Consider the following 230686-nt stretch of genomic DNA (forward strand, 5'->3'; position numbering starts at 1 on the left):
CCGACGAGGGGAGTGAAACAGTACCTGAAACCGGACGCCTACAAGCAGTCGGAGGAGCCTCGAGCTCTGACGGCGTACCTTTTGTATAATGGGTCATCGACTTGGTCTCACGAGCAAGCTTAAGCCGTTAGGTGTAGGCGCAGCGAAAGCGAGTCTTAATAGGGCGAATGAGTTCGTGGGATCAGACCCGAAACCGAGTGATCTAGCCATGACCAGGATGAAGGTTGGGTAACACCAACTGGAGGTCCGAACCCACACCTGTTGAAAAAGGTCGGGATGAGTTGTGGCTAGGGGTGAAAGGCCAATCAAACTCGGAGATAGCTGGTTCTCCGCGAAATCTATTTAGGTAGAGCGTCATCCGAATACCCCGGGGGGTAGAGCACTGGATGGGTAATGGGGCCCCACAGGCTTACTGATCCTAACCAAACTCCGAATACCCGGGAGTACTAGATGGCAGACACACGGCGGATGCTAACGTCCGTCGTGGAGAGGGAAACAACCCTGACCTCCAGCTAAGGCCCCTAATTCATGGCTAAGTGGGAAAGCAGGTGGGACGACCAAAACAACCAGGAGGTTGGCTTAGAAGCAGCCATCCTTTAAAGATAGCGTAACAGCTCACTGGTCTAAATAAGTTGTCCTGCGGCGAAGATGTATCGGGGCTCAAGCCATGAGCCGAAGCTGAGGATGCACGTAAGTGCGTGGTAGCGGAGCGTAGTGTGACATAACTCCATGTCTCCTTAACGGGTTCGCCCGTATTGGAGACGCGGAGTTTTCTGTGAAGCCGGGGCGTGAGCCATCCGGTGGAGAGATCACTAGCGAGAATGATGACATGAGTAGCGACAAACAGGGTGAGAGACCCTGTCGCCGAAAGTCCAAGGGTTCCTGCTTAAAGCTAATCTGAGCAGGGTAAGCCGGCCCCTAAGGCGAGGCAGAAATGCGTAGTCGATGGGAACCAGGTTAATATTCCTGGGCCAGTGGGATGTGACGGATCGTGACTGTTGTTCACCCTTATTGGATTGGGTGGGCCGCTAATCGGTTCCTGGAAATAGCCCCACACCAGACCGTACCCTAAACCGACACAGGTGGACTGGTAGAGAATACCAAGGCGCTTGAGAGAACGATGTTGAAGGAACTCGGCAAAATACCTCCGTAAGTTCGCGAGAAGGAGGCCCGGGTTCAAGGCAACTTGGATCCGGGGGCACAAACCAGGGGGTGGCGACTGTTTACTAAAAACACAGGGCTCTGCGAAGTCGCAAGACGACGTATAGGGTCTGACGCCTGCCCGGTGCCTGAAGGTTAAAAGGAGGGGTGCAAGCTCCGAATTGAAGCCCAGGTAAACGGCGGCCGTAACTATAACGGTCCTAAGGTAGCGAAATTCCTTGTCGGGTAAGTTCCGACCTGCACGAATGGCGTAACGACTTCCCCGCTGTCTCCAACATCGACTCAGCGAAATTGAATTGCCTGTCAAGATGCAGGCTTCCCGCGGTTAGACGGAAAGACCCCGTGCACCTTTACTACAACTTCAGATTGGCATCAGGCCAAGCATGTGCAGGATAGGTGGTAGACTTTGAAGCAGGGACGCCAGTTCCTGTGGAGTCATCCTTGAGATACCACCCTTGCTTTGCTTGATGTCTAACCGCGGCCCGTTATCCGGGTCCGGGACCCTCTGTGGTGGGTAGTTTGACTGGGGCGGTCGCCTCCTAAAGAGTAACGGAGGCGCGCGATGGTTGGCTCAGAGCGGTCGGAAATCGCTCGTTGAGTGCAATGGCAGAAGCCAGCCTGACTGCAAGACTGACAAGTCGAGCAGAGTCGAAAGACGGTCATAGTGATCCGGTGGTCCCAAGTGGGAGGGCCATCGCTCAACGGATAAAAGGTACGCCGGGGATAACAGGCTGATGATGCCCAAGAGTCCATATCGACGGCATCGTTTGGCACCTCGATGTCGGCTCATCTCATCCTGGGGCTGGAGCAGGTCCCAAGGGTATGGCTGTTCGCCATTTAAAGAGGTACGTGAGCTGGGTTTAGAACGTCGTGAGACAGTTCGGTCCCTATCTGCCGTGGGTGTAGGATACTTGAGAGGAGTTGCCCCTAGTACGAGAGGACCGGGGTGAACGATCCACTGGTGGACCTGTTGTTGCGCCAGCAGCAGTGCAGGGTAGCTATGATCGGACAGGATAACCGCTGAAGGCATCTAAGCGGGAAGCCCCCCTCAAAACAAGGTATCCCTGAGGGCCGTGGAAGACCACCACGTCGATAGGCCAGAGATGTAAGCGCAGCAATGCGTTCAGTTGACTGGTACTAATTGCCCGATAGGCTTGATTTGATCCAGTAGAAGCCAGGTTTGGCCTCTAGGATTGATGAAAGCATCACACTCAGGTGTGCTGACTTGGATGTTTTGTGTTTCTTTCTCGGTTTGGTGGTCATAGCGTGAGCAAAACACCCGGCTCCATTCCGAACCCGGCCGTTAAGTGCCACTGCGCCAATGGTACTGCGTCTTAAGACGTGGGAGAGTAGGTCACCGCCAAACCTAGTAAGAAACACGAACACCGATCTCTCTAACGATGCAGCCCCAAATTGCCTGAAATTTCAGCCTTGGGGCCTGTATATTGGCGCGGGGTGGAGCAGCCCGGTAGCTCGTCAGGCTCATAACCTGAAGGCCGCAGGTTCAAATCCTGCCCCCGCAACCAATCCCAATAGAATCAATAACTTATGATCTCGATGTGAGTGGAGTTGGGATTTGTTGAGACTCGTGTAACTATAGCGAACACTATAGTGTCTCAGCAGTGTTTTCTCGAGAGCATAGGTTATATGAAAAACCCGTTTCGCAATATTGTTATGTTGTTTAAGCGACACTTTCTAGGGGGTGTTGTAACGCTCGATGGCGTCAAGATTGATACAAAGCTTATCCAATCTTCGACGGTTCGTAATCTTTTGTTCAAGGGAATATACGAAGACGATGAACGAAAATTGCTTTCTGTGATATGTGATGAAAGAGATGTAATTCTTGAAATTGGTGCAGGGATAGGTGCAATTGGACTGATTGCGGCCAAGCTCTGCAACAAAGGTGCAGTCTATTCTTATGAAGCCAACACAAAAATGGCACCGGTGATAGCTCGCAACTACGAGTTAAACTCTCATGTTCCAACACTGCATTTGAAGCCAATTACAACCGATGGTCTACCGATTAATTTGTCAGTAACTGACAACATTATCTCTTCCAGTAGCTACTCTCGGAGTGATGTGGACGGTCTTATGAACACTTTGGAATCATTGTCCATAACTGAAGCTATGGAAACGCATGCGCCAAATTTTGTGATCATGGACGTTGAAGGATATGAAGCCGACCTTCTTTTGATTCCGTTTGGGAACGAAGTAACAAAACTCCTGATTGAATTTCATCCTCATATCATTGGTTCGGATGCCGTGGCTGATTTGAAAACTAGACTAGACGAACAAGGTTTCCATGAAATGGCAGCCTCAGGCAACAACGTTGCGTTCTTGAGGGCGGTTTAAAGATGCTGGTTGGATTAACTGGTTCCACAATAGGAATAACCTTAAGTGTTATAGTAGATCCCCTAACAAACGACGTAGTTATGAGGTTTTCAACACCAACTGCCTTCTAAGCCATTGATTTTATAGTGATCTGACACGACCCTGAAGGCCGCAGGTTCAAATCCTGCCCCCGCAACCAATAAAATCAACTTGCCTGCTCGTATCGCGCTGTTTGCTTCTGTCGCTTTGGCGGATGTGATGGCTTTTTCGCGTTTCCTGCCCCGTGCGATCCGCTCGCGGTTGGCAGAATTGCGCCTCCCTTACCGCAGTTTTTGCTGAACCGTTCGCAATGCGGGATATAAGGCGCGATATGCCTCAAGGCGTATCTGCGTGCTGTGATCCATTGCCCCTTTCGGTTTGAACCAATGACGGACAGTGGGGCGCTGCATCACTGCATCCATAGGTTTATCGCCGCATGCCACAAGCGCAAGCCGAGCGGCCCCAAGGGCAGGGCCCACAACGGCCTCATCGCTGCGACCTAGTGTAATCCCTGTCACATCTGCGATCATTTGCATCAACAAATCACTGCGGGTGCCCCCGCCAATGGCCAAGAGTGAGGTTGGGGCCGTGCCCGCTTTTGCAAAGGCCTCGGCCGCATCAGCAAAAGAAAAGGCGATCGCCTCAAGAACAGCGCGCATCAAGCTGCCTTGGCTCATGCCCTCGCCGAGATTGGCAAATCCCCCGCGAATTGTGGTGTCTCCATGCGGTGTGCGCTCCCCCGTCAGATAGGGCAGGAAGAGCGGGCCTGGCCGGGCCTCGACCGCTTCGGTCAAGAGAAGATCAATGGGGCGGTTTAACAGATCGGCCAGCCACGCCATCGGGCGTGCACCATTCAACATTGCGGCCATCTGAAACCAGTGATCAGGCACGGTATGGGCATAGGCGTGAATGCGATTTTCGATATTTGGGCGATAGGCATCCGTGGTCACAAAAAGCTGCCCCGAGGTGCCAAGCGAGATAAATCCATCACCTGCTTGCACAGCACCAAGACCGACCGCCCCCGCCGCACCATCGCCTGCACCTGCCGCCACAGGAATGTCAGGCGTCAGACCCAGATCGGTGGCGATATCGGGCAAAAGCGTGCCAGCCACATCCGTGCCATGCATGACGTGGGGCAGCCAAGCAGGCTCGGTTGCGGTCAGCTCACAAAGCCGCGCAGACCAACACCGCGCGGCCTCGTCAAACCATGATGTGCCTGCGGCGTCTGATGGGTCGGTCACACACCCGCCATGCAGGCAGAGCCCGATATAATCTTTGGGCAACATCACATGGCGGATCTTGGCGTGGGCCTCGGGCTCATGACGTGACAACCACAAGATTTTTGGCGCCGTAAAACCCGGCATTGGCAAAACGCCTGCACGTTGCGCGGCTGACGGATCGGCCGCGATGATATCGGAACATTCAACATCTGCACGGGCGTCATTCCATAAAATCACGGGCCGCACAGGTTTATGCTGCGCGTCCAGCACAACGGCGCCATGCATCTGGCCAGATAGGCCAATTGCCTTGATGGCGGCACGAAGCGCGGGATCTAATGCCTTGATGCAGGCGCGTGTTGCCTCCCACCAATCCTCGCAATTTTGCTCGCTTGCCCCATCAAACGGATGCGAAATGGGCAAATCTTTGCTGCTTTGCGCGATCAGATTTCCCTCAGCATCAATGACACAAAGCTTAACAGCCGAAGTTCCCAAATCGATCCCAAGATACATCTTCGACATCCTTTTCCCACTGGCTGAATGCCCGCATCTGTGGATTTGAGCGTAAAAGGGGCATTTTTGAAATTTAACTCGTGTAAAGTTTTGTCGGTATTGCAGCGCAAGAGGCAAGGGTAAATCATCTGCATCCGCCAGTAATTTGCCAGTCTGATGGCCAATCATTCAGCCACAAAGGCAATCCCATAGAAACCGCATCTCTTGAATGCAGGGATGACGGGCCCGTCACTCGCTGCATGCAAAAGGTCAGATATAATTTTTAAATCTGTAAAGCCCTCTGTCTGTGCGTATTTGTACAAAGCGCGTCAATTCTTTTGGAATATCCGACCGCTGAACGCTGTGTTTATGTCCGCGCCAAGCCGCGAATGGCTTTTGGAAAAGGATGGATATCTTATGCAGCAGCTTGAAAAATTTGCGCCGCTGATCGCGCGCGTGTTCATTGGTGGATTTTTCCTAATGGCAGGTCTGGGCAAGCTTGCCGATGTGCAAGGCTTTGCAGGCTATGTCACGATGGGTGGTTTGCCGGCGTTCTTGGCGTGGCCTGCGATTATCTTCGAGATTTTGGTGGGGGCTTCCCTATTGGTAGGGTTCAAATTGCGTCTTGTCGCATTGGCAGGCGCGGCCTTCTGTGTTGTCACAGCAGTGCTGTATCATAACAATTTTTCCGATCAGATACAGATGATCATGTTCCTCAAGAACTTCTCTATCGCAGGTGCATTCTTGATGTTCTTCGCGCATGGCGCTGGGGCTTATGCCTTGGATAAAAACGCCGCCTGATGTTTGGCAAAAGGGGCGGGGGTATCTCCCCGCCCTGTTCCCTCAGATATTTTCACCCGAAGGCCGCATCATAGGCCGTCACGCACTCTTTCGCCAAATGGCCAACTTTGGTTGCGTCATAATCAGGTTTGAACAGGTGCGAACCCAGGCCAAAACCAGTGATCCCTGCGGCCTGCCACGCGGCAAAATCTGCGGGACCAACGCCACCCACAGCATAGGTTTCAACCGATTTCGGCAGAACGGCGGCTAGGGCCTTATAGCCATCCACCCCAAGCTTGAAGGCAGGAAAGAGTTTCAACCCGTCTGCGCCGTGCCGCAATGCGGTCAAGCATTCGGTCGCAGTAAATGCACCCGGATAAGACAGCATCCCTTGTGCCTTTGTGGCTTCAATCACCGCGGGGTTTGTATCGGGTGATACCACCATTTTCGCACCGATCTGCACCAAGCGATCAACGGCTGCTACGTCTAGGACGGTGCCTGCGCCGATAAGGGCGCGCCCCTGTGCATGTGCAACCATGGCCGCGATACTGTCAAACGGGTCTGGCGAGTTTAACGGCACTTCGATCCGAGTGATCCCTGCCGCAATCAGTGCATCCGTTATGGAGAGCGCAGTCTCAGGCCGAAGGCCCCGCAAAATGGCAATAATGTTGCGGCTCATTCTGCGGCCTCTAAAAAGGATTTATACGCGGCCTTTAACCCGCTCAGGGCCATGCCCTCGCCAGAAATTTTGATGACACTTGCCCCTTGGGCGGTAATGGCCTCGTGATAGGCATCTGCAATGCCGCCCGTCCCAATCACACGGATATCTTGGCCCAGCCAATAGGGTTTGGCGCCCGCCAATTCCTGACCGATCAACAGACCAGATAGGCGCGCGCGGGCCGCATTCGTGTCGGCCCCATGAAGCAACCCCTCGGCGCGGATGGAAAAGAGATTAGCCGACACCAATGCAGGATGGGCGATTGCCTCATCCAAAGCGGCAAGAAAGGTGGCGCTGTCCCAGCCCCCGCCGCCCACGGAATGGCGCAGAACCGAGGCCTGCTCTAACAGGCCGAACAATTCCCCTGTCATGAAGGTGCGGAAGCTGACGATCTCGCCCGCGCTGATCTGCACCCATTTGCAATGCGTGCCAGGCAGGCAAAGGATGCCATCAAAATTTGGATACTCGTCTAAAAACCCCGCGATTTGCGTCTCTTCTCCGCGCATTACATCTGCGGGACGCTCTTGCTTGATCCCAGGAATAATATGGGCGGCCAAGCGGGGGTCTGTGGTATCCACTTTGACGGCTGCGGCGACAGAGGGCGGGGGGCAAGGGGTCGCGACATAGGGCGCTTCTGCCCATCCTTGGCGTGCGCCCGCCATGCCGCATATCAAAGCCGTAGTTTTTTCAGATGCGGGCAAAAGATCGTCCGCCAATTCTACGAGGGCGGCCTCGAACCCGTCAGGGCGAAGGTTGCCCATACCATCGCAGGAGTGACGCTGCGCCAAGACCGATCCTTCGGCGTTGATCCACCAAATGCGCAGATGCGATGTGCCCCAATCTACAGCCAACCAATTCGATGTCATCGCGTCTCTCTTATCCGATATTCAGTTTTGAATGGCTGTGAAAATCAGCTCAGCAATGCGGGGCATTTGCGTGGCCTCATAGTGTATGCCATCCACGGGTGAAACCGTCACTGCGCCTGTGAGATCGACCAAATCCACGCCCTCGCGTGCCGCCATTTCGGCCATGGCGGGGGATAGGCCCGTTGATTTTGCAGCGCCGCCACGGAACATTTCCGCCAAAACCCCCCGTTCCTCAATCTGTGGAGGGCAGACAACAATCACCCGCGGGATACCACGCGCAGGCCCGCAGCCAGAGGCGCGGATGATACGCACGAGTTTACCCACAGATTGCGCAATATCGAAAGCATTGACGCAAAAGCGCGGCTTTAGGTCATTGGTGCCAAGTTTCACCACCACCGTATCAATTGGGCTGTGGCTTTCTAAAATCCCCAGTAACGCGGCCGCGCCATTCTTATGCGGCCCTTCCACTGGGTCATCATGCAAAGTCGTGCGCCCGGGCAAGCCTTCATCAATCACGTGCCATGTGGCCCCAAGTTTTTGCGCCAAAAGGGTCGGCCATCTTTGCGCAAGGGGATAGCGCTCTGGCTGCCCAAGCACAGTTAAAGGCACAGTGCCATGGGTATTGGAATCGCCAAAAAGCAAAAGGGTTTTGGGGTCTTGTTCCATCTCTTCCCTTTCCCGACTGGCCCTTAGACCAAGGGCACAAATGGCACGCCACAGCCTGCAAGGATGATACAGGCCAACAGAATGCGATAATGGGTCATGTGATCGTTACTTTCCTGTTTTACTGCGCGAAACAATAAGCGCCACTTGGCTGATTGCAAGCAATGGCTGCGGGGTGCTAGGCAAGAGGTAGGCGTTACAGGAAATGTCAGGACGCGTGATGGGCGATGCGGCGGCAGATTTTCGCAAATTGTCAGGGATGATCCGTATCGTTGGCCATCGGGGCGCGCGCGGGGTGTTTCCCGAAAATACGATGCTTGGTTTTGATTATGCGCTGGCCGCAGGTGTGCCATTGCTTGAGTTTGACGTGGTGCTGACGGGCGATGATATCCCCGTCATTACGCATAATCCCACGCTGCACGCCGCAACCTTTCGGGATGACACGGGACAGTTCATCACAAATGAGATGCCAATCCGTGATTTGAGCTATGCTGATCTCTGTCGCTATGAGGTTGGTAAAATTGATGGGCAGAGCGCCTATGGCGCGGCCTTTCCCGATCAGGCGCAGGTTGACGGGCTACAGGTGCCGCGATTGGCCGATCTATGCGCCCTTATTTCACAGCCTCAGCACGCGGCGGCGCGTTTGCTTCTGGAGATGAAATCTGATCCCGTGCTTGCCCAAGATACCGCCGCGCGGGCGCATTTTGTTGCGGCAGTTTTGGATGTGATCCGTGGCACAGATGTGGTCGAGCAGACCGTTTTGCACAGTTTTGATTGGGCCATTTTGGCGGACTGTAAGGCACAAGCGCCAGAAATCCCGCGGTCATATTTGTCGATTGCATCTGAGCCGCACTTTCGATTGCCACCCGATATTCCCGCTCAGATCAAGGCGGAAGGTGGCGCGCTCTGGTGCCCGCATTTCGCGGATATCACCGCAGCAGATGTTGCCTATGCGAAAAGCCTAGATTTGGGCGTAGTTGTTTGGACGGTAAATCAAACCGCAGATATCGATCGCATGATTGATTTTGGGGTGGATGCGATCTGTTCCGACTATCCCGCCCGCGTGCAGCGCCGCTTGTCGGATAGGGGTTTGCGCTGGCAGTAAGGCCAGCAGCGCAATTTGCCCAAGTGTCGAAGTCTGGACAGAGGCACGTGGGCCAAGCATGGGTGAGCGGCGGATTTTTGTTCTTCTGTGTGGCGAAACACCAAGTCCTGTCTCTCGCCTCACGGCGGGGTCGCCTGATCCAATGATCTTTCAACCCCTCGATGATGCCTTCGTGGCGCAGATTGTGGCTGATAAGCAGCCGCGCGTTCTGACAGATGACTATGCACCGATTAGCGCCCTGATCGAATTTGAGCCCATCTTGAATTAGGCTTGCAACAGCGCCGCGCGCAACGCGGCCTCATCCACGCTGCCGCCCGAAAAATGTGCCCATGCGTGCACGCCTTGATAAAAGAATAATTCCCACCCAGAAATGATTTCTAGACCAAGCGCCGCTGCATCTTTGAGGAACGGGGTCTCAAGTGGGGTATAGACCGCGTCAAACACCCATTTTGCCTCTCGCATATGCGCAGCCGGCAGCGGGGTGCCGCCATAGCCAACCATGCCAATTGGCGTTGCGTTCACAAGGCCTGTGATCTCAGGTGGCAGATTGGACACCTCGTGCATCGTTGTGACCTGTAATGTCGGAAAGCCACGCGCCAGATCACGCTTTAGGCCATCGGCTTTAGCCAAATCTGTATCAACCAGATGCAACGCGCTTGCCCCTAAATCTGCAAGGCCAAAGGCAATCGCGCGTCCCACCCCACCTGACCCGATGATCAGCACCTCGCTTGGCGCGTCATCGCCCCGCGTGGCCTGATAGGCGGCCTTAAAGCCCGTGTAATCTGTGTTATAGCCGATGGGCCCTTGGGCCGTGAAAAGAACGGTGTTCACGGCCCCAACCGCGTCCAACATGGGATCGGCCAGTTGCACAAGTGGCACCACTTTTTCTTTATAGGGATATGTGATGTTGAGCCCTGAATAGCCTTCAATTTGCGCGGTCTCGAAGACCGCAAGAAAGGTTTCCTCGCGTTCAGGGGGGATCAAGAGATCATAGCTGACCGCGCGGGCGTTCAGGTGGCCTGCAATTCGGTGCAAACGCGGGGCGCTGGATTGTTTGATATTGTCACCGATCAGCCCCAATTTGAGCGGGGCATGGTTCTGGGTCGGGCTTAAGGACATATCGCCTGGTCTTTCTATTCGCGCGTGATTTGGCCATCTCGCCACGAATGGCGGGCAGATGCAACTTTTGTTGGCGCTCTTTTTGGAATGGCGATAGCGTTAGATTTGCGCGATGGGAACAGGTCTGATCCATGCAAAGCAATATTCATGATAGCGCCTATTCTTGGGGTAGGCTCGCCATCACCTTGGCGATTGCGATGATTGCTAATGTGGGCATGTGGGCTATCATCGTGGTCATGCCTGCGGTTGAGGCGGAATTTGGATCGCTGCGCGCGGCCTCGTCCTTGCCCTACACGATGACGATGGTGGGGTTTGGCGCGGGCAATCTTTTGGTGGGGCGCTTGGTGGATCGTTTTGGTGTCACGATTGCCCTCTCTCTGGCAGCTGTCATGATCGCGGCGGGGTTCGCTCTCTCCACTCTCGCAAGCAGCATTTACACGCTGTCCCTGATCCATCTGATTTTGGGCCTTGGAACGGCTGCGGGCTTTGGCCCTTTATTGGCGGATATATCGCATTGGTTCTTGCGCCGCCGCGGGATTGCCGTGGCCTTGGTGGCCAGCGGCAATTACCTCTCTGGTGCGATTTGGCCGATGGTTCTTTCTGGGATTTTGGCCGAGGATGGATGGCGGGCTGTCTACCTCACCCTTGCAGTGATTGCGCTTGTGGGGATCATCCCGCTTTCATTCGCGTTGCGGCGCAAACTGCCAGAAACCGCCCATGCCCAGTCCGAGGCAATGTCGCGCGCCAAGGCAAATTCGGTTGGCCTGTCCTCGCGCCAGTTGCAATATCTGCTGGGCTTTGCAGGCGTGGCCTGCTGTGTGGCCATGTCGATGCCACAGGTGCATATCGTATCTTACTGCGTGGGCCTTGGATATGGCCCTGCGGTGGGAGCCGAGATGCTGTCGCTGATGCTTCTGGGTGGTGTGGTCAGCCGCATCATTTCAGGCTTAGTCGCTGATCATTTGGGTGGTGTGCGCACCCTATTGATTGGATCAGTTCTGCAAATGACGGCGCTGTTTTTTTACCTGCCCTATGATGGGCTTGTGTCGCTTTATGTTGTCAGCTTGATTTTTGGTTTGGCTCAGGGTGGGATTGTTCCGTCTTACGCTTTGATTGTGCGCGAATATATGCCCGCCCGAGAAGCAGGTCAGCGGGTTGGATTTGTGATCATGATGACGATTGTGGGCATGGCGCTTGGCGGTTGGATGTCGGGGTGGATTTTCGATGTAACAGGCAGTTATCAGATGGCATTCATCAACGGTATTTTGTGGAACGGGTTTAATGTGGCGATTATTGCGTGGCTTTTGACGCGCAGTCGCCGCCCGCAAGCCCCCGTTTTGGCCGCAGGCTAGGGGAGGAGGAGAGTTAATGTTCAATGATGATGTTGCCGCCATTTGTCCTGAATGTGGGGCAAGCGATATCGCGATGGATGCGACAAAGATCACCTGTCAATCTTGCGGTCATTTCGAGGCTTTGGGCCTTGAGGCCGAAGGATCAAGCGCGGCACTCACAAGCCTCTCACAGGCCTATGCGATTTCCGTTTTGCAACGCTGGAGTTTTGCAGGCTAGCGTTATTGTTGCACAATCGCGTTTTCCCATTCGGCCAAAAAATTGCGCCGATTGAGCGGGTCAAGATAGACCATCAGGGCGGGGCCGATCCGAATAGGCCCAAATCCCGCACTAGACGCAGCAGGCGATGTGTCATTGAGCGGCGGCAGGGGCCAACCATCGGCCCCATCGCGCAAGGCGATACTGAGCAGCGCATCAATAAACGCCCCTGCATCGTTTGGGTTCTGCGCCGTGCTTGGTATCAAGGCGGTGCGCAAAATCACGTTGGAAAAATCGGTCATCCGCAGAATTTGGACACGACCTTCGGATTGATCGGCCAAACGTTCGGCCACGTAACTGCCCAAGACATTATAGGCGAGGGCTAGTTTGCCACTCATCACATCCTCAATCATTTGGCTTGAACAGCAATAGAGCGTGGGGTTGTTGATCCTTGCGGTGGGTCTGGTTTTTGTGCCTGCCTATCGCGCCCGCCGCGCCCGCTTGCGTCAGGCTGGTGTTGCAGATGGCGATTGATCAGCGCTAAACATAAGTAATCGGGCGCGGGGATAATCCGCGCCCCCTTTTGTTGAAAATTGCAAAGGCCCATTGGGTGCGTCCGACCGCTCAACGCATTGTCAAAGAAACTCTGCCCACGCTTGCGCTTGGCGCGGCAGGGGCTGGGCTTTTTTGGTTGATTGGGTTTCCTGCCTATATGCTGACTGGGCCTGCTGCGGCTGTTTCGGTTGCCACGATGTTAGGGTTGAAAAGTTTAATTCCCTTGCCCCTGCGCGATGTGGTGTTCGTGGTGATTGGCGTCTCGATTGGCAGCACGGTCACACCTGAGGTGATCGAGACTGCGCTGACATGGCCAATATCCTTGGCCATTTTGGCGGTCACTTTGGTTGTGCTGATTTTTGCGCTGCGGGCCATCTTGATGCGCGGTTTTGGCTATGATGTGGTGACTGCGACCCTCGCCGCCACGCCCGGGCATCTCAGCTATGTTCTTGGGTTGTCGACCTCAATGGGCGTGGATGTGGCGCGGGTGGCTTTGGTACAGGCCACGCGGGTTTTGTTGCTGACCCTCTGTGTGCCCTTGCTGATCTCGCTTTGGGGGATGACAGGCACGGCCTATGTCGTGGATCACGGGGCCATCAGCCTTTTGGCGGCTGCGGTTGTTTTCGCGGCGGCCTTAGCTCTTGGTCTTATCTTTAAACGGTTTTCGATACCTGCGCCGCTTTTATTGGGTGCGATGGCCGCATCAGCCATTGGCCATGGGGCGAACCTGACCCCAGGCAATTTGCCGATCTGGCTGACCTCACTGGCCTTTATGGTGATGGGTTGCTTGATTGGCACGCGATTTCGGGGGCTGGATCGCAAAGGCTTGTTGGGGGCCTTGGCGGCGGGGGCGGTGGGGACGCTCGTATCCTGCGCAGTGGCGGCACTTGGCGCTATCATTGCGGCCAGACTGATCGGGTTGCCCCCTTCGGTGCTGCTTCTAGCATTCGCACCGGGGGGTGTGGAAATCATGGCGGCTTTGGCAGTCAGCACAGGCCTTGAGCCTGCTTTGGTTGCAGCGCATCACGTGGTACGCCTGCTGATTTTGAGCGTAGCTGTGCCACTGCTGATTGTTCGTATTAAGGCCTAAGCTTACGCAAACTACTAGGCCCCCGCTGCGATGGCCGCAGCAACCGCCCTTTGCCAGCGCGCATAATCTGAATTGCGCGTATCCGCATTCATCTTGGGCGCGAATTGACGATCTATGGCCCAAGTTTTTCTGAAGCCTGCTTGGTCTGGGTAAAGGCCTGCCTTGTAGCCTGCCAACCACGCAACGCCGCGGGCGGTCGTCTCGAGGTGCGTGGGTCGATCGACTGGCGCATTCAGAATATCGGCCACATATTGCAGGGTGTAGTCTGACGCGCTCATGCCGCCATCCACCCGCAGAACCGTTTGGCCCGTTTGCAAAGCCGCCATATCGGCGGCCATAGCCTCCATCAGATCACGGGTTTGCAAGCCCACGGATTGAAGTGCGGCGCGCGCCAATTCATTCGGCCCTGTGTTGCGCGACAGACCGAACACGGCCCCACGGCATTCGGAATTCCAATAGGGTGTGGCCAAACCCGTAAAAGCGGGCACAAGCGTGATGGCTTGTCCATTATCTGCGGCTTTGGCCATGTCTTGTGTCTCTGCCGCCGAGGCGATGATGCCCAACCCATCGCGCAACCACTGCACCACCGCGCCCGCAATGTAGATGGAGCCCTCTAGCGCATAGGCCGTTTGCCCATCCATGCGATAAGCGATGGTGGTCAAAAGTTTATTCTTCGAGGGGACAGCAGTTGTGCCTGTGTTCATCAGCGCAAAGCACCCAGTGCCATAAGTGACTTTGGCCATGCCTTTGTCAAAACAAGCTTGGCCAATTGTTGCGGCCTGTTGGTCACCCGCAACGGCGCGGATCGGAACTTCTGCGCCGATGACATCCTTTGCGGTCGTCCCGAAATGTGCGTCACAATCGAGAACATTGGGCAGAACCGCACTGGGGATGTTAAAGAGCGAAAGGATATCTTCGCACCACTCAAGGCTGTGGATGTCGAACAGCATTGTGCGCGCGGCATTGGTCATATCGGTCACATGGGCCGCGCCTCCCGTCAAATGCCAAATCAGCCAAGTGTCTACTGTGCCAAAGGCCAATTCGCCCGCCTCGGCGCGTTTGCGGGCATCTGGGATTTCATCTAACATCCATGCCAATTTGCTGGCTGAGAAATATGGATCAAGCACAAGCCCTGTTTTGGCGGTGATCATCTCTTCATGGCCTGCGGCACGCAAAGTTGCGCAGCGATCCGCTGTGCGGCGGTCTTGCCAAACGATGGCATTGTGCAAGGGCGCGCCCGTTTTGCGATCCCACAGAAGCACGGTTTCACGTTGATTGGTGATGCCGATGGCCGCAATCGCCGTTGCGGGTGTCGCGGCATCGCGCAAGGCGGATGTGATACAATTTTGCGTGGTCTGCCACAAATCCATCGGGTCATGCTCGACCCAGCCCGAGCGCGGGTAGTGTTGGGTAAACTCCTCTTGCGCCTGTGCAAGGGCATCAAACGCTGCATCGTAAACAATCGCGCGGGTCGAGGTGGTGCCTTGGTCAATTGCAAGAATATGGGTCATGGTTTAGGCCCCTGTCGAACTGTATGGAATTATATGTGTTGCTAGCCCCCAATCACGGCAACGTGCGGCCAATGGGGCGTCAAGCGGATGATCTGTAAACAGCGCATCAATTTGCGAAAGTGCAGCGATTTTTGCAGGTGCGCTGCGCGTAAATTTTGAGCGGTCGGCCACCAAAAACACGCGCCGCGATTGTGAGATGATTGTCTGGCTGACCCCCACCTCTTGGATGTCGAAATCCAACATATCCCCTTCCGCATCAATGGCTGAGCATCCTATGACCGCAAGGTCAAATTTGAACTGCGCCACCGCATCCGAGGTCAGCTTACCGATCAGCCCCCCATCTGCGCGGCGCAATTGCCCGCCCGCAAGGATGATCTCGCAATTGGGATTGGCGGCAAGGATAGTCGCGACATTGATGTTATTTGTGACCACCAATAGATTCTTGTGATGCAGCAAATTTTGCGCAACGGCCTCTGTCGTGGTGCCGATATTGAGGAAGAGCGAAATGTCATCGGGTATTTGGGCCGCACAAGCTGCCGCAATGCGTGCCTTTTCTTCAGCGTATAACCCGCGCCGCATTTCATAGCCGATATTTGATACGCTCGATGGCAGGATCGCGCCCCCATGGACGCGCTCTAATTTTCCAGCATCGGCAAGATCGCTGAGGTCGCGGCGGATCGTTTGGGTGGTCACGCCAAAATGCGCGGCCAGCCCTTCGACACTCACTTTTCCCTCGCGCCTCGCGATGTCGAGAATCTCTGGCCAGCGAAAGCTTTGCGACATGCGCGTTCCTTTTCCTTTTCGCGCATTTGCGCGGTTAACAGACCTTAGATGGCTAAAAATCGGGGGTCAATTCTTCGAATGACGTCAAAAATGAATAATTTTGAAGATTATTATTTTCGTTTGTGTTCGTTTGTGCCATAGCGGCGGCAGGTTTCGGTAGAATGAGGCCCGCAAGAAAGGCGCAATGGATATGACGAGCGAGATTGACGATCTTTTCATCATCGGCGGTGGCATCAATGGCTGCGGCATTGCCCGCGATGCGGCGGGACGCGGCTTGACGGTGCGTTTGGCGGAAATGAACGATCTGGCCTCGGCCACGTCTTCGGCATCGACTAAGCTGTTTCATGGTGGGTTGCGCTACCTAGAATATTTTGAGTTTCGCTTGGTGCGCGAGGCGCTGATTGAGCGTGAAACTTTGCTCAAAGCCATGCCTCATATTTCTTGGCCGATGCGGTTTGTGCTGCCCTACCATAAAGATATGCGCTTTGAGAGCAAAACCCCGACATCGCGACTTTTGGCGCGGCTTATGCCTTGGATGACGGGGCGGCGCCCGCAATGGTTGATCCGATTTGGCCTGTTTCTTTATGACCACTTGGGCGGGCGAGACATATTGCCTGGAACCTCGGTGCTGGATTTGCGCAAAGGCCCTGAGGGGGCGGCGCTGCACCGTAAATTTTCCAAGGCCTATGAATATTCAGATTGCTGGGTGGAAGACAGCCGTCTTGTGGCGCTGAATGCCCGCGATGCGGCCGAGCGTGGCGCAGTGATATTGCCGCGTCACAAGGTGGTGACCGCCAAGCGGGAGAATGGCATTTGGAAGATCAGCACCCAGACCCGCGATGGTCAAACCTATCACCATCAGGCGCGGATTTTGATCAATGCCGCAGGGCCATGGGTCAGTGATGTGATTGGCCAGAAGATCGGCCAAAACAGCAAAGGTGGCGTGCGTCTCGTGCGGGGCAGCCATATTGTGACCAAGCGTCTTTATGATCATCAGAAATGCTACTTCTTTCAGGGTGACGACGGGCGCATATGTTTCGCCATTCCTTATGAGCAGGATTTCACCTTAATCGGGACGACCGACAAAGATCACCGCGACCCCGATACCCGCCCCGAATGCAGCATCGAGGAGCGGGATTATATGCTGGCCTTTGTGAATAACTATTTTCGCACGGCTGTCACTGCCGAGGATATCGTGTGGTCTTATTCTGGTTTGCGGCCGCTCTATGATGACGGGGCGCAATCGGCATCTGCCGCCACGCGGGATTACACGCTGATCCTGGAACGGGATGGGGATGCGCCCTTGCTGAATATTTTTGGTGGCAAGATCACGACCTATCGCCGCTTGGCAGAATCTGCGCTTGAAAAAATCGCGGAGTTCACGAAATCCGCGCGCAGGCCGTGGACGGCGGGGGTAGCCTTGCCAGGTGGCAATTTTGCTGTGAGGGATGTGGATCGGTTGATTGCAAGCCTTGCAGCGGCTTATCCGTTTCTTACGCCCAAATGGGCCACGCGCCTCATTCACGCCTATGGGCGGGATGCTTGGGCGATAATGGCGGGGGCTCAAACATCAGAGGATCTCGGTCGCGATTTCGGCGCAACTTTGACCGAGGCAGAGGTGCGTTGGCTTATGAAACATGAATTCGCGCAAACAGCCGAAGATGTGGTTTGGCGGCGCAGCAAGTTGGGGCTGCGGCTAGACCCATCACAAATAGCGGCCCTTGATGCATGGATGCAAAGCGCCGCAACGCAGATGGCGGCAGAATAGGCTAATCAAACAGGGACAATTGTGCCGTGGGGTGTTTGGCGGCACGTTTTGTCTTGCGGGGGGATTTGCGGCTGCCATGGCGAGTGAGAACTGCAACCGCGCCCGCCTTGTGATCGGGCGCACGGCGCTTGGCCCAAATCTGATCTTTGGCCCATTTGGCGCGCGCCGCAGGATCAAAAATGGGGTTGGGGTAGGTTCGTCCCAAAATGCCATACGCGTCAGGATGCAACCACGGGCGGTGCAGGGCATCCCCTGAGAGCTGTGCAAGTTCAGGCACCCAACGGCGGATGAACACCCCCGAGGGGTCTTGATCCAACCCTTGCTTGATTGGGTTGTAGACGCGGATCGTGTTGATGCCCGTTGTGCCAGATTGCATCTGCACCTGTGACCAATGAATTCCGGGCTCATAATCGGTGAACATCCGTGCGAGATGCAGGCCAGTTTCGCGCCAATGGAACCACATGTGATAGCTTGCAACTGCCATCACCATCGCGCGCATCCGAAAATTTAGCCATCCCCTATGACGCAGGGATCGCATACAGGCGTCCAGAAAGGGCAGCCCCGTTTGTCCGTGTTTCCACGCTTCAAACCATGGGTGTCCCTGCGGGTCATCGCGCAGGCCATCATAGGAGTGGTGCATATTTTCCCATTCAATCCGTGGCTCGTCTTCTAGTTTTTGGATGAAATGGCAGTGCCAATAGAGGCGAGATTGAAAGGCGCGCATGGATCCGCGCCATTCTTTGTGGCTCGGCCCTTTGAGGAGGGTGCCTGCGCGGTGTGTGGCGGCTTGTGCGACCTCGCGGAGCGAGATCGTGCCGAATGTGAGATGCGGCGAAAGGCGCGAGCACGCATCAGCGCCAACAAGTGGGCTAGACATTGCCGATCGATAGGGCGCGCCACGTTTGATGAGAAAACTGTGCAGCAGCGCGCGTGCTGCTGTTGATCCGCCGTCTTGCAGATCATCCCCGCCATCAGGCGCAAGGCCCAAATCCGCAGGCTTAGGTAAATCCAAACTGGGCGTTTCGTAAATTGGCTCAAGATGTGGCACTGAATGGCAGGGATCCAACATCTGCCTGTTCCATTCCCCCGCCCATCCATTGCGCGATTTTAAGGTTCGGATCACACCGAATTGACGGGGTTCATGCCACGGGATGGATTTTGATTTGCACCAAGCTGCCACCCTTTTGTCTCGCGCATATGTCCATCCATTCCCGGTTTCTTGATGCGACCAAAGCGCGGCGATCGGTTGTTGGGCTGCTAGTTCGTCTAAGATGGAAACAGCATCCCCACGTCGGATTAAAAGAGGCTGACCCAAACTTGCTAGTGTATCATGTAGTTCAGCTAACGATTGACGAAGAAACATCCAATGTCGTGCGCTTGCATCGGGTTCAGTCCAAAAATCAGGTTCAATAATATACACAGGCAAGACAGGCCCTCGGGCTGCAGCTGAGGCAAGGCATGCTTGGTCTGTGACACGTAAATCACGTTTGAACCAGACAAGGTGTACGGGCCATTGTTTCATGTTGAGTTAAAATAGTCTTAGTTTCGGCCGTGTCAGTAATTTGCATGGTCGACAGTATTAAATTTACAGCCTAACAGTAACTGATAATGCAAAATTGGATTGACGATGCCAACTGTTCCAGACCTCCCGCAGAACATTGTAGTCGCTAAAAATTTGCCTAGAGCTCCCGATAATATTAGGGGCCTGGTGTTGATGGGCTTAGGCTTTTTTGTATTCGCTGCTGTTGACACAATGGCAAAGTTTTTGACAGACGGATTCCATCCAATCCAGATTGTTTGGACCCGCCAGCTAGGTCTTGTTTTTGGTGTAATTGTAATATTGCTCTGGCGCGGAACTAAAATCTTAAAAACTGCGAAGCCCAAATTACAATTTTTGCGAGGTGCACTGGCTGTAGGTTCGGCAACCTGCTTTATAACAGGAGTTAGCTTTGTCCCTTTGGCCGATGCAATCTCAGTGACCTTTATAGCTCCGCTGATTGTCACCGTACTTGGCGCATTGATTCTACGTGAAAAGGTGGGCCTACACCGATGGTCAGCTATTTTTGTCGGATTTTTAGGTACACTGATTGTAATTAGGCCAGGCTTAGGGATCGTCCATCCGGCAGTATTTTTGATAGTATTGGCTGCGAGTATGTTTGCGGTTCGCCAAGTCCTGTCCCGTATGATTGCACCCTATGACAATACATACACAACTGTTGCTTACACTGCTCTTGTTGGGGTGGCGGTTATCAGCATACCTCTTCCATTTTTCTGGGCATGGCCAAGCGATAAGAATTCCTTAATCATAATGTTCTTCATGGCAGCGTTTGCGGGCTTGGGCGAGCTTTTGGTGATCCGTGCGCTTGAGATCGCGGAAGCTGTAGTTTTGGCCCCCGTGCATTACTCAATGATATTATGGTCAGTGATGTATGGGTATTTGGTTTTTGCGCAATTACCAGATGGATGGACCCTAATTGGCACCACTTTGATCGTTGCAACTGGTCTTTATACTATGCATCGTGAACGCCTTGCAGCGCGCTCACGCCCTCCCACAGTTTAGGCGATTTGCGGCGACAGCCGATAAGGCCAAAAATCCGCTTGCCACCATCAAGCAGGCCTCAACCCCGCCCCATTGATAGGCAAGGCCCGATAGGCCCGTGCCCAACAATCGGCCTGCCGCATTCGCCATGTAATAGAAACCAACATCTTGGCTGACCCGCTCGGATTTTGAAAATGCGAGAATGAGGTAAGAGTGCAGTGCCGAATTCACGGCAAATATCGCGCCAAAGACCAACAGACCCAAGACCAGCGTCACAGTCAGCCAAGGGGCGGGCGCGCCTGCGGTGGAGACAGTAATCGCCAAAAGCGCAGGGATTGGCACAAGCGCCAAGGCCCATTGGCGCGCGCTTGCGGACAGCCGCCCCAAATCATTGGCCCCTTTGCGCAGGATGCGCGGGGCCATGGCCTGAACAGCGCCATAAAAGATGATCCAGACCGCCATGAAGGTGCCAATCATGAAAAAGGCTGCGCGTCTGCTTTCATCGCTGCCATCGGAAAGAACGGCGTAGAAATAAACCGGGATGCCCACCACAAACCACACATCCCGCGCGCCGAATAAAAAGACGCGGGCAGCAGACAGACGATTGATATTTTTGTCTCGCGAGATGACGGTGGAAAACTTGGTCGCTTTGTTGCCTTTGGGCAGGCCGTCTGGCATGAAGAAAAGCAGCGCCACAAGGATCAGTGCCAAAATAGCTGCCATGCCCAACAAGGCGGTGTTATAGCCATAAAGTGCCAAAAGGCCTGCGCCCAAAAGGAACCCCAATCCCTTTACCGCGTTTTTTGATCCTGTCAGCCAAGATACCCATTTCAGCAATCCAGCCCCTTCGGGTGCCAAAAGTTTGACAGCCGATTTTGAGGACATTTTCGCCAGATCCTTGGCCACGCCTGAGGCCCCTTGCACGGCCATCACATAGGCCACAGATGCGCCGATCGACCACGCAGGATCCAGTGCGGTAAGGGCCAAAAGCGCACCAACCTGTAGGATCAGCCCCGCATATAAGGTGCGGGTCAGGCCAAACCGCGCGGCCAGCCAGCCCGCAGAAAGATTGGTTATGACGCCTGCAATCTCATAGAGCAAAAACAGATAGGCCAGTTGAACGGGACTAAAGCCGCGCTCGTGAAAGGCCAAGAGAACCAACATCCGAAGCGCGCCATCCGACAGCATAAACGCCCAATAAGCCGCTGTTACGGCGATATAGGCGGGCAGGGCGGATGGCTTTGGCGCGGTCATAGACTTGCGCCAACCATGCGCGCGACATCAATCAGGCGATGGGCATAGCCCATTTCATTGTCATACCACGCATAAATCTTGGCCTGCGTGCCATTAATGACCATCGTGGATGGCCCATCCACAATCGAGGATCGCGTGTCATTAGTGTAATCCGCACTCACCAAAGGGCGCGCTTCAAAGCCGAGGATGCCGTTCAGCGCCCCTTCTGCCGCACGCGCGAAGGCTGCGTTGATTTCCGCCGCCGTGGCCTCGCGGTCTAGCTCAAAGACACAATCGGTCAGGGACGCGTTCAACAGAGGCACGCGCACAGCGTGCCCATTCAGCTTGCCCTTCAATTCGGGATAGATCAGCGTGATCGCCGTGGCACTGCCCGTTGTGGTCGGAATCAGTGAGTTCAGCGCAGACCGCGCGCGGCGTAAATCTTTGGCTGGCCGATCCACGATGGTTTGGGTGTTTGTGACATCATGGATTGTGGTGATTGAGCCGTGCTTGATGCCAAATTCTTCCATCATCACTTTGACCACAGGGGCAAGACAATTTGTGGTGCAGCTTGCCGCTGTCACGATGTCATGCGCGGAAGGGTCATAAATCTCGTGGTTCACGCCATAGACGATATTCGCGGTGGGGCCATCTTTGACGGGGGCGGAGACAATGACCTTTTTCACGCCTGCGGCGAAATAGGGCGCAAGGGCCGCAGCTGTTTTAAATTTCCCCGTGCAGTCAATGACCACATCCACCCCCTTAAGGGGCAGGTCATGGATGTCTTTGGTGCCAATAAAAGGAATGCTTTGGTCATTGATGATGACAGCATTCTCTGTTGCTGAGAAAGACGCGGGCCAGCGACCATGCACTGTGTCAAACTCCAACAGATGGGCGTGCATGGCGGCATCACCGACCGCATCATTGATCCAAGCGATCTCTGCGCCCGCCTCAAGCAAGGGTCGCAGCGCAAGCTTGCCGATGCGGCCCAATCCGTTCAGCGCGTAGACAGTCATATTTCAATCCTCTTTAGAAGTCTCTGCGATGTGATCCACCGCCTTTTGCAGCGCCGCGCGTTCTAGGCTTTCAAGGGGCAGGGCGGTGAAGGCGGCAATACGATTGCGCAACGCGCCATAGGTTGCCTGAAAAGCCAGCCCCCGCTCAGCAACGCTGCCTTGGGCCTTTACAGGGTCAGGCAGGCCCCAGTGCCCGCTGACAGGCTGTCCCGCCCAAGCGGGGCAATCCTCATTGGCGGCCACATCGCAGACTGTAAAAACAAAATCCATCTGCGGGGCTTCGGGCGCTTGGAAAACGCTAAGATGCTTAGAACTGAGAGCAGAGGTATCATGCCCTTTTTGGCGCAGCACCTCGAGCGCGAGCGGGTTGAGCGTGCTTTGCGGTTGGACACCGGCGGAGTATACGCGAAACCGATCCCCGCCTATATCGCGTAGCAAAGTTTCAGCCATGATGGAGCGTGCCGAGTTTCCCACACAGAGGAACAGCACATTAAATGGCCTGCCGTCATTCTGCGGGTCAGGCGCACAGTCAAACTGAAGGTTTGCCCGTCCACGGCAGCACTCTGAAAATAGAGCAGCCATCATATCATGGGTGGTGTCCATCGCTACGCGATAGCGCAGCGAAGTGCCTTCGCGTTCTTGCACGATCAACCCCGCCTGATGGAGTGCGCCAAGATAGGCCGACAAGGTCGAGGGTTTAACCCCCAAAGCAGCACCAATTTCCCCCGCCGCGACCGCATCAGGATAACGGCGCATTAGCAGGCGAAAAATATCAAGGCGTGGGCCATGGCCCAAAGTTGAAAGCTGTGTGACGAGTATATTTTCCATATTTCGTGAATAATCGAAATAATGAATCGAGCAAAGACTCCAATGGCGCTGTCATGAAAAATTCACGGAGAGCGTAAACTAGCCTGCCAAATGGCTTTCACCGCGGGCTTTGGCCAAGGCAATCTGGTGCTGACGTTCGCGGAAACGCGCGCGATCTTCATCGCTGTGCTCGCCCATACATTGATGACAGGAGACGCCTTCTTCGAAATGAGGATGTCTGCGATCTTCGTCAGAAATCGGCCGGCGACAGGCACGGCACAGACCATAAGGCCCCTGTTTGAGGCCGTGACCGACAGAGACGCGTTCGTCAAAGACGAAACATTCGCCCTCCCAAAGGCTGCTTTCTTGTGGCATTTCCTCAAGATATTTTAGGATGCCGCCTTTGAGGTGATACACCTCCTCCACGCCTTGATCCTTGAGGAACGCGGTGGATTTCTCGCAACGGATGCCACCGGTGCAGAACATTGCAATCCGCTTGTTGTGAAAGCGATGTTTGTTTTCTTCCCACCATTGTGGGAATTGGCGGAAACTTTCGGTCTGTGGATCAACCGCGCCTTTGAAAGTGCCAATGGCCACTTCGTAATCATTGCGCGTGTCGATCACAGCGACATCAGGGGCCGAGATCAATTCGTTCCATTCTTCAGGCGCAACATAAGTGCCCACGATTTTGCGCGGATCAGTTTCTGGCACACCCATCGTGACGATCTCGCGCTTCAGGCGCACCTTGAGGCGGCCAAAGGGCATTTCGGTGGCTGTGCTTTCTTTCCATTCAAACGCCGCACAACCAGGCAGGTTGCGGATATGGGATAGCACCGCGTCAATCCCCGTGCGGCTGCCTGCGATGGTGCCGTTTATCCCTTCGCGCGCTAAAAGAAGCGATCCCTTGATCCCCTGCGCCTCGCAAAGCCCAAGCAGGGGCGCGCGCAACTCTTCGGGCGCGTCAAATCGGGTAAAGTGATAGAGAGCAGCGACAATATACATAGCTGCGCATTTACGCCCTTGCATTGTGCAACTCAACCCTTAGGTGATGCGGCACGCCGCCCTATACGGAGACCATGGTATGAAACCCGATACTCATGCGCTTTTGGTGATTGATGTGCAAAATGACTTTTGCGAAGGCGGTGCCTTGGCTGTGCCTGAGGGCAGCGCGATTGTGGCGGGGATCAACGCCTTGATGGATGACTATGTCGCCGTGATCCTGACCCAAGATTGGCATCCCGCGGATCATTCCAGTTTTGCAAGTCAGCATGAGGGGAGCGCGCCCCTAGAGATGATTGAGATGCCCTATGGCCCACAGGTTTTGTGGCCTGATCATTGCGTGCAAGGCAGCGCAGGGGCGGAATTTCATCCAGAACTTCGCACAAACCGTGCGGATCTGATTATTCGCAAAGGGTTTCGCCCTGCCATCGACAGCTATTCTGCGTTTTTCGAAAATGATCACCAGACCCCCACGGGGCTTGAGGGATATTTGCGCAATCGTGGGATCACGCATCTGACCATGGTCGGATTGGCGACAGATTTCTGTGTCAATTATTCCGCGCAAGATGCCGTAAAACTAGGGTTTGCAGTCGACCTGCGCCGCGATTTGTGTCGCGCGATTGATCTGGGCGGATCATTGGCGACAGCTTTGGATGACATGGCCGCTTTGGGTGTGATGATGTCAAAGGGCTGATTGATAGAGTTTGACCGTTAACCCACCGAAGGCCACGGGGCGGCTCACCTCTGACCATGTCAAACCTGTGGCCTTGGCTAACCCTTCGTCTGATGTGACCATGCCAAATTGCCATCCTTTGAACCGTTCGCGCATGACCGCACCAATGGCGCCGTAAAGCCCAAACAACAATTTGCGATTGCCAATCCGCGCGCCATAGGGTGGGTTCAGAATGACCAACCCTTTTTGCTTTGTCGGTGGTTCAAGCGCGCTGAGGGGCTGACAGGCAAAGCTGGTCCATTCCGCAACACCTGCACGCTCGGCATTGGCGCGCGCGCCTGTAATGGCCCCTTGGTCGCGGTCGAACCCGTAAAATTGCTCGGCCTCAGCCTCGCATGAGGAAAAATTGCGGCGCATTGCAGACCAATCAGCAATCTCAAATCCGGCAAGATCTTCAAACGCAAAGCGGCGCGCACGCCCTGCGGGCAACCGCGCGGCAATCTCGGCGGCCTCAAGCAAAAACGTGCCAGAGCCACACATCGGATCAACCACAGGCATCCCGCTATGATAGCCGCAGGCCCGCAAAAACGCGGCTGCAAGGGTTTCTTTCATGGGCGCTTTGCCGATGAATTCCTTGGCGCCCCGTTTGTGCAAGCTCTCACCGGATGTATCGAGGCTGAGTGTGCAAAGATCATCTTCGATGCGCAGTTTGACAACAATCAGCGCCTCAGGGTTCGGCGTGCTGCCAAGCGCCGCGCTGATTGCCCCCTCAATTCGTTCCCCAGCTGCGCGTTGGTGGTAAATCTTTGATTTGCGGCAGGTGGCCTCAACGCGCCAAGCTCGATCAGGACGCAAAATGCTGGCCCAATCCAATTTGCGCGCGCGCTTGTCCAATTGTGCCAGATGCATCGCGCGGAATTCCGCGATACGGATCAATACGCGTCCCGCGCAGCGCAGCCAGAGATTGGCACGCATTGCCTCAGCGAGATCACCCTGACAGATCACACCCCCTGCCACAGATTGCACGCCCGAGAAGGATAAGCTGCGCGCCTCCTCGGCGAGGATATCCTCCAATCCTGGGGTGCCTTGCAGGAAAATTTCCATCGCTCTTGCCTTTATGGCCTATGATTTGCTCTAAACGGCGCGAAACACGCCTGCTTGGAGCCTAGCCATGGTCGATATCGCCACCCGTGTCCATAACCATCGCTGGAGGATTGACCCGATCGTGCGCTCGCTGATCGACACGGATTTCTATAAATTGCTGATGTGTCAGTCAGTCTTTCGCAATCGGCCCAAAACCCAAGTCGCATTTTCACTGATCAATCGCACTACGCGCATCCCGCTTGCGCATCTGATTGATGAGGGTGAATTGCGTGAACAATTGGATCATATCCGCACCCTGCGCCTGACGCGGGGCGAAAGCACGTGGCTGCGCGGGAATACATTTTATGGCAAGCGCCAGATGTTCCGCCCCGATTTCATGGAATGGTTCGAGGCGCTGCAACTGCCCCCCTACCATCTGGAACGGGTAGGGGATCAATATGAGCTGACCTTTGAAGGCGCATGGCCCGAAGTAATGCTTTGGGAAATCCCCGCGCTTGCAGTTTTGATGGAATTGCGCGGGCGCGCTGTCTTGAAAGACATGGGTAAGTTCGAGTTGCAGGTGCTCTATGCCCGAGCGATGACAAAGCTTTGGGAAAAAATCGAAAGCATGCGCGCGATTGAGGGCCTGCGCATTGCTGATTTCGGTACTCGCCGCCGCCATTCCTATCTGTGGCAGGATTGGTGTGTACAGGCGATGATCGAAGGTTTGGGGGTTAAATTCGCGGGCACCTCAAATTGCCATATCGCGATGAAGCGCGACATTGAGGCCATTGGGACGAATGCGCATGAATTGCCGATGGTCTATGCCGCCTTGGCCCGCGATGATACGGAACTGGCTCGGGCGCCCTATGATGTTCTTGCGGATTGGCATGAGGAACATGATGGCAATCTGCGCATCATCCTGCCCGACACCTATGGCACGGCGGGGTTCCTCAGGAACGCGCCCGATTGGTTGGCGGGTTGGACGGGTATTCGTATAGATTCAGGCCAACCCGAGGCAGGGGCCGAGGCCGCGATTGACTGGTGGAAATCGCGCGGTGAAGACCCCACGCATAAATTGGTGATCTTCTCGGACGGGTTGGATGTCGACCGCATCGCCGAGCTGCACGCCAAATTTTCAGGCCGCGTGCGCGTGTCCTTTGGTTGGGGCACGCTGTTAACGAATGATTTCCGCGGATTGGTCGAGGGGGATGCGCTTGCCCCCTTCTCGCTGGTCTGCAAAGCCATCCGCGCCGATGGCCGCCCCACAGTCAAACTGTCCGACAACCCCGAGAAAGCGATGGGGCCAAAGGATGAGATCGCACGCTATAAGCGCGTGTTCGGGGTGGGGGAACAGGAGCGGGTGGCGGTGGTGGTTTAAGATAGTATCAGTCTTAGATACTTAAATCTCATTTGTTCCTTAAGATGGTCAACATCGCTGGTGTCCACTTGTTTGTGGATCATACGATGGCAGGTTGGAAAAACACGAGGAAATCATCTGGAACGATATACCTTTTTGTTTGCTCCTCAGATAAGGTTTGCAAAGGGGCGCAGTGGTGAACATCCAATGGGGTATTGATAGTTGGCCCGCGATAATTCCAGTCGATCTGCGGATCCAAGCCACAACATTCACAGACCGCTTTTCGAACTGAGAGGATTTCGCGGCGTACCTTACCCGAACGCTCAATTTTGCAAGATAATACGTAGCGCCTAGTTTCATCAATGTTGCTCGAGTTTGCTTCAGCATACATTATGCCACTTGGGGTCGATCCGCCTCTCTCGATAAGTGTTTGGTGGGCGGCTAGCATCTTTTCGAGATCATCGCACACCACCTTTTCATTCAAATCCGAAAGGCTATATGTCCGACCAAAGGAGCGTCCGGCAATATAGCCTTATGGCAAGTCTTCGTCGGAACCCAAATCGATCGTTCCGGTATCAAATAGTGCTGCATACTCGGGCACTCTCTGCGCCATATCCAGAGCCCGGCGCAGCAGCACTTGTCGTCCGTTAAGCCTGCCAAATTCTTTGTACACTGCGATGGTGCCTTGGTTCATTGACAGAGTAACAGTACGTGTTTGTGGGTTGATTAAGTAGACAACATAAAACCCCTTAGTCGCGGTTTCTGTTTCCAAAGGATCGAAAAATGCTAACCATGGAACAGCGGCCCAATTACCCGCACCGACACTAGCCTTCAATTTAAGTTCATAAGGCCTTTCAAATAGTTACTTCTTCGCTTCTGTTGCGACGTCACGGCGAACAAAATTCCCAAAGTCGCTATTTGAAAAGGGCTTCATGCGCTCATGAGCGTAGGCTCTTGCAGTCTTGCTGAGCATTTCAGCGAGCATATGTCCTACATTTTTGTGTTTAAATTATCACATAATGTTGCTTCGGAATAATGCATTTTCAAAAACGGGGGGATCACCCCTCATCCCTCCACCCTCCCCCGCCCCGCCTTCACCTCACCCCGCACCTTCTTCGCCTTGATCCGCCGTTCCACCGATCCCTTCGTGGGGCGGGTCGGGCGGCGGGGTTTGGGGGCCACTAGGGCGGCACGGATCATCTCGGCCAGTCTTTCACGGGCGATCTCGCGGTTGCGGGCTTGGCTTCTGGTGTCTTGCACAAAGATTACCACTGCGCCGTCTTTCGTCCATTTCTGGCCCGCGATGCGTTCTAAGCGGCGTTTGACTGGCGCGGTCAGATGGGGAGAACGGGCGGCCTCGAACCGCAATTCCACTGCCGTTGAGACCTTGTTCACATTTTGCCCGCCTGGCCCTTGGGCGCGGGTGAAGCTTTCGGTCAATTCCCAATCGGCAATGGTGATCTGGTCGGTGATGGTCAGCATCTGGGTCTGCCTTGCGGGTTTGTGCGGGCATCATAGCGGGCAAAGGCGGATAATCCCAGTGGCGATCCTTCGCCCCAAGCCCGTAAGATTTCGCAGATGACGCCCCTTGTTTGAAGGGGGGGGCATCGTTACATGAGGGGCTATGATGAAAAGACCACTCCGCCCTCATCTTGCACAAGTCCCTTGGTCCTTTGTTTTGGGGCGGATTGATTTGTGATGCTTAAGATCATCAGCCTTTTTCTAATTTTTATGGCCGTGCTTGCCATGTTTGGAAAGCTGCGCCTGCCCAAGTTCAAATCGCGCAAGCCGCGCTTTCCCCCAGATCCCCTAAAGCGTGATCCGCTAAAACGAGATCCGAGAGACGAGGACAAACCTGAATGACCGCGCATATTGCCTTGGCTGTTTTGGGCTTGGTGATCCTTGTTCTTGCGGGGGATGCGTTGGTGCGGGGGGCTGTCAACCTTGCGTTGCGGTTGGGCATTTCGGCCTTGGTCGTCAGCCTGACCGTGGTGGCCTTTGGGACATCTGCGCCAGAATTATTGGTGTCGATCCAAGCTGTACTTGGTGATGCACCAGGCTTGGCGCTGGGCAATGTCGTGGGGTCGAACATCGCCAATGTTCTTTTGGTCTTGGGGTTGCCCGCAATTATTTCCTGCCTTGATCCCAGTGTCTCGGACACGCACAAGAATTACATTTTCATGCTCTGCGCCAGTTTGGTCTTTGTCGTGCTTGCGTTTCTGGGGCCCTTTGTCTGGTGGCACGGTCTGATCCTTCTGGCGGTTTTTGCGCTGATATTGGGCGATCAAATTCGTCATGCCTTTGCAGGTGATGCGCCCGAAGAGTTACCCGAAGAATTGGAAGAAGCTGATCCGTCCATGCCCTATTGGAAGATTGGCATGTATCTTGGGCTTGGCTTGATTGGTCTGCCTTTGGGGGCGGATCTCTTGATTGATAGCGCCACAGAAATCGCACGCGCCTTTGGCGTGTCGGAGGTGGTCATTGGTTTGACCCTTGTGGCCCTTGGCACCAGTTTGCCCGAATTGGCTACATCTGTGATGGCCGCATTGCGCAAACATGCAGATGTGGCCTTGGGCAATGTAATTGGCTCGAACATCTTTAATTTGGTTTTCATTTTTGGGGTTGCCCCTTGGTTTGGCGCCATTCCCGTGGATAGCGAATTCCTGCGCTTTGATCTTTGGGTGATGTTGGGCACTTCGCTGATCTTGCTGCCTTTCGTGTTTTTCCGGTGGCGCATGGGGCGCGCGGTGGGACTTCTCTTTGTGGCGCTCTATATCGGCTATGTAAGTTTCTTATTGCACTAGTCGGAGGTTCAGAGATGCCCGCAGCTTTGGTGACAGGCGCAGGTCAGCGCTTGGGTCAGTCAATGGCGATTGCATTGGCACAGGCGGGTTACGATGTGGCGATCCATTATGCCTCATCCCGCGAAGGGGCTGAGGCGACCGCGGCAGCCGTTCGGGCCGCAGGGCGTCAGGCGGTTCTGGTGCAGGCCGATCTTTTGGAGGAGGCGGCGACACATGCCCTTTTGCCCGAGGCCCGTGCGTCAATCGGGGCGCCTTTTTCGGTTCTGGTCAACAACGCCTCCATATTCGAGCATGATACATTCGGGGGCCTCACCCGCGAGAGTTGGGATCGGCATATGAATTCCAATTTGCGCGCGAGCGTGGTCTTGTCGGAGGCTTTTGCCGCGCAGGCCCCCAAAGCCGTGCAAGATAGCGGCGGTGAGCCGCGCGCAACCTCAGTCATCATCAACATGATCGACCAAAGGGTGCATAAGTTGACCCCCGATTTTGTCAGCTACACATTGGCAAAATCCGCATTGTGGACATTTACCAAAACCGCCGCGCAGAATTTAGCGCCCGATATTCGCGTAAATGCCATTGGACCCGGCCCAACATTGCGCGGGGGACGGCAGGATGCAGCGGCCTTTGCCCGCCAGAGACAAGCCACAATTTTGCACCGTGGCGCCGATTTGGACGATATCACCGATGCGCTCATCTATTTGGTGAAAGCTAAGGCTGTGACAGGCCAAATGATCGCCGTGGATGGGGGGCAGCATCTGGCTTGGGCGACCCCTGATGTTATAGGGACAGAATAGGTATAATTTTTGATTATGATTAGAGTTTTCCACCGAGGTTCCTTAGGTAACGTTTAGGTAAAGTTTAAGTAACGATTTGATCACAAAGCCCCACTGGAAAAGAAAATAATTAACAAATTCAAATAGTTAAAAAGACGCCTAAAAATTGTGCAATTCACAGAACCCTCCGAAAAACAAAGAAAAATTTCGATGCTTCAAGGGTTTTCCGCAGGTTTATCCACAGGTTTAGTGGACATATTTTCCCTTGAACTTGGCTGCTCTTCGTTGCAGCGCGAATTGGAATCAGGGCAAGCTTTGCATCATGGATGACATGTTAGAAAACAGCGTGGAAATTAGCCCCTCAGGAGATGCGCCGCGGCAGGGGCATGAGGTCATCCGCGACTATCTTAAGACGCTAGATCAAAGCCCTGGTGTTTATCGCATGCTCGATGCGCAGAGCCGCGTTTTGTATGTTGGCAAGGCGCGTGCCCTCAAGCGGCGGGTGTCGAATTATGCGAAACCCTCGGGGCATAGTCCGCGTATCGCGCGGATGATTTCGGAAACTGCTTCGATGATGTTTCTGACCACGCGCACCGAAACCGAAGCGCTGCTGTTAGAGCAAAATCTCATTAAACAGCTCAAGCCACGATATAATGTTTTGCTTCGTGACGATAAAAGCTTCCCGAATATCGTAATCGGGGCTGGGCATGATTTTCCGCAAATCCGCAAACATCGAGGGGCGAAGACGGAGAAAGGGCAGTACTTTGGCCCGTTTGCTTCGGCGGGGGCGGTTAATCGCACGTTGAACCAATTGCAAAAAGTGTTCTTGCTGCGCAATTGCAGCGATACGACTTTTGACAGCCGCACGCGGCCCTGTTTACTCTACCAGATTAAGCGGTGTTCTGCGCCATGTGTTGGCTATATTAGCGCATCAGATTACGCCGCGAGCGTGGCTGATGCCGCGCGGTTTCTGCGCGGGAATTCCACGGAAATTCAAGAGCAGCTTGGCGCGCAAATGGCAGAGGCGGCCGAAGCGATGGAATATGAGCGCGCTGCAGCGTTGCGCGATCGCATTCGCGCGCTGACGCAAGTACAAGGCACCCAAGGGATCAACCCGCAAACTGTGCGTGAGGCCGATATCATCGCCTTACATATGGAGGGCGGTCAGGCCTGTGTTCAGGTCTTTTTCATCCGCGCCAACCAAAACTGGGGCAACCATGACTATTACCCGCGCTTGGGTGGTTCTGAATCCCCCGATGAGGTGATGGAGGCCTTTTTGGGCCAATTCTATGATAACAAGGAACCCCCACGCCAAGTGATCCTGTCGCATGGGCTGGAGGAGGCCGAGCTGATGGAGGCCGCCCTGGGCCAAAAGCGCGGTGGAAAGGTTGAGATCCTCGTGCCACAGCGCGGCGAAAAGGCGGAATTGGTTGAGGGGGCATTGCGCAATGCCCGCGAAAGCCTTGCACGGCGTATGGCCGAAAGCGCCACCCAAGCAAAATTGTTGCGCGGTTTGGCCGATGCGTTTGGCCTAGATGGCGCGCCTGCGCGCATAGAGGTTTATGACAACTCGCATATCCAAGGCGCGCATGCCGTTGGGGCCATGATTGTTGCGGGGCCAGAGGGCTTTCTCAAAAGCCAATATCGCAAATTCAACATCCGCGGGGACGACCTTACCCCCGGGGATGATTTTGGCATGATGAAAGAGGTTCTAACGCGCCGCTTTCAGCGCCTCCTTAAGGAAGACCCTGACCGCAAATCGGATGCTTGGCCTGACTTACTGCTTATCGATGGTGGGGCAGGGCAGATCAGTGCTGTTGCCGAGATCATGGGGGATCTAGGTGTTGACTATGTGCCCTTTATCGGTGTCGCCAAAGGTGTCGATCGTGATGCCGGCAAGGAAGAGTTCCACCGCTATGGGGCGCGTCCCTTTGCGCTTAAGCGCAATGACCCTGTGCTCTATTTTATCCAACGCCTGCGCGATGAGGCGCATCGCTTTGCAATTGGGGCGCATCGCGACAAGCGGTCAAAGGCGATTGGCGCGACCCCGTTGGATGAGGTTCCCGGCATTGGCGCCACCCGCAAGCGGGCGCTTTTGGCCCATTTTGGAAGTGCCAAAGCCGTGTCGCGCGCAGATTTGGCAGATCTTAAGGCGGTAGAAGGAATCTCAGATCGGATGGCAGAAACCATCTATGCCTTCTTCCATGACGGGGCGTGAGCGGATAAGATCAAACCTATGACATGGACACTTCCAAATATTCTGACGGTGCTGCGCCTGCTGGCCGCGATTGCGGTCGGTGTTGTATTTGCAATCTTTCCACGTCCGATTGCCGATTGGGTGGCGTTGACCTTGTTTATCGGCGCGGCCACCACCGATTATCTGGATGGATATTTGGCCCGCAAATGGGCGCAAGTTTCCCGTTTCGGTGCCATGCTTGATCCGATTGCGGATAAGGCCATGGTGGTGATCGCTTTGGCAATCTTGGTCGGACTGTTTGATCTATCCGTGGCCCTGATCACACCTGTTGTTCTTATCCTGTTTCGCGAGGTCTTCGTCTCGGGCCTGCGCGAATTCTTGGGCGCAGATGCAGGGCGACTTAAGGTTACTAAACTCGCCAAATGGAAAACCATGGTGCAGATGGTTGCGATTGTCTTGATGTTCTTATGGGCGATTGCAGAGCATAATATGCACAATGACCATTCATTTGGCACCTTTGGCTTGCATGTGCTGCGCGATGCTTTGGCGTGGGGCGGCACGGGGATGTTGTGGCTTGCAGCCGTTTTGACCTTTGTCACAGGGTTTGATTACTTCCTCAAAGCCTTGCCATTCCTCAGTGACCAGAAAGGCTGACGGGATGATTGAACTGAGATATTTCGCATGGTTGCGTGAACGCATTGGCACGGATCGCGAGATGATCAACACCGATGCGGCAACAATCGCCGATTTGATGGCTGAGCTGCGCGGTAAATCTGACGCGCATGATTTGGTCTTTTCGGATCTATCCTCTGTCCGCGCGGCAGTTGATCAGGAATTGGTCGATTTGGATCATCCCGTTCAGGGCGCGCGCGAGATTGCCTTCTTTCCACCGATGACGGGGGGCTAGGGCCATGGCGGTAGATGTCCGCGTCCAGTCTGCGCCGTTTGATTTGGGCGCTGAGATTTCGGATTTCGCCGCAGCCGCAACGGGTGCGGGCGCTGTCGTCAGTTTCACAGGTCTGGTGCGCGATTTGCCCGATCAAAGCCTCGCTCACATGGAAATAGAGCATTATGCAGGCATGACTGAAAAAGCACTTGGTACAATCGCCGCCGAGGCGCAAGCGCGCTGGCCGTTGATCCGTGTTTTGATCATCCACCGCTATGGCAAACTTGTGCCGTCAGACCAGATCATGATGGTCGCGACCGCTTCGCCCCATCGCAAAGCAGCATTTGAAAGCGCTGATTTCCTCATGGATTATCTGAAGTCCCGTGCGCCATTCTGGAAAAAAGAAGCGCGCCACGATGGGCGCGCGGATTGGGTAGAGGCCAAAGACGAAGATGAGGCCGCGCTTGCCCAATGGGTAAAATCTTAGATTAAGATTTCTCCAACTTACTGCGCAGATGGTCGTTTTCGCTGCGGGCTTCACGCAACCCTTCCATCGCGGCTCGCAACTCGGCTTCGGTTTGGGAAAGCTGCGTGGTCAATTCGCTTTCGCGCTGTTCGATATAAGTGATGGCTTGGTCGCGCAATTCTTCGGCTTCGTGCAGCGAAGCGGCGAGGCTTTCCAACTCATTCACATCTGCATCGGATACGCGCGTCAGGCGATGCACAAGCCAATTTGCAAACCACCCAAGGGCAAAGGCGATGATCAAAATGATCGTAATGGCGATAATGAATTCAGTGCGGTTCATTGTAAGGCCTCCTCGCCTGCAGGGGCTTCGGCATCTGCCGCCTCCTCGGGTGTGTCATTTTCGGCTGCGGTTCGATCAATCAGTTTAAACTCGATACGGCGGTTTTGCTCGCGGCCCTCTTCGGTGTCATTATCCGCGATTGGGTTGGCCTCACCATAGCCGCGCGCCGATAGGTTCGACACTAGAACCCGCCGCGCCAGAAGGCCGTTTAAGACCGCATCAGCGCGGGCTTGGCTCAATGTGAGGTTCATTTCCTCGCGCCCTTGACTGTCGGTATGACCGCCGATTTCCATATCGACATGGCGGCAATCTGGCAGGATCTCAGCCAAGCGATCTAGGATTGCGCCTGTGCTTTCGTTGATTTCAATCGACCCAGGATCAAAGGTAATTTTCGTCTCTGCCAATAGATCATTGATCCGCGAAAGGCAGATTTCAGGTGACAGCAATTCGGGTTCAGGCGCAAGGCTTGCATCCACGGTCACGTTGATGTCGAAATCTGCACCGTCAAGTTTATCCGAGAGGAGGCGCGAGGCCAGTTCGATATGATCTCGATCTGCAACACGGCCAGACAATATCAGTTTTGCAGGGGTGATGAGCAAATCGCCGTCATGCAAAAAGGACAGCGCCTCTAAGCCTGCAAGACTGCGGACTGACCATCCTTCGGGCAAGGCTGCGTCCAAATTCGTGGCGAAATAGACATTTTCGCTGCCGAAAAGCGCCTGCGCGAAAGCTTGGTTCGCGGCTTGCAGGTTTTCATCGGGTAAGCGACCGCGCACCTGAACGGCCCCTGTTTCAGAAAGGCTTGCGGTGAATTCTGGTGCTTCTAACGCGCCGCTATCTTGGGGCGGGGGCGGTAGGATGGCCTGCAATGAGAACAGATTGGGGAGGTTGCGGTCTAATTCTCCCACCACCCGATCAAAAAGACGCTGCGATGTGCCTTCTTTTGCCACAAGGCTGACATCGGCGTCTGAGAAGGTGAGCGCCCCATCCTCGAGTTCTGCCAGAGCGGCAACTGCTACCTCAATGGCCCGCGCCCATTCTGTAGACGGCACGCCAAGGCCCACATCACAGCTTTCACCTGCGGCAAGGCCTGCGGCCTCAGCCGCGGTAATGATCCGCGCCGCATTCGCCTCCGTATCTGCGGAGCAAACCTCAAGGGTGGCCACATCGCCCTCGCGGATCATACGAAAGGCAAAGGGTGTAATAACGGGACGGGGGGCGGAGATGTCGATAACCACATCCAACCCCGCCTGAGGGTAACTGTTTAAGCGGGACATTGCGCTGTCACGCTCCGCTACGCTATCTGCAACGGCCGTGACAGTCACCTTGCCCTGCATCACCGAGATTTTTGAACGTGGAAGCAAGCGCAAGGCGCGCAGCCCGTATTCAAGTGCGGCATCCCAACCTTGCGGAATAGGATAGTCAACGCTTTCCACCAGATTGGCGACTTCGACCCCATTGGTGATATCGGCGATGCGCGCGGCAATTGTTTCGCCATCGGCATCGGTTGGGATCAGTCCAATCATCGAAATGCCGTCACTGTTGCGCAACATCTCGAGCAGGAAATCTGGGGTTGAAATGCCTGCGGGGTCAGCAACAGTAATTTCATCAATCAGCCGGTCATCATCCACGACTGCCGCGGCAAGGGTCAGCGCGCGAAACCGTGCGGCCTCATTGGGGGCCTCACCTGAAATGTGAACTTGCAGCCCGTCCCCGCGCAACTCGACCCAACTCACGCCAGATTGCTCAAGCCGGTCCTCAACCGCCGCAACCGAACGGTTTTCGGTAGAGATCGCCGCGGCGATTGCCACGAGGTAAGACAACAGGCCTGCGACCAAAAAAGTTAAAACTGCTACAAGAGAGAGCGAAATTTTCATATTGGAAATGTGATCCGAATTTATCCCCTGCGGATGGCTTAGAGATTAATCGCCCGAGGATCAATCACAGCCATGCTGCAGCGGCAAGAAATAGCCCAAAGATCAGCCCAGCATCGCGATTGCTGCGAAACAGTGACAGGCAGCGGTCGACATTGTTGATGTCCAAGTGCTGCATCTGCCAGATCATATGGGCGGCAAAACCCACAACGCCGCAAAGACCCAAAATCAGCGCCGCCCCTGATAGGACAACCATCACAGCCGCCGCCGCGAGACCCGCGCTGAGGATCAAGAAGCCCCAAAGCCACTGAGCCGAATTCTCCCCAAAAAGGCGTGCGGTCGATTTCACGCCCATCAGCGCGTCATCTTCTTTGTCTTGATGGGCATAAATCGTGTCATAGAACAGGGTCCAAGCAATTCCTGCGAGATAAAGAAGGAGAGGGGCAAGCGATAGACTGCCTTGATGCGCCGCCCAGGCCAAAAGCGCGCCCCAGTTAAAGGCAATGCCCAAAAACACCTGCGGCCACCATGTGAAACGCTTGGCAAAAGGATAAATCGCTACAGGCAACAGAGCCAGAATGCCCAACCAAATTGCGGCTGCCTGAAAGGTGAGCAGAATGCCAAAAGAGATGAGTGCCTGCACAACCGCCCAAATCAGTGCTCCGCGCACTGTCATCTGACCTGATGGCAAAGGGCGCGATTGGGTGCGGGCAACGCCCGCATCAATATGGCGGTCGGTGATGTCATTCCATGTGCAGCCTGCACCGCGCATGAGAAACGCGCCAATAGCGCATCCTAGTGCAATCCAGAGATCATAGACTGTGCCACCCGCAGGGTCAGCCGCAACAGAAAGCGCCAAGCCCCACCAGCACGGCAAAAGCAATAACCATGTGCCAATTGGGCGATCGGCCCGCGACAATCGCAGATAGGGCCGTGTTGCGGCAGGGGCGAGATGATCGACCCAATTGCCCTGATAGGCATCGCGCACGCGACCCTCTGGCATTTGGTTATCTGCGCTCATATGATCCCCTTATGTCTCAAGCCGCCACGATACGCCTTTACCTAGACCAGCCGCTTGCCAAAGCGCAAACACTCTCTCTCGAGCGTGATCAGGCGAATTATCTTTTTGCTGTGATGCGGCTTTCCGTTGGGGCCGAGATTTTGGTGTTTAATGGCCGTGACGGTGAGTTTCTTGCCGAAGTTGTCGAAGCAAATAAGCGCGCAGGACGGCTTTTGTGCCGCGAGCAAACCCGCGCGGTTCAGCTGCCGCCTGACCTATGGCTGATTTTCGCGCCAATCAAAAAAGCGCGCACAGATTTTATCGTGGAAAAAGCGACCGAGATGGGGGCAGCGCGGATCATCCCCGTTCAGACCGAGTTCACCAATTCCGAGCGGATCAGGCAGGATCGCTTGCAAGCCCACGCCATAGAGGCGGCAGAGCAATGTGGCGGCACATTCGTGCCTGAGGTCAGTGATCTGATGCGCCTTGATCGCCTTTTGGCGCAATGGCCTGAGGGTCGTCAGATTATTTGGGCGGATGAGGCGCGGGTGGGTGTTGCGGCGGCTTTTGCGGGGCCGCAACATAGTCAGAAATGGGCGCTATTGATTGGCCCTGAGGGCGGGTTTTCCCCGCAGGAGCGCGCAAGCCTGTCGCGCCTGCCTTTTGTGACCCCAGTCAGCCTTGGCCCACGCATTTTGCGCGCGGATACCGCCGCCGTGGCCCTGCTGACGCTGTTTCAATCGCATTTGGGGGATTGGCATGATACGACCTGAATTGCGCCACGCCTTTGTGCGATACGCGGAGGTGATCGCTGCCCTCTGCACGGTTGGCTTTGGCCTGTGGTTGATCACGCGCCCGAGTCCAATTTTGGGTATGGTTGGGTGGATGGTGGTGGCCGTGGCAACCACAACGGGCTTTGTCGCATGGCGCCGCGCGCGGTTTGCATCGTCTGGGCAAGGCGTGGGGGTGGTCAGCCTTGTTGAAGGGCGCATTGCCTATATGGGCCCAATTTGGGGCGGTGCCGTGGATTTGGATGATTTAGAAACCCTTGGCTTGCGGGTCGATAAGGACAAAGATCCTGCATGGGTTTTGAAAACCCGCGACAGTGTTTTGACCATTCCCCTTGAGGCAAGCGGCGCAGAGGTTTTGTTTGATGGGTTTTCTGCCCTGCCCAAAATTTCAATGGCCGCGCTGATTGCCGCGCGCGATAAGAAACGCCTTGGCACGCAAATTCTGTGGACGCGTGGCCTTGACACGGGTGGTCAGGCGGGCCAGTTCCGCATTGGTGTGCAATCATAATTCAGGCGGGAGCAGCGCCCATGTCGATACCTCAGCAAGGCGGTGGCCCTATTGAATGCGAAAGCCAATTGGCCGAGTATTTGGCCTCAGGGTGCAAGCCGCGGGATCAATGGCGCATTGGCACAGAGCATGAAAAATTCGGCTATTGCCGCGACACGCTAAACCCGCTGCCCTATGATGGCCCCCGCTCAATTAAAGCGGTGCTTGAGGGGTTGCGCGATAAATTCGGATGGGCGCCCGTTATGGAGGGCGCGCACATCATCGGCCTGACCAAGGATGGCGCGAATGTCAGCCTTGAGCCTGGCGGGCAGCTTGAACTTTCAGGTGCGCCTCTCGAGACAATCCACCAGACCTGTGACGAGGTGAACCAACACCTCCGCGAGGTGCGTGATGTCGCCGATAAGATCGGGGTTGAATTCATCGGTTTAGGTGCGGCCCCGATTTGGCGGCATGAGGATATGCCGATGATGCCAAAAGGGCGCTATCGCCTGATGACAGGCTATATGGATCGCGTGGGCAGCATGGGCAAAACCATGATGTATCGCACCAGCACGGTTCAGGTGAACCTCGATTTCTCCTCTGAGGCGGATATGGTGCAAAAGCTGCGCGTGGCTTTGGCGTTGCAACCTGTTGCGACTGCGCTATTTGCGAATTCGCCCTTTGTTGATGGCAAGCCAAATGGGCATAAATCATGGCGCGCCCGTGTTTGGCGTGACCTCGATGCCGCGCGCACGGGGATGCTGCCCTTTGTGTTTGAGCAGGGTTTTGGCTTTGAGGCATGGGTGCAATATGCGCTCGATGTGCCGATGTATTTTGTGTATCGCGATGGGGTCTACATTGACGCGCTCGGTCAATCCTTCCGCGATTTTCTCAAAGGTCAATTGCCTGCCCTTCCAGGTGAGGTGCCGACCCTCTCTGATTGGGCGGATCATTTGACCACAATTTTCCCTGAGGCACGGGTCAAGAAATTCATCGAAATGCGCGGTGCCGATGGCGGCCCGTGGCGCAGGCTATGTGCCTTGCCCGCGTTTTGGGTGGGTTTGATGTATGATCAGGCCGCATTAGACTCCGCATGGGATTTGGTGAAGGGATGGGACGCTGAGACGCGCGATGCGCTGCGCGTTGCGGCATCCGTAGATGGGCTTCAGGCCGACACTCATGGGATAAAGATGCATGATATGGCGCGTGAAGTTGTGGCGCTCTCTGAGGTGGGGTTAAAAACCCGCGCGCGCGCGGGCGCGGGTGGGCTTGTGCCTGATGAGACACATTTTTTGAATGCGTTGAAAGAAAGCCTAGAGGGCGGCAAGACCCCCGCTGATGAATTATTGGAACGCTATCACGGCGAATGGGGCGGTGATTTAACGCGGATCTACGAAGAGTATAAATACTGATTAGGATTTCTGGCCAATTTTCGGCTCGGTTCCAGAGAGCAGTCTTTTGATATTGGCGTGGTGTCTGTTGAAAATCAGCGCAGCCAAGATGACCGTGACGACTGCGGTCTGCGGATAGCCCAAGATTGCCACGAATACGGGTGACAATACTGCTGCGATCAGCGCGGATAGGGACGAAATGCGAAACAGCGCGGCCACAATCGCCCATGTGGCGCAAGCAGCAATACCTGCAGGCCAAGCAAGTGCAAGGAGCGTGCCAAGAAAGGTTGCCACCCCCTTGCCGCCCTTGAAACCGATAAACACAGGGTAGCAATGCCCGAGAAATGCCGCGCCCCCTGCAACTTGTGCAGCTAAATCGCCAAACAGGGCACGTGCCACCAAAACAGCAATCGCACCTTTTCCTGCATCAAGAATCAAGGTCAGGAGAGCCGCCAGTTTATGGCCTGTGCGCAGGACATTGGTTGCGCCAATATTGCCCGACCCAATGCTGCGCAAATCGCCCAAATTGAACAGGCGCGCCATGACCAGTCCAAAGGGAACCGAGCCCAAGAAATAGGCACCGATCCCAACGAGACCCAATTGGATCAAGTTAAATTCGATCACGATGCGTTCCGTTCATAAATGCATTGGCCGTTGACGAAACTTGCCAAAACCATCCCTTGCAGTCGTGCGCCATCAAAGGGCGTGTTCTTGGATTTTGAGTGCAAAGCGAAGCGATCCAGAACAAAGGGTCGATTTGGATCAAACAAAATGAGATCAGCCACAGCACCTTCGGCCAAGCTGCCACCTGGGACATGAAAGCGGCGGGCGGGGTTCAAAGACAAGGCTTTGAAGAGGTTAGGCAGGCTCAGACCCGCCCCGTGATGCAGCCGCAACGCGGCGGGCAACAGGGTTTCAAGCCCCACTGCGCCACTGGCCGCCGCTTCATAAGGCAGCCGTTTGCTTTCTTCATCCTGTGGCGTGTGCATGGAGCAAATAATATCAATAAGCCCTTCCCGCAGCGCCTCAACCATCGCAACGCGGTCTTCCTCGGCGCGCAAGGGTGGCTTAACCTTAAAAAAGGTCCGGTAATCGCCTACGTCAAATTCGTTGAGCGTCAAATGGTGGATTGAAATACCTGCCGTAACATTCAGCCCTGCCTCTTTCGCGCGGCGCAGCGCGGGTAAGGATTTCGCGGTGGAGATCTGATCTGCGTGATAGGCCACGCCGGTCATTTCAACCAATGCGAGATCGCGCTCCAACCCCATGCGTTCTGCCATAGGCGACACTGCGGGCAAGCCTTTAAGAGAGGCGAATTTGCCAGAGGTTACAGCCGCCCCTTCTGACAAAATAGGGTCTTGTGGATGGCCCACAATGAGCGCGCCAAGACTGCGGGCGTACACCATGCAGCGGCTGAGAACCTTACTGTCGCGCAGAACGAGGTCGCCATCGCTGAAGGCCACAGCCCCTGCATCCAAGAGAAAGCCTAATTCCGTCATCTCGCGCCCCTCACGGCCCTTGGTCAGGGCAGCCATTGGGAGGATACGCACGGGGCTTGCATCTTGCGCGCGGCGGCGCACGAATTCCAATGTTTCAGGCGTATCAATCGGGGGGGTGGTGTCAGCACGCGTGACGATGGTGGTCACGCCACCTGCTGCGGCAGCCGCGCCTGCGCTGCGGAAACTTTCCTTATGCCGTTCACCAGGTTCGCCGATTTTGACGCCAATATCGACCAGACCGGGGGCAAGACAGGCTTCGGTGCAGTCAATGACGCGCTCTGCGTTTTGGGTCGTGTCACCCGTTCCGCGCGCCGCAATCATTCCATCTTTGACGAGAAGCCAGCCCAAATCCTCGGTGCCTGCCTCTGGGTCTATGAGGCGCGCATTTTTGAATAGGATATTCATGCCTGCGCCCCCTTTTCGGCTCGTCTGGCACGCAAGTTTTGCGCCAGCAAATCCATTGCTGCCATACGCACAGCAACGCCCATTTCAACCTGTTCTTGGATCACTGAGCGATTGATGTCATCGGCGATGGTTCCGTCAATCTCGACCCCGCGATTCATTGGGCCGGGGTGCATGACAATCGCATCATCCTTGGCGGCGCTCAGCTTTTCTGCGTCCAGCCCGAAGCGGTGATAATATTCCCGTTCTGAGGGGATGAAGGCGCCGTCCATGCGTTCTTTTTGAAGGCGCAGCATCATCACCACATCACAGCCTGCAAGCCCTGCTTGCATATCGTCATACATTTCCACGCCCCATTCGCTGACCCCTGCGGGCATCAGGGTAGGGGGGCCAATTAGGCGAATGCGGTTCTCCATTTTGCCGAGCAACAGAATGTTTGAGCGCGCCACGCGGCTATGGGCAATGTCGCCGCATATCGCAATGTTCAGGCGGTGTAAGCGCCCCTTTGCGCGGCGAATGGTCAGCGCATCTAACAGGGCTTGGGTTGGGTGTTCATGCTTGCCATCGCCCGCATTCAGAACCGCGCAATTCACCTTTTCCGCCAAGAGGTTCACGGCGCCCGAATGCGGGTGTCGCACAACCAAAAGATCAGGATGCATCGCGTTGAGCGTCAGCGCCGTATCAATGAGCGTTTCACCCTTTTTGAGGCTAGACGCCGCCATCGCCATGTTCATCACATCCGCGCCAAGACGTTTGCCTGCCAATTCAAAACTGGCTTGGGTGCGGGTGGAGGCCTCGAAAAACATATTGATCTGGGTCAGCCCCTTTAAGGCATCGCCATGCTTGTTATCGCCGCGCTCGAGTTCGGCGTAGCGATCGGCAAGATCAAGAATTGTAACGATTTCATCGGGGGCAAGTGTTTCGATACCTAAGAGGTGGTTTTGGCGAAACGACATCGGGCTCCCCCTGATCTGTCTTCCTATTTGACTGCGCCGCTTATAGGCTGTCTTTGGGGGCGGACACAACCCATCCGATAGAGGCGGTTATGGCCCATTTACCTCGCGGCGCACTGGCAGTAGCATTGTGACCATGTGCCATGACCTTGATCAGATGACCTATACCGATGCGCTTGCCGCGCTCAGTTGGCAGGTGGATTTGGGTGTGAGCGATGCGATTGAAGAGGCGCCGATCAACCGATTTGACCTTGAGCCCGAGGTGAAGCCCGCGCCCGTTTCACCAAAGGTCGCGCAGTCTAAGCCTGCACCAACACCCGCACCGAAAGCGGCCATTGTTTCAAATTCGGCCAAAGCCGCCGATGCCCTAGCACAGGCGGCACCTTCCTTAGACGCATTGCGGGCTGCAATGGCGGATTTCCATGGGCTTGATCTGAGCAAAGGCGCGCGGAATATGGTTTTCTCGCAGGGCAACCCTCAGGCCGATGTGATGGTCATTGCCGAAGCCCCAAGCCGTGCCGATGATGAGGCGGGGCAGGGTTTTAGCGATGAAGCGGGCAAACTCTTTGATGCGATGTTTGGCGCGATCGGTCTTTCGCGGTCGGCAGAGGGTCGGAGCGAGGCGCTCTATTTCACCTATGTTTCTCCGTGGCGGATGCCACAAGATCGCCCAATCACAGAGGCCGAGCATCAGGTGCTGCGCCCTTTCTTGCTGCGCCATATCGCATTATGTACGCCGAAGGCGGTGGTGCTGCTTGGAAACGCATCTTGCGTGTCAGCCCTGTCACAAACGGGTGTGCAGCGTCTGCGTGAATTGGATCATATGCTTGAGGCAGGCACACATCGCTGCGCTGCTTTCCCAAGTTATTCGCCCGCGCGATTGATGAACGTGCCTTTGCTTAAGCGCGAGGCATGGGCGGATTTGTTGAAACTGAAAGCGAGCCTTGGGGGCGCGAGATGAGCCGCATTGATGAGACGCGCGACTTTATCCCCATCGGCATTGCGGTTCTGGCCGTTTCTGACACGCGGGATTTGGCGCAAGATAAATCTGGCGACCTTTTGGAAGGGCGGATCAAAGCGGCGGGCCATCATTTGATCCACCGCGAGATTTTACGAGATGAGCGCACTGAGATCGCAGAAAAACTGCGCGCGTGGTGCGCGGATCCTGCGGTTGACGTGATCCTGACCACGGGTGGCACGGGTCTTACAGGGCGCGATGTCACGGTGGAGGCGCATCGCGATGTCTACGAAAAAGAAATCGAGGCCTTTGGCACCGTTTTCACCATGGTATCGATGCAAAAAATCGGCACATCAGCAGTTCAATCTCGGGCAACGGGCGGGGTCTGCCAAGGCACATATCTCTTTGCCTTGCCGGGCAGTTCGGGGGCCTGTGCCGATGCGTGGGATGAAATTCTAAAATGGCAGTTCGATTATCGCCATCGCCCCTGCAATTTTGTTGAAATCTTGCCCCGCCTTGACGAGCATCGGCGCCGGAAATAGCCATGCCGCGCGTATCCTCCTGTGTGGGGTCACTATGCCGCGCTATTTCCATCGCAGTTTCGTGGTCTATTGTTGTGGTAACCTTCCCTGCTGAGGCGATACGTTTATGAGATTTTTCAATCGTGCATTGATGGGGTTATTCCTAAGCGCTGTGACCTTTGGACTGTTATCCTTGGCGGTCGGGCTGATTTGGGCATCTTTGCAGGAACGCATGGGCGATCAGGGCAGTCGCCCGCCTGTCCGAGAGCGGGTTTTTGCCGCCGAAGTTCTGACCCTGACCCCGCAAAGCTTGCGTCCTGAACTGACTGCGTTTGGCGAGATTTTGTCGCGGCGCAGTCTAGAATTGCGCGCGGCCATCGGGGGGCGTGTGGTCGAGCTTGCGCCCAATTTCCGCGAGGGGGGCCGTGTTGAGGAAGGCGCGCTTTTGGTGCGCATTGATCCTGCCGAGGCAGAATGGGCGCGCGACACCGCCTCGGCAGATCTACAGGATGCTGAATCACAGGAAGATTTGCGCCGCCGCGCGCTAGAGCGGGCGCGTGATCTTGCGGATCGCGGTGTCGGCAGTTTGGCCGCGGTTGAGGCGGCGGAATTGGCCGTGGCTTCCGCCAGCCAAGCCACATTGGCCCGCAGACAGGCGCTTGCGGATGCAGAGCGGCGTTTGGCTGATACTGAAATTCGCGCTGGATTTGCGGGGGTTTTATCCGAGGTTGATTTGGCCGAAGGGCGGCTGTTGAGCGCGAATGAGCAATTCGGCCGCCTGCTTGATCCTGATCAGCTTGAAGTCGCCTTTCGTTTATCGACCGCGCAATATGCGCGCCTTGTTGGCGAAGATGGCCGCCTGCCGCAAGTTGATGTGGAGTTGCGCATTGATCTGGGTGAGCAAGTTCTGACCCTGCCTGCACGCCTGACGCGGGAAAGCGGGGCGGTGGGTGAAGGGCAAACGGGGCGGTTGCTCTTTGCCGATGTGCTGCGCCCTGCAGGCTTGCAAGCGGGGGATTTTGTCACTGTCCATGTGACCGAGCCCCCGCTTGAGGGCGTCATGATTGCGCCTGCCACGGCCTTGGCCGATGGCGCGCATGTGCTTGTTTTAAGGGATGAAGATCGCCTTGAGGAAGCCGAAGTGACGCTCCTGCGCCGCCAAGGGGATGATGTGATTTTCCGCGCGGATCACTTGGCAGGCCGCGAGATTGTGGCCGTCCGAACCCCCGTCTTGGGGGCGGGGATCAAGGTTGACCCTCTGCGCCCTACAGCCGATGGCAGCCTTCCTGAGGTGGTTCAAGACGAGGAGCTAGAGCTTGACCCTGAACGCCGTGCGCGGCTGATTGCCTATGTTGAAGGCAACAGCTTTATCCCTGATGATGTGAAATCGCGGCTCTTGGATCAATTAAACCAACCCCGTGTGCCAAGTGGGGTGGTGGCGCGGCTTGAAGAACGAATGGGGGGCTAAACATGCGTAGCCTCCCGCCACAGGCCTCGGGCATATTGTCTTATTTCACGCGTCACCGCACGGCGGCCAATTTGGTTTTGGTTGCATTGATCGTGGCTGGCTTATTTGCCCTGCCCAATATGCGCGCGCAGTTTTTTCCCGATGTTGTGGTTGATGATATCGACATCTCGGCCCGATGGGACGGGGCAGGGGCTGAGGATGTAGATGCCGCCATTGTGGGCGTCTTGGAACCTGTTCTTTTGGCGGTTGATGGTGTTGTTGCATCCGAGGCCACCGCGCGTGAAGGTGTGGCCAATATTCGTTTAGAATTTGAGCCCAGCTGGGACATGGCGCGCGCAGCGGATGATGTGCAGCAGGCAGTCGATAGTGTCACCGACCTACCCCAAGATGCCGATACGCCAGAGGTGCGGCGCGGCACATGGCGTGATCGCGTTACCGATGTGGTGATTACAGGGCCCGTGGCACCCGCCCAACTGGGTCGCTTCGCAGATGAATTCGTGGCGCGCCTCTTTGATCAGGGGGTGACACGCACAACCATTCGCGGGGTCGCTGCCCCGCAGATTTCGATCGAAGTGCCAACTGTGCGGTTGATTCAATATGATCTCACGATGGCTGATATTGCAGCGGCCATTGCGGCCGAAGTCGATACCGCGCCCGCAGGGGCGGTTGATGGGGCCAATGCACGGGTGCGGGCAGGATCAGCCAAGCGCAGTGCAGAGGAGATCGCGGCAATTGCCCTTATTCGTGACCCTAATGGGCGCACAGTCTCGATTGGGGATGTGGCGCGGGTGATGGAATTGGCGGTTGACCGCGAAAGTGCTTACTTCGTGGGTGGCAACCCAGCAATGACGGTGCGGGTGGATCGCTCGGATAAGGGTGATGCGATTTCCATACAGGCAACGGTCGAAGAGATCGCCACACAAATGGAGGCGACCTTGCCGCAAGATGTGCAGATTGATCTGATCCGCACACGCGCAGAGTTTATTTCGGGGCGTTTAGAAATTCTGTTGTCCAATGGCGCGACAGGGTTGGCCTTGGTTCTTGGCTTGTTGTTTTTGTTTCTCAATGCCCGCACCGCATTTTGGGTGGCAGCGGGCATCCCCGTGGCGATGTTGGCCGCAATTGCGCTGATGTATGCCGTTGGGATCACCCTGAATATGATTTCGCTTTTTGCTTTGATCATCACTTTGGGGATTGTTGTGGATGATGCGATTGTGGTGGGCGAACATGCCGACCACCGCCATCGCGCCCTTGGGGAAGACCCTATCACTGCTGCCGAAACAGCCGCGCGGCGCATGGCAGCGCCTGTTTTTGCCGCGACCCTCACCACTGTTTTGGCATTTGCAGGACTTGCGGCCATTGGTGGCAGGTTTGGAGATTTGATCGCTGATATTCCCTTTACTGTCATCGTGGTGCTGACGGCCAGTTTGGTGGAATGTTTCCTAATCCTTCCCAATCATATGGCGCATGCTTTGGCGGCGAATGCGAAGGATGCTTGGTATGATCGCCCCTCACGTTTTGTGAACCACTGGTTCGAGAGGCTGCGCGGGCGTTATTTCCGCCCCTTCATCGATTTTGCCGTTAAAGCACGCTATCCTGTTGTGGCTGTGATGCTGCTGCTTTTGGCCACCCAAGCCGCCAGTTTCTTGCGCGGTGATGTCACGTGGCGCTTTTTCAATGCGCCTGAGCTGAGCTCCGTTTCAGGGAATTTTGCAATGCTTGATGGGGCAGGGCGTGAGGATAGCCTTGCCATGTTGGCTGATATGCAACGCGCGGTTGAGGCCGTTGCAAGCCGGTATGAGGCTGAGCATGGCCGCAACCCAACCTCATATGTCTTGGCCGAAATTGGCGGGAATACGGGCGGCAGTCTTGCATCTGCCGATGGGAAAGACAGCGATCTTTTGGGGTCAATTTCCATCGAGTTGATTGACCCTGACTTGCGCCCCTATTCCTCCTTTGCTTTTGTCGCAGACTTGCAAAATGAAGTGCGGCAAAATCCGATGGTGGAAGAGATCAGCTTTCGCGGATGGCGCGGTGGGCCAGGTGGCGATGCGATTGATGTTCAAATCACAGGTGCGGAACCCGAGATTCTCAAGGCTGCGGCCGAGGCCGTCAAAACCGCGCTTTTGCCCTTTGGCGAGGTGTCAGGTTTGGCCGATGATCTGCCCTATGATCGGCAGGAGTTAAGTCTATCTCTGACCCCGCGCGGTGAGGCCTTGGGATTTGAAATTGAGGCTTTGGGGCGGGTATTGCGCAATCGCTTGGGTGGGGTTGAAGCGGCAAGCTTTCCCAATGGGTTGCGCACGGCCACCGTGCGGGTGGAATTGCCGCAAGGCGAGTTAACCGCCGATTTTCTGGATCGCATGTTGTTGCGGGCGGATGGCGGCAGCTATGTGCCCTTGGCCGATATTGTTTCGGTTGAGACGCGGACGGGCTTTTCGACAATCCGCCGCGAAAACGGGCAGCGCGTGGTGTCAGTGACGGGGGATTTATCCGAAGATGACCCGGCCCGCGCTGAGGAAATCATGGCGCAATTGCGTGATCAAATCTTGCCAAATATTGAGGCGCAATTTGGGGTGACCACGACCCTTTCGGGCTTGGCCGAGCAGGAACGCGCTTTCTTGGACGATGCCCTTGCGGGGTTCTTGGCCTGTATGGTTGGCATTTACATCGTTTTGGCGTGGATTTTTGCAAGCTGGCTACGCCCGCTTGTCGTGCTATGCGTGATCCCGTTTGGCCTGACGGGGGCGATATTTGGCCATTGGCATTGGGATGTGCCTTTGTCGATGTTTACGGTTGTGGGTCTGATCGGGATGACGGGTATCATCATTAATGACTCGATTGTTTTGGTTTCCACTGTGGATGAATATGCAAAAGACCGTGGGCTGATCCCTGCCGTTATTGATGCTGCCTGTGATCGTTTGCGACCCATTCTTTTGACCACCCTCACTACGGTTCTGGGTCTTGCGCCCTTGTTGTTTGAAACATCGTCACAGGCGCAGTTCCTCAAACCCACTGTGATTACGTTGGTTTATGGTTTGGGCTTTGGGATGTTTGTCGTCTTGCTCTTGGTGCCAGCGGTTTTGGCAATACAAGCTGATATTGGAAAGCGTGTGCGCAGCTTGCGCCGCAGCTTGGGCCATCGCGGGCGTGTTGGTCAAGCCGGCGCCACACTTTGGCTTGCCTCTTTGGGGGTGGTTCTCTGGTGGGGTTTGGTCATGGGCGGCCCAATCTTGATGGGCGGGGCTTGGGGATGGGGGGCCGCACTCCTACCCGCGAGTGCCCTGACGGCGTTCCTTGTCTTTAGCCTTGGCGTGCTGATCTTGGTTTTGGGGCTTGCCGCAGGGGTCGCTTATCAAAATCGCAAGACCTAATGCGCCACGCAGCCCTCAATCTCGATCGCGCGATGAGAGCCGACAAGTGTGATGCGCAGGTCTGAGCGCTCCATCGAAAACGGCAGGCCTTGCGGGGGCACCAAATCCGCCGTTGCAGTGATCTGCCCCGCATTGCGTTGAAAGGCGGGCGGCGACATCCAGACATCTGGGAGGGGCAGTTCTAACATCATCGTTTCAGGCACGCCTAAATCGGGGGCGGTGACCTCTACCGACACTTGCAACCCATCTGAAATTGGCCTGATTGCACATCGGGCAGGGCCAACGCCCGCTTCTGCGGCGGGGGTGGGTTGATCTGCCAACGCCTGCAGGATCATCGGATCACGGGCGCCGCGATCTGGTAAAATACCCTCAAGCTCAAGGGTGATTGGCATGCAAATTTCGTCACAAACACCAATGCTCAACTCTGCCGAAAGGGGCATGGGGCCAAGGCCGCGGGGCATTACAAGCTCAATTGGAAAGACCACGTGATCATGATACCCAATATTGGGCGTGCCCGCCGTGAAGATCACTTCGGGGCGGGGGAAATGCATCCAAGCCGCTGCAATTTGAGCGTTTTTTTCGATCCGCAATTCAGGTGCGAGGCCGCCATCCCCAGGGCTGCGCCAATAGGTTTTCCACCCTTGGGCTAGGCCGATTTCTACGGCGGCCATGTGATGGCCATTTTCCATGCGCCATCCCGACAGAAACCGTGCCGTGACGACATCATCACCGTTCAAGGCAACAGTTTGGCCTGACGCGGCGCCCGTGATCCCGCAGGCCATGTAAAACGCAAAAGCGCCCAAAGTGAGGGCGCGCGCGGCGGCATGGCATGGGGTGGTTTCATTCATCATAGCCTCATTGGTTAGCGGCAGACGCCATGAATGAAAAGTCACGTTTCGGCGAAGATGCGGCAAATTCCGCGCGGTCGCCCCTTGCCCTTGCGACAGGCTCCGCGCATTTTGGACATATGAATGAAATTGAAAATGTCGACAGCGCGATCGAGACTTTAACGGGCAAACTTTTGGTCGCTATGCCTGGAATGGGGGATCCGCGTTTTGCGCATGCGGTGGTGTTCCTCTGCGCGCATGATGACGAGCAGGCCATGGGGTTGATCATTAATAAACCTTTGGCCGAATTGACCTTGTCTGAGATGTTCGAGCAATTGGGCATTGCCAATGGCTCAGGATCTGTACCTGATTTACCAATCTGCTTTGGTGGCCCCGTTGAACAGGGGCGTGGATTTGTGCTGCATGAAACCTCTTACGCGCAAGGTGACGCAGGTCATGCGGGGCGCCTGGAGGTGGATGACACATTTGCCATGACCGCCACCCTCGATATCCTAGACGATATTGCGCAAGGCGAAGGCCCAGATCAGGCGATTGTCGTCTTGGGCTATGCGGGCTGGGGTCGGGGCCAGTTGGAAAGTGAGATTGCGCAGAATGCGTGGCTGATTTGCGAGGCCGCGCCTGATCTGGTTTTCAACGTGGATATGCCGCGCAAATGGGAAGCTGCCCTTGCAAAATTGGGCATTGATCCGATTTTGTTGTCCGCGCAGGCAGGGCGCGCTTAATCGCGCGGGGCGGCAGCCCGCATCAGCCGATCATTGATTGCAAGGCCCAATCCCTTTTGTGGGACAGGCGCGACATCAATCCCAGTTTTACCGCGCAATGCCAGTTCCGCATCGGCGTGATGCAGGATCGAAAACAGTGCCGCAGCCGCCTCGCGCAAGTCGCCCTTTTCCGAGAGGGTGAAATCTGCATCCCCAATAGGGCCAAAGGCAATGCGTAGCCGCGTTGGGTCGCTGAGATCCTGATTGATGCGCAGCGGTGCATTGGGGGCGTAATGGCTGCTCATCTGACCAGGTGCAGATACGCGTCCAGGCGTAAGGTCAGACACAAGCGCTCCCGTCAGCGCGCTAATTTCTTCGCGCGCAATGCCACCCTCGCGCAGGAGTTTTGCGGGCTTCTGACTTGCGTCCACGATGCTTGACTCAAGGCCTACGGGGCAGGGCCCACCATCTACGATAGCCGCGATGCGATTGCCCAATGACCGCGCCACATGTTCGGCCGATGTGGGGGACAAGCGCCCTGATCTATTGGCAGATGGTGCCGCAATTGGGCCACCAAAGCGGCGCAAAATATTTTGGGCCACAGGGTGGTTTGGAATGCGAATTGCCACAGTCGGCAGACCTGCACTGACCAAGGGGGATAGCCCGTGATCAGGGCGCAGGCGCAAAACCAAGGTCAAAGGGCCGGGCCAAAACCGATCTGCCAAGATCCGTGCGGTATCGGTCACCTCTGCAATTTGCGCGACCTGTGCGAGGTCAGCCAAATGCACGATCAGCGGGTTGAATGTTGGGCGCCCTTTTGCCTCAAAGATTTTGGCACAGGCTTGGTCATCGCGTGCGTCTGCGCCAAGCCCGTAGACAGTTTCCGTGGGCAGCGCGACCAATTCCCCCTGTTCTAGCAAGCCACAAGCACGCGCGATCCCCTGCTCATCAGGGGACAAACGGGCGGGGCGGTCTTGGGTGGGTGGCACTTGTGACATTGGGGTTCATCGCTTAGGACGGCACTGGTGTTTGCGCGGCCCGATATAGCTTGGGCGCGCTGTGAAGCCAAGCCGCGCTGCAAAAAGGTGTAACATGATCCACTATCCACACGAGACCCCACCTGCAAAAGGCACTGCGCGGGAAATAGCGGATGGCATCCTGTGGATTCGGTTATCCATGCCTTTGGGCTTGGACCATGTGAATGTTTATGCCTTGCGCGAACCAAATGGCTGGACGGTTATCGACACAGGGCTTGATACAAAACTCAATCGCCGTGAATGGGCCGCGATTATAAAAGATGATCTGCGCGGTGATCCTATCTTGCGGGTGGTTGTCACCCATCACCACCCCGATCATGTCGGGCTTGCTGGTTGGTTTATGGCGCAAGGCGCGGAATTATTGATGACCCGCACCGCATGGCTGACGGCAAGGATGCTAACCTTGGACGAGGAGCCAACACCGAGCCCAGAAGCGGTGTCTTTTTGGCGCGGGGCGGGCATGGATGAGGCGCTTTTGAGCAAACGCCTTGATAACCGCCCCTTTAATTTCTGTGACACAGTTTATCCTTTACCCTTGGGCTTTATGCGTTTGGAGGAAGGGGCGGTGCATCGTCTTGGCGGGCGTGACTGGGTCGTGCATTTGGGCCAAGGTCACGCGCCAGATCATGCCACCTTATGGTGCCAAGATGCGCCGCTTGTTTTGGCGGGGGATCAGCTTTTGCCATCGATATCGCCCAATCTTGGGGTGTATCCTACAGAACCGATGGCAGATCCTGTGGCCGAATGGCTAGAAAGCTGCGCAAGGTTTGAAACCATGGCGCGCGAAGATCACCTTGTTTTGCCGGGTCACAAGCTGCCCTTTCACGGGTTGCCTGCACGATTGGCGCAATTATCGGACAATCATCACGGTGCGCTTGCCCGACTGCGTGAACATTTGCGCGCGGAACCCCGCACAGCGGTTGATTGCTTTGCCCCCTTGTTCAAACGCCAGATTGATGAGGCGACTTATGGGCTAGCGATGGTCGAGGCCGTGGCCCATCTCAACCATCTCTATCATCTGGGCAAGGTTGCCCGTGAAATGGACGCGCGCGGTGCATGGGTTTGGCAGTTGCGCAGTTGAGGGCCCTGCCCACCTTCCTTGTCGCCTTGTAAGATTTTTACACAGATCGTGTCACAGTGTCGCGTGACAGGGCGCATGAAATTCGGTATGCGCATCGTAAAAGCGACCAGATCAATGGAGACGACCATGGCAAAGAACGAACATAAGCACGGCTCGATGGATATCGGCGAGCAGGAGAAAACCTTTGATGGTTTCATGACGTGGAGCATGCGCGTTGGTGCTGTTTCGATCGCTGTTGTGATCTTCTTGGCCCTTTTCGCCCGCTAAGGTTGAAGCCGAACACCGATGGGGTGGCGTTCGGCTCTTACAGTTTTGTGTCTCGCGCTGGCCCTTACGGGCTGCGCGAATCCATCGATTTGGGCTAGTGATCAAGACATTGCGACAGCAAGCTATCGCGAGCCTGGGCCAATGCGCATCACACTTTTGACAATGCTGCGCAGTGAAACAGGCACGGGTGCGCATAGCGCCCTTGTTGTCGATGACGGGACACAGCGATTGCTGTTTGATCCTGCCGGCGGTTGGTTCCACCCAGCCGCACCCGAACGCAATGATGTGCTTTATGGAATGAATCCCACGCTCTATGGGTTTTATTTGCAGTGGCATGCGCGCGAGACTCATCATGTCGTGGCGCAGGAGGTTCTTTTGCCGCCAGAACAGGCGCGATTCGTGGCGCAGCGCATTCAGGAAATTGGCCCTGTCCCCAAGGCAAATTGTTCGCGCTCAATCTCGGAATTGCTTGGCGAATTACCGCAGTTTTCTGATTTGCCAGTTACATGGTTTCCCGAAAAGACCATGGAAAATTTGGCCCGCTATGATGGCATCCGAACCTATGAAATCTGGGATAATGATGACGAAGGGTGATGCCTTCACCCTCTGAGCATAGCGCAAAAGAAAACCCCCGTGCCAAAAGGACGGGGGATATCTTTTTTGAAGAAAACTTCGCATTTGCGAAGGTTCTGCTTAGAGCAGACCCTCACGCTGCGCTTTTTTCCGCGCCAGTTTGCGCGCGCGGCGGATTGCTTCCGCTTTCTCGCGTGCTTTCTTGACGGAAGGCTTTTCGAAATGTTGCTTAAGCTTCATTTCACGGAAAACGCCCTCGCGCTGAAGTTTCTTCTTCAGAGCGCGCAATGCTTGATCAACATTGTTGTCGCGAACACTCACCTGCATGTGGTGTCACCACCTTTCTAAGTTAGAGTTTCAAAGTTGCAGGAAGTGGCCATCTAGCAAGAATCTGCTAAGTTGTAAAGCAACGCAGAAAAATGGAGTGATGCGATGGAAAGCCAAGCCACGACCGAGCTGAAAGCGCACATTGTCACCGCAGCATTGGATCATGTGCCGTTTGATGGGTGGTCTGATGCGGCCCTTTGCGCTGCGTTGAGCGATTGCGATGTAGACACCGAAACGGGTCGCGCGCTTTTCCCTCGGGGAGCGGTTGATTTGGCCTTGGCCTTTCATCGGCAGGGGGATGCAGATTTGCTGCGCGCCTTGCGCAATGCTGACTTGTCTGAAATGCGCTATCGTGATCGCGTGGCTTATGGGGTGCGCCTGCGCCTTGAGGCGGTCGCCGCCCACAAAGAGGCCGTGCGCCGCGGCACCACCTTGTTTGCCCTGCCCATCCATGCCGCAGATGGCGCAAAAGCCATCTGGGAAACCGCTGACAGCATTTGGGAGGGGCTTGGGGACCGCGCCAATGATTTCAATTGGTATTCCAAGCGTGCGACATTGGCGGGGGTGTATTCGGCTACTGTGCTTTACTGGTTGGGGGATCAATCGCCAGATCACGCTGCGACATGGGCGTTTTTGGATCGCCGCATCGATGATGTGATGCAAATCGAAAAGCTAAAGAAATCTGTCAATGAGAACCCTGCGCTTAAGCCCCTTATGGCGGGGCCAAATTGGCTACTTGGAAAGATTCGCCCCCCTGCGCGGGTCGCACGAATTGACCTTCCAGGATATATTCGTCCAAAAGACCAACAGTGAAATCTGTTCTGGAGAGCTACATGACCCTGCCTGAAAACATGCGCGCGGTTGAAATCAGCGAGGCGGGCGGGCCAGACGTATTGACGCTGTGCAGTCGCCCTTGCCCCCGTCCTGAGGCTGAACAGATTTTGATCAAAATTGCCTATGCAGGGGTAAACAGACCTGATGCGCTGCAACGGGCGGGGCTCTATGATCCGCCCAAAGGGGCCTCTGACCTCCCCGGTCTTGAGGCCTCTGGCACAGTTGTGGCGGTGGGCGAGGCTGTGTCCGAGTGGAAAATCGGGGATCAGGTTTGCGCGCTTCTGCCGGGCGGGGGGTATGCAGATTATGCGCTGACCCATCAATCCCACGCTTTGCCCGTGCCAACGGGTATGGATCTGCGCGCTGCTGCTGCGCTTTGTGAGACGTTTTCCACCGTGTGGTCAAATCTGTTTCAACGCGCCGCCTTGCGCGCGGGTGAGCGGTTGTTGGTGCATGGCGGCGCATCTGGAATTGGCACAACGGCCATTCAATTGGCGCGTGCTTTTGGGGTGCGGGTTTTTGTGACCGCAGGCCAAGATGAAAAATGCAGAGCCTGCGAAGCCTTGGGGGCGGAGCGGGCGATCAATTACCGCACGGAAGATTTTGTTGAGATCATGCGCGCCGAAGGTGGCGCGAATATCATCCTCGATATGGTGGGCGGGCCATATCTGCCGCGCAATATTCGGGCTTTGGCGGATGATGGGCGACTTGTGCAAATCGCCTTTTTGCAGGGCGCGAAGGTTGAGCTGAACTTTACACAGATGATGACGCGGCGCTTGACGTTGACAGGGTCGACCTTACGGCCCCAATCAGATGCCGCCAAAGCCGCGATTGCGTCTGAGTTGCGCACCCATGTTTGGCCCCTGCTCGAAACTGGCCAAATTGCGCCCGTGATGGATAGCAGCTTTGATCTGACCGAGGCCTCCGCTGCCCATACCCATATGGAGGCGTCTGCCCATATCGGAAAAATCGTTCTCGAAGTTGCGCCTTAAGCCTGTTCCAAGATTTTGACCAACGCAGGCAGACCACCCAAATCGGGTAGGCTGTGATAGCGTGCATGGGATTGAGGCGCGTCTGCCTCCTCCAACGCCCAGATATAGGTTGACGGCACATAGACCCCAAAGGCCCCTGCCTCAAGGGCGGGGATGACGTCTGATTTCATGGAATTACCCGCCATCAATGCCACATCGGCACTTGCGCCATGCCGCGCGAAAGCGCGGGTGTAAATTTCAGGTTTCTTGTCGCTGACAATTTCAACGCCGTGAAAATATTCGCCCAAACCCGATTGCGCCAACTTGCGTTCTTGGTCGAGAAGATCACCCTTGGTGATTAGCACCAATTTGTGGCTTTGCGACAGATCGCGCACCACCCTGTCGGCATGGGGCAGCAGGGTGATGGGATGTTGGAGCATGTCCTGACCTGCGGCCAAAATCTCCCCGATTACTGCACCGCTGACTTTTCCTTCGGTGACTTCAATCGCGGTTTCAATCATGGAGAGCATGAACCCTTTAATGCCAAATCCGTAATGGCCGATATTGCGCCGTTCTGCCGCCAAGAGGCGGTTGTGCAAATCGTCTTCGGCGCAGCAATCCGCCAAAAGTTCTGCAAAGCGCGCTTGGGTTACGCGGTAAAATTCCTCGTTCTGCCAAAGCGTATCATCCGCGTCCAAACCGATTATTTGCAGCTTTTTTGTCATTGGGTTATGCACGACCTCAGGCAGTTGCCTTGTGGCCCCTTTTCTGAATCACCTTGCGGCTTATATAAAGGCACATGGACAATGGCACCATGAGCACGCCAGTTTTAGACCAGATGGCCAGTTTTGGAGTAGATATGCGGCGCGATGGCTTGACGATGATGGCGAAACCTCCTGTGGAGGAAAACGACACCACCGTTATATCCAAAACAAAACCAAAAACGCAGCGGCCCCCGATGTATAAGGTGCTGCTTCTGAATGACGACTATACCCCAATGGAGTTTGTCGTTCATGTTCTTGAGCGCTTCTTCGGTATCTCTCATGCGCAGGCGGTCGAGATTATGCTGACTGTGCATAAAAAAGGGGTGGCCGTTGTGGGTGTCTTCTCTTATGAGATTGCCGAAACGAAAGTGGCGCAGGTGATGGAATTCGCGCGCCGCAATCAGCATCCGTTGCAATGCACCATGGAGAAAGAGGACTGATCCCCAGTCCCGCCGCCGCTTATGACCCCAGACAGATGGATTTCCGCGCTTGAGCAAAACGCGCTCAGCCTGCCGCCTCTTTCGGCGGTTTTGATTTATGGTGCCAGTGGCGACATGCAACTTGATGTGTTCGGACAGGCCCGTCTGTTGGCTGTGCAAGGGTTTTACCCCGATCACGCCCGCGTTGTGGCCCGTGGAATTGATGTGCATCCTGATCTGCCAGCCGATGCGGTGGATGCGTTTGATCTGGCTTTGGTTGCGGCCCATAAATCAAAAAAATTGACCCTGTCGTGGATCGCAAAATCCCTGATGGCATTGCGCAAGGGTGGCATTTTGATGGTGGATGGGGCGAAAACCATCGGGATTGAATCGATCCTCAAGGCCCTAAAATCAACCTTTGACGGCGTAGAAGTTTTTTCAAAATCGCATGGCAAATTGATTTGGTTCGTGCGCCCAGATGTCCTGCCCCAAACCTGCGCGGAGTGGGTTGGCAGCGCCACGAAAACTGAAGATGGCCATATCGTGCCAATTGGCAGCTTCTCTGCGGACGGGCCAGATCAAGGATCGGAAATTTTGATTGCACTGGCCCCTAAACTTAAGGGACGCGTTGCTGATCTTGGGGCGGGTTGGGGATATATCGCCGCGCATATTCTGGATGAACAGGATAGCATTGAAACCCTCGATTTGATTGAGGCCGATCACGCGGCGCTTGAGGCCGCGCGCCAGAATGTCGGTGATCCGCGCGCGCGTTTTTTCTGGGCTGATGCGACAGCATTCAAGCCCGACGCGCTTTATGATGCGATTTTGTGCAATCCGCCTTTTCATACATCACGCGCGGCTGATCCTGCCTTGGGGCAGGCCTTTATTTCGGCGGCAAGTCGCCTGCTTAAGCCTTCAGGACAATTTTTGATGGTCGCAAATCGCCACCTGCCCTATGAATCGGCGCTGAAGGCGAATTTTTCAACGGGTCGCATGTTGGCCGAGATGCAGGGCTACAAGCTCTATCAAGCTGGGAAACCGAAAGCTGCGCGATCTGCGCGATGATCGGCAAAGGGGTTTTGGAATGTCTTTATCCATCCAAGGAAAAACTGCTATTGTGACGGGGGCCGCCAATGGGATTGGCCTTGCGATCGCGCGTCATTTTTCTGACCTTGGCGCGAATGTCGTGTTCACAGATCGCGATGAAGAGCGGCTTTTTGATGAATGTGGCGCCTCAGATGATGAGCGCGCGCCAAATATTCGCGCCTTTGCAGGAGATTTGAGCGAAAAGCTGACAGTGGCCAATTTGATCTCGGCCACGATTGATGCCTTCGACCGGGTCGATATTTTGGTCAATGCGTGCCGCCAGATCATACCAACGGACCCGTTTGATCCTGCCGATACCAGCATTGAGCAAATGTTGCAGCAAAACCTGTTTACATCGCTTCGCCTGAGCCAAGCCGTTGCAAAAAAGATGATTGCCCAAGCCGAAGGGGATGACCGCGATGATGAGACGCGCGGCGCGATTGTGAATATCTCGAACATCGCTGCGATGCGCAGCCATCCTGATTTGATGGGCTATTCGGTGTCGTTAGCGGCGCTTGAGCAATCTACGCGGTCTTTGGCATTGTCCCTCGCCCCAAATCGTATTCGTGTGAATGCTGTATCTTTTGGGTCTGTGATGTCAGCGAGCCTTCAAGCGGGTTTGGCAGAAGATGAATTGAAGCGCAAAGACATCCAAAGCCACACACCGCTTGGCCGCATTGCTTCAGCGCGCGAAGTGGCGGGTGCGGCCCAATTCTTTGCCTCGGATGGGGCGGGATTTGTTACAGGGCAAGTTCTCTGCGTGGATGGTGGGCGCAGCTTGCTTGATCCTGTTGGCGTGCCTTTGCATTAAAAAACCGCGCAACCTTTGGGGCGCGCGGTTTTCAGATGGCAGGCGTTATAACGCCTAATTATTTGTCGTCTTTGTCTTTATCATCTGGCAGGTTAAAGAAGCTGTCCGCATCATAGGTCTTTTCGGTTTCGTCCTCGTCCTCATCGGCGGCAGACGAATTGCCTGAGAGGCTGAATGTTTCAAGACCCGAAATCGCGCTTGGCATTTTTGGCTCTGGATCACCTGCAAGGCTTTGTTCGGTTGAGACCAATTTACGGCGCTCATCATCGGTCATAACCAGACCTTCTTTGGCGCGTTTCGCGTTGGCTGATTGCACGGCGGCATCCAATTCAGACTGCTTGCACAGACCAAGCGCAACAGGGTCGATTGGTTGAATGTTGGAAATGTTCCAATGGGTGCGTTCGCGGATCGCTTGGATGGTTGGTTTGGTGGTGCCAACCAATTTGCCAATCTGGCCATCGGACAGCTCTGGGTGGAATTTGACCAACCAAAGGATTGAAGCAGGACGATCCTGACGCTTGGACAGGGGCGTGTAGCGTGGGCCACGGCGCTTTTCCTCGCCCAGTGCGGCGGGGTTATGCTTCAGCTTTAGATTATGCGCAGGGTCTTTCTCGCCACGATCAATCTCGTCTTGGTCGAGTTGGTTATTGGCAATCGGGTCAAAACCCTTGACGCCTGTGGCTACGTCACCATCTGCAATTCCTTGCACTTCCAATTCATGCAGCCCGCAGAAATCGCCGATCTGCTTAAAGCTGAGCGTGGTGTTATCCACCAACCAAACGGCGGTGGCCTTTGCCATTATAGGTTTTGTCATTTTTAGCTCCTTTTCGGATGCAATCGGGCGGGCGCTGAAACAACGCTGCGGCGGGGGCCGCAATTCCTCGATTTCGGGGAAGTTGCCCGGTATATAAGGCAGCGATTGGCGCAAGGAAAGAGGGAAACGCGAGATGGGGTGCAGATTGATACGTGCGGGGCTTTTGGCCTTTGCGCTATGTGGCGCGGCACTTTCTGCGCGGGCCGATCAGGCGGGGGTGCTTGACCTTTATGTCTTAGCCCTCAGTTGGAATTCAACATGGTGCGCGATTGAGGGGGATGAGCGTGGGGCGGCGCAATGCGAGACAGGCGCACACCATGGGTTCACCTTGCACGGGCTTTGGCCACAATATGAGGAGGGGTGGCCCAGTTATTGCTCAACACCCGCGCGCGGCCCAAGTGATGCGTTGACGGCGGGCATGGTTGATATCATGGGAAGCTCAGGCCTTGCCTGGCACCAATGGCGTAAGCATGGGGTCTGTTCTGGCCTGCCTGCTGAGGATTACTTCGCCCTATCGCGCCGCGCTTATGCGGCGGTGACTGTGCCAGCGGTTTTGACCCAACTTAATCGACCTGTGCGCCTGCCAGCCGAAGTGGTGGAGGACGCGCTCCGCGAAGCCAACCCTGATCTCAGTGACAGTGGTGTTGTCACCACCTGCCGCGAAGGTCGCATCGCAGAGCTGCGCATTTGTCTGACCCGCGATTTAGAGCCCCGTGATTGCCCTGCCGATATGGGGCGCGATTGTTCTTTGCGTGAGGCGCTGTTTGATCCAATCCGCTGATGCGTGCTTGCACCTTCGCGGTGGGCATGCATCACTCGCCCGCTCACAGCAATCAGGAGATTCGGCATCATGACCGCCCCCATTCGTGTGGCAATAAACGGCTTTGGTCGCATTGGGCGCACCGTGCTGCGCGCGTGGCTTAAGGGGGGTTGGCCCGAGGTTGAGATTGTCGCCATCAACGACATAGCCCCCCTAAAGACCTGCGCTTACCTGTTCGAATATGACAGCGTCTTTGGCCCTTACGCGGGCGAGGTGAGCTGCGGTGATGGCGCATTGGTGATTGATGGGCGCCCGATTGCCTTTACCTGCGAGCCTGATCTAGCGGCGCTGCCCCTTGCGGGGGTGGACATTCTGATGGAATGCACGGGGCGCGCCATGGATCGGCGGATTGCTGAGGCAGGTTTGCGCGCAGGTGCCGCACGGGTGCTGATTTCTGGCCCCTCCCTTGATGCTGATGTGACGCTGGTCTTGGGGGCGAATGATGCGGCCCTATTGCCCGATGCGCGCATTGTGTCGAACGCATCTTGCACCACCAATGCCACAGCCCCCCTGATACGGATTCTCGATGAGGCCTTTGGGGTTGAGACGGCTTTGATGACGACAGTGCATTGTTACACGGGCAGCCAACCCACCGTGGATATGCCGATGGGGGATTTGGTGCGGTCCCGCGCAGCTGCCTTGTCGATGGTGCCCACAACAACCAGTGCGGAAAAGTTGATTGATCTTGTGCTGCCCCATCTTGCGGGGCGGATCACAGGCTCGGCAATTCGGGTGCCAACGGCAAGTGTCTCTTGTATCGATTTGGCGGTCATCACCGAGCAGCGGCCATCGGTTGAGGCGGCGCGCGATGTCCTGCGCGCAGCCGAAGGGCCAATCTTAGGCTATACTGAGGCGCCTGTTGTCTCGACTGATCTTCGGGCGCGCCCCGAGTCGTTGATCGTGCAAGGGGATCAGATCAAACGCTCCAAAGGCGGGATGCTGCGCGTCTTTGGGTGGTATGACAATGAATGGGGATTTTCTGCGCGCATGTTGGATGTGGCGCGCAAGATGGGGGCGCAAGCCTAAATAAGAAAGGAGCGAGGAGCATGGCAGATTGGAAAAACTGGATGCGCGAGGCGAATTATATCGCAGGCGCATGGGTGGGCGCGGATGATGGTGCGACCTTGGATGTTACAAACCCCGCTACGGGCGAGGTGATTGGGCAAATTCCGAAATCTGGCCACTCAGAAACCATGCGCGCGATTGATGCAGCCCATGCAGCTTTTCCCGCTTTTGCGGCGATGGACTTGATGGGGCGCTTGGCGCTTTTGTGGAAATTGCACGATGCGCTGATGGATAACCAAGACAGTTTGGCCGAATTGTTGACCCGCGAGATGGGTAAACCTTTGGCAGAAGCGAAGGGCGAAATTGTCATCGGTGCGCAATATCTGCGGTGGTATGCAGAGGAGGCCCGCCGTGTGAAAGGCGAGATCGTTCCTGCAGGCGTCAATGGTCGCCGTATTTTGGTAACAAAGCACCCCGTGGGTGTTGTGGGCATGATTACGCCTTGGAATTTCCCCTCCTCGATGCTGGCCCGCAAACTTGCGCCTGCTTTGGCGGTTGGCTGCACGGTTGTTGCGAAGCCTTCGGAAGAAACCCCCTATTCAGGCTTGGCTTGGGCAGCTTTGGCCGAGGACGTGGGCTATCCCAAAGGGGTGATTAACATCGTCACGGGGGATGCGCCCGCCATTGGTGGTGCGATGATGGCCCACCCTGAATTGCGCAAAGTGACCTTCACGGGCTCGACCAATGTGGGCAAATTATTGATCCGCCAGTCAGCTGATACAGTCAAGAAAGTCTCAATGGAATTGGGGGGGAATGCCCCATTCATCGTTTTTGACGATGCTGATCTGGATCGTGCGATTGACGGGGTTATGGCCTCTAAGTTTCGCAATTCTGGTCAGACCTGCGTTTGCGCCAATCGTGTTTTTGTGCAGGCAGGCGTGCATGATGAATTCGTGGCGAAACTGGTTGAGAAAACCCGCGCGCTGAAACTTGGAAATGGCATGGATGCGGGCGTGACCCAAGGGCCGTTGATCAATCAAGCGGCGTTGAAAAAGGTCGAGGGCTTTGTGGAAGACGCCAAAGCCAAAGGTGCCACTGTGGCCACGGGCGGCATGCGGGATCAATTGGGTGGCACATTCTTTCAGCCAACGGTTTTGACAGGGGCCAAAGCCGACATGGAATTTGCCCAGGAAGAAATCTTTGGCCCTGTTGCGCCTGTGTTCAAATTTGAGACAGATCAAGACGGGGTTGATATGGCCAATAACACCCGCTTTGGCCTTGCGGCTTATGCCTACACCTCTGACCTAGCGCGCGCGATGCGCCTTGATCGGGATTTGCAATATGGCATGGTCGGGATCAATTCTGGCATGATCACCACGGTTGAGGCGCCCTTCGGCGGCGTCAAGGAATCGGGTCTTGGCAAAGAGGGCGGCAGCCAAGGTGTCGAAGATTATCTTGATACCAAATATGTCTGCATTGACGGGCTCTGATCCCACTTCCCTCGACCTGATGCGTGTGGGGGATTGCGCATTGGGTCGAGGGGCGCGTGGATGCGCATTAGGCATGCATATGCCCTGACCTGTAAAACAACAGCTTATATTTGAGATTTAGGTTAAAATGATTTCCGCGCGCTCAAGGCCGCGGAAATCGTGCCATCGTCAAGATAGTCCAATTCGCCCCCGATGGGCACACCTTGCGCCAGGGATGTGATTTTCACGTGTCCTTCGCGCGCCATTGGGGCGAGTTCGCCCGCAATGTAATGGGCGGTGGTTTGACCATCAACGGTGGCATTCAGCGCAAGGATCACTTCTTCAATTCCATCTCTTGCGACCCGCTCAATAAGGCGCGGGATACGCAGATCGTCAGGGCCAATATCGTCTAGTGCCGATAGCGTGCCACCCAAGACATGATAACGCCCGCCAAAGGCGCGGCCGCGTTCCATCGCCCAAAGATCGGCGACGTCTTCGACCACGCAGATTTGGCCATTGCCCCGCTTGGGGTCGGTGCAAATCGCACAGACCTCATCGGTGCCGATATTGCCACAAGAGAGGCATTCACGCGCATCACGGGCCACTTCGGCCAAGGATTGCGCCAAGGGCGTCATCAGGCCTGCGCGTTTTTTGATCAGGTGCAAAACCGCACGCCGTGCCGAGCGTGGCCCAAGACCAGGCAAGCGCGCCATCAGCGCGATCAATTCCTCTATTTGGCGCGCGCCTTCGCTCATCGAAATCAGAAGGGCAGCTTCATGCCTGCTGGCAGGCCAAGCTCAGCAGTGATTTTTTGCAATTCTTCCTGACTGCGATCAGAGGCTTTTGCTTGCGCATCTTTGATGGCGGCCAAGATCAAATCTTCGACCACTTCCTTGTCATCCCCATTAAAGATGGAGGGGTCGATATCCAAACCCACCAATTCGCCCTTGGCGCTGGCTGTGGCCTTCACGAGGCCTGCACCTGCTTCCCCTGTGACGCGGATTGTGTGCAGGTTTTCTTGCATTTCCGCCATGCGGGTCTGCATTTCTTGTGCCTGTTTCATCATCTTGGTCATATCGCCAAGACCGCCAAGGCCTTTGAGCATATCCATCATCCTTTGTGGTTAATCGTCTTCGAACGGATCCCATTCATCTTCGATCTCGGGCAAGGCCTCGACCGCAGCATGGGCCTGAATATCTGTGTGACTGCGAATATCTGTAATTTTGGCGTGTGGAAAGGCCAAGAGGACGGCCTGCATCAGCGGATGGTCTTTGGTCTCTTTTTCAAGCTCGGCACGCTCCGCATTCGCCTGTTCTTCGATGGTGGGTGCGCCGCCCGAGGAGACGACCGAGACCACCCATCTTGTCCCTGTCCATTGCGTCAAGCGTTGGCCAAGGCGTGGCCCCAAATCTTCGGGCGCGCGGTCAGTAGGTTCAAATTCAATGCGCCCCGCGCGATAGGAGGCCAAGCGCAAATTGGTCTTAACCTCAACCAACAATTTGATGTCGCGCATCTCTTCGATCAATGCGACCACATGCTCAAAAGTCGGGTATCGGGCCAGTAGGGCCTCTGGGGCCTCGGAAAGGGCCGCTTGCGGCGCGCCATTTGTGCCGCCTGTGCTGCTTGGAAGGCTTGAGCCTCGCGCGGGTGCGCCATGCGATCCGCCGTGTGTGGGGGCTGGCCCGCGCGGTGGTGCGGCAGGGGGCGGTGTTGTGGATTGCAGCTTACGGATCAAATCATCGGGGCTTGGCAATTCGGCCACATGGGTCAGGCGGATCACGGCCATTTCGGCGGCCATCATCGCATTGGGCGCAAAGGCCACTTCCTCAAGCGACTTCAGCAGCATCTGCCACATCCGCGACAAGGCGCGCATTTGCAAATCCCCCGATAGCGCAACCCCGCGGCTGCGCTCATCAGGCGAAATAGAGGGGTCTTCAGCGGTTTCGGGCGAGATTTTCACAACCGACAGCCAATGGGTGATATCGGCCAAATCCCGCAAAACTGCCATTGGGTCAGCGCCATCGGCGTATTGCGTGGCCAATTCATCCAATGCACCCTTGGCATCGCCGCGCATGATCATCTCAAACAGATCCATGACACGCCCGCGATCTGCAAGGCCGAGCATCGCGCGCACTTGTTCCGCGCTGGTTTCGCCTGCGCCATGGGAAATTGCTTGATCCAAAAGGCTGAGCGCATCGCGCACAGACCCTTCCGCCGCGCGCGTGATCAGGGCCAAGGCTTCGTCCGTGATTTCGGCTTTTTCCAGATCCGAGATTTTGCGCAAATGCGTGATCATCACCTCAGGCTCGATGCGGCGCAGATCAAACCGCTGGCAGCGCGACAATACGGTGACAGGCACTTTGCGAATCTCTGTGGTCGCGAAGATGAATTTCACATGGGCGGGCGGTTCTTCCAATGTCTTAAGCAGCGCGTTGAACGCGCTGGTCGACAGCATGTGAACCTCGTCAATTATGTAAATCTTATAGCGCGCGCTGGCAGAGCGATAATTGACGCTTTCAATAATCTCGCGGATGTCATTCACGCCGGTGCGTGATGCCGCGTCCATTTCCATGACATCGACATGGCGCCCTTCGGCGATAGAGGTGCAATGTTCGCATTGCCCGCAGGGTTCAATCGTGGGCTTGCCCGCACCATCAGGGCCAATGCAGTTTAGGCCTTTGGCAATAATTCGTGCGGTGGTCGTTTTCCCTGTGCCGCGAATGCCCGTCATAATGAAGGCTTGCGCGATGCGATCGGCGGCAAATGCGTTTTTCAGTGTCCGCACCATGGCCTCTTGCCCGATCAAATCGGCGAAACTTGCGGGGCGATATTTGCGCGCAAGCACCTGATAGGCTTGATCGGTGGTTTGGGTCATAGGGTTTTCCAACGGCTCTTGACGGTTTTTGCTTGGCAGAACGGCGCCCTGCCTGCAGGGTTATTAGCAAACTAGGCGCAGATGAGCGGCGCGGCAACCGCTTCCTGCGCGCAAAGCAAGCGGGGACGCGATGAGCGATAGATCACGGCTTTTGATATTCCTGTTTTTGATCCTGGCCAGCGTCTTTGTCGCGCTGGTTCATCTATGGGCCGCTCTTGTTGAGGGCGGGTTTCGGGCCATCCCGTTATCGGTGGTGTCGATCTTTGTGTTGATCCATTTGCCCGCAACCGCCGCAGGCATTTGGTTATGGCGCCAAGGGGCCTTGGGGCGGATGCGCTATTTGGTGCATGGGCTGACCCTCTATTTTTGCGTGGCCCTGTTCTTCGCGATGGCGGGGAATTTTATTTGGGCTTCACTTGTGAATGGCCTTTATGGTGGGGGCAGCTAAGGCCATGACGCCTCAGGCGGTATGATCCCAGACCAGTCCCATATGGTGCGCCGCTCATCGGGCATTTTAGGTGAGGAGGGTTTTGCCTCAAACCCATCCAAAAACGCCAAAGGATCGTCAAAGTCAGGTCAGATAATGCTTCGGGGGTGATCTCCCACCACGCGCTGCGTTGAAGCCGCGTTGCAATCTCAGGCGCAAAACGGGGGCGGATGACGCGGGCGGGGTTGCCGCCAACAATCATGTAATCTGCCACATCGCGCGTCACCACAGAACCCGCTGCAATCACCGCGCCATTGCCGATGGATATACCATCACGCAGCAGCACATCTTGGCCAATCCAAACGTCATGACCGATACGCACAGGCCGCGCCGCGCCATCATACCGGGCAGAGTCAGGCAAGGGGGGCAGGTCAAACATCCGCCGCCTGCGGGGTTGATATTGCACAGGCGAGGTTGTCACCCAATGATGCGGATGGCTGGCCCCCATTACGCGGACATTTTCGCTGATCGAGCAATATCGCCCAATCCAACCCGCAATAAAAACGGAATGGCTGTAGGAATAGGCGCCAAGCGGCATCAGACCTCTTGGATTATGCTGACTGTGACGTTCAAACTTGGCGCTTGCATTGTTCAAAACATGGCCCGCGCGCAGCTTTGGGTAAAAACGCATGGGCAGCGCCTCGACCAATGCCAGATCGGTGCAGCGAAAGCGATTCATTGCAGCCTATCCCCCGAAATTCCGTAACCCAAGCCACAGCTTGGTTGCTTTTACGCGCCGCCGCAATGGTTCAGGTGGCACTTATTTTCAAGGGAAAGGTGAGAGGCTGGACAACGACCCAAGCGGGACTCGTTACGGCTGCTTCCTTCCGGATCTGACCGGGTTGGCGAGGAGCCTGTCCGCGCCAACCTCTCAACGCCCAAATAGTCAATCTTGGCTCTTGGTGCAAGGGCTGCACAAAAAATGCGGGTTAAAGCGTGATTTCAAATTGCTCGAACCCTTGGGCCGAGACGCCAGAATAGGCCAGACCATTCAAATCGCGCTCTTTCCCGACCTCCCGCGCAGTAGGGGGTGTCGTGAAAATAGTCATATTCGGTCAGATGAGCGTGTAAATCGGTGGTCGCAAAAAGCGTGACCTTCAGACGCGCGGACCGCGCCGTCCCTATGATGATCTGTCTCGCAGCCAAATCTCATCCCCTTATGATGGGGGCATCATACAACCATAAGGGTAGTTCTGCGCAATCCTATTCTTGTTGCACCCCGTTCACGTCTCTGTAAGGTTTGGGCGCGAAGCAAGGATCACATCACATGCCCCTTTTACAAACTGCCTCTGCGGTCACCTTTGGTGGATCGAATTTAGATCGTGCGGCGCATTTGCGGGATGATCCTGTGCAATTGGGGCAAATTGCAAAGGCGCATATCTTGGTTCTGTGGCGCGGCAAGGTGCTATGTCAGCGCGATGCAGAAACGGGTCTGGCGTCCTTGTGCTTTTTGCCAAAAGACGCACCGCTTTTACGAGATCTCGCAGAGGCGGCGCGATTGTTTTTGGGGCTGTCCGAGGATGGGGCGGCCTATTTTGCGCAAGACCTGAGCGATTGGAATCCTGAATTGCCAGAAGGGGTCAGCTTGAACTCCTTTGTTGATCTGTCCGAGCAGGCCCATCCAGATGCGCCCGAGGGCGCTGTGTTTTTGGAATTGCGCAGCATTATGATCACCCTGCCTCCACGCGCAGCAGAATTGGCGGCAACAGCCCGTGCTTTGTTGAATTGGCACAGCTCGCATCTCTATTGCGCCAAATGTGGCAGCCCTTCGCAGATGGTGCAAGCGGGGTGGCAGCGCAAATGCCGCGCCTGTGGCGCCTCGCATTTCCCGCGCACGGATCCCGTGGTGATCATGCTTGTGACCTATGGCGATCAAATTTTGTTGGGGCGTTCGCATGGTTGGCCCGAAAGGATGTATTCCGCACTCGCAGGGTTTGTCGAACCTGGTGAGACAATCGAGGCCGCCGTGCGCCGCGAAGTGTTGGAAGAAGCGGGGATCACCACGTCCGAAGTGCGCTATGTTGCCAATCAACCTTGGCCTTACCCCAACTCTTTGATGTTTGGCTGCCTAGCCACCGCCACAAGCACAAAGATTACGGTTGATCCAAATGAATTGGACGATGCGCGATGGTTAAGCCGCCAAGAGGCGATGGATGTCTTTTGTGGGTCACACCCAGAAATATCTTCGCCGCGCAAGGGCGCAATTGCGCGGTTTTTGCTGGAAAACTGGCTCGCAGATCGGTTCATATAGGCTGCAAAAGGTGCGCGACTGGGGTGGTCTTTGGCCAGACGCGCTGCCTTCACAGCGCGCAAAGGATCGGCGTATAGCATTGGGGTGATCAGCTATGAAATTCAAAGCCACCGAAGATATTGATGCCCCGCTGGAACTGGTGTTCGAGCGGTTTTGCGATTTTACGCAGATCGAAGCCGATTTGACGGGACGCGGCGCCAAGCTCGTGCGGGAAGGCAGGTGGTTGCAGCCCCGCAAAGGCACAGGGTGGTCAAGTGAGGTCAAATTGCGCGGCCGTGCGCGCCCTGTTTCTTCGTAAATCACGAATTTCATCCACGAAGAGGTGATGGTGATTGAAAGCCAAATCGGGGGAATGCAGACAATCTATGAGCTGCGCTTTCAAGGCATCAATCCGCAAATGTCGCGTGTCAGAGCGCCCTTGGAGTTGAAGCCAACCACGTTAAGTGCGCGGCTAGTGATTCAATCTTTGAAACTTGCGCGGGGCCGCGTTTTGCAACGGATGACGGGCTATTTGGTGCGCCGTGGCAATGAGGTCGAGGCGGAATATCGCGCCTCCTTGGGTTAGGTTTAGCCTTGCGGCGTCATGGCCTTGCGTTGACGTGCGCGCTCTATCCCCAATTGCCGTTCTCTTAGTATGATGGCGATCCCTGCCGTGATGATGATGGCCGCACCCACCAACATGGTCGTGCTTGGGATTTCGTCAAATATCATATAGCCCACCCCAAGCGCCAAGAGCATCGAGCTATATTCAAACGGCGCTATCAAGGAAGCATCGGCTTCGCGATAGCTTGAGGTGAGCAGAATCTGACCCACGCCGCCTAAAACGCCAGCCAAGATCAAGAGCATCGCTTCGCGGGGCCCAGGGATGACCCACCCCCATGGTAGGGTCAAAAGGGACATTAAGGTCGCCGTGATTGAAAACCAAAAAACGATGGCCGATGTGGTTTCAGTTGCAACCATTTTGCGCACAAACACCTGTGCAAGGGCCGCGCATACCGCGCTCATCAAAACAATCATTGCGCCAAGCGCCTCGGCATAGGTGGTGTCAGCGCCGCCAAGGCTGAGGCGCGGAGAAAGAACAATCACCACGCCAAGCATCCCCAAAGCCACCATGCTGAGGCGAAAAAGCCGTACATCTTCGCCCAAGAACATGGCGGCAAAAACAACCACCAAAATCGGCGCGGCATATCCAATCGCGGTTACTTCGGGCAATGGCAAAAGGCCAAGCCCCGCGAACCCAAGCCCCATCGCACTGGTGCCCACAACCCCACGCCAAACATGGCCCAAGGGCGAGACTGTGCGCAGGCCGGTTGACAATTCATGTCGCATCCACAGCCATGCGATGATCACAGGCAGCGCAAAAAATGATCGAAAGAAAACGGCCTGACCCGGCGGCACATGGTCAGAGGTGGCTTTGATCAACGATGCCATCGCCACGAAAACGCATACAGATGCGATTTTCAGGGCAATGCCGCGAAGGGGGTTCATGTGAGGGGCGCTCGCGCAAATCTTGTGTCGGCGCAAACCTTGCGCGAGGCGCGATGGCAATGCAAGGGCGGATTAGGCCCCGTAATCGCGGCTAGGATCAGCGGGATAGCTGCCTAAGATTCGCAACTCGCTGGTGAAATATTCCAACTCTTCCAAGGCCAATTGCACGGCGCGATCATCGGGGTGCCCTTCGATATCGGCATAAAATTGTGTCGCCGAAAAGGATCCACCAACCATATAGCTTTCAAGCTTGGTCATATTCACACCATTGGTCGCGAAGCCGCCCATGGCCTTGTAAAGCGCCGCAGGGATGTTGCGCACACGAAAGACGAAGGTGGTCATCATATGTTCCGCGCGTGGGCGCAGATCGGCCTTTGGCTCCATGATCAAGAATCGCGTGCGGTTGCTGTCTTGATCCTCAATATGGCGGGCCAAAATATCGAGATCATAGATTTCAGCAGCAAGTTCCGAGGCAAGCGCGGCCTTGGCCTTGTCGCCCCATGCAGCAACATCGCGCGCGGCGCGGGCATTGTCGGTGGTTACACAGCCTTTAATGTTGTTTTCTTTCAAGAATTTTGAGCATTGCGGCAAAAGAACCAGATGCGACCACGCTTCTTTTACGTCAGAAATCTGGCTACCTTTGACACCCAAAAGATTGATGTGAACGCGCACAAAGGCCTCGCCCACGATATAAAGGCCACTTTCAGGCAACAGACGATGGATATCGGCCACACGGCCATAGGTCGTGTTTTCTACGGGCACCATTGCGGCTTGAGCATCGCCTTGGCGCACCGCATCCATCGTTTCCTCAAAGCTTGCACAGGGCAGCACATCCCAATCGGGGCGTGCTTCGCGGCAGGCTTGGTGAGAATAGGCACCAAGCTCTCCTTGAAAGGCGATGCGGCGTGGGTTTGCGGTGGCAGTCATAATAAATCTTTCAGATGGGCGTTCTGTCGCGCTTCCTATACCTTGCCATCTTATGATGGAAGACGATAGATAGCCTTCAACTCGGGCTAGAGAACGGGAACGACATGTTTGATACAATGACCATCACGAAAGCAGGCGCATCGCTTTGCGCAGCCCTGCTTGCACTTCTCCTCGCTGGTTGGGCCAGTGACGGGCTATATTCCGTTGGCACTGCAAGCCATGGTGAAGAACACGTTAGCGGCTATCCGATTGAAGTGGCAGATGCTGGTAGCGCCGAACCTGCCGAAGAGGTGGTTGAGGTTGCCTTTGCCGATGTATACGCCGCCGCAGATGCGGGCGCGGGTGAAGGCCTATTTCGCCAGTGTCAGGCCTGCCATTCTCTGGAGCAAGGTGCCAATGGTGTAGGCCCCTACCTTTATGGCGTTGTTGGCCGCGCCAAGCATTCGGTTGACGGATTCAACTATTCGGATGGCATCCGTGCGTTGGAAGGCGATTGGACACCAGAGAACCTCAATGGGTTCTTGGAAGCACCCCGCGAATATGCACCAGGCACCGCCATGGCCTATAACGGGATGCGCAAGGTCGAAGACCGCGCAAACCTGATTGCTTATCTCGCGACCATCGGCAACTAAGCTCGTCTCAAGAGATTGTATTTTTCAGAAGGCCGCCCTGACATGGGGCGGCTTTTTTCATTCACAGATTCGCGCGCAAACTTCATGGGGTCTGGTTCTTTGCTGTGTGATCGCTAAGTTATTAGGAAATGACATATCGCCCTCTAAGGGCGCACTCAGAGATAATGGTCGGGAGGTTGCGATGCACGAGAGACGGATGGTGCCTAAATCCTTGGCAACGGGCCTGATGGGGGCCGTGATAATTGGCATGGGTGTCACGCAGGCATTTGCGCAAGACTTGATCGAAACCCACGCCATATCTACCTTCGGAACACCAAAATACGTAGCGGATTTTGAGCATCTCGACTATGTGAACCCAGATGCGCCACAGGGTGGGGAGATGTCTTTTTCGTGGCCCTCGGGCACGTTTGACTCGCTGCACCCTTACACGCGCGTGGGTAATTCGGCGGTTTTGTCCTCGATTTTCTTTGAATCCATGCTGACAGGCACGGCGGATGAAATCGGCGCCTCTTATTGTCTTTTATGCGCAACCATGCGGTTTCCTGAGAACCGTGACTATGTGATTTTCACCCTAAGGCCAGAGGTGCAATTCTCAGATGGCACGCCTGTCACCTCGGATGATGTGCTGTTCTCTTACGAAATTCTGCGCGATGAGGGTTTGCCATCCTTCCGTGCATCTCTGCCCATGACTATTGAAAGTGCGGAGGTTTTGGGCCCGCGCGAGATAAAATTCACCTTCAATCCCGAAAGCCCGCTGCGTGGTCGGATTGAGGCGGCGGGTGGCTTGCCCGTTTTCAGCCGTGCTAGCCATGAGGCATCAGGTTTGGCCTTTGAAGACAGCCGCCTCACGCCCCTCATCGGCTCTGGGCCTTATGTTTTGGGCGAAGCGGATCCGGGTCAACGTGTGGTCTATGTTCGCAATCGGGACTATTGGGGAAATGATCTGCCCATCAATCGCGGGCGAAACAATTTCGATAGCATCCGAATTGAATATTATGGCGATGCGATTGCCGCCTTTGAGGGGTTTAAGGCGGGCAATTACCTGTTCCGTCAGGAATCCAGCAGCCAAACTTGGGCCACGGGTTATGATTTCCCGCGTCTGAATGATGGGATCATTATTCGCGAAGAATTGCACGATGGGTCGACCACTTCGGGTCAAAGCTTTGCGATGAATTTGCGGCGCGAAAAATTCGCTGACCCGCGTGTGCGCGAAGCGATTGCGTTGATGTTCAATTTTGAATGGACGAACCAGACCTTGTTCTATGGACTTTACGCGCCGAATACGAGTTTCTGGGAAAACACCTATTTGGCCGCGCATGGCCTGCCATCTGAAGCTGAGTTGGCGCTTCTAGACCCATTGCGGGATCAACTGCCTGCGCGGGTCTTTACCGAAGATGCCTTTGCCACCCCGCCCTCTGATCCTGATCGCAGTCTCGACCGCCGCGCCGCGCGCCGTGCCTCTGCCTTGCTTGAGGAGGCGGGATGGGTCGTTGGTGATGACGGGATGCTGCGTGACGCAAATGGCGCAACATTGGATGTGGAATTCCTAAATGCCAGTCCGTTGTTTGATCGGATCATCAACCCCTATGTCGAAAACCTACAGGCGATTGGGGTGAACGCCATTTTGACCCGCGTTGACCCTGCGCAATTGCAACAGCGGCAACGAGATGCGGATTTTGACATTATCACGGATCACTTTCCTATGGGCTTTGAGCCGGGATCAGGGTTGCGCCAATATTTTGGGTCGCTTGGGGCGGATGAGTCACTCTTTAACGTCATGGGTTTGGCCGATGAGGGTGTCGATGCCTTGATCGAAAAAGTGGTCGATGCTGAAACGCAGGAGGAGTTGACCCCCGCCGTGCAGGCGCTTGACCGCGTGCTGCGTGCCCATGTCTTCCGCGTGCCGCAATGGTATAACCCCAACCATTGGGTCGCCTATTATGACATCTATCGCTATCCCGATACGCTGCCGCCCTATGATCTTGGCTTCCTCGATTTCTGGTGGGTTGATCCCGCGGCTGAAGCCGCGCTCGAAGAACACGGCGTGTTGTAAGCTTTATGGCAAGCTATATCCTCAGACGTCTTTTGCTGATGATCCCCACATTATTGGGGATCATGGTGATCAATTTCGCCCTTGTGCAATTCGTGCCAGGTGGGCCGATTGAGCAGGTGATCGCACAGCTTGAGGGGGAAGGGGATGTATTTGCAGGCATTTCTGGCGGCGGCGGTGATGCAGGCGCGCAGATGGAGCAGGTCGGCAGCGACTACCAAGGCGCGCGCGGCTTGCCGCCGCAATTTTTGGATCAGCTGAAGCTAGAATTTAACTTCGCGCGCCTTGTTTGCGAAGATGGGTTTACGGGCACCCCTTCGTTGCGTGCGCCAGAATGTGTGGCCGAAGACATCCCTGCGATGGAGCGGTTTTTTCTTATGATGGGGGATTATCTGCGCTTTGATTTTGGCGACAGTTATTTCCGCTCAATCTCTGTGGTGGATTTGGTGATCGAGAAATTGCCTGTCTCCATCACCTTGGGGCTGTGGTCGACCCTCATCGCCTATTTGGTCTCGATCCCGCTTGGCATCCGTAAGGCGGTGCGCGATGGCAGCCGCTTTGATACTTGGACAAGCGGGTTGATCATCGTGGCCTATGCGATCCCTGGGTTTCTGTTTGCGATTTTGCTGTTGGTTTTGTTGGCGGGGGGCAGTTATTTTCAGATTTTCCCGCTGCGTGGTCTGACTTCGGACAATTGGGAAGATCTGAGCCTCTTGGGTAAGATCGGGGATTATTTCTGGCACATCACCCTACCTGTGCTTGCCTCAACCATTGCAGCTTTTGCCACGCTGACGCTTTTGACTAAGAACAGCTTTTTGGACGAGATCAAAAAGCAATATGTCATGACAGCCAAGGCAAAGGGGCTGTCGGAGGGGCGGGTGCTTTATGGGCATGTGTTCCGCAATGCAATGCTGATTGTCATCGCGGGCTTTCCCGCGGTTTTTGTGTCGGTATTTTTTGGCGGCTCACTGATCATCGAGACGATTTTTTCCCTCGATGGTTTGGGGCGTTTGGGCTTTGAAGCGGCTGTGAGCCGTGATTACCCCGTGATTTTCGGAACGCTTTTTGTGTTTGGGCTGATTGGTCTGGTCGTGGGGATCTTGTCCGATCTGATGTATGTTTGGATCGACCCGCGCATTGATTTTGAGACGCGGGAGGTGTGAGCGCATGATCACGCTCTCCCCTCTCAACCAACGCCGTTGGCGCAATTTTAAGGCCAATCGCCGCGCGCTTTGGTCATTGATGATCTTTCTTGTGCTTTACGGGATTAGCCTGTTCGCTGAAATCATTACCAATGATAAACCGATTTTGGTGCAATATCAGGGCGGCTATTACACGCCTATTTTCAACTTTTACCCTGAGACAGAGTTTGGTGGCGATTTCCGCACCGAGGCGGTTTATCGTGATATTGAGGTGCAATGCCTGATCATCTCGGGCGGGTCAGACGCCTGTTGGGATGATCCTGAAGGCGTGATTGAAACCGTTCAAACCACAGGGCGTGTTGATGGCGTAGAGGTTGTAAAAGGATGGCTCCTTTGGCCGCCTATTCCCTATAGCTACAATACCGTCAACGATATCGGGCGCGCGGCCCCATCGCCGCCTGACGGGAACCATTGGCTTGGCACGGATGACACCGCACGGGATGTTTTGGCGCGTGTGATCTACGGGTTCCGTCTTTCGGTGACATTCGCGCTGATCGTCACCGCGCTGGCCTCGATGATCGGAATCGCGGCAGGGGCGGTGCAGGGCTATTTTGGCGGTGTCATTGATCTTATTTTCCAGCGTGTGATCGAAATTTGGGGCGCGACCCCAAGCCTTTATATCATCATCATCGTCGCCGCGATTTTCACCATGGATTTCTGGCTCTTGGTGTTTTTGATGGTCTTATTCGGTTGGACATCCCTTGTCGGGGTTGTCAGGGCCGAGTTTTTGCGCGCCCGCAATTTCGAATATGTGCGCGCGGCCCGTGCGCTTGGCGTCTCGGATCGCGTGATTATGTTCCGCCATGTGTTGCCAAATGCGATGGTGGCCACGTTGACCATGCTGCCCTTTATCGTCACTGGCACGATTGGTTCCCTTGCTGCGCTAGATTTCTTGGGTTTTGGCCTGCCCTCATCCGCCCCGTCTTTGGGCGAGATGACCTTGCAGGCCAAAAACAACCTGCAAGCACCATGGTTGGCCTTCACGGCGTTTTTTGCCTTTGCGATCATGCTGTCGCTGTTGGTGTTCATTTTCGAAGGGGTGCGCGATGCGTTTGACCCTAGAAAGACGTTCCAATGAGCCTGCTGTCGGTCGAAAATCTACGCATCACCTTTCAGCAAGATGGGCGGCATATCGAGGCAGTGCGCGGTGTGTCTTTTCACATCGAGGCAGGGGAAACTGTTGCTTTGGTGGGCGAGTCTGGATCAGGCAAATCTTTGACCGCGCTTTCTACTGTATCGCTTTTGCCCGATGCGGCCGAAGTATCGGGCGAGGTGCGCTATCGCGGCGAAGGTTTGATCGGCGCGCCTGAGGCGCGGCTGCGCGCGGTTCGGGGCAATGATATAAGCTTTATCTTTCAAGAGCCGATGACATCGCTGAACCCCCTGCATACCATTGAAAAGCAACTGGGTGAGGCGCTGAGCCTGCATCAGGGCCTGAGCGGTGCAGAGGCGCGAGCGCGCAGTGTCGCGCTTTTGGAGAAGGTTGGTATCCCTGATCCTGCGGCGCGGCTCGGGGCCTATCCGCATCAATTGTCAGGCGGACAACGGCAGCGCGTGATGATTGCAATGGCCTTGGCCAACGGGCCTGAACTTTTGATCGCAGATGAGCCAACCACTGCGCTTGATGTCACCATTCAGGCGCAAATCCTTGATCTTTTGGCCGAATTGAAAACATCCGAAGGGATGAGCCTTTTGTTCATCACGCATGATCTCGGCGTTGTGCGCAAAATCGCGGATCGGGTTTGCGTGATGCAAGCGGGCGAAATTGTTGAACAGGGCAAAACAGCGGATGTTTTTGGGGCGCCTCAGCATCCATATACCCAAAAGCTTTTGGCGGCTGAGGCCACGGGCGCGCCTGCCCCTGTGGCAAAAGATGCGCCCGAAGTGATCGCATGTGACGCCTTGCGTGTTTGGTTTCCAATCACTGCGGGGCTGCTGCGCCGCAAAGTGGGGGATGTGAAGGCGGTGAATGCTGCCACTCTCTCAATCCGCGCAGGGGAGACAATTGGCATCGTGGGCGAGTCGGGATCAGGTAAAACCACGCTGGCGCTTGCGCTGATGCGCTTGATCTCGTCACAAGGGCTGATCCGCCTTGAGGGGCGAGACATTCAAAGTTTGAAAAGCGCGGCCATGAAACCCTTGCGCCGCGATATGCAGATTGTGTTCCAAGACCCTTATGGTTCGCTTAGCCCGCGCATGACGATTGAACAAATCATTGCCGAGGGGTTGAGCATCCATCACCCTGAAAGCAAATCCGCGCGACAAGACCGCGTGGCTGAGATTTTGCGTGAGGTGGGGCTTGATCCAGCCATGATGCATCGTTACCCGCATGAATTTTCGGGCGGTCAACGACAGCGCATCGCAATTGCGCGTGCGATTGTGCTTGATCCAAAGCTTGTCGTTCTAGACGAACCAACATCGGCACTTGATATGACGGTGCAAGTTCAAATCGTGGAATTGTTGCGCGAGCTGCAAGCAAAAAAGGGGCTGGCCTATTTGTTCATCAGCCATGATCTGCGTGTTGTGCGTGCCCTAGCCCATCGGATTTTGGTGATGAAGTCAGGCGATGTAGTCGAAATGGGCGAGGCAGCGCAGGTCTTTGATGCACCCGCCCACCCCTATACGCAATCGCTGCTACATGCTGTTATCAGCCATTAGATGACTGAAGAATGTAGTGCACTGCGCATCTTGCACAGTGATTTTGACAACAAACCTATAGCCGAAATTTACGGCCCAACTACCATGCAGGCTGTGTCGCGCGCCACAAGCCGTGCGCAGGCGCGGGTGGCTTCATCTTCTGTCATGCCCGCGAATTGCGCCTCAAAGCCACCTTGGCGCTGGGTAACATGGCGCAGGGCCTGTTGCAGCGAAGATTCCGACAAAGCCGTTTGCAGCAGCAAACGCTCAGCGGTATTCTGGGTGGGGTAACGCCCCAACGATATCGCATAGAGCCGCTCGCCCGTAGACGTGGCACGGGTCACAATTTCGGGCGCAGAAGGCAATGCGTTTTCAGAAAGTGCTGCCGCCAATTCGATTGGGCGTTGGCTTGGCAAAGGCGCCTCTTCTGGCGCAAGCGCGTCCTCATCTAAACTTGCAAGGGCGGGGCTTGGTGCGTCATCCACGATCACGGGTTGGGTGTCTGCCTCGCTGATGACAGAGGCCGCCCCTTCGGCACTGGGGGCTGCGGCTATGAGCGCCTCCTCAATTGCCACATCAATCGCGGCGAGTAAGGTTTCACTTGGCGGTGTAATTGGAAGCGGGCGCGGTTGCGGTACTAGGCTGCGCGCAACAACCCCTGAGGGGCGGATCGTGCGTGCAACTGGCCCGCGCTCGTAATCGCTGGCAGGCTCACTCCCGCCGCCGCCTGAGCCGCCTGAATAGACGGGGAAGCCTACCAATCTCAATTCGGCATGGGCAGGCGCGCGGGCAAAGCCCATATCCAATAACTCCGAGACGCGTTGGTTGCGCCATGCCGTAGATTGGCCGCCAAAGACAGTGGCAATGATGCGCACATTGCCGCGCTGGGCGGAGGCCACGAGGTTAAATCCTGCGGCGCGCGTATAGCCTGTCTTGATCCCATCGGCACCACGATAGGCCGACAAAAAAGCGCGGTTCGTGTTGCGCACAGTCGCGACACCTGCATCAGTCAAAAGGCGCGAGAACAGGTTATAATATTCTGGATAGTCATAAACCATGCGCCGCCCAAGCATTGTCATGTCATTAGCGGTCGACAAATGGCCCTCCGCAGTTAGGCCATGGGCATTGCGAAATGTTGTGCGCGTCATCCCCAGGGCTTCTGCGGTACGGGTCATGCGCCGTGCAAAAGCTGCCTCTGACCCCTCAATCGCTTCGCCAATGGCCGTTGCAGCGTCATTGGCCGAGCGCACAGCCGCCGCGCGCACCAAATAGCGTAGGCGAATTTGCTGGCCACCGCGCAAACCGAGTTTCGAGGGGGGTTCTGCGGCCGCGTTTTGCGACACCGTAACCAAGGTGTCCATGGTAATTTCGCCAAGCCGCACCGCCTCAAAAGCGATGTAAAGCGTCATCATCTTGGTCAGAGAGGCGGGGTGCAGCCGTGTATCCGCATTACGCGAATGCAAAACCTCGCCCGTTCGTGCGTCAATCACCATAGCCGCATAAGGCGCGGCCTTTACGGGTGTCGCAGCGAAAAAGACAACAATTAAAAGCCCCAAGAGGGCGGAAAAAAACCGATTATATGCCACGAGACCTGCTCACTCTGCCTCAATTAACCGTCTGGCGCGGTAGTTATCCTCTGACACTACGGCAGAAGTTTGAAAAAATCCATGATAAACTATTGGAAGGTTTCAGCTTTCTTGATCACAAGAAATTTGCGGCGTGGTGTGGGCCCGATGCTTGCATTTGCAAGCGTATTTTTCATATTTCATTCGGATTTTTGCTTTCAGCGCGTGACCTTATGTCAAAGGTGGTGTTAGGTATGTGCAATACAACTGTAGGACGATTTGCATGACCGATCCCTTTGATGAGCGCAAAGCCCGCGCTGCCGCGTGGTTTAGGCAATTGCGCGATGATATCGTGGCTGCGTTTGAAGATTTGGAAGACCGCCACCACAGCGCCGATGCGGTGGGACGATTTGATGTGTCGCAGACCAAACGTCATTCTGAGGATGGCAGCGATGCAGGGGGCGGCCTCATGAGCGTGATGCGCGGGGGCAGGGTCTTTGAGAAGGTCGGTGTCAATGTGTCCACTGTGCATGGCACATTGGGCGCGCGCGCCGTAGCGGCAATGTCTGCGCGCAAAGATATGGAAGGCCTGCGGGATGACCCGCGCTTTTGGGCTTCGGGTATCAGCTTGGTTGCGCATATGAACAACCCGCATGTCCCTGCGGTGCACATGAATACACGCATGTTCTGGACGCCGCACGGGTGGTGGTTCGGGGGCGGTTCTGACCTCAACCCTTGCATCGAATATGAGGAAGACACAGCAGATTTTCACGCTGTTCTCAAGGCGCATTGCGACAAGCATGGTGACGACATCTATCCCCGTTTCAAAGCATGGGCAGATGAGTATTTCTATGTGCCGCATCGTGGTCGTGCGCGTGGGGTCGGTGGGATTTTCTACGATGATCTGAACACGGGCGATTGGGAGGCAGATTTCGCCTTTACCCAAGATATCGGTCGTGCCTTTCTGCCCGCTTTTTTAGGCGTGGTCGAAAAACGGCGCGAGATGAAGTTTAATGAGGCGGATCGTGACGTTCAGTTGATTCATCGCGGTCTCTATGCCGAATATAATCTCGTTTATGATCGCGGCACAAAATTTGGCCTCGAGACAGGCCATGATGCCAATGCTGTTTTGATGAGCCTGCCGCCTTTGGCGAAATGGGTTTAAGTCTCGTTCAAGAGGCGCTGATAGACTGAGATAATCGCATCTGCTTCGCGTTCTAGCGAAAAGTGATCAACCATATGGGCGCGGGCAGCCGCGCTCATTTTGCTGCGCAACGGTGCATCCTGCAAAAGGTGGTCAATCTGAGTCTCTAGCGCCGCTTGGTCTTCAATCCCGACCAGATACCCGGTTTCCCCATCGCGGATCAGTTCTTCGAATGCACCTGCGCGGGTGGCTATTACGGGAACACCACAGGCCATTGCCTCGAGCGGGGTTAAGCCAAACCCTTCGTGTCGCTGCGGGGCCACAAACAGATCCACCGCCTGATAATAGGGAATAATCTCATGCGTTGGAACTTCGGCTGGGAAATGAACCCGCCCTGTAAGACCCGCTGCAGCGATCTTTGCCTTTAGCGCTTTCAGATAGTCTTTATGCCGATCGGTTGCGCGGCCCAAGATAACCGCCTCTGCCCCCTCATGTTTGGGCAGAAGGTTGATCATTGCATCCACAAACCGATCTGTCCCTTTTGAGGGGCGAATACGGCCATAACATCCGATCAATGGCCCTTTGCCAAAGCCAAGCTTGGCTTTCAGCGCGCTGTGATCGGGCGCAGGGCTGAACGCGTGAACATCAATTCCGTGCAAAATCACAGTTGCGGGTCGATCTAAGAAAGCCGCCGTTTTCTGAGACGTAGCGATCACATGATCCATCTGGCCAATCAGCCATTTCGTGTAGCGCGTGTGGTTTCGTTGTGATGCGGAGGTGAACAGCAGTTTTAACCGCTTTCCAAAAACATGCTTCAGCACGATCCCCGCCAACATTTCATTATTGCGCCTTGCGTGCCAGACGCGCAGGCCATGTGGCCCGTTTTTCGGCATTGTAAGCAGATTATTGAGCGGGATTTGTGGCAAGCCTGCGGGCAAGCCGCGCCCCACGACGGCTATCGCCACCTTTTCAGCTTGATGCGGCACGAGGCGCACAATGGTCGCTGTCACCCCAGACAAGCGTTGCTTGAAATTGGGGGCGAGGATGTCGATTTGATCAATCCGTGGGTGCGCCATGCCCCGAGCGTTACCGCGCAAACGCGGCATGGGCAAGCGCCGCGCGACTTACGCGCGGCGAATTTCCTCAAGCAGAACGTGCACATTTTCAGGATCAGCTTCAGGTGTAATGCCATGGCCGAGGTTGAAAATATGAGGCCCGTTTTTCAGTGCGTCCACAATGCGTCGCGCCTCTTGGCGCAAGGCATCACCGCCTGTGATCATCAGCTTGGGGTCAAGATTGCCCTGCACGCAGCCATCTTTTTGTAAATGCTGGGCCGCCCATGTCGCATCAACACTCGTGTCGAGGGCCAAACAATCCGCACCGACAGCCTTTGCGAAGCCGATATATTTGTCGCCTGCCTCACGCGGGAATGTGATAACGGGCAAGCCTGGAAAACGCTTCTTCATCTCTTGGGTTATCTTTTTCGCGGGCTCTAGCGCATATCGGTCAAAAGCCTCGCCTTTCAGCGAGCCTGCCCAACTGTCAAAGATTTTTACAACCTCTGCGCCGGCTTCGACCTGCTTTGAGAGATATTCGATGGTCGCATCGGTCAGCAGATTGATGAGCGCGTCAAAAGTTGCAGGATCTTCTTGGCGCAGTTTATGTGCGGGCGCTTGGTCGGGTGTGCCGCGCCCTGCGATCATATATGTGGCCACTGTCCATGGCGCGCCTGCAAAGCCAATGAGTGTGGTCTCTCTGGGCAATTCTTGCGACAAGATTTTAACGGTTTCATAAACGGGCGCGAGATGGTCGTGGATTTCGTCCTTGCCCTTCAAAGGCTTTAAGCCGTCTGGCCCAGTGATTGTAGAGAGGCGTGGGCCTTCACCCGTGACAAACCACAAATCCGCGCCAAGCGCATCGGGGATCAATAGAATATCTGCAAAGAGAATTGCAGCATCGAACCCGTAGCGGCGGATTGGTTGCAAGGTGACTTCTGCCGCCAGATCGGGTGTGTAGCAGAGCGAAAGAAAATCCCCAGCCTTTGCGCGTGTCGCGCGATATTCGGGCAAGTAGCGCCCCGCTTGGCGCATCAGCCAGACGGGTGGGGTGGGGAGGGTTTCGCCGCTCAATGCGCGCAGAAGTGTTTTTGTCATGGTCGATCCGATTTTCTTGTACCAAATTTCTTTGGATGTAGGCTCAATCCTGTCCTAACCTGCCCAAGCCATGCTGTCTATGGTTGTCATGTCAAGTTGACAGAGTTAGAAAGAACCCATGAAAAACGAACGACCAACTCCCGCCTCTCCGCTGCGCATTGGCACGCGTGGTTCTCCCCTTGCTTTGGCGCAAGCCTATGAGACGCGCGCGCGGCTTGCGGCGGCCTTTGATCTTCCACATGAGGCCTTTGAAATTGTGGTTATAAAAACCACAGGTGACAAGGTTTTAGACCGTCCCCTCAAGGAAATTGGCGGCAAGGGTCTGTTCACTCGCGAGATAGAAGAAGACCTGCTATCTGGGGCGATTGATATTGCGGTGCATTCCATGAAGGATATGCCCGTGTTGCAGCCCGAAGGTTTGCTGCTTGATTGCTACCTCCCGCGCGAGGATGTGCGCGATGCATTTGTGTCACTTGAATTTGACAGTCTCGATGCCTTGCCCGCTGGCACGAAGGTTGGCTCATCTTCGCTGCGTAGACGTGCGCAATTGACTGCGCGCTGTCCTGATCTCGAGGTGGTCGAATTTCGTGGCAATGTGCAGACGCGAATGAAAAAACTGGAGGGCGGGGTCGCAGGAGCCACGTTTTTGGCGCAGGCAGGTCTTAATCGATTGGGCATGGCCGATGTCGCGCGTTCTGCCATTTCACCCGAAGATATGCTACCAGCTGTTGCACAAGGCGCTATCGGGATTGAGCGGCGCGCGAATGATCCCCGCACGGCCGAGATGTTGGCCGCTATTCATGATCGCGACACTGGCATCAGGCTTGCGGCAGAGCGCGCGTTTTTGGCGGGGCTTGATGGCTCATGCGAAACCCCGATTGCAGGTCTGGCCGAGATTGATGGCCCTATGTTGCGTCTGCGCGGCGAGATATTGCGCCCCGATGGCAGCGAGGTCTTGAGCGAGGATCGCAGCGCCCCCATTGCTGAGGCCGCGAAGCTTGGCGCGGATATGGCGCGAGATTTACGCGCGCGCGCAGGTGAAGGATTTTTTGATTGGATCACCGCCAAGGCTTGAGGCGCGCGTGACAAGAGATGAAAAAAGCCCCGCTTCGCAGATGCAAAGCGGGGCTTTTTTAACGGGACATCGCGTGCCCTAGTCCCAAGAGACGCCTGTCAGATCATTGGCCTGTGTCGGCGAATTTTCCCAAAGACCACGGATGCGCGCATCCGCAACCCCTGTTTTGGCCAACTGAAACAGGTAGCCGTTCACATAATCATCCGCGATCATGCGCTGCATTTGTCCGAGCAAGTCGCTGCGCGCAGCAGGATCGCTTTCCAAGGTCAGCGCCTCGTTCAGCGCAACAAACTCGGGACGGGCATATTGGAAATAGTAATCCTCTCGCGCATAGATGCCGATATCCATCGGTTCGGTATGGCTGACGATGGTGAGATCAAAATCGCGACCACGGAACACCTGCTCGAGCCACTGCGCCCATTCTAGATTGGTGATTTCTGTCTCAATGCCAATCTCACGCAGTTGGGCCGCAATGATCTCTCCACCACGGCGCGCATAGGCTGGCGGGGGTAGCATCAGACGCAATGTTACCCCGTCTAGCCCTGCCTCTTGCAGCAAAGCACGCGCGCGTTCTGGGTCGTAATTCGATTGCGCGGTCAGATCGACATAGTCGGGATTATGCGGCGCGAAATGTGTGCCAATGGGTGTGCCATAGCCAAACATAGCCCCGTCAATAATGTCCTGCCGATTGATCGCGTACGAAATCGCCTCTCTCAGGCGGATATCATCAAGCGGGCTTTGCTTGTTGTTCATCGCCAAAATTGTCTCGCCTTCGGTCGAGCCGACAATCACGTTGAAGCGCGGGTCTGCCTCGAATTGGGTCAAAGTTTCAGGCGCTGGGAAATTTGGGAAAGCATCGACATCACCTGCCATCAATGCGGCATAGGCGGCATTTGGATCCGTGATGAAGCGGAAGGTTGCGCTGTCGAGCGCGATGGGCGTGCCCCAATACGCGGCATTGCGGGCCAGTTCCATGCGATCCCCTTGCACCCAATCGACAAAGCGGAAGGGGCCTGTGCCAATGGGGTTGGTCGCGTTTGTCTCTGCGCTTTCGGGGGCCACGATCACCGCATCCCCCCAAGCCATCTTGAACAAAAAGGCCCCATCAGGGGCGTTTAGCGTAACCACAACGGTGTCAGGGCTTTCTGCGACAACAGAGGCGATACCTGCAAAGAGGGCGGCCTGTGCGTTGGTGGTGCCCTCAGCGCGGGCCCGATCTAGGCTAAAGACCACATCATCCGCATTCATGTCGCTGCCATCGTGAAACTGCACATTTGGCGCGAGGGTGAAGCGATAGGTCAAACCATCGTCTGAAATTTCCCATGACCGCGCAAGCGCAGGTTGCACAGAGCCGTCAGGGCCGAACCGTGTCAGGCCTTCAAAAACATTGGCATAGACCACCTCATCAATGGCCGCTGCTGCACCTGCTGTAGGGTCGAGATTTGGCGGCTCAAGCACCATCCCGATTTTGATGCTATTGCCTTGCGCAAAGGCGCATGTGGTGGAAATGATCAACGCCGTTGCGGCGGATGTTAGAAACCGAACCATGTGGCCCTCCCGCGAAAGTTCACAGGGCCATCGTAGTGCCGCAAGGCTTGGTCTGGCAAGCGTTCTGGTTGTATTGCGGCCTGCTTGCTGTGCCTTTTGGGGGAATTGGGATAGGCGGAAGGCTGCGCATACTGTCGCAGAACTGTCATTTCCGACTCGCTCGAATCGTAACGAGAGGTTAACGCTCTGAAACGGATCGGCACTTGCTGGTTCTGATAAGCCCCTCGAGCATAGTGCGAGATACGCTTTGCGGCGATGCGCTAAGACGAGGGTCGAACTCGGGAGATACGCATATGGTATGCGATACAGCACAGACTATCCTCGCCCTGTCTGCCGAAGAGGTCAGTAGTTTCGTAAAAGAGCAAGCCAGCAGCCGCAAACTTTCGCAGCTGATGAAGGCTTTGAACGATGCGGCCCTCAAGGGTGACAAGATCGCGCAACGCGCGATTGAGCATATGGGTTTTGTTCTTCAGCCCTAAGCTGTTGGTAGCAATTCTACCAAGGTCAGCGCCATAACAAGCGCGCTGTCTGCCATGTCATCAACCCCAACCCATTCATCGGGTTGGTGAGCAAGCTCCAAAATACCTGGCCCGTAGGCGATGCAGTTTTTCAACCGACCAATGCGGTCGATATGTTTTTGGTCATAGGTGCCTGGGCTGACCACATATTCCGCTTTTTGGGCCAACACGCGTTCGATGGCCTGGCCCACCGATTCCACAAGCGGGCTGCTTTCATCCGTCATGCTCGGTTGCACCTCGAACAGATCGGAAATCTCGTAGTCAAATCGGGGGCGGCTGGCTTTGATTTGCTCTAGCATATCGGTCAATTCCGCTTTGACCGCTGCGATGTCCTCTTCAATCAAAAAGCGGCGATCAATCACGATGCGGCAGCGATCTGCAACACATGGTGCGGGCAGGCCAGTGTAATCCTCGGCCTGTTCAGCCTCGCCCCCATGGATTGAATTGATATTCAGCGTGGATTGGCGCGCCTGCGGCGGCACTACTGGCATTGCAGTGGTTTTCCCTGCGAGGAGTGGCAAAAGATGCGTTTCTATTTCTGCGAGAACCGCGCCCATGTGAGAGATGGCGCTGTCGCCCAAGAATGGCATTGAGCCATGCGCGATGCGCCCCTTCGTTTCGACCTGTGCCCACCAAACGCCACGATGGCCAAGGCAGATGCGGTCTTTTTGCAAAGGTTCGGGGATAATGACATGCTGAACGCGGGCGGGGTCAAATCTGCCCTGCTCGGCCAGATAGGCAACGCCGCCAAAGCCACCTGACTCCTCATCTGCGGTGGCAGAAATTTCAATCGCACCTGCGAATTTTGGGTAGGTGGCAATAAAGGCCTCAGCTGCGATGATTGAGGCTGCAAGCCCACCTTTCATATCGCACGCCCCGCGCCCGTAGATGCGGCCATCTTCGAGAACCCCACCAAAAGGCGGCTTCGTCCATCCATGCCCAACCTCCACGACATCGTGATGGCTGTTGAAATGAACGGTGTCCCCCGCTGCGCCGCCCTCATAGCGCGCCACCATGTTCCATCGTGGATATGTATCGCTATCGGCAAGCGCGCCTGTGGCGCGGATTAATTCAACCGTGAACCCCGCTGCCTCCAAGCGCTGTTTGAGATAGTCGCAAATTTGGCGATAGTTTTGACCGGGCGGGTTGAGGGTGGGGATGCGGATCAAATCTTGGGTCAGTGCGATCAAATCGTCCCGCCGTACGGCAATCGCAGTTTCAAGTTGATCTTTGCTGTCCATTTTTGCCCCACCTTCTGTCTTTTTCAGCTTGCTGTGGGAATTTGCGCATTGCAAGCCCGTGCAAATTTTTGCGCCGTGCCTATATCAAGGATGAGACACGGATCTGGGAGAACAGGGTGTGATTATTCGCATAGCCTTGCTGATGGCGGTGCTTTTGACAGTGGTCTTTGTATCGCTTTATTTTTATTTGCGCGCAGGCCAGCGTGAGGCCTTAATCGCGGAATGGCAAAAGCGGGATCCGTCTGATGCCGTGAATGAGCATCGTGAGGATTGGATTAATCGCCGTCTGGCAGGATCTATGCGTAAAATCGCGCTGCGTTTGGCGGTTGTGGTTTATGCTTTGCCACTGGCGGCGCTGTTCCTTTATGTTGGGTTCACCGATCCGTTCGCGCCTTAGGGGGCGCAATGGGAAAATAAACGACAAAGGGGCAGGCGGCGCATGCGTTGGCCACGGATCATAGCATTACTGATATTGGGCGCGCTCCTTGTCGCGTTCTTCCACTACACGCTGCCGCAGCGTGATATTTTGCGGATCACGCAGACAGAAATCATCAGGCAAGATTTTTCAGGCCTCAACCGCATCTTCTACGCGCGCGGCGATACAGGCAGCGCACAACTCGCATCGCGCGATTTGCGTTTGATCAATACGGTCGATGCGCAGGGCGAGGTTCACGTGTTCCGCAATGAGGATACGGGCTTTGGGTGGCCTCCTTATTTCAAGTTGGACAGCTCAGACCTGCAGGCCGAAGCGGCAAACCTGATTTCGACTGCGGCTGACCCGATTTGGGTAGCGGTTACCCATTACGGATGGCGTTCGCGCATTTTGACGACCTATCCCAATGCTGTGGCCTTGCGTCAGGTGGCAGGGCCAGATGTGACGCTGATCCCATGGATGCCGATTACAATTCTCGTCCTTCTTTTGGTTGTCTTGTTGGTCCTATGGCGCTTGTGGGAGCGGTTTGAAGCCCGCATTCTTGATCCGCTTTATGACAGGTCGGCTGTGTTTTGGTCGAAAAGCCGTGATCGTTTAAGCGGCAAGTAAAGGGTGCGATGATGGATGCATGGGATGAGGTGCGCACGGCTTATCATGTGGCACGACTGGGCACGGTGTCTGGGGCCGCAGATTATCTATCGGTGCATCATGCTACAGTGATCCGTCATATAGATGCGCTTGAAGGGCGTCTTGGGGTGCGGTTGTTCCATCGTCATGCACGCGGCTACACCCCCACCGAGGCCGGGCAGGATTTGCTTGCGACTGCCGCTGAAACTGAAGCGCGGTTTTCACAATTGGCCTCGCGCATTGCAGGGCAGGGCGATACGCTGTCGGGGGAATTGGTGCTGACCGCGCTTGGCTTTGTGGCGCAGTTGTTGATGCCCGCATTGGCCGAATTGCAAAACGATCATCCAGATTTGCGCATTCGTTTGGTGACGGATGAACGCGTCTTTCGGATGGAATTGGGCGAGGCGCATATTGCCATTCGTGCAGGGTCTGCCCCATCGGAGCCTGATAATGTCGTGCAGCCCTTTTTCACGCTCAGGGCGCGTCTTTGTGCAACCAAGTCCTATCTCGAACAGCACGGGCCATTCAGCCCAGAAACAGCAGCGCAGCATCGCTTTGTTGCAACCACTCAAGCCGATAGCCGCGCGCCGTTTTTAAGATGGCTCAAGGATCATGTGCCTGAAGATGCAATCGTGTTTCGGGCCTCCGATTTCGCGAGTGCGATTGAGGCGGTTCATGCGGGGATCGGCATAGGCTTTGCGCCGGCCTTTGCCCTTGAGCAAAATGCAGACTTGATTGAGGTAATGCCCTCACTGGACGAATGGAATTCTTCTGTCTGGTTGGTCACCCATGTCGATTTGCATCGCAGCCCAAAGGTGCAGCGCGTCTTGGCCTATCTTAAAGATAACGCCAAAAATATCGTGGGGACCGTTTAACCGCCCTGCGTATCAGCCCCATTCAATTCGCGGGCGAGAAAGGCTTCGAACTCGTCTAGGTGGATGGGTTCGAATTGACCAAACCCCTGCATCCAAACACTTGCGGCGCGCAGCGCGTCAGGCTCGAGTTTGCACCACTTGACCCGTCCCCGCTTTTCTTGGGCAATCAGTCCCGCATGGGCAAGGATGGCGAGGTGCTTTGAGATCGCAGCCAGAGACATTTCAAACGGTTCCGCCACATCGGTCACGGCCATGTCATCTTCCAGCAGCATCGACAAGATCGCGCGGCGGGTTGGGTCTGCCAAGGCAGCAAAGGTCAGATCTAGGGAACTGGTGCTCATATTGGCATCCTATCCTGCCTTCTGAGGCAATCGTCAACCATTTGGTTGAATATGGGAAATTGTCGAAAATTGCCGCAGACCTTCTGACGGGTGGATTTGACCAACTTGTCGCAGGTAATTTTATTATTTTATATTCAATATCTTATGCATTTCTCTGCGGGTGCAAAGTTTCGTTGACTCTGGCGCGGCCTGTTCTTAGGTTCCGCGCGACACCTGAGGGGCGTTTTCTGAAGTTGCTTTGCACATGACCGAGCCATCGCCAAATCCCGACCGCCTTAAGGGGTTGGAAGAAAAACTGGCAAACATTCGGTCGCGCGAAGCCGACAAGAAACCACCGATGGGAGAGCATTATTCCCAAGCGCAGCACGCGTGGAGGATGGTGATTGAACTGGTCAGCGGGTTGTTGATCGGTGTTGGTATAGGCTGGGGCTTGGATAGCCTCTTGGGCACGCGCCCTTGGCTGATGGTCGTTTTTACATTGCTGGGCTTTGTGGCTGGGGTCAAAACGATGATCCGATCTGCGCAAGAGCTTCAGAACCAGGCCCAAGCCCGCGAACACGCGGATGAGGGCGACGCAAAATAAGGGGATACACCGTGGCTTCGGATGTAACGAATTCTGATCAGAACAAGCCCTCTAATTCGGGCAAGCCGATTGCATTTGTCCTTTTGGCCACCGCGGCTGTGCTTTTCGTCCTGGGTCTCCTTGACGATTACGAAGGCGGCTTGGCGATCCACCCGATGGATCAATTCGTCATCTCCCCATTGTTTGGTGACACGCTGAACTGGTACACGCCGACCAATTCCACGCTCTGGATGGCGCTCAGCGTCATCGCGATTGTGGCGTTGATGGTCATGGGCACGCGCGGTCGCGCCGTGGTTCCTTCGCGCGGCCAGTCGGTCGCTGAGCTGATCTATGGCTTCGTGCGTAAGATGGTCGAAGATGTTGCAGGCAAAGATGCGCTGCCCTTCTTCCCCTATATTTTCGCCCTGTTTATGTTCATCCTGCTGTCGAACCTCTTGGGCCTGATCCCAATGAGCTTTACCACCACATCGCACATCGCGGTGACCGCGATTTTGGCGGCGGCGGTATTCCTGACAGTGACCTTGGTGGGTTTCATCAAGAACGGCGCAGGCTTCCTCAGCCTGTTCTGGGTCAGTTCCGCGCCATTGGCGTTGCGCCCGATCCTTGCCATCATCGAATTGATTTCGTACTTCGTGCGCCCCGTCAGCCACTCTATCCGTCTTGCGGGTAACTTGATGGCGGGCCACGCAGTTTTGAAAGTGTTTGCAGGTTTCGCTGGCGCGATGGGCGCCGCAGCTTTCGCCCCAATCTTGGGCATTGTCGCGATCTACGGGCTCGAAGTGCTCGTATCCGTGATCCAAGCTTATGTGTTCACCATCCTAACCTGCGTCTATCTGAAAGACGCGCTGCATCCGCACCACTAAGCGGATCACGGTTCAGGACATCTATTCAGCCAATTCCAACGTAAGGAGAAACGGAAATGGAAGGCAATATCGCAGAACTCGGTCAATTCATCGGTGCAGGCCTTGCCGCTATCGGCTCTGGCGCAGCAGCGATCGGTGTGGGCCATGTTGCAGGTAACTTCCTCGCAGGTGCTTTGCGTAACCCATCTGCAGCTGCAGGTCAGACCGCAACGCTCTTCATCGGTATCGCGTTCGCAGAAGCTTTGGGGATCTTCGCGTTCCTCGTTGCACTTCTGCTGATGTTCGCAGTCTAAGCCTTTAGCGAACCATCCTTACGGCTGGGTCGCTTTGCGCGCAGCGCGCCACAGCGGCCCAGTGTAATCACCGGTTCCAGGAGGACATGATGGCAGAGACTGCCCACAACGTTGCCAGTGCAGCCCATGGTGGTGAAGCCGCCTCGGGGGGTATGCCGCAACTCGACTTCTCCACCTTCCCGAACCAGATTTTCTGGCTCGTGGTTACACTGGTGGTCGTTTATTTGATCTTGAGCCGCGTGGCGTTGCCCCGCGTTGCATCCGTTTTGGCAGACCGCCAAGGCGCGATTGCAAAGGACATTGCCGCTGCTGAAGACCTCAAAGCCAAAGCTGCTGAAGCGGAAGAGGCCTATAACAAAGCCCTCGCTGATGCGCGCGCGCAAGCGCAAGACATCATCGCCCAGACCCGCAGCGAAATCGCGGCTGAATTGGCGGACGCAACTGCAAAAGCGGACGCGCAGATCGCTGCGAAGGCAAAAGAATCTGAAGCGCGTATCGGTGAGATCCGCGCAGGCGCTGTGAAAAACATTGAAGCGGTCGCAAAAGATGCGACAGCCGAGATTGTAACGGCTCTTGGTGGTGGCAAGCCCGATGCCAAGGCGCTGAAAGCGGCCATTGCAGAGCGGATGAAAGGATAAGCCATGACACTGCGTTACGCGACCTTGGCAACATCTGCCCTGACCCTAATCGCGGCGCCTGCTTTTGCAGCAGGTGGTGATTACGGCTTTGCGTCTTTCTTCAACACCAATTACGTGGTGCTGATTGGCTTCATCTTGTTCTTGGCGCTGTTGTTCTATTTCAACGTGCCTGCGATGATCCTCAAGATGTTGGATGACCGCGCGGAAACCATCCGTTCCGAATTGGATGAGGCCCGCAACCTACGCGATGAAGCCCAAGCCGTTCTGGCTGCCTATGAGCGCAAAAGCCGCGAAGTGGCTGAGCAATCTCAGCGCATTATCGACCACGCCCGCGAAGAGGCTCGTTTGGCTGCCGATGCTGCCAAAGAAGACCTCAAGCAATCCATCGCGCGCCGCCTAAAGGCAGCTGAGGAGCAGATCACGAGCGCCGAAGAAAAAGCGACCCGTGAATTGCGCAACCGTGCTGTGGATGTTGCGATTGCGGCGGCGGCAAAGATTTTGGGCGATAGCACCACTGCAACCGAAGCGAACAAGCGCATTGATGCGGCCATCGCCGAAGTGGAAAGCCGCCTGCACTAAGCAGGTATGCTTGGAAGGTAAAAGTTATGAAAAAGGCCCCCTGAGAGGGGCCTTTTTTTTGTTGATTATGTGGCCTGTGTCACAGATGTCGTTTTCTGTCTTTTTTCGGTCGGGCGGGCGAGGCCGCGCGGCTTGACCTCTGGCAAGAGGGGACAACCACAGATCACGCGCGGGAGCGGATATCATGAAGACACATGTCAAAGCCTTGGTTGTCGGCGGCGGTGCCGTTGGCGCATCTATTGCCTATCATCTTGCAAAAGCGGGATGGCAGGATGTGATGCTGTTGGAGAGGGATGAATTGACCTCTGGCTCGACATGGCACGCGGCTGGACTTTTGCCATTGTTCAACATGAGCTACGCAACCAGCCATATTCACGACTATTCTGTGAAATTCTATAAGACGTTGGAAGAAGAGACAGGCCTCAACGCAGGGTTTGCTGTGGTCGGTAACTTGCGCATGGCGCAGACCGATGCACGCATGGACGAGTTCCGCCTTTATGCATCGACCGCTGAGACGGTTGGTATTCCCTACGAGTGGTTGACACCTGCGCAGATTAAAGACCGCTACCCGCTGGTGCGCACAGAAGATCTCAAAGGGGCGCTGTTCCACCCGACTGACGGCTATATCAACCCTGCAGACGTGACCCAAGCCATGGCCAAGGGCGCGCGTCAGCGTGGCGTGATCATCGAGCGCAAATGGCAAGTTGATGGCTATGAATGGACAGGCGAGGCATGGCGCGTCACTGTCACCAAGATGGTAGAAAAGGGCGGCAATTTGGTTCCGTCTGAGGAAACCCAAGTGATCACTGCGGAACATGTTGTGACCGCAACAGGAAACCATGCGCAGCGCACAGCGAAATTGTTGGGCATCAAAATCCCCGCCATCCCAGTCGAGCATCAATATATCGTCACGGAGCCTGATCCAGAATTGGTGGCCTTCCGTCAAAATGGTGCGCCCGAGCATCCCGTTTTGCGCGATGCAGATGCAAAATGGTATGTGCGCGAAGAACGCGGTGGGTGGATTCTAGGGCCTTATGAAGAAGGCGCACCTGCCTGTTTCAAATATGCTGTGCCCGACAGTTTCCGCGCGGATCTCTTCCCGCTCGATCTGGAGCGGATTGAAGAAGAATATATGTCCATGATCCACCGCATCCCGTCCAGTGAGACAGTGGGTCTGAAGGATGATTACAATGGCCCGATCTGCTACACACCCGATGGGAACCCATTGGTCGGCCCTGCGCCTGGCCTGCGGAATATGTGGTTGGCTGAAGGTTTCAGCTTCGGCATCACCGCGGCAGGTGGCACAGGCTATTATTTGGCGCAGATGATGGTCGAAGGTGAGGCGGAAATCGATATGGCCAGCCTTGACCCTAAGCGTTACGGCCAAGATTGGATGACGACCGAATATGCAGCGCGCAAAAATGAAGAATGCTATGCGCATGTCTATGTTCTGCACCACCCTGACGAAGAGCGCGAAGCCTGCCGGCCTTTGCGCACAGGCCCTGCCTATGATCGTCAAAAGGCGCTTGGCGCGCAATTTGGCTGTGTGAACGGATTTGAACGTCCAAACTACTACGGCCCCAAAGATGCGCCGTCTCAATTTGACCATGATGCGCGCAGTTTCCGCCGCGGCGGATGGTGGAACTTTGCTCGCGAGGAAGCGGAAGCGATCCGTAAAACCGCTGGCCTGATTGATGCAACAGCCTTTGCCAAGCATCGTGTGTTCGGGCCTGGAGCGACTGCTTTCTTGGATTGGTTTACCTGTAACGCATTGCCCAAAGTGGGACGGATTAACCTGACTTATGCGCTGACCGATTCAGGCACGACCCGCACCGAATACACTATCATGCGGATTGCTGAGAATGATTACTACCTCGTCTCTGCAGGCGCGTGGGAGGCCTATGACGGCGATTATCTGCGCAAGGCCGAAGAAGATTTCTGGGCCAAAACCCAAAGCACAGGCAACTGGTTTGCGGTCGAGAATGTGACCACGAAATGGGGTGTCTTTGCCCTTGCGGGGCCAAATTCCCGCGCGATCTTGAACGAGCTTGTCCGTGACGCAGAGCCAGAAACACGCCTCTCGAACAAGCGTTCGCCGTGGCTGTCTGTGCGCGACATCGAGCTGGGCATGGTGCCTGTGCGCGCTGCGCGTGTGGCCTATACAGGTGAGTTGGGTTGGGAGTTGCACCATCCGATTGAGATGCAAAATCACCTGTGGGATCAACTTATGGCTGCGGGCGAAAAGCATGGGCTCAAGCTGGTTGGTGCGCGTGCGCAGAACTGGCTGCGTCAGGAGAAATCCTATCGTGCCTTTGGCAATGAACTTGGCCGTGATGCTACGCCATTGGAGGCAGGCCTAGATCGCTTTGTTGATCTCTCGAAGGAGTTCCATGGCAAGCAAGCAATGCTTGATAAGGGTATCCGCTCTAAATGTGTGACGCTGTTAATAGACGGGCCTCAGGATGCTGACCCATGGGGGCGCGAAGCCTTGTTTGATGGCGAAACCCGTGTTGGGCGTCTGACATCAGGTGGCTATTCCGTGCATTTCGGAAAACAGATCGGCATGGGCTATGTGAAACCTGACTATGCGCAGTTTGGGCAAAAGCTGAAGGTGATGATCATGGGCGCGCTTTATGATGCGGAAATTACCGAAGACAGCCCTTATGATCCGAAGAACGTCACGATCCGCGTGGATGGCTGATCCAACCTGATCGAGACAGGGTTCCTCCCGTGAAGGCCGCCTGCATCCCTTTGGAGATGCAGGCGGCTTTTTTGCTTTTCTGCTCGGCGCGCATTTCATAGGTTGGGTTTATGTCAAAGCCTCGATTCATCCATTTGCGTGTGCATAGCGAATATTCGCTGCTTGAAGGGGCGATGCGGATCAAATCTTTGCCCCAATTGGTGGCCGATGCAGGCATGCCCGCTGTTGCAGTGACAGACACCAACAACATGTTCTGCGCGCTTGAGTTTTCCGAATATGCGGTCAAGGCAGGTGTGCAGCCGATATTGGGGTGCCAGATTGATTTGGCCTATGAGGCGGCAGCGCAGGGCGAGAAACCGCGCCCCCCGCGCGGCATTGTTCTTTTGGTGAAATCGCGTCAGGGCTACTTGAACCTATTAAAGTTGAATTCGCATTTCTACTTGCGCGGCGATGGCCAGATTCCCCATGTCACCCTTGATGAATTGGCGGCGCATAATGAGGGGTTGATCTGCCTTTCTGGTGGCCCTGAGGGGCCGTTTGGTGCCCTGCTCTCTGCGGGGCAAATAGCCAAAGCCGAAGGATTGATGGTGCGATTGGCTGAGATCTTTGGGGATAGGCTTTATGTTGAATTACAGCGTCACCCCATAGATCAGGGTCTGCCCGAGGCAGAGGCGCTGAGTGAGCCGCATCTGATTGATATGGCCTATAAGATGGGCCTGCCCCTTGTGGCGACCAATGACGTCTATTTCCCCAAACCAAAAATGTATGAGGCGCATGACGCGCTGATCTGCATTGCGCAAGGGGCCTATGTCGATCAACAAGAACCACGCCGTATCCTGACATCTCAGCATTATTTCAAAACCCCCGAAGAGATGCTGACACTCTTTGCTGATCTGCCCGAGGCGATTGAAAACACGGTCGAGATTGCACAGCGCTGCGCCTATCGCGCGCGCACCCACGACCCGATCTTGCCGCGTTTTGCCGAGAACGAGGTGGAAGAACTGCGCCGCCAGGCCAATGAAGGTCTGCAAGCGCGCCTTGCGGTGATCCCGCATGCGGCATCAGTTGAGGACTATCAAAAGCGCCTCGATTTCGAATTGGACATCATCGAGGGGATGGGCTTCCCGGGCTATTTCTTGATCGTGGCCGATTTCATCAAATGGGCCAAGGAGCATGACATCCCAGTCGGGCCTGGGCGCGGGTCGGGTGCAGGCAGCCTTGTGGCCTATGCCTTGACCATCACCGACCTTGATCCTCTGCGTTATAGCTTGCTGTTTGAGCGCTTCCTCAATCCTGAACGCGTCTCAATGCCCGATTTCGATATCGACTTCTGTATGGATCGCCGTGAGGAGGTGATCCAATATGTGCAGGAAAAATATGGTCGCGACCGCGTGGGGCAGATCATCACCTTTGGTGCGCTGTTATCCAAGGCGGCCGTACGCGATATCGGGCGGGTTTTGCAAATGCCCTATGGTCAGGTGGATCGCCTGTCAAAAATGATCCCTGTTGAGGGGGTCAAACCCGTGAGCATTGAAAAAGCCTTGGCCGATGAACCGCGCCTGCGCGAAGAAGCGCAGGCCGAAGAAGTGGTCGCGCGGCTTTTGGATTATGGTCAACAGGTCGAGGGGCTTTTGCGCAATGCCTCAACCCACGCCGCGGGCGTTGTGATCGGTGACCGCCCTTTGGACGAGTTGGTGCCACTTTACCAAGACCCGCGCTCGGACATGCCTGCAACCCAGTTTAATATGAAATGGGTAGAACCTGCGGGCTTGGTGAAATTCGATTTTCTCGGTCTCAAAACCCTCACTGTGGTGCAGAATGCCATTGATCTGATCCATTCATCGGGCCGCGATTTGCATGTCGCACCAGATTGCCACGCGCTCTATCAACCGCCTGAGGGGGCAGAAAACCAGATCAACGCGATCCCGTTAGACGATGAAGCGACCTATGCGCTCTATGCTTCGGCCAAGACGGTTGCGGTGTTTCAGGTGGAAAGCTCGGGCATGATGGATGCCCTAAGGCGTATGCGCCCCACCTGCATTGAGGATATCGTGGCCCTTGTGGCGCTCTATCGCCCGGGCCCGATGGAGAATATCCCAACATATTGCGAGGTGAAGAACGGGATCAAAGAGCGTGCCTCGATCCATCCGTTGATTGATCACATCCTCGAAGAGACGCAAGGCATCATCGTATATCAAGAACAGGTGATGCAAATTGCGCAGGTCATGGCAGGCTATAGCCTAGGCGGTGCGGATTTGCTGCGCCGCGCCATGGGTAAGAAGATCAAAGAGGCCATGGATGCCGAACGCCCCAAATTCGTGGAGGGGGCAAAGGCAAATGGGGTCGACAAGGCCAAGGCCGAAGAAGTGTTCGACCTTCTAGAAAAATTCGCCAATTACGGCTTCAACAAATCGCACGCGGCCGCCTATGCGGTTGTCAGTTATCAAACCGCTTGGCTCAAGGCGAACCATCCTGTCGAATTCATGGCTGCGGTGATGAATTGCGATATCCATCTGACGGATAAGCTGTCTATTTACAGCCAAGAGGTGGGTCGCCTTGGCATCGAGATCGTGCCGCCTTGTGTTAATCGCTCGCTTGCCACGTTCTCCGTGTCCGAAGGGCGCGTGGTCTATGGCTTGGGTGGCTTGAAAAATGTCGGTGTCGATGCAATGCGCCTGATCGTTGAAGGGCGCGGAGATCAGCCCTTTGCATCGCTCTTTGATTTCGCTCGGCGGGTTGATTTGAAACGGGTGGGCAAGCGGCCGCTTGAGATGTTGGCGCGCGCAGGCGCCTTTGACGAACTGGATGCAAACCGCCGCCGCGTGTTTGACAGTTTGGATGCGCTGGTTGCCTATTCTGTTGCAATTCACGATCAAAAATCGTCAAACCAGACCTCCCTATTCGGGGAAGGGGGCGATGATTTGCCTGAGCCACGCCTGTCTAATCCGCCAGATTGGTTGCCGAATGAACGGCTTTCCCAAGAGCATCAGGCGGTTGGTTTCTATCTTTCTGGCCATCCTTTGGATGAATATATGCCAAGCTTGAAACGCTCAGGCTGCTTGTCGCTGCGTGAGGTTGAGGCGCGGGTGCAAGGGGGGGCTTTTGTCACCAAATTGGCAGGGGCGGTTGCGGTCAAGCAAGAGCGCAAAAGCCAGCGCGGCACCCGTTTTGCCTTTGTGGGTCTTTCTGATCCAACGGGACTTTACGAAGTCACAGTGTTCTCTGACCTGCTCGAGTCTGCGCGGCATCTGTTGGAGGCGGGCCAGAATGTGGTGTTGACCGTTGAGGCCACCTATGAAGCGGAGCAATTAAAACTCCTAGCTCGCGCAGTGCAGCCCATTGATGCGGTTGCCGCACAAGGTGGGGCTACAGGCTTGAGGGTGTTTGTCGAGGACGCGACCGCTTTGCCGCAATTGGCCAATGTGTTGGGCGAGGCCAAAAAGACCAATGCATCGCGGGTGACAGGCCCAATTCAATTATGCCTGACAGCCGCCGATCTTCCGGGTGAGGTCGAAGTCCTATTGGGCGAGGATTACCCCGTCAATCCCGCCATAAAAGGGGCGCTGAAATCTTTGGGCGGTGTCATCGCGGTGGAAGAGGTTTAACCCTCACCAATGGGGCGGTTTTTGATTGGCGGTGGGCATATCGCCTGCGGCTTCACGATCTGCCTCACGCTGCATCAGCATCTCAACACGGGCAGTGAGACGGGTGATTTCGCGATCTTGGCGTGCGACCACCTCCGAGAGGTCATCGACTGTACGGGTGAGATGGGCCAAATGCATTTCCAAATCATCGCGAGAGGCGCTCATGGGGCCTATGATCCTTGTCTGGGATTGTGTCGTTGCGTTCGGATGCAAACTAACCTTTGCAGGGCCCCCATGACCACCCCTCTCTTGCCCCTTTGACGCGAGGGCGCTACACCACGCGCGAGATCGAGGATATGGTTATGGCAAAAGAGAAAAAACAGCCCCGCCCTAAGGCAGAGACGCCGCGTGGATTTCGCGATTACTTCGGTGCGGAGGTGTTGGAGCGGCAAGAGATGCTTGCCAAAATTGCCGAAACCTATCAGCGCTATGGCTTCGACCCGCTTGAGACATCGGCCGTGGAAACCGTGGAGGCCTTGGGAAAATTCCTGCCTGACACGGATCGCCCCAATGAGGGCGTTTTTGCTTGGCAGGAGGAGGAAGACGGCGGTTGGGTCGCGCTGCGCTATGATATGACCGCCCCCTTGGCCCGCGTAGCGGCGCAATATCGCAATGATTTGCCAAGCCCCTATCGCCGCTACACCTTTGGCCCCGTTTGGCGCAATGAGAAGCCAGGGCCGGGGCGCTTCCGCCAATTCTACCAATGCGATGCCGATACGGTCGGCGCGGCCAGCGTTGCCGCAGATGCCGAGATTTGCGCTATGCTGTCAGACACGCTTGAGGCTGTGGGTATTCCGCGCGGCGATTATGTGGTGCGGGTGAACAACCGTAAGGTGTTGGATGGGGTTCTGGCGACCATTGGATTGTCCTCCGAGGATGAAACCACCCGCCAAGCTGTGCTGCGCACGATTGATAAATTCGACAAAGTGGGCCGCGAAGGCGTGATCCAATTGCTGACCAAGGGCCGTTTGGATGAGTCTGGGGCTTATATCGATGGCGTGGGTCTTGATGCGGCAGCGGCCGATCAGATCGTGGCATTCCTGTTGGCGCTCGCAGACAGCAATGCCGAGACTTTGGTGATGCTGCGCAAGCTGATTGGCACATCTGCGATTGGTGAGGCTGGGGTGGCCGAACTTGAAACCATTGCCACGCTGGTTGATGCGCAAGGCTATGGCCCCGACCGGATCGTGATTGATCCTTCGGTGGTGCGTGGCCTTGGCTATTATACGGGCCCCGTGTTCGAGGCGGAGTTGACCTTTGAGATTCTGGATGACAAAGGCCGCCCGCGTCAATTTGGGTCTGTTGCAGGCGGCGGACGTTATGACGATTTGGTCAAACGCTTTACAGGCCAAGATGTGCCGGCAACGGGTGTGTCCATCGGGGTTGATCGCCTCTTGGCCGCATTGCGCGCCAAAGGGCGGATCAGCGGCGCGATGCAGGGGCCTGTCGTGGTGACGGTCATGGATCGCGACCGCATGGCGGATTATCAAGCCATGGCGACTGAGTTGCGCAATGCGGGCATCCGCGCGGAGGTTTACTTGGGCAACCCTAAGAATTTCGGAAATCAGTTGAAATACGCCGATAAACGCGAAAGCCCTGTTGCGGTCATCCAAGGTTCGGACGAGGCCGCGCGCGGCGTGGTTCAGATCAAGGATTTGATCTTAGGGGCCAAGATTGCAGCCAATGCAAGCCTTGAGGAATGGAAGGCGCAACCTGCACAGCGCGAAGTGGCGCGCGGTGATCTGGTCGCCGAAATTCGCGCTATATTGGAGCGTCAGGGATGAGCCAAAAAGCGGCCATTCGTTCGGAGGCGGAGCGGTTCTTTGCGGCATTTCAAGCCGCGGGCGCCGTGGCTTTTGAGGCCGATCATTTGCTGCCTGCTGATACGCTGCTTGATCTTTATGGCGAAGATATCCGCGCGCGGGCCTATGTCACGCATGACCCCAATCGCGGCGAAATGATGCTGCGGCCCGATTTTACCGTGCCCGTGGTGCAGCGCCATATGTCGGACGGGGCGGAGCCTGCGCGTTACAGCTACATGGGCGAGGTTTTCCGCAAACAGGAGGCCAGTCCCGCCCGCGCGAGCGAATATCTGCAAGTGGGATATGAGCTGTTTGATCGTGATGACCCTGCGCGCGCAGATGCCGAAGTCTTTGCCCTTTTTAACAAATTGCTTGCCCCATATGGCCTGCGTGCCGTCACTGGCGATATTGGCGTGGTTTTGGCCGCGATATCTGCCCTTGATACAACCGAGCGGCGCAAACGCGCCTTGCGGCGCCATGTGTGGCGTCCGCGCCGTTTTCGGCGCTTGCTAGATCGTTTTTCAGGCCGCAGCGATGCCCCTGCGACCCGTGCAGCATTGATTGCCCAGATGGCCGATTTAGGGCCTGAAGCCATGATTGATGCCACTGAAAATTGGAGTGGTCTACGCAGCCCCGCTGATGTCTTGCGCCGTATGCGCGCTTTGGCCGAGGATGATGATGCTCCCAGTATTTCGGCGGCGCAGGCCGAAGCCTTGGAGCGGGTTTTGTCCTTGCGCGAAACCCTGCCAAACGCAGTCGCACAATTGCGGGATTTGGCTGTGGATTTACCGCAGATCGATAGCGCCATTTCAGGCTTGGTGCGCCGTATTGAGGCGCTGTCCGCCGCAGGTGTCGCCGTAGATGACCTATGGTTCGAGGCCTCCTATGGGCGGACGAATATGGAATATTATGATGGGTTTGTGTTCGGATTTTTCAACGAAACTGACCCGCATATGCCCCCTGTTGCCACAGGTGGACGCTATGATGCGCTGACCAAAATCTTGGGCAATGGCCGTGAGATTGCTGCCGTGGGCGGGGTGATCCGTCCTGAATTGCTGCATGGCCTCTCGCGTCAGGAGGGTGGCATATGACGTTGCGTATTGCGGTGCCGTCTAAGGGGCGGTTGATGGAAAAGACCTTTGATTGGTTTGCAGCGCGCGGGGTTGAGATGCGCCGCGCAGGCTCAGAGCGCGATTATGCTGCCGAAGTTTCGGGGGCGGATATGCAGTTGATGTTGCTGTCTGCGGGAGAAATTCCGCGCGAAATGGCGGCGGGCCGCATCCATTTGGGCGTGACAGGCACCGATCTTGTGCGTGAGAAGATCCCCGCATGGGATCAGTCGGTCGAAGAATTGGCCGAGCTTGGATTTGGCTTTGCGGATTTGGTTTTGGCTGTGCCGCAATGTTGGATTGATGTGGATTGCGTGGATGATCTTGATGCTGTTGCCGCAGATTTCCGCGAGGCCCATGGGATGCGTTTGCGGATTGCTACGAAATACCATCGTCTTGTGCGAGACTATCTGCGCGCTGCAGGTGTTGCCGATTATCAATTGGTCGACAGCCAAGGCGCGACCGAGGGCACCGTGGCGCATGGCACGGCGGAATTAATCGCTGATATCACCTCAACAGGGGAAACCTTGCGGGCCAATAACCTGAAAATCCTGTCGGATGGGATGATCCTGCGCAGCCAAGCGATGCTGTTTCGGGCGCGCGGCGCAGATTGGACAGATGGGGCCCGAGCCGCCCTTGATGGGCTGAAAACCAAGCTTTCGATCTAAAGAACGCCGATTTCGGCCAAAGCGGTTTGCAATTCACGCGGCAAAGTTTCTTCTTCTGTGCGCTTGGCATTTAAATCGCGGGGGCTGTCTTCGGGTTTGAGGTAGCGCCACCCTTGAAACGGGCGTTTTGGTGTGGGTGTCACGCGGGTGACATCCCGTTCCAAAACGATGCCACAGCGCCTGATCCCATCGCCGCGATCAACCTCCTCTAGGGCCAAGATTTTTTGGCGGCACAGGATCAATCCTTTGAACACCCAATAAAGCGATCCGCCTGCAAGAATTTCTGCCTCACGCTTGGGCCACATCCGTGTCACATGGCGCGGCAGGCCCGATGGCCCCAAGGCGCGCAGGTTCTTTTGCCAGTTCAAAAGATCTTGCACCTCTTCGGCGCCGACACATAATTTGACCAGATTTATGGTGCTGCTCATATCTCTTTCCCAAAGTCCCTCAAGATATGGTATGCTATTTTTCGCAAGGTTCAAGTTGACCGCTTGCGCCAAGGCCCCTAGTTTGTGTTTCCCCATCTGATCGTGAAAGTCTGCGCTATGTCTCGTTTTGCCGCCCCGATTTCTGAACAAATTTGGGATATGAAATATCGCCTTAAAGAGGCGGATGGCACACCCATTGACCGCACTGTCGAGGACACTTGGCGGCGGATCGCGCGGGCTTTGGCCTCGGTGGAGAAAGATCCCGCCTATTGGGAAAAAAAATTCTACGAAGCCCTTGAGGATTTCAAATATCTACCGGCAGGTCGCATCACGGCGGGTGCGGGAACGGGGCGCAGTGTCACGCTTTTCAATTGCTTTGTCATGGGCACAATCCCCGACAGCATGAGCGGCATTTTTGATATGCTCAAAGAGGCGGCTTTGACGATGCAGCAGGGGGGCGGGATCGGCTATGATTTCTCGACCATCCGACCCAAAGGTGCGGCTGTTAAGGGCGTGGCCGCGGATGCCTCTGGCCCGCTGAGTTTTATGGATGTTTGGGATTCCATGTGCCGCACGATTATGTCGGCTGGCTCGCGCCGCGGCGCGATGATGGCAACGATGCGCTGCGACCACCCAGACATCGAAGATTTTATCACCGCCAAATCTGATGCGGCGCGGCTGCGGATGTTCAATGTCTCTGTTCTCGTCACCGATGCCTTTATGGAGGCGGTCAAAGCAGACGGTCCTTGGGAATTGGTGTTTGACAACAAGGTTTACCGCACGGTGCAGGCGCGTGACCTGTGGAACCAGATTATGCAATCGACCTATGATTACGCTGAGCCAGGTGTGATTTTTATCGATCGCATCAACCAAACCAATAATCTGGCCTATTGCGAAACCATTGCGGCAACCAACCCGTGCGGCGAACAACCTTTGCCGCCCTATGGGGCGTGTTTGCTTGGCTCTGTTAACCTTGCGCGGCTTGTGCGCGTGCCCTTTGAGGCGGATGCGGCCCTTGATCTTGAGGCGCTGAAGGATTTGGTGCGGGTCGCTGTGCGGATGATGGATAACGTGGTGGATACCAGCCGTTTTCCACTCGAGGCACAGGCGCGCGAGGCCCAAGCAAAGCGGCGCATTGGTTTGGGTGTGACGGGTTTAGCCGATGCCCTTTTGATGCTTGGCCTGCGCTACGGGGCCGATGACGCAGTGGCGCAATCTGAGATTTGGATGAAGGAAATTGCCCATGCGGCCTATTGGGCTTCGGTTGAATTGGCGCGGGAAAAGGGTGCATTCCCCTTGTTTGACGCCGAGGCGTTCTTGGCCTCAGGGCATATGGCGCAAATGGATCAAGATTTGCGCGAGGCGATTGCCAAAGATGGCATCCGAAACGCGCTTTTGACCTCGATTGCGCCCACAGGCACCATCAGCCTTTATGCGGGAAATGTCTCCTCTGGGATTGAGCCCGTTTTTGCCTATAGCTATACCCGCAAAGTATTGCAGCGGGACGGGTCGCGCAGCGGGGAGGAGGTGACCGATTACGCGGTCAAACTTTGGCGCGAAAAACAGGGTGACGCAGACTTGCCTGCGTTTTTTGTAAATGCCCAAACCCTTGCCCCTGCTGATCATGTGCGCATGCAGGCGGCCGCGCAGAAATGGGTGGATAGTTCCATCTCGAAAACCATCAACGTGCCGCAAGATATCAGCTTTGAGGCCTTTAAAGATGTCTATCTGCAGGCTTATGAAACGGGCTGTAAGGGGTGCACCACTTATCGCCCTAATGATGTGACGGGCAGTGTCCTGAGTGTTTCTGAGGCAGAAGCAAAGCCAGACGGCGCCACCGCGCGCGAGGCCTCTACGGGCGAAGTGGTTTATATCTCCGAGCCGCTAGAGCGGCCGCAGACCCTAGAGGGCAATACCTATAAACTGAAATGGCCCGATAGCCCGCACGCGATTTATATCACGATCAATGACGTAGTGCTCAGCGGTCATCGTAGGCCGTTTGAGGTGTTTATCAATTCCAAGAATATGGAACATTATGCGTGGACAGTGGCGTTGACGCGGATGATGTCGGCTGTCTTCCGCCGCGGCGGTGATGTGAGTTTCGTGGTAGAAGAACTCAAAGCCGTGTTTGATCCGCGCGGGGGGGCATGGATTGGGGGTAAATATGTGCCCTCGATCTTGGCGGCGATTGGCGGTGTTATCGAACGGCATCTGATCTCAATCGGGTTTATTTCGGGCGAGGGGATGGGGTTGAAAACCGACCCCACCGCCGAGGTTTATGATTTGGGCGCAGGCCGCACAGGGGCGGCAGAGTGTAATTCCTGTGGGTCTTCTGCGATGCGGATGAGCGAGGGGTGCATGACTTGCACCGATTGTGGCTATTCAAAATGCGGCTAAGTCCCTGTGGATAACACAGCACAGTAATAAACAAATTTTAGACACAATTTTATTATTAACTTCCTTGTGAATGCGGCTGGCCGTAATCTGGCCCCGTCAGGTTTATTGTGCGCTCGCCTTTAGCCAGAGTGACGTTTGCAAGGACTTTTAATAAAGCGATTTGGTTTCAAAGGCATCCTGCTTGGGCTGTTGATCATTGCGGGGCGCGCTTTGCCTGTGGCCGCTGAAGATGCGGGATTTACCTATCTCGGCAATGGGCGGTTGCTGAACAATGATGTCATTGGCGATGGCGAAGATCGGTGGCGCACGGGTTCTTATTCCATCAGCGTGCTTTACGGATCGGAATGGCAGGGTGATTTGACCTCACGCCCGCTCGATGTCATCGCATTCCGCCTGCGCGGCGAGGCGATTGCGCCTGCTAATGTCATGACCCCTGCGCTGAATGATCGCCTCTATGCGGGCGTGTTGGCCTTTGGGGTGCATAGCCATTTCAATTGGCGCGGTGCCGATATTGTGATGGACGCGGATATTTTGGGGATTGGTCCACAGACAGGTATTTGCGAGTTGCAGTGCGATTTGCATGAAGCGTTAAGCCAACCCGTTGTGAATGCGGGCAATCGTGAATTGCAAAACAAGACCCTGTTGGATCTAAGTTTTGAGGCGAACAATGAATATGCGATCTCCGAAGGGGCCTATCTGCGCCCGTTCCTTGGTCTGACTTACGGGGCAGAGGATTTGGCCCGTGTTGGATTTGACCTGACATTGGGTCAATGGGGGCAAAACGGGTTGCGCCTACGAGATCCAATCACGGGTCAGCGGTTTAGTGGTATCGCCTCTGAAGAGGACAATGGGCTATCTTTGGTCTTGGGTGCGGATTGGGCCTATGTGGATGCCTCTGAATACTTACCCACAGGCCATGGTGCTGATGCACAAGATGAGCGTCACCGCCTACGCGGCGGTGTGCACTATGGCCAAAACGGCTACACGGCGTTTTATGGGGTGACCTATCTCTCGCCCGAATTTGCCGGTCAAACTACGGGGCAGGTTGTTGGGTCGGTCAGCCTTGGATGGAATTTCTAACCCCCCTCCTTGAACATAGGTCTATGTGCGAAAATTCGCCAAGATGCGTCAAAGGGGATTCACAGAACGAATCACCCATGCTAGCTTGCCGCCCAAGCCGAAACATAAACGGCACGCATTGAGGCAAGTAAGGCAGGCATCGCATGAGCATGGGTTGCGCGGTGCGTTCATCATTTCTTGGGCGCAGACGCGGATCGAGGGAGACGCGGACTATAACAAGAAAGATCTGGCTGAAGGGATGAGTTGGAGCTGGCACGGTCGTGCCTTCCCGCTTGAAGGCAAAGACGCCGCCCTTGTTCTGACATCCAGCCGTGATCTTCTCCAACTACGTGCCAAAGCGGCGCGGGTCGTGCATAAGTTCGTGCAAAGACCCGCGCTCCTGCCTCACTTGTCGAGCGACCTTGACGATCCCCTGTATCGTGATGCGATGGTGCTTTCGGATGGCGTGCGGTTTTTTAGTGCCGTTCCCCTGACCCTTGAGGATAGCCGCGAAACGGTATTGCTCTTTCCCGATGGCATGCCACCCTCGCGCCAACATTTGACAATCATCTCTTTGGGGGGCGGGTGTTCCGCGCGCTTTCGGCGCCAAGGCCCTGTTGTTTGCTTTGTCAAAGGCACGCGATTGGCCGCACTGAAAGGGGAAATTGCGGTCGAGGATGTGCGGGCAGGGGATTATCTTGTCACCCGCGACAATGGTTTGAAAGAAGTCCTATGGGTGGGACAGCGCAGCCTGTCAGGCGCGCAACTTTTTGCCATGCCGCATCTTCGCCCAATTCGATTGCCGCAGGGTCTTTTTGGGAAAGGCAAACCTGAACCCGATCTCTTGGTGTCCCCCGATCATCGCGTTTTGATCAAATCGCCTGAGGCACGGGCGCTTTGGGGCGAAGATGAGGTCATGATGCGCGCACAGGATTTGGTGGGGGATTTGGGCGCGCGGCTGGATCACCGCGTGGCCTCTGTCACATATTTCCACGTGATGCTTGAGGGACATCAGGTCTTGATTGCAAACAGTGTCGCGGTTGACAGTTTCCACCCCGCTTATGCGGCACTGCCCGAGGATGAGATGGATGCCGATGCGGCCGCCTGCCTAGATGACCTTTATGAGCGTCACCCAGATCTTGCAGTGCATCCCGATCTTTTTGGCCACGCTGTGCGGCGGATGTTGGGCGCGGCGGAGGCCACGATTTTATCCGCCCATCTTGGGCCATCGCGTGGGATTTACGGCTTAGGCTAGGCTTGAATTCCCCCATGCGCTTGACAGCGCGAGGAATCCCCTATAGCCCGCGCGTCACTGAGGCACCGTTTGCGGTGCTTCATTTCATTGGTGTTGGTGGCCCCCGCAAGGGAATGCCTGTCGGCCAAAGCGAAAGCAGCGGCAAAGGACAACGCCCTTCATAGCTCCGATCTGGGGCGTTCTAACGAAGGAGATCAGCCGTGACCAAACGCACGTCTGCCAAGTATAAAATCGACCGCCGCATGGGCGAAAACATTTGGGGTCGCCCCAAATCCCCAGTAAACCGCCGCGAATATGGCCCAGGCCAGCATGGTCAGCGCCGCAAGGCGAAACTGTCTGACTTCGGCACGCAGTTGCGCGCCAAGCAGAAGCTGAAGGGCTATTACGGCGATTTGACCGAAAAGCAATTCCGCCGCATCTATGCAGAAGCAGAGCGCGTAAAAGGTGATACAGGTGAAAACCTTATTGGCCTGTTGGAGCGCCGCTTGGACGCCGTTGTTTACCGCGCGAAATTCGTGCCAACCGTTTTTGCGGCCCGCCAATTCGTAAACCACGGCCATGTTTTGGTGAACGGCAAGCGCGTCAATATCCCATCCTACCGCGTGAAAGAGGGTGATGTTGTTGAGGTGCGTCAGAAATCTAAGCAACTGGCAACAGTTCTGGAAGCTGTGCAATTGGCAGAGCGTGATGTGCCTGACTATGTCGAGGCCGACCATTCCAAAATGACCGCGACTTTCGTGCGCACCCCTGGTTTGGGCGATGTGCCATACCCTGTCATGATGGAACCTAACCTCGTGGTCGAATTCTACGCGAAGAACTAATCTTCGCCGCCACAAGTTCAGAAGATCAAAAGCGCGCCCCCTGTGGCGCGCTTTTTTGTGACTGTTCCTCTGCAGGGTTCTTTGCTTATGCTCTCCCTTGCGGGTGACGGAGAAGTGAGGAGGGGGGGCGTATGGCCACGCGGAAAAACCCAATTATTTTTGATGAGGCAGCGGAGAGCGTTGGTGGCGCATCGCCCGTGGACGCGCCTGCGATTTTTGACGCGCCATCCGCCGCGCCCGATGAACCGCCCGCGCCCCAAAAGATGTCAGGTGCATCGCGGTTTTTGCTCTGGTCGGCGGGCGGCCTTGCCAGTGCTCTGTTGATCAACGCTGTTTGGGGTTTTCTTCTTGATATGATGGCGCGCGGCACAATCTGGGGGCAGGTGGCCCTTGCGATTGTGGGCCTGTTTTTCGTGGCTGTAATCGTCTTTGCGATCAGCGAATGGCGGGCCTATGCGCGGCTGTCGCGCATGACGGCTTTGCAGGCTGAGGCCCAATCGGCCTTGACCGCCCAAAACCTAGCACAGCTTTCCGCTTTGATCCCCAAACTGCGCGCGCTTTATCGCGACCGCATGGGCGTGCAGGGCGCAGCAGACCACCGTTTGCAGAGTGTCGAGGATGTGCTTGATGCAGATTTGCGAATGGGCGTGATTGAGACAGTGTTTTTGGAAGGGCTAGATGCACAGGCCCGTGCTGAGGTGGCCCAAGCCATCCGCCGTGTTGCCAGTGCCACGGCCCTCGTCCCGATGGGGTCGCTTGATATGGTCATCAGCTTTTGGATCAATCTGCGGATGATCCGCCGTGTGGCCGAGATTTATGGCGGGCGTGCAGGCACGTTTGGCGCCATGCGCTTGGCGCGGTCAGCGATTGCGCAACTTGTGGCGACAGGGGCCATTGCCATTGGGGATGATTTGCTCAGTTCTACTTTGGGCGGGTCATTGGCAGGGAAATTATCGCGCCGCTTTGGTGCAGGCGTCTTCAATGGGGCGATGACCGCGCGGCTTGGGGTAATTGCGATGCAGCTTTGCCGACCTTTGCCCTTTCACGCCTTACCCCACCCAGCTTTGCGCAGTGTTTTATCCGAGGCATTTTCTGGGCTTTTCACGGGGTCAAAGGGCTGATCGCGCAAAGCGCAGCTTTACCCCGCGCGCCTGCAGCGATATAGGGCTAAACATGAGACGGATGAACACGCAGATTTCCCTACGAATTATCTGCCCGGCGCTCTGATCAGCAGGGCCGCCGGGACTAAGGTGTTGAGCTATCGCGCCGCTCTTTCCCCTCTCATTGGTCATGGCTTGCCATAACCCGTTTCAGCCAATAGGACGTCCTTCCCATGTGTGCCGACCTTCCCGATTATAAAGACACGTTGAACCTTCCCCAAACTGATTTCCCGATGCGCGCAGGCCTGCCACAGCGCGAGCCTGATTGGCTGGCCCGTTGGGAGAAAATTGGCGTTTATCAACGCCTGCGCGACAAGGCGGCAGAGGCGGCTAAGGCAGGCGCGCCACGCCCACCATTCGTGCTGCATGATGGGCCCCCCTATGCCAATGGTAATCTGCATATCGGTCACGCACTGAACAAAGTGCTGAAGGATATGGTTGTGCGCAGCCAACAGATGATGGGCCATGAGGCGCGCTACATTCCTGGTTGGGATTGTCACGGCCTGCCCATCGAATGGAAGATTGAGGAGGCCTATCGCGCCAAAGGCCAAGATAAGGATAAAATTGACGTTGTCGATTTTCGTCAGGAATGCCGCCGCTTTGCCGAAGGGTGGATTAATGTGCAGCGCGCGGAGTTCAAGCGCCTTGGCGTAACAGGGAATTGGGACAAGCCATACCTCACCATGGATTTCCACGCCGAGGCGGTGATCGCGGGCGAGTTTATGAAATTCCTGATGAACGGCGCGCTTTACCAAGGCTCGAAGCCCGTGATGTGGTCGCCCGTTGAAAAGACCGCATTGGCCGAGGCGGAAGTGGAATATCACGACCGCCAGACCGATGCGATTTGGGTGCCGTTCAAGGTGCAGAATTCTGGCGCGCTTGGTGGTGCTTTTGTCGTGATCTGGACAACCACCCCTTGGACGATTCCGCAAAACCGCGCGATTTGTTTTGGCCCTTCGATTTCCTACGGGCTTTACGAGGTCACCGCGACCCCTGACGAATGTTGGGCCAAGGTTGGTGATCGCTATCTTATAGCTGATAAACTGGCCGAGGATGCGCTTGGCGCGATGCGTCTTGAGGCGGGCCACTACACGCGCCTGCGTGACGTCAGCGCCGATGAATTGGCCACGCTTGTCACCCATCACGCGCTGAATGGGGCTGAGGGCGCGAATGGCGAATGGGATTTTGAGGTCAAACTTTTTGCAGGCGACCATGTCACCGATGATGCGGGCACGGGTTTCGTGCATACCGCGCCAAGTCACGGGGATGATGACTATCAAATCGGCCTCAAGCATGGGCTTGAAATGACCTATAATATTCTGGATGACAGCAGTTTCCGCGCTGATCTACCTTTCTTTGCAGGGCTTCGCGTCATCGAAGAAAACGGCAAGGCGGGTAAGGCCAATAAGGCCGTGATCGACAAGCTGGTTGAGGTTGGCGGCCTGCTGGCCCGCCGCCGCATCACCATCTCGGACGCGCATAGCTGGCGTTCAAAAGCGCCTGTGATCCGCCTGAACCGTCCGCAATGGTTTGCAGCCATCGACCGCGAGATTGGCGGGGATGACAACTATGGCAAGACCATCCGCGAACGCGCGCTGCGCTCGATTGATGAATTGGTGACATGGACACCGCAGACCGGGCGCAATCGTCTGCATTCGATGATCGAGGCGCGGCCCGATTGGGTGTTGTCGCGGCAACGTGCATGGGGTGTGCCGCTCAGCTGTTTTGTCAAAAAAGATGCACAGCCAAGTGACCCCGATTTCTTACTGCGCGATGACGCGGTGAATGCCCGCATCCTTGAGGCCTTTGAGGCTGAGGGCGCAGATGCATGGTATAAGGAGGGGGCCAAAGCCCGCTTCTTGGGCAATGAATATGACCCAGATGCCTATGAGCAGGTCTTTGATATCTTGGATGTTTGGTTTGACTCTGGCTCGACCCATGCCTTTGTCTTACGGGATCGTGAGGATGGCTCAGAGGACGGGATTGCCGATCTCTATCTCGAAGGCACAGACCAGCATCGCGGGTGGTTCCATTCCTCGATGTTGCAGGCTTGCGGCACAATCGGTCGCGCGCCCTATCGCGGTGTTCTGACCCATGGCTTCACGCTGGATGAGAAGGGCATGAAAATGTCCAAATCCTTGGGCAATACGGTCGCGCCGCAGGCGGTGATTGACCAATATGGCGCCGATATTCTGCGGCTTTGGGTGGCGCAATCCGATTACACGGTGGATTTGCGCATCGGGCCTGAGATCTTGAAGAACGTGGCCGACAGCTATCGCCGTTTGCGCAATACGATGAGGTTTATGCTTGGCTCCTTGGGTGATTTAACGGAAACCGACCGCACAGAAGCCGCCGATATGCCCGAGTTGGAGCGGTTCATCCTGCATCGTTTGTCAGAGTTGGATCGGATCGTGCGCGAAGGCTATGCGAAATATGATTTCCAAGGCGTGTTCCAAGCGCTGTTCAATTTTGCGACCACTGATTTGTCGGCCTTTTACTTCGATATCCGCAAAGACGCGCTTTATTGTGATGGTGATACTGCGCAACGCCGTGCGGCGCGCACAGTTTTGGATCACCTATTCCAACGCCTGACCACTTGGCTTGCGCCAATTTTGACCTTCACCATGGAGGAGGTCTGGCTTGAGCGGAACAAAGACCCTGAGGCCTCAGTGCATCTGGTGGATTTCCCCAACACCCCTGCGGCGTGGCATGATCCAGACTTGGCCGCGAAATGGGCGATGATCCGCCGTGCGCGCCGCGTGGTGACAGCCGCGCTTGAGGTGCAGCGCCGTGACAAGGTGATTGGGGCCTCCCTAGAAGCCGCGCCTGTGATCTACGTGGCAGATGCCGCAATGCGCGCAGCGCTGCAATCTGTGCAGTTCGAGGATTTGGTCATCACCTCTGCGGTCACGCTGAGCGATGAAGCGATGCCCGCGGATGCCTTCACCTTGCCCGAAATTGAGGGGGTTGGTGTGGTCTTTGCCAAAGCGGATGGCGAAAAATGTGTGCGCTGTTGGAAGATCCTGCCTGATGTGGGCAGCCACAGCCATGCCCATGTTTGCGGGCGCTGCAACAGCGCGTTGACCTGAAAATCGTAATCTCGTGACTTGGAACCTGACCTGAAAGGGTTAGGTTCCTTTTTATGTTCAAGAAATGAGGGACGGATCATGTCGGAAAATGCGCCATATACACCGCCAAAGGTTTGGGTTTGGGACAAGGAAAATGGCGGCAAATGGGCGGGTTTGAACCGCCCAATTGCAGGGCCTACCCATGACAAGGATTTGCCACGGGGCGATCATCCGTTTCAGCTTTATTCATTAGCCACCCCCAACGGGGTAAAGGTCACGGTGATGTTCGAGGAATTGCTCGCCGCGGGTCATGCGGCGGAGTATGACGCTTGGCTGATCCGTATCGGGGATGGCGATCAGTTCGGTTCCGGCTTTACTGATGTGAACCCCAATTCGAAAATTCCCGCGCTGATGGATTATTCTGGCCAAACCCCTGTGCGCGTTTTTGAATCGGGCGCGATTTTGATGCATTTGGCCGAAAAATTTGGCGCCTTCTTGGGCCGCCCAGAGGATCGGCCAGAACTCTTGTCGTGGCTCATGTGGCAAATGGGAAGCGCGCCCTATTTGGGCGGCGGTTTTGGGCATTTCTATGCCTATGCCCCATTTGCGCAAGAATACCCGATCAATCGTTTCGCGATGGAGGTGAAGCGCCAATTGGATGTGCTTGATCGTCATCTTGCAGGGCGCGATTGGATGGTGGGGAATGAGATAACCATTGCCGATATTGCCATTGCCCCATGGTATGGTCGCCTTGTGCGCGGTGAGGCCTATGACGCGGGTGAGTTTCTATCTGTGCATGACTATAAAAATGTGGTCGCTTGGGCCGAGCGGTTCTATGCCCGCCCTGCTGTGCAGCGCGGTGCGATGGTCAACCGCACCTATGGCCCGCTTGAAGGGCAATTGCACGAGCGTCATTCTGCCGATGATTTCCTGAACCGCACGCAGGATAAAATCGACGGGTGATTACTCCGCGAAATGCACCTCGGCTGCGCCCGCCTGCATAACAGGTTGGGCGCGGTCAAAACGTAAGTACGCCAGTGCTTGATCCCCAGAAATGCTATGAAGCTGCCCGACCTCGCGGCCGTTCGCGGTGATGAGGTCGCCTTCCGCAGCTGTGCCGCTGACCGTGACCCGCGCCAGCCCTTTGCGCAACTCGGTCTTGTGTTTCATCCGCGCTGTCACCTCTTGGCCGACATAGCACCCTTTTTTGAAATCCACGCCATTTAGTCGCTCAAATCCAAGTTCTAGGATATAGCTGTCATTGGGGATCAGTTCTCGCCCATGTTCAGGGATCAAATGGGCAATGCGCGTGTTTTTCCATCCTGCCGCATCCCATAAGTTGGGCAAGCCAGACTGGCCATAGGCGCGCCAACCAAGGGCAGGGTCACGTGGATCAGCATATGCCCCTTGTGGCAGGGTGCCATGCCCCACGGCCACTGTCATATCCGAGAGGGTCAGCGCCACATCTGCGCGCAGCTTATACATCGACAAACGCTGCATCAGCGGTGTGGCCAAATCACCGTCCACGTCAAGCAAAACGCAATTGCCGCGGGTCAGCATGAAAAAATCAGCCAGGTACTTACCTTGCGGGCTCAGGATTGCGCTGTAGCGCAGCCCCTCGGCATCTCGAGGGAGGGCATTGGTAGTCAAGCCTTGCAAGAATTTCTCGCGGTCAGACCCTGATACCTCAATGATTTTACGATTTTGTGGCTGCTCTTTGGTCATGGCGCTGTTTCCCTTATCTTGACCAGAGAGCTAATCATTCTTGCGCTCTTGCCAAGGCCGCTAGAGTAATTGAAATTACGCAAAGACGCAAAAGCCTGTGCCTTGCTTTTTGCTGATTTCAACAAAGGGACACTTCCATGAGCCTTGCCAACGGTCGTCACTATCTTGCCATTCCTGGCCCTTCGGTCATGCCTGATCGCGTGTTGCGGGCCATGCATCGTCCCGCGCCAAATATTTACACGGGCGAGTTGGTCGAAATGGTGCATGGGCTGATCCCTGATCTCAAGGCGGTAGGCCGTGCGCAAAAGGCCAATGTGGCGATTTATATTGCCAATGGTCATGGTGTCTGGGAGGCGGCGCTGTGCAACACGCTGTCGCGGGGCGACAAGATTTTGGTGCTTGGCACGGGGCGCTTCTGCCTTGGATGGGGCGAGTTTGCGGCGGGTCTGGGTATTGACTGCGAGATCATTGATTTTGGCCCTCAATCCGATATCGACATGGCCCGCGTGGCTGAGGCCTTGGCGGCAGATAAGGCCCATGAGATCAAGGCCGTTCTCGCGGTGCAGGTGGATACCTCTAGCAGTGTGCGCAATGATATTTTAGCCCTGCGGCAGACCTTGGATGCAGCGGGGCACCCCGCGTTGTTGTTCTCTGACAACATCGCCTGCCTCGCCTGTGATGCGTTTGAATTTGACGCATGGGGTGTGGATGTGATGGTCACAGGCAGCCAAAAGGGTTTGATGACCCCGCCCGGGATTGGGTTTGTTTATTTCTCGGAAAAAGCGGATCAAGCGCGGGGACGGGCTAATTGTGTGACGCCCTATTGGGATTGGCGGCCCCGTGTGAATCCGACCGAATTTTACAAATATTTCAACGGCACTGCGCCGACCCATCACCTCTATGGGTTGCGTGTGGCTTTGGACATGATCTTGCATGAAGAAGGGTTGGAGGCCGTTTGGGCGCGCCATGCGACTTTGGCCCGTGCCGTATGGGCGGCCTTAGATCGTTGGGGTGCGAATGGCCCTGTTGCGGCCAATATTGCTGATCCTGCGAAACGCTCGCATGCCGTGACCACGGTGGATATGGGCACGGGGAATGGTGCAAAGATGCGGGATTGGATGACGGCCACGGCGGGCGTGACACTTGGCATCCCGTTGCAGGGGTTGCGCCCTGACCCTGCGCGCGCGGTTGATTTCTTCCGTATCGGCCATATGGGGCATGTGAATGCGCATATGGTTTTGGGCCTTTTGGGCAGTTTGCAAGCGGGCATGAAGGCGATGCAGATCCCGCATAACCCAACTGGGTTAGAGGCCGCGATTGAGGTCATTGGCGAAGCAGGCTGATCTAGCCAAGGGCGGCAAGCGCCTTTGGCAATTTTGCCTCGAGATGTGCCAACATCGCGGCATCCCCGCATGAGATGCGGATTGTGCGATTGAGCGGGGCAATCGCGGGCATGCGGAGAAATACGCCGCGCTTGGTCAACTCTTTAAGAAGCGCCGCTGCATAGGCGCCATCGCGCCTGCAATCCACCGCCACGAAATTCGTGGCCGAAGGCAGCGGCGTTAAACCATTCTCTTGCACGATACGGGCAATCTCGGCGCGGGCTTGGGTGATTTTCTGAACGGTCAGGTTGAGATAATCTTGATCCTTCAGGGCCGCCAAAGCGCCCGCTTGTGCGATACGCCCCATCCCAAAATGGTTGCGGATTTTGTCAAAGGCACGGATCAGCTCGTGATGGCTGATGGCATACCCCACGCGAAGCCCGGCAAGACCATAGGCCTTGGAGAAGGTGCGCATTCGGATCACGCGGGGATGGCTGACATCCATCGCAGGAATTGCCTCTTGCGGCGCAGTATCGGCATAAGCCTCGTCCAAGATCAGCACCGTCTCAGGGGGCAGCGCGGCGACAAGCCGTTCGATTGCCTCGGCCTTGTGCCATGTGCCCATAGGATTGTCGGGATTTGCAAGATAAAGCAGCTTTGCACCGCTCGCCTGCGCCGCCGCAAGCAGTGCTTCAGGGTCTTCGTGATCTTCTTTGTAGGGCACAGCTGTAACCTGCCCGCCGAACCCCGCGACGTGGTAAAGAAAAGTGGGGTAAGCCCCAAGCGAGGTGACGACAGGATCCCCCTCGGCCACCAACAGCCGCACCAAATATCCAAGTAACCCGTCTATCCCTTCGCCTACTACGATGTTTTCAGGCGCGACCCCATGGTGCGCTGCAAGGGCATGACGCAAATTATGGAGTTCTGGGTCGCCATACATCCACACATCGCGCGCTGCGGCCTGCATTGCGGCGATGGCCTGTGGTGAAGGGCCAAAAACACTTTCATTGGCGCCAAGCCTTGCGACAAAGTCAAAGCCCTGCGCGCGTTCTTGCGCCTCGGGGCCGACAAACGGCACTTTTGCAGGCAGGCTATCAATAAGCTTGGTGTAGCGTGGGCTGGTCATGAAATGGCTTGATCCTCAGGCCCCGTATGGAACCCAAACGGTTTTGACTTCAGTTGCTTCTTCCAAAAATACCACGCCCTCACAAGCGGGATTGCGCCAATCGAGGCCTTTGCCCTTAAAGCCTGCCAGACCCCAACTGCGCTTGAGGTTGAGAGAGGCCTTCGTGTCAATGAGATGTGCCTCTATATTTGCATTGAAATTCCAGATTGCATCAACGGCCATATGCGCTGCTAAATCTGCGGCCATCTCGGATGGGTCGCCCGTCACAATATTGATCACGCCTGCGGGCACATCCGATGTGTCGAGCACTTGATAGAAATCGGTCATCGCAAGACCACCTTCCAAACTGGGCAGGAGAACCACGCGGTTCCCCATCGCGACCGCAGGCGCAAGAAGCGAAATTGCGCCCAAGAGCGGGGCGTTTTGCGGGGCGATAATGCCGACCACCCCGACCGCCTCGCGTAGCGCCATCGCCAAGCCGCGCAAAGGCACGGCCCGCGCTTCGCCTGCGAATTTGTCGGCCCATGCGGCATAGCTGAACAGGCGGCTTAGGCTTGTTTCAACCTCCGCTTTGGCGGTGGCTTTGGATTGTCCTGTGAGATCACAGAGACGTTCAGCAAATTCCTGTCCGCGTGCCGCTAAATTTTCGGCGAGGTAATACAGGATTTGCGCGCGACTATGGGCGGGCATCGTGCCCCATCCTGACGCGGCTTCCGCAGCCTCAACGGCGTTGCGTATATCCTTGCGGTTGCCGCGGCCCAATTGGCCAAGCATGTCGCCCGATTTTGACCAAATTGGAATGACATGGCCGCCATCAGGGCGCGCTTGTTTGCCGCCGATGTAGAGTTTGGCGGTGCGGTCTATCGCGGGTGCATTCGCCTGCTTGGGCGTTGCAGGGGCGGGGTGGCGCACTGGCTTTTCAATTTTGGTCAGGGGAAGCGGTGCCTTCATATAGGCGCGCAGCCCCTCAACCCCACCTTCACGACCAACCCCTGATTGACGCACCCCGCCAAAGGGCGCGGCAGCGTCAAACATATTGGTGCCATTGACCCAGACAACACCCGCTGCCAATTTCGGGGCAATATCAAGCGCAAGGCTGATATTCTCGCTCCAGATTGACGCGGCAAGGCCGTAACGCGTGTTATTGGCAAGCCTCACAGCCTCCTCAGGGGTGCGAAACCGCGCGGCCACAAGAACGGGGCCAAAAATTTCTTCCTGCATCAGGGGGTGGGCGGTGCCAAGATCGGTGATCAGCATGGGCGGCAAAAAGCAGCCTGTCTCAGGCAAGACACATTCAGGGCTGAACGCATCAACACCCGCCACCATGTCGCGCACGCGGGCGGCTTGGCTGTCATCTACCATCGCGCCAATGTCGATGGATTTATCCAGCGGATCACCCACGCGCAGTTTCGCCATCCGCGCGCGAATTTTGGCATAGACCTCATCGGCCACGCTGTCCTGCACTAACAGGCGTGACCCCGCGCAACAGACCTGCCCTTGATTGAACCAAATCGCATCAACCAAGCCCTCAACAGCGCTGTCGAGATCAGCATCATCAAAGATGATGAAAGGCGATTTTCCGCCCAATTCGAGGCTGAGTTTCGTGCCTGATCCTGCGCGGGCTTGATAAATTTTGCGCCCAACTTCGGTTGAGCCTGTGAAGGCTAATTTGTCGATACCTGCATGCGCGGCCAAATAGGCGCCCGCCGTGCCATCCCCTGTTATGATATTCACAACACCTTTGGGCAGGCCAACCTCCTGACAGATTTCTGCGAACAAAAGGGCGGTCAACGGGGTGAATTCCGCAGGCTTTAACACAACCGTATTGCCCGCGGCCAAGGCAGGGGCAATTTTCCAAGCGAGCATCAAAAGCGGAAAGTTCCATGGAATGATTTGCCCACAAACGCCAAGCGGTTGATGGTCTTCGGCCACAGTTCCGCGCAATTGGGCGAGGCCTGCATGATAGTAGAAATGCCGCTGAGCAAGCGGGATGTCGACATCGCGTGCCTCGCGGATTGGCTTGCCATTGTCGAGAGTTTCGAGAACTGCAAATAGGCGACTGTGTTTTTGCAAAGCCCGCGCCAAAGCATAAAGGTAGCGCGCACGCGCATGATCGCTGAGCCGTGACCATGGCCCAAAGGCTTTTCGTGCCGCGCTAATGGCCGTGTCTATCTCGGTTTCAGTTGCTTGCGCGATATGCGCCAGAACCTCGCCACGGGCAGGGTTGCGGGTTTCGAAATGATCTTGGCCCTTAGTGAAGCTGCCATTGATGAAATGTCCAAACTGGCCATGATGCCCCGCAATCCATGCGCGCGCCTCAGTATCGGCTTCGGGCGCGGTGCCATAGTCCATGGTTTCGAAAATTTCGGTTATATTCATGATCTGCCTCAGGCCATCGGGTGATTGTAACGGGCGGAATAAGCACCCGTGGCTTGGTGTTCGAGTTGGCGTTCAATATCACCAAGGAGAGATGACGCGCCAAAGCGGAAAAGCTGCGCAGACATCCAAGCTTGTCCCAATTCTTCTTTCATCAGCGCCAGATAGGTCAGCGCGTCCTTCGCTTTGGAAATGCCACCTGCGGGTTTGTAGCCGACCTTAAACCCTGTGCGCGCCTCATAAGCGCGGATTGCGCGGATCATGGTCAGGCTGACGGGAAGGGTGGCATTGACCGCTTCCTTACCTGTTGAGGTCTTGATGAAATCTGCGCCCGCCATCATGCAAACGAGGCTTGCGCGCGCGACATTGCGCAATGTACCAAGCTCACCCGTGGCTAGGATCGCTTTGACATGAGCCGTGCCGCAAGCGGTGCGAAACTCTCGCATCTCGCCATAAAGAGCCTGCCAATTCCCCTCGAGGACGTGGCGGCGTGAAATCACAATATCGATTTCCTGCGCGCCCGCGGCTACGCTTTCCTTGATCTCCGCCACCCGCAGATGAAAGGGTGAGAGGCCCGCAGGAAAACCTGTGGATACCGCTGCCACAGGGATGCCGCTGCCCTCAAGCGCCTTGAGCGCGGGCTCGACCATGTCGTGATAGACGCAGACCGCCCCCACTGTGATCTGCGGCAGTCCCAGACGCTCTAGCACATCTGCGCGCACGGGCTGCTTGGCCTTTTCACAAAGCCGCGCCACCCGCGCCTTGGTGTCATCGCCTGACAATGTGGTCAGATCGATCATCGTTACGGCGCGGGCAAGCCATGCTGTTTGATATGCTTTTTTCACGCTGCGCCTTGTGCCAATTGTGGCTGCGCGCCGTTCAATTGCAGATCGATTTGCTGTCGCGCGCGCAACCCAATCAAGGTCTAGCGCCATTCCCTCGTTGCGGGGGAGGTGCAATTGCGGCAGCTGCGCATGGCCCGTCTGGTGGCCCGTTGCGGCAAAAGTTTTGGTGGTTTGGGTCATGTTTTGGCGTCACTCATACAGTCAGCTCTTACGCTTACACGCGCGGCCATGCTTGGCAAGGTGGTGACAGGGGTAGAATTGAGCGTTAAGGGAGAGACAACGCTTTAGCCCAAACTTTTGAAAGCCCTGCCTGATGTCCTTTGATCGCTCGATAAAAATCGCCCCGTCTATTCTCTCTGCAGATTTTGCCAATTTTGGTGCAGAGATCCGCGCCATTGAGGCGCAAGGGGCGGATTGGGTGCATATTGATGTCATGGATGGGCATTTCGTGCCGAACCTCACCTTTGGCCCGCCTGCGGTGAAGGCCTTTCGGCCTCATGTGAAAACGGTCATGGATGTGCATCTGATGATCGCGCCTGTTGACCCCTATATTGATGCCTATGCGGATGCAGGGGCAGATATTTTGACCGCGCATATTGAGGCGGGCCCGCATATTCACCGCACGCTGCAGGCCATTCGTGGTGCAGGCATGAAAGCTGGGGTGGCGTTGAACCCTGGAACACCCGCCGACAGTGTCGCGCATCTTTTGGATTTGTGTGATTTGGTTTGCGTTATGACGGTCAACCCAGGCTTTGGCGGACAGAAATTTATTGATCTGACGGACAAAATCTCGCGTCTGCGCGCGATGATCGGGGATCGTCCTATCCATATTGAGATCGATGGGGGCGTTGATCCCGTAACCGCACCACTGGTGGCTGCCGCGGGCGCGGATGTGTTGGTTGCAGGCTCGGCCGTTTTCAAGGGCGGCTCGGTTGATCGCCCTGAGGTTTACGGCGACAATATCGCGTCTATCCGAAAAGCAGCCGCATCCGCGCGATAAAAAAGGCGCGCAAAACTGCGCGCCTTTGGATTGGGTTGTCTAAAAGAGTGGCTATGCTTTATTGGGGCCCGCCTCAAGCACATCTTCCAAGGTGCGCAGGCCTGTGCGGGGGGCTTGAACCAACACGGACATATTGCCGGGCTTGTGTTGGTTATTTAGCATTTTGCTATGCGCATCGGGCAATTCGGCCCATGGCATGACCTCGGACATACACGGATCAAGACGGCGCTCGCACATTAGGCGATTTGCAGCTGCAGCTTGCTTAAGATGGGCAAAGTGGCTGCCCTGCAAGCGCTTTTGATGCATCCACATATAGCGCACATCAAAGGTGCAGTTGAACCCTGTCGTGCCCGCACAGATAACAACCATCCCGCCCTTTTTGCACACGAGAGTTGAGACGGCGAAGGTCGATTCACCTGGGTGCTCAAACACCATATCGACATTCACGCCTTTGCCAGTGATGTCCCAAATTGCTTTGCCAAAGCGGCGGGCCTCTTTTAGCCACGCGTTATATTCTGGGGTGTTCACCTTGGGCATTTGACCCCAGCAGTCAAATTCCTTGCGATTGATCACACCTTTTGCGCCAAGGCTGAGGACGTAGTCGCGCTTACTTTCATCTGAGATGACGCCAATCGCGTTCGCGCCTGCGGTGTTGATCAACTGAATGGCATAGACACCAAGCCCACCTGATGCCCCCCAGACCAGAACATTCTGGCCAGGTTTTAACTCATGCGGGTGATGGCCAAACAGCATACGATAGGCCGTGGCAAGGGTCAGAGTGTAGCACGCGGATTCTTCCCAAGTCAGATGCTTGGGGCGTGGCATTAACTGCTGAGCCTGCACACGAGTAAACTGGGCGAATGACCCATCGGGGGTTTCATAGCCCCAAATGCGCTGTGTCGGCGAGAACATTGGATCACCGCCATTACATTCTTCGTCATCCCCGTCATCTTGGTTGCAGTGGATGACGACCTCGTCCCCTACTTTCCAAGATTTCACTTTGTCGCCAACGGCCCAAACAATGCCTGCGGCATCAGAGCCTGCGATGTGATAGGGGGCGCCATGCCCATCGAAGGGGCTAATCGGTTGACCCAAGCCCGCCCAAACGCCGTTATAGTTTACACCCGCAGCCATAACCAAAACCAAAACTTCTTGGCTGTCGATGCTGGGTGTTTCTACGACCTCAAGCTGAAATGCTTTGTCGGGCGTGCCGTGGCGCTCTTTCCGGATGGCCCATGCGTGCATTTTTGGCGGCACATATCCCATCGGAGGCATCTCGCCCATATCATAGAGGTCTTTTTCGGGCGCCTCGTAGTAGAGGGGCGTCTGATTGTTGTCCAAAGCCATTGGGGCCTCCGTAAATTGCGCCCCAAGGGACGTGTGGTGCTGCGATGCGGAATCGCTGATGTGCTATTGCAGCATTGAATATCAAGGGCTGCGCAACAATTCAAATAAAAATACAAATTTTGAGAAATAAAATGTCTCACATGGTGTTGCGTCTCGCCTTTTTAGTCGCATCAGCTTGCCAAGATCATAGGCAGATATTCTTTAATATATTAATTTTATTATAAATTATTTTGGACCGATGAATGCGCGCCTTTATTCTGCATTGCAGCGAATTGACAGAGACATAAAGTTTTCCATATACCTCTATTTAAGTAAGGATATTGCTAAAGACGAATCTGGAGGGCGCTGATGGCCGAGATGCAGAAAGATAAGCCTTGGTTGATCCGCACCTATGCGGGTCATTCTACGGCCAAAGCCTCGAACGCGCTGTATCGGAGCAATCTGGCCAAAGGCCAGACGGGCCTATCCGTTGCCTTCGATTTGCCTACCCAAACGGGATATGACAGCGACCATGCGCTTGCGCGCGGTGAGGTGGGTAAGGTCGGCGTGCCCGTCAGCCATTTGGGCGATATGCGCACCCTGTTTGAGAATATCCCACTGGAGCAGATGAACACCTCAATGACCATTAACGCGACAGCGCCTTGGCTTTTGGCGCTCTATATCGCGGTGGCTGAGGAGCAGGGTGCCGAGGTGGCGGCCCTTCAAGGCACAGTGCAAAACGATCTCATCAAAGAATACCTGTCGCGCGGGACATATATTTGCCCCCCTGCGCCGTCTCTGCGGATGATCGCAGATGTGGCTGAGTATTGTTATACGCATGTGCCAAAATGGAATCCGATGAATGTCTGCTCGTATCACCTGCAAGAGGCGGGTGCGACACCCGAGCAAGAACTGGCATTCGCCCTTGCGACAGGGATTGCGGTTCTTGATGCGCTAAAGCCCCGCGTGGCAGCAGAAGATTTCCCTGCACTTTGTGGTCGCATCTCCTTTTTTGTGAATGCGGGCATCCGTTTTGTGACCGAGATGTGCAAGATGCGCGCTTTTGTTGATCTTTGGGATGAAATTTTAGAACAGCGCTATGGCGTGGAAGACCCTAAATTCCGCCGCTTCCGATATGGGGTTCAAGTGAATTCTCTCGGCCTGACTGAGCAGCAGCCTGAAAATAATGTCTATCGCATCCTGATTGAGATGCTCGCCGTGACATTGTCGAAACGCGCCCGCGCGCGGGCGGTGCAATTGCCTGCATGGAATGAGGCCTTGGGCCTGCCGCGCCCATGGGATCAGCAATGGTCGATGCGGATGCAGCAGATCATGGCCTATGAAACCGATTTGTTGGAATATGGCGACCTTTTTGACGGCAACCCTGTGGTGGATGCCAAGGTTGAGGAATTGAAATCAGGTGCGCGGGCCGAATTGGCCAATCTCGACTCGATGGGCGGCGCGATCATGGCGATTGATTACATGAAAGCGCGTTTGGTCGAAGCGAATGCTGACCGTGTGGGGGGGATTGAGCGGGGCGACACCACTGTTGTCGGCGTCAACCGCTTTACGCAATCAGAACCTTCGCCTTTGGTCGATGAAGAGGGCGGGATCATGGTTGTTGATCCTGCCGTTGAGGCCGACCAAATCGGGCGCCTTACTGCGTGGCGCGCCGCACGTGATGGCGCCGCTGTCGAGGCAGCTTTGGCGCGATTGCGCGATGATGCAACTGCAGGGCGCAATGTCATGCCCGCCTCGATTGACGCCGCAAAAGCAGGCGCGACGACTGGCGAATGGGCCGAGGTCATGCGCGCCGTGCATGGTCAATACCGTGGCCCAACGGGTGTTTCGAAATCTGTGTCGAACAAAACCGAAGGTCTGGAGGTTATCCGTGCCGCCGTGGATGCGGTCAGCGATAAACTAGGCCGCCGTCTTAAGTTTATGGTGGGCAAGCCCGGACTTGATGGGCATTCCAACGGGGCGGAACAAATCGCCTTCCGCGCGCGCGATTGTGGAATGGATATCAGCTATGAGGGTATCCGCCTGACGCCCGAGGAAATCGTTCAAGCGGCCCTTGCGGAAGAACCCCATGTTATTGGCCTGTCGATCCTATCAGGCAGCCACGTGCCTCTGATCGAGCAATTGATGGGGCATTTGAAGGCAGCAGGATTGGGGCATTTGCCTTTGGTTGTCGGCGGGATTATCCCAGAGGCGGATGAAAAGCGCCTTTTGTCTATGGGTGTTGCACGGGTTTATACACCCAAGGATTTCGAATTAAATCGTATTATGTTTGATATCGTGGCCTTGGTTGAACCCCGTTCCGTTGCGGCTGAGTAAATGATAACGTGCTATATTTTTAATAATTTTAGCGCGCGCATTAAATATATTCCTGTTGCCAATATATAATTACAGGCTTAATCCTTCTGCCAGTTTGAAATTCCAAACGTTTTGGAGGCATTATGTCTATTGATCTTTCAAAAATGTCGAAAGATGAGCTTGTCGCACTTCAAAAAGATGTCGCAGCGGCAATTAAAGATTTTGATAAACGGAAAAAGAAAGAAGCCCTGATTGCAGCCCAAAAAGCGGCGCAAGAATTTGGGTTTAGCCTTGAAGAGGTGTTGGGCGGTCGTAAAGCGGGTGCGAAAGTTGCGCCACGCTATCGTAACCCAAGCAGTCCTGACCAAACATGGACGGGCCGTGGCCGCAAACCCCTTTGGGTTGTGGACGCGTTGAACTCTGGAAAATCTTTGGATGATCTAGCGATCTAAAATGAATAAAGCCGCCCAAAAGGGGCGGCTTTTTCTTTTAAATGGCAACCACATCTAAAGGTGGAAAGCCATTAAATCCTACGGATGCATAGGTTGATGTGTAGGCCCCGCAGGCGCGGATAATTATTTTATCTCCGCCCTTCAGCCCAAGCGGCAATTGCACCGGCCGCTTTTCATAGAGAACATCCGCGCTGTCACAAGATGGGCCTGCAAGAATGCAGGGGCCCGTGACTTCGTGGTCGCGCTCTGTGATGAATTGATAGCGGATCGCCTCATCCATTGTCTCGGCGAGGCCTGAGAATTTGCCAATATCAAGATAAACCCAACGGCATAGGTCATCGCTTGATTTGCGCGAGACAAGCAGCACCTCTGCGGCGATCATGCCCGCCTCACCGACCAGACCGCGGCCAGGTTCAGCCATGATCTGCGCCACATCCCCAAAGCGGGCGTGAACCTGATCCATAACGGCGCGGGCATATGCGGTGGGGTGTGGGATGTCATCGCCGTAAAAGGCGGGGAAACCGCCCCCGATATTGAGCAAGTCCAAACCATGCCCTGCGGCTTGCGCGGCGTGCCAAACGGCGGCAATCTGATCAAGTGTATCAGCCCACATCATCGGATCACGGGTCTGGCTGCCCACATGGAAGGACAGGCCGCGCGGGGTCAAACCAACCGCGTGGGCGTGCTCGATCAGACCCAATACAGTCTCGCGGCTTGTGCCAAATTTGCGTGTCAGCGGCCAATCTGCACCCGAGGCTTCGACAATCACGCGGATATAGACCTGGGCATTTGGGGCATGGGCCGCAATTTTGTCCAACTCTTCCACCGCATCGGCGGCAAAGAGTGTGATTCCTTGCGCATGGGCATAGGCAATATCGGCAGGGCGCTTAATCGTGTTGCCATATGAGATATGCGCAGGCCGCGCGCCATGGGCCAAGCAGGCCTCAATCTCGGCGCGAGAGGCCGCGTCAAAATGCGCGCCAAGACCTACAAGACGGGCCAAGATTTCAGGCGCAGGATTGGCTTTGACCGCGTAATGAATATCCGCATGGCCCAAGCCCGCTTTGAGTGCGTGATACTGTGCTTCGATCCGCTCAAGATCCAGAACAAGGGTTGGGCGATCAAAGCTTGTGCTGCGGATATAGTCCAACAGACGGGCATCGGGATCAACGGGTTGAGAAATAGCTGCGCAAACCGAAGGCTCGGCAAATGTAGCATTCATAGGCATCTCCAATAGACATGGGCCGAAACTCGACCAGACGTTCCAAGGGAGACGTTACCGTCGCTACATTAACCGCGTGGGTGCTAGCCCACCTCGCCAGAGGCGCGTGCGTTGGCGTCTGTGCGCGGGCGTGTGCATCACCTGCGATCAAATAGCAAGAAGTTTTTTGCAGCCCGCCTCACAAACCATGGCTGCGGTCGTAACCATTGGCGGGGCGGGGGGTAAAATCAGCGGTCAACTCGCTGTCAAACACCTCCACCAACATCGGGTGGCAGGTGGCGCTGTCAGAGGAATGCTCCGCCCCGCAATCCCCACCCGGACAGGCAGAGAGCGCACCCAAAAGATCCATCTCGGCAAGGAAATCGAGATGATCCCCTGCGCGCGCGGGCGTGGCCTTCATGAAATATTGGCCCGTATCACGGGTGAACCCTGTGCACATAAACACGTTGAGCACGTCATGCACCGCCATCTCGGCCGCGGTCAAAGATAGGCCGCGATGTGAGGCCAGCGCGCGGGTCAGGTTGGAATGACAGCAGTGGTGATACTGCCCGCCAGACAGCAGGTTATGCGTATAGGGGTCGCAGCGCGTGCCGATCACATCATGCACCGCGCCGCCAAAATCATCGCGCCCATACCACGCCAAACTGTCCTCAAGGATCAGGGCCATGGCGCGCAGATGCGGAAGGTTGGAATAAAGCGTGTGGCCCGTGCTGACATGGCTACCATGGATGGCGCGGGTTTTGCCCGAAAAGAACCGCTCGGACAGGTCATGCGCATTCCATAGATTGAGATCCCCCACCTGTGCCCCTTGCGGCAGGGAGATGCGGAAGGATTGCCCTGCCTTCACCTCGAAACAGGCCGCTTCGCGCAGGGGGATCAGCACCTCGGCCGTTTTGCGCCAATGCTTGCGCGCGCGCGCCATACGGACGGGGTCCGGCGCGGGCAGGCTGTCGGTAGGATAGCAGATCACAGGCGCCACCGTGCGGCGCGCCTCGGCATCGTTTGGGGCCGTTATATGGTCTGTCATAGTGCTCCCTCCTGCATTACTTGGGCAGTTGTAATTTCACAGTGCAATTCTCCGTCTCAAGTGGAGAAGTGGTATTTGAGCAAGAAGGCGCTTTTTATGCGATGTTGAGCTACGCGGATTTGATTTATGTGATTTCGGATACCTATGAGCGGCCACAAATTTATTGTCTGTCAACATAGTGCTGAAAACTAAAAGGCCCTTGGGCCCCTTTTTCTTTCACCTCATAACTGCCGTTCCACCATCATCTTTTTGATATTGGCGATAGCCTTGGCGGGATTTAGGCCTTTGGGGCACGTTTTGGTGCAGTTCATTATCGTGTGGCAGCGATAGAGTTTGAACGGATCTTCCAGCTCGTCCAAACGCTCGCCCGTGGCCTCGTCACGGCTGTCGATGATCCACCGATAGGCGTGCAGAAGCGCGGCTGGTCCAAGGTAGCGATCGCCGTTCCACCAATAGCTAGGGCAGGAGGTGGAGCAGGAAGCGCACATCACACATTCATAAAGCCCATCCAGTTTTTTGCGGTCTTCGATGGATTGGCGCCATTCCTTTTCAGGGCGCTGCGTTTTCGTCTCAAGCCAAGGCATGATCGAGGCGTGCTGCGCGTAGAAATGGGTCAGGTCGGGTATCAAATCCTTGACCACGGGCATATGGGGCAGCGGATAGATTTTCACATCGCCCTTGATCTCATCCATGCCATAGATACAGGCCAGTGTGTTGATCCCGTCAATATTCATCGCGCAAGACCCGCAAATTCCCTCGCGGCACGAACGGCGGAAGGTGAGCGTTGGGTCGATCTCGTTTTTGATCTTGATCAGCGCGTCCAAAACCATCGGCCCGCAGTTGTCCATATCCACCCAATAGGTGTCGACACGGGGGTTTTGCCCGTCATCGGGATTCCAGCGGTAAATCTGGAATTTGCGCAGGTTTGTAGCGCCCTCGGGCTTGGGCCAAGTTTTGCCCGTTGTGATCTGCGAATTCTTTGGAAGTGCGAGTTCTACCATGGTCGTCTCCGTCTCACTGGCTGCCCGTTTCGGGGTAGAGGGGTGTTTCGGGCGCTTGGCCCGTCAATCTGATAACGCAGGTGGTGTAGACATCTCCGGGGTCTCGCCCTGCGAGGTAGTCTGAGGAAAGGCCGATTTGCATACCCGCAGATGTGCCGCCAGTGCCAACACCGACCGCAATCTGGGTTTGCGGTCGTGTCGCCGCGTCTGCGCGTTGGCGGCATTGTGCTTCTGCCTGCGCCAATGTGGGCGGTGCGGGGGGCGTGCAGGCGGCCATCAGCGCCACAGCAAGGAGGGGCCTAGTGCGTATCATGGCCTGCAGTCCCACCGCATTCTCCCTTAGTAAACCCGCGCTTTCGGGGCAATTTTCTTGAGGTCAATCCCGCCTTCTTCATGCGTGGTCAGCGGGTCAAGATGAACGGGGCGATAATCGAGCACCACTTTTTGATCCTCAACCACCGCAAGGCTGTGCTTGCGCCATGTTTTGTCATTGCGGTCGGGATAATCCTCATGCGCATGTGCACCACGGCTCTCTTTCCGCGCCTCAGCCGAGACGATGGTGGCCAAGGCGTTTGGCATCAGGTTGGTCAGTTCCAATGTTTCCATCAGGTCTGAGTTCCACACGAGGCTGCGATCGGTGACTGATAGGTCATCCATCTTGGCGGCAACCGCCTCCATTTTTGCGCACCCTTCCGAAAGGGTCTTATCGGTGCGGAAAACAGCCGCATCGGCCTGCATGGTTTTCTGCATCTCAAGGCGCAAGTCGGCTGTGGCGACCGTGCCCTTCGCATGGCGCAACCCATCAAAGCGAGCCAAAGCTGCATCAAGGCTGGCTTGGTTCAACGCAGGGTTAGGGGTGTTAGGATCGACAACCTTGCCTGCGCGGATTGCGGCAGCACGGCCAAAGACTACAAGATCGATCAGCGAGTTTGATCCAAGGCGGTTGGCACCATGCACCGAGGCGCAGCCTGCCTCACCCACGGCCATCAGGCCAGGAACCACCGCATCGGGATTGTCCTTGGTGGGGTTCAAGACCTCGCCCCAGTAATTGGTGGGGATGCCGCCCATATTGTAATGCACAGTCGGCAGCACGGGGATTGGTTCGCGTGTTACGTCCACGCCTGCAAAAATCCGTGCGCTTTCCGAGATGCCGGGCAAACGTTCTGCCAAGGTTTCGGGCGGCAGGTGGTTGAGGTGCAGGAAGATATGATCCTTTTCCTTACCAACGCCACGGCCTTCGCGGATTTCCATTGTCATACAGCGTGAAACCACATCGCGTGACGCAAGATCCTTATAGGTTGGGGCATAGCGCTCCATGAAGCGCTCACCCTCGGAGTTGGTCAGATAGCCGCCTTCGCCGCGCGCGCCTTCCGTGATCAGGCAGCCTGCGCCGTAAATCCCTGTGGGGTGGAATTGCACGAATTCCATATCCTGTAGGGGCAGACCCTGACGCGCGACCATGCCGCCGCCATCGCCTGTGCAGGTATGCGCTGAGGTTGCACTGAAATAGGCGCGGCCATAGCCACCTGTGGCCAAAACGACCATCTTGGCATTGAACGAGTGCAGCGTGCCATCGTCCAATTTCCAAGCCAGAACGCCTTGGCACTGGCCGTCTTCGGACATGATCAGATCAGTCGCGAAATATTCGATGTAGAAATTCGCGTTATTCTTCAACGACTGGCCGTAGAGTGTGTGCAAAATCGCGTGACCTGTGCGGTCTGCGGCGGCGCAGGTGCGCTGCACGGGCGGGCCTTCGCCAAATTCAGTGGTATGGCCGCCAAAGGGGCGTTGATAAATCTTGCCTTCTTCGGTGCGTGAGAATGGAACGCCGTAATGTTCCAACTCATAAACCGCCTTGGGCGCTTCACGGGCGAGGTATTCCATCGCATCCGTATCGCCAAGCCAGTCCGACCCTTTGACTGTGTCATACATATGCCACTGCCAACTATCAGGCCCCATATTGCCAAGTGAGGCTGCGATGCCCCCTTGTGCCGCAACAGTGTGAGAACGGGTTGGGAAAACCTTGGTCACACAGGCGGTCTTAAGACCCTGTTCTGCCATGCCCAAGGTCGCACGCAGGCCCGATCCGCCCGCGCCAACAACGACAACGTCATAGCTGTGGTGATGAATTTCGTAGGAAGCGGTCATGTTCCGTCTGCTCCTGTTTGTCTGTTCAGAACGCGAGTTTTGCAATCGCGAAAAGCCCGATCGCCATCAGCCCGTAGGAGATGATCGAAAAGGCGATGAGAAGGCCTTTGCGGGTCAAACCGCCGGTGTAATCCTCAACCACCACTTGGATGCCGAGGCGGAAATGGTGCAGGCCCACGATCAACATCAGCGCGATAATCAGCGCGCGCAGCGGATGACCGAGGGCTGCGATCACCGCGTCAAAAGGCTGGCCCAAAAGTGGCCCGAAGGTGAACACGAAAAGCGGGGTCAGAACCATGAGCGCCACCGAGGTGAGGGTCATTGTCCAAAAATGTTCTGTGCCTGAGCGGGCAGATCCAAGGCCGATCACGCGTTTGCGGTCTGTTGCGAATTTCATAACCTATGCCTTTCCTGCCTTAGACAAAGATGAGGGTTAGAATGGTAAGCGCCACCGCGCCCACAATCATGGCCCATCCCATGCGATCTGCTGCCTCAAGCTCTAGCCCGCGGCCAGTGTCCCAGATCAGGTGACGCAGCCCGCCAAGCGTGTGATACCACAGCCCCAATACGGAAAGCGTCATCACAACATCTCCAAGCAGCGATGTCATCAGCCCGTCTACGAGATCGAAATAGGCCTTCCCCGTCGCTGCGGCAAATAGCCACCAAACGATAAGCAAAGCCGAGCCAAGCATCGCGATACCTGTGATGCGGTTTAGGATTGATGTCGCGGAATTGAGCTGTTTGCGATAAATCTGCAAATGCGGCGACAAAGGGCGACTGCCCCGATTTACGTCTGCCATTCTGGGAACCCTCTCAGGTTGTCTTGGTCTGGTCGTCTGTTCAACGACCATCCATACCCGAATTTTCGCCCCTGTCACGGGGGGAGTGAACGCTAACAGGTGAATTAAGGGCAGAATTAGGTGATTTATTGCCGCAGTTGGCCCTTTGTGATCACATTGAGAAATCCTGTGATCACTAAATTTCTGTGGAATCTCAGCGTGGCATGAGTGTCCAGTAATCCAGATCAAGCAACACATGGGGCAGATATTTGCCTGCCTCATCGCGCAGCTGTCCTGCGGTGCCTGCCGCGCTGGTGGCAACCAATCGAAGGCGCAGCGCGCCGATATCTGGCGATGCAGTCTCAGCTTTGTCCAACACTTCAGACCATGCGCGGATTGTCGTGCCTGCAAAGCATGGGTTGGCATGGGCGCCCGCGTTTATGCCTGCAATCATCTGCGCATTGGCCAAGCCATTAAAGGACAAAGCCCGCGCCATGGAGATGACATGTCCCCCATAGATCAATCGCTGGCCGTCATCGCGGAAGGTCGCGTCAAAATGCACTTTGGCCGTATTCTGCCAAAGGCGGGTGGCCATCATATGTTCGGCCTCCTCGATGGTGACGCCGTGCACATGGTCGATCACCTCGCCAATTTCATAATCCCCCCAAAGATGTGGCTCTCCTGCCAGAGTGGTCGGGTAATTGGCGAAAGTAAGGCCTTGGTGAATAGCCAAATCGTCTGGTGCAATGACCTTCGCCAAATCTGGGATCACGGTTTCTGGTGCGGCGGCATCAAGATTGTTTTTGCGCACCATGACCCAACGCACATAATCAAGCACCACATCGCCATTTTGATTGCTGCCTTGTGTGCGCACATAGACCACGCCAGATTTGCCGTTGGAATTTTCCTTGAGGCCAATGACCTGACTTTTTGAGGTCAGGCTGTCACCTGCGTAAACGGGCTGCAAAAACCGCCCCTCAGCATAGCCCAAATTAGCAACGGCATTGAGCGAAATATCGGGCACAGTTTTGCCAAAGACGATGTGGAAGGTGATCAGGTCATCCAATGGACTTTGAGCCAGCCCGCAGCATTGGGCAAAAGCGTCAGAGGAATGCAACGCGTGGCGTGCAGGATAGAGCGCGTGATAGAGTGCCCGCTCTCCACCCGAAACTGTGCGCGGAACGGCATGTTCAATCACTTGGCCGAGGCGATAATCCTCGAAAAAATTGCCAGAATTGGTTTTCATGCCGCCATTCCTTTGCGTGTTTATTGCTGCCCGAGTTTCATATCGGGGTGATAGGCATCTGCGATTGTCTTCGTCACTGCCTGCGCGCAGCGCATTTTGTTGGTGCTTGGATCAAAGGCGTAAGATGGGCTGCCATAGAGCACCCATCCCTTCGCTAGCGCATCTGACACTTTGTGGCAGAAGGCCGACGTGTCCTCTTCGGTAAGAAGTCTATAAATTACGTTTGCCTCAGCCATAGGGGAAATACCCCAGTAATGTGTGGATATAGCCCACAATTCCCATCACGATGATCCCGATGACAAGGGCCAAGATGTCCTTGACGATACTTGGATTGGCGGGACGCACCCAATCGCGACCTTGGCGGTTGATGATGATGACTGAGGCCACGGCCCAAGCCAACATTCCCCCAAACAAATAGATTGAGGCCAAATCGCCATTCACCAAGAGATGGGCAATAGCCCAAGCCTTAATCGCAGACAGTTGTTTGTGGCGGATGCGGGCCGAGAGGGTGCCCGACATGTGCGAAAGCGCGAACAGCCAAAACGCGATTAGCACCAAAAGATTGTTGATATGGGCAAAGAAGGCTGGGGGTGACCAAATCTGCACAACGGGTGCTGCACGATAGCCGATGATCATCAGCACAACACCTGCAAGCATCGCAAAGGTCAGGATCAGCCGACCTTTAGGATCCCCCATGTTGGCACGAAAATCAGGTGCAAGCCGTTTGACCCAATGCCCGCCCGCGAACAGGACAAGCCCAAGGATGAGAAGGAGATAGCCCATTAAATTTGCTCCAATTCTGCAATTGCTTCTGCTTTTGCAAGCATGGCACGGGCTGTCTCGATATGGAGGTTTTCAACGATCTTACCATCTACAACCGCGACTGCCTCGCCACGCGCGATGGCGGCATCATAGGCGTCTATCTGTCGGCGGGCGAGGTCAATTTCAGGCTCAGACGGAGAAAAGACCTTATTTGCAATCTCAAGCTGCGCGGGATGGATCAAGGTTTTTCCATCCATGCCCCAATCGCGCCCCTCAAGGCATTCGGCATGAAGACCATCTTCATCCTTGAAGGCGTTATAAACCCCATCAATACAAACAATCCCATGGGCGCGTGCGGCCATGAGGCAGGATTGCAGCGCGAAATGCATCGCGCCTCTGGTGCGCGATCCTAGATCCTTGGCCAAATCATTCGTGCCCATGATAAAACCCGCCATGCGCGGGGCTGCGGCAATTGCGGCGGCATTCAAGATGCCCAGTGGCGTTTCCATCATCGCCCAAATCTGGGTATCCCGCGCTGCGGGTATTGTGTCGAGTAGGGCCGCAACCGCCTCAATATCCGCGGCGGTGTTCACTTTTGGCAGTAAGATCGCTTCAGGGCCAATCGCGGCAAGAGCCACCAGATCGTCCTTGCCCCAGACTGTGTCGCTGCCGTTGATCCGCACGATTTGTGCGCGCTTGCCATAGCCGCCCTGTTGCAGGCGATTTTTAAGAATGTCACGCGCTGCTATTTTCTCATCAGGGGCGACCGCATCCTCAAGATCAAAGATAATCGCATCAGTTTGAAGCGTCTGCGCCTTTTCCAAGGCACGTTCCTTAGAGGCAGGAATATAGAGAACGGAGCGATAAGGGCGGGCGCTGCGTGCGGATGGATCGGACATATGGCCCCCTTTGGGCTGATTGATTCTGCGTTGCAGCATAAAAAGCAGGATGGGCGTGCGACCGCAAGTTACGTTTTGACGCATCTATAAGAAATTTTATTGCGCACGCCTTGCTGGTCAGAATAGCCCATCGTAAATTAACTTCACGCCCGTCAGCACCAATGCGACATAGGTGATGCCAAAAAATAGCCGTTCTGGGATGGCGTGATGGGCCTTAACACCCACCCATGTGCCGAAAATGGCAACAGGGGCAAGCAGCGCCACATCGCCCATCAAGTCCCATGAGAAGAGGCCAAGATAGGCGTAGCTTGCCAATTTCATCAGGTTGATTGCCCAAAACACAATAACCGTGGTCGCTTGGTATAATGTCTTTCCCACATTACGTTGCGACAGCATAAACACTGCTACCGCAGGCCCGCCTGCGTGGGAAATAAAGCTTGTGAAGCCTCCTGCGATACCCGCGATGATGCCATCCCGACTTGAGAAATCGCGCGCGCGCGGGGAAATCCACCCCCGCGCGCGCGCCAATTGAAACAGGGGAAAGAGCAATGCAATCGCCCCAATCATGAGGCGCAGCGCATCAGCTGAGATGATTTTGAACAGTAAGATCCCAGCGATACAGCCAAAGACAGACCCAATCATAAGCACCCGGGTTGAGGGGCCATCCCATTGCTTCCAATAGGGTTTGAGGGCTGAGAAATCCATGATGATCAGAAGGGGCAGCATAAGGGCCAAGGCGTGGGTCGGCTCGAGAACGACAGCGAGAATCGCTGACGAAACAAACCCAATGCCAGACCCAAATCCGCCCTTTGAAAGGCCTGCGACAAAGACCGCAAATGCCGCCAGCAGCCATAGCCATCCCTCTAGCATTTTGCCCTCTTTGTTCGCTGAATTATGACCAAAATACAGTGTTTTGAGTGAAGGGAAACCCCCGATGCTCGGGCCGCATATGGTGCGTCATGCGCTTTGTGCCGCAGCGCAGAGACTTGCAACGAGGCAGGGGCGGATGTAGGGGTCGCTTCAGTTTCAACACGGATCCGGAGACATTTCTCATGGCCAGACCTAAGATTGCACTGATCGGCGCAGGACAGATTGGCGGCACGCTTGCCCATCTCGCGGCGCTAAAAGAATTGGGCGACGTTGTCCTTTTTGATATCGCCGAGGGCACCCCGCAGGGCAAAGCCCTTGATATCGCCGAATCTGGGCCTTCTGAAAAATTCGATGCCAAGCTCAAGGGCACGAATGATTACGCCGATATCGCGGGCGCTGATGTGTGCATTGTGACTGCAGGTGTTCCTCGTAAGCCTGGCATGAGCCGCGATGATCTTTTGGGGATCAACCTCAAAGTCATGAAATCTGTTGGCGAAGGCATTCGCGATCATGCGCCCAATGCCTTTGTGATCTGTATCACCAACCCATTGGACGCAATGGTTTGGGCCTTGCGCGAATTTTCTGGCCTGCCGCATGAAAAGGTTTGCGGCATGGCAGGCGTTTTGGACAGCGCGCGCTTCCGCCATTTCTTGGCGGAAGAGTTTGACGTGTCCATGAAAGACGTCACAGCGTTTGTTTTGGGCGGCCATGGTGACACGATGGTGCCTTCTGTGCGCTACTCAACAGTTGCAGGTGTTCCTTTGCCTGACCTGATTGAAATGGGTTGGACAACGAAGGATCGCTTGGATGCCATCGTGCAGCGCACCCGTGATGGTGGGGCTGAAATCGTGGGTCTTTTGAAAACGGGCTCTGCATTCTATGCGCCTGCGACATCCGCGATTGAGATGGCCGAAGCCTACCTCAAAGACCAGAAGCGTGTTTTGCCATGCGCGGCCTATTGTGATGGCCAGTTTGGCCTGAAAGGCATGTATGTTGGTGTTCCCACAGTCATCGGTGCAGGCGGTGTTGAGCGCATCGTTGAGATCAAGCTGACCAAAGACGAGCAAGCGATGTTCGACAATTCTGTCGCTGCCGTGAAGGGTCTTGTGGATGCTTGTAAAGGCATCGATGAGAGCCTCGCTTGATCTAAGTGAAGAATTCCAAAACTTATCTAAAAGGCGGCGCTTTGCGCCGCCTTTTTTGGTTTTGATGAATGGTGAGTCGGCAAAGTTAATACACTCTTAAGGCGAGTAGGCCGCGGCCCTGCCTTGGAAACCCGTTTGTGATCACGCTTATTTTTTCTGTGATCACAAATGTCGAATTTTGCGCTTAAAACTTAGCTGTTGGGCAGATTGCCGTTTATTTTATGCGGCGGGATGTGCTTACACGCCGTGAAACGACAGCAACACACGGGACAGTTTCATGAACATTCATGAATATCAGGCGAAAGCCTTGCTTCGCCAATACGGCGCACCGGTCAGTGATGGCCGCGTTGTTCTAAAAGCCGAAGAGGCCAAAACCGCAGCGGGCGAATTGGACGGCCCGCTTTGGGTGGTCAAGGCGCAGATCCACGCAGGCGGTCGCGGCAAGGGTAACTTCAAAGAATCCGATGCGGGCGAAAAAGGCGGCGTGCGCCTTGCCAAGTCGGTCGAAGAGGCCGCAGCCGAAGCCAAAAAGATGTTGGGCCGCACCCTTGTGACCCATCAAACTGGCCCAGTCGGCAAAGTTGTGAATCGCATCTATATCGAAGATGGGTCGGGCATTGAGCGCGAGCTTTACCTCGCCCTTTTGGTGGATCGCCAATCGAGCCGTATCTCCTTCGTCTGCTCCACTGAGGGCGGCATGGATATCGAAGATGTGGCCGCAAAGACACCAGAGAAAATCCTGTCTTTCGCTGTTGATCCTGCCACTGGATACCAAGCCTTCCACGGGCGCCGCATTGCCTTTGCGCTTGGCCTTGAAGGCAAGCAGGTCAAAGAATGCGTAAGCCTGATGGGCATCCTGTATAAGGCCTTCGTTGAGAAGGATATGGAGATGTTGGAAATCAACCCGCTGATCGTGACGGATGAGGGCAGCCTCAAGGTGCTAGACGCGAAAGTTGGTTTTGACGGCAACGCCATTTATCGCCATGCGGATATTGCGGCGCTGCGCGATGAGACCGAAGAAGACGCCAAAGAATTGGCTGCGTCCAAATTTGACCTGAACTACATCGCGCTTGATGGCGAGATTGGCTGTATGGTCAACGGCGCTGGTCTTGCAATGGCCACGATGGATATCATCAAGCTTTATGGCGCTGAGCCCGCGAACTTCCTTGATGTGGGCGGCGGTGCAACCAAGGAAAAGGTGACCGAGGCGTTCAAAATCATCACCTCTGACCCCAACGTAAAAGGTATTCTTGTGAATATTTTTGGCGGCATCATGCGCTGCGACATCATCGCCGAAGGCGTTGTGGCCGCAGTGAAAGAGGTGGGTCTGCAGGTGCCACTGGTCGTGCGCCTTGAAGGCACAAACGTGGAGAAGGGCAAGGAGATCATCAACACTTCTGGCCTCAATGTGATCGCGGCTGACAATCTGTCGGACGCGGCCCAGAAAATCGTTAAAGCGGTGAAAGGCTGAGCTTATGGCTGTTCTTGTCGATGAAAATACAAAAGTCATTTGTCAGGGTTTCACGGGAAGCCAAGGCACATTCCACTCGGAACAGGCGATTGCTTACGGCACAAAAATGGTTGGTGGCGTGACCCCTGGTAAAGGCGGTCAGACCCATCTCAACCTGCCCGTTTTTGACAGTGTGCATGAGGCGAAAGCCAAGACCGAAGCAAACGCATCGGTGATCTATGTGCCACCGCCCTTTGCGGCTGACTCCATCCTTGAGGCGATTGATGCCGAGATGGAATTGATCATCTGCATCACCGAAGGCATCCCTGTGCTGGATATGATGAAGGTCAAGCGTGCTTTGGAGAATTCATCTTCCAAGCTGATCGGGCCAAACTGCCCCGGTGTGATTACACCTGACGCCTGCAAAATCGGCATCATGCCTGGCCATATCCATCGCCGCGGGTCGGTTGGGGTGGTGTCGCGCTCTGGCACATTGACCTATGAGGCTGTGAAGCAAACTACAGATGTCGGTCTGGGCCAGTCCACTTGTGTAGGCATCGGGGGTGACCCCATCAAAGGCACCGAACATTTGGATGTGTTGGAATGGTTCTTGGCGGACGATGAAACCCAATCGATTATCATGATCGGTGAAATTGGTGGTTCCGCGGAAGAAGAAGCGGCGCAATTCCTCAAAGACGAAGCCAAGCGTGGCCGCAAGAAGCCTGTGGCGGGCTTTATTGCAGGGCGCACGGCCCCTCCAGGCCGCCGCATGGGTCATGCTGGCGCCATTGTTGCCGGCGGCAAAGGCGGCGCAGACGATAAGATCGAAGCGATGAAATCCGCAGGGATCGTGGTGGCAGACAGCCCCGCAACCCTTGGTGAAGCGGTTCTCAAAGCAATCGGTTAAACACAGTTGCCTCGCGCGCTCAATTTGATCGCGCGAGGCTATTCCATTTCTCAGGTGCGGTCATGACTGAACAAAGCCCGAATGATATCTTCCACGCCTCAAGCTTTATGCAGGGGCATAATGCCGAATATCTCGAACAGCTTTACGCGCGTTATGCGCAAGACCCAAATTCGGTCGAAGAAAGTTGGCGGGCGTTTTTTGCTTCGCTTGGCGATGCACCAGCTGACGCAAAGGCCGAGGCCGCAGGCCCCTCTTGGGCGCGTGGTGACTGGCCGTTGCAGCCTGCCGATGATTTGACCCATGCGCTCACGGGCGAGTGGCCTGCCTCAGCAGTCGAAGTCAAAGGCGCCGAAAAGAAAATCCGCGAAAAGGCGGCAGATGCAGGCATCGAGTTGACGGATGCACAGGTGCAGCGCGCAGTTTTGGACAGTATCCGCGCGCTTATGATCATCCGCGCCTATCGTATCCGTGGTCATTTGATTGCCGATATCGACCCGCTTGGCATGCGTGACAAGACCCCCCACCCAGAACTTGATCCGCGCAGCTATGGTTTTACCGATGCGGATATGGATCGTCCGATTTTCATCGACAATGTTTTGGGCCTGCAAATGGCCTCAATGCGCCAGATCATGGAGATTGTGAAGCGCACCTATTGTGGCACATTCGCGCTGCAATATATGCACATCTCCGATCCTGAGCAGTCCAGTTGGCTCAAAGAGCGGATTGAGGGTTATGGCAAAGAGATCGCCTTTACCCGAGAAGGCCGTAAGGCCATCTTGAACAAATTGGTCGAGGCCGAAGGTTTTGAGAAATTCCTCCATGTGAAATATATGGGCACAAAGCGTTTCGGCCTTGATGGTGGCGAGGCGTTGATCCCCGCGATGGAGCAAATCATCAAACGCGGTGGCGCGCTTGGCGTGAAAGAAATCGTGATTGGCATGCCCCACCGTGGGCGCCTCAGCGTTTTGGCCAATGTGATGGGCAAACCTTACCGCGCGATTTTCAACGAATTCCAAGGCGGCAGCTTTAAGCCTGAAGATGTCGATGGATCAGGGGATGTGAAATATCACTTGGGCGCGTCTTCGGATCGCACTTTTGATGATAACACTGTCCACCTTTCCTTGACCGCGAACCCAAGCCACCTTGAGGCGGTTAACCCCGTTGTTCTGGGCAAAGTGCGCGCCAAACAAGATCAATTGGGCGACACAGAACGTCACCAAGTTTTGGGTATCCTTTTGCATGGTGATGCGGCCTTTGCGGGGCAGGGTGTGGTTGCAGAAGGCTTGGGGCTTTCGGGCCTGCGCGGTCACCGCACGGGTGGCACAATCCATATCGTGGTGAATAACCAAATCGGCTTCACCACTGCGCCCCATTTCAGCCGTTCCTCGCCCTATCCGACAGATATTGCTTTGATGGTTGAGGCGCCGATTTTCCATGTCAACGGGGACGATCCCGAAGCCGTTGTTCATGCTGCAAAAGTTGCTACGGAATTCCGTCAGAAATTCGGCAAAGATGTTGTGATTGATATCTTCTGCTATCGCCGCTTTGGTCACAACGAAGGCGATGAGCCGATGTTCACCAATCCGATGATGTATAACCGCATCAAGAAGCACAAAACGACCTTGCAGCTCTATACCGAGCGTTTGGTGCAGGACGGGCTGATCCCCGAAGGTGAAATCGAAGATATGAAGGCGGCCTTCCAAGCCCGTCTGAATGACGAGTTTGAGGTAGGTAAGGAATATAAGCCCAACAAAGCGGATTGGCTTGATGGCCGTTGGAGCCATCTCAATCGTGAGGGCGAGGATTACCAGCGCGGTGAGACGGCAATTAAGCCCAAGACGATGAAAGAGATTGGCAAGGCCTTGGTGACCGCGCCCCAGAACTTCGTGCTGCACAAGACCGTGGCGCGTCTTTTGGAAACGAAACAAGAGATGTTCGACACGGGCCAAGGGTTTGATTGGGCCACTGCCGAGGCTTTGGCCTTTGGCAGCTTGCTGACCGAAGGATATCCAGTTCGCCTTGCAGGCCAAGACAGCACCCGTGGCACATTCAGCCAGCGCCATTCGGGCCTGATCCATCAGGAGAGCGAGGAACGCTATTATCCTCTCAATAACATTCGTGCGGGCCAAGCGCGCTACGAGGTCATCGACTCGATGCTGTCCGAATATGCGGTGCTTGGCTTTGAATATGGCTACAGCCTTGCGGAACCGAATGCCTTGGTCATGTGGGAAGCGCAATTTGGCGATTTCGCCAATGGCGCGCAAATCATGTTTGACCAATTCATCTCATCGGGCGAAAGCAAATGGTTGCGGATGTCTGGATTGGTGATGCTGTTGCCGCACGGGTTTGAGGGCCAAGGCCCCGAACATTCCTCCGCGCGTCTTGAGCGGTTCTTGCAAATGTGCGGTCAAGACAACTGGATTGTGGCCAATTGCACCACACCCGCCAATTATTTCCATATCTTGCGCCGCCAGATCCATCGCAGCTTCCGTAAGCCATTGGTTCTGATGACGCCGAAATCCCTTTTGCGGCATAAAAAGGCCGTCTCACGGGCGGAGGAGTTCACAACAGGGTCTTCCTTCCACCGTGTGCTGTGGGATGATGCCCAATATGGTAATTCGGATCTCAAGCTGAAATCAGACGACAAAATCCGCCGTGTCGTGATCAGTTCAGGCAAGGTTTATTATGACCTTCTTGAAGAGCGCGATGCGCGTGGTCTGGATGATGTCTATCTCTTGCGTCTTGAACAGTTCTACCCATTCCCTGCGATGTCGCTGATGAAGGAATTGGAGCGCTTTAAGACCGCAGAGATTGTCTGGTGTCAGGAAGAGCCGAAAAACCAAGGGGCTTGGACATTCGTTGAACCAAATCTTGAATGGGTTCTGACACGGATTGGGGCAACCCATAGTCGCGCCACTTATGCAGGCCGCGCCGCTTCGGCTTCGCCTGCGACTGGCCTAGCCTCACAACATAAAGCACAGCAAACCGCGCTCATCAACGAAGCGCTGACGATCGAAGGGTAAAGACAATGGCGACAGAAGTCCGCGTGCCCACTTTGGGCGAATCCGTGACCGAGGCCACCGTGGCAACTTGGTTCAAAAAACCAGGGGATACAGTCGCGCAGGATGAGATGCTGTGCGAATTGGAAACCGATAAAGTGACCGTTGAGGTTCCTGCCCCCGCCGCAGGCACATTGGGCGAGATCGTTGCGGGCGAGGGCGAGACGGTTGGCGTTGATGCCTTGCTCGCTACGATTGCCGCTGCGGGTGCTGTCGCTGCTGAAGCGGCCCCTGCCGCAAAGCCAGCGGCCGCTGCTTCCTCGGGTGCATCGGTCGATATTATGGTTCCCGCGTTGGGCGAGTCTGTGACCGAAGCCACCATCGCCACATGGTTCAAACAGGTTGGCGATACGGTCGCGCAAGACGAGATGCTGTGTGAATTGGAAACTGACAAAGTGTCGGTCGAGGTTCCCGCCCCCGCTGCAGGTGTTGTAGCGCGCATTGATGCGGCCGAAGGTGCGACTGTCAATGCAGGCGGGCAGCTTGGTGTAATTTCCACCGATGGCGCGGCTGTTGCCGCCCATGCCGCAGCACCCGCTGCCGCCTCTGCTGCCGCTGCACCAACAGGCAGCGGTCGGGATGTAGAAGATGCCCCATCAGCCAAGAAACTGATGGCGGAAAAAGGCATTGACCCCGCGGCTGTTCAAGGCTCTGGCAAGGATGGACGCATCATGAAAGAAGATGTTTTGAACGCCGCAATTGCCCCCGCTGCAGTGCCTGCTGCTGCCCCTGCCGCCGCTCCGCGTGCGCCTGTCGCCGCCGAGGATGCTGCCCGCGAAGAACGGGTCAAAATGACCCGTCTGCGCCAGACGATTGCAAAGCGTCTGAAAGATGCGCAAAACACCGCAGCGATCCTGACCACCTATAACGAGGTGGACATGACCGAGGTGATGGCCCTGCGCAACGCCTATAAAGACGAGTTCGAAAAGAAGCACGGCGCGCGTTTGGGCTTTATGTCCTTCTTCACCAAGGCCTGTATCCACGCCTTGAAAGAGGTGCCTGAGGTGAACGCTGAAATCGATGGCACCGACATCGTCTACAAAAACTTTGTACATATGGGCATCGCGGCAGGCACGCCACAGGGTCTGGTTGTGCCAGTGATCCGTAACGCCGATCAGATGTCTTTTGCCGAAATCGAAAAGGCGATTGCCGAAAAGGGCAAGCGCGCGCGCGATGGCAAGCTGTCTATGGCCGAGATGCAGGGCGGCACGTTCACCATTTCGAATGGTGGGGTTTACGGCTCGCTCATGTCCTCGCCGATTTTGAACCCGCCACAATCGGGTATTTTGGGGATGCATAAAATCCAAGACCGCCCCATGGTCATCAATGGCGAGATCAAAATCCGCCCAATGATGTATCTGGCGTTGTCCTATGACCACCGCATTGTCGATGGCAAAGGCGCGGTGACCTTCCTTGTCCGCGTCAAGGATGCACTGGAAGACCCACGCCGTTTGTTGATGGATCTCTGATCCCCACAAACGACTGAGAACACGACCGCGAAACGCCCCCGTTCTGGCTGCATCGGATGGGGGCTTTTTGCTGCCTAATACCCTGCCGCGCGATCCACCAGATGCAAGAGGGCCTCGCCCGCCTCACCACGGCGGATATTCTCGGCAATGGTTTCCGATGCCGTCTCGGCCCTTGTGGCAGAGGCGATATGCGGGGTTACAGTGACCCGTGGATGGCGCCAATAGGGATGTGAGGCAGGCAGGGGTTCGATGGTGAAAACATCCAAAGTGGCCGCTGCGATCTTGCCTGTATCAAGGGCGGCCAAAAGCGCGGCATCCTCGATCAAACTGCCGCGCCCAGGGTTGATGATCTTGGCCCCATGGGGCAGGGCGGCGAGGGTGGTTTGATTGATCAGCCCGCGCGTGGCGGCGGTGTCGGGCAGAAGTGTTACCAAAATCTCGGCATGGCGCATTGCATCAAAAAGCCCGTCTTCACCATGATAGCACGCGATGCCTTCGATTGATTTGGGGCTTCGCGACCAGCCTGCGACATCAAAGCCAATCCGCGCAAGGCTTTGCGCTGCAGCCGCGCCCAATACACCAAGACCCAAGATGGTCACCTTGCGATCCCGCGCCAAGGGCGGCACCAAATTGGGGCGCCAGACCCCATCTTGCCCTGCAAGGAAATCGTCAATCATGAGGTGATAACGCAGCACATGACCCATGACGAATTCGAGCATACCTTGCGTTAGGCCATAATCGACCATGCGGGCAAGCGGCATGGTGATTGTTTCATTGCCGACAATATCCTCAACCCCTGCCCAAAGGCTCAGCACGGCCTTTGCGCGGGTGAAGGGGGTAAAATCCTGTAGCCCCGAATTGGGGGCGTAGATGATATAATCCACCTCAGCTGGCTCAGCTTCAGTGGTTAGGCCCGTGGTATCAACCCCTGCCTTCTGCAATGCCTTGCGCAGTGCGGGTTCATATTCCGCCCATTTTTCAGATTTTGCAGCGAAAAGGATGGTGGGGTATGGCATGGCCTGCTCCTGAAATATGAGATGCGATTAGGGCTATCAGAGGGCGCAGGGCGGGAAAACCCGCCAATTTCACTTTAGCGTGGACGATGGATATGGGCCGATTGCACCAAACCAAACGCTGCTAAAAGCACCATCATTGCTGAGCCGCCATAAGAGACGAGCGGCAAAGGCACGCCCACCACGGGGGCCAACCCCATGACCATTGCCATATTGATCGCGAAGTAGAGGAAAAAGGTTGCTGCAATCCCAATGCTAAGCAGCGAGGCAAAGCGATCTTTGGTGGAAAGAGCCGTCCAAATACACAAGGCCACAATCAGTAGATAGATAAACAGGAGGGAGGATGCACCGATAAAGCCAAATTCCTCAGCCAAGGTCGTGAAGATGAAATCGGTGTGTTTTTCGGGCAAAAAGTTTAAGCGGCTTTGCGTGCCTTCCATAAATCCCCGTCCAGAAAACCCGCCCGATCCAAGCGCGATCTGACTTTGGGTGATGTGGTATCCGGCGCCAAGCGGGTCTTGGGTTGGATCGAGGAAGGTGTCGATGCGGCGGAATTGGTAATCTTTGATCAATTGCCATGATGTGCCGCGTGATGCGAACACAGCAAAGACCGCGCCCACGCCCGCCGCAATCAACCCGCCAAAATAGGCCCAGTGAACGCCTGCGGCAAAAACCACCGCGCCACCGCCCAAAAGCAGCAGGAGGGCTGTGCCCAAATCAGGCTGCTTGAGGGTCAAAAACACAGGCACCAAGATCAAGAGCAGGGGCGGCAGGATATAGAGCGGATGCGATTTCTTCGTGGTATCGAGGCGCGCATAATAGGCGGCCAAGACCATCACGATGGTGATTTTTGCCAATTCGGAGGGCTGCAAGCGGAACCCACCAAGGTCAATCCATCGTTGTGCGCCCATACCGACCGTGCCGAAAAACTCGACCACGAGCAGCAACACAAGCGAGAACGCATAGCCCAACCATGACACCATCCGCCAAAAGGCAATTGGGATCAGCGCGATGATGAACATTGCGGCCATGCCGAACGCGAAACGCTGCACTTGTGGAATGACCCAAGGTCGTGTTGAGCCCCCCGCAATCGAATAAAGCATCATAAACCCGATGCAGGCCACAAGGGTCAGAAGTAACACAAGCGGCCAGTTGAAATACAGAACCTTGCGCCACCCGCTTGGTGTCGTATTGATCTGGTAGAGTGAAAAACTCATGCGCGGCTTGTCCCTGTGGTGCCAGATGTTGGGGCATCTGGACTGCCGCGCCGCGGCAAAAGGGTCATGGCGGCATGGCGCTCCTGCACTGCCGCGCGCTGGTTTGCGGGATAGGCGTCCAACGGGGGCAGATCATCAAACATCGCATAAAGCAAAATGTCGCGCGCAACGGGCGCTGCTGCCGCCGACCCACCGCCGCCATGTTCCACGATCAGGGCAATGGCATAGCGTGGTGCATGTGCGGGGGCATAGCCCACAAAAAGGGCATGATCGCGCCGCTCCCACGGCAGGTCTTCATTGCGGATCACGCCTGCGGCCCGCTCGGCGGCGGTGATATTGCGCACTTGGCTTGTGCCTGTTTTGCCCGCAATCAAATAGTCCTGCAAAACAGTGCGGCTGCCTAAGGCTGTGCCGCGCGACCCATTGGAGACTTCAAACATCCCATCGCGAATTTTTGCCAGATTGGCAGGATTTACATCCAAAGGCATGATGGCAGGGTAATCAGGTTCCACCCCTTGTACGCTGCGAATAAGGCGCGGATTAAGGTTTAGGCCAGAGGCAAGGCGCGCGGTCATCACAGCCAGTTGCAACGGTGAATTAAGAACAAAGCCCTGACCGATTGACGCGTTGAGCGTGTCGCCCATCACCCATGGCTCGCCACGGTTGGATAATTTCCAATCCATCGTGGGTGCAATGCCCGTTGCCACGCCTGAAAGAGGCACATCATGGCGCACGCCGCAGCCCAGCCGTTCGGCCATGGCTGAAATGGCATCAATGCCCACGCGTTGCGCAAGATCGTAATAATAGACGTCACAGCTTTGCGCGATGCTTTGCACCATATCCATCCGACCATGGCCGCCCCGCTTCCAGCAATGAAAGCGCCGATTGCCCAACTGTAGGGATCCACTACAAAACACAGTGTCAGACGGATCAATTAGCCCTGCCTCTAGCGCGGCCAAGGCCACGACTATTTTATAGGTCGATCCGGGCGGGTAGAGGCCCTGCGTGGCTTTATTGGCCAAGGGGCGGTAGGGGTCGGTGTTGAGCGTTTCCCAGATGGACGATGGGATGCCGCGCACAAAGAGGTTCGGATCATAGGTGGGCGCTGAGGCCAAGGCGAGAATGTCGCCATTTTGGGTGTCGATCACCACCGCGCCCGCGCTTTCGCCTTCAAGCCGCGCTTCGGCATAGTTTTGGAGATAGGCGTCAACTGTCAGTTGCACATCCGCACCAGGTTGGGCCTCACTGCGGTCAAGCTCGCGCATCACGCGACCTGCGGCGTTCACCTCGACCCGCTTGCTGCCTGCGCGCCCGCGCAAGACATCCTCAAGCCGCGCTTCGACATTGTAGCGCCCGACTTGGAAATCGGGGATTTGCAGCACGGGATCCGTGTCCCCTGTCGTCTCAAGATAATAGTCCGAGACAGGCCCCACATAGCCCACAACGTGAGAGAAATCTGCCCCAAGCGGATAATCCCGCGACAATCCCACATCAGGCGTGATCCCTGGAAGTGCGGGGGCATTGACCGAAACCAGAGAGAACTCCTCCCATGATAGACGATCTGCGATGGTGACAGGCACGAAGGGCGGGCGGGACATCATCTCGTCACGTGCCCGATCTAGTTTCGCGCGGTCGATATTCACAATGCGGCTCAAGCGCGACAGCACCAAATCCACATCCCCCGCATCCTCGCGCACCATCGTGATGCGGTAATTGGGCGAGTTGTCGGCCAGAACTGTGCCATGGCGGTCATAGATCACCCCACGCGCAGGGGGCAACAGGCGGAGGTTGATCCGATTTTCTTCGGCTAAAAGCCGAAAATCATCAGCCCGCTCAAGTTGCAAATAACGCATGCGCCCTGCCAGCACGAGGCAGGTGGTGCTCATAAGCCCACCCAAAACCAACGCGCGGCGGGACATTTGCGCGTTATTATCTTGGTTTTTGCGTTTCTGACTGCGGGCCATGGTTAAACATTGTCTGGGTCTGCGGCGGATAGTCTATCCAAACCAAGTAAATATTTCGAGATCACAACCAGCGCGGGGTAAGCTGCGATGGTCACAATCGCGTGCAAGGCCACCTCGCCAAAGGGGGGCTGATCCGCCAAAAGCAATGTCAAAAGCACCCGCTCGGCCAAAGTAACAGACAAGATCACGGCGGTCACAGTGCCGAACTCGCTGAGAAACGTCATGTTTTCGATTTGCGGTTGGCGTTTGCGCAGACTTTCGGTGGCTAAGACTATCAGCAGCGCACCCAAGCCGACAGGCGCGTGGGTCAAAAAGTCTGAGATCAAGAAAACGATGGCAATAGCCCCAAGCGGGACAACATTGGGATGCCTGAGCAGCCAAGTAAGGGTTAGCGCCGTGATCAAGTCGGGGCTTGGCAGACTACCTTCGTCAAAACCTAAAGGCAGGATTTGCCAAAGAAGGATGAACAGGCAGAGCGCCAGATAATAAGCGCGATAAATCCATATGCGGAGGGTCAAAGGGTCGGTCATGTGCCATCCCCCTCCGTGTCTTGTGCTGCGGCGGTTTCTGGCACGGGGTCGGCTTCGATCTGATCCCCTGTTCCCCCATTTTCGGGCAAGGGCGGGCCGATCAATGTGTCGCTGTCATTGAGCGGCACAACATCGGGGTTGCGCATGACCCGCAGGAAATTCAGCCGACCAAAATCAGCGGCAAGCCGTGCGCGCAGGTCGCTTTCTGGGTCAACGACCACTTGGCCAACCAACAGCCCCGCAGGGTATAATCCGTCCGCGCCCGATGTCACGATACGATCCCCTGCGGCGATGTCTTCGGGGGTTTCGATGAAATCAATAAGCGGGGCGGCGCTGTTGTCGCCTGTCAGCAAGGCCTGCTGCCCAGATGGTTGGATCAATACAGGCACGCGGCTGTTGCTATCGGTCAACAATAAAACGCGCGCTGTGCGTTCCCCAAGGCCCGCGATCCGTCCGACCAAGCCAAGCCCGTCCATAGCGGCCCATCCGTCTTCCACCCCATCGCGCGCGCCCACATTCATCAGAACTGAGCGGCGGAACGGCGATCCGCTATCAGCCAAAACAATCCCTGAAATCCAAGTCAGCGATGGGTCAGGCTGAACGCGGTTCAAATCCAAGAGGCGGGCATTTTCTTGTTCAAGCTGAATCGCCGCTTCGCGCCATGCGCGCATCTGTTGCAACTCGCGGCGCAGCTGTTCGTTCTGTTCGTAGAGGCGCGCGTAAGATTGGAAATCATCGACCATCCGCGCAAGCCCAGTAACGGGTGCCATAGCCCATTCCATGTTGGGAACGATGCGATCTACCACAGCGGCGCGGATGCGTTCTGCGCGCGGGTTGTCAATGCGCCACAGCAAGATGAACCCGAAAAGGACGATGATCAGAATGACCACCAAAAGGCGGCGTGTTGGATTGGCGAGATTTTCCTCGTGTCTATCCCGTGCCATATCCGCATAACCTTGTCATCTCGCCTCAGCCTCTCTGCCCGTAGACAGGAGACTGACCCAATCACGACTCGTAATCAATGGCGTGGCGGAGTTGCTTTTCATATTCAAGCGCCTTGCCCGTGCCAAGTGCGACGCAATTGAGGCTTTCATCCGCAACGGAAATGGCGAGGCCAGTCTGTTCACGCAGCGCCAGATCAAGTTCGCCCAAGAGTGCACCGCCACCTGTCAGCATAACCCCGCGATCTACGATATCAGCCGCCAAATCTGGTGGTGTCGCTTCAAGCGCGCTCATCACCGCCTCGCAAATCTGTTGCACAGGTTCAGACAGCGCCTCGGCCACATGGGCTTGGTTCAGTTCAATCTCTTTTGGAACCCCGTTCAAAAGGTCACGGCCACGGATTGCCATAACTTGCCCTTTGCCATCACGCGGCATGATTGCGGTGCCGATGGTTGTTTTGATCCGCTCAGCCGTGCTTTCCCCAACAAGCAAGTTATGCTGACGGCGCAGATAGGAGATGATTGCCTCATCCATGCGGTCGCCGCCGACCCGAACAGAGCGGGCATAGACCACATCTGCAAGTGACAAGACCGCCACCTCTGTGGTGCCGCCGCCAATATCAACAACCATGTTGCCCGTTGGGTCTGTGATGGGCATCCCTGCGCCAATGGCGGCTGCGATGGGTTCTGAGATCAGGCCCGCCTTGCGCGCGCCTGCGCCCAACACGGACTGACGAATTGCGCGCTTTTCAACGGGGGTGGCCCCGTGCGGCACGCAAACGATAATCTTTGGCTTAGTGAAAGTTGTGCTTTTATGCACTTTGCGAATGAAATGTTTGATCATTTCTTCCGCAACATCGAAATCTGCAATCACCCCATCCCGCATCGGACGGATCGCCTGAATGGAACCAGGGGTGCGGCCCAGCATCAGCTTGGCATCCTCGCCAAAGGCCAGCGCCTTTTTCACGCCGTCCTTGACCTGATAAGCCACCACGGAGGGTTCGTTAAGAACAACACCCTTGCCACGCACATAGACCAGCGTGTTTGCGGTGCCCAAATCAATCGCCATATCGGCAGTGAATAGTCGTCCAAGTCCAAAGGCCATAATGTGGCGATCCCAAATAGTCATCCTACGCAGCCGAGGTTGACCCGTTAGCAGCCGATCATCCTCTGAACCGCATATAGGCAAAGGCCCATGGTAAGGTAAAGAACAATAAGGGCGTTTTTACCAAACCGCCGATGGTTGTAGCAAAAATCCGCCCCAAATGTGGGGCGGATTTTAGGATTGGCTTAGTTTGCGTCCCGATAGGAAACCTCCTTGCGGTCGCCGCCCGCTTTCCCACGCCGCAGGATCAGACGATTGAGCGCGTTGATATAGGCCTTCACGCTTGCCACAACGGTATCGGTATCTGCTGATTGCGCGGTTGCAATGCGTCCCTCTTCTTCCATCCGCACCGAGACGGTGGCTTGCGCATCGGTGCCTTCGGTCACCGCATGCACTTGGTAAAGTTGCAAACGGGCCGAATGTGGGAAGGCTTGTTTGACGGCATTAAAGGCGGCATCCACAGGGCCATCACCCGTTGCCACAACAGTTTTTTCTTCATCTCCCACACGGATCACCAGATCCGCATTCTGGGGGGCTTCGGTGCCGCAGATGACACGCAGGAATTTCAGTTCCAGATGGTCAGAGGCATCAATGGCGCCTGCATCTGTCACCAAGGCGATGATATCATCGTCAAACACTTCTTTCTTGCGGTCTGCCAATGCTTTGAAGCGCACGAATACATCGTTGAGCTGATTATCGGCCAATTCAAAGCCCAAATCCTTGAGCTTTGCGCGCAAGGCCGCGCGACCAGAGTGCTTGCCCAGTGGCAGCGATGTCCCAGAGAGGCCGATATCCTCGGGGCGCATGATTTCGAACGTATCGGCCGATTTCAGCATTCCATCTTGGTGAATACCCGATTCATGCGCAAAGGCATTTTTACCGACAATCGCCTTGTTGAACTGCACAGCAAACCCTGAAACTGTGCTAACGCGGCGCGAGATGTGCATGATTTTCTTAGCATCCACGCGGGTGTGATAGGGCATGATGTCATTGCGCACGCGCATGGCCATCACGACCTCCTCAAGGGCGGTGTTTCCTGCCCGCTCACCCAAGCCGTTGATGGTGCATTCAATCTGACGCGCCCCGCCTTCCACTGCGGCCAAGGCATTGGCGGTCGCCATGCCGAGGTCATTGTGACAATGGGTGGCGAAGATGACATCCTCTGCGCCAGGCACATCCGCGATAAGGCGTTCAATCAGGCGCGCGCTCTCGCGGGGGGCTGTGTAGCCGACTGTGTCGGGGATGTTGATGGTGGTCGCGCCTGCCTTGATGGCAATTTCTACAACGCGCTTGAGATAATCCCATTCGGTGCGGGTGGCGTCCATCGGCGACCATTGGATATTGTCGCAAAGATTGCGCGCATGGCTGACCGTCTCGTGGATGCGCTCGGCCATTTGATCCATCGAGAGGTTCGGGATCGCGCGGTGTTGGGGCGAGGTGCCGATAAACGTGTGGATGCGCGGGCTTTTGGCGTGGCGAACCGCCTCCCAGCAGCGGTCAATGTCTTTGAAATTCGCACGCGCAAGGCCGCAGATCGTGGCATTTTGGGTTTGCTTGGCAATCTCGGAGACAGCCGCAAAATCACCTTCTGAGGCAATTGGAAAGCCAGCCTCGATGATATCAACACCCATCTCGTCAAGAAGGGCTGCGATCTCGAGCTTTTCAGCATGGCTCATGGTCGCGCCTGGGCTTTGTTCGCCATCGCGCAATGTCGTGTCAAAAATCAAGACGCGGTTTTTATCGTTCGTCATTGGGTTCTCTCCCCAGCCAGTCTTTTGCGGCCCTGTGCATCTGCAAAGCGGCCTTGTCAATCAATGATGCTTTGTTTTGGTGAAGCTTTCGGCGCTAAATCCCCCCTGAGCGGTCGCGCCGACTGGCACGCTCAGAGGCGGCTAAGAAGAAGCGCTAGCAATGCGTTTAGGCCGCCTGCTGGGCGGCTGTGCATCGCTGTCATGTGTATCGCAGTCTTGGTCATGATGCGCAGACTATGCCGCGCAAGATCAGGGATGGAAACCCCCTTTTTCACCCCAATGTCAAACTTGCCCCGCCTGCGCCGCCCCCTACATCACGCCCTATGACAGAGAATAGATTTCAGCGCGTTCTCATTGTGGGCGCATCAGGTGGCATCGGGCGCGCATTGGTTGCCCATTATCGCGAAAGTGGTGCTGAGGTGTCTAGCCTGTCGCGCCGCGAGGACGGCTTTGATCTGACCGCGCCTGCCACAGTCGAGGCCCATTTAGCGGCACAAACTGGCCCATTTGATTTGGTCGTTGTCGCCACAGGGGCGCTTGAGATTGACGGCAAAGGCCCTGAGAAATCTTTAAGCCACGTCAATGCAGACGCGCTTGCGCGGCAATTTGCGATCAACGCCATTGGCCCCGCTTTGATCTTGCGCCATGTGCCGCGCTTTATGGATCGGCAGGGCGCGGGCGTCTGTGCCGTCTTGTCCGCGCGGGTGGGATCGATCGGGGATAACCGCGCCGGCGGGTGGTATGGCTATCGGGCGGCAAAGGCTGCGGTCAATCAGATCGTGCGTACAGGGGCGATTGAATTGGCGCGCAGTCACAAAGGCGCGGCCTTGATTGCCCTACATCCTGGCACAGTGCGCACAAAATTCACCGAAAACTATCTTGGGCGCCATCCTGCCGTTGCGCCCGAGGAGGCCGCCGCGAATATCGCGCGTGTTTTGGCAGGGATCGGTTCCGCACAAACAGGCCAGTTTTTCGATTGGAAAGGCGAGCCTGTGCCATGGTGAATTCCCCGCCCCGCTTGATCCTGATTTTAGGGGATCAATTAAGTCCCGCTATCGTGGCGTTGCGCGAAGCAGATAAATCCCGCGACATCGTGGTCATGGCTGAAGTGTGGGATGAAGCGAGCTATGTGCCGCATCATCCCAAAAAAATTGCCTTGATCTTTGCAGCAATGCGCAAATTCGCGCAAGAATTGCGGAATGATGGCTGGACTGTCGCATACACCCGCCTTGACGATGCGCAAAATGCGCAATCCTTGGTGGGTGAAGTCATCCGCCGCGCTGCTGAAACCGGCGCACAAGAGGCGATTGCCACAGCCCCTGCCGAATGGCGCGTGATTGCCGCCTTGGAGGATTGCCCAATCCCCGTTCATCAATTTCCTGATGATCGTTTTTTGTGTCATGCCTCAGAATTCGCCGATTGGGCCGAAGGGCGTAAAGAATTGCGAATGGAGTTTTTTTACCGCGAAATGCGCCGCAAAACAGGGATTTTGATGGCGGGTGATCACCCTGAAGGGGGAAAATGGAACTTCGACCATGACAATCGCGAACCGCCAAAGGAGGGGCTGTCCAATCGTATGCCCCCGCAATTTGAACCAGATGAAACCGTCCTTGAGGTGCTTGATCTGGTTGAGTTGCGATTTGGCGCACATTTTGGCCGCTTGCGCCCCTTTTGGTTTGCGACAACCCGCGCCGAGGCTTTGGTCGCGTTAGAAGATTTCATCCAGAACCGCCTCCCTGATTTTGGGCGGTATCAAGATGCAATGGTGCAGGGCGAGGCGTTTCTGAACCATTCGATCTTGTCGATGTATTTGAACATTGGGCTGTTGAATTGGCGCGAGATTTGTGAGGCGGCTGAGGCAGCCTACCGCAAAGGAACGGCGCCCCTAAATTCGGTCGAGGGGTTCATTCGCCAGATCATTGGTTGGCGTGAATATATTCGCGGCATTTATTTCCTTGAGGGGCCAGATTACACATCGCGCAACGCGCTTCGGCATAGCCGTAGCTTGCCTGCGTTTTACTGGTCGGGCGATACGGACATGGCCTGTCTGCGGGATGCGATCCTGCAAACGCGTGACCATGCCTATTCGCACCACATCCAACGCTTGATGGTGACGGGGAATTTTGCGCTTCTTGCGGGGGTTGATCCCAAAGAGGTGCATGAATGGTATCTGGCGGTTTATGCCGATGCCTTTGAATGGGTCGAAGCTCCCAATGTGATTGGGATGAGCCAATTCGCCGATGGCGGCATTGTGGCCTCAAAACCATATGTCTCGGGCGGCAATTATATCCATAAGATGTCAAATCATTGTGGGCGTTGCGCTTATAAGGTGAAAGAAAAAATTGGGGCGCAAGCCTGCCCCTTTAATGCGTTCTATTGGCATTTCTTGATCCGAAACAAAGAAAAATTCGCAAAAAATCCGCGTATGGCGCAAATGTATCGCGTTTGGGCCAAGATGGATGCCGATACACGCGCCGCAACCCTTGAGACAGCCGAGGCCAATTTGGCGCGGCTTGATCAATTGTGAGGATCATTTTGGGGCTTCCCAAACCCGTGGGATTTTGCACATAGCTTATTGGTGCCTCCTGCCGATCATTGGGATCGGGGCAGGGTGGTGCGATGGGTTTCTGACATGATGGATGTTTACGCTGCCCCCGCGGCATTCACCGAGGCTGAATGTCTGCGTATTTTGGATCAGATCGCGTCTGCCCCTACCCGCGATGCGAAACTGGTGGGACAAGCGCAGCGCCATAATGTGCGCCGTGCGGATCTGGTTTGGTTGGACGAGGTCGAGGGATGCGAATGGGTGACCGAGCGCGCGATTGATCTTGTGCGCGTGGCCAATCGTGAGATGTTTGATTTCGACATCACCGATTTTTCCGAAAGCCCACAGGTTGCCCGATATGACAGCAGCCGCGAAGGTCATTTTGATTGGCATTCCGATATTGGGGATGGCCGATTGGCCGCGCGGCGCAAATTAACCATTGTCATCCAACTTGATGCAGGGGTGGGATATCAGGGCGGGGATTTGCAGATCATGCCAAGCAACCACACTGTGACTGCCGCACGCGGGCGTGGGGATGCGGTGATGTTTCCGTCTTTCATGTTGCATCGGGTGACGCCCGTCACCAAAGGCACGCGCCATTCGCTGACCTTGTGGTGTCACGGCCCAAGCTTTCGCTAATGGGATTTCGCAACATCTCACCCGCAGTGATATGGACAAATCTGATGGGCTGTGAAACACGGGACGCTTGAAACACAGGAGATTTCGAGCATGACAACAGTCACCCGTTTTGCGCCGTCCCCAACTGGCTATTTGCACGTTGGCAACCTGCGCACGGCTTTGTTCAATCACCTGATTGCGCGGCGCACAGGCGGCAAATTTATCTTGCGCCTTGATGATACGGATCCCGAACGCTCAAAGCAGGAATATGCGGATGCGATCCGCGAAGATTTGGAGTGGCTGGGCCTGACTTGGGATCAGGAGGAGCGCCAATCGGCGCGGCTTGATCGATACGAGGCCGCCGCCCAAGACTTGCGCGACAAAGGACGATTTTACGAGGCGTTTGAAACGCCCACAGAACTCGATCTTAAGCGCAAAAAACAACTGAATATGGGGCAGCCGCCCGTCTATGATCGCGCTGCGCTTAAATTGAGCGAGACCGAGCGCGATGCATTGCGCGCGGAGCGTGGTATGGGCGTTTGGCGGTTCTTGTTGGATCAAGAACGGATCGAGTGGACGGATGGCATTTTGGGCGATTTGTCGATTGACGCGGCCAGCCTGTCTGACCCTGTTTTGATCCGTCAAGATGGGCAGTTTTTGTATACATTGGCCTCGGTGGTCGATGACACAGATATGGGCATCACCCATGTTGTGCGCGGGTCGGATCACGTGACCAACACAGCGACACAAATCCAGATTATGGCTGCCCTTGGCTTTGCTGCGCCTAACTTCGCGCATCATTCACTTTTGACAGGCCCGCAGGGTGAGACGTTATCGAAACGACTTGGCACTTTGGCCTTGCGCGATTTGCGCGCAGCAGGGGTGCATCCTATGGCGTTGTTGTCGTTGATGGCGCGGCTTGGATCCTCCCAACCTGTTGAGATTGCAAGCAGTCTTGATGAGTTGGCTGCTGGATTTGGTTTGGCGCATTTTGGCGCGGCCCCGACAAAATTTGATGTTGATGATTTATATCCGCTGACCGCACGCATTCTGGCAGCGCAAGATTTAAGCGTGGTGGCAGATGCGGTGCGGGCTGCGGGGGTGCCAGATGATCTCGCACCCCTATTCTGGCAGGTGACGCGTGAAAACATCACCACGCTGCATGATCTGGCGGGGTGGTGGCAGCTGTGCCGTGATGGTGCGGCCCCATTGGTAGACGCAGAGGATCAAGCATTCATTGCCGAGGCCCTCGCCCTGCTGCCTGAGCCACCTTACGGGCCAGAGGCATGGTCGAATTGGACGAACGCGGTGAAAGACGCCACGGGACGCAAGGGGAAATCCCTTTTCATGCCGCTGCGCAAAGCTGTGACAGGGCGTGAGCGCGGGCCTGAAATGGCCGATCTTTTGCAGTTGTTGCAAAACAAGCCCACGCTGTAAGCGCCTGTTGAAAGCACTGCCTTTTTCATGCCACCCTAATCACCATTGGGGTGGCAAATAGAAAGGTTCAGGTTCTCGTGAACGCGCAAGCCGCAAAACCGCCAAAATTCCCCGAGATTTGCCAGACGGGTTATGCTGGACTGGTTGTGCGCTTTGGCGATCAATTGAGCGAAGCAGGCAATCGCGCAAGCCTTGCCTTTGCTGCTGAGGTGACTGCGGCAGGTCTGGCGGGGGTTTTGGAAGTCTCAACCGCCCTGCAATCTGTCCTTTTGCGGTATGACCCGCTGCTTGTATCCCCTGAAGCACTCCGCGAGGATCTCGCGGCGGTTCTTAAGCAGCGCGATTGGTATGCTGCATCCCTGCCTCAGGGGCGCGCGCTTTGGGAGGTGCCTGCCTGTTTTGGCGGTGCATATGGCCCAGAATTCGAACAGGCTTGTTCGTTCGCAGGTGTCAGTCAGGCTGAGGCGGTTGCAGAATTGTGTGCAACCCCGCTTCGGGTTCAGGCAATCGGGTTTGCGCCGTCACAGCCCTATTTGGGAGAGTTGCCACCCAATTGGGACTTCCCAAGACAGGCAACCCTAAATCCGCAGGTGCCAAAAGGGGCGTTGGTTGCAGCAATTCGCCAGATTGTTCTGTTTTCCGTGCCATCGCCAACGGGCTGGCTGCATATTGGTCAAACGGGCCTCAGCCTGTTTAACCCCGCGCGTGACCCCGCCTTCATGTTGCGGGCGGGAGACGAAATTGCACTTCGGCCTGTTTCTGAGGCGGAATTTGAGACGTCATGTGCCGCCGCGCCATATGGCGGTGCTGTACGGCGGGCTCTGCCATGACGGCAACTTTTCTTTTTCACCAAGCAGGGCCTGCCGTGACTGTGCAGGATTTGGGGTGGCACGGTTATGTCGCCCAAGGTGTGTCGCGCGGCGGGGCGATAGATATAGCAGCGATGGCAGAAGGCGCGGCCTTGTTAGGGCAATCGCCCAACTTTGCAGCGTTAGAGATGGCAGGGTTCGGCGGTGTCTTTAGCGCCACCTGCGACTGCGTCATTGCGCTGACGGGGGCCGAGATGCGCGCGGATTTGGACGGGCGTGCTTTGGCATGGAACGCAACCCATGCTGTGCCTGCGGGCGCGAAACTGAAGATCGGGCCTGTCATGCGCGGAGTTTATGGGTATCTGCATATATCAGGCGGATTTGAGCCACCATTGATCTTGCAGGGGCGCGGAACGCATTTGGCCGCAGGCCTACGCGCGGTAATTTGCGCGGGGGCGGAACTGCCCTTTGGCGCATCCTCCGCGACCCGAGCAGGCCTGTCCCTAAATGTGGCAGATCGCAGTGCGGGCGGTGTCATTCGCATTTTGCCGACCCTACAAAGTGATATGTTCGGAGCTGATCTGTTAGCGGCGTTTCAAAATACAAGTTTCACGCGCGACCCGCGCAGCAATCGGATGGGGGTGCGCTTGGCCGCGCCCGATGCGCCCAATTTCGCACCTGAGGCCGCGCGCAATATCCTTTCTGATATTGTGATGGAGGGGGATATCCAGATCACAGGCGATGGAACACCTTATGTTTTGATGGCCGAAAGCCAGACGACAGGGGGCTATCCACGGATCGCGCAGGTTATGCCTTGTGATTTGCCGCGCTTGGCGCAACTCTCAAGCGGGGCCGAGGTCAGGTTTCAGATGATCAGCCACGGCGAGGCGGTAGAGATTGAGCGCACCGCACAGGCTGCGCGCGCGCAACTTGGGGCCATGTGTAAGCCAGTTTTGCGTGACCCGCGCGAGGCAGGTGATCTTCTGGCAATGCAATTGATCAGCGGTGTCACCGCTGGGGAGGACGAGGGATGAAGGTCGATCTCAATGCCGATTTAGGCGAAGGTTTTGGCCCTTGGCCAATGGGAGCTGATACGGCGATGATGGATGTGATTTCATCGGCCAATATCGCCTGCGGCTTTCACGCGGGCGATCCCGATCAGATGCTAAAATCCATGGCAGCTGCAGTGGCGCGTGGCGTGGGCTTAGGCGCGCATCCGGGGTTTCCTGATTTGCAAGGGTTTGGACGGCGCCCGATGCAGATGAGCCATGCAGAGGTGGCCAATATGGTAACCTATCAAACAGGCGCTGCCATGGCGATGGCGCGCGCGGCGGGGGGGCGCTTGCGCCATGTCAAATTGCATGGGGCCTTGGCCAACATGGCGGCTGATGATGCGGCCCTTGCACGCGCCGCCTATGAAGGTGCGTTGCGGGCGGATCCTGACCTGATCGTTATGGTGATTGCTGGCACAGATCAGGAAGAAGCTGCCCTTGCCATCGGCGCCCCAATCGCGCGCGAGATTTTTGCGGATCGGGCCTATTTGCCAAATGCCCGCCTGCAAGATCGCAAAATTGCAGGCGCGGTGATCCATGATCCAGAGCAGGTCGCGACACGCATTTTGGCGATGTTGCAGGAGGCCGCGATTATTGCCGAGGATGGAACCCGCATCCCCACACAAATTGATACAATCTGCCTGCATGGGGATACGCCGCAGGCGGTTGAGATTGCCCGTAATTTGCGCACGCGCCTTGAGGCGGAGAATATCCAAATCGCGCAATTTTAATTGCTTCTGCGAAGGTTCTGCCGTTTTTTGTGGCGCAATAGTCGTAAATGGTGCGATTATTCTTGATGCTCTGCGCGGCATTAATTATGATAGAAGCATATACAGGGAGACATTGCGCCACTTGCGCAAGGCCGAAGGAGCAACCGCCCCGGTAAACTCTCAGGCAAAAGAACCTGTATGTGCGAAAACTCTGGAGAGTGATGCGGTGTTGCGCATCCGCCGAAGGGATAACGATCTCAGGCGAAAGGACAGAGGGGGCATCGACAGCCGATTTTTCGGCGTAACCGATTCCGAGTACATCTCGGGGTGTTGGAGGGTTGATGACCACGGGGCTTTTGGAACTGCCACTTAAGGGGCTTCACGCAGAACTAGGCGGAAAATTCGTGCCTTTTGCGGGCTACTCTATGCCCGTGCAATATGCTGCGGGCGTGATGGCCGAACATCTTTGGACGCGCGAAAAGGCGGGACTGTTTGATGTCTCGCATATGGGGCAGGTGCGGCTGCCTTTAGATCAAGCTTCGGCACTTGAGCGGATCGCGCCCATTGAGGTTGAAGGCCTCGCAGAGGGTCGCCAGCGCTATGGTTTCCTCACCAATGAGGCGGGTGGTTTGGTCGATGATTTCATGATCGCGCGCTATGAAGATTGTTTCGTTATCGTGATCAATGCCGCCCGCCGCGCCGAGGATTTGGCACTGTTTGAGAAACATTTGACGGGCTTTGAGGTCATCACTGACCGTGCCCTTTTGGCTTTGCAGGGGCCACTGGCCGAAAGCGCGCTTGCGCGTCTGCTGCCTGATGTAGCGACACTGCGCTTTATGGATGTGCGCAGATTGACATGGCAAGGTTCGGAGCTGTGGCTGAGCCGTTCTGGCTACACGGGCGAGGATGGGTTTGAGATTTCCGTGCCTGTGCCCGTCTGCAATGCCTTCGCCCGCGCTTTATTGGCGATGGATGAGGTTGCGCCCATTGGTTTGGGGGCGCGTGACAGTCTGCGGATGGAGGCGGGCCTGCCCTTACATGGCAACGATCTTTCCGAAACCATTTCCCCAGTTGAGGCAGGCTTGTCTTGGGGTATTTCCAAATCACGCCGCCCCGATGGGGCCAAGGCGGGCGGGTATTTGGGTGTTGGGGTAATTGCCTCTCATCTTGCGGGTGAAGCTGCGCGCAAACGGATCGGTCTTGTGCCAGAGGGGCGCGCGCCGATGCGCGGCGGTGTGCCCCTGTTTTTGTCAGAGACAAGCCAAACACAAATCGGCGAGATCACTTCGGGTGGGTTTAGCCCAAGCCTGGGTCACCCGATTGCTATGGCGCTGGTGCAATCTGACACGGATGCAGATGCGCCAATCTGGGGCGAATTGCGTGGCAAACGACATCTTATGCGGCAGGTTGATCTGCCATTCTTCAAAACATCCTACAAACGATAAGACAGGGAGACATCCAAATGCGTTTCACAGAAGAACATGAATGGTTGTTGGTCGATGGTGATCTGGTTGTGGTCGGCATCACCGAACACGCGGCCACTCAATTGGGTGATGTGGTTTTCGTAGAATTGCCAGAGCTTGAGACTGCGGCCGCGAAGGGTGATGAGGTTGTGGTTATTGAATCTGTCAAAGCGGCCTCTGACATCTTGGCCCCGCTGGATGGTGAGATTGTCGAGGTCAATGACGCCTTGGTTGATAACCCCTCTTTGGTCAATGACGATCCCACCGGTGAGGCGTGGTTCTTTAAGATGAAGGTAGACGATCTCTCTGCGGTCGATGCCTACATGACCGAGGATGAATACAAAGATTTCATTGGCGAATAAGCCCCCCGAGCAGGTGTGAGACATGACAAAGTGGATGCGTGAAACCTATGATCCGACCGATTTTGGCAATCGCCGCCATATCGGGCCTTCCCCTGCCGAAATGGCAGAGATGTTAAAGGTGATCGGTGCACCAGATTTGGATGCGCTGATTGATGAAACATTGCCAAAGGATATTCGTCAGACCAAGCCACTTGAATGGGCGGCGATGTCTGAGGCGGAATTGCTGGCGCATATGCGCGAGATTTCAGCCAAGAATAAGGTCATGGTTTCGATGATTGGGCAGGGGTATTACAACACCCATACCCCGCCTGCGATCCAACGCAATGTCTTGGAAAACCCTGCTTGGTATACGGCCTACACCCCCTATCAGCCTGAGATCAGCCAAGGCCGCCTTGAGGCCCTGCTCAATTTCCAGACGATGGTTGCTGACTTAACAGGGCTTGAGATTGCCAATGCTTCGCTTCTTGATGAGGCCACCGCCTGCGCCGAAGCGATGGTGATGGCCGAGCGCGTTGCAAAATCAAAGGCGCGTGGTTTCTTCATCGACCAAAATTGCCACCCGCAAAATATTGCCGTGATGCAGCGCCGTGCAGAACCTTTGGGGATTGAGGTGATTGTGGGCGATCCGAAGGATATGGACGCAAGCACGGTCTTTGGTGCGATTTTTCAATATCCAGGCACATTTGGGGATCTCCATGATCCATCTGCGCAAGTTGCGGCCTTGCATGCTGCAAATGCCGTGGCGATTGTTTGCACGGATTTGCTGGCCCTAACAGTTCTGCGCGAGCCTAGGGCGATTGGCGCCGATATCGCGGTAGGCTCAGCGCAACGCTTTGGTGTGCCGCTGGGATATGGTGGCCCGCACGCAGCATTTCTTTCCTGTCGCGAGGCCTATAAGCGGGCCATCCCGGGTCGGCTTGTTGGCGTATCGGTCGATGCGCAGGGGCGCCGTGCCTATCGGCTGTCCTTGCAGACGCGCGAGCAGCACATTCGCCGCGAGAAAGCCACCTCGAATGTCTGCACCGCGCAGGCGCTTTTGGCCGTCATGGCCTCGCTTTATGCGGTGTTCCACGGCCCGCGCGGATTGCGCGCGATTGCGCAGCGGGTGCATTTGCACGCAGCGCGTCTCGCCAAAAGTCTGGAGGCGGGCGGCTTTGCGCCGCTGACGCAAAGCTATTTTGACACGATCACAGTCAAGGTCGGGGCCAAACAATCGCGTATCATGGCCGCGGCTGTGGCGCGGGGGATCAACCTGCGTGATGTTGGTCAAGATCGGATTGGTATTTCCGTGGATGAGGTGACAACCGAAGCCCATTTGGCCGCGGTCTGTGAGGCGTTTGGCACACCACTTTTGGATGCGGTTGAAGCGCCATCTATCCCTGACGCGCTCTTGCGGGAAACAGAGTATCTCACCCATCCGATTTTCCACATGAACCGCGCGGAATCCGAGATGATGCGGTATATGCGCCGCCTGTCGGATCGTGACTTGGCACTGGATCGTGCCATGATCCCGCTTGGCTCTTGCACGATGAAGCTGAACGCCGCGGTCGAGATGATGCCAATCACATGGCCCGAATTTGGCGGGCTGCACCCTTTTGCGCCACAAGATCAGGCCGAGGGCTATGCGCAAATGCTGGCGGCCCTGTCGGATTATCTGTGCGAGATCACAGGCTATGATGCGATGTCGATGCAGCCCAATTCGGGTGCGCAAGGTGAATATGCAGGCCTTTTGACCATTGCCGCCTATCATCAGGCGCGCGGGGATCATCATCGCAAGATCTGTCTGATCCCTGTTTCCGCACATGGCACCAACCCTGCCTCTGCACAGATGGCGGGAATGGATGTGGTTGTGGTCAAATCTGCGGAAAACGGTGATGTTGATCTTGAAGATTTCCGCGCCAAGGCCGAGGCGGCGGGTGATCGTCTGGCCGCTTGCATGATCACCTATCCGTCCACCCATGGCGTGTTTGAAGGCACGGTGCGCGAGATTTGTGAGATCACCCATGCCCATGGGGGCCAAGTCTATCTGGATGGTGCGAACCTCAACGCCATGGTGGGCCTGTCCAAACCCGGTGAGATCGGGGCAGATGTGAGCCACTTGAACTTGCACAAAACCTTCTGCATCCCGCATGGTGGTGGTGGGCCGGGCATGGGGCCGATTGGCGTGAAGGCGCATCTTGCCCCCTATCTGCCGGGACATCCAGAATTGGACAGCGACCAAGGGCCTGTGTCGGGCGCGCCCTATGGTTCGGCTTCGATCTTGCCGATTTCTTATGCCTATATCAAATTGATGGGTGGGGCAGGTCTGACGCAGGCCACCAAAATCGCAATTCTCAATGCCAATTACATCGCCAAGCGCCTATCGGATGCCTATCCGATCCTGTTCACAGGGCAGGGCGGGCATATCGCGCATGAATGCATCCTTGATTGTCGCCCCTTTGCCGAGGCGGGCGTGACAGTCGATGATATTGCCAAGCGTCTGATGGATAACGGTTTTCACGCGCCCACGATGAGTTGGCCTGTGGCAGGCACATTGATGGTCGAACCAACCGAAAGCGAAACCAAGGCGGAGATTGACCGCTTCTGTGATGCAATGCTCGCTATTCGGGCGGAGATTGCCGATGTCGAGGCGGGCAAAATCGCCGCCGAAGACAGCCCCTTGCGCCATGCGCCCCATACGGTCGAAGATTTGGTTGGCCCATGGGAGCGCGCCTATAGCCGCGAGGTGGGTTGCTTCCCTGCGGGGGCGTTCCGCGTTGATAAATATTGGCCGCCCGTGAACCGCGTGGACAATGTCTATGGCGACAGGCATCTGATTTGCACCTGCCCGCCCGTCACAGATTATCTGGACGCGGCGGAATAGGCCCTAACCCCCGAAGCGGCGATACAGCTGATCGAGCGTGTAGGTTTTGGCTGTTTCGGGATGTGGGTCTGAGACAACATTTGGGTCTGCGGGCAGACAATTCTCGCCGCAGACCTGACGCATCACGCCTGTCTGGCCATCAATAAACCATAACCGCCCCGCAGGGGTGGCGACCCATCCATTCATGCCACGGCTCATATCGCCCTCAACATCAATCGTGGAGGGCACCTCATTATCATAGCGCGGATCAAAAGCCGCATGGGTGTGCCAAGAGGATATAATCCGCATCCCCGCAGGCGCATCAATCATCGCGCAACTGTCGCGCCCGCCCCAACTGGATTTCGAACTGGACAAGCGCCCCGCTTGATCGCGCAGGACGTAGCCACAGACCTCGCGGTTATAGGTGATGGAATGGCGGTTCATGGAGTGCATCAGTGCCATGACCAATTGCTGTTCATCCGCATCTTGCGCATGGGCGGGCAGGCCGAGGCATAGGCCAACGAACAGACTTGCAAGGGTCAACTTCAACTTGGGCATGGGCGGTGCTCCCTGAACCAGTTGCCTATAAGATAAAGGAATTGGGGGAGTAAACCAGAGCTTGGGCTTCGGAAATCTAGGAACTCATGTCGTGTTTCTTAAGATTGGCGAGTGTGGGGTCTGCGCTCACGGAGTTCAAAATGGATGCAGCGTTCGGGTTCAGCGTCAGAATTCACCCGAGAAAAAGCCGCCCCGCAGCGGGGCGGCTTTGGTATCTCACCGCGCGAATTTCTTGTATTTCACCCGTTTCGGCTCAAGCGCATCTGGCCCGAGGCGGCGTTTTTTGTCTTCTTCGTAATCGGAGAAGGCGCCTTCGAACCATTCCACATGGGCCTCGCCTTCGAAGGCGAGGATATGGGTGCAGATGCGGTCAAGGAAGAAGCGGTCGTGGCTGATCACCACGGCGCAGCCTGCGAAATCCGTCAGCGCGTCTTCGAGCGCGCGCAGGGTTTCCACGTCCAAATCGTTGGTCGGTTCGTCCAACAGAAGAACATTTCCTCCTGATTTCAAAAGTTTGGCCATATGCACGCGGTTGCGTTCGCCCCCTGACAGAAGGCCCACTTTCTTTTGCTGATCTCCGCCTTTGAAGTTGAAGGCCGAGCAGTAAGCGCGACTGTTCATCGTGGCATCGCCCAGTTCGATGATCTCGGCCCCGCCCGAAACCTCCTCCCAAACTGTTTTTTCTGGATCCAGCGCATCTCGGGACTGATCGACATAGGACAGCTTGACCGTATCGCCATATTCAAGCGTGCCCGCGTCAGGCCCTTCTTGGCCCGTCAGCATCCGAAACAGCGTGGATTTACCCGCGCCGTTTGGCCCGATCACGCCCACGATCCCGCCAGGCGGCAAGCTAAAGCTGAGATCTTCGATCAACAGCTTGTCGCCATAGGCCTTGGTCAGGTTTTCGATTTCGATCACCTTTTGACCCAAGCGTGGCCCATTGGGGATGACGATCTGTGCGCGGCTGATTTTATCGCGCTCGGATTGACCCGCCAATTCTTCATAGGCGTTGATACGGGCCTTTTGCTTGGCCTGACGCGCCTTTGCGCCCTGTCTGATCCATTCCAATTCGCGCTCAAGAGTTTTCTGGCGCGATTTATCCTCGCGGGCTTCTTGCTCAAGGCGTTTGGCTTTTTGCTCCAGCCAGCTTGAGTAATTGCCTTCGTATGGAATGCCGCGGCCGCGGTCGAGTTCGAGAATCCAGCCTGTGATGTCGTCCAAAAAGTAACGGTCATGGGTGACGATCAAAATCGTGCCTTTGTAGTCGATCAAATGCTGCTGCAACCAAGCGATGGTTTCCGCGTCCAAGTGGTTGGTCGGTTCGTCCAAGAGCAGCATATCAGGCGCTTCAAGCAGCAATTTGCACAGCGCCACGCGGCGGCGTTCCCCGCCTGAAAGATGCTCTGGCATGGCCTCATCGGGCGGGCAGCGCAAGGCCTCCATGGCCACATCAATCTGGCTGTCGAGATCCCACAGGTTGTTGCTGTCAATCTCATCTTGCAAGGCGGCCATTTCATCGGCGGTTTCATCCGAATAGTTCATGGCCAATTCGTTAAAGCGATCGAGCTTGGCTTTTTTCTCGGCCACACCCAGCATGACGTTTTCGCGCACTGTGAGGGTTTCATCGAGTTGCGGCTCTTGGGGCAGATAGCCCACCTTTGCGCCTTGCGCGGCCCATGCCTCGCCAGAGAAGTCCTTGTCCCAGCCCGCCATAATCCGCAGCAATGTGGATTTACCTGCGCCGTTGACACCGACCACACCGATTTTCACACCGGGCAAGAAGCTGAGGCGGATATTCTCGAAGCATTTCTTGCCACCAGGATAGGTCTTAGAGACACCGTCCATGTGGTAGACATATTGATAGGAGGCCATGCGTGCGTTGTCCTTTGAGAGTAGATTTTTTCCTCTTCTAATGGGGATGGCTGCTTTCGGCAATCGCTTCGCCTGCTTTCCTTGCGGCTTTGCTTCGTGATAGAGGCGAAGGTGGACCTATGATTTGTCGTGGAAGTTTATCCCGTGTTTCGCCACACCTTGCCTTTTGCCCCTGAGGCTGCCCGCATTGGCCTCTTTGGTGGTTCGTTTGATCCGCCACATGCGGGGCATTTGCATATCAGTCGTGAGGCGCTCAAGCGGCTGCGGTTGGATCAGGTTTGGTGGTTGGTCAGCCCAGGTAATCCGTTGAAATCTCGCGGGCCTGCGCCCCTTGATGCGCGGATCAACGCCGCGCGGGCCCTGCAAGCGGGCCATCCGAAACTGCGGGTCACGGGTATTGAAGCGCAGCTTGGCACAAGGTTCACCGCGCAGACCTTGCGACAAATGCAGGCGCTTTATCCAAAGCTGCGGTTTGTGTGGATGATGGGGGCTGATAATTTGGCCCAGTTTCACCTGTGGCAGGATTGGCAGGAGATCATCTCAAGCCTACCGATTGCTGTTTTTGCGCGCCCGCAAGCGGGGTTGCCTGCCCGCTTCTCGAAAGCTGCGCGCGCGTTCGATGCCGCGCGGGTGGCGCCTGAATTAGCCTATAGCTTGGCCGAGTACGAAGCCCCAGCTTGGACTTATCTTACCCTACCTTTGCGCAGTGAAAGTTCATCGCAATTGCGCGCAGCGGGTGTATGGTCTTGAGAAACCCGTTCGGGCTTGGCTTACTGCGCGGCAAGATTGGCAAAGGATAACGAGGTGGGCAGATGATCACGCGGCGCGGGGTTTTGGCGGGTGGTATCTCGGCTGCGGCAAGCGCGGCCTATGGGCAGGCCCCGTTGTCTTCCCTCGTGCCGATGCCGCGTCCGACCGCGCCCACCCCCGCAGGGGCCGCAGGTCTTGAGAACCTTATTGCCGCAAGCCCCTATCAAGGCGCGGTGGCCGCTGTTGTGGCCGATGCGCGCACGGGCGAGATATTACAGGGCCATAACGCCAGCGCAAACTTGCCCCCCGCAAGCACGATGAAGGTTTTAACCACGCTTTACGCGTTGGACGCCCTTGGGGCAGGCTATCGATTTGCAACGCGGGTTTTGGCCACGGGAAATTTGCGAAACGGGCGGCTTGAAGGGGATCTTTGGCTGTATGGCGAGGGGGATCCCCATTTGGACACCACGGGGCTTGCCACGCTGGTCACGGGCCTGCGCGATATAGGTCTGCGCGAGGTGACAGGCGCGCTGCACCTCGTGGATACATCCCTGCCGTCCATTCCCCTCATCGATGTGACACAGGCCGATTATGCGGGGTATAATCCTGCAATCTCGGGTCTGAACTTGAATTTTAACAGGGTCTATCTGGCATGGGAGCAGGGGACGAATGGCCTACAGGTTGGGCTTGATGCCCGCGCGGATGACTTGCGCCCTGCGGTTTTGGGAATTGGCTTGTCAGTCGCGGATCGCGCGGCCCCTGTTGTGGACTACCGCGCGGAAACGGCAACGGCGCGCGAGGGTTGGTCGGTGGCCAGATCGGCCCTTACGGGTGATGGGGGGCGCTGGTTGCCTGTGCGCAATACGGCCGCCTATGTGGGTGAAGTTTTTGCCTCCCTTGCGCGATCCTCTGGCATCGTACTGAGCAGGGTGCGGCGCGCAACTGCCGTGCCGTCTGAGGCTGTGGTTCTTTCGGAAATTTCAAGCGCGCCGCTTGATGCTATGCTGCGCTCTATGCTGCGCTATTCGACAAATCTCACGGCTGAGGTCGTAGGATTGCGCGCAACACAGACCCTAACGGGGGCGGCCAATCCAAGTTTGCGCCAATCTGCCGATCACATGGCGGCACGGCTTGAAGGGCGCTATGTGTCGGGGCGGGCTGAGTTACATGATCATTCTGGCTTGCAGGATTTAAGCCAGATGACGCCTGTGCAAATGGTGCAGGCTTTGGTGGTGGTGGGGCCAAGAGGGCGCTTGCGAAACCTGTTGCGGGCGCATCGCGTCAATGACGAGGTGCAAGCCCAAATTGGCACGGCCGAGATTGTGACGAAGACAGGCACGTTGAATTTTGTCTCAACCTTAACCGGCTATATCGAGGGTCCCAATCGGCCCTTGGCCTTCGCTATTTTTAGTGCAGATTTGCCCCGCCGTGCGGCGCTTGGCCCTGATGAGCGCGACCGCCCCCCCGGTGGGCGGACATGGATAGGTCGCGCCCGCACATTGCAAAATGATATGCTAGTGTCATGGCTGCGCGGCTTTGGGTGACATTTACCGATCAGGCGGTGTCCAATCTTGCGGCGGAACTTTGCGCCGCTTCAGTCTCAGCGCAAGGCCGATGGCCACACCCGTAGCGATTGCAACGGTTAGATCCGTGAAAACCGTCAAAACCAGCGTCAGCACAAAGAGGCCACGATCAGAGACGGGCCCCGCTGTTACATAGCTGCTCCAATGATGCGGTTCGGACATATTCCAAGCCGTCAGCAACAGCAGCCCACCCAAAGCGGGCAGGGCCAAGTAATTTGCCAAAGGCGCTGCAAAAACGTCACGCGTTGCTGCCGCTGCCGTATAGCCCGGCCACGTGCTTAGGATTTGTGGTTTCATGGTGCCGCCATCGAATCGCGGCGAAAATTGCCGTCTTAATGTGTAATATGCCGCGCGCGCGCGCCGCGTTCAATCGCTGCCGCCGCAAGACGATCAATGTCCAATTGATAGCGGATTTCCATCAGCATACGCAGTTCCGTTTGCCCCAATAACCCATCTGCGGCGGCCACATCGCAGCACAGCGCATATGCGGTTTCATGGAGCTTTTCTGGCAAGGCTTGGTTCACTAGACCAAACAGCGCATCCAAGCCATCTTCCTCTTCGAACAGGTCGAACACAGTTTTTGAGACATTTTGCATCCGATCTGCATCGTAATTGGCAAAGACTGGCAAGTTATTCACTAAGGCCTCAATGGTGACCAGCTCAGCGGTGCCGACTGACTCATCCGAGAGCGAGACTGCCATCATGAGCGCAACGAGCGCGTCCTGCGCAGAAAGGGAGGTTTCAGAGCTCATGCGGGATCCTTTCAGGGTTCTGTTTTGGGTTTAGATTATTGACCCCGCTCGGTTGCCGCAATAGGTGCAGGGGCAATGCGGCCACCCGATGCCGCGCTTGTGATGGATGAAGCCAAATGTCTGATTTTCGTGATGCCGCCCTCAGTTCCAAAGCTTGGCCTTTTGAGGAAGCGCGCGCGATTTTGAAACGGTATGAAAAAGCCCCGCCTGAAAAGGGCTATGTGCTGTTTGAAACGGGCTACGGCCCCAGTGGCTTGCCACATATCGGCACATTTGGCGAGGTGCTGCGCACCACAATGATCCGCCGCGCCTTTGAAGCGATCAGCGACATTCCAACGCGTCTCATTTGTTTCTCGGACGATCTTGATGGGATGCGGAAGGTTCCGGGCAATGTGCCTAACCAAGACATGCTGCGTGAGCATCTACAAAAGCCGCTGACATCAGTGCCTGATCCGTTCGAAGAATTTGACAGTTTTGGCGACCATAACAACGCCATGCTGCGGCGGTTTCTCGATACATTTGGTTTTGAATATGAGTTTTATTCGGCGACCGAATTCTATCGGTCAGGCCAGTTTGATACCGTTCTAAAGCGTGCTGCGGAGCGCTATGACGATATCATGAAGGTGATGTTGAAATCGTTGCGCGAAGAACGCCAACAGACCTACTCCATCTTCTTGCCGATCCACCCTGAAACGGGCCGCGTGCTGTATGTGCCGATGAAAGAGGTGAATGCGCAGAACCATACGATCACCTTTGATGATGAGGATGGGCGTGAATGGACGCTGCCCGTGACGGGCGGCAATTGCAAATTGCAGTGGAAGCCTGATTTTGGCGCGCGCTGGGCGGCGTTGGGCGTTGATTTCGAAATGTATGGCAAAGACCATTCCACAAACACGCCGATTTATGACGCGATTTGTGAAATCTTAGGCACACCTGCGCCGCATCATTTCACCTATGAATTGTTCTTGGATGAGACAGGGCAGAAAATCTCGAAATCGTCTGGCAACGGGATTTCGATTGATGAATGGCTCAGCTACGCCTCGACCGAGTCCTTGAGCTATTTTATGTTTGGCAAACCCAAAACCGCCAAGCGGCTTTATTTTGATGTGATCCCCAAGGCCGTGGATGAATATCACCAACAATTGCGGGCTTATCCTGATCAGGACTGGGCGCAGAAATTATCCAACCCTGTGCATCACATTCATAACGGCACTGTGCCTGCCTCCGATATGGTGGTCAGTTTTGCGATGTTGCTCAATCTTGCCTCTGTGGCTGGGGCGGAAGACAAGGAAACCCTATGGGGGTTCATCCGCCGTTATGCGCCTGATGCCTCGCCTGAAACCAATCCAGATATGGATCAAGCGGCGGGTTTTGCGGTGCGGTATTACAATGATTTTGTGAAGCCAGAAAAAACCTTCCGTCTGCCCAATGACACAGAGCGCGCTGCCCTTGAGGATCTTGTTGCGCGGCTCAAGGTCTATGATGGGCCGATTGAAGATGAGGCGCTGCAAACGCTTGTCTTTGCGGTTGGCAAAGATCATGGGTTCGAGCCGCTGCGCGATTGGTTCCGCGCACTTTATGAGGTGTTGATGGGCGCAAGCCAAGGCCCACGCTTTGGCGGGTTCATCGCGCTTTATGGTGTGAACGAGACAATCGCGCTGATCGAGGCAGGATTGCGCGGCGATTTGGCGGCATGAGGCGCAATTGACCTTTACCTTTTGCCCCCTACCTCTTGCCAGCAAGGGATAGAGGTCAAAGGTCATCAGGCGTGATCCGTCATTATGTCATTACTTTGATTTTGGTTCTGGGGGTGGGCTTGGCCGGTGCGCCGCGCTCGGCGCTGGCGCAGTCTGCACCTGAGATTGATAATCGCGTTGAAGCGACCATTGCCGCCCAGCTTGAAGCCTTTCGCGCCCAAGACATCCCCCGCGCATGGAGCTATGCAAGCCCCCTTATTCAAAATTTATTTGGCGATCAGGATCAATTTGCCCGCATGGTCGAGCAAGGTTATCCAATGGTGTGGCATCCGCTGACCTATCGGTTTGGTGCGGCGCGTATGACCCAATCTGGCGTTTTTCAGCAGGTCGAAGTAATTGATCGCGATGGGCAAAGCCATCTTTTGATTTACGAAATGGTCAAGATTGCGGGTGATTGGCGGATCAATGGTGTCCATTACATGCCGCAGCCGCCTGCCTCGGTCTAAGGATTAAGACGTTTTTGACACGTTTGACGTGGAACCCCTCCGCAACGCATCTATCAAACCAATATTTTATATTCTGCGAGGTTCCGTTCAGGGCTTTGCGGGACACCCAAAACCCTGTGACGCTTGCCGTCACGGAAAACAGCCCGCAGCAGGTTTGGGAGGTGGATTTGCGCGATTGGCTGCTTTTTGAGGGTCAGGCGCGGGTTGCGGCCTCTGCCCTGCCTGAGGGGCCGTTGCGCAACAGCGCCAATGTTGTCCAATACGTCACCCCCTATGCCACCACACGGCATGGGGTTGGGCGCGGCTCAATTCGCCTGAACTGGCCTCAGCCTGTGCGTGGCACAGTGCAATTGACCGCGCGCTGTGACACACCCTAAGGCCGCAGATCATCGGGGGTAAGATGAAAGGCCTGACCAAAGCCGCCATTTAAAAACGCGGCTTTGACGGTAAATTCCACCATACGGAAATCGCCAAAATCAAAATAGAGCTTTGCTTTGGGATAGGCGGCCAGATAGGCCGCCTTTTTTTCGGCCTTGTCACAGGGCAGGGCATAGGTTTCTAAACTCAGGCGGGGATGGGTCAAAGGATCGCCGCGATCATGCACAGAGCCGATCAACAGCCCACAGTTTGGCCGCTCTGCCAAGGCGCGACTATGCGCGGAGAGATCTGAAACAAGACTAAGAATTTGTGCCGTCTCAGGCAGCCAGACATAGGCGACACGGCTGAGGGTGGGCGCTCCTGTCTGCGGGTCAGTGACCCCAAGCGCCGCATAGTTATGGTCTGCCATTATCCCACGGGCCAATGCGCGCGCCGCATCATCGGTTGGGCGTATGGGGTTGGTCGCTTTTTCCATTGGCCCGCGCCTTTCGCTTGCAAGTTTTGCCCCTGCGCGCCACGGTCTGCGCAGCAAAGGGAAAAGAAGGGAGACCCGCATCATGGCATTGATCCGCCCGCTTGAGGAAGAGGAAATGGAGCGCGATCTGGCAGATCACGTTCAGTTTTTCAAAGGGCCGTTGGGGGTGATCCCAAATTCTGTGCGCACCATGGCACATCGTGCGCCAATCGCGCGGGCCTTTACCGATTTGAACGTGGCGGTCATGACGGATTACGGCGCGGTCACGCCTGAATTCAAACGCCTGCTTGGGTATGTGTCCAGTCAGGCATCAGGCTGCCTGTATTGTCAGGCCCATATGATCTTGGCCTCCGAGCGGTTCGGCGCGTCAGAAGATCGGTTAAACGATGTGTTCACCTTTGAAGGTAGCCCCCATTTCACCGAGGCCGAGAAAGCCGCCTTGGCCTTTGCGCAGGCGGCAACCCTTGTGCCAAATGCGGTGACACCAGAAATCGGCGCACGCCTAAAGGCGCATTGGGGTGAGGCCGCCGTGGTCGAGATCATGGCCGTTGTCGCGCTGTTTGGGTATCTTAATCGTTGGAATGACAGTATGGGATCCGCCCTAGAAGATCTTCCAATCAGCAAAGGTGAGGCGCGTTTGAAAGACGCCACTGGGTGGAGTGTCGGCAAGCATGTCTGAGCGCCCCCAAGCCCCGCATCAGATGAAGATCGTGTTGTTCCAACCCGAGATACCCGGGAACACGGGCACGATTGGGCGCACTTGCGTGGGCTTGGATATGGAATTGATTTTGATCCGACCCTATGGGTTTGAGCTATCGGAGAAATCAGTGCGCCGCGCGGGGCTGGATTATTGGAAATATGTGCGCCTGACAGAATATGATGATTGGGAAGCGTTTATCGCAGCGCGCAGGCCGCGCGCGGATCAGTTGTTTCTCTTTGAAAATGATCGGGCGCAATCGGCCTATGAGGTCGAATTTCCCCAAGATGCCTATTTGGTTTTTGGTCGTGAGACGACAGGGCTGTCTCCTGAGATTATCGCAGCTCATGAGGATCGGCTTGTCTCATTGCCGATGTATTCCCCGCATATTCGCTCTTTGAATCTGGCAAATATCGCTTGCGCGGCGGCCTACCAAGCCTTGCGCAGTCACGCCTTAGCGTAAAGCGGTCAGCAGGGTTTGCGAGGGTTGGCCTGTGATGGGCCATCCTCTTTCAGCCTCAAAAGCGTGAATGGCGGCTTCGGTTTGGCGGCCAAATACGCCATCAATTGTGCCAATCTCATAGCCACGCGCCTTGAGGCCCTCTTGGATGGCGCGGCGATCTTCAATCAGCAGACCATATTGATCTGGTGGGAATGGCGTGGATATAGGCCCCGCCCCAGTCAGCCGCCCTGCAAGGTAGATGACACCAAGCGCGTAATTATCCGATGCATTATACCGCAAGAGCGCGCTGAAATTGGGCGAAACGAGGAACCCAGGCCCGTTTGGCCCTGCAGGCAGCAGCAGGGCGGCATTGCCCAAATCGCGGGTGGGCGTCACCACAGGCACCACGCCGCGCGTAATCCAAGTGGCAAGCGTGCTTGGCGCGCCGCGCCCAGAAGGCCCCGAATATCCTTGGGGCAGGCGCACCTCGCAACCCACGCCAAATTCGCTTTTCCATGCGCCCCCTTCGCGCAGATAGGCGGCGGTTGAGGCCAAGGCATCTGTGGGATCAATGCCCCAAATATCTTTCTTGCCATCACCATTGAAATCCACCGCATGGGCCGCAAAGGTGGTGGGAATGAATTGGGTATGCCCCATGGCCCCTGCCCATGATCCTTTGAGGTTTTCGGCGGTTGTATGGCCTTGCTGTAAAATCCGCAGAGCAGCAAAAAGCTGCGCCTCGAAAAAGGCCGCGCGCCGTCCGTCATAGGCAAGGGTCGATGTGGTTGAGATCACGGGAATATCCCCGCGCTTTGCACCAAACTCGCTTTCAACGCCCCAAATCGCCGCCACCACTTCGCGTGGGACGCCATATTGGTCTTCGATGCGGCGCAAGAGGCGCGATTGATTGGTAAAGGCTGCGCGGCCCGAAGTCACCTTGGCCTCAGAGGCGACAAGGTTCAAATAATCCTCGAAACTGCGAGAGAATTCTGCCTGATTGCGGTCGCGGGTCACGACACCTGGCAAATAGCCTGTGCCACGGAAAGCTTGCGAAATGGTGACGGGGTGTATTCCCCGTGCCTCTGCGCGAGATTTGAAATTGGCCACCCATTGGGCATAGCCCGTATTTGGGGTTGGTTGCAGATCAGGCGGGGTTGGGCGCAAGAAGTTTTGACCTGCTTGGGTCAAGCCATCCAACGGGTTTGGCACGCACCCGCCAAGCAGGGATGCGCCCGTGGTTAGCATCATCATGCGTCTGGTGAGGGTCATGCTCGCGGCCTCTTGTTCTTATGCGCGTCCTTCTACCAAATTCTTCGCGCAAGGGCGACAAGAATGCGGGATAATGATCCACAAAAATTGGCAGATGTACCGTTTCAGAGGCCTTTGTCGGCGCGGTTCAAAAGGCGAGCTTGGGCTGTGAGGGCGCGCAGGGTGCCGCCCTATCTGCGGCGCTTGACCCCACCCCGTTGCCCAGGCCGCCCTGCGGTGCTGCGCCCTTTTGCGGCGCTTGCCGCCTCGACCGCTTCATCCACGGCAGATTGGCGGGCCAGCGGGTCATCCGCCACAGCCAGTTCCACCGCCTCTAGGCGCTTGACCTCATCGCGCAAGCGCGCGGCCTCTTCAAATTCCAAATTCTCTGCTGCTTTGCGCATCTGCGCGCGCAGCCCATCGAGATGGGCAGCCAGATTTGCACCGACCATAGGTTTGTCGACTTTTGCGGTGACGCGGCTCATATCCACATCGCCTTGATACAGCCCCGCCAAGATATCCTCGACATTCTTCTTCACTGTCGCGGGGGTGATCCCGTGTTCCTCATTATAAGCGATCTGCTTGGCGCGGCGGCGATCCGTTTCCGCAATGGCGCGTTCCATGCTGCCTGTGATCCGGTCAGCATACATGATGACACGGCCATCCGCATTTCGAGCGGCCCGTCCGGTGGTTTGAATGAGCGAGGTTTCAGAACGCAAAAAGCCCTCTTTGTCGGCATCCAAAATTGCGACAAGCCCACATTCGGGAATGTCCAATCCTTCGCGCAACAGGTTGATCCCGATCAGAACGTCAAAGGCGCCAAGGCGCAAATCGCGCAAAATCTCGATCCGTTCGATTGTGTCGATATCGCTATGCATATAGCGCACGCGGACGCCTTGTTCATGGAGATATTCGGTCAAATCTTCGGCCATGCGCTTGGTCAATGTGGTGACAAGCACACGCATGCCCTTGGCCGCGACTTGGCGGATTTCATCCAACAGGTCATCCACTTGCGTCTCAATTGGCCGGATCTCAATTTGCGGGTCTAATAGGCCCGTTGGACGGATCACTTGTTCGGTAAAGACGCCGCCTGCCTGTTCCAATTCCCAAGTAGCAGGGGTGGCTGAAACAAAGATAGATTGTGGCCGCATCGCGTCCCATTCTTCGAATTTCAGCGGTCGGTTATCCATGCAAGAGGGCAGTCGGAACCCGTGTTCGGCTAAAGTAAATTTGCGCCGATAATCCCCGCGATACATGCCCCCGATCTGCGGAACAGTAACATGCGACTCATCGGCAAAGACGATGGCGTTATCTGGAATATATTCAAACAAGGTGGGGGGCGGCTCGCCCGGGGCGCGGCCTGTCAAATAGCGCGAATAGTTCTCAATACCGTTGCAGACGCCTGTGGCCTCAAGCATTTCGATGTCGAAATTTGTGCGCTGTTCAAGGCGCTGTGCCTCAAGCAGTTTCCCGTCAGCCACAAGATGATCCAAGCGCTGGCGCAATTCTTCTTTGATGGCCTTCACCGCCTGTTGCATGGTTGGGCGTGGGGTGACGTAATGCGAATTGGCGTAGATACGGATTTTGTCGAATTTATCGGTGCTTTGACCCGTCAGCGGATCAAATTCGGTGATGCCTTCGAGTTCCTCGCCAAAAAACGAAAGACGCCATGCCCGATCTTCGAGGTGCGCAGGCCAAATTTCCAAACTGTCGCCGCGCACCCGGAATGAGCCGCGCTGAAACGCCTGATCATTGCGCCGATATTGCTGTGCAACCAAATCGGCCATGACCTGCCGTTGATCATAGTCTTGTCCTGCGAATAGATCGACTGCCATAGCCGTATAGGTTTCGACCGAGCCAATGCCGTAAATACAGGACACCGATGCCACGATGATCACATCGTCTCGTTCCAACAACGCGCGGGTGGCGGAATGGCGCATTCGGTCAATCTGTTCGTTGATCTGGCTTTCTTTCTCAATGAACGTGTCCGTGCGCGGGACATAGGCCTCGGGTTGGTAGTAATCGTAGTAGCTGACGAAATACTCGACCGCGTTATCGGGGAAAAAGTTTTTGAACTCCCCATAAAGCTGAGCTGCCAAGGTCTTGTTATGGGCAAGTATGATTGCGGGGCGCTGTGTTTCTTCAATCACCTTGGCCATGGTAAAGGTCTTGCCCGTGCCAGTTGCCCCCAACAAAACTTGGTTGCGATCCCCATCTGTTACGGCGGCTGCAAGCTCGGCAATCGCGCGGGGTTGGTCGCCCGCGGGGGTAAACTCGGTCTGCATCACAAAGCGCTTGCCGCCTTCGAGTTTTTCGCGTGCCAAACGATCGCTATTGGCGCGTCCCTCGCGCGGGGACGCAGCGCGTGGCAAATCGGGCATAGAGCTTGGCGAATTGTTATGCATTTTGGCCCTTCCACAGGTCACACGCATGGTCTGTGCGCAGGGTCTATCCTATAGCGCTGCGCGCCAAGGACAAGCGATAGAGGGCTTATTCATTGGGGCGCTGTGAGGTTTCCAAAAAGTTAATCAACTCAGAACAATTTGTCGCAAATTTATACAACTTTAAGGAGAAATTTTGATTACATCCGAGAGAAAATTTCCGTAGCTTTTTCTTGCAAGCAGAAAATTGATTGTCGGTCGGCATCGCACCGCCCACCCCTCGCTCCCTAGATCTCGGCCGGCAATTCAATTTTGGGGTATTTCCTGCTGCCCGCGCTCATCTTCATCTTGCAACTTCCGCGCGTTTTGCCGATATGTGAACCAGTTTTGATGGCTGAGCGATACCCCGAACGCTCAGAACCAATAGAATGACGGAGCAAGCCATGGTCGCGCGCATTTACAAACCCGCCAGAACCGCAATGTCCTCGGGCACTGCAAAAACCAAGGATTGGGTTCTAGAATTTGCTCCTGAGAGCGCGCGCGAGATTGATCCACTGATGGGGTGGACATCAAGCGGCGATACGAAAGCGCAAGTGCGCCTTTATTTTGACAGCCAAGAAGCGGCCGAGGATTACGCCCGCGCCCATGGGATCGAAGCAGTGGTGTTGCGCCCCAAATCGCGCAAGCCAAATGTGCGCGCAGGCGGCTATGGCGAGAATTTCGCCACCAACCGCCGCACGGTTTGGACGCATTAACCCAACATCCCCCTTTGCCCGTTTACGCAGGGCCCAAGATTGGGTAATCAGCCCGTATGCGGTCCCTTAGCTCAACTGGATAGAGCAGCTGACTTCTAATCAGCAGGTTCGGGGTTCGAGTCCTCGAGGGATCGCCATTAAATCAAAGACTTAGAGGTAAGTGGCTGAGCTTTTTGTTTTTTGAGGAAACTCTGGGGAAACAATTCCCAAGTGCTCAGCTTCCTTAACCTTGAGCAAAATCTGTCTAGAGAAATTTACTTTGCGTCACCTTAGCAGGTGGGGGTGGGGGGAAAAAACGTGCAACGGTTACTGCAAGTGGTCCTGCCCAGGCATTTTTTTTAAAAAAGGTACGATGAAATTTCGATACCGCATATTGGAAAAGTGGTGCTCATGCCGAAGCGAAACAGAAGCTTCGCCGTGTTCCCTGCTTCGTTAGCGCTACGTAATCCGTCCACTTGATTCGAATCCCATCTCTTCCTTTTAAGTAAATAGGAGCGCTGGTTTGCAGCGAGGAGACAGCAGTAATAAAATTGTAAAATATGCTACACGTGCGGATAGTAATAGAATTTTTCATAACTTAACATCTGGGTAAATAATGTTCATGCGCAGTATTAAAAGGTTATCTGCCCAATCCAGTCCCATCTAGTATTGGAACCCGATCATCGGATGACAAAGAAAAACGATTTATCAGAACGCGACATCTGTACCAAGTTCATCACGCCCGCGCTGGAGCGCGCAGGATGGGACATGCAGAAGCAAGTCCGCGAGGAAGTCGGCTTCACCGATGGCCGTATCTACGTAAAGGGCAACCTCACTACTCGTGGTAAACGCAAGCGGGCAGATTACATCCTTTACTACAAACCGAATATCCCGGTTGCCATTATCGAGGCCAAAGACAACAAACATTCGGTCATGGCCGGCATACAGCAAGGGCTGGATTACGCCACTATTCTGGACATACCAACGGTATTCAGCAGTAATGGCGACGGCTTTTATGAGCACGATCGCACCGCCAATGACCAAGTTGAACGCGAACTCTCGCTGCACGAATTTCCAACACCAGAACAACTGTGGGAACGCTATAAACGCTACAAAGGCATTACTACGCCAGAAGCCGAGTGCATCAGCGCTCAGGATTACTTCTTCGACGGGACCAGACGTAGCCCGCGCTACTACCAGCAAATTGCTGTCAACCGCACGGTAGAGGCTATTGCCAAAGGCCAGCAGCGTATCCTGCTGACAATGGCCACCGGAACCGGCAAAACCTATACCGCTTTTCAGATCATTCATCGCTTGTGGAAGTCTGGGGCTAAAAAACGCATCCTGTTTTTGGCCGACCGCAATGCACTGATTGATCAAACCCGACGTGGCGACTTCCGTCATTTCAAAGACAAAATGACAGTGATCAAACAAAAGAAAATCGACAAGTCCTACGAAATCTATCTGGCACTGTATCAAGGGTTGACCAATTACGACGAAGATAAGGACGCCTACCGCGAATTTAGCGAAGATTTTTTCGATTTGATCGTCATCGACGAGTGTCACCGAGGAAGCGCCTCAGAAGATAGCGCCTGGCGCGAGATTTTGGATTATTTCAAGACCGCCACCCACATTGGCCTCACCGCTACGCCCAAGGAAACTGAATCCGTTTCAAGTACTGAATATTTCGGCGACCCCATTTATACCTATTCACTCAAGCAGGGCATACAGGATGGCTTTCTCGCGCCCTACAAGGTGCTGCGGGTTGGCCTGGATGTCGACCTGGAAGGCTGGCGGCCCGAGCCAGGCAAAACCGACAAGAGCGGACAACTGGTGGACGATCGCATCTACAACCGTAAGGATTATGACAAAAGACTGGTTATCGACGAGCGCACAGAAGCCGTGGCCAACAAGATTACCGAGTACCTCACCAAGACCAACCGCTTTGACAAAGCCATCGTCTTCTGCGTCGATATCGACCATGCTCAGCGCATGCGCGCCGCCTTGGCCAATGCCAACAGCGACCTGATGGCGCAGAATCCAAGATATGTCATGCAGGTCACCGGCGACAACGATGAAGGCAAACGTGAGTTGGATAACTTCATCAACCCGGAAGAACGCTACCCAGTCATTGCAACCACATCCAAACTGATGACCACTGGAGTTGATGCACAAACCTGCAAGCTGATCGTGCTCGACAGCAACATCGGCTCAATGACCGAGTTCAAGCAAATCATCGGGCGCGGCACCCGCATTAATGAAGAATTCGGCAAAACTTTTTTCACCATTCTCGATTTTCGAAATGTCACCGACCTGTTTGCTGATCCGGATTTCGATGGCGACCCGGTACGTGTGAAAGAATTGGGCGAGAATGACGACTTTGAAACCCCCGAACAAGAAATCGAAGAAGGTGAAACCATCACCGATGAAATGGGTGAGGAAATCATATTCGACCGACCGAATGAACCGCCAGAAATCATCGCCGGTGGTGATATCATCAGCGAGCCGCGCCCCAAGTTTTACGTCAATGGCGTCAATGTCGCGATCCTCAACGAGCGCATTCAGTATATGGACGGCAACGGCAAGCTGATGACTGGCAGCCTGAAGGACTACACCCGCCTGAAAGTACGCGAGCAATACCATTCGTTGGATGACTTTCTAAACAAATGGCACAGCGTTGACAGAAAGCAGGCCATTATCGACGAACTGACCGAGCAAGGTATCGTGCTGGAGAATCTGAAGGAGGCCATCGGCAAGCAGATGGATATCTTCGATATGATTTGCCACACTGCTTTCGACCAGCCGCCGCTTACCCGCGCCGAGCGTGCCAAACAGGTTAGAAAGCGCGATGTGTTTACTCAATACGGCGAAGAGGCCCGCCAGGTGCTCAACGCACTACTCGATAAATACGCCGACGAAGGTATCGAGACTATCGAAGATATAAAGGTGCTGAAGGTCAACCCGTTTGACCAGTTCGGCACCCCGACAGAGATTATTAAAATTTTCGGGGACAAACCACAATACTTGCAGGCCTTAACCCAACTGGAACACGCGCTGTATCAGGCGGCTTAAATAACGAGAATAGAGCAGTAACGACACATGGCTAACGTATCAGGCATCGTAAAATCCGCCCGTAAAATCATGCGGCAGGACACTGGCACCGGTAGCGATGAGCTTCGCATTCTGCAACTGGGCTGGATGCTGTTTCTCAAAATCTTTAGCGATAAGGACAAGGAGCTGGAGTTGTTGGATGACAATTACAGCTCGCCCATTCCGCCGGAGTTGCACTGGGACGAGTGGGCTGGAAATGACGAAGGCATGACAGGCGACGAACTGTTGCAGTTTGTCGATCGCAAGCTGTTCCCCACGCTGTCAGAGATAGACCTGTCCACCGCTAATCGCCGTGCTGTATTGGTGCATGAGGTGTTTGCCAACAACTACAACTATATGAAGTCTGGCATTCACTTGCGCCAGGTGATCAACAAGCTCAATGAAATCGACTTCAACAACAGCAAAGACCTGCACCTTTTCGGCCAGATTTATGAGACCTTCCTAAGCGAACTGCAAAGCGCAGGCACCCTGGGCGAGTTCTATACACCGCGTGCCGTCACCCAGTTTATGACCGACATGGTCAGCCCCGCCCAAGGCGAAACCGTGCTCGACCCCGCCTGCGGAACTGGTGGCTTTTTGACTGCCGTAATCGATCACCTCAAAGCCAACGCCAGCAGTGTAGCCGAGCGCGAAGCTATTCCCCACAATGTGCGTGGCTGGGAATACAAACCACTGCCCTACATGCTGGCCAACACCAATCTGATCCTGCACGATATCGTTACCCCCAATATCCAATTTGGCGATTCCCTGGAACGTCCCTTAAGCGAATATAACCGTAAGGATCGGGTCGATGTGATTGTCGCCAATCCGCCTTTTGGTGGAGTGGTTTCAAACAATAATGAGAACAACTTCCCGCAAACCTACCGCACCAAAGAATCGGCGGACCTGTTTCTGATTCTGATCATCCACTTGCTAAAAGAGGGTGGCAGAGCGGCAATTGTACTGCCCGATGGTTCACTTACTGGCGATGGAGTCAAACAACGCATCCGCCAGAAACTACTGGAAGACTGCAACTTGCACACAATCGTGCGCCTGCCCAACTCCGTGTTCGAGCCCTATGCCTCGGTGGCCACCAACCTGCTGTTTTTCACCAAGGGCGAGCCAACAACAAATATCTGGTACTACGAACATAAACTGCCCGAAGGCTACAAGGCCTACTCCAAAACTAAGCCTATCCAATTGGCCGAGTTTGACATGCTGAAAAACTGGTGGGTAGACCGTGAGGTCAATGAACAAGCATGGCAGATAAATATCGATACCATCAAAGCCAATGGCTACAATCTCGACATTAGGAACCCGCACCGCGTCGAAGAAGAAAAACAATTTAGAAGCGCCGAACTGCTCGACCTCCTGCATCAGTCATTTGCTAAGAGCGATGAACTGTTGGAGCAGTTGCGAGGGGAGTTGTCGTAGTGGCTACTTGGCAGCAGGTAAAGGTTGGTGAGTTTCTTTTTGAGCGGGAAGGCCGTTACAAGCCTGACTCCGCAGAAATAGCCGGGCTGCAACGAGTAGATAAGATTGATTTCTCAGGTAAGTTCCACATTGATAACAAACCTAGCAAAACGGACATGATCCTAATTAAGCCAGGTGATTTAGTCATTTCGGGAATAAACGCTGCCAAAGGTGCCTTGGGTGTTTTTCATGGCGACGCTGATGTTACAGCAACAATTCACTATTCGTCGTATACATTTGATGAACGCAAAGTCAGCGTTGAGTATTTCAAGCGATTTCTGAAGTCGCCAATATTTATTCAATTACTTAAAGAGCAGGTGAAAGGTGGTATTAAAACAGAGATCAAACCAAAGCAGCTACTGCCACTTGAAATTATGCTGCCAGAGAAACAGGAGCAGTTGGCTATTCTTGGCCGATTTCAACGTATCGAAAATGAAAGTACTGAACTTAAGAGCGAACTTACCTATCAAAAAACCCTGCTGAAAAAACTACGTCAGCGGATAGTACAGGAAGCCATCGAAGGCAAACTCACTTCCGATTGGCGCGCGCAAAACCCCGATGCGGAACCTGCCCGCGAACTGCTAAACCGCATCGCCACCGAAAAAGCGCAACTGCTCAAAGATAAGAAAATTAAAACACAAAAGCCGCTGCCACCGATTGCAGATACGGAAAAGCCGTTTGAGCTGCCGCAGGGGTGGGAATGGTGTCGGTTAGGTCAGCTTATCTATGAGAATCCAAGAAATGGATACTCACCAAAGACGGTCGATTACCCGACAAACACCAAGACGCTGAAGTTGAGCGCTACCACCTCAGGGCAGTTCGACTCGAGTCAAGTAAAGTATATTGATGAAGAAATACCACGAGATTCATTTCTATGGATAAAGCCGAGAGACATCCTGATTCAGCGGGGAAATTCTATTGATTTTGTGGGTGTTTCAGCGATCTATCGAGGTCAAGAAAATTGCTTCATTTACCCTGACTTGATGATGAAACTGAAGCCTGTGGACTCGCTCTCAGAGGAATTCTTGCACCACGCTTTGATGAGTCCAAGTTGTCGGGAATATTTCCGAAGCAATGCGACTGGCGCTCAAAAAAGCATGCCCAAAATAAATCAAGCAGTTGTTTCTTCTGCGTTGGTTCCACTCTGCTGCGAAGAAGAACAACAAGCCATTGTTGCAAAAGTGGTAAAGCTGCTCGATCTCTGCGACCAGTTGGAAGCAAAAATCACCCAAAGCCAGTCCCACGCGGAACTACTAATGCAAACGGTGTTAAAAGAAGCCTTTAATCACTGAGCCTCTCTCGCGTTAAGAGCAAAGGTCTAACTTTAGCGATTAATGGTTCTAGAGCCTACATAAGTAGCAAATACTGAGTTTGTGCATGTCGTCATTTCTGGACATCCTAAGCCATTCGTCTGCAATCAATGCTACGGCATAGGCTGATTTCGATAGACCTTCCACAAGTTCCACACCCTCCATTTTGGAACTTATGGAGGATGTGGAAGGTTTGATCACAAGGAGGGCAGGTAGCGTTTGAACGCCTCCTCAAGGTCGGCCATTAAATACACATTGTGAGCAGTACGTCTCTGTGGGTGGACACCATATACCCTTAAGGTTTTCGCTAGCCACTTTCCGGTGATTGGTCGACCATTGTTTCCAGCCATCCAATCGTTGTCGGGGTGATAGAGCAATTTGTCCAGAAGGGCATTGCTTGGCACTTCAGGCGTAATTTCATCCTTAACGATTTCACGAATGTCGGCGAGTAGCTCGCTACCAGACGATGTGACTTTGTCGGGCTTTCGCTGCACCTCGATAACATCAAAAGCTTTCAACGCTTTTGTTTTCCAAATGTTCCCCGCCATGGATGCCACGCGGAACAACGGCTCCCAGTTATCCTGCATTCGGTTTCCCGCCTGGGGTGGCAGGTCTAACTGTGAAGTGCTCGGCGCCGCGCTCTCAGACCAATCATGCAAAAATTTCCTTATGAATTCTTGGCCCTCGAAGTAGCCTATGTGCATACGCCTGACCTGCTCACTAGTCAGTTTTCTGCGCAGTCCAATGACAATTGAACGGCTCATCAACGTGTCTTCAAATTCACCGATCCCTGCTATTACCTGCGGACACCAAAGAGAGAGTTCAACGGGCTTCCATTCGGCATCCTGCCCCTTAACGCTTAACATCTTGGTTGCTGTTCTACGGGTGTGCCCTGCATTTATAATGCCGTTTAGTTCTTCATTGCCCCGTAGAGACCGATCAGCCTCATCGATTAGAAGGGTCGGTGTGCAGCTTTGAATGAAACGGTATACAGCCGAAGGGGTGATGCTTGACGCAATGCGGCCATTTCTCGCAAACGCTTCCACGACTTGGAGGGCAGTGCTTTTGCCGCATTCTCTTTCAGGTGAGTTGATCAGTAACTTTGGAAAGAGAAGCCAGTGGTCTAGCAGATAGCTACTGGCAATCCAAAGTGCGATCGCGTCAGCATCGCTCTTGTCCTGAAAAATCACGTGACTGTTTGCTTCGTCGGCAATGTAGTCAAGCGCGTGACACAACGATTCAATTCCATCATTTTTCATGATACAATTCCTTAGTTGATAGGATGATCGCTGCGCTTGGTTTGGCCGCCTGCTGCAGCGATTATTTTTTGGGGTTAAACGGTCTAGCGATTTCTACTGATGCAGTCAGAAATCCACTGATCGACTTCGCTTTCCAACCAACCACGTCGGCAGTCAGAAATTTTTATAGGCGCTGGAAAGCGCTCGTCTTTTACCATCCGATATATTTGCGCTGTCGAAACCGATGTCCGCTCAGCAACGTCTTTGGCTTTCAGTAGTCTCATGGGCAGCTCCTTTCGTGCTTTACCTGAAAGGGATGCTGCCACCAGTGTGCTGAGGCTAATTGGGGAATTAACCCCTTTGCGGCAGATGTTCTTTATTGAAAAGCATTAGGAACGTCTCAGAAGAATGGTCTTGGCCCGAAAGTTCCTTGTAAAGGGTAAGAGACCCTTGATCTTTCGCACCCTCTTTAAAGTCCTTAACTGTTGAAGATATGGTGCTTTTTGCCAAACCCGTCCTGTCTGCAATATGCGCAACCGCCGTCTCTCTTTTACAGCCTTCCGCTATCATTTTGTCATAGGCGCACACCAAAAGCGCACGATGCACTGAACTCGTTACCGCTGGTCGATTGCCTCGCCCCATCCCAAGCGGCTTTACCAGAAGCCAGTTGCGCCCACCTCTTTCAATCTCCCACAATTCTTCAACCAGCCGGTCAATTACGGCTAAGGGTAGGTCCTCATCTAAATGCTTGAGGACTTTTTTCAGCGGACGAAACACGTGAATTAATTGTTTCAGAACAAGTCGCCTGTTCGCTTGCTGAATTTCTTCAGGCGAGTTCTCCACTGTTGTATTCTTTGTGTCTGCTGCAAGTTTGGTAAAATAACTATCGTCGCGTGAAAGGTAGCTCTCCATCAGTTCTTGCGTCGCACCCAGGCGCGAATGGAGTTCTTCCAGCCAATCATCTAGGGCAATATTTGCATTGTCTTCACGGTTACTCTCTGACGATTTCATCCAGCCGATCCGCCCATTTCTCCAATGCAGCCCGCTTCTCATCGAGGTAAGTGTAGCGATCATATACAGCTGTTACCCCGGAGTCTTTGTGGTTAAGCACGAGTTTGATTGTAAAGCGATCAAATCCCAGGCGTCCAAGGTTGGTCGCTACAGAGGCACGCAGATCATGGAAGCGCCAGTCCGCTATGCCTGATGCACGATCAATTTGCGCTTTGGCTTTCGAAAATCCGTTCAGGGGTTTGTCGCCAATTCTGCCGGTTGATAGTAGGTATTCACCCTCTGACTGAAGCAACTCCTCGACAATAGCCGCTGCCTGCTTTGACAGGGGTAGGACATTCTCGCGCTTATTCTTGGTGTCGTTAGACGACAGAAACCAAAGGCCGCCATCTATACGTGAGCGCCTCATAGAGGCGGTCTCCATCTCTCGCTGACCACACAGCAATGAGAGTCTTAACCACGCCTTGTAGGGGGGGCTAAGCGCCTCTGAGGCATTCCATATCGCTTTAATTTCCTTGTCACTCAGAACGCGCTCTCTGCGCTTCTCTGAGAAGGGTTTTTTAATATGGTCAGCAGGCGAATGTTCAACATAATCACGTTCAACCAGCCATCCAAAAAACTTCCGGATATGAGCGAGAGCACGGTTCGCGCTCGGGCCCTTATCCTCTTCGATCAGCTTATCAAGGATCGTGTGAATATCGCGGCGGCTGACTTTGGATACTGGCCGCTGACCCAAGGCTGATACAAGGTATAGCTTCAGATTGTTCTCAGCTTGTTTCCAGCTTTTGTTTTTTGGCTTGGCGTAGCGTTCAATGAACTCTGGCACCATCTCAGCGACGGTTTGCTCTCTCTGGGCTTTCTCATGCGCTTTAGCGTGCCGGGGGTCATTGCCAGAAACTACTAGCCTTCTTAGTTCTTCCACCTTGTTTCTAGCGTCACCTAAGCCAATGTCAGGGTAGGGGCCTAGCGTTACCCTTCCAGTCTTGGAGCCTAGCCTGAATGTGTAGCTGAAGGACTTAACGCCTTTCTTTGTTAACTTTAGGCTCAGACCTTTGCAGGCAAGGTCACCGAAGTGCCTTTCCAGTTCCGAATCAGCCTTCAGGGTTTTGAGCCATTGGTCGGTAAACTTGAGTTTGCTTGCCATTTGAGGAAACTATGGGGAAACATTTTTTTGCGCTTTCATGTAATGTATGATCCTGTATGATTTCAATCAACCCAAAATAATCCAAAATATAAAGGACTTAATGAGATGCTATGAGTTACATGATGACTGATGAGAGACACGGAGCGACTAACTTCTAATCAGCAGGTTCGGGGTTCGAGTCCTCGAGGGATCGCCATTAAATCAATAACTTAGATAGTTTTGGTAAGTCTTGAGACCTATCCAGGGTGCCATAGGGTGCCAAAAATGGTCCGGGGTTACTTGGCCTGATCAAATTCCAGCAACAAAGAATCGTGCACCGGGAGCCCCCTAATATCAGACCGTGCGCCTCGGACCTCGGGCCTCGGTCATGGGTTGGTAGATTTATTGGAGGATGGTTTTGATGGGGGACTTGGAGGTAGCTTTGTCGCGCAGTCATCAAACATATTGGAAATCAAGAGATCTATATCTTACCCTAAGCTATCGGTTTATTTGATTTCAATCGTGTAAAACATTGCAGCTTCAGAGCAGAGGGCCACAATACATTAACAACTAAACAAGACCATCCAATCGCGGGCATAAAATTGTTTTGATCTTTGTGATGGTTAGGTTTTGTCCAAAGCATATTCAGCCAAGATAGGTGCAATGCCAGAGCCAATAGCACGGGCGGAAATACCTATCTCACCAGAAATAATGGTGGTGCCTTTTAATCCGCGATGATCATAATGAGCGAAAGCGGCGTCATTAACGGCCTTTATAAGTTCAGCGTTGAGATGGCGTGTGAGTGAGCTGTCAACGATTATTGCATCAGCATCAAACAGGGCTTGTGCAATTACTGCGGCAAAGGCGATTTGTGGTGCGGCTACATCAAGCCAACTTCTAAAAACCGCTCTGGCAGTATCATCATGCAGATTTTCCGTATAGAAAACGTCCGAGGCCAGACCGCCAGCTTCTGCACTTTCTTCTAAATAGTGCAGCGAGGCGCCTTCCAATAATTGTTGGGCCTTTCCTTCTGCCACTACAGATATTGGCATTGAGGCTATGGCACCGGCAAGATTATTTTGACCAGTGTATAGTTTGCCGTTTACGGCGATGCCTCCACCAATAAATGTGCCAACATAAATATAAACAAAGCAATCGTAGCCTAGGCTGTTACCAGTTGCTATTTCAGCCAAGCAGGCTGCAGAAGCATCATTGAGAGCCGTGACTGGAAGCGCAAATGCATTTTCCAAGTCAGTGGCAAGATTGGCTGTAGCCCAATGTGACATTGCACCTTCTGGAGCGCCGACCGTGGCTTCCCATGCTTCAAGTTCATCGGGTAGTGCGATGCCGATACCAACAACACGTGAACGTTGGCCATCGGTCAGCGCTGCAAGCAAAGTAGCAACCTCCCTTAACACACTTTCACGGATTGTCGGAAAATGTGGAAAATCGTAGTGCTCGAGCCGCTGTTCGATAATCTGATAGTCAAATCCCATAACTATGACTTCAAGCGAACGACGGCCAACTTTGATACCAATTGACAAAACTCCATCCGGATCGAGTGAGTAAGGCGTCGAGGGCTGTCCAATTTTTCCTTTAATAGAAGCCTCAGCACGTAATAGCCCCTCGCTAACGAGGCGGTTCACAATAACTGTTGCCGATTGCGCACTAAGACCAGACGCGCGTGTAAGGTCCGCTTTGCTCATCGAGCCATTTGCTCTTATCAGCTCCAACAAAAGCAATTCATTGTGTGGGCGCTTGATTTGCGATTGGATATGTTTGTCTTTCGGCATCAACCCTTTGCCCATTTGCGTTGAACATGAGTAGCGTCTACTTCGATGCATCCGCCGATTACGCCCTTTCGCAATATCACATTCGCAAAAAGGTTGATCTCACTGGTAGCAACCACTGCGTAACAACGTTGGATCCGATCGTATAGAGACGCCCCGTGAGAAACTTCAATTCGTTTAATGTGCCCGAGTGCATCGATCAGGTGTCCGTCTATTTTCTCGTGAACTTCGGATCGGCGATCAGGCTGAGCAGGATTACAACTCCGTATCGCTGGGCAATTCACATCAGAATCCAAAGGTAGCACCGACAAGATTGCCGCAAGCACTCGATCGACAGATAGCCCATCTGCCCTTACGAGTCGTTTCGCATGCGCCTCGGCAGGATAATTTCCATCGACAATAGCAATTTCATCTCCATGCCCCATAGCGCGCAAGTTCGCTAACAAATCTGGGCCGAGCACAGGATCAATGCCAAGTAACATTAGATATAACTCGCATCTTCGTGCACGCCTTGATCGACGCCAGTGATCATTGCAACGACTTCGTTCCCACTTGCAGTCTTTGCGTCTAAAACCCCGGCAATCCGGCCTTGACGGAACACGACTATACGGTCCACCAAATTAAACACTTGCCTCAAATTGTGAGAAACGATGATCACAGGAATGCCGCGTTTTTTGAGCCCACGAATAATATTTTCTACCTTAGTAGTTTCCTGGATACCCAGTGCCGCAGTCGGTTCATCCATAATGATGAGCTTGCTTCCCCAGCCAGCTGCTCGACTGATGGCCACACACTGCCTCTGACCTCCTGACATTCCTGATACTGCTTGCTTAGTGTCTGGGATCTTAATACCCGTCTCTTCCAGCAATTCACCTGCTCTCTGCTCCATGTCTTTTTTCTTAAGCCAAGACAGCGGCCCAAACTCAAAATACACTTCTTCGCGGCCCAGAAAAATATTTTCGGGCACGTTGAGGTGATCAGCTAGTGCAAGATTTTGATAGACGGTCTCAATCCCGTAAGCGCGCGCATCTTCAGGTGCCTTAAACCGCACAGATTCGCCTTCGATTAGAACTTCGCCTGAGGTGGGTTGCTCGACACCTGTGATATTTCGCACAAAGGTTGATTTGCCTGCGCCGTTATCTCCAACGATGGCTATATGCTCATCCGCATACATTTTAAAATCAGCGTCATTAAGAGCCTGTACACCGCCGTAGTGCTTTGTTAATCCACGTGTTTCTAAAACAATTTTACGGTCAGCCATCATTTCCACCCTCCCAAAGTCAACGCTTCTGCACACGGAATGAGCATCATTGTGTCAACTAAGTCAATAATTAAATCAAATTGAATTAGTTATTGACATGTCTCCAGTTTGACGCTTTCACTGTCGCCAATGCCTGCTGAATGTGGCTCGGCGTTTTTTGGGAGGACTCTAAATTGAAACTTAATCTTAAACTCGCAAGCGTGGCTGTAGCCGCCGCTTTGATTGGCTCTGCAGCAAACGCTCAAGACGTCATTGGCTATATCACCAAATCCGCTACCAATGCTGGATGGATGATGATCAACCAAGGCGCAGAAGACGCTGCCGCAGAGGAAGGTGTGACGCTGGTCGCAGTTGGCCCCTCATTCCAGGGCGATCTATCAAGCCAGTTGGAAGTATTTGAGAACCTAGTCGCGCAAGGCGCTGCGGCCATTGCGGTGGCACCAGTCGACAGCGCGGGCATCGCCCCTGCAGTCAATGACGCGATGGCGGCGGGCATCCCTGTTGTTGCGGTAGACACCGGCGTCTCAGGTGCCGAAGTCACATCTTTCGTGGCCACCGACAACTACGCCGTCGCGAAGGTCCAAGGCGCAGTTGCCGCAACTCTGATCGATGATGGCCAGCCCATTATCTACGTGACAGGTAACCAGGCACAGTCAACTGGTCAAGAACGTCGTAATGGCTTTATCGAAGCCTTTTCTGCGGCGCGCCCAAACTCCGAAATTCTCGAAGTTCCAACTGAATGGAACAGCCAAGAAGCTCAAGAGGGTGTAGAGGCAATCCTTAACAGTCGTCAGGATATTGCAATGGTCGCCAATGCTTGGGATGGCGGCACAATGGGTGCCATTGCAGCTCTGCGCAACCTTGGTTACGGCGCTGGTGATGTGCAACTCGTAGGTTTCGACGGCGCAAGCGACGCGATCGTCGCGATGCGCGAAGGTTGGGTACATGCTGACACTGCCCAAATGCTATACCAAATGGGCTATCAGGGCATCCGTGCCGCAGCAGCAGCCGCTCGTGGTGAAACCGTATCGCCCCGTATCGACACAGGCTTTTTCCTTGTGACACCTTCGACTTCAGCTGTTTACAGCGAAATGGTTGGCATCGAGTGATCTAGCAAAATAGGTTGAGGGGCGCGTCATACGGCGCGCCCTTTTTTTATCCCTTAAATTTGGATGAGACAAAAACTATGGAGCGCGGCGTGGAAAATCAAAAAAAACGTTCACTGCAAGACAGTGCCGTCATCGCAATGGTAAAATTTTTCCGTGCCGATTGGTCGGGTGCATTTTTGGCAATTCTGATACTTGGCATTGCCATCGAACTAGCCACCACTGGACGACCATTTTTTCATCCTTCTAACTTAATGACCATATTGAATAACTCGGCGGCAATAGGAGTTATTGCAGCGGGAATGACTTTGGTCATTATTACTGCTGGGATCGACTTGTCGGTTGGCTCCGTGATGGGGATGGCTGCGGCCTTGACTGGGTACGTGGTCAGTTTCTGGGGCTTTCCGCCATCTGTGGCAATCTTCACAGGATTGGCCCTCGGTCTAGCAGTAGGTTGCTTCAACGGCTCACTTGTCGCCTATTTCGGCATGCCTGCCTTTATCGTAACACTTGCAGGCCTTTCTATTTGGCGGGGCACTGGCCATTTGGCAACCGGTGCCCAGGCAACTCCTGAGCTGTCAGCGACCTTTGATTATTTTGGGCGCTACAATCCTTTCGCAAGTCTGCGTGAGGCTTATACAAACGATGAGCTCACTGGCGTTTGGAATAGCATTGGCAGTTTTGTTGATGCCAACTGGATAAACTTCTTCCGAACCTTTCAGATGTCGATGCTAATCTTTGTCGGTTTTTTTATCCTGCTGACTATCATTATCGCGAACACTCGTTATGGGCGCTGGGTATACGCGATTGGCTCGAATGAGCCGGGAGCACGCCAAGCCGGGATAAACACCGCTCGCTACATGTTAATCACGTATATGTTCTGTTCGTTTACTGCTGCATTGGGTGCGTTGCTGTTCCTAGGTCGCGCACCATACGCCAAGTCGGACTATGGCCAAATGTGGGAACTTGATGCGATTGCCGCAGTGGTAATCGGGGGAACTTCACTTTTTGGGGGTCGGGGGTCGCTGTGGGGCACCTTCATGGGCGTGATCTTGCTAAAATTGATTAATAACGGCCTGACGCTCGCCCAGCTAGACACATTCTGGCAGATGGTGGTGACAGGGCTAATTATTCTGATCGCTGTGGGGATCGATATCGTTAGGCAATCAAAAAATCCCGAAAGTGTGCGCAAACTGCTAGCTGCAATTTCTACGGTGATGGCATTTTTGGCAGCTATGACACCTGGCGCAATTTACTTACGCGCCAAGATAGCGATCCTAGAACATAATGCTGCAGAAGCGCTGAGAGCAACGGGTGCACAATTAGCGCCTGGACAAAATGCCCGCCTATTATCCCCGTCTGACTTGGAGGCTTTTGAGGCGGCTCTGAACGCTAATATTGGCGCGGCTGCGCTTCTGTCCTTGTTGGTACTTGCTTCTGGATATGTGGTATTCAAAGGGAATACGATGCTTACTTGGGTTCTATCTGCCTGCTTTGTATTAATGATGCTGCCCCTTGTAACGATGGGCTACCAAATCACGGTCCCATTCTTAGTATTGGGAGCAGCCGTGGCTGTAGGTAGTAATTTTGTTTCCATACTCTTCGATAGAGCGCGTGCACTTAATGCTAATGCCACCTAAATCCCTGATTGCCGTCGGTGGTGAAAATCTCATCGACTCCATCCAAGATCAAAGCGGTAGTGCGCCTGATGGTTACTTTCACAACCTAGGCGGCTCACCCTACAACGTAGCCGTCGCCCTTGCGCGTCAGGGAATAACTACTCATTACATCACGCCGATTTCGTCCGATGCATTTGGCGACCGCTTGGCGGCACATCTACAAGATCAGGGAGTTGTCACCTCTGGGCCACGTCTTGCAGCGCCGACCACACAAGCAATCGTCACGCTCGAAAAAGGGGTGCCAAAATACCAGTTTTTGAGAGATGGCACTGCTGAACGCATGGTGACCACTGAAATCTTGCAGTCAGCCTTTCCTGCCGCTGCAACGCATTTCCACATCGGGTCATTAGCTCTGGCAGACGGTTCAGATGCAGCTGTTTGGGAAAAGGCTTTCATTGATGCCGCGAGACTTGGCATCTGTACCTCTCTCGACCCAAATGTGCGTGCTTCGTTGATCACTGATCCTGTTAGCTACAGGAAACGAATTTCGCGACTATTAACCAACTCAAGCATCGTCAAACTTAGCGATGAAGATTTAGACTGGCTGTACCCTGGCCTGGACTATTTACATGCCATTACAAAACTGCGCGAGCAAACTACAGCTAAACTAGTTGTTTTGACCAAGGGCCCGGAGGGCGCTGAAGCTTGGACCCCTCAACATTACCTGAGCCTTGCCAATCCCCAATTCAGTGGACTGGTCGATACCATAGGCGCTGGCGATACATTCATGGGCACCTTGCTTGCTGGTTTGGCCAACAATGATCAATTGACATCTAACGCCCTTGATCAGATTACGTCAGATAAACTTGCTTCATTAATAAAACGTGCGATATACGCCGCGTGTCTTAATTGTACTAAAGAGGGCTGTGATCCGCCTTTTGCAGAGCGGTTAGAGCAGGCCTTGTTAGAAGAGAGACTATGAAGCTTTATCTCGACACCGCTGATCGCCAAGAATGGCGTGACCTAATGCCAACGCAGATATTTCGAGGCATTACGACAAACCCGATATTGGCGGCGCGCGCAGGTCTAGATTATCCGAATGTCGATTGGACGAGTATGGCGGCTGAGGCCGTGGATCTAGGCGCTGTGGAGCTTCATGCGCAGGTTTTTGGTCCGATAGAAGGATACGTTGACTGGGCCGGCCAGCTATATGAGGCAGGCCGGAAGTCAGGCATCGAAACAATTGTGAAAATTCCACTAGTAGAGGCAGCAATTCGTGCCACGCCAGGCATAAAAGAACTGGGAGGACGGATTTTGATGACTGCCTGTTATGATGCCAAGCAAATGTTCGTGGCCCAGGCTCTGGAAGCGGATTTTATTGCTCCATACTTTGGCCGGATGATGGAGGCCGGGGTAGACGCAATGGGTCATCTAGCGACGATGGCGCAAATGAATAACGGATGCGAAAAACCCTGCTCTGTGCTAGTGGCGTCGTTGCGTTCACCTGACCAGATGGTGTCGCTTGCCGATATTGGGCATGACTGCTTCACAATTGCACCTAGTGTCGCTCGTTCACTTTTGAAGTGCCGTCTAAGCGTCGCGGCATTTGAAGATTTCGAAGCCATAGCAAAATCGGGTCTGACCTGATTGGTCTTGCCATAATATTTTTAGCCTAAGAGCCTGAGCAGGAACTAACTTGGAAAGTACATCTTAGCCACCCTCTCTATTTATGTTATACTATAACAGTTATATAGGGTGCCATATGGGTGCCAAAAGCTTAGGGGTTACTTGGCTCAATTCGGGGCATTGATAAGCTAGCGCAGGAGGCGGGGACCCCCTATGCAGACCGCACTCCTCGGACCGCGGGCCTTGGTCATGGATTTGCGGGCAGTCGGTCTTTCACAAGTTGCACCCAAAGTTCAACACCAATGGGTATAAGTGCGTCGTTGAAGTCATAAGTGTCGGAATGCAGTGGCCGCCCGTGCGGACCGTCGAGGCCGTTTCCAAGAAGAAGAAGACAGCCGGGCACTTCTTGGCAAAAATGCGCAAAATCCTCTGAAAAGCTCATGGGATCTCGATCGCCAATGGTATCGCAACCAGCTTTTTTGCCAGCACGAATGACGGCTTGGGTCGGAGTTGTTGAATTTATTGTCTCAATGAACTCGGTCCGAAAATCGACTGACACGTTAACCCCATGGGCAGAAGCGATACCACCTGAGATCTGCCGCATGTAGGTTTCGATGGTTGTGCGGTCTTCGGTGCAGCGCGCTCGGACATCACCTTTCAAGATGGCTTTACCAGGTAAAACATTACGCTTGCCGTCTGTGATAAATTCAGTGACTGAGACGACTGCTCCAGCCCCTGGTGCAATTTTGCGAGACACGATGGTTTGCAGCGCTTGCACAATTTCTGAGCCAATGGTGATGGTGTCGCGGCCAACCTGTGGCATAGATGCATGTCCGCCTTGTCCACTAATATGGATTTCGAACAGGCTTTCGGAGGAACAAATCAATCCAACGCGAGTTGAAACCTGACCCAAGGGCGCCCCAGGAAGATTGTGGATCGCGTATACCTCTTCAATTGGAAAACGTTGTAGAACGCCTTCATCTAACATCGCTCGAGCACCAAGGCCATTTTCTTCATTAGGTTGAAATAAAAAGATTACAGTCCCGTCAAAATTTGGATCAGAAGAGAGCCGATGCGCCGCTCCGAGGAGCATGGTTGTGTGACCGTCATGACCACAGGCATGCATTACGCCTCGATTCTCCGAGACGTATCCATGAGTGCTTTTTTCCAAAATTGGCAATGCATCCATGTCTGCACGAAGGCCTATAGCGTGTTTAGCAGAACCTGATCGTAGAACGCCAACGACGCCAGTGCCTTCGTACACCTCAAGACCAAAATCATGCAAAAGGCCCGCTATCGTTGCTTTGGTCTTGGTTTCTTGGAAGCCCAATTCAGGTGATTTGTGTAAGTTTTGTCGTAGATGTGCCAGGTTCAGTTCTAGATGTTCCACGCGCAGTTTCCTTTCAGCACAAGAAATCGCTGAAGTAACGGAAAGTTACTCATGCGTTTATTGGATGTTGTTTGCTAGATTATGGGCTAAAGCTCACCACCAGAACAATCATGCTGGATACCATTTCCCGCCAGAAACAGTTCCTACTGGTGTTAACAAGCTATCGTGCCTCACAATTTCACCTGTCACATCTGCCAAATCGACGGTGCCTGGAGTTAGTCGTATTACGCTAGCCTCAGGCTGAGCAGTTTTACCCAAATGGCCAAGATCTGGCCGGCTAAGAACTGTAGCAGGAGCAATGCTTGCTGCCGCAATGACATCTTCTACTGACCAGCCAAGTGCTAGGAATTTGGTCATAACGTTGAGATTGTCATGTGCCGGACCGTTAATGCAAAATGCATGAATGTCTGATGAAATTACATCAGGTCTAAACCCAGAAGCATCCATTTTTCGCGCGGTATCCCACGAAAATGACCCCATACCATGCGCGATATCAAAAATTACACCACGCTCCCGAGCTGCCAAAACAGCGTCTCTCACGCGGCCGTCACCATGGCAGGGTGCATTGGGGAAGGGTCGGAAACAATGAGTTAGGACATCCCCTTTGCGAAGACGCGCGACAACGTCTGAATAAGATGGAGGCGGTTCGTCGATGTGCACCATTAACGGCAGGCCTGTTCGATCGGCCACATCCTGCGCCACGTCGAGAGGAGCAATGCCGGATGGACCAGAAGCGTGGGCCCCTATTCGAACTTTAATGCCAACGATAACGCCTGGGTGAGCGGAGGCTACCGCAGCAGCTTCACGTGCAGCCATCAGGCGCATATCGTGACTCTCACCCACCATAATCCTACCGCCAAAGCCGTAGATCCCTGCGAACGACACATGGAGATAGGCTAGGATACGTACCCTGGATTGCTCAATCACATGCTCCCTAAAGCCCGTAAAATTTCCTGGGCCTGCGCTGCCTGCATCCACGAGTGTTGTACATGCAGATTTGTCCGCGAAGCTTTCAGGCTTAACGCCAAGAGAAGTACCGCCCCAATAAACATGTACGTGCAGGTCAATCATGCCCGGGGTTACAATGCTTCCCTTGCAATCAATAACTTGTGCCCCATCCGGTTCCGGCACGTCGAGGCCTAAGACTTTGTCTTTTCCAAGGACTAGGTCAGCGACCCGGTCAACGCCATTAGCGGGGTCAATTACCCGGCCACCGCGTAATACAATCGACCCTGTCATAGTGGCTTGTAGGCGATTGCTTCGATTTCGACAGCGATATCGATCATCAATCGCGACTCCGCTGTTGAACGGGCGGGAGGATCTGATGGGAAATGTTTTCCATAAGCTTCATTGAATGCAGAAAAATCATCTCTGTCCCTCAACCACACTGTCGTTTTGACGACGTCGGCTAGTGTACACCCAGCGAGAGCTAATGCTTTAGCCACATTTGCCAGTACTTGGTCAGTTTCAGGTCCGATCCCGCCTGGAACGATAGCCCCATCCTCACCGACGGGCACCTGACCAGAGACGAAAACGAAATCTCCCGCACGTACAGCGGGCGACAGTGGCACATGGGAGGAGCCTAAGGTTTGCTTTTTAGTCATTTTAGAGCCTTCCTATTTTATTTGGGTGGTTTTTGAGGGTTTAACCTGAGTACGACGAAAGCCATTTAACTAAGGATCAAGTGACGCAGCCTCGAGCTGCTACAATCTCTTCCCCTTCTATTTTTTTACCACGCAACAGCGTAATACGATCCATCATGTTAGTGACCACACAGGCGTGATTGGGAATGATGCGCACACGTTGTCCCACCGATAGTTGGTGGGGTGTTTTAGAAAGCATTATTCCATGCTCCTCTGATAATGCGTTGATGGTAAGATCAGGATGGTCAACGACATAGCCATAGCCATCCATACCCAACAAATCAGAGGTTAAAACTTTTGAGCCTGCATCAATGATTGCTCTTTTTTCAGTGGGTGTTGAAATAACAGTGGCTAGAACGGTAAGTGCACAATCATCCCACTTGGCAGTTCCTCGAGTGACAAGCGATCGGTCGTTATAAATGTATGTTCCCGGACGATACTCAGTTGCAACGGGCACATGATCCGCCTTCCACATACCAGGAGTTCCGCCGGTTGATATTGTATCAACTTGAAGCCCTGCGTTGAGGCAAGCATGCTGAGCATCTGTCAGCCACTGTTGGACCTCTCTTTCCCTGTCAGTAGGAGGATAGGTCATCAAGCCGCTAAACATTAATCCAGCTGTGTTGTTGATGCGCTGCGCAATCTCACAAGCTGCTTCAGGCGTTTGGACACCACATCGTCCTGCACCAGTGTCACACTCAACAAGGACCCTTAGCGGAGTTGTGTTAGAAAAGGCTGCTGACAAGCCTTCAATCACAGTGAGATTGTCTGCGACTACCGTTAATTTAATCTTACTAGCCAAACGATTTAGTCGGTCGAGTTTTGATGCGCTAAGAATATTGTATGTAATGAGAATGTCATCCAGACCAGCGTTTGCCATTACCTCTGCTTCACTGATTTTCTGGCATGTTATGCCCACTGCACCCGCTTTGATTTGAGCCTTCGCGAGGTCTGGTAACTTATGCGTTTTAATGTGAGGTCTAACGGTTATTTGCGCTTTATTTGCAAAGCTCTGAAACCGATGAATATTTCGTTCCGCAATATCTAAGTCTACTAGGACGGAAGGCGTATCGAGCGTAGAAAACATAGCCGGGGGCAGATTGTCCAACATTCGAAACTCTTTCAATTTTCGTCATTCATTATTGTATTCAATGCCCGATCTATGGCGGTGGAGGCGGCGGCGCGAACGCCGCCGCCCTTATTTCTTAATCCATCATATAAAGTTGAGAATTTGCTGCCCCGAGCTCCGACTTCATCAAGTTGAGGAGTTCGGTTGCCTTGGCGTCTAGGTTGTTTGCGATGTGCTGTTCAAATGCTGGTTGGGCGGCATCGACAAACTCCTGCCGAGTTTCGTCGTTTAGTGCGGTGACTGTCATAGTCTGCATCAATCCCGCCAAACCACGGTCAGATGCCTCGATTATGCGTGCCAACCCGCGGCTGGCGGCCACACACTCTTCCGCAGCCAAGCGCATGGTTGCCTGCTGCGCAGGCGTGAGGCCCTCATACATCGCGCGGTTCACTAAGAATGTGTATGGCGAGAACAGGTGGTTTGTCAGTGTCATGTACTGCTGAACTTCATTGAAGTTCGAGAACGAAATAATTGGGATGGGGTTCATCTGCCCATCAATTACGCCAGTTTGGAGGCCCGAATATACTTCGCCCCAGGCCAGTGGATAAGCTTCAGCACCGAGTGCTTGGATAATGACCTGGTGAGAGGGAAGGGTCATCGTACGGATACGCACGCCTTCCATGTCGTCCAGTGACGCGATTTCCTGTTTGGAATTGGTAATGGCAAAGAAGCCGCCCGTATCTGGGAACCCAAGAACGACGACGTCGCCGAGCGTTTCTTCGATATCCGCCGCCAAGGCTTGGCCAAAGGCGCCATCAAACACATGATATGTCGCCGCGTTGTTGGCAAATGCGAATGGCATGTTCAACACGTCAATCCGCGGGTAATAGCTCGCCATGGCGCCCGTGGAGGAAAGTGTCGCGTGGATAATACCGTCGCGAACTTGCTGCACGTGCTCAGATGCGTTGCCGAGTTGGTTATTACCGAAAATTTCGACGTTAATCTCTCCGTTTGTGGCAGACTCCATAATGTTGCTGAATACGCCTGCACAAGCGTGTTGTGGGTTATCAAAAACATCAGGGTTATTGTCGGTTCCAAATCTAAGTGTTTGTTCGGCATTAGCAGTGGCTGCTACCGCGCACAGCGCGAGTGTTGCCGTCATTGTTCGAAGTTTGGTCATCCGTAAGGTCCTCCTTGGTTGGTTTAGTTTAGTTTGCAAACCCGAAAGCACGAGGCAGGGCTAGCGCGACGTCTTCCATAAAGGCGAACGCAAATAGGACTGCGATTTGCGCCAAAAGGAATGGGAAAAGCTTGATAGAAATCCGTTCAACAGTTTCGCCCGTCACCGATGACAAGACGAACAGACATGCCCCAACCGGTGGGGTCATTAGTGAGATGTTTAGGGCGAGGACAAAGATTATTCCTGCGTGAATTGGCTCCAGACCGATGCTTGCGGTCAGCGGCGTAAGAACTGGAGCCAGCAGGATTAGAATTGCAGTAATGTCCATAATCATGCCGACCACTAAGAGTAGGGCAACGATTATTGCGATAATGACATAGGGGTTCTCACTGAGGGTTAGCACGGCCTGTGCGACAGCCTGCGGAATACGCTCAAAAGTCAGCCAGAAGCCTAAGATGTTCGCAAAGGCGATAATCACAAAAATTACGCCTGTTATCCGAGCAGTGCGGATCAGCATTTGGTAGAGGTCTCGCCACACTAATGTGCGGTAGATGACCCCGCCGAGAAATAGTGCGTATGCCACCGCAATGGATGCGGCTTCGGTAGGGGTTACGATGCCGCCCAATATGCCGCCAAGAATAATTATCGGCATAAATAGTGCGGTTAGCGAATGTTTGAAAGTTGCCCAAATTTCCGCAAAAGTGGCGCCGCGTTCTGCGACGGGCAAGTTCTCGCGCTTTCCCCCGATAACAATAATGCCCATGCAGACCAAGGCTATCGCAAGGCCAGGCAAGATACCTGCCGCGAAAAGTCCTGCGATCGAAACGCCCATTAGTGACCCGTAAATCACCATTAAGCCAGAAGGTGGGATCGTGGGTCCGATAATCGATCCTGCTGCTGTAACTGCACAGGCATAGTCACGGCGATAACCGGCTTTAACCATTGCGGGAACCAATGTCCGCCCGAATGCTGCTGCATCAGCCGTTGCCGAACCAGTCAGCCCTGCAAAAAATACAGAAGCTAACATATTGGAATGTGCCAATCCGCCCCGGAACCGCCCAACTAGAGCTTGCGCAAATGCAACGAGGCGCTGTGTAATTCCCACCGCATTCATAATCTCGCCGGCAAGTATAAAAAAAGGCATAGCTAAAAACGGGAAAAGATCGAGCCCGGCGAAGATCCGCGATGGTGAAATGGCGAGGAATGATGTCCCTCCAAGCGAGATTAATCCAACTACACCAGCGGCTCCAATGACAAAGCCAATTGGCATTCCAATCAAAATAAGTCCGACGAAAACAACAGCTACAATCATGTCAAACTTTCTTCTCGTTTGGGCCTGTCTGCATGCGATCCAAGATCGCGCAGCAGTGTCAGAAACATTTGAACTGAGGCCAAGAATGCGGCCGCGGGAACGGCAGTGAAGAAGGGACCCATACTCGCCCCGAAGATCATTGCCTCTCTACCGAAGCCGCCTGCCGCAAATGGGACGCCTGTCACAAAGAGATAGATAAACAATGCGAGCGTGACTAAGTCGGCAAAGATCAGCAATCCGCGACGGATACCCATAGGCAATCGTCCAACAAAACTCATAAGGCCAATATGATCGCGGCGAGCAATTCCTGCAGAGATCGCAAGAAGTGCAGCCCAAATCATTAGGTATCGCGCAAATGCTTCAGGCCAATCGAGTTGCCAACGGAAATAGTAGCGATCAATAACACCCAGCCAAACATCTAGAACAAGCAACGCCATTAAAATGGCCAATATGAGTTCCACAGCGCGGTTAATGCGGTCGCTCCATAAGGCCGCAAACTCCCATCCTGGATAATCTTTTTCGGGCGGTGCGTCGGTCAATCCGTTCTCCGTGATCGGCTCTAACAAAAAAGAATCGTTAGGATTCAACCGTAACACGAAATTTATTTTTGGATAGTAAAACTATTTCTTTTGCAATTTTTTGGCCATTAAGTAATTTCGCTACGTATTTAATTGTGTCTGTATGTGTAGAGGACGCCATGTATTGGGAGAAGATGACATCAGCTCGAATTGAGGAGGTTGAGCGCAGCACACCAGTTATTTTGAACTTGGCGGCCATAGAGCAGCATGGCCCTCATCTGCCTGTTGATACTGACGTAGTCATCGGGTCTCATCTTTTGTCTAAGCTTGATGAGTATGATCCGGGGGGCCAACTAATTCTTCCAACAGTGAAAGTAGGGTGCTCGGCGCATCATCTTGATTTTTGCGGAACGTTAAGTGTGCCTCATCGAGTGATGATGGAATATGTTACTTCAATTTTAAATTCGGTCTGTGGCGCTGGCTTTAGGAATATTCTTCTGTTCAATTCGCACGGCGGAAATCAGGCTATTGGTCAGGTCATCTTAGAGGATTTCGGAGCCGCCCACCCAGAGTGTCGAATTGCATTAGTGACGTGGTGGACTTTAGCTCGGGATGCGCTCGCTGAAGTCAGCGAGACTGGACAGTTTGGGACAGGCCATGCGTGTGAATTTGAGACTTCCTTGATGATGGCAGCGGGAGCGGTTGCGCCAAGTATCGATTTGCCGGCAGGGGAGTTCTTTGTCAAAAGTTACGCCTGGGCCGACGGTTCAATGCTTTATAAGAGTGGAGGCACCCTTTATCGCTCAATGCACAGTATTTCCGGTGGTAGTGGCGTCGTGGGCCAGCCTGATGCCGCGAGCGTTGAGCAGGGAAACAAGATAACAGAGGAGGTGGTGAGGCGTTTGAAGGCAGTGGTTGAGGACCTTGGCCAGGTTGCCCCATAAAATCAGATCGCGGCGATGCAGGCCCTAAAAGTCAAATGATCATCGCTGCTGACGGAGTTGATTATTTTGTCGCGCACGCCTTATTTATTCTGCCCATTCTGAGGCGATTGTAAGTTTGATGAATGAGAATTGTGGACCGAGGTCCACCTAAATACCAACGCGCGCAACTGACGAAAGCACTGCAATATGACGAAACGTACTCCACCGCTATCCTCGTCAGGCAAATCTAAATTACCGAGCCGTGGTTCTGGCAACTTGCTGGATATTCTGCGCAGCTCGGTACCCGATTTGAACAACGGCGAAGCCAAGGTAGCGCGTATCATTTTAGCAAACACTGAATGGGTCTCACATGCATCAATAAAAGCAGTGGCGGATAGGGCTGCCGTTTCCGAACCAACTGTCTTACGTATGTGCCGTCGAATTGGCCTAGAAGGCTTTAAAGCTTTAAAGCATCGCCTCGCTCAAGATTTAATTCTGACGCAGGTGTTAAACACGCCGCATGTGGAGGACGGTCATGCATTCCCCAGTGAATTGGTTAAGGTAATGCTTGACTCATCCATGGGGGCATTGCGCGGCGCCGCGCAGGCAACTGACGTCAAAGTGTTGGATGAGGCTGCCGCCGCGGTCGTCAAATCACGGATCACCTACTGCATTGGCGTGGGCGGGTCATCAAGTGTGTTGTGTGAAGAACTCGAAAATCGAATGTTTCGACTTGGTCTTCCCGTCCAATCAATTCTGGATTCCTATCGTCAACGAATGGCGGCAGCCGTCGCGAAGAAGGGCGATCTGTTCGTTGCTATTTCGTCTACCGGCGTCCCCGCGCCAGTGGTGCAATCTATTGAATTGGCTCGATCGAACGGCGCAACGACGTTAGCGATTACGCAAGTTGATAGTCCCCTGGCCAAGGTGAGCGAAATTGTCTTGCCGGTCGAATTTTTCAACGATCACACCTTTTTTATGCTGCCTGCACAGACGCGCTATGCGCAGCTTTTTACTATCGATTGTTTGATGGGAACAATCGCGGCGCGGATGCCCGATGCCGCTGCTAATTTACAGTCAATCCGCAACACCCTGCGGGCTCTTCATGGCACTATTCGGCACCAACCAATTGGCGATTAGTTTGTTGAGTTAATTTCGCCATTTAAGCTATTCGAACGCACCAGTTTCGGCATGTCGCGCCTCAATAGCCTCCATGTAAGCGCGTCCCCGCTTTCCTGCTTTTTGAAAACTTTTATATGCCAATACCCGTAATACTGATTGAACACCTGAATAGCTGTCAAACAGGTAAGGAGATTCAACTGGACAGGTAAGGGTCCATCGCGCAAATGCTGGCACGACACGCGCGGAGGGATCTGTGAGTAATAGGATTGGGACGCCACGATCATGAAGAGCCTCCATTTCATTTTTTAACGAGCTGAGGATGCGGCGCAAGCCGATAACCAAAACCACATCTTCACTTCTCAGGTCCGCAGTGCTCTCAGTGATAGTTTCGCCTGGTCCAGGCGAAATGCGCGTTCCACTTCGAAATTGTAGAAATTGATTGCGAGCGTAGCTGGCCAAAAAATGGCTGTTGCGAAATCCCATGAAAACGAGGTTGCGCGCGGCAACTAGAGCATCGGCCATCTCGTCAATTTCAGACGGGACCAAGCCGTTAAGGGCTTGGGTCAGATTGCGCGTTTCTACTTCTAAAAAGTCTGACAGAAATTCATTGTCTGCAGTTTTATTGGCCGGTCCTGTTTGAAACAAGGGCGAACCCCAGCTGCGAGCGTCACGTGCGGCGAGCCGCATTTCTTCGTAACTAGAAAATTGGGCGCGCCTCACGAAGCGTGTGATTGTGGCCTTGGACACATCTGCTCGTTCAGCCAACTCAGAGGCAGAGTAAAGCCCTAGCTCTCCTGGGGCATCAAGGATGACATCGGCTACCCTTTTTTCTTGCTTGCTGAAGTCTTGATAAATTCTGTGCAGGGTATCTACGATGACACTATGTGAGCTAGGTCCGCCCGCTTTTTTCTTATATTTTGTCACACAGATCACCGCTTAATTACATGAAATTTATTTTTCATAGTTCTTGCTTTTGTGAAATTTTTATATCATCCTTAACCTGAAATTAAAAGAGCTTGAAATATATTTTAGTGTCCGTTGCGAAGCTTTAATGTGGCGGCAGGATGCTTTCTGGGCCGTTCGCCGCCCACTTTGAGAGGAGCTTTGACAGTGCGCTTCACCAACACTTTAGGCCTAGAGAAAGACAATGAACTCTTGCTTAATTCTATGGCAAGCAAGGGGGCCGCATATGGGCCGGAGCAATCGGCTGTTTTAAACGATGACGCATTTGCTATTGCCAAGTCCACTATTTCTGCGTGGCCTGGATATGTGCCGACCCCTCTAATCCAGCTAAAGTCACTCGCTGCCAAAGCACGTGTTGAGAGCATACATTACAAGGATGAGGGCCCGCGTTTTGGTCTCGGTAGTTTTAAGGCGCTAGGTGGAGCTTATGCCGTTTCACAGTTGTTGCGTCGTGAAATCGCAAGGATTAAAGGCATTGAAATGCCCAAAATTAGTGCGCTCTTAGACGGTACACATAGTGATTTAATATCTCAGGTGACTGTGTGTTGCGCGACAGATGGCAACCACGGTCGTTCTGTCGCCTGGGGTGCGCAGACATTTGGCTGCAAGTGTGTAATCTTAATTCACTCGACAGTCAGCGAGGGTCGCAAGCACGCTATCGAGGCCTATGGGGCCACTGTAATCCGCACCAAGGGTAATTACGATGACAGTGTGCGTGAGGCACAAGAGTCAGCTACCCGAGAGGGATGGTTCGTTGTCTCTGATACCTCGTACCCAGGCTACACAGATATACCAAAGGACGTGATGCAGGGTTACGAATTAATGGCCGCTGAAGCCTGTGACCAATTGGATGCTGCGCCTACACATATTTTTTTACAAACTGGCGTTGGCGGTATGGCGGCGGCAGTGGCTGCCTACACCAAGCGCAGATATGGCAATGATAGGCCAGTGATTGTGTTGGCGGATCCTGATCAATCTGCTTGTTGGCTTGAATCCATAAGACACGGAATTCCTACTCCAGTGCATGGCGATTTAGACACTTTAATGGCGGGCCTGGCCTGTGGTGAAATTAGTGTGATCGCTTGGGATATCCTGCGTCAAACTGCCGATGCCGTAATGTCAGTTACGGATGATGACGCAGTAATGATGATGCGAGTTTTGGCTAATCCGACCGCAGAAGACTTACCAATCGTTGCTGGAGAGTCGGCCGTGGCGGGCTTGGCTGCACTGATGGCCGCTGCGGATCATTCCCAAGCGCGCAGCAAATTGAGTTTGGATGCTAATTCTAGAGTTCTCATATTTGGCACCGAAAGCGATACGGATCCTGATCTATACGTAAAATTGATAGGGCGCAGTGCTGATGAAGTTCGGAAAAACAGATGAATGTTCAGATCAACTTAGACCGCTTGATGGGCCGTATCTTCGCCTTGGGCGAAATTGGTGCACTTCACGGCGGTGGTGTGAAGCGTCTCGCTCTAAGCGATGAGGACAGGGCAGGGCGTGACCTTGTCATCCAGTGGATGGAAGAGGCAGGCCTGCAAATTACCACTGATGTTATTGGCAACACTTGGGGCGTGCGCGCAGGCACTAAAGATGCAGCACCCGTGATCATTGGGTCTCATATAGACACTGTCGCCACTGGAGGTTTGTATGACGGAGCCTTGGGCGTTTTGGCGGGGCTTGAAATTATTCAGGCCTTGAATGACGCAGGGGCAGTGACCTGCCGGCCAGTGGGAGTTGCTTTTTTTACAAATGAAGAAGGCGCTCGGTTTGCCCCCGACATGATGGGTTCGGGCGTTGCCCAGGGTGCGCTGGATTTGGATGAAATGCTCTCAGTTCAGGGAATTGATGGCAAAACGGTAAGGGAAGAGCTTCTACGTATTGGTTATGCAGGCAAAGCCTCAGTGCTTGCTCTCCGTCCTCACTGTTTTCTGGAACTGCATATTGAACAAGGGCCAGTTCTTGAAGCCGAAAGTTTGGCCATTGGTGCGGTGACAGGCGTGCAGGGTATTTCTTGGACCGAATATGTAATTGAAGGGCAGTCCTGCCACGCGGGCACTACTCCAATGGTGATGCGACATGATGCGGGGCTGGTTGCCTCACAAATTGCCGTTGAAGCTCGCGCTATTGCAAATGATTTTGGGCCGCCTCAAGTGGCCACCGTTGGCATGTTTGACGTTTCACCTGGTCTGGTAAATGTCGTGCCTGAGCGTGCAGTATTGACCGTTGATTTGCGCAACACCTGCGATGAGACGCTCAAAAAAGCTGAGGAGCGCCTCAATCGAGCGGCTGAAGATTTCGCTGTGGCACAGGGGTGTAAAGTTCATCGTCGTAGTCTTGCTAGGTTTGCACCTGTTGAATTTGATTTAGGTCTCGTCGGTGAGATTGAATCTCATGCAAAATCTTTGGGTTATTCAGTGCGCTTAATGCCCTCGGGCGCGGGTCACGATGCACAGATGTTCGCGCCAAATTGTCCCACCGCTATGGTCTTTGTGCCTTCGAAAGACGGATTAAGCCACAACATCAAAGAATTTACAGCTCCGGAGCATATTGCTCCCGGTGTCGATGTGCTGCTGAGAGTTGTATTAGGCCAGGCCGAATTGGCCTCTTAATGAGAGTAAAAAAATGAAGCGTGAATATATGGCTGCAGCGGCCCAATTGGGGCCAATAGCTAAGGATGAACCGCGCAGTTCGGCTGTGTCTCGGATGGTTTCATTGCTACATGAAGCAAAAGCGCGTGGCGTTGAAGTGGTAGTGTTTCCAGAATTGGCGCTGACCACATTTTTCCCGAGATGGTATACTGAGGATGATGCTGAGTTGGATGCATGGTTTGAAACTCAGATGCCGAATGCTGACGTGCAGCCTTTATTTGACGCAGCCGCAAAACTTAATGTTGGTTTTTACCTAGGCTATGCTGAGTTGGTCGTGCAAAATGGGAAGAAGCAACGGTTCAACACATCAATAATTGTAGACGGTTCTGGGAAGATTTTTGGGAAATACCGTAAAATCCATTTGCCTGGCCATTTTGAACATGAACCATGGCGCCCATTTCAACATCTCGAAAAGTGTTATTTTGAAAAAGGAGACTTAGGGTTTCCGGTTTTTGACGCCTTTGGTGGCAAAGTCGGTATGTGCATATGCAATGACCGGCGCTGGCCAGAGACCTTCCGTGTTATGGGTTTGCGAGGAGCAGAGTTAGTTATGCTCGGCTATAACACACCGCGACATTATCCCCTTGCTCCTGAGCATGATCATTTGCAGGATTTCCATAATCACCTGTGCATGCAGGCAAGTGCCTACGCTAATGGATGTTGGGTGATTGGGACTGCAAAAGCAGGTCTCGAAGAAAATTGTGATTTGATTGGTGGTAGCTGCATCATTGCGCCAACTGGAGAAATTGTGGCTAAAGCACAGGGCGTCGGGGACGAACTGGTAATCGCTAAGATCAATTTGGATCGGTGTAAAGAGCTGCGCGAGAACGTTTTCAACTTTTCACTTCACCGACAACCTGACGAATATAAAGACATTTGTGCGCCAAAGTAGGATTGCTTTAGCTCATTCTGTAACAGTGAAAAGTAAGGGTCCCCTAGATCGGATCGTGCGCCTCGGGCCGAGGTTCTTGGAACCCGTGCCTCGACGTCCCCTATAAATATTGTTATACTATAACAGTCATATAGGGGGCTATGATGCGGTTCATGAAAGGTAATGAAATCGGCCTGGCGACTAGGTTTGGCCCAGAATGGGAAGGCCAACGCTGTGGTGCTGGAACCAGGGCTGGAACTCCTTGCCAGCGCCCAGCAGTGAAGAAAACAGGGCGCTGTACGCGCCACGGAGGCAAGTCGACCGGGCCTCGGACCTCAAAAGGGCGTGCGCGGATCGCAGCGGCACAAACCACGCATGGGCGGTTAACGAAAGAGAAGCGGGCCGCAGCGAAGCGCAATGCTGCGGTTGGACGGCAAATCCGTGCGGAGCTTTTAGAAATCGAAGCTTGGGCTGTGGGCCGCGGACACTTGGCGAAGGATTGGCGAGAAAAGCTGAGCAAGGCCTTGGTGCTTGAAGGCTGATCCTCGGACCTAGGTCATTTGCCTTATATACCTTTTAGGGGGGGATACCTTAAAAAAAATTTAGCGAAAAATTTGGAAAATGGCGTAAATGAGGGTGTTTTTCTGTAATAACTACAAAAGGTTATGGCCATTTACGGTGGTGTTTTTGTAGCGTAAATGGTTTGTAAAACGTAAATGGATATGGTCAGGTGCTTAGAAAGGGTATTCAAGGTTTTGTTTCGCAAGGGGTACCCCCCCCTTATTGCTCTATATAGGGAAATCAAGCGGCGCCGTTTTGTTTGGCTTTTAGATGGTCCAAGTAGTCCGCCCATGATTGCAGGGCATTGCGTCTCTCACTCAACAATTCTTGCCGCTGATAGACGGCCATCACACCCGAAACTACACCGCTTTGATGGCTTAGGATTTTATCAATGACCATCGGCGCTAAAGAGAGGTGTTCAACTGAGTGCGTTGCAAACGTGCGGCGTAGATCATGAAGCCTCCAATCACTAACGCCACTATCCCTGTCCAAGCGGGTTTTCGCATAGCTGAAACCACTTGATGCAGTAGAGCCGGTGACCGTGAATAAATAATCACTTCCAAGGCGTCTTGGCAGCTGTTTGATGAGCCGCATGGCTTGTTCACTTAAACCTACGATATTGGCCTTACCGTTTTTCGAGCGTTCTTTTCCGATGGTCCAGGTTCTATTCTTAAGGTCTATCTCGCACCAAAGTGCGCCAGCAACTTCAGCACGCCGCTGACCAGTTAGGATCAGCAATTGCGTCATAGGCCCAAAAGGGTAGCCGAGTTGTTCTGCTGCCTGCCACACGGCGCGCAGTTCATCCTGACTTAGGACGCGATCGCGAGATGCTTCTGTCGCAGCCCTAGGCAGGTGCTGTGCCGGGGAGAGGTCTATAAGGTCGCGTTCGGCAGCCCATTTGAAAAACCGCTTTAGGTAGGCCCTAACTCGATTAGCTTGGGTTCGCTTCTCGGCATCCTCTAAGCCGTCAATGATGCTGAGCAGATCATGCTTCGTTACCTGATTGAGGAGTTTGCCTCGCAGAGCCGGCTCAACATGCAGAGCAATAGCGTTTTGTACATTGCGAAAAGATTTGCGCGAAGCCTGCTCGCGTTCATACCAGAGTTCTAGGCCCTCCTTAAAGCGCAAGGGCGCAACTTGTTTTTGCGAAATGCCATCGCGAATCTCTTGTAGCGTTTCACGGGCACGCTCTCGCGCCATGGAGAGAGACATGGCAGGGTAAGATCCCAATGTCCGCCGCACGCGTTGACGATTTATGCGGCCGAAAACAATCCAGGATTTTATACCCGTCTTTGAAACGCGGACAGCGAAGCCCGGTTGGTTCGCATCATAAACCTCGTAACGTTCCTCACGTGGTTTGAGGTTCTTGATGAACGTGTCGCTGAGACGTGTACTTGAGAAGCTAGGCATATTGGGGTGCCACCTGGGGTGCCAAAAATTGTTAATGCGCTGACACCACAGTGTACCCAATGGACATCAAATCTGCAATTAATAACAGTAAAATAAAGAAAAAATCAGCGAAACGGACAACAGTGGACAGTATCAGCAGCTGACTTCTAATCAGCAGGTTCGGGGTTCGAGTCCTCGAGGGATCGCCATTTTTCCGTAACGCTTGCACGAATCACGCGGTGTGTCCGTCATGGGGGGGCACAGGGAGAGGTCTATGTGACATCTCTGCGATATGCTGAATTTCCTCGCCCGCGGGCTGATATCCGCGCATCTGGTGGCCAAACCTTAAAAAAATCCTGCTTTTCGGTTCCTAGGCGCGTATGAAAGGCTTATACAGTTTTGCAACACACATGCGCTTGCGGGGAGGCATGACATGATAAGATCAGAACTTGTGCAAAAACTCGCGGAGGAAAATCCGCATCTTTATCAGCGCGATGTTGAGCGGATTGTGGGAGCAATTTTTGACGAAATCATCGAAGCCATGGCGCGAGGAGATCGGGTCGAATTGCGCGGCTTTGGCGCGTTTTCGGTAAAAAAGCGTGATGCACGCGTGGGCCGCAATCCGCGGACGGGCGAGACTGTATCAGTCGAAGAAAAACATGTTCCCTTCTTTAAGGCGGGCAAATTGCTGCGTGACCGATTGAATTCGTAACGAGAACTGCGCGAGGGTAAGGCGTGATCCGAATAATAAAGCTGAGTTTCATTCTCTGTGTCGCGGTGGTTCTGATTGTTCTGGCGATTGCCAATCGCGATCCGGTGGTGATTAATCTTTTACCTGCCGATTTGGCGCTGTGGCTGCGGATAGATTTGTCTATATCCCTCCCTCTGTTCTTGATCATTTTCGGCGCGATTACCGCAGGTTTGGTTCTAGGCTTTGTTTGGGAGTGGCTACGCGAACACCGGCATCGTGCGGATGCATCGCGCGCGAAGCGTGATGCGACACGCCTGTCGCGGGAATTGGAAATCCTCAAGGACGAGGCACGGGCGAAAGAGGGTCAGGATGACATTCTTGCCTTGTTGGAGGATGGCAAGCCCTTGCGGCTTGGTTGATCCCTGATGAGCATTTCCATTAAATTTTGTGGCCTTTCTCAGCCTGCCGATATTGCGGCTGCGGCTGAGGCGGGTGCGCGCTATGTGGGTTTTGTATTTTTCCCAAAATCACCCCGTTCGGTTAGCCTGACACGGGCCCGTGACTTGGCGCTTGCCGTTCCTGTAGGCGTGGCCAAGGTGGGTTTGGTGGTCGATCCAGAGGATGCCTTTCTAGATCAACTTCTGGCCGAAGTGCCGCTGGATATTTTGCAATTGCACGGCCATGAAACACCTACCCGTGTGGCGGAAATCCGTGCGCGCACGGGCCTGCCTGTGATGAAGGCCATTGGTATCGCAGAAGCGGATGATTTGGGGCAGATTGCGGATTACGCGGCGGTCAGTGATCAATTGCTAATTGATGCCAAGCCGCCGAAAAATGCTGATCTTCCTGGGGGGAACGGTCTTTCTTTTGACTGGCGGTTGTTAGCCGGACGCAGATGGCCTGTGCCATGGATGCTGGCGGGTGGATTGACGCCTGACAATGTGCGGCTTGCCGTGCAAATGACAGGCGCGCAGCAGGTTGATGTTTCATCAGGCGTGGAAAGTCGGGCAGGGGTAAAAGACCCTACCCTGATCCATGCTTTTGCCGATGCCGTGAACGGGGGCTAAACCTTGCCCCTTTCTCTTGCTCAATTCTTGCGCCCGCGTTAGGCAGTGGGTCGAATGTGAAAAAAGGTGCCTCCATGCCCGATGATATCTTGAACAGCTTTATGACTGGCCCTGATGAAAGCGGCCGCTTTGGCCAATTCGGCGGGCGGTTTGTGTCAGAAACCCTGATGCCGCTGATTTTGGAATTGGAAGCCCAATATGAACGCGCCAAAACAGATCAATCCTTCTGGGATGAAATGCATGATTTGTGGACGCATTATGTCGGCCGTCCGAGCCCCCTCTATTTCGCAGAGCGCCTGACCGAGCATTTGGGCGGCGCAAAAATCTATCTCAAGCGAGATGAGCTAAACCATACGGGCGCACATAAGATCAACAATGTGTTGGGTCAGATCATTTTGGCCCGCCGCATGGGTAAGACACGGATTATTGCGGAAACAGGTGCGGGCCAGCATGGCGTGGCCACGGCGACAGTCTGTGCAAAATTTGGCTTGAAATGCGTGGTCTATATGGGCGCGCATGATGTCGAACGCCAAGCGCCCAATGTGTTCCGCATGAAACTGCTTGGGGCCGAGGTTGTGCCTGTGACGTCAGGGCGTGGCACTTTGAAAGACGCGATGAACGATGCCTTGCGCGACTGGGTGACAAATGTGCGTGATACATTCTACTGCATCGGCACGGTCGCAGGCCCCCACCCATATCCTGCGATGGTGCGTGATTTCCAAGCGATTATTGGCAAAGAGGCCCGCGAACAGATGTTGGCCGCCGAAGGCCGTTTGCCAGATACGATCATTGCGGCCATTGGCGGCGGTTCAAATGCGATGGGGCTGTTTTACCCCTTCTTGGATGACAAGGATGTGCAGATCATAGGCGTTGAGGCAGGTGGCAAAGGCGTCAATGACAAGATGGAGCATTGCGCAAGCCTGACAGGGGGGCGTCCGGGTGTGCTGCATGGCAACCGCACCTATTTGCTGCAAGACGAAGATGGACAAATCCTTGAGGGTCATTCGATTTCGGCGGGGCTGGATTACCCTGGCATCGGGCCTGAGCATTCATGGCTCCACGATATTGGTCGCGCTGAATATGTCTCGATCACCGACAGCGAGGCTTTGGAGGCATTTCAGCTGTGCTGCCATCAAGAGGGCATCATTCCCGCGCTAGAGCCAAGCCATGCTTTGGCTCATGTGATGAAAATCGCGCCGACCCTGTCAAAGGATCATTTGATCTGCATGAATATGTGTGGTCGCGGTGATAAAGATATCTTCACAGTGGCCCGTGCCTTGGGATGGGAGATGCAGGGCTAATCCCCGCATCTCTCCCCATTCTGCGCCGAAACGATCGGTTCGGGTGTCACTCGATTTGGTGCAATTCCAATACGGTCAGCGGAATGATTTCGAGCGCGCGCATATGGGTTGCGTGCAGGTTCACCTTTGGCGCAACGCCCTCTTCATGAGCCTGTAGGAACCGCGAGGCGCATAGGCACCAGCGATCGCCCTCCTTTAAGCCAAGAAATCCATATTCGGGGCGGGGCGTGGTTAAGTCATTGCCCACATATTTTGAAAAGGCCAGAAATTCGCGGGTCATGACCGCGCAGACAGTATGCGCGCCGAAATCATCATCGCTGGTGTCGCAGCACCCGTTGCGAAAGAAGCCCGTCATTGGATCGCGGCCGCAGCTTTGCAGCGGCGCACCAAATACATTTACGCTTTCATCCATGGTCTATCCTCATACGCGCCAAAGGTGTTGCGAGAGAGGGATAGGAATACCCAAGGCGCTAAATGTTTATCGAAACCGATCAACCAGCTTTTGTAACGGGCTTCGGCTGTCTTGCGGTATCTCTACGGCCTCTGCGGGGGATGGGGCCGTGTCGCGTGATTTACGCCTCGGCGCTGTTTCGCGGGAGGGTGTGGTGGTTTGTAAGGCCACAGCATTTTGGAACTGCGCGCCATTATCCTCGGCAAGGGCTTTGGCCCCATTCGAAATACCCCGCAACATCATCTCTAGCCAAGACTGATCGGCCTTGGAAAAATCAGACAGAACATAGGCCGCGACCCGATCCTTGTGGCCTGGATGACCAATACCAAGCCGCACCCGGTGATACGCCTCACCAATATGGTCATGTAGTGACCGCAGACCATTATGCCCTGCATGCCCCCCGGACGACTTAAGCCGAAGTTTTGATGGGGCAAGGTCAAGCTCGTCATGAAAAACTGTGACATCTTGCGCAGTCAGTTTAAAAAACCGCATTGCCTCGCCCACGGATTGCCCCGAGCGGTTCATATAGGTTTCTGGCTTGAGCAAGATCACCTTTTGGTCGCCCAAAACCCCTTCGCAGATTTGGCCTTGAAATTTGCTGCGCCACGGAGAGAACCCATGATCTGCGGCAATATGATCCAAGGCCATGAACCCGATATTATGACGGTTCTGGCTATATTTCGCGCCGGGATTTCCAAGACCAACCCAAAGTTTCATAGCCGCTTTGATACTCCGATTGCCCGTCCCGTGAAAGGGTAGTCTATGATAAAGTAAAGGCGCGAAGAAATCTTCGCGCCTTTATCAATTCGTCAGAAGATCGGCCTGATTATTCGGATTCTTCTTCTTCTTCTTTGCCTTCAGCAGCGGCTTCGTTATCTGCGCTTACCAGACCCGATGGGGCGGTGATATTGGCGATCACAAAATCGCGGTCGATTGTTGGCTTAACGCCTTCTGGCAGGGTAACGTCAGAGATGTGGATCACATCGCCAATGCCGCGGCCTGTCAGGTCAACAGTAATCCCCTCAGGGATGTCACCTGCAATCACCGAAAGCTCAACCTCGGCACGCACGACTGTCAAAACGCCACCGCGTTTGATGCCAGGTGCGGCTTCATGGTTGATAAAGTTGACAGGGATGAACAGCTTAACACGCGAAGTGCGGCGTAGGCGCATCAAATCAACATGGGTCGGCAGATCTTTTACCACGTCGCGCTGCACGCCACGGCAAATCACGCGCACATCTTCTTGACCGTCAACCTTGAGGTTGAACAGGGTCGCGAGGAAGCGGCCCTCTTTCAGGCGCTTAAGCAATTGGTTAAAGGGGATTTGAATTGCAACGGGGTCAGCCCCACCGCCATACACAATACCGGGCACCTTGCCTTCACGGCGAGCTTGACGAGCGGCCCCCTTGCCTGTCCCCGTCCGTGCCTCGGCGATAAGATCAGGAATCTCACCAGCCATAGCTATATCTCCATATGTTATGGGCCGCCTCCAAGGGTGTCGGGCCCGTGAAACCGCGCTCTTACAAGCATTTTCGGCCTTTGACCAGAGCTAAATCCGCCATTTTGTACATATATCGCTTGAGCCATTCCAATCGGCGGGGTAGCGATTTTAGCATGCATGCGCTCGCCAAAATTAGACAGGATCTTTCGCTGACCATCAGGCCTGTATTTGGCTTTATGGTTTTGGGAATCTTTTGGGGCTCTTATGCGGCGCTTGCCCCGCAAATCAAAGCGCAGATTGGGGCCGGTGATGGGCTCTTTGGCACGCTTTTGCTGATGTCTGCTTTGGGGCTTGTCACCGCAATGTGGTTGGCGCCGCGGGTAGATCGGCATTTGGGAAAATGGGGGCTGCCCCTTGGCGCGGGTCTATTGGCCTTGTCGTTTGCGGTTTTGGGTGCGGCAAGCCGCCCGTTGGAATTTGGCATTGGGATGGTTTTAGCGGGGGCGGCTTCGGGGTTGACGGATGTTATTATCAATGCCCGCGTCTCAGAGGCAGAGGCCGCTTATAAGCGTCCGCTTATGTCACTTAATCATGCGATGTTTTCTTTCGCCTATGCGCTTGCTGCACTGAGCGCAGGCGCGGCGCGGGAATTTGATGCCTCAGCCTTACAGGTTTTTTTGGGGTTGGGGGTCATCGTTGCTTTGGCACTGCCCATTTTGCGCAGCCCATCTTTTTTGGTCGGTGCTTCGCAGGATGGCGCAACGGAGCAGGGCGTTGATTTGGCCCGCTTCTGGTCGGGTTTGGTGATCTGGCCTGGATTGGTGGTAATGTTTGGCTTCATGTCAGAGGCCGCGATGGAAAGTTGGTCTGCCTTGCACATTGAACGCTCGCTCGGCGGGCGGGCTGTCGAAGGGGCGATTGGCCCCTTCATGTTGGGCTTAACGATGGGGATTGGCCGTCTTGCAGGGCATTTTCTCACGCAAGCGCATGATACGCTGCGCATGGTTTCGCGCGCGGCGTTGGTTTCGGCGGCGGGGGCGGTGATCGCCGCTTTCGCAGTGACGCCCGAGATGGCCTATACAGGATTTGCGATCCAAGGATTGGGCGTCTCGATTATCGCGCCATTGGCGCTAGGTTTGGCGGGGCAACTCGCAGGGTCTGGGGAAAGAACGCGGACCATCGCCCGCGTGTCGGTCATTGGGTTTGCGGGGTTTTTGCTCGCCCCCGCAACAATGGGATGGATGGCAGAATTGGCCAGTCTGCGGGTGGCTTTTGGCATGATCGCGGTGATTTTGCTCATCATCCCGCTGATCTGCGCGCGTGCGCTGCGCCCCCTCTCACCTGCGCGTGGCGGGCAAGAGGGGCGCATCAGCGGGGTTTAGCCCCACTCGCCACTAAAGTTTTTCGGAACGAGCAGGTTGTGACGTCCAAGGGCCTTCACATCACGCTCGCCGCAGAGCGCCATCGTGCTGTCCAGTTCCTTATGGATCACTTCCAAAGCGCGGGTAACGCCTGCTTCCCCCATGGCGCCAAGCCCGTTGACGAAGGCGCGCCCGATATAGGTGCCTTTTGCCCCCATGGCCAAAGCCTTTAGCACATCCTGACCAGAGCGAATGCCACTGTCGAGATGCACTTCGATCTTGTCGCCCACCGCGTCCAAAATCGGCTCTAACATACGGATTGAGGATAAGGCCCCATCCAATTGACGCCCGCCATGGTTGGACACAACAATAGCATCCGCGCCGACCTTTGCGGCCATTTTTGCATCTTCGGCATCCAAAATGCCTTTGATGATCACAGGGCCGTCCCACATTTTGCGGAATTGTTTAATGCGTTCCCAATCAAGGCTTTGATCAAAGGCTTGCGCCGTCCATGAACTCAGCGAGGAGGGGTCATCAATCCCATCGACATGACCCACAATATTACCAAAGAAGCGCCGCTTTGTGCCAAGCATCTCAAGGCCCCATTGCACCTTGGTCATCATATCAGCCACGGATTTCACAGTGAATTTGGGCGGTGCTGACAGCCCGTTTTTGAGGTCTTTGTGGCGTTGACCCAAAAGCTGCAAATCCACTGTAATCACGATGGCCGAGCATTTAGCGTCTTTCGCGCGCTGAAACAGACGCGTCATGAAATCATCGTCTTTGAGCGTGTAGACCTGAAACCAGAAGGGTTTGTTGGTATGTTCCGCCACATCTTCGATGGAGCAGATCGACATAGTAGAGAGGGTGAAGGGCACACCGAATTTTTCTGCGGCCCGCGCCGCTTTGATCTCGCCATCAGCGCGCTGCATACCCGTCAGCCCAACAGGGGCCAAGGCCACGGGCATCGCCACATCATGGCCAATCATGGTCGAGGCTGTGCTGCGGTTTGACATATCGACCGCCACCCGTTGGCGGAGGCGGATCAGGTCAAAATCGGATGAGTTTTCGCGGAAGGTCTGCTCTGTCCAGCTGCCCGATTCTGCGTAATCGTAAAACATCTTTGGCGTGCGCTTTTGATGCAAGCGGCGCAGGTCTTCGATTTCGGTGATGACGGGCATGGTGGCACTCCTCCGCAAGGCTGGTAAGGAAGTCTTACCAATTCTTGCGAAGGCCCGCAATCAATTGGCGCGATGCGCCCCATCGGCCAAGGATTTCACAAAGGCGGTGATCTCTGGCACGGTTTTTCCCTGCTCAATCAGGCTGACAATCGCTGACCCCACCACCGCCCCATCGGCAACGCCGGCAATCGCTTCGGCGGCCTCAGGCGTTTTGATGCCAAAGCCCACAATCACGGGCAGATCGGTCTGCGATTTGATCCGTGCCACCTCTGGCCCAACATCTCCCGCTTGCGCATTGGCGGCCCCTGTGATGCCCGTGATCGAAACATAGTAGATAAAGCCCGATGTGTTTTCCAACAGCTTGGGAAGGCGTTTGTCATCACTGGTCGGTGTCGCCAGACGGATGAAATTCAACCCTGCGTTTTGCGCGGGAATGCACAGCTCGCTGTCTTCTTCGGGGGGCAAATCAACGATGATCAAGCCGTCAATGCCCGCCTCTTTAGCTTGCTCCAAAAAGCGATCCACACCGCGGCTGTAAATCGGGTTGTAATATCCCATCATCACAATCGGCGTGTTATTATCGGTTTTGCGCAACTCACGCGCCATTTGCAGCGTTTTGTCGAGGGTCTGCCCCCCTTCAAGCGCGCGCTGCCCCGCAAGCTGAATGGTCGAGCCATCCGCCATTGGATCGGTAAAGGGCAGGCCCAATTCGATGATATCCACACCCGCCGCGGGCAGGGCTTTGATCAACTCAAGCGAGGTGTCGTAATCAGGATCGCCCGCCATGACATAGGCGACAAAGGCCTTCTTGCCCTCTTGGGCCAGCCGCGCAAAAGTGGTGTCGATCCGTGTCATAGATGCCTCCCGTGAAATCGTTCGTTTGGGGTTTGCGGCAAATAGCGGCGGAAATCAATGGGGCCTGACGGGTTCGGGCCATTGCCCCGCCGCGCACTTCGCCCTAGAAGGCAGCCAACGCGCATCACGGAGGTCGCTTGCAATGGGTTTCAAAATGGGAATCGTGGGTCTGCCCAATGTTGGGAAATCCACGCTGTTCAACGCCTTGACCAAAACCGCAGCCGCACAGGCTGCGAATTTCCCCTTTTGCACCATCGAGCCGAATGTGGGCGATGTGGCCGTGCCTGACCCACGCCTTGAGAAATTGGCCGCGATAGCAGGCTCAAAACAGATCATTCCAACCCGCATGACCTTTGTCGATATTGCGGGCCTCGTGCGCGGGGCCTCTAAGGGCGAGGGGTTGGGCAACCAATTCCTAGCCAATATTCGCGAGACCGATGCCATCGCCCAAGTGTTGCGCTGCTTCATTGATGATGATGTGACCCATGTGGAAGGCCGCGTTGACCCCGTGGCCGATGCTGAGACCATCGAAACCGAACTGATGCTCGCTGATCTCGAAAGCATCGAGAAACGCCTGCAAAACCTGACCCGCAAAGTGCGCGGTGGCGACAAAGAGGCGGTGCAGCAAGAGCGCCTTTTGAAAGAGGCGCAGGCGATGCTAGAGCAGGGCAAACCCGCCCGCATGGTCGAGGTGGCAGAGGATGACGCGAAAGCGTGGAAGATGTTGCAACTTCTGACCACCAAGCCCGTGCTATATGTTTGCAATGTGGACGAGGCCTCTGCCGCCACGGGCAATGACCTCTCCGAGCGGGTTGAGGAGATGGCCAAGGCGCAAGGGGCGGCTTCGGTCGTCATCTCAGCCGCGATTGAGGAAGAAATCAGCCAATTGCCCGCCGAGGATGCCGCCGTGTTCCTGGGCGAAATGGGTCTAGAGGAGGCAGGTCTCGACCGCCTTATTCGCGCGGGCTATGACCTTCTGGCATTGGAAACCTATTTCACCGTTGGCCCGAAAGAGGCCCGCGCATGGACGATCCGCCACGGCACCGCCGCGCCTCAAGCCGCAGGCGTGATCCATGGCGATTTCGAGCGCGGCTTCATCCGCGCCGAAACCATCGCCTATGAGGATTACGTCACCTTGGGCGGCGAGGTCGCAGCCAAAGACGTAGGAAAAATGCGGGTCGAGGGGAAAAACTACATCGTCAAAGATGGTGATGTGCTGCATTTCCTCTTCAACGCCTAATCCCGCCGCGCCACAAATTCCCCCCTTGCCCCTGCGCGCCCATGTCGTTAGACGGGTCGGCGGAGACGTGGCCGAGTGGTCGAAGGCGCTCCCCTGCTAAGGGAGTAGACGGGAAACCGTCTCGTGGGTTCGAATCCCATCGTCTCCGCCATTTCAAATCTAATTCTCAAGAAAGTTGAACTTTCGCGTTTCCGAAATAATACTCCCATCAGATCATGGGAGTAGTCATGCAAAAGTTCGTTATTTCTTGTGCAATAGCACTGACCGCGGCATCGCAAGCAGTAGATGCGCAACAAGCAGAAACTACAGGTTTCGAACAGCACCCAATTTTTACAGCGCAATTCATACTTAATCAGCTTGGATATGACGCAGGTCGTGTTGATGGTGACTATGGCCCTAGAACAGCTGCCGCAATTTTTGAATTTTATCGGGAAACAAATCTCGATGATGATGACCCCACCGTGGTCGATACCTCGGACTTGCTTGCTCTCATCAATGTTGCGGAAGAAGCAGGGCTAAGAACGGCGCCTTTCGCTGGCCTTGAACACGAGAATTCAAATTCTGAATTTCTCTATCCGCCTCTTAGCCCGGCGATCACTAGAGAACGATATTGGTTTGGGCATTTTTGGTCGAACTACGACTTCAACAACGATGGGCTACTCGATTTCATCTACACGGGAACCATGAACCCAGAAAACGTCGAGGTGACTGGCGAAAATACAGCTGGATTGTGCGGAGGAAGTGATTGCGAAGGCGAGATGCCTGGACCTACGTTATTTCTACAAAATGAAAGCGGAGCATTTATCGATCGTAGTGATCTGTTTGTAGATTTGCGCAGTGTTCCTGGTCAGTCTTTGGCACGACAAAACTTAGTTGCTGACTTTAACGGTGACGATATTGCAGACCTTTTCGTTGCAGATCATGCAATTGGTCATCACGATGGCATTAGAGATAGCTATTTTTTGAGCCAACCTAATGGAACTTGGCTGGAAAGCTCCAACACACATCTGAGTGATCCAAACTACCAGATTTTTGACCACGGTGGCGCGGTTGGAGACATAGATGCAGATGGAGACGTAGACATTGTCCTTACCGAACTTGCAAATAAGCTGACATGTTGGATCAATGATGGCTCTGGATCCATGTCTAGACGGACATGTGGCGATGTTAATGCGTTCGCTATCGAGCTAGGCGATATGGATGGAGATGGTGACCTCGATTTGGTTCATGCTGGCCATGAATATGGAGGCTCTTCCCCAACAGGTATTGCTATGAACGATGGTCGCGGCAATTTCATTCGTTCTGTTCGGTTGCCCACAATTGAGAGTTGGGGAACGGTCCCTGAAGTGGGCCTATGGGATCTAGACACGGATGGCGATCTCGACATCGTCTTGTCACGTGCGGGTATCTTATACGTTGGCACCGGTGTGCAAGTAATCGAGAACCTCGGCGACGGCTCCTATGGCTCCTCCTTCCATCCAATTGTTACTGCGCCAGATGGTTATGTTGCAGAACATGAAGGCAATGTATGGAACAATTTCATTGAAAACTTCCGCTTTCATGATGTCGATGCGGATGGCCTTGTCGACGTGGCATTCATTGGCGGTGGGGGCGATGATCAACAAAATTCTCACATGGTCAGAGGGGCGTATCTCAAAAATCTTGGTGGATTGGCGTTTTCACATATTCCGGCAAGTGATCCCGCCAACCATGTGCTTCGTGTTCCTGAGAGCCTATTTAATGGAGCGGGCAGCCGAGGCAGAATTCTGAGTAATGCTGGTATTCCTTTCGGCAATATCTACGCCGCGGCATTTAATGACTTTGTTGGTGACCATTCTGATCAATCATTCTCCATGGGTGATTTTTTCGCCTTAGCGTCACCAATCGAGTTGCCAACGTCTGGCGCTGTCATAACGGCAATGGGTAATTTAGAGATTCATGATCGTGTTCTAGCTGGCAAATACGATGTTGTTATCGAGTGGGCTGGTCGAGAATTCGTCGCGACATTCTGCCAAGAATATTACGCACAATTCGACTTTCTTGCGAACCGGCTGGTGTTGGGAGCGGATCAGGGTTTTGGTGGTTTTGACGAATTAGCGCAGTTCGCAACCAACTCTTGTGCATTCTATCAAGGACGTGTCGCTGTTGGTGCTTGGGAAGCTGACCCTGCCATTTCTGTGACCGGCTTGGATGCCGTTTTAAACGATCTAAACCGTCAAGAAGTTGGGCTAGAGTTGATAGTCAAAATGCCAATGCTAACCGACGAGCAGCGCAATGAAGTTCTCACAACCGTGGGTGGCCAAGTTGTGGATATGCTTGGAAATGAACAAAGCATCGAGGTGGTGGAAGATAACGGTCCGTCCGGCTCAGATGAAACATCAAGCTCGGTTTTCTACACCAACTCTGCCGAGGCAGTTTGTAGTAACGGTGAACAGGCAGCATTTCATGTTTATCGCACTGGGTCGGATCAATGGTTCGTATACTTGCAGGGTGGTGGCCTAGCATCAAACGCTGAGGAGTATTTGTCTCGCGTCCCAACCTGGACGACACCCCGCACTCAACAGGGCTATCTTCAAGACATGCCCGCCGTCGAAGATTTTCGAAACAAAGGTTACAATGTCGCAGTAATCCCCTATTGCTCGAATGACCTATACCAAGGTTCTCACACGCACACTATCCGTGGTGAAACAGTGTATTTCCGGGGACGAGCAATAGTAGAGGATGTCATCGACCAATTGGCTCCTGACCTGTCAGCTGCATCTCGTGTAGTGTTTGGTGGCTCGAGTGCCGGAGCTATTGGATTGGGTTACAATGCTGACTTGATTGCTCAATTTGAAAACCCATACCTGCTAGTAGACAGTTTTTGGCTTGATACTGAATCCAGAGCAGTCCGAGATAGTTGGAGTGGGCCTAATTGGGATGCTATCGAACAATTTGTATATGCCAACATGCCACAACACTGTGGGTCACAATGGGCCAGTTGTTTTCCACAAAGGACACATTTTGATCGATATGGGTTTGAGAACGTGTTCTTCATTTGGAATATGGGCGATCCCTACATGAGAGGCGATACCAACGCCAATCGAGCGAGCATAGAAAGTGATCTCGCTTACTACGGGCAAGGCCTATCCATACAGAACGGCGAAGAGTTACATCCTGACTATGCCGACTGGGTTCATGGAATGCTTTTCAATGATTTCTATGATTTCCCGTTGGATGGCGGCTCTCTGCAAGAGCGGATATGGGCGTGGTTGAATTAAATGGAAAGGAGGCCATCTCTGGCCCCTTTTTCGCATCGCTTTTTTCTCACGCATGATCACATCATTTGCGACAAAAAATAGATTGGGGCCGCGATTGCAAAAGTCGCACAGGCCGCTTTGGACAGGCACACGGCGCAGGCCAACGGGCCTTTGCCGCTGGTCATTTCACCAAACCATCCCAAAAACGCACCGACTGCATAGCCTGCTGCTTCGCGTTTCAGCTGTTGTTGTTTGATTGATAACTGTGACTGGGCATAACGCGCTTTTAGATCAATTTGGCCTTTTTGCGCCATGTCACGGGTCATTGATTGGTCATTCATCCTCGCCTCCTAAATCATGTCAGTTCCGTTGACTTAGTGCAGTGGCGCGAAAGGCAAGGCGTAAGGTTAAGCTGCGGGCCGTATCGGAGATTTTCTCAAGTCTTGATTTTTTCCGCGCGATAAGAAAACGTAAAGCTTGGTAAAAAATTGAAAGTGAGACAAATGGAAGATCGGCCCGTTCGCAATATGGAGGAGTTTGCCGCCTTTTGCGGGGTGTCGCGTCCGACTGTGTCAAAATATTTTCACGACCCCGAAAGCGTCCGCCCCGCCACCCGCGCCAAAATTGAGCAGGCGTTGGAGGAAAGCAATTATCGTCCCAATATCTTTGCGGTGAACCAGAACCGCAAACTGACGAAGAATATCGGCATTGTTTTGCCCTATCTGGCAGACCCGTTTTTTGCCGAAATCGCAAGGCGGATCGAGACATTGGTGATTGCGCAGGGGTTTCGTCCAATTTTGCTTAGCTCGCATGGCGATCCGCAGCTTGAGGTTGGCAATTTGGACGCACTACGCGCGATTAAGCCTGCGGCTGTTTTATTGGCCCCGCTTGGGCGCGCCTCTGATCGGGCGGCGTTGGAAGGCTTTTGCGCTGATGTGCCCACAGTAAATTTTGATGCCAATATTAAGGGGATCGGCGAGGCCTTTGTGGGTCACAACAACGAACAAGCAACCGATAAGATGGTTGAATATCTGACCCGCACAGGCGAGCCGCCCGTATTTTTTGAGATGCGCACGCCGCCCAACCCAAATGCGAATAAACGCCGCTTGGCCTATATCGGCGCGATGGAGCGATTGGGGTTCGCACCACAGGTCGTGCAAGCCCATGGGGAAGGGTGGGCGCTAGAGGAGATCGGCTATAACGAAGGGCGGCGGGTGATTACGGAGCGCGCCTTTTCAAGCAATACGATTTTCTGTAGCAATGACCGCTTGGCCATTGGCTTTTTGGCGGCGGCTTATGAATTGGGTTTGCGCGTGGGGCGCGAGGCGGATTGCGCGCTGCGGGTGGCGGGGCATGACAACCACCCCGTGGCGCGGTTTACCTGCCCGACCTTGACCACGATCTCGCATGATTATGCGCGCATTGCCACGAAAAGCGTTGAGACAATGATGGCTTTGATCGAGTCGGGCGAACGCGGCGATACCCGACAAGTGACGCTGTTTGATGGCGAGTTGATTATGCGCGCTTCGGCATAATCCAAGGTTATCAAGGGCTAAGATAAAAATTTACACGCGTAAATTTTTTTATTGACGGGAAACAAGTCTTGTCAGTAACGTCTGGTCACTGAATAGAATCCTTGGGAGGAGTAGGATGACTATGAAACGTTCGTTGCTTGCAGCGACAGCTTTGTCTGTGCTGACTGCTGGCGCTGCGATGGCGCAGACCATCACAATCGCAACCGTAAACAATGGCGATATGATCCGTATGCAGGGCTATACGGATACATTCACAGAACAAACTGGTGTCAATGTTGAATGGGTGACCCTTGAGGAAAACGTGCTGCGTCAGCGTGTGACCACTGACATCACCACAAATGGTGGCCAGTTCGACATCATGACCATCGGCATGTATGAGGCGCCGATCTGGGGTTCTAATGACTGGCTTGTGCCTTTGGACGACCTCAGCGCCGAATACGATGTGGCTGACCTTCTGCCTGCAATGGCAGGCGGTTTGAGCCATGATGGCACGCTTTACGCTGCACCGTTCTACGGCGAAAGCTCGATGGTGATGTATCGCACAGACCTGATGGAAGCAGCGGGTCTGGAAATGCCAGAAGCGCCAACTTGGGCCTTCATCCGCGAAGCGGCGGCAGCGATGACAGATCGCGCAAATGAAATCAACGGCATCTGTCTGCGTGGTAAGGCAGGCTGGGGTGAAGGCGGCGCTTTCATCACTGCAATGTCCAACTCGTTTGGCGCACGTTGGTTTGACATGGACTGGAACGCACAGTTCGACACACAGCCATGGCGTGACACGTTGGAATTCTTTGTTGGCATGATGAATGAATCGGGCCCTGCGGGCTATGCCACCAACGGCTTCAACGAGAACCTGTCGCTGTTCCAGCAGGGCAAGTGCGGTATGTGGATTGACGCGACTGTTGCGGCATCCTTCGTCACCAACCCCAATGACTCGACCGTTGCAGATCACGTAGGTTTTGCTCTGGCACCTGATAATGGCCTTGGCAAGCGTTCCAACTGGCTCTGGGCTTGGGCCTTGGCTATCCCTGCGGGCACACAGCAAGCAGATGCAGCCAAGCAGTTCATCGAATGGGCGACTTCCAAAGAGTATATCGAATTGGTTGCCGCCAATGAAGGTTGGGCAAACGTGCCTCCAGGCGCACGCACCTCGCTCTATGAGAACCCCAACTACGCAGACGTTCCATTTGCAGACATGACACTTCGTTCGATCTTGTCCGCAGACCCGAACGACTCGACTGTTGAGCCAAGCCCCTATGTCGGCATTCAGTTCGCAGCGATCCCAGAATTTGCGGGCATCGCATCTGAAGTGAGCCAAGAATTCTCGGCAGTTTATGCAGGCCAGCAGTCCATTGATGAGGCTTTGGAAAAAGCACAAGCCATCACCAATGAAGCAATGGAAGCAGCGGGCTATCGCTAAGCGGTAACCCACCTCCCCAAGAACGTGGGAGGCGTCTCAAGGTCGCCTCCCACATTTTCCGACATCGCCCCAATATTTGTTAATATATATTGACCAGACCCGATGTCTGTCCCGTGAAGGATTTGCCGATGGCCACCCAACATTCACGATCCGCTGCGCGTGTGATGATGGCCCCTGCCGTGATCTTGCTGCTTGGTTGGATGCTTGTTCCGTTGACCATGACCTTGTGGTTTTCGTTTCGGCAATATCTGCCGCTGCGCGGTGGCGACCAAGGCTTTATCGGGTTTGAGAATTACATCCGCTTTATCAGCTCAAGTTCGTTTTGGCCTGCGGTTCAAACCACCCTTGTGATCGTGCTTGGGGTTTTGGCCATCACTGTTATCCTTGGGATCTTCCTCGCCATGCTTTTGGATCAGCCCATTTGGGGGCAGGGTGTCGTGCGGATCATGGTCATCGCGCCCTTTTTCGTTATGCCCACTGTATCGGCTTTGGTGTGGAAGAATATCTTTATGGATCCCGTCAACGGCCTGTTCGCGCATTTGTGGCGCGCCTTTGGTGCCGAACCTGTTGTGTGGTTGTCGGATGTGCCGATTACATCGCTGATCATGATTGTCTCGTGGCAATGGCTGCCCTTTGCCACGCTGATTTTGCTAACCGCGATCCAATCTTTGGATGGTGAGCAACTAGAGGCCGCCGAAATGGATGGCGCAGGCCCTGTTGCACGGTTTTTCAATCTGGTGCTGCCGCATTTGGCGCGGGCGATCACGATTGTGATCTTGATCCAGACGATTTTCTTACTGTCTATTTTCGCCGAAATTTTTGTGACCACGGGCGGGGCCTTTGGCACGCGGACGCTGACCTATCTGATCTTCCAACGCGTGTTGGAAAGCCAGAATGTGGGTCTGGGGTCTGCGGGCGGGGTCTACGCCATCATCCTTGCCAATATTGTTGCCGTCTTCTTGATGCGCATCGTTGGTAAGAATTTGGACGCGTGAGGAGGAAACGCTATGGCCCGCGCAGTCACCCCAAACCGTAAGCTCATCAATACTTTGGTTGCATGGACGATTGGCTTTTTGATCTTCTTCCCGATCTTATGGACGATCCTGACAAGCTTCAAAACCGAGGCGCAAGCGATCAATGACCCGCCTTTATTCTTGTTCTTTGACTGGACGCTAGAGAATTATGGCGTTGTGCAAGAGCGGTCGGACTACACCCGCTATCTGTGGAATTCGATCATCATCGCGTTTGGTTCAACCGCGCTTGGCCTATTGGTGGCGATCCCTGCCGCTTGGGCTATGGCCTTTGTGCCGTCCAAACGCACCAAGGATATTTTGCTTTGGATGTTGTCCACCAAAATGTTGCCTGCGGTTGGGGTGCTTTATCCCATTTACCTGCTCTTCATTGAGCTTGGCCTTCTCGACAGCCGCTTTGGTTTGGTTGTGGTTATGATGCTCATCAACCTGCCAATCATTGTCTGGATGCTCTATACCTATTTCAAAGAAATCCCGAGCGAGATCCTAGAGGCCGCGCGGATGGATGGCGCGAGCTTGCGCGAGGAAATCCTGTATGTGCTGACACCAATGGCCATTCCTGGGATTGCCTCAACCATTTTGCTCAATGTTATTTTGGCGTGGAACGAGGCGTTTTGGACATTGAACCTCACAGCGGCCAATGCGGCCCCGCTGACGGCCTTCATCGCCAGTTATTCTAGTCCAGAAGGGCTGTTTTACGCGAAGCTATCGGCAGCTTCGACCATGGCGATTGCGCCCATTCTTGTGATGGGGTGGTTCAGCCAAAAACAACTTGTGCGCGGCCTGACCTTTGGCGCGGTTAAATAAGCGGAGCGGAAATGGGACAGATCACATTAAACAAAGTGTCCAAGAAATTCGGGGATGTCGAAGTTATTCCGCCGCTGGATTTGGACATTAATGATGGCGAGTTTGTCGTCTTTGTCGGCCCATCAGGCTGCGGGAAATCCACGCTTTTGCGTTTGATCGCAGGGCTTGAGGATGTCAGCGATGGCGCGGTGATGATTGACGGGGTGAATGCAACTGACATTGCCCCAGCCAAGCGCGGTCTGGCGATGGTGTTCCAGTCTTACGCGCTTTATCCGCATATGTCGGTGCGCAAGAATATCGCGTTTCCGCTGCGTATGGCGGGGCTGAGCAAATCGGAACAAGACGCCCGTGTTGCGCAAGCGGCAGAGGTTTTGAATCTAACGGATTATCTCGACCGTAGGCCAGGGCAATTATCGGGTGGTCAGCGTCAGCGCGTGGCCATTGGCCGTGCCATCGTGCGCGAGCCTGCCGCATTCTTGTTTGACGAGCCTTTGTCAAACCTAGATGCGGCGCTGCGGGTTGGGATGCGCCTTGAGATCAGCGAATTGCACAAGCGCCTGAAGACCACGATGATCTATGTGACCCATGATCAGGTCGAAGCGATGACCATGGCCGATAAGATCGTGGTCTTGCGTGCAGGCGTTATCGAACAGGTGGGAAGCCCTTTGGAGCTGTATCAGCGCCCTTGCAACACCTTTGTCGCAGGCTTTATCGGATCACCCAAGATGAACCTGTTAGGCGGTGATCTGGCTACACCTTATGGCGCCCATACGATTGGCATCCGCCCCGAGCATTTGGAAATTTCCACAAGCAAAGGCACATGGTCAGGGCAGGTTGGTGTGTCTGAACATTTGGGGTCTGACACGTTTTTGCACGTTCAAATCGAGGGCCATGCCGAACCGATCACCGTGCGGATCTCGGGTGAGATGGACGTAGGTTACGGCGCGACTGTGCATTTGACGCCAAACCCTGATCACATCCACCGCTTTGATGCAAAGGGGCTCCGCCAGTCATGACACGGCTTGTTGGGAAAAAGGCGCTGATCACGGGGGCTGCGCGCGGCATCGGATACGCGTTTGCGCAGCGCTACATTGCAGAAGGCGCAGAGGTTGCAATTGGCGACATTAACATCACCCGCGCCCGAGAGGCGGCAGCGGCGCTTGGCCCCAAGGCGTGCGCGGTTGAAATGGATGTGACAGACCAAGCCAGTATCGAGGCTGCCGTGGATGAGGTTGAAGCCAACCTTGGGGGGATTGATATCTTGATCAACAATGCGGCTCTTTTCACCGCTGCCCCCATTGTCGAAATCACGCGCGCCGATTTTGACAAGGTCTTTGCGATCAACGTGGCGGGCGTTCTGTTTACCATGCAGGCTGTCGCCAAGAAAATGATTGCCCGCGGGCAGGGGGGCAAGATTATCAATATGGCCAGCCAAGCAGGGCGGCGCGGTGAGGCCTTGGTGGGGGTCTACTGTGCCTCTAAGGCGGCTGTGATCAGTCTGACCCAATCCGCAGGGCTGAACCTCATTTCCCATGGGATCAATGTGAATGCGATCGCGCCTGGTGTGGTAGATGGCGAGCATTGGGACGGGGTGGATGCGTTTTTTGCAAAATATGAGGGCAAGCCGCTTGGCCAGAAAAAGCGCGAAGTCGGCGAAGCCGTGCCTTTCGGGCGCATGGGGCAAGCTGAAGATTTAACAGGCATGGCCGTGTTTCTGGCAAGCGCGGATGCCGATTACATCGTGGCCCAGACATATAATGTCGATGGCGGGAATTGGATGAGCTGATGCGAGACGTGCCCATGATTGCCCTTAGCCAAGATAACCTTTCAAGCCTGCCTTCAAAGATTGCGCGGCCCAGTTATGATCGAAGCGCGCTTTCGGCAGGAATTGTTCATATTGGTCTTGGGAATTTCCACCGTGCGCACCAATCGTGGTATTTGCATCGCCTGATGGAGCAGGGTCTGGCGCATGATTGGGCGATTATCGGTGCAGGCGTGCGCCCTTACGATGACGTGCAGCGTCAAAAAATGCTGGCACAGGATTGTCTCACGACATTGATAAAGCTTGATCCCGAAGGTGTCTCTGCCGAAGTGGTCGGGTCGATGATTGATTACATCCCTGTGGTTGAGGGTAATGGCCCGTTGATCGCGCGCATGGCTGAGGCGGATATTCGGATTGTCGCCCTGACTGTGACCGAAGGTGGCTATTATATCGACCCTGTTACGCTCGGGTTTGATGAGGCGCATCCTGATATTGTGCATGATGTGGCCCATCCTGACCAGCCGCGCACGGCCTTTGGCGCGATTGTTGCGGCCTTGCGGCTGCGCCGTGCCAAGGGGCAGGGGCCAATCACGTTGCAATCTTGCGATAACCTACAGGGCAATGGCGCGGTTCTGCGTCAGACGATTGTGTCGCTTGCGCGTCTGATGGATGCTGATTTGGCCGATTGGATCAACACCGCCTGCAGCTTTCCCAATTCGATGGTCGATTGCATCGTCCCTGCGACAGGGCCGAATGAATTGGCCTTGGTCGAGGATTTTGGACTGCATGATCAAGTGCCCGTCACCCACGAGGCCTTTCGCCAATGGGTGATCGAAGATGATTTTTGTGCGGGCCGCCCCGATTGGGATTTGGCCGGTGCGACCTTCTCGGATCACGTTCACGCGTTCGAGGCGATGAAAATTCGCATTCTAAACGGCGGACATCAGGTGTTGGCCAATGCAGGTGAGGTTCTGTCACTTGCCACAATCTCTGCTGCGATGGGTGATGCGGATGTTGCGCCCTTTTTTGCAAAAGTAGTGCGCGAGGAAATCGCGCCCCATGTGCAGCCCGTGCCAGATATGACCCCCGCCGATTATGTGACGCTGATTGAACGGCGCTTTGGCAATGAGATGATTGTGGACACAACGCGCCGCGTGGCGTTTGATGGCTCGTCCCGTCATCCAGGTTTTGTGCTGCCTTCGTTGCGCGATGGTTTGGAAAAGGGCAGCTCAATTTCAGGGCTCGCTTTGGTCGAGGCCGCATGGGCGCGCATGTGTGCCGCCACCCGCGAAGATGGAACAGTGATTGAAGCGAATGACCCTAATTGGTCTGATTTGCATCAGACGGCGCTTGTCGCAAAATCTGATCCAATGGCATGGCTTTCTATGTCGCGGATCTATGGTGATCTGGCCGATGATCCGCGCTTTGCGACAGCATTTTGCGATTGGTTGACTTTGATTTGGTCGCAAGGGTTGCGCGCTGCTTTGCGCGCCTATGTGGCGGCGGATTAAGCCCTTGGCATTTGTAGGGTCTTTGCGCCTATAGTCGGGGCACATATCT

At 54.8% G+C, this 230686-nt stretch carries 218 protein-coding genes, 3 tRNA genes, 2 rRNA genes, 1 other RNA gene, 1 pseudogene and 2 riboswitches (1 of these 227 only partly in view); of the genes and pseudogenes, 128 read left to right on the forward strand and 97 right to left on the reverse strand.

The annotated features are described in order from the left end of the window. From AAC632_RS04900 to AAC632_RS04915, 4 genes are all read left to right on the forward strand, one after another. Positions 1-2323, forward strand: a 23S ribosomal RNA gene (locus tag AAC632_RS04900) (it extends 509 nt beyond the left edge of the window). A gap of 89 nt (positions 2324-2412) precedes the next feature. Further along, positions 2413-2527, forward strand: a 5S ribosomal RNA gene (rrf, locus tag AAC632_RS04905). An 83-nt stretch (positions 2528-2610) separates the two neighbouring features. Next, positions 2611-2687 (forward strand) — tRNA-Met (locus AAC632_RS04910). Positions 2688-2808: 121 nt separating this feature from the next. Continuing rightward, entirely contained in the window at positions 2809-3513 is a 705-nt protein-coding gene (locus AAC632_RS04915; RefSeq protein WP_340297855.1) for an FkbM family methyltransferase, read from the forward strand. A 299-nt stretch (positions 3514-3812) separates the two neighbouring features. Here the strand turns inward: AAC632_RS04915 and xylB are convergent, their stop codons facing one another. Continuing rightward, positions 3813-5261 (reverse strand): xylulokinase, encoded by a 1449-nt coding sequence (gene xylB, locus AAC632_RS04920; protein WP_340297854.1) that lies wholly within the window; start codon positions 5259-5261, stop codon positions 3813-3815. Positions 5262-5609: 348 nt separating this feature from the next. Between xylB and AAC632_RS04925 the strand changes: the two genes are divergently transcribed. After that, complete coding sequence (locus AAC632_RS04925) at positions 5610-6041, forward strand: DoxX family protein (RefSeq protein ID WP_340297853.1); 432 nt, start codon at positions 5610-5612, stop codon at positions 6039-6041. Positions 6042-6093: 52 nt separating this feature from the next. Here AAC632_RS04925 and AAC632_RS04930 read toward each other — a convergent pair whose 3' ends face one another. The 3 genes from AAC632_RS04930 to AAC632_RS04940 are packed head-to-tail and all read right to left on the reverse strand — an operon-like array spanning position 6094 to position 8270. Further along, positions 6094-6699: a 2-dehydro-3-deoxy-6-phosphogalactonate aldolase gene (locus AAC632_RS04930; protein WP_340297852.1), complete on the reverse strand. Its 606-nt coding sequence runs from the start codon at positions 6697-6699 to the stop codon at positions 6094-6096. Then, on the reverse strand, positions 6696-7604 hold the full coding sequence (locus AAC632_RS04935; protein ID WP_340297850.1) for a 2-dehydro-3-deoxygalactonokinase: 909 nt from the start codon (positions 7602-7604) through the stop codon (positions 6696-6698). Before AAC632_RS04935 ends, AAC632_RS04930 begins: the two co-directional genes overlap by 4 nt. 21 nt (positions 7605-7625) lie before the next feature. After that, entirely contained in the window at positions 7626-8270 is a 645-nt protein-coding gene (locus AAC632_RS04940) for an SGNH/GDSL hydrolase family protein (protein WP_340297848.1), read from the reverse strand. 202 nt (positions 8271-8472) lie between these two features. On the opposite strand from AAC632_RS04940, the gene AAC632_RS04945 reads away from it, so the two are divergent. Beyond that, positions 8473-9372 (forward strand): glycerophosphodiester phosphodiesterase family protein, encoded by a 900-nt coding sequence (locus AAC632_RS04945; protein WP_340297847.1) that lies wholly within the window; start codon positions 8473-8475, stop codon positions 9370-9372. Further along, positions 9302-9640, forward strand: a complete 339-nt coding sequence (locus tag AAC632_RS04950; RefSeq protein WP_340297846.1) for a fused MFS/spermidine synthase — start codon at positions 9302-9304, stop codon at positions 9638-9640. The genes AAC632_RS04945 and AAC632_RS04950 overlap by 71 nt, the downstream gene beginning before the upstream one ends. Here AAC632_RS04950 and AAC632_RS04955 read toward each other — a convergent pair. Then, on the reverse strand, positions 9637-10491 hold the full coding sequence (locus AAC632_RS04955; protein ID WP_340297845.1) for a shikimate dehydrogenase family protein: 855 nt from the start codon (positions 10489-10491) through the stop codon (positions 9637-9639). The two genes, AAC632_RS04950 and AAC632_RS04955, sit on opposite strands and share 4 nt — an antisense overlap. 131 nt (positions 10492-10622) lie before the next feature. Here AAC632_RS04955 and AAC632_RS04960 point away from each other — a divergent pair, with 131 nt between their 5' ends. Together AAC632_RS04960 and AAC632_RS04965 are read left to right on the forward strand one after the other, a co-directional pair. Next, the gene (locus tag AAC632_RS04960) at positions 10623-11843 is read left to right on the forward strand and encodes an MFS transporter (RefSeq protein WP_340297844.1); all 1221 of its coding nucleotides are present in this window, start codon (positions 10623-10625) and stop codon (positions 11841-11843) included. A 16-nt stretch (positions 11844-11859) separates the two neighbouring features. Then, positions 11860-12060 carry a hypothetical protein gene (locus AAC632_RS04965; RefSeq protein ID WP_340244940.1) on the forward strand — a complete coding sequence of 67 codons (201 nt, stop codon included), beginning with the start codon at positions 11860-11862 and terminating at the stop codon, positions 12058-12060. A 2-nt stretch (positions 12061-12062) separates the two neighbouring features. Here AAC632_RS04965 and AAC632_RS04970 read toward each other — a convergent pair whose 3' ends face one another. Continuing rightward, a complete protein-coding gene (locus AAC632_RS04970; RefSeq protein ID WP_340297843.1) occupies positions 12063-12437 on the reverse strand; it encodes a hypothetical protein in 375 nt (124 codons plus the stop codon). 212 nt (positions 12438-12649) lie between these two features. On the opposite strand from AAC632_RS04970, the gene AAC632_RS04975 reads away from it, so the two are divergent. Next, positions 12650-13684 (forward strand): AbrB family transcriptional regulator, encoded by a 1035-nt coding sequence (locus tag AAC632_RS04975; RefSeq protein ID WP_340297842.1) that lies wholly within the window; start codon positions 12650-12652, stop codon positions 13682-13684. Positions 13685-13698: 14 nt separating this feature from the next. Here AAC632_RS04975 and glpK read toward each other — a convergent pair whose 3' ends face one another. Then, positions 13699-15195, reverse strand: coding sequence for a glycerol kinase GlpK (gene glpK / locus AAC632_RS04980; RefSeq protein ID WP_340297841.1), 1497 nt, complete (start codon positions 15193-15195; stop codon positions 13699-13701). A gap of 3 nt (positions 15196-15198) precedes the next feature. Further along, positions 15199-15978, reverse strand: coding sequence for a DeoR/GlpR family DNA-binding transcription regulator (locus AAC632_RS04985; protein WP_317656614.1), 780 nt, complete (start codon positions 15976-15978; stop codon positions 15199-15201). Between the two features lie 190 nt (positions 15979-16168). Here AAC632_RS04985 and glpD point away from each other — a divergent pair, with 190 nt between their 5' ends. Further along, on the forward strand, positions 16169-17746 hold the full coding sequence (gene glpD, locus AAC632_RS04990) for a glycerol-3-phosphate dehydrogenase (RefSeq protein ID WP_340297840.1): 1578 nt from the start codon (positions 16169-16171) through the stop codon (positions 17744-17746). A 1-nt stretch (position 17747) separates the two neighbouring features. Here the strand turns inward: glpD and AAC632_RS04995 are convergent, their stop codons facing one another. Continuing rightward, on the reverse strand, positions 17748-18815 hold the full coding sequence (locus tag AAC632_RS04995) for an FAD-binding domain-containing protein (RefSeq protein ID WP_340298765.1): 1068 nt from the start codon (positions 18813-18815) through the stop codon (positions 17748-17750). An 81-nt stretch (positions 18816-18896) separates the two neighbouring features. Continuing rightward, positions 18897-19268 (reverse strand): annotated as a pseudogene (locus tag AAC632_RS05000) (deoxyribodipyrimidine photo-lyase); the annotation flags it as partial. Positions 19269-19373: 105 nt separating this feature from the next. On the opposite strand from AAC632_RS05000, the gene AAC632_RS05005 reads away from it, so the two are divergent. Beyond that, positions 19374-20306 carry a DMT family transporter gene (locus AAC632_RS05005; protein ID WP_340297839.1) on the forward strand — a complete coding sequence of 311 codons (933 nt, stop codon included), beginning with the start codon at positions 19374-19376 and terminating at the stop codon, positions 20304-20306. Here AAC632_RS05005 and arsJ read toward each other — a convergent pair. The 4 genes from arsJ to trhO all read right to left on the reverse strand — a co-directional run bounded on the left by arsJ (position 20286) and on the right by trhO (position 24343). Continuing rightward, the gene (arsJ, locus tag AAC632_RS05010) at positions 20286-21539 is read right to left on the reverse strand and encodes an organoarsenical effux MFS transporter ArsJ (protein ID WP_340297838.1); all 1254 of its coding nucleotides are present in this window, start codon (positions 21537-21539) and stop codon (positions 20286-20288) included. The two genes, AAC632_RS05005 and arsJ, sit on opposite strands and share 21 nt — an antisense overlap. Continuing rightward, positions 21536-22534, reverse strand: a complete 999-nt coding sequence (locus tag AAC632_RS05015; protein WP_340299874.1) for an ArsJ-associated glyceraldehyde-3-phosphate dehydrogenase — start codon at positions 22532-22534, stop codon at positions 21536-21538. The genes arsJ and AAC632_RS05015 overlap by 4 nt, the downstream gene beginning before the upstream one ends. Positions 22535-22537: 3 nt before the next feature. Continuing rightward, a complete protein-coding gene (locus tag AAC632_RS05020) occupies positions 22538-23362 on the reverse strand; it encodes an arsenate reductase/protein-tyrosine-phosphatase family protein (protein ID WP_340297836.1) in 825 nt (274 codons plus the stop codon). Positions 23363-23440: 78 nt separating this feature from the next. Beyond that, complete coding sequence (gene trhO / locus AAC632_RS05025) at positions 23441-24343, reverse strand: oxygen-dependent tRNA uridine(34) hydroxylase TrhO (RefSeq protein WP_340297835.1); 903 nt, start codon at positions 24341-24343, stop codon at positions 23441-23443. Positions 24344-24422: 79 nt separating this feature from the next. Here trhO and pncA point away from each other — a divergent pair, with 79 nt between their 5' ends. Continuing rightward, positions 24423-25034, forward strand: a complete 612-nt coding sequence (gene pncA / locus AAC632_RS05030) for a bifunctional nicotinamidase/pyrazinamidase (RefSeq protein ID WP_340297834.1) — start codon at positions 24423-24425, stop codon at positions 25032-25034. Here the strand turns inward: pncA and AAC632_RS05035 are convergent. After that, positions 25023-26117: a THUMP domain-containing class I SAM-dependent RNA methyltransferase gene (locus AAC632_RS05035; protein ID WP_340297833.1), complete on the reverse strand. Its 1095-nt coding sequence runs from the start codon at positions 26115-26117 to the stop codon at positions 25023-25025. The genes pncA and AAC632_RS05035 overlap by 12 nt on opposite strands. Positions 26118-26184: 67 nt before the next feature. On the opposite strand from AAC632_RS05035, the gene pncB reads away from it, so the two are divergent. Beyond that, positions 26185-27477, forward strand: coding sequence for a nicotinate phosphoribosyltransferase (pncB, locus tag AAC632_RS05040; RefSeq protein ID WP_340297832.1), 1293 nt, complete (start codon positions 26185-26187; stop codon positions 27475-27477). 79 nt (positions 27478-27556) lie between these two features. Here the strand turns inward: pncB and AAC632_RS05045 are convergent, their stop codons facing one another. From AAC632_RS05045 to arfB, 3 genes are all read right to left on the reverse strand, one after another. Beyond that, complete coding sequence (locus tag AAC632_RS05045; protein WP_340297831.1) at positions 27557-27925, reverse strand: hypothetical protein; 369 nt, start codon at positions 27923-27925, stop codon at positions 27557-27559. A 63-nt stretch (positions 27926-27988) separates the two neighbouring features. Then, entirely contained in the window at positions 27989-28291 is a 303-nt protein-coding gene (locus tag AAC632_RS05050; protein ID WP_445322652.1) for an MrcB family domain-containing protein, read from the reverse strand. Positions 28292-28521: 230 nt separating this feature from the next. Further along, positions 28522-28938, reverse strand: coding sequence for an alternative ribosome rescue aminoacyl-tRNA hydrolase ArfB (gene arfB / locus AAC632_RS05055; protein ID WP_340297830.1), 417 nt, complete (start codon positions 28936-28938; stop codon positions 28522-28524). Between the two features lie 216 nt (positions 28939-29154). Here arfB and AAC632_RS05060 point away from each other — a divergent pair, with 216 nt between their 5' ends. From AAC632_RS05060 to AAC632_RS05090, 7 genes are all read left to right on the forward strand, one after another. Beyond that, positions 29155-29319: a hypothetical protein gene (locus tag AAC632_RS05060; RefSeq protein WP_340297829.1), complete on the forward strand. Its 165-nt coding sequence runs from the start codon at positions 29155-29157 to the stop codon at positions 29317-29319. After that, the gene (locus AAC632_RS05065) at positions 29316-30260 is read left to right on the forward strand and encodes a calcium/sodium antiporter (RefSeq protein ID WP_340297828.1); all 945 of its coding nucleotides are present in this window, start codon (positions 29316-29318) and stop codon (positions 30258-30260) included. Before AAC632_RS05060 ends, AAC632_RS05065 begins: the two co-directional genes overlap by 4 nt. A 14-nt stretch (positions 30261-30274) precedes the next feature. Beyond that, the gene (locus AAC632_RS05070; protein WP_340297827.1) at positions 30275-31054 is read left to right on the forward strand and encodes an SDR family oxidoreductase; all 780 of its coding nucleotides are present in this window, start codon (positions 30275-30277) and stop codon (positions 31052-31054) included. Between the two features lie 310 nt (positions 31055-31364). Then, positions 31365-33251, forward strand: a complete 1887-nt coding sequence (gene uvrC, locus AAC632_RS05075) for an excinuclease ABC subunit UvrC (protein WP_340298764.1) — start codon at positions 31365-31367, stop codon at positions 33249-33251. 18 nt (positions 33252-33269) lie between these two features. After that, positions 33270-33884 (forward strand): CDP-diacylglycerol--glycerol-3-phosphate 3-phosphatidyltransferase, encoded by a 615-nt coding sequence (pgsA, locus tag AAC632_RS05080; protein WP_340297826.1) that lies wholly within the window; start codon positions 33270-33272, stop codon positions 33882-33884. Between the two features lie 4 nt (positions 33885-33888). After that, complete coding sequence (gene moaD / locus AAC632_RS05085) at positions 33889-34137, forward strand: molybdopterin converting factor subunit 1 (protein WP_340297825.1); 249 nt, start codon at positions 33889-33891, stop codon at positions 34135-34137. Positions 34138-34141: 4 nt separating this feature from the next. After that, positions 34142-34603 carry a molybdenum cofactor biosynthesis protein MoaE gene (locus AAC632_RS05090; RefSeq protein ID WP_340297824.1) on the forward strand — a complete coding sequence of 154 codons (462 nt, stop codon included), beginning with the start codon at positions 34142-34144 and terminating at the stop codon, positions 34601-34603. Between the two features lies 1 nt (position 34604). On the opposite strand, the gene AAC632_RS05095 is transcribed toward AAC632_RS05090, so the two are convergent. The 3 genes from AAC632_RS05095 to ubiA form a co-directional block, all read right to left on the reverse strand. After that, entirely contained in the window at positions 34605-34922 is a 318-nt protein-coding gene (locus tag AAC632_RS05095; protein ID WP_317656582.1) for a hypothetical protein, read from the reverse strand. After that, on the reverse strand, positions 34919-36799 hold the full coding sequence (locus tag AAC632_RS05100; RefSeq protein WP_340297823.1) for an OmpA family protein: 1881 nt from the start codon (positions 36797-36799) through the stop codon (positions 34919-34921). Before AAC632_RS05100 ends, AAC632_RS05095 begins: the two co-directional genes overlap by 4 nt. A 64-nt stretch (positions 36800-36863) precedes the next feature. Next, the gene (gene ubiA / locus AAC632_RS05105) at positions 36864-37817 is read right to left on the reverse strand and encodes a 4-hydroxybenzoate octaprenyltransferase (protein ID WP_340297821.1); all 954 of its coding nucleotides are present in this window, start codon (positions 37815-37817) and stop codon (positions 36864-36866) included. Positions 37818-37828: 11 nt separating this feature from the next. Here ubiA and AAC632_RS05110 point away from each other — a divergent pair, with 11 nt between their 5' ends. The 3 genes from AAC632_RS05110 to AAC632_RS05120 are packed head-to-tail and all read left to right on the forward strand — an operon-like array spanning position 37829 to position 40486. Continuing rightward, positions 37829-38569, forward strand: a complete 741-nt coding sequence (locus tag AAC632_RS05110; protein ID WP_340297820.1) for a 16S rRNA (uracil(1498)-N(3))-methyltransferase — start codon at positions 37829-37831, stop codon at positions 38567-38569. Then, positions 38556-39095: a hypothetical protein gene (locus AAC632_RS05115; RefSeq protein WP_340297819.1), complete on the forward strand. Its 540-nt coding sequence runs from the start codon at positions 38556-38558 to the stop codon at positions 39093-39095. The genes AAC632_RS05110 and AAC632_RS05115 overlap by 14 nt, the downstream gene beginning before the upstream one ends. Before the next feature lie 20 nt (positions 39096-39115). Further along, positions 39116-40486, forward strand: a complete 1371-nt coding sequence (locus tag AAC632_RS05120; protein ID WP_340297818.1) for a glutamate--cysteine ligase — start codon at positions 39116-39118, stop codon at positions 40484-40486. On the opposite strand, the gene plsY is transcribed toward AAC632_RS05120, so the two are convergent. The 3 genes from plsY to AAC632_RS05135 are packed head-to-tail and all read right to left on the reverse strand — an operon-like array spanning position 40487 to position 43322. Beyond that, a complete protein-coding gene (plsY, locus tag AAC632_RS05125) occupies positions 40487-41089 on the reverse strand; it encodes a glycerol-3-phosphate 1-O-acyltransferase PlsY (RefSeq protein ID WP_340299877.1) in 603 nt (200 codons plus the stop codon). Continuing rightward, on the reverse strand, positions 41086-42369 hold the full coding sequence (pyrC, locus tag AAC632_RS05130; RefSeq protein ID WP_340297817.1) for a dihydroorotase: 1284 nt from the start codon (positions 42367-42369) through the stop codon (positions 41086-41088). Before pyrC ends, plsY begins: the two co-directional genes overlap by 4 nt. Further along, a complete protein-coding gene (locus AAC632_RS05135) occupies positions 42366-43322 on the reverse strand; it encodes an aspartate carbamoyltransferase catalytic subunit (RefSeq protein WP_340252745.1) in 957 nt (318 codons plus the stop codon). Before AAC632_RS05135 ends, pyrC begins: the two co-directional genes overlap by 4 nt. 133 nt (positions 43323-43455) lie before the next feature. On the opposite strand from AAC632_RS05135, the gene AAC632_RS05140 reads away from it, so the two are divergent. From AAC632_RS05140 to AAC632_RS05155, 4 genes are all read left to right on the forward strand, one after another. Further along, positions 43456-44280 (forward strand): uracil-DNA glycosylase, encoded by an 825-nt coding sequence (locus tag AAC632_RS05140; protein ID WP_340297816.1) that lies wholly within the window; start codon positions 43456-43458, stop codon positions 44278-44280. After that, positions 44277-44819, forward strand: coding sequence for a molybdenum cofactor biosynthesis protein B (gene moaB / locus AAC632_RS05145; RefSeq protein WP_340297815.1), 543 nt, complete (start codon positions 44277-44279; stop codon positions 44817-44819). Before AAC632_RS05140 ends, moaB begins: the two co-directional genes overlap by 4 nt. A 106-nt stretch (positions 44820-44925) precedes the next feature. After that, the gene (locus AAC632_RS05150) at positions 44926-46266 is read left to right on the forward strand and encodes an efflux RND transporter periplasmic adaptor subunit (protein ID WP_340297814.1); all 1341 of its coding nucleotides are present in this window, start codon (positions 44926-44928) and stop codon (positions 46264-46266) included. A gap of 2 nt (positions 46267-46268) precedes the next feature. Next, complete coding sequence (locus tag AAC632_RS05155; RefSeq protein ID WP_340297813.1) at positions 46269-49640, forward strand: efflux RND transporter permease subunit; 3372 nt, start codon at positions 46269-46271, stop codon at positions 49638-49640. On the opposite strand, the gene AAC632_RS05160 is transcribed toward AAC632_RS05155, so the two are convergent. Continuing rightward, positions 49637-50488 (reverse strand): protein-disulfide reductase DsbD domain-containing protein, encoded by an 852-nt coding sequence (locus AAC632_RS05160; protein ID WP_340297812.1) that lies wholly within the window; start codon positions 50486-50488, stop codon positions 49637-49639. The genes AAC632_RS05155 and AAC632_RS05160 overlap by 4 nt on opposite strands. A gap of 29 nt (positions 50489-50517) precedes the next feature. Here AAC632_RS05160 and AAC632_RS05165 point away from each other — a divergent pair, with 29 nt between their 5' ends. Then, positions 50518-51210, forward strand: a complete 693-nt coding sequence (locus tag AAC632_RS05165) for a YqgE/AlgH family protein (RefSeq protein WP_445322651.1) — start codon at positions 50518-50520, stop codon at positions 51208-51210. On the opposite strand, the gene AAC632_RS05170 is transcribed toward AAC632_RS05165, so the two are convergent. Further along, positions 51207-52187, reverse strand: a complete 981-nt coding sequence (locus tag AAC632_RS05170) for an L-threonylcarbamoyladenylate synthase (protein ID WP_340297811.1) — start codon at positions 52185-52187, stop codon at positions 51207-51209. The genes AAC632_RS05165 and AAC632_RS05170 overlap by 4 nt on opposite strands. Positions 52188-52281: 94 nt before the next feature. Between AAC632_RS05170 and AAC632_RS05175 the strand changes: the two genes are divergently transcribed. The 3 genes from AAC632_RS05175 to AAC632_RS05185 all read left to right on the forward strand — a co-directional run bounded on the left by AAC632_RS05175 (position 52282) and on the right by AAC632_RS05185 (position 54168). Beyond that, positions 52282-53307 carry an MBL fold metallo-hydrolase gene (locus AAC632_RS05175; RefSeq protein ID WP_340297810.1) on the forward strand — a complete coding sequence of 342 codons (1026 nt, stop codon included), beginning with the start codon at positions 52282-52284 and terminating at the stop codon, positions 53305-53307. A 126-nt stretch (positions 53308-53433) separates the two neighbouring features. Continuing rightward, positions 53434-53574, forward strand: coding sequence for an aa3-type cytochrome c oxidase subunit IV (locus AAC632_RS05180; protein WP_340297809.1), 141 nt, complete (start codon positions 53434-53436; stop codon positions 53572-53574). Positions 53575-53592: 18 nt separating this feature from the next. Next, the gene (locus tag AAC632_RS05185) at positions 53593-54168 is read left to right on the forward strand and encodes a hypothetical protein (protein ID WP_340297808.1); all 576 of its coding nucleotides are present in this window, start codon (positions 53593-53595) and stop codon (positions 54166-54168) included. 99 nt (positions 54169-54267) lie between these two features. Here the strand turns inward: AAC632_RS05185 and rpsU are convergent, their stop codons facing one another. Then, a complete protein-coding gene (rpsU, locus tag AAC632_RS05190; protein WP_009806335.1) occupies positions 54268-54474 on the reverse strand; it encodes a 30S ribosomal protein S21 in 207 nt (68 codons plus the stop codon). A 105-nt stretch (positions 54475-54579) separates the two neighbouring features. Between rpsU and AAC632_RS05195 the strand changes: the two genes are divergently transcribed. Together AAC632_RS05195 and AAC632_RS05200 are read left to right on the forward strand one after the other, a co-directional pair. Further along, the gene (locus AAC632_RS05195; protein WP_340297807.1) at positions 54580-55287 is read left to right on the forward strand and encodes a COQ9 family protein; all 708 of its coding nucleotides are present in this window, start codon (positions 54580-54582) and stop codon (positions 55285-55287) included. A 26-nt stretch (positions 55288-55313) separates the two neighbouring features. Further along, on the forward strand, positions 55314-56300 hold the full coding sequence (locus AAC632_RS05200; RefSeq protein ID WP_340298761.1) for an NAD(P)H-quinone oxidoreductase: 987 nt from the start codon (positions 55314-55316) through the stop codon (positions 56298-56300). On the opposite strand, the gene AAC632_RS05205 is transcribed toward AAC632_RS05200, so the two are convergent. Then, positions 56297-57004 (reverse strand): HAD family hydrolase, encoded by a 708-nt coding sequence (locus tag AAC632_RS05205; RefSeq protein ID WP_340252723.1) that lies wholly within the window; start codon positions 57002-57004, stop codon positions 56297-56299. The two genes, AAC632_RS05200 and AAC632_RS05205, sit on opposite strands and share 4 nt — an antisense overlap. A 158-nt stretch (positions 57005-57162) precedes the next feature. Between AAC632_RS05205 and clpS the strand changes: the two genes are divergently transcribed. Genes clpS through AAC632_RS05220 form a run of 3 tightly spaced genes read left to right on the forward strand, consistent with a single transcriptional unit; the run spans position 57163 to position 59359 of the window. Then, on the forward strand, positions 57163-57483 hold the full coding sequence (gene clpS / locus AAC632_RS05210; protein ID WP_340256334.1) for an ATP-dependent Clp protease adapter ClpS: 321 nt from the start codon (positions 57163-57165) through the stop codon (positions 57481-57483). A 21-nt stretch (positions 57484-57504) separates the two neighbouring features. Then, positions 57505-58527 (forward strand): class I SAM-dependent methyltransferase, encoded by a 1023-nt coding sequence (locus tag AAC632_RS05215; protein WP_340297806.1) that lies wholly within the window; start codon positions 57505-57507, stop codon positions 58525-58527. A gap of 19 nt (positions 58528-58546) precedes the next feature. Beyond that, positions 58547-59359 carry an SDR family NAD(P)-dependent oxidoreductase gene (locus AAC632_RS05220; protein WP_317656550.1) on the forward strand — a complete coding sequence of 271 codons (813 nt, stop codon included), beginning with the start codon at positions 58547-58549 and terminating at the stop codon, positions 59357-59359. A gap of 58 nt (positions 59360-59417) precedes the next feature. Here the strand turns inward: AAC632_RS05220 and AAC632_RS05225 are convergent, their stop codons facing one another. Continuing rightward, entirely contained in the window at positions 59418-60173 is a 756-nt protein-coding gene (locus AAC632_RS05225) for a DUF1013 domain-containing protein (RefSeq protein WP_340297805.1), read from the reverse strand. 133 nt (positions 60174-60306) lie between these two features. Here AAC632_RS05225 and AAC632_RS05230 point away from each other — a divergent pair, with 133 nt between their 5' ends. The 3 genes from AAC632_RS05230 (at position 60307) to AAC632_RS05240 (ending at position 63488) form a co-directional block, all read left to right on the forward strand. Then, complete coding sequence (locus tag AAC632_RS05230; RefSeq protein ID WP_340297804.1) at positions 60307-60954, forward strand: ribonuclease T2; 648 nt, start codon at positions 60307-60309, stop codon at positions 60952-60954. 69 nt (positions 60955-61023) lie between these two features. Further along, positions 61024-62019: a type I glyceraldehyde-3-phosphate dehydrogenase gene (locus tag AAC632_RS05235; protein WP_340297803.1), complete on the forward strand. Its 996-nt coding sequence runs from the start codon at positions 61024-61026 to the stop codon at positions 62017-62019. 20 nt (positions 62020-62039) lie between these two features. After that, positions 62040-63488 (forward strand): NAD-dependent succinate-semialdehyde dehydrogenase, encoded by a 1449-nt coding sequence (locus tag AAC632_RS05240; protein WP_340297802.1) that lies wholly within the window; start codon positions 62040-62042, stop codon positions 63486-63488. Positions 63489-63610: 122 nt separating this feature from the next. Here AAC632_RS05240 and recR read toward each other — a convergent pair whose 3' ends face one another. Genes recR through AAC632_RS05255 form a run of 3 tightly spaced genes read right to left on the reverse strand, consistent with a single transcriptional unit; the run spans position 63611 to position 66342 of the window. After that, on the reverse strand, positions 63611-64222 hold the full coding sequence (recR, locus tag AAC632_RS05245) for a recombination mediator RecR (protein ID WP_340252709.1): 612 nt from the start codon (positions 64220-64222) through the stop codon (positions 63611-63613). A 5-nt stretch (positions 64223-64227) separates the two neighbouring features. Continuing rightward, positions 64228-64572, reverse strand: coding sequence for a YbaB/EbfC family nucleoid-associated protein (locus AAC632_RS05250; RefSeq protein WP_317656544.1), 345 nt, complete (start codon positions 64570-64572; stop codon positions 64228-64230). Positions 64573-64590: 18 nt separating this feature from the next. Beyond that, complete coding sequence (locus tag AAC632_RS05255; protein ID WP_445322650.1) at positions 64591-66342, reverse strand: DNA polymerase III subunit gamma/tau; 1752 nt, start codon at positions 66340-66342, stop codon at positions 64591-64593. A gap of 130 nt (positions 66343-66472) precedes the next feature. Here AAC632_RS05255 and AAC632_RS05260 point away from each other — a divergent pair, with 130 nt between their 5' ends. Continuing rightward, a complete protein-coding gene (locus AAC632_RS05260) occupies positions 66473-66790 on the forward strand; it encodes a hypothetical protein (RefSeq protein WP_317656543.1) in 318 nt (105 codons plus the stop codon). On the opposite strand, the gene AAC632_RS05265 is transcribed toward AAC632_RS05260, so the two are convergent. Together AAC632_RS05265 and ffs are read right to left on the reverse strand one after the other, a co-directional pair. Beyond that, positions 66744-67508, reverse strand: a complete 765-nt coding sequence (locus AAC632_RS05265; protein WP_340297801.1) for a CatB-related O-acetyltransferase — start codon at positions 67506-67508, stop codon at positions 66744-66746. The two genes, AAC632_RS05260 and AAC632_RS05265, sit on opposite strands and share 47 nt — an antisense overlap. A gap of 96 nt (positions 67509-67604) precedes the next feature. Further along, positions 67605-67703, reverse strand: an RNA gene (gene ffs, locus AAC632_RS05270) — signal recognition particle sRNA small type. Between the two features lie 393 nt (positions 67704-68096). Here ffs and nudC point away from each other — a divergent pair. From nudC to AAC632_RS05285, 3 genes are all read left to right on the forward strand, one after another. Then, positions 68097-69080 carry an NAD(+) diphosphatase gene (gene nudC / locus AAC632_RS05275; protein WP_340297800.1) on the forward strand — a complete coding sequence of 328 codons (984 nt, stop codon included), beginning with the start codon at positions 68097-68099 and terminating at the stop codon, positions 69078-69080. Positions 69081-69174: 94 nt separating this feature from the next. Further along, complete coding sequence (locus AAC632_RS05280; RefSeq protein ID WP_340297799.1) at positions 69175-69378, forward strand: hypothetical protein; 204 nt, start codon at positions 69175-69177, stop codon at positions 69376-69378. A gap of 27 nt (positions 69379-69405) precedes the next feature. Further along, positions 69406-69645, forward strand: a complete 240-nt coding sequence (locus tag AAC632_RS05285) for a hypothetical protein (RefSeq protein ID WP_340297798.1) — start codon at positions 69406-69408, stop codon at positions 69643-69645. Between the two features lie 2 nt (positions 69646-69647). On the opposite strand, the gene AAC632_RS05290 is transcribed toward AAC632_RS05285, so the two are convergent. Beyond that, positions 69648-70568, reverse strand: coding sequence for a DMT family transporter (locus AAC632_RS05290; RefSeq protein WP_340297797.1), 921 nt, complete (start codon positions 70566-70568; stop codon positions 69648-69650). Positions 70569-70640: 72 nt separating this feature from the next. After that, a complete protein-coding gene (locus tag AAC632_RS05295) occupies positions 70641-71495 on the reverse strand; it encodes a prephenate dehydratase (RefSeq protein WP_340244834.1) in 855 nt (284 codons plus the stop codon). 104 nt (positions 71496-71599) lie between these two features. Here AAC632_RS05295 and AAC632_RS05300 point away from each other — a divergent pair, with 104 nt between their 5' ends. The 5 genes from AAC632_RS05300 (at position 71600) to AAC632_RS05320 (ending at position 78037) form a co-directional block, all read left to right on the forward strand. Then, positions 71600-72127, forward strand: a complete 528-nt coding sequence (locus tag AAC632_RS05300; RefSeq protein ID WP_340297796.1) for a c-type cytochrome — start codon at positions 71600-71602, stop codon at positions 72125-72127. 181 nt (positions 72128-72308) lie between these two features. Continuing rightward, on the forward strand, positions 72309-74180 hold the full coding sequence (locus AAC632_RS05305; RefSeq protein WP_340297795.1) for an extracellular solute-binding protein: 1872 nt from the start codon (positions 72309-72311) through the stop codon (positions 74178-74180). A gap of 5 nt (positions 74181-74185) precedes the next feature. Then, the gene (locus AAC632_RS05310; protein WP_317656530.1) at positions 74186-75340 is read left to right on the forward strand and encodes a microcin C ABC transporter permease YejB; all 1155 of its coding nucleotides are present in this window, start codon (positions 74186-74188) and stop codon (positions 75338-75340) included. A 7-nt stretch (positions 75341-75347) separates the two neighbouring features. Beyond that, positions 75348-76457 carry an ABC transporter permease gene (locus tag AAC632_RS05315; RefSeq protein WP_340298759.1) on the forward strand — a complete coding sequence of 370 codons (1110 nt, stop codon included), beginning with the start codon at positions 75348-75350 and terminating at the stop codon, positions 76455-76457. After that, positions 76454-78037, forward strand: coding sequence for an ABC transporter ATP-binding protein (locus tag AAC632_RS05320; RefSeq protein ID WP_340297794.1), 1584 nt, complete (start codon positions 76454-76456; stop codon positions 78035-78037). Before AAC632_RS05315 ends, AAC632_RS05320 begins: the two co-directional genes overlap by 4 nt. Before the next feature lie 68 nt (positions 78038-78105). Here AAC632_RS05320 and AAC632_RS05325 read toward each other — a convergent pair whose 3' ends face one another. Further along, the gene (locus AAC632_RS05325) at positions 78106-79602 is read right to left on the reverse strand and encodes a D-alanyl-D-alanine carboxypeptidase family protein (protein WP_340297793.1); all 1497 of its coding nucleotides are present in this window, start codon (positions 79600-79602) and stop codon (positions 78106-78108) included. 262 nt (positions 79603-79864) lie between these two features. Here AAC632_RS05325 and hemF point away from each other — a divergent pair, with 262 nt between their 5' ends. Further along, positions 79865-80746 carry an oxygen-dependent coproporphyrinogen oxidase gene (gene hemF, locus AAC632_RS05330; RefSeq protein ID WP_340297792.1) on the forward strand — a complete coding sequence of 294 codons (882 nt, stop codon included), beginning with the start codon at positions 79865-79867 and terminating at the stop codon, positions 80744-80746. Here hemF and AAC632_RS05335 read toward each other — a convergent pair. Together AAC632_RS05335 and hemE are read right to left on the reverse strand one after the other, a co-directional pair. Continuing rightward, a complete protein-coding gene (locus tag AAC632_RS05335) occupies positions 80743-81801 on the reverse strand; it encodes a glycosyltransferase family 4 protein (protein WP_340297791.1) in 1059 nt (352 codons plus the stop codon). The genes hemF and AAC632_RS05335 overlap by 4 nt on opposite strands. 48 nt (positions 81802-81849) lie before the next feature. Then, entirely contained in the window at positions 81850-82878 is a 1029-nt protein-coding gene (hemE, locus tag AAC632_RS05340) for a uroporphyrinogen decarboxylase (protein ID WP_340297790.1), read from the reverse strand. Positions 82879-82996: 118 nt separating this feature from the next. Between hemE and hemC the strand changes: the two genes are divergently transcribed. Next, entirely contained in the window at positions 82997-83953 is a 957-nt protein-coding gene (hemC, locus tag AAC632_RS05345) for a hydroxymethylbilane synthase (RefSeq protein ID WP_340297789.1), read from the forward strand. Between the two features lie 78 nt (positions 83954-84031). On the opposite strand, the gene AAC632_RS05350 is transcribed toward hemC, so the two are convergent. Continuing rightward, positions 84032-85501, reverse strand: coding sequence for an ABC transporter substrate-binding protein (locus AAC632_RS05350; RefSeq protein ID WP_340297788.1), 1470 nt, complete (start codon positions 85499-85501; stop codon positions 84032-84034). Positions 85502-85794: 293 nt separating this feature from the next. Here AAC632_RS05350 and AAC632_RS05355 point away from each other — a divergent pair, with 293 nt between their 5' ends. Further along, positions 85795-85980 carry a hypothetical protein gene (locus AAC632_RS05355; RefSeq protein WP_340297787.1) on the forward strand — a complete coding sequence of 62 codons (186 nt, stop codon included), beginning with the start codon at positions 85795-85797 and terminating at the stop codon, positions 85978-85980. Here the strand turns inward: AAC632_RS05355 and AAC632_RS05360 are convergent. Then, a complete protein-coding gene (locus tag AAC632_RS05360) occupies positions 85977-87260 on the reverse strand; it encodes an acetylornithine deacetylase/succinyl-diaminopimelate desuccinylase family protein (RefSeq protein WP_340297786.1) in 1284 nt (427 codons plus the stop codon). The genes AAC632_RS05355 and AAC632_RS05360 overlap by 4 nt on opposite strands. Positions 87261-87378: 118 nt before the next feature. Between AAC632_RS05360 and AAC632_RS05365 the strand changes: the two genes are divergently transcribed. Genes AAC632_RS05365 through AAC632_RS05375 form a run of 3 tightly spaced genes read left to right on the forward strand, consistent with a single transcriptional unit; the run spans position 87379 to position 89195 of the window. Beyond that, on the forward strand, positions 87379-87657 hold the full coding sequence (locus AAC632_RS05365) for a hypothetical protein (RefSeq protein ID WP_340297785.1): 279 nt from the start codon (positions 87379-87381) through the stop codon (positions 87655-87657). Positions 87658-87699: 42 nt separating this feature from the next. Then, positions 87700-88302 (forward strand): DUF1523 family protein, encoded by a 603-nt coding sequence (locus tag AAC632_RS05370; protein WP_340297784.1) that lies wholly within the window; start codon positions 87700-87702, stop codon positions 88300-88302. An 11-nt stretch (positions 88303-88313) separates the two neighbouring features. After that, positions 88314-89195 carry a LysR family transcriptional regulator gene (locus AAC632_RS05375; RefSeq protein ID WP_340297783.1) on the forward strand — a complete coding sequence of 294 codons (882 nt, stop codon included), beginning with the start codon at positions 88314-88316 and terminating at the stop codon, positions 89193-89195. Here the strand turns inward: AAC632_RS05375 and AAC632_RS05380 are convergent. Continuing rightward, positions 89192-89536 (reverse strand): ArsR/SmtB family transcription factor, encoded by a 345-nt coding sequence (locus AAC632_RS05380; RefSeq protein ID WP_340261860.1) that lies wholly within the window; start codon positions 89534-89536, stop codon positions 89192-89194. The genes AAC632_RS05375 and AAC632_RS05380 overlap by 4 nt on opposite strands. Before the next feature lie 244 nt (positions 89537-89780). On the opposite strand from AAC632_RS05380, the gene AAC632_RS05385 reads away from it, so the two are divergent. From AAC632_RS05385 to dnaE, 7 genes are all read left to right on the forward strand, one after another. Beyond that, positions 89781-90119, forward strand: coding sequence for an AtpZ/AtpI family protein (locus AAC632_RS05385; RefSeq protein ID WP_340261857.1), 339 nt, complete (start codon positions 89781-89783; stop codon positions 90117-90119). 83 nt (positions 90120-90202) lie between these two features. After that, a complete protein-coding gene (locus tag AAC632_RS05390) occupies positions 90203-90982 on the forward strand; it encodes a F0F1 ATP synthase subunit A (RefSeq protein WP_340298758.1) in 780 nt (259 codons plus the stop codon). A gap of 56 nt (positions 90983-91038) precedes the next feature. Next, complete coding sequence (locus tag AAC632_RS05395; RefSeq protein ID WP_050928673.1) at positions 91039-91275, forward strand: F0F1 ATP synthase subunit C; 237 nt, start codon at positions 91039-91041, stop codon at positions 91273-91275. A gap of 89 nt (positions 91276-91364) precedes the next feature. After that, positions 91365-91913 carry a F0F1 ATP synthase subunit B' gene (locus tag AAC632_RS05400; RefSeq protein WP_340244784.1) on the forward strand — a complete coding sequence of 183 codons (549 nt, stop codon included), beginning with the start codon at positions 91365-91367 and terminating at the stop codon, positions 91911-91913. Positions 91914-91916: 3 nt separating this feature from the next. Then, on the forward strand, positions 91917-92492 hold the full coding sequence (locus AAC632_RS05405) for a F0F1 ATP synthase subunit B family protein (protein ID WP_340297782.1): 576 nt from the start codon (positions 91917-91919) through the stop codon (positions 92490-92492). A 184-nt stretch (positions 92493-92676) separates the two neighbouring features. Next, positions 92677-95193 carry a GcvT family protein gene (locus tag AAC632_RS05410; protein ID WP_340297781.1) on the forward strand — a complete coding sequence of 839 codons (2517 nt, stop codon included), beginning with the start codon at positions 92677-92679 and terminating at the stop codon, positions 95191-95193. A gap of 110 nt (positions 95194-95303) precedes the next feature. Further along, positions 95304-98798, forward strand: coding sequence for a DNA polymerase III subunit alpha (dnaE, locus tag AAC632_RS05415; RefSeq protein WP_340297780.1), 3495 nt, complete (start codon positions 95304-95306; stop codon positions 98796-98798). Positions 98799-98801: 3 nt separating this feature from the next. Here the strand turns inward: dnaE and AAC632_RS05420 are convergent, their stop codons facing one another. Further along, positions 98802-99002, reverse strand: a complete 201-nt coding sequence (locus AAC632_RS05420) for a SlyX family protein (protein WP_340297779.1) — start codon at positions 99000-99002, stop codon at positions 98802-98804. Between the two features lie 137 nt (positions 99003-99139). Between AAC632_RS05420 and hisS the strand changes: the two genes are divergently transcribed. The 3 genes from hisS to hisG are packed head-to-tail and all read left to right on the forward strand — an operon-like array spanning position 99140 to position 102416. Beyond that, the gene (gene hisS, locus AAC632_RS05425) at positions 99140-100621 is read left to right on the forward strand and encodes a histidine--tRNA ligase (protein WP_340297778.1); all 1482 of its coding nucleotides are present in this window, start codon (positions 99140-99142) and stop codon (positions 100619-100621) included. Further along, positions 100618-101730, forward strand: a complete 1113-nt coding sequence (locus AAC632_RS05430; RefSeq protein WP_340297777.1) for an ATP phosphoribosyltransferase regulatory subunit — start codon at positions 100618-100620, stop codon at positions 101728-101730. Before hisS ends, AAC632_RS05430 begins: the two co-directional genes overlap by 4 nt. Beyond that, positions 101727-102416, forward strand: coding sequence for an ATP phosphoribosyltransferase (hisG, locus tag AAC632_RS05435; RefSeq protein WP_317656485.1), 690 nt, complete (start codon positions 101727-101729; stop codon positions 102414-102416). Before AAC632_RS05430 ends, hisG begins: the two co-directional genes overlap by 4 nt. On the opposite strand, the gene AAC632_RS05440 is transcribed toward hisG, so the two are convergent. After that, a complete protein-coding gene (locus tag AAC632_RS05440) occupies positions 102413-102844 on the reverse strand; it encodes a DUF1489 family protein (RefSeq protein ID WP_340297776.1) in 432 nt (143 codons plus the stop codon). The two genes, hisG and AAC632_RS05440, sit on opposite strands and share 4 nt — an antisense overlap. Before the next feature lie 117 nt (positions 102845-102961). Here AAC632_RS05440 and AAC632_RS05445 point away from each other — a divergent pair, with 117 nt between their 5' ends. The 7 genes from AAC632_RS05445 (at position 102962) to yghU (ending at position 113567) form a co-directional block, all read left to right on the forward strand. Then, positions 102962-105241, forward strand: a complete 2280-nt coding sequence (locus AAC632_RS05445; protein ID WP_340297775.1) for an adenosylcobalamin-dependent ribonucleoside-diphosphate reductase — start codon at positions 102962-102964, stop codon at positions 105239-105241. A 135-nt stretch (positions 105242-105376) separates the two neighbouring features. Next, entirely contained in the window at positions 105377-106321 is a 945-nt protein-coding gene (locus AAC632_RS05450; RefSeq protein WP_340297774.1) for a lipid A-modifier LpxR family protein, read from the forward strand. Positions 106322-106439: 118 nt separating this feature from the next. Beyond that, the gene (locus AAC632_RS05455; protein ID WP_340297773.1) at positions 106440-107555 is read left to right on the forward strand and encodes a Hint domain-containing protein; all 1116 of its coding nucleotides are present in this window, start codon (positions 106440-106442) and stop codon (positions 107553-107555) included. 200 nt (positions 107556-107755) lie between these two features. Then, positions 107756-108376, forward strand: a complete 621-nt coding sequence (rpsD, locus tag AAC632_RS05460) for a 30S ribosomal protein S4 (protein WP_340297772.1) — start codon at positions 107756-107758, stop codon at positions 108374-108376. Positions 108377-108507: 131 nt separating this feature from the next. Continuing rightward, positions 108508-109497 (forward strand): YcjF family protein, encoded by a 990-nt coding sequence (locus AAC632_RS05465; RefSeq protein WP_340297771.1) that lies wholly within the window; start codon positions 108508-108510, stop codon positions 109495-109497. 212 nt (positions 109498-109709) lie between these two features. Next, entirely contained in the window at positions 109710-112625 is a 2916-nt protein-coding gene (gene ileS, locus AAC632_RS05470; protein ID WP_340297770.1) for an isoleucine--tRNA ligase, read from the forward strand. A gap of 78 nt (positions 112626-112703) precedes the next feature. Next, positions 112704-113567, forward strand: coding sequence for a glutathione-dependent disulfide-bond oxidoreductase (gene yghU, locus AAC632_RS05475; RefSeq protein ID WP_340297769.1), 864 nt, complete (start codon positions 112704-112706; stop codon positions 113565-113567). Here the strand turns inward: yghU and ygfZ are convergent, their stop codons facing one another. Then, the gene (ygfZ, locus tag AAC632_RS05480) at positions 113568-114329 is read right to left on the reverse strand and encodes a CAF17-like 4Fe-4S cluster assembly/insertion protein YgfZ (protein ID WP_340297768.1); all 762 of its coding nucleotides are present in this window, start codon (positions 114327-114329) and stop codon (positions 113568-113570) included. Positions 114330-114466: 137 nt separating this feature from the next. On the opposite strand from ygfZ, the gene AAC632_RS05485 reads away from it, so the two are divergent. After that, positions 114467-115672 (forward strand): pyridoxal-phosphate-dependent aminotransferase family protein, encoded by a 1206-nt coding sequence (locus tag AAC632_RS05485; protein ID WP_340297767.1) that lies wholly within the window; start codon positions 114467-114469, stop codon positions 115670-115672. A gap of 1 nt (position 115673) precedes the next feature. Here the strand turns inward: AAC632_RS05485 and AAC632_RS05490 are convergent, their stop codons facing one another. Genes AAC632_RS05490 through deoC form a run of 3 tightly spaced genes read right to left on the reverse strand, consistent with a single transcriptional unit; the run spans position 115674 to position 120178 of the window. Continuing rightward, on the reverse strand, positions 115674-116777 hold the full coding sequence (locus AAC632_RS05490) for a pyridoxal phosphate-dependent aminotransferase (protein ID WP_340297766.1): 1104 nt from the start codon (positions 116775-116777) through the stop codon (positions 115674-115676). Between the two features lie 15 nt (positions 116778-116792). Further along, a complete protein-coding gene (locus AAC632_RS05495; RefSeq protein ID WP_340297765.1) occupies positions 116793-119156 on the reverse strand; it encodes an aldehyde dehydrogenase family protein in 2364 nt (787 codons plus the stop codon). Positions 119157-119164: 8 nt separating this feature from the next. Then, positions 119165-120178 (reverse strand): deoxyribose-phosphate aldolase, encoded by a 1014-nt coding sequence (gene deoC / locus AAC632_RS05500; protein WP_340297764.1) that lies wholly within the window; start codon positions 120176-120178, stop codon positions 119165-119167. A 133-nt stretch (positions 120179-120311) separates the two neighbouring features. On the opposite strand from deoC, the gene rpe reads away from it, so the two are divergent. After that, positions 120312-120998 (forward strand): ribulose-phosphate 3-epimerase, encoded by a 687-nt coding sequence (gene rpe / locus AAC632_RS05505; RefSeq protein ID WP_340297763.1) that lies wholly within the window; start codon positions 120312-120314, stop codon positions 120996-120998. Between the two features lie 51 nt (positions 120999-121049). Here the strand turns inward: rpe and ccrA are convergent, their stop codons facing one another. Further along, complete coding sequence (gene ccrA, locus AAC632_RS05510) at positions 121050-122345, reverse strand: crotonyl-CoA carboxylase/reductase (protein ID WP_340297762.1); 1296 nt, start codon at positions 122343-122345, stop codon at positions 121050-121052. A 348-nt stretch (positions 122346-122693) separates the two neighbouring features. On the opposite strand from ccrA, the gene AAC632_RS05515 reads away from it, so the two are divergent. Further along, positions 122694-124661: a protein meaA gene (locus AAC632_RS05515; RefSeq protein ID WP_340297761.1), complete on the forward strand. Its 1968-nt coding sequence runs from the start codon at positions 122694-122696 to the stop codon at positions 124659-124661. Between the two features lie 122 nt (positions 124662-124783). After that, positions 124784-125092: an H-NS histone family protein gene (locus AAC632_RS05520; RefSeq protein WP_340297760.1), complete on the forward strand. Its 309-nt coding sequence runs from the start codon at positions 124784-124786 to the stop codon at positions 125090-125092. A 37-nt stretch (positions 125093-125129) separates the two neighbouring features. Here AAC632_RS05520 and AAC632_RS05525 read toward each other — a convergent pair whose 3' ends face one another. The 12 genes from AAC632_RS05525 to AAC632_RS05580 form a co-directional block, all read right to left on the reverse strand. After that, on the reverse strand, positions 125130-126314 hold the full coding sequence (locus tag AAC632_RS05525; protein ID WP_340297759.1) for a type III PLP-dependent enzyme: 1185 nt from the start codon (positions 126312-126314) through the stop codon (positions 125130-125132). 178 nt (positions 126315-126492) lie between these two features. Beyond that, positions 126493-127341: an urea carboxylase-associated family protein gene (locus AAC632_RS05530; protein WP_340297757.1), complete on the reverse strand. Its 849-nt coding sequence runs from the start codon at positions 127339-127341 to the stop codon at positions 126493-126495. 221 nt (positions 127342-127562) lie between these two features. Then, on the reverse strand, positions 127563-128342 hold the full coding sequence (locus AAC632_RS05535) for a succinate dehydrogenase iron-sulfur subunit (protein ID WP_340252623.1): 780 nt from the start codon (positions 128340-128342) through the stop codon (positions 127563-127565). A 13-nt stretch (positions 128343-128355) separates the two neighbouring features. Continuing rightward, positions 128356-128655, reverse strand: coding sequence for a hypothetical protein (locus AAC632_RS05540; protein WP_340252621.1), 300 nt, complete (start codon positions 128653-128655; stop codon positions 128356-128358). Between the two features lie 26 nt (positions 128656-128681). Further along, a complete protein-coding gene (gene sdhA, locus AAC632_RS05545; protein WP_340297756.1) occupies positions 128682-130490 on the reverse strand; it encodes a succinate dehydrogenase flavoprotein subunit in 1809 nt (602 codons plus the stop codon). A 25-nt stretch (positions 130491-130515) separates the two neighbouring features. Next, positions 130516-130887, reverse strand: coding sequence for a succinate dehydrogenase, hydrophobic membrane anchor protein (gene sdhD / locus AAC632_RS05550; protein ID WP_340252617.1), 372 nt, complete (start codon positions 130885-130887; stop codon positions 130516-130518). 19 nt (positions 130888-130906) lie between these two features. Further along, a complete protein-coding gene (gene sdhC / locus AAC632_RS05555) occupies positions 130907-131290 on the reverse strand; it encodes a succinate dehydrogenase, cytochrome b556 subunit (RefSeq protein WP_340252615.1) in 384 nt (127 codons plus the stop codon). A 193-nt stretch (positions 131291-131483) separates the two neighbouring features. Next, entirely contained in the window at positions 131484-132515 is a 1032-nt protein-coding gene (locus AAC632_RS05560; RefSeq protein WP_340297755.1) for a MaoC family dehydratase, read from the reverse strand. A gap of 20 nt (positions 132516-132535) precedes the next feature. After that, positions 132536-132751 (reverse strand): DUF1737 domain-containing protein, encoded by a 216-nt coding sequence (locus AAC632_RS05565; RefSeq protein WP_340244732.1) that lies wholly within the window; start codon positions 132749-132751, stop codon positions 132536-132538. Beyond that, a complete protein-coding gene (locus AAC632_RS05570) occupies positions 132744-133298 on the reverse strand; it encodes an NnrU family protein (RefSeq protein ID WP_340297754.1) in 555 nt (184 codons plus the stop codon). Before AAC632_RS05570 ends, AAC632_RS05565 begins: the two co-directional genes overlap by 8 nt. Beyond that, positions 133298-134176 (reverse strand): HpcH/HpaI aldolase/citrate lyase family protein, encoded by an 879-nt coding sequence (locus tag AAC632_RS05575; RefSeq protein WP_340297753.1) that lies wholly within the window; start codon positions 134174-134176, stop codon positions 133298-133300. The genes AAC632_RS05570 and AAC632_RS05575 overlap by 1 nt, the downstream gene beginning before the upstream one ends. A 117-nt stretch (positions 134177-134293) precedes the next feature. Continuing rightward, positions 134294-135046 carry a sulfite exporter TauE/SafE family protein gene (locus tag AAC632_RS05580; RefSeq protein WP_340297752.1) on the reverse strand — a complete coding sequence of 251 codons (753 nt, stop codon included), beginning with the start codon at positions 135044-135046 and terminating at the stop codon, positions 134294-134296. A gap of 182 nt (positions 135047-135228) precedes the next feature. On the opposite strand from AAC632_RS05580, the gene mdh reads away from it, so the two are divergent. The 5 genes from mdh to odhB all read left to right on the forward strand — a co-directional run bounded on the left by mdh (position 135229) and on the right by odhB (position 143076). Further along, complete coding sequence (mdh, locus tag AAC632_RS05585) at positions 135229-136191, forward strand: malate dehydrogenase (RefSeq protein WP_317656436.1); 963 nt, start codon at positions 135229-135231, stop codon at positions 136189-136191. A 277-nt stretch (positions 136192-136468) separates the two neighbouring features. Then, a complete protein-coding gene (gene sucC / locus AAC632_RS05590; RefSeq protein WP_340297751.1) occupies positions 136469-137662 on the forward strand; it encodes an ADP-forming succinate--CoA ligase subunit beta in 1194 nt (397 codons plus the stop codon). Between the two features lie 4 nt (positions 137663-137666). Beyond that, positions 137667-138548, forward strand: coding sequence for a succinate--CoA ligase subunit alpha (gene sucD / locus AAC632_RS05595; RefSeq protein WP_340261770.1), 882 nt, complete (start codon positions 137667-137669; stop codon positions 138546-138548). Positions 138549-138610: 62 nt separating this feature from the next. Next, complete coding sequence (locus AAC632_RS05600) at positions 138611-141571, forward strand: 2-oxoglutarate dehydrogenase E1 component (RefSeq protein WP_340297750.1); 2961 nt, start codon at positions 138611-138613, stop codon at positions 141569-141571. 5 nt (positions 141572-141576) lie between these two features. Further along, positions 141577-143076: a 2-oxoglutarate dehydrogenase complex dihydrolipoyllysine-residue succinyltransferase gene (odhB, locus tag AAC632_RS05605; protein WP_340297749.1), complete on the forward strand. Its 1500-nt coding sequence runs from the start codon at positions 141577-141579 to the stop codon at positions 143074-143076. Positions 143077-143150: 74 nt separating this feature from the next. Here the strand turns inward: odhB and AAC632_RS05610 are convergent, their stop codons facing one another. From AAC632_RS05610 to AAC632_RS05640, 7 genes are all read right to left on the reverse strand, one after another. Then, positions 143151-144092, reverse strand: coding sequence for a 2-hydroxyacid dehydrogenase (locus AAC632_RS05610; RefSeq protein WP_340297748.1), 942 nt, complete (start codon positions 144090-144092; stop codon positions 143151-143153). Between the two features lie 74 nt (positions 144093-144166). Then, positions 144167-145306 carry a rod shape-determining protein RodA gene (gene rodA / locus AAC632_RS05615; RefSeq protein WP_340297747.1) on the reverse strand — a complete coding sequence of 380 codons (1140 nt, stop codon included), beginning with the start codon at positions 145304-145306 and terminating at the stop codon, positions 144167-144169. Further along, on the reverse strand, positions 145303-147270 hold the full coding sequence (gene mrdA, locus AAC632_RS05620) for a penicillin-binding protein 2 (protein ID WP_340297746.1): 1968 nt from the start codon (positions 147268-147270) through the stop codon (positions 145303-145305). The genes rodA and mrdA overlap by 4 nt, the downstream gene beginning before the upstream one ends. A gap of 2 nt (positions 147271-147272) precedes the next feature. Further along, positions 147273-147800: a rod shape-determining protein MreD gene (locus tag AAC632_RS05625; protein WP_340297745.1), complete on the reverse strand. Its 528-nt coding sequence runs from the start codon at positions 147798-147800 to the stop codon at positions 147273-147275. After that, the gene (gene mreC / locus AAC632_RS05630) at positions 147797-148744 is read right to left on the reverse strand and encodes a rod shape-determining protein MreC (protein WP_340297744.1); all 948 of its coding nucleotides are present in this window, start codon (positions 148742-148744) and stop codon (positions 147797-147799) included. Before mreC ends, AAC632_RS05625 begins: the two co-directional genes overlap by 4 nt. A gap of 61 nt (positions 148745-148805) precedes the next feature. After that, a complete protein-coding gene (locus AAC632_RS05635; protein WP_411567104.1) occupies positions 148806-149870 on the reverse strand; it encodes a rod shape-determining protein in 1065 nt (354 codons plus the stop codon). A gap of 161 nt (positions 149871-150031) precedes the next feature. Next, on the reverse strand, positions 150032-151597 hold the full coding sequence (locus AAC632_RS05640; protein ID WP_340297743.1) for a 2-isopropylmalate synthase: 1566 nt from the start codon (positions 151595-151597) through the stop codon (positions 150032-150034). A 323-nt stretch (positions 151598-151920) separates the two neighbouring features. On the opposite strand from AAC632_RS05640, the gene AAC632_RS05645 reads away from it, so the two are divergent. From AAC632_RS05645 to gcvP, 10 genes are all read left to right on the forward strand, one after another. Then, a complete protein-coding gene (locus AAC632_RS05645) occupies positions 151921-152601 on the forward strand; it encodes an SDR family NAD(P)-dependent oxidoreductase (RefSeq protein WP_340297742.1) in 681 nt (226 codons plus the stop codon). Further along, complete coding sequence (locus AAC632_RS05650; RefSeq protein ID WP_340297741.1) at positions 152595-154124, forward strand: cryptochrome/photolyase family protein; 1530 nt, start codon at positions 152595-152597, stop codon at positions 154122-154124. The genes AAC632_RS05645 and AAC632_RS05650 overlap by 7 nt, the downstream gene beginning before the upstream one ends. 105 nt (positions 154125-154229) lie before the next feature. Beyond that, complete coding sequence (locus AAC632_RS05655; protein ID WP_340297740.1) at positions 154230-154781, forward strand: 2OG-Fe(II) oxygenase; 552 nt, start codon at positions 154230-154232, stop codon at positions 154779-154781. 90 nt (positions 154782-154871) lie between these two features. Continuing rightward, positions 154872-156197 carry a glutamate--tRNA ligase gene (gltX, locus tag AAC632_RS05660; protein ID WP_340297739.1) on the forward strand — a complete coding sequence of 442 codons (1326 nt, stop codon included), beginning with the start codon at positions 154872-154874 and terminating at the stop codon, positions 156195-156197. A 77-nt stretch (positions 156198-156274) separates the two neighbouring features. Next, on the forward strand, positions 156275-157027 hold the full coding sequence (locus tag AAC632_RS05665; protein ID WP_340297738.1) for a 5-oxoprolinase subunit B family protein: 753 nt from the start codon (positions 156275-156277) through the stop codon (positions 157025-157027). Next, positions 157024-158040 (forward strand): 5-oxoprolinase subunit C family protein, encoded by a 1017-nt coding sequence (locus AAC632_RS05670; protein ID WP_340297737.1) that lies wholly within the window; start codon positions 157024-157026, stop codon positions 158038-158040. The genes AAC632_RS05665 and AAC632_RS05670 overlap by 4 nt, the downstream gene beginning before the upstream one ends. Next, the gene (locus AAC632_RS05675) at positions 158037-158789 is read left to right on the forward strand and encodes a LamB/YcsF family protein (protein WP_340261739.1); all 753 of its coding nucleotides are present in this window, start codon (positions 158037-158039) and stop codon (positions 158787-158789) included. The genes AAC632_RS05670 and AAC632_RS05675 overlap by 4 nt, the downstream gene beginning before the upstream one ends. A gap of 93 nt (positions 158790-158882) precedes the next feature. Beyond that, a riboswitch (glycine riboswitch) is annotated at positions 158883-158974 on the forward strand. A 3-nt stretch (positions 158975-158977) separates the two neighbouring features. Next, positions 158978-159043, forward strand: a riboswitch (glycine riboswitch). A 66-nt stretch (positions 159044-159109) separates the two neighbouring features. Then, positions 159110-160213 carry a glycine cleavage system aminomethyltransferase GcvT gene (gcvT, locus tag AAC632_RS05680; RefSeq protein WP_340297736.1) on the forward strand — a complete coding sequence of 368 codons (1104 nt, stop codon included), beginning with the start codon at positions 159110-159112 and terminating at the stop codon, positions 160211-160213. A 17-nt stretch (positions 160214-160230) separates the two neighbouring features. Next, positions 160231-160593, forward strand: coding sequence for a glycine cleavage system protein GcvH (gcvH, locus tag AAC632_RS05685; protein WP_340244695.1), 363 nt, complete (start codon positions 160231-160233; stop codon positions 160591-160593). A 22-nt stretch (positions 160594-160615) separates the two neighbouring features. Continuing rightward, complete coding sequence (gcvP, locus tag AAC632_RS05690; protein WP_340297734.1) at positions 160616-163456, forward strand: aminomethyl-transferring glycine dehydrogenase; 2841 nt, start codon at positions 160616-160618, stop codon at positions 163454-163456. A gap of 3 nt (positions 163457-163459) precedes the next feature. Here gcvP and AAC632_RS05695 read toward each other — a convergent pair whose 3' ends face one another. Together AAC632_RS05695 and ettA are read right to left on the reverse strand one after the other, a co-directional pair. Further along, complete coding sequence (locus AAC632_RS05695) at positions 163460-163993, reverse strand: DUF4329 domain-containing protein (RefSeq protein ID WP_340297733.1); 534 nt, start codon at positions 163991-163993, stop codon at positions 163460-163462. A 216-nt stretch (positions 163994-164209) separates the two neighbouring features. Next, complete coding sequence (gene ettA / locus AAC632_RS05700; protein ID WP_317656403.1) at positions 164210-165865, reverse strand: energy-dependent translational throttle protein EttA; 1656 nt, start codon at positions 165863-165865, stop codon at positions 164210-164212. A 129-nt stretch (positions 165866-165994) separates the two neighbouring features. Between ettA and AAC632_RS05705 the strand changes: the two genes are divergently transcribed. Both AAC632_RS05705 and dacB read left to right on the forward strand, forming a co-directional pair. Beyond that, a complete protein-coding gene (locus AAC632_RS05705) occupies positions 165995-166615 on the forward strand; it encodes a nicotinate-nucleotide adenylyltransferase (protein WP_340297732.1) in 621 nt (206 codons plus the stop codon). Between the two features lie 62 nt (positions 166616-166677). Further along, positions 166678-168159 carry a D-alanyl-D-alanine carboxypeptidase/D-alanyl-D-alanine endopeptidase gene (gene dacB / locus AAC632_RS05710; protein ID WP_340297730.1) on the forward strand — a complete coding sequence of 494 codons (1482 nt, stop codon included), beginning with the start codon at positions 166678-166680 and terminating at the stop codon, positions 168157-168159. 3 nt (positions 168160-168162) lie between these two features. On the opposite strand, the gene AAC632_RS05715 is transcribed toward dacB, so the two are convergent. Together AAC632_RS05715 and AAC632_RS05720 are read right to left on the reverse strand one after the other, a co-directional pair. Further along, on the reverse strand, positions 168163-168495 hold the full coding sequence (locus tag AAC632_RS05715; RefSeq protein WP_340297728.1) for a hypothetical protein: 333 nt from the start codon (positions 168493-168495) through the stop codon (positions 168163-168165). A 35-nt stretch (positions 168496-168530) separates the two neighbouring features. Continuing rightward, positions 168531-168950 (reverse strand): tellurite resistance TerB family protein, encoded by a 420-nt coding sequence (locus AAC632_RS05720; protein ID WP_340297727.1) that lies wholly within the window; start codon positions 168948-168950, stop codon positions 168531-168533. A 116-nt stretch (positions 168951-169066) separates the two neighbouring features. Between AAC632_RS05720 and AAC632_RS05725 the strand changes: the two genes are divergently transcribed. The 3 genes from AAC632_RS05725 (at position 169067) to AAC632_RS05735 (ending at position 171530) form a co-directional block, all read left to right on the forward strand. Continuing rightward, entirely contained in the window at positions 169067-170647 is a 1581-nt protein-coding gene (locus AAC632_RS05725) for a lysine--tRNA ligase (RefSeq protein ID WP_340297726.1), read from the forward strand. Positions 170648-170718: 71 nt separating this feature from the next. Continuing rightward, on the forward strand, positions 170719-171153 hold the full coding sequence (locus AAC632_RS05730) for a DUF4864 domain-containing protein (protein ID WP_340297724.1): 435 nt from the start codon (positions 170719-170721) through the stop codon (positions 171151-171153). Positions 171154-171167: 14 nt separating this feature from the next. Beyond that, positions 171168-171530 carry a hypothetical protein gene (locus AAC632_RS05735; protein ID WP_340297722.1) on the forward strand — a complete coding sequence of 121 codons (363 nt, stop codon included), beginning with the start codon at positions 171168-171170 and terminating at the stop codon, positions 171528-171530. On the opposite strand, the gene AAC632_RS05740 is transcribed toward AAC632_RS05735, so the two are convergent. Beyond that, positions 171527-172006 carry a pyridoxamine 5-phosphate oxidase gene (locus tag AAC632_RS05740; protein ID WP_340297721.1) on the reverse strand — a complete coding sequence of 160 codons (480 nt, stop codon included), beginning with the start codon at positions 172004-172006 and terminating at the stop codon, positions 171527-171529. The two genes, AAC632_RS05735 and AAC632_RS05740, sit on opposite strands and share 4 nt — an antisense overlap. Positions 172007-172088: 82 nt before the next feature. Here AAC632_RS05740 and AAC632_RS05745 point away from each other — a divergent pair, with 82 nt between their 5' ends. Further along, positions 172089-172685 carry a carboxymuconolactone decarboxylase family protein gene (locus AAC632_RS05745; protein ID WP_340297720.1) on the forward strand — a complete coding sequence of 199 codons (597 nt, stop codon included), beginning with the start codon at positions 172089-172091 and terminating at the stop codon, positions 172683-172685. Further along, positions 172678-173166 carry a tRNA (cytidine(34)-2'-O)-methyltransferase gene (locus AAC632_RS05750; RefSeq protein ID WP_340297719.1) on the forward strand — a complete coding sequence of 163 codons (489 nt, stop codon included), beginning with the start codon at positions 172678-172680 and terminating at the stop codon, positions 173164-173166. The genes AAC632_RS05745 and AAC632_RS05750 overlap by 8 nt, the downstream gene beginning before the upstream one ends. Here the strand turns inward: AAC632_RS05750 and AAC632_RS05755 are convergent. After that, the gene (locus tag AAC632_RS05755) at positions 173158-174414 is read right to left on the reverse strand and encodes a lytic murein transglycosylase (protein WP_340297718.1); all 1257 of its coding nucleotides are present in this window, start codon (positions 174412-174414) and stop codon (positions 173158-173160) included. The genes AAC632_RS05750 and AAC632_RS05755 overlap by 9 nt on opposite strands. 170 nt (positions 174415-174584) lie before the next feature. Then, on the reverse strand, positions 174585-176774 hold the full coding sequence (gene uvrB / locus AAC632_RS05760; protein WP_340298757.1) for an excinuclease ABC subunit UvrB: 2190 nt from the start codon (positions 176772-176774) through the stop codon (positions 174585-174587). A gap of 443 nt (positions 176775-177217) precedes the next feature. Between uvrB and AAC632_RS05765 the strand changes: the two genes are divergently transcribed. The 5 genes from AAC632_RS05765 to AAC632_RS05785 all read left to right on the forward strand — a co-directional run bounded on the left by AAC632_RS05765 (position 177218) and on the right by AAC632_RS05785 (position 183363). Further along, the gene (locus tag AAC632_RS05765) at positions 177218-177529 is read left to right on the forward strand and encodes an ETC complex I subunit (RefSeq protein ID WP_317656386.1); all 312 of its coding nucleotides are present in this window, start codon (positions 177218-177220) and stop codon (positions 177527-177529) included. A 60-nt stretch (positions 177530-177589) separates the two neighbouring features. Next, positions 177590-177666: transfer RNA gene (locus AAC632_RS05770), tRNA-Arg, on the forward strand. A gap of 529 nt (positions 177667-178195) precedes the next feature. Continuing rightward, entirely contained in the window at positions 178196-180580 is a 2385-nt protein-coding gene (gene hsdR, locus AAC632_RS05775; RefSeq protein WP_340299879.1) for an EcoAI/FtnUII family type I restriction enzme subunit R, read from the forward strand. Between the two features lie 27 nt (positions 180581-180607). Continuing rightward, positions 180608-182032: a class I SAM-dependent DNA methyltransferase gene (locus AAC632_RS05780; protein WP_340299880.1), complete on the forward strand. Its 1425-nt coding sequence runs from the start codon at positions 180608-180610 to the stop codon at positions 182030-182032. After that, positions 182032-183363, forward strand: coding sequence for a restriction endonuclease subunit S (locus AAC632_RS05785; RefSeq protein WP_340299881.1), 1332 nt, complete (start codon positions 182032-182034; stop codon positions 183361-183363). The genes AAC632_RS05780 and AAC632_RS05785 overlap by 1 nt, the downstream gene beginning before the upstream one ends. A 215-nt stretch (positions 183364-183578) precedes the next feature. Here AAC632_RS05785 and AAC632_RS05790 read toward each other — a convergent pair whose 3' ends face one another. From AAC632_RS05790 to AAC632_RS05815, 7 genes are all read right to left on the reverse strand, one after another. Further along, positions 183579-184640, reverse strand: a complete 1062-nt coding sequence (locus tag AAC632_RS05790; RefSeq protein ID WP_340299883.1) for a DUF3631 domain-containing protein — start codon at positions 184638-184640, stop codon at positions 183579-183581. 83 nt (positions 184641-184723) lie between these two features. Further along, a complete protein-coding gene (locus tag AAC632_RS12225) occupies positions 184724-184903 on the reverse strand; it encodes a helix-turn-helix transcriptional regulator (protein ID WP_445322685.1) in 180 nt (59 codons plus the stop codon). A gap of 67 nt (positions 184904-184970) precedes the next feature. Then, positions 184971-185630, reverse strand: coding sequence for a hypothetical protein (locus tag AAC632_RS05795; protein WP_340299885.1), 660 nt, complete (start codon positions 185628-185630; stop codon positions 184971-184973). Further along, positions 185611-186771: a tyrosine-type recombinase/integrase gene (locus AAC632_RS05800; RefSeq protein WP_340299887.1), complete on the reverse strand. Its 1161-nt coding sequence runs from the start codon at positions 186769-186771 to the stop codon at positions 185611-185613. The genes AAC632_RS05795 and AAC632_RS05800 overlap by 20 nt, the downstream gene beginning before the upstream one ends. Positions 186772-187373: 602 nt before the next feature. Next, complete coding sequence (locus AAC632_RS05805; protein WP_340297717.1) at positions 187374-188543, reverse strand: ROK family transcriptional regulator; 1170 nt, start codon at positions 188541-188543, stop codon at positions 187374-187376. Beyond that, complete coding sequence (locus tag AAC632_RS05810) at positions 188543-189022, reverse strand: RbsD/FucU family protein (RefSeq protein WP_340261691.1); 480 nt, start codon at positions 189020-189022, stop codon at positions 188543-188545. Before AAC632_RS05810 ends, AAC632_RS05805 begins: the two co-directional genes overlap by 1 nt. Further along, positions 189022-189801, reverse strand: a complete 780-nt coding sequence (locus tag AAC632_RS05815; RefSeq protein WP_340299889.1) for an ATP-binding cassette domain-containing protein — start codon at positions 189799-189801, stop codon at positions 189022-189024. Before AAC632_RS05815 ends, AAC632_RS05810 begins: the two co-directional genes overlap by 1 nt. A 173-nt stretch (positions 189802-189974) precedes the next feature. Between AAC632_RS05815 and AAC632_RS05820 the strand changes: the two genes are divergently transcribed. From AAC632_RS05820 to AAC632_RS05835, 4 genes are all read left to right on the forward strand, one after another. Continuing rightward, the gene (locus AAC632_RS05820) at positions 189975-190910 is read left to right on the forward strand and encodes a sugar ABC transporter substrate-binding protein (protein ID WP_340261687.1); all 936 of its coding nucleotides are present in this window, start codon (positions 189975-189977) and stop codon (positions 190908-190910) included. A gap of 89 nt (positions 190911-190999) precedes the next feature. Next, positions 191000-192547 (forward strand): ABC transporter permease, encoded by a 1548-nt coding sequence (locus AAC632_RS05825; protein ID WP_340297712.1) that lies wholly within the window; start codon positions 191000-191002, stop codon positions 192545-192547. Next, positions 192531-193508 (forward strand): carbohydrate kinase family protein, encoded by a 978-nt coding sequence (locus tag AAC632_RS05830; protein ID WP_340299891.1) that lies wholly within the window; start codon positions 192531-192533, stop codon positions 193506-193508. Before AAC632_RS05825 ends, AAC632_RS05830 begins: the two co-directional genes overlap by 17 nt. Next, on the forward strand, positions 193505-194173 hold the full coding sequence (locus AAC632_RS05835) for a transaldolase family protein (protein WP_340297707.1): 669 nt from the start codon (positions 193505-193507) through the stop codon (positions 194171-194173). The genes AAC632_RS05830 and AAC632_RS05835 overlap by 4 nt, the downstream gene beginning before the upstream one ends. A gap of 226 nt (positions 194174-194399) precedes the next feature. On the opposite strand, the gene AAC632_RS05840 is transcribed toward AAC632_RS05835, so the two are convergent. The 7 genes from AAC632_RS05840 to AAC632_RS05870 form a co-directional block, all read right to left on the reverse strand. Further along, positions 194400-195542, reverse strand: coding sequence for an amidohydrolase (locus AAC632_RS05840; RefSeq protein WP_340297705.1), 1143 nt, complete (start codon positions 195540-195542; stop codon positions 194400-194402). Positions 195543-195650: 108 nt separating this feature from the next. Beyond that, on the reverse strand, positions 195651-196781 hold the full coding sequence (locus AAC632_RS05845; protein ID WP_340297703.1) for an amidohydrolase/deacetylase family metallohydrolase: 1131 nt from the start codon (positions 196779-196781) through the stop codon (positions 195651-195653). Further along, positions 196778-197146 carry a RidA family protein gene (locus tag AAC632_RS05850; protein WP_340297701.1) on the reverse strand — a complete coding sequence of 123 codons (369 nt, stop codon included), beginning with the start codon at positions 197144-197146 and terminating at the stop codon, positions 196778-196780. The genes AAC632_RS05845 and AAC632_RS05850 overlap by 4 nt, the downstream gene beginning before the upstream one ends. Before the next feature lie 76 nt (positions 197147-197222). After that, complete coding sequence (locus tag AAC632_RS05855; RefSeq protein WP_340297699.1) at positions 197223-198296, reverse strand: D-TA family PLP-dependent enzyme; 1074 nt, start codon at positions 198294-198296, stop codon at positions 197223-197225. Between the two features lie 94 nt (positions 198297-198390). After that, positions 198391-199434, reverse strand: a complete 1044-nt coding sequence (locus AAC632_RS05860) for a TRAP transporter substrate-binding protein (RefSeq protein WP_340254707.1) — start codon at positions 199432-199434, stop codon at positions 198391-198393. Between the two features lie 28 nt (positions 199435-199462). Continuing rightward, positions 199463-200746, reverse strand: coding sequence for a TRAP transporter large permease (locus AAC632_RS05865; RefSeq protein WP_340297697.1), 1284 nt, complete (start codon positions 200744-200746; stop codon positions 199463-199465). After that, positions 200743-201285 carry a TRAP transporter small permease gene (locus tag AAC632_RS05870; protein ID WP_340297695.1) on the reverse strand — a complete coding sequence of 181 codons (543 nt, stop codon included), beginning with the start codon at positions 201283-201285 and terminating at the stop codon, positions 200743-200745. The genes AAC632_RS05865 and AAC632_RS05870 overlap by 4 nt, the downstream gene beginning before the upstream one ends. A 68-nt stretch (positions 201286-201353) precedes the next feature. Between AAC632_RS05870 and AAC632_RS05875 the strand changes: the two genes are divergently transcribed. Together AAC632_RS05875 and AAC632_RS05880 are read left to right on the forward strand one after the other, a co-directional pair. Then, positions 201354-202208: a creatininase family protein gene (locus AAC632_RS05875; protein WP_340297693.1), complete on the forward strand. Its 855-nt coding sequence runs from the start codon at positions 201354-201356 to the stop codon at positions 202206-202208. Between the two features lie 186 nt (positions 202209-202394). Next, positions 202395-203327 carry a MurR/RpiR family transcriptional regulator gene (locus tag AAC632_RS05880; RefSeq protein WP_340297691.1) on the forward strand — a complete coding sequence of 311 codons (933 nt, stop codon included), beginning with the start codon at positions 202395-202397 and terminating at the stop codon, positions 203325-203327. A gap of 27 nt (positions 203328-203354) precedes the next feature. Here the strand turns inward: AAC632_RS05880 and AAC632_RS05885 are convergent, their stop codons facing one another. Further along, complete coding sequence (locus AAC632_RS05885) at positions 203355-204233, reverse strand: MurR/RpiR family transcriptional regulator (RefSeq protein WP_340297689.1); 879 nt, start codon at positions 204231-204233, stop codon at positions 203355-203357. Positions 204234-204419: 186 nt separating this feature from the next. On the opposite strand from AAC632_RS05885, the gene AAC632_RS05890 reads away from it, so the two are divergent. The 4 genes from AAC632_RS05890 (at position 204420) to AAC632_RS05905 (ending at position 208336) form a co-directional block, all read left to right on the forward strand. Then, positions 204420-205655, forward strand: a complete 1236-nt coding sequence (locus tag AAC632_RS05890) for a diaminopropionate ammonia-lyase (RefSeq protein ID WP_340297687.1) — start codon at positions 204420-204422, stop codon at positions 205653-205655. After that, positions 205652-206884 (forward strand): Zn-dependent hydrolase, encoded by a 1233-nt coding sequence (locus tag AAC632_RS05895; protein ID WP_340297685.1) that lies wholly within the window; start codon positions 205652-205654, stop codon positions 206882-206884. Before AAC632_RS05890 ends, AAC632_RS05895 begins: the two co-directional genes overlap by 4 nt. Before the next feature lie 13 nt (positions 206885-206897). Beyond that, positions 206898-207815, forward strand: coding sequence for an N-carbamoyl-D-amino-acid hydrolase (locus AAC632_RS05900; RefSeq protein WP_340297683.1), 918 nt, complete (start codon positions 206898-206900; stop codon positions 207813-207815). A gap of 152 nt (positions 207816-207967) precedes the next feature. Beyond that, complete coding sequence (locus AAC632_RS05905; protein ID WP_340299915.1) at positions 207968-208336, forward strand: HGGxSTG domain-containing protein; 369 nt, start codon at positions 207968-207970, stop codon at positions 208334-208336. Between the two features lie 259 nt (positions 208337-208595). On the opposite strand, the gene AAC632_RS05910 is transcribed toward AAC632_RS05905, so the two are convergent. Further along, positions 208596-209765, reverse strand: a complete 1170-nt coding sequence (locus AAC632_RS05910) for a tyrosine-type recombinase/integrase (RefSeq protein WP_340297679.1) — start codon at positions 209763-209765, stop codon at positions 208596-208598. Between the two features lie 412 nt (positions 209766-210177). On the opposite strand from AAC632_RS05910, the gene ihfB reads away from it, so the two are divergent. The 4 genes from ihfB (at position 210178) to trpB (ending at position 212803) form a co-directional block, all read left to right on the forward strand. Next, entirely contained in the window at positions 210178-210456 is a 279-nt protein-coding gene (gene ihfB / locus AAC632_RS05915) for an integration host factor subunit beta (protein WP_317656384.1), read from the forward strand. Positions 210457-210479: 23 nt separating this feature from the next. Next, positions 210480-210854: a LapA family protein gene (locus AAC632_RS05920; RefSeq protein ID WP_340297676.1), complete on the forward strand. Its 375-nt coding sequence runs from the start codon at positions 210480-210482 to the stop codon at positions 210852-210854. A 6-nt stretch (positions 210855-210860) separates the two neighbouring features. Next, positions 210861-211502: a phosphoribosylanthranilate isomerase gene (locus AAC632_RS05925; RefSeq protein WP_340297674.1), complete on the forward strand. Its 642-nt coding sequence runs from the start codon at positions 210861-210863 to the stop codon at positions 211500-211502. 74 nt (positions 211503-211576) lie between these two features. Beyond that, complete coding sequence (trpB, locus tag AAC632_RS05930) at positions 211577-212803, forward strand: tryptophan synthase subunit beta (RefSeq protein ID WP_340297671.1); 1227 nt, start codon at positions 211577-211579, stop codon at positions 212801-212803. A gap of 46 nt (positions 212804-212849) precedes the next feature. Here the strand turns inward: trpB and AAC632_RS05935 are convergent, their stop codons facing one another. From AAC632_RS05935 to AAC632_RS05945, 3 genes are all read right to left on the reverse strand, one after another. Beyond that, positions 212850-213215: a DUF2237 family protein gene (locus AAC632_RS05935; protein ID WP_340297668.1), complete on the reverse strand. Its 366-nt coding sequence runs from the start codon at positions 213213-213215 to the stop codon at positions 212850-212852. A gap of 66 nt (positions 213216-213281) precedes the next feature. After that, entirely contained in the window at positions 213282-213971 is a 690-nt protein-coding gene (pth, locus tag AAC632_RS05940; protein ID WP_340297665.1) for an aminoacyl-tRNA hydrolase, read from the reverse strand. 109 nt (positions 213972-214080) lie between these two features. After that, positions 214081-214713 carry a 50S ribosomal protein L25/general stress protein Ctc gene (locus tag AAC632_RS05945; RefSeq protein WP_340297662.1) on the reverse strand — a complete coding sequence of 211 codons (633 nt, stop codon included), beginning with the start codon at positions 214711-214713 and terminating at the stop codon, positions 214081-214083. 155 nt (positions 214714-214868) lie between these two features. Here AAC632_RS05945 and AAC632_RS05950 point away from each other — a divergent pair, with 155 nt between their 5' ends. Beyond that, positions 214869-216077: an MFS transporter gene (locus AAC632_RS05950; RefSeq protein WP_340299893.1), complete on the forward strand. Its 1209-nt coding sequence runs from the start codon at positions 214869-214871 to the stop codon at positions 216075-216077. Here the strand turns inward: AAC632_RS05950 and AAC632_RS05955 are convergent. Together AAC632_RS05955 and trpA are read right to left on the reverse strand one after the other, a co-directional pair. Beyond that, positions 216074-217237, reverse strand: a complete 1164-nt coding sequence (locus AAC632_RS05955; protein WP_340297659.1) for an alpha-hydroxy acid oxidase — start codon at positions 217235-217237, stop codon at positions 216074-216076. The genes AAC632_RS05950 and AAC632_RS05955 overlap by 4 nt on opposite strands. Before the next feature lie 60 nt (positions 217238-217297). Next, a complete protein-coding gene (gene trpA, locus AAC632_RS05960) occupies positions 217298-218092 on the reverse strand; it encodes a tryptophan synthase subunit alpha (protein WP_340297657.1) in 795 nt (264 codons plus the stop codon). Between the two features lie 142 nt (positions 218093-218234). Here trpA and ychF point away from each other — a divergent pair, with 142 nt between their 5' ends. The 3 genes from ychF to AAC632_RS05975 all read left to right on the forward strand — a co-directional run bounded on the left by ychF (position 218235) and on the right by AAC632_RS05975 (position 222592). After that, positions 218235-219332, forward strand: a complete 1098-nt coding sequence (gene ychF, locus AAC632_RS05965) for a redox-regulated ATPase YchF (protein WP_340297656.1) — start codon at positions 218235-218237, stop codon at positions 219330-219332. A 61-nt stretch (positions 219333-219393) separates the two neighbouring features. After that, positions 219394-219483: transfer RNA gene (locus tag AAC632_RS05970), tRNA-Ser, on the forward strand. Between the two features lie 76 nt (positions 219484-219559). Continuing rightward, positions 219560-222592, forward strand: coding sequence for a pectin acetylesterase-family hydrolase (locus AAC632_RS05975; protein ID WP_340297653.1), 3033 nt, complete (start codon positions 219560-219562; stop codon positions 222590-222592). Between the two features lie 56 nt (positions 222593-222648). Here the strand turns inward: AAC632_RS05975 and AAC632_RS05980 are convergent, their stop codons facing one another. Beyond that, on the reverse strand, positions 222649-222912 hold the full coding sequence (locus tag AAC632_RS05980) for a hypothetical protein (RefSeq protein WP_340297650.1): 264 nt from the start codon (positions 222910-222912) through the stop codon (positions 222649-222651). A 162-nt stretch (positions 222913-223074) separates the two neighbouring features. On the opposite strand from AAC632_RS05980, the gene AAC632_RS05985 reads away from it, so the two are divergent. From AAC632_RS05985 to AAC632_RS06015, 7 genes are all read left to right on the forward strand, one after another. After that, positions 223075-224106, forward strand: coding sequence for a LacI family DNA-binding transcriptional regulator (locus tag AAC632_RS05985; protein ID WP_340297647.1), 1032 nt, complete (start codon positions 223075-223077; stop codon positions 224104-224106). A 115-nt stretch (positions 224107-224221) separates the two neighbouring features. Beyond that, positions 224222-225526 (forward strand): ABC transporter substrate-binding protein, encoded by a 1305-nt coding sequence (locus AAC632_RS05990; protein WP_340297644.1) that lies wholly within the window; start codon positions 224222-224224, stop codon positions 225524-225526. 128 nt (positions 225527-225654) lie between these two features. Next, positions 225655-226521: a carbohydrate ABC transporter permease gene (locus AAC632_RS05995; protein ID WP_317656336.1), complete on the forward strand. Its 867-nt coding sequence runs from the start codon at positions 225655-225657 to the stop codon at positions 226519-226521. A 12-nt stretch (positions 226522-226533) separates the two neighbouring features. Continuing rightward, positions 226534-227364: a carbohydrate ABC transporter permease gene (locus AAC632_RS06000; RefSeq protein ID WP_340261637.1), complete on the forward strand. Its 831-nt coding sequence runs from the start codon at positions 226534-226536 to the stop codon at positions 227362-227364. A gap of 11 nt (positions 227365-227375) precedes the next feature. Beyond that, positions 227376-228380 (forward strand): ABC transporter ATP-binding protein, encoded by a 1005-nt coding sequence (locus AAC632_RS06005; protein WP_340297641.1) that lies wholly within the window; start codon positions 227376-227378, stop codon positions 228378-228380. Then, positions 228377-229150 carry an L-iditol 2-dehydrogenase gene (locus AAC632_RS06010; protein WP_340261633.1) on the forward strand — a complete coding sequence of 258 codons (774 nt, stop codon included), beginning with the start codon at positions 228377-228379 and terminating at the stop codon, positions 229148-229150. The genes AAC632_RS06005 and AAC632_RS06010 overlap by 4 nt, the downstream gene beginning before the upstream one ends. Beyond that, positions 229150-230637 (forward strand): mannitol dehydrogenase family protein, encoded by a 1488-nt coding sequence (locus AAC632_RS06015; RefSeq protein ID WP_340297639.1) that lies wholly within the window; start codon positions 229150-229152, stop codon positions 230635-230637. The genes AAC632_RS06010 and AAC632_RS06015 overlap by 1 nt, the downstream gene beginning before the upstream one ends. The last annotated feature ends 49 nt before the right edge of the window (positions 230638-230686 follow it).

Source organism: Roseobacter sp. HKCC-CH-9351 (genome assembly GCF_037830295.1).
Classification (GTDB): domain Bacteria; phylum Pseudomonadota; class Alphaproteobacteria; order Rhodobacterales; family Rhodobacteraceae; genus M30B80.

Coding starts and splice junctions, on each gene's coding strand:
- AAC632_RS04915 (WP_340297855.1), top strand. CDS start 2,809: ATGAAAAACCCGTTTCGCAATATTGTTATGTTGTTTAAGCGACACTTT.
- xylB (WP_340297854.1), bottom strand. CDS start 5,261: ATGTATCTTGGGATCGATTTGGGAACTTCGGCTGTTAAGCTTTGTGTC.
- AAC632_RS04925 (WP_340297853.1), top strand. CDS start 5,610: ATGTCCGCGCCAAGCCGCGAATGGCTTTTGGAAAAGGATGGATATCTT.
- AAC632_RS04930 (WP_340297852.1), bottom strand. CDS start 6,699: ATGAGCCGCAACATTATTGCCATTTTGCGGGGCCTTCGGCCTGAGACT.
- AAC632_RS04935 (WP_340297850.1), bottom strand. CDS start 7,604: ATGACATCGAATTGGTTGGCTGTAGATTGGGGCACATCGCATCTGCGC.
- AAC632_RS04940 (WP_340297848.1), bottom strand. CDS start 8,270: ATGGAACAAGACCCCAAAACCCTTTTGCTTTTTGGCGATTCCAATACC.
- AAC632_RS04945 (WP_340297847.1), top strand. CDS start 8,473: ATGTCAGGACGCGTGATGGGCGATGCGGCGGCAGATTTTCGCAAATTG.
- AAC632_RS04950 (WP_340297846.1), top strand. CDS start 9,302: ATGCGATCTGTTCCGACTATCCCGCCCGCGTGCAGCGCCGCTTGTCGG.
- AAC632_RS04955 (WP_340297845.1), bottom strand. CDS start 10,491: ATGTCCTTAAGCCCGACCCAGAACCATGCCCCGCTCAAATTGGGGCTG.
- AAC632_RS04960 (WP_340297844.1), top strand. CDS start 10,623: ATGCAAAGCAATATTCATGATAGCGCCTATTCTTGGGGTAGGCTCGCC.
- AAC632_RS04965 (WP_340244940.1), top strand. CDS start 11,860: ATGTTCAATGATGATGTTGCCGCCATTTGTCCTGAATGTGGGGCAAGC.
- AAC632_RS04970 (WP_340297843.1), bottom strand. CDS start 12,437: ATGAGTGGCAAACTAGCCCTCGCCTATAATGTCTTGGGCAGTTACGTG.
- glpK (WP_340297841.1), bottom strand. CDS start 15,195: ATGACCCATATTCTTGCAATTGACCAAGGCACCACCTCGACCCGCGCG.
- AAC632_RS04985 (WP_317656614.1), bottom strand. CDS start 15,978: ATGTCGCAAAGCTTTCGCTGGCCAGAGATTCTCGACATCGCGAGGCGC.
- glpD (WP_340297840.1), top strand. CDS start 16,169: ATGACGAGCGAGATTGACGATCTTTTCATCATCGGCGGTGGCATCAAT.
- AAC632_RS04995 (WP_340298765.1), bottom strand. CDS start 18,815: ATGTTGGATCCCTGCCATTCAGTGCCACATCTTGAGCCAATTTACGAA.
- AAC632_RS05005 (WP_340297839.1), top strand. CDS start 19,374: ATGCCAACTGTTCCAGACCTCCCGCAGAACATTGTAGTCGCTAAAAAT.
- arsJ (WP_340297838.1), bottom strand. CDS start 21,539: ATGACCGCGCCAAAGCCATCCGCCCTGCCCGCCTATATCGCCGTAACA.
- AAC632_RS05015 (WP_340299874.1), bottom strand. CDS start 22,534: ATGACTGTCTACGCGCTGAACGGATTGGGCCGCATCGGCAAGCTTGCG.
- AAC632_RS05020 (WP_340297836.1), bottom strand. CDS start 23,362: ATGGAAAATATACTCGTCACACAGCTTTCAACTTTGGGCCATGGCCCA.
- trhO (WP_340297835.1), bottom strand. CDS start 24,343: ATGTATATTGTCGCTGCTCTCTATCACTTTACCCGATTTGACGCGCCC.
- pncA (WP_340297834.1), top strand. CDS start 24,423: ATGAAACCCGATACTCATGCGCTTTTGGTGATTGATGTGCAAAATGAC.
- AAC632_RS05035 (WP_340297833.1), bottom strand. CDS start 26,117: ATGGAAATTTTCCTGCAAGGCACCCCAGGATTGGAGGATATCCTCGCC.
- pncB (WP_340297832.1), top strand. CDS start 26,185: ATGGTCGATATCGCCACCCGTGTCCATAACCATCGCTGGAGGATTGAC.
- arfB (WP_340297830.1), bottom strand. CDS start 28,938: ATGCTGACCATCACCGACCAGATCACCATTGCCGATTGGGAATTGACC.
- AAC632_RS05060 (WP_340297829.1), top strand. CDS start 29,155: ATGCTTAAGATCATCAGCCTTTTTCTAATTTTTATGGCCGTGCTTGCC.
- AAC632_RS05065 (WP_340297828.1), top strand. CDS start 29,316: ATGACCGCGCATATTGCCTTGGCTGTTTTGGGCTTGGTGATCCTTGTT.
- AAC632_RS05070 (WP_340297827.1), top strand. CDS start 30,275: ATGCCCGCAGCTTTGGTGACAGGCGCAGGTCAGCGCTTGGGTCAGTCA.
- uvrC (WP_340298764.1), top strand. CDS start 31,365: ATGTTAGAAAACAGCGTGGAAATTAGCCCCTCAGGAGATGCGCCGCGG.
- pgsA (WP_340297826.1), top strand. CDS start 33,270: ATGACATGGACACTTCCAAATATTCTGACGGTGCTGCGCCTGCTGGCC.
- moaD (WP_340297825.1), top strand. CDS start 33,889: ATGATTGAACTGAGATATTTCGCATGGTTGCGTGAACGCATTGGCACG.
- AAC632_RS05090 (WP_340297824.1), top strand. CDS start 34,142: ATGGCGGTAGATGTCCGCGTCCAGTCTGCGCCGTTTGATTTGGGCGCT.
- AAC632_RS05095 (WP_317656582.1), bottom strand. CDS start 34,922: ATGAACCGCACTGAATTCATTATCGCCATTACGATCATTTTGATCATC.
- AAC632_RS05100 (WP_340297823.1), bottom strand. CDS start 36,799: ATGAAAATTTCGCTCTCTCTTGTAGCAGTTTTAACTTTTTTGGTCGCA.
- ubiA (WP_340297821.1), bottom strand. CDS start 37,817: ATGAGCGCAGATAACCAAATGCCAGAGGGTCGCGTGCGCGATGCCTAT.
- AAC632_RS05110 (WP_340297820.1), top strand. CDS start 37,829: ATGTCTCAAGCCGCCACGATACGCCTTTACCTAGACCAGCCGCTTGCC.
- AAC632_RS05115 (WP_340297819.1), top strand. CDS start 38,556: ATGATACGACCTGAATTGCGCCACGCCTTTGTGCGATACGCGGAGGTG.
- AAC632_RS05120 (WP_340297818.1), top strand. CDS start 39,116: ATGTCGATACCTCAGCAAGGCGGTGGCCCTATTGAATGCGAAAGCCAA.
- pyrC (WP_340297817.1), bottom strand. CDS start 42,369: ATGAATATCCTATTCAAAAATGCGCGCCTCATAGACCCAGAGGCAGGC.
- AAC632_RS05135 (WP_340252745.1), bottom strand. CDS start 43,322: ATGTCGTTTCGCCAAAACCACCTCTTAGGTATCGAAACACTTGCCCCC.
- AAC632_RS05140 (WP_340297816.1), top strand. CDS start 43,456: ATGTGCCATGACCTTGATCAGATGACCTATACCGATGCGCTTGCCGCG.
- moaB (WP_340297815.1), top strand. CDS start 44,277: ATGAGCCGCATTGATGAGACGCGCGACTTTATCCCCATCGGCATTGCG.
- AAC632_RS05150 (WP_340297814.1), top strand. CDS start 44,926: ATGAGATTTTTCAATCGTGCATTGATGGGGTTATTCCTAAGCGCTGTG.
- AAC632_RS05155 (WP_340297813.1), top strand. CDS start 46,269: ATGCGTAGCCTCCCGCCACAGGCCTCGGGCATATTGTCTTATTTCACG.
- AAC632_RS05160 (WP_340297812.1), bottom strand. CDS start 50,488: ATGAATGAAACCACCCCATGCCATGCCGCCGCGCGCGCCCTCACTTTG.
- AAC632_RS05165 (WP_445322651.1), top strand. CDS start 50,518: ATGAATGAAAAGTCACGTTTCGGCGAAGATGCGGCAAATTCCGCGCGG.
- AAC632_RS05170 (WP_340297811.1), bottom strand. CDS start 52,187: ATGTCACAAGTGCCACCCACCCAAGACCGCCCCGCCCGTTTGTCCCCT.
- AAC632_RS05175 (WP_340297810.1), top strand. CDS start 52,282: ATGATCCACTATCCACACGAGACCCCACCTGCAAAAGGCACTGCGCGG.
- AAC632_RS05180 (WP_340297809.1), top strand. CDS start 53,434: ATGGCAAAGAACGAACATAAGCACGGCTCGATGGATATCGGCGAGCAG.
- AAC632_RS05185 (WP_340297808.1), top strand. CDS start 53,593: ATGGGGTGGCGTTCGGCTCTTACAGTTTTGTGTCTCGCGCTGGCCCTT.
- rpsU (WP_009806335.1), bottom strand. CDS start 54,474: ATGCAGGTGAGTGTTCGCGACAACAATGTTGATCAAGCATTGCGCGCT.
- AAC632_RS05195 (WP_340297807.1), top strand. CDS start 54,580: ATGGAAAGCCAAGCCACGACCGAGCTGAAAGCGCACATTGTCACCGCA.
- AAC632_RS05205 (WP_340252723.1), bottom strand. CDS start 57,004: ATGACAAAAAAGCTGCAAATAATCGGTTTGGACGCGGATGATACGCTT.
- clpS (WP_340256334.1), top strand. CDS start 57,163: ATGGCGAAACCTCCTGTGGAGGAAAACGACACCACCGTTATATCCAAA.
- AAC632_RS05215 (WP_340297806.1), top strand. CDS start 57,505: ATGACCCCAGACAGATGGATTTCCGCGCTTGAGCAAAACGCGCTCAGC.
- AAC632_RS05220 (WP_317656550.1), top strand. CDS start 58,547: ATGTCTTTATCCATCCAAGGAAAAACTGCTATTGTGACGGGGGCCGCC.
- AAC632_RS05225 (WP_340297805.1), bottom strand. CDS start 60,173: ATGACAAAACCTATAATGGCAAAGGCCACCGCCGTTTGGTTGGTGGAT.
- AAC632_RS05230 (WP_340297804.1), top strand. CDS start 60,307: ATGGGGTGCAGATTGATACGTGCGGGGCTTTTGGCCTTTGCGCTATGT.
- AAC632_RS05235 (WP_340297803.1), top strand. CDS start 61,024: ATGACCGCCCCCATTCGTGTGGCAATAAACGGCTTTGGTCGCATTGGG.
- AAC632_RS05240 (WP_340297802.1), top strand. CDS start 62,040: ATGGCAGATTGGAAAAACTGGATGCGCGAGGCGAATTATATCGCAGGC.
- recR (WP_340252709.1), bottom strand. CDS start 64,222: ATGAGCGAAGGCGCGCGCCAAATAGAGGAATTGATCGCGCTGATGGCG.
- AAC632_RS05250 (WP_317656544.1), bottom strand. CDS start 64,572: ATGCTCAAAGGCCTTGGCGGTCTTGGCGATATGACCAAGATGATGAAA.
- AAC632_RS05255 (WP_445322650.1), bottom strand. CDS start 66,342: ATGACCCAAACCACCGATCAAGCCTATCAGGTGCTTGCGCGCAAATAT.
- AAC632_RS05260 (WP_317656543.1), top strand. CDS start 66,473: ATGAGCGATAGATCACGGCTTTTGATATTCCTGTTTTTGATCCTGGCC.
- AAC632_RS05265 (WP_340297801.1), bottom strand. CDS start 67,508: ATGAATCGCTTTCGCTGCACCGATCTGGCATTGGTCGAGGCGCTGCCC.
- nudC (WP_340297800.1), top strand. CDS start 68,097: ATGCCCCTTTTACAAACTGCCTCTGCGGTCACCTTTGGTGGATCGAAT.
- AAC632_RS05280 (WP_340297799.1), top strand. CDS start 69,175: ATGAAATTCAAAGCCACCGAAGATATTGATGCCCCGCTGGAACTGGTG.
- AAC632_RS05285 (WP_340297798.1), top strand. CDS start 69,406: ATGGTGATTGAAAGCCAAATCGGGGGAATGCAGACAATCTATGAGCTG.
- AAC632_RS05290 (WP_340297797.1), bottom strand. CDS start 70,568: ATGAACCCCCTTCGCGGCATTGCCCTGAAAATCGCATCTGTATGCGTT.
- AAC632_RS05295 (WP_340244834.1), bottom strand. CDS start 71,495: ATGACTGCCACCGCAAACCCACGCCGCATCGCCTTTCAAGGAGAGCTT.
- AAC632_RS05300 (WP_340297796.1), top strand. CDS start 71,600: ATGTTTGATACAATGACCATCACGAAAGCAGGCGCATCGCTTTGCGCA.
- AAC632_RS05305 (WP_340297795.1), top strand. CDS start 72,309: ATGCACGAGAGACGGATGGTGCCTAAATCCTTGGCAACGGGCCTGATG.
- AAC632_RS05310 (WP_317656530.1), top strand. CDS start 74,186: ATGGCAAGCTATATCCTCAGACGTCTTTTGCTGATGATCCCCACATTA.
- AAC632_RS05320 (WP_340297794.1), top strand. CDS start 76,454: ATGAGCCTGCTGTCGGTCGAAAATCTACGCATCACCTTTCAGCAAGAT.
- hemF (WP_340297792.1), top strand. CDS start 79,865: ATGACCGATCCCTTTGATGAGCGCAAAGCCCGCGCTGCCGCGTGGTTT.
- AAC632_RS05335 (WP_340297791.1), bottom strand. CDS start 81,801: ATGGCGCACCCACGGATTGATCAAATCGACATCCTCGCCCCCAATTTC.
- hemE (WP_340297790.1), bottom strand. CDS start 82,878: ATGACAAAAACACTTCTGCGCGCATTGAGCGGCGAAACCCTCCCCACC.
- hemC (WP_340297789.1), top strand. CDS start 82,997: ATGAAAAACGAACGACCAACTCCCGCCTCTCCGCTGCGCATTGGCACG.
- AAC632_RS05350 (WP_340297788.1), bottom strand. CDS start 85,501: ATGGTTCGGTTTCTAACATCCGCCGCAACGGCGTTGATCATTTCCACC.
- AAC632_RS05355 (WP_340297787.1), top strand. CDS start 85,795: ATGGTATGCGATACAGCACAGACTATCCTCGCCCTGTCTGCCGAAGAG.
- AAC632_RS05360 (WP_340297786.1), bottom strand. CDS start 87,260: ATGGACAGCAAAGATCAACTTGAAACTGCGATTGCCGTACGGCGGGAC.
- AAC632_RS05370 (WP_340297784.1), top strand. CDS start 87,700: ATGCGTTGGCCACGGATCATAGCATTACTGATATTGGGCGCGCTCCTT.
- AAC632_RS05375 (WP_340297783.1), top strand. CDS start 88,314: ATGGATGCATGGGATGAGGTGCGCACGGCTTATCATGTGGCACGACTG.
- AAC632_RS05380 (WP_340261860.1), bottom strand. CDS start 89,536: ATGAGCACCAGTTCCCTAGATCTGACCTTTGCTGCCTTGGCAGACCCA.
- AAC632_RS05385 (WP_340261857.1), top strand. CDS start 89,781: ATGACCGAGCCATCGCCAAATCCCGACCGCCTTAAGGGGTTGGAAGAA.
- AAC632_RS05395 (WP_050928673.1), top strand. CDS start 91,039: ATGGAAGGCAATATCGCAGAACTCGGTCAATTCATCGGTGCAGGCCTT.
- AAC632_RS05400 (WP_340244784.1), top strand. CDS start 91,365: ATGGCAGAGACTGCCCACAACGTTGCCAGTGCAGCCCATGGTGGTGAA.
- AAC632_RS05405 (WP_340297782.1), top strand. CDS start 91,917: ATGACACTGCGTTACGCGACCTTGGCAACATCTGCCCTGACCCTAATC.
- AAC632_RS05410 (WP_340297781.1), top strand. CDS start 92,677: ATGAAGACACATGTCAAAGCCTTGGTTGTCGGCGGCGGTGCCGTTGGC.
- dnaE (WP_340297780.1), top strand. CDS start 95,304: ATGTCAAAGCCTCGATTCATCCATTTGCGTGTGCATAGCGAATATTCG.
- AAC632_RS05420 (WP_340297779.1), bottom strand. CDS start 99,002: ATGAGCGCCTCTCGCGATGATTTGGAAATGCATTTGGCCCATCTCACC.
- hisS (WP_340297778.1), top strand. CDS start 99,140: ATGGCAAAAGAGAAAAAACAGCCCCGCCCTAAGGCAGAGACGCCGCGT.
- AAC632_RS05430 (WP_340297777.1), top strand. CDS start 100,618: ATGAGCCAAAAAGCGGCCATTCGTTCGGAGGCGGAGCGGTTCTTTGCG.
- hisG (WP_317656485.1), top strand. CDS start 101,727: ATGACGTTGCGTATTGCGGTGCCGTCTAAGGGGCGGTTGATGGAAAAG.
- AAC632_RS05440 (WP_340297776.1), bottom strand. CDS start 102,844: ATGAGCAGCACCATAAATCTGGTCAAATTATGTGTCGGCGCCGAAGAG.
- AAC632_RS05445 (WP_340297775.1), top strand. CDS start 102,962: ATGTCTCGTTTTGCCGCCCCGATTTCTGAACAAATTTGGGATATGAAA.
- AAC632_RS05465 (WP_340297771.1), top strand. CDS start 108,508: ATGGCCACGCGGAAAAACCCAATTATTTTTGATGAGGCAGCGGAGAGC.
- ileS (WP_340297770.1), top strand. CDS start 109,710: ATGTGTGCCGACCTTCCCGATTATAAAGACACGTTGAACCTTCCCCAA.
- yghU (WP_340297769.1), top strand. CDS start 112,704: ATGTCGGAAAATGCGCCATATACACCGCCAAAGGTTTGGGTTTGGGAC.
- ygfZ (WP_340297768.1), bottom strand. CDS start 114,329: ATGACCAAAGAGCAGCCACAAAATCGTAAAATCATTGAGGTATCAGGG.
- AAC632_RS05485 (WP_340297767.1), top strand. CDS start 114,467: ATGAGCCTTGCCAACGGTCGTCACTATCTTGCCATTCCTGGCCCTTCG.
- AAC632_RS05490 (WP_340297766.1), bottom strand. CDS start 116,777: ATGACCAGCCCACGCTACACCAAGCTTATTGATAGCCTGCCTGCAAAA.
- AAC632_RS05495 (WP_340297765.1), bottom strand. CDS start 119,156: ATGAATATAACCGAAATTTTCGAAACCATGGACTATGGCACCGCGCCC.
- deoC (WP_340297764.1), bottom strand. CDS start 120,178: ATGACCCAAACCACCAAAACTTTTGCCGCAACGGGCCACCAGACGGGC.
- rpe (WP_340297763.1), top strand. CDS start 120,312: ATGTCCTTTGATCGCTCGATAAAAATCGCCCCGTCTATTCTCTCTGCA.
- ccrA (WP_340297762.1), bottom strand. CDS start 122,345: ATGGCTTTGGACAACAATCAGACGCCCCTCTACTACGAGGCGCCCGAA.
- AAC632_RS05515 (WP_340297761.1), top strand. CDS start 122,694: ATGGCCGAGATGCAGAAAGATAAGCCTTGGTTGATCCGCACCTATGCG.
- AAC632_RS05520 (WP_340297760.1), top strand. CDS start 124,784: ATGTCTATTGATCTTTCAAAAATGTCGAAAGATGAGCTTGTCGCACTT.
- AAC632_RS05525 (WP_340297759.1), bottom strand. CDS start 126,314: ATGAATGCTACATTTGCCGAGCCTTCGGTTTGCGCAGCTATTTCTCAA.
- AAC632_RS05530 (WP_340297757.1), bottom strand. CDS start 127,341: ATGACAGACCATATAACGGCCCCAAACGATGCCGAGGCGCGCCGCACG.
- AAC632_RS05535 (WP_340252623.1), bottom strand. CDS start 128,342: ATGGTAGAACTCGCACTTCCAAAGAATTCGCAGATCACAACGGGCAAA.
- AAC632_RS05540 (WP_340252621.1), bottom strand. CDS start 128,655: ATGATACGCACTAGGCCCCTCCTTGCTGTGGCGCTGATGGCCGCCTGC.
- sdhA (WP_340297756.1), bottom strand. CDS start 130,490: ATGACCGCTTCCTACGAAATTCATCACCACAGCTATGACGTTGTCGTT.
- sdhD (WP_340252617.1), bottom strand. CDS start 130,887: ATGAAATTCGCAACAGACCGCAAACGCGTGATCGGCCTTGGATCTGCC.
- sdhC (WP_340252615.1), bottom strand. CDS start 131,290: ATGGCAGACGTAAATCGGGGCAGTCGCCCTTTGTCGCCGCATTTGCAG.
- AAC632_RS05560 (WP_340297755.1), bottom strand. CDS start 132,515: ATGAAAACCAATTCTGGCAATTTTTTCGAGGATTATCGCCTCGGCCAA.
- AAC632_RS05565 (WP_340244732.1), bottom strand. CDS start 132,751: ATGGCTGAGGCAAACGTAATTTATAGACTTCTTACCGAAGAGGACACG.
- AAC632_RS05570 (WP_340297754.1), bottom strand. CDS start 133,298: ATGGGCTATCTCCTTCTCATCCTTGGGCTTGTCCTGTTCGCGGGCGGG.
- AAC632_RS05575 (WP_340297753.1), bottom strand. CDS start 134,176: ATGTCCGATCCATCCGCACGCAGCGCCCGCCCTTATCGCTCCGTTCTC.
- AAC632_RS05580 (WP_340297752.1), bottom strand. CDS start 135,046: ATGCTAGAGGGATGGCTATGGCTGCTGGCGGCATTTGCGGTCTTTGTC.
- mdh (WP_317656436.1), top strand. CDS start 135,229: ATGGCCAGACCTAAGATTGCACTGATCGGCGCAGGACAGATTGGCGGC.
- sucC (WP_340297751.1), top strand. CDS start 136,469: ATGAACATTCATGAATATCAGGCGAAAGCCTTGCTTCGCCAATACGGC.
- sucD (WP_340261770.1), top strand. CDS start 137,667: ATGGCTGTTCTTGTCGATGAAAATACAAAAGTCATTTGTCAGGGTTTC.
- AAC632_RS05600 (WP_340297750.1), top strand. CDS start 138,611: ATGACTGAACAAAGCCCGAATGATATCTTCCACGCCTCAAGCTTTATG.
- odhB (WP_340297749.1), top strand. CDS start 141,577: ATGGCGACAGAAGTCCGCGTGCCCACTTTGGGCGAATCCGTGACCGAG.
- AAC632_RS05610 (WP_340297748.1), bottom strand. CDS start 144,092: ATGCCATACCCCACCATCCTTTTCGCTGCAAAATCTGAAAAATGGGCG.
- rodA (WP_340297747.1), bottom strand. CDS start 145,306: ATGAGTTTTTCACTCTACCAGATCAATACGACACCAAGCGGGTGGCGC.
- mrdA (WP_340297746.1), bottom strand. CDS start 147,270: ATGGCCCGCAGTCAGAAACGCAAAAACCAAGATAATAACGCGCAAATG.
- AAC632_RS05625 (WP_340297745.1), bottom strand. CDS start 147,800: ATGACCGACCCTTTGACCCTCCGCATATGGATTTATCGCGCTTATTAT.
- mreC (WP_340297744.1), bottom strand. CDS start 148,744: ATGGCACGGGATAGACACGAGGAAAATCTCGCCAATCCAACACGCCGC.
- AAC632_RS05635 (WP_411567104.1), bottom strand. CDS start 149,870: ATGACTATTTGGGATCGCCACATTATGGCCTTTGGACTTGGACGACTA.
- AAC632_RS05640 (WP_340297743.1), bottom strand. CDS start 151,597: ATGACGAACGATAAAAACCGCGTCTTGATTTTTGACACGACATTGCGC.
- AAC632_RS05645 (WP_340297742.1), top strand. CDS start 151,921: ATGACAGAGAATAGATTTCAGCGCGTTCTCATTGTGGGCGCATCAGGT.
- AAC632_RS05650 (WP_340297741.1), top strand. CDS start 152,595: ATGGTGAATTCCCCGCCCCGCTTGATCCTGATTTTAGGGGATCAATTA.
- AAC632_RS05655 (WP_340297740.1), top strand. CDS start 154,230: ATGATGGATGTTTACGCTGCCCCCGCGGCATTCACCGAGGCTGAATGT.
- gltX (WP_340297739.1), top strand. CDS start 154,872: ATGACAACAGTCACCCGTTTTGCGCCGTCCCCAACTGGCTATTTGCAC.
- AAC632_RS05670 (WP_340297737.1), top strand. CDS start 157,024: ATGACGGCAACTTTTCTTTTTCACCAAGCAGGGCCTGCCGTGACTGTG.
- AAC632_RS05675 (WP_340261739.1), top strand. CDS start 158,037: ATGAAGGTCGATCTCAATGCCGATTTAGGCGAAGGTTTTGGCCCTTGG.
- gcvT (WP_340297736.1), top strand. CDS start 159,110: ATGACCACGGGGCTTTTGGAACTGCCACTTAAGGGGCTTCACGCAGAA.
- gcvH (WP_340244695.1), top strand. CDS start 160,231: ATGCGTTTCACAGAAGAACATGAATGGTTGTTGGTCGATGGTGATCTG.
- gcvP (WP_340297734.1), top strand. CDS start 160,616: ATGACAAAGTGGATGCGTGAAACCTATGATCCGACCGATTTTGGCAAT.
- AAC632_RS05695 (WP_340297733.1), bottom strand. CDS start 163,993: ATGCCCAAGTTGAAGTTGACCCTTGCAAGTCTGTTCGTTGGCCTATGC.
- ettA (WP_317656403.1), bottom strand. CDS start 165,865: ATGGCCTCCTATCAATATGTCTACCACATGGACGGTGTCTCTAAGACC.
- dacB (WP_340297730.1), top strand. CDS start 166,678: ATGATCACGCGGCGCGGGGTTTTGGCGGGTGGTATCTCGGCTGCGGCA.
- AAC632_RS05715 (WP_340297728.1), bottom strand. CDS start 168,495: ATGAAACCACAAATCCTAAGCACGTGGCCGGGCTATACGGCAGCGGCA.
- AAC632_RS05720 (WP_340297727.1), bottom strand. CDS start 168,950: ATGAGCTCTGAAACCTCCCTTTCTGCGCAGGACGCGCTCGTTGCGCTC.
- AAC632_RS05725 (WP_340297726.1), top strand. CDS start 169,067: ATGTCTGATTTTCGTGATGCCGCCCTCAGTTCCAAAGCTTGGCCTTTT.
- AAC632_RS05740 (WP_340297721.1), bottom strand. CDS start 172,006: ATGGAAAAAGCGACCAACCCCATACGCCCAACCGATGATGCGGCGCGC.
- AAC632_RS05745 (WP_340297720.1), top strand. CDS start 172,089: ATGGCATTGATCCGCCCGCTTGAGGAAGAGGAAATGGAGCGCGATCTG.
- AAC632_RS05750 (WP_340297719.1), top strand. CDS start 172,678: ATGTCTGAGCGCCCCCAAGCCCCGCATCAGATGAAGATCGTGTTGTTC.
- AAC632_RS05755 (WP_340297718.1), bottom strand. CDS start 174,414: ATGACCCTCACCAGACGCATGATGATGCTAACCACGGGCGCATCCCTG.
- uvrB (WP_340298757.1), bottom strand. CDS start 176,774: ATGCCCGATTTGCCACGCGCTGCGTCCCCGCGCGAGGGACGCGCCAAT.
- AAC632_RS05765 (WP_317656386.1), top strand. CDS start 177,218: ATGGTCGCGCGCATTTACAAACCCGCCAGAACCGCAATGTCCTCGGGC.
- hsdR (WP_340299879.1), top strand. CDS start 178,196: ATGACAAAGAAAAACGATTTATCAGAACGCGACATCTGTACCAAGTTC.
- AAC632_RS05780 (WP_340299880.1), top strand. CDS start 180,608: ATGGCTAACGTATCAGGCATCGTAAAATCCGCCCGTAAAATCATGCGG.
- AAC632_RS05790 (WP_340299883.1), bottom strand. CDS start 184,640: ATGAAAAATGATGGAATTGAATCGTTGTGTCACGCGCTTGACTACATT.
- AAC632_RS12225 (WP_445322685.1), bottom strand. CDS start 184,903: ATGAGACTACTGAAAGCCAAAGACGTTGCTGAGCGGACATCGGTTTCG.
- AAC632_RS05795 (WP_340299885.1), bottom strand. CDS start 185,630: ATGAAATCGTCAGAGAGTAACCGTGAAGACAATGCAAATATTGCCCTA.
- AAC632_RS05800 (WP_340299887.1), bottom strand. CDS start 186,771: ATGGCAAGCAAACTCAAGTTTACCGACCAATGGCTCAAAACCCTGAAG.
- AAC632_RS05805 (WP_340297717.1), bottom strand. CDS start 188,543: ATGCCGAAAGACAAACATATCCAATCGCAAATCAAGCGCCCACACAAT.
- AAC632_RS05810 (WP_340261691.1), bottom strand. CDS start 189,022: ATGTTACTTGGCATTGATCCTGTGCTCGGCCCAGATTTGTTAGCGAAC.
- AAC632_RS05815 (WP_340299889.1), bottom strand. CDS start 189,801: ATGGCTGACCGTAAAATTGTTTTAGAAACACGTGGATTAACAAAGCAC.
- AAC632_RS05830 (WP_340299891.1), top strand. CDS start 192,531: ATGCTAATGCCACCTAAATCCCTGATTGCCGTCGGTGGTGAAAATCTC.
- AAC632_RS05835 (WP_340297707.1), top strand. CDS start 193,505: ATGAAGCTTTATCTCGACACCGCTGATCGCCAAGAATGGCGTGACCTA.
- AAC632_RS05845 (WP_340297703.1), bottom strand. CDS start 196,781: ATGACAGGGTCGATTGTATTACGCGGTGGCCGGGTAATTGACCCCGCT.
- AAC632_RS05850 (WP_340297701.1), bottom strand. CDS start 197,146: ATGACTAAAAAGCAAACCTTAGGCTCCTCCCATGTGCCACTGTCGCCC.
- AAC632_RS05855 (WP_340297699.1), bottom strand. CDS start 198,296: ATGTTGGACAATCTGCCCCCGGCTATGTTTTCTACGCTCGATACGCCT.
- AAC632_RS05860 (WP_340254707.1), bottom strand. CDS start 199,434: ATGACCAAACTTCGAACAATGACGGCAACACTCGCGCTGTGCGCGGTA.
- AAC632_RS05865 (WP_340297697.1), bottom strand. CDS start 200,746: ATGATTGTAGCTGTTGTTTTCGTCGGACTTATTTTGATTGGAATGCCA.
- AAC632_RS05880 (WP_340297691.1), top strand. CDS start 202,395: ATGACGAAACGTACTCCACCGCTATCCTCGTCAGGCAAATCTAAATTA.
- AAC632_RS05895 (WP_340297685.1), top strand. CDS start 205,652: ATGAATGTTCAGATCAACTTAGACCGCTTGATGGGCCGTATCTTCGCC.
- AAC632_RS05900 (WP_340297683.1), top strand. CDS start 206,898: ATGAAGCGTGAATATATGGCTGCAGCGGCCCAATTGGGGCCAATAGCT.
- AAC632_RS05905 (WP_340299915.1), top strand. CDS start 207,968: ATGAAAGGTAATGAAATCGGCCTGGCGACTAGGTTTGGCCCAGAATGG.
- AAC632_RS05910 (WP_340297679.1), bottom strand. CDS start 209,765: ATGCCTAGCTTCTCAAGTACACGTCTCAGCGACACGTTCATCAAGAAC.
- ihfB (WP_317656384.1), top strand. CDS start 210,178: ATGATAAGATCAGAACTTGTGCAAAAACTCGCGGAGGAAAATCCGCAT.
- AAC632_RS05925 (WP_340297674.1), top strand. CDS start 210,861: ATGAGCATTTCCATTAAATTTTGTGGCCTTTCTCAGCCTGCCGATATT.
- trpB (WP_340297671.1), top strand. CDS start 211,577: ATGCCCGATGATATCTTGAACAGCTTTATGACTGGCCCTGATGAAAGC.
- AAC632_RS05935 (WP_340297668.1), bottom strand. CDS start 213,215: ATGGATGAAAGCGTAAATGTATTTGGTGCGCCGCTGCAAAGCTGCGGC.
- pth (WP_340297665.1), bottom strand. CDS start 213,971: ATGAAACTTTGGGTTGGTCTTGGAAATCCCGGCGCGAAATATAGCCAG.
- AAC632_RS05945 (WP_340297662.1), bottom strand. CDS start 214,713: ATGGCTGGTGAGATTCCTGATCTTATCGCCGAGGCACGGACGGGGACA.
- AAC632_RS05950 (WP_340299893.1), top strand. CDS start 214,869: ATGCATGCGCTCGCCAAAATTAGACAGGATCTTTCGCTGACCATCAGG.
- AAC632_RS05955 (WP_340297659.1), bottom strand. CDS start 217,237: ATGCCCGTCATCACCGAAATCGAAGACCTGCGCCGCTTGCATCAAAAG.
- trpA (WP_340297657.1), bottom strand. CDS start 218,092: ATGACACGGATCGACACCACTTTTGCGCGGCTGGCCCAAGAGGGCAAG.
- ychF (WP_340297656.1), top strand. CDS start 218,235: ATGGGTTTCAAAATGGGAATCGTGGGTCTGCCCAATGTTGGGAAATCC.
- AAC632_RS05975 (WP_340297653.1), top strand. CDS start 219,560: ATGCAAAAGTTCGTTATTTCTTGTGCAATAGCACTGACCGCGGCATCG.
- AAC632_RS05980 (WP_340297650.1), bottom strand. CDS start 222,912: ATGAATGACCAATCAATGACCCGTGACATGGCGCAAAAAGGCCAAATT.
- AAC632_RS05985 (WP_340297647.1), top strand. CDS start 223,075: ATGGAAGATCGGCCCGTTCGCAATATGGAGGAGTTTGCCGCCTTTTGC.
- AAC632_RS05990 (WP_340297644.1), top strand. CDS start 224,222: ATGACTATGAAACGTTCGTTGCTTGCAGCGACAGCTTTGTCTGTGCTG.
- AAC632_RS05995 (WP_317656336.1), top strand. CDS start 225,655: ATGGCCACCCAACATTCACGATCCGCTGCGCGTGTGATGATGGCCCCT.
- AAC632_RS06000 (WP_340261637.1), top strand. CDS start 226,534: ATGGCCCGCGCAGTCACCCCAAACCGTAAGCTCATCAATACTTTGGTT.
- AAC632_RS06005 (WP_340297641.1), top strand. CDS start 227,376: ATGGGACAGATCACATTAAACAAAGTGTCCAAGAAATTCGGGGATGTC.
- AAC632_RS06010 (WP_340261633.1), top strand. CDS start 228,377: ATGACACGGCTTGTTGGGAAAAAGGCGCTGATCACGGGGGCTGCGCGC.
- AAC632_RS06015 (WP_340297639.1), top strand. CDS start 229,150: ATGCGAGACGTGCCCATGATTGCCCTTAGCCAAGATAACCTTTCAAGC.